Consider the following 230,686-nt stretch of genomic DNA (forward strand, 5'->3'; position numbering starts at 1 on the left):
CACTTGTACGTTTCCAAGAGCTATTCGCTAAGCTAGGCAAAGGCCGTGTGGCTTCGCTTATTGGTCGTTACTACGCAATGGACCGTGATAACAACTGGGATCGCGTTCAAGAATCTTACGACCTGCTGACTGAAGCAAAAGCAGAGTTCACATTCGACACTGCAGTAGCTGGCCTAGAAGCGGCTTATGCTCGTGAAGAAAACGATGAGTTCGTTAAAGCGACTGAAATCAAAGCGGAAGGCGAAGAATCTGCAGCTATCGTTGATGGCGATGCGGTTATCTTCATGAACTACCGTGCTGACCGTGCACGTGAAATCACACGTGCATTTGTGCCTAGCTTCGACGGTTTTGAGCGTAACGTATTCCCAGCTATCGATTTCGTGATGCTGACTCAATACGCGGCAGACATCCCACTTCTATGTGCATTCCCACCAGCCTCTCTAGAGAACACCTACGGTGAATGGCTATCGAAAGAAGGCAAAACGCAGCTACGTATCTCTGAAACGGAGAAATACGCGCACGTGACATTCTTCTTCAATGGCGGTAAAGAAGACGAGTTTGAAGGCGAAGAGCGTCAGCTTGTTGCGTCTCCAAAAGTAGCAACGTATGACCTTCAGCCAGAAATGAGCGCGCCAGAGCTAACTGACAAGTTGGTTGCAGCAATCAAAGGCGGCAAATACGACGCTATCGTTTGTAACTTCCCTAACTGTGACATGGTTGGCCACACTGGCGTTTACGATGCAGCGGTTAAAGCGGTAGAGTCGCTAGACGAATGTCTTGGCAAAGTGGTTGAAGCAATCAAAGAAGCCGATGGCCAACTGCTTATCACCGCTGACCACGGTAACGCGGAAATGATGGTAAACCCAGAAACGGGCGGCATCCACACGGCGCACACTAACCTACCTGTTCCACTTATCTATGTAGGCAGCAAAGACGTTGAGTTCAAAGAAGGCGGTAAGCTGTCTGACCTAGCACCAACGATGCTTTCTCTGTCTGGTGTTGATATCCCAGCAGAAATGTCAGGTGATATTTTAGTTAAGTAGTACTGTTTAAGATAAGCAGTGACTGTTTAAGTTAAGTAGATATTTTTTAGATAAATAGCGACTTACTTTTCATCGAAAACTAGAACGGCCGCACGCGAGTGTGGCCGTTTTTTTTTTTGATTTTTCTGGACTCAATGTCAAGCCAGTAAAACCAGTGTCTATCTGTTTACCTGTCTACCTATCTTTCATCCTGCTTCTATTTTGTAGCCAATATGGCCGACATCCGCTCTTAATGAGTCTGATTCTAAGCATGAGCATGAGCATGAGCATGAGCATGAGCATAAGCATCGAAGAGAAATGGATTCATTTCCTCATGGTTTATCAAATAAACAAAACCTTGCACATCTATTTTGTTAGTGCTAAATTTTCAAATATTGAACGATCGTTCAATATTTGATTTGATGAAGATAAATACGATAAACGCTTGGAGTGTTTTTCTATTCAAGTTGTTCTATTTCTCTAATGGAAGTTAAAAATATGAATACAAAGACGCTTATCATGACATTTTTTGTCGGCTTGATGGCTAGTATTGCTTTTATCTTGATTCAGCCTTTGTTTGGTATGTCGACACTGACATCTCGACACGCCTCTGCGTACGTGACGTTAGGTGGTTATGATCCAACGAGTGCACTGGTGTTGTCGTGGGTTGTGCATGTTGGCGTTTCATTGTGTTATGCCTTTCTTTGAAATCTTATTTTTATCTTCAATTCATCGCTTTCCGTTAACCTCATCCAAATCTCCGTATTGGGTTGGATAACCACGCTTATTGCAACGCCAGCCAATGAATGGGTGGTGAAACTCGTGACGACAAAACAGTTTCCGTCTATCAGTTCGTTGTCTGCACTGAACACCGATGTCGGGCCAAAGTTATGGCTGCATATTCTGTTTTTTGTTCTTATCGTTGGTGGGTTATGGGTGGCGAAAAAACAACGTTCCGCTATGGCTGTTGCGAAAATTTAAAGGGCTGTCGCGAAGATTTAAAGAGCATTTAAACACGTATCTTGGTTTATTCGGCTATCTGTTTTTTTAAGATTTTTAGCTCGTTTTCTCTTATTACTCGTTGTTTAGTATTTTTAGCTCAAAATCCAGTAACCATTCTTTGCGGTTCATGCCGCCGGTGTAGCCGGTTAATGTGCCATTCGCACCAATCACTCGGTGGCAGGGAACAACAATACTAAATGGATTCTTGCCATTTGCGCCACCCACTGCTCTTACGGCTTTTGGGTTGTCCATTCTCTTTGCTTGCTCACCGTAACTGATGGTTTCGCCATAAGGAATGGTCGTTAAAGCTACCCAAGCTTTGAGCTGAAAATCAGTACCTTGTGGCTTTAAAGGCAAATCAAAGTTTGTACGTTTTCCGGCAAAGTATTCATCTAACTGTTTCGTCGCCAGTTGGCAAAGGTCATCTGGATTGCTAGTCATTCGCTCTTCATGATTTACATGGTCAATTTCAATAAGCGACACACCATTACTCACAATGATCATCTTGCCTATCGGTGCGTCATAAAGCATTTTGTAAATAGTGTCTTCCATGTCATCTTCCTTCTTTTAGTTTTTTCTGCTCTCAAGCTCTTCGAATCTCGATACCATAAACCGTCATTCCAGAACTGAGGGACGAAGTGTCTGGAATCTCAAACAACGAACCATTAGTTATGGACAATAGATTCCCTACTGTGCTCGTACCTCGCTATAAGGAATGACGGAGTTTAATTAGAACGCCACTAGAGTCTTACATCTGCTCTTACGCTCTTATATCTTTTCGTATCACGGTTACTCGCATCCCGCATCTGCTTTAGCTCTCACACGAAGTGCAAAGCAATACCCTGAAATACCACCCATGATGTTCCCCAAGGCTAAACCAATAAACAACCCTTCGACACCATCAATTTGGCTGCCTATCCACGCAAAGGGCAAGGTAAACACAAACAAACGCATGAAGCTCCATTGAAAGGCTTTGAGTGGTTGGTGCATGGCATTCATTCCACTGATCAGCATCATCACAATACCTTGGAACCCATAGCTAAAGGGGACGACCAACAAGTAATGCCACAAAATGCCTCGTACAGATTCTTCTTGAGAGAACAGGTCAGCTAAGGGGATGCTCAACGGCACCATCATTAAAAAAATCAAACCTTGGAACATCACAGCAAAACGCATACTGAGAAACAATGCCTTAAAGCTGCGTTGAGGGTTGTTTGCACCAAAGTTCTGCGCCATGAAAGGCGTAAGGGCAGAGGTCAGAGACATCAACACAATGATAAGAATGGATTCAATACGCTGGGCAGCACCATAAGCAGCAACGGCTTCGGTTCCCTGTTTGGCCAACATCATCATTATGATGGCACCTGCTAATGGATTGAGCGCGTTCGACAGCGCAGCAGGAGTGCCGATGGTCAGTATTTGATGCCAATCGCTAAGGATGCTTTTGATATTCGGTAAAGCCAGAAGCTTCTCTCGTTTAATCAAGATGTACAGCGAGCAACACAAAGCGCCAAACCAACTGAATCCACTGGCAATTGCAGCACCTTGAATGCCTAATTCAGGAAAGGGGCCGTATCCAAAAATGAGCAAAGGGTCGAGAACGCCGTTGATTAACCCTGCCAGCATCATAATTTTAGCGGGCGTTTTGGTATCGCCACTGGCACGAATGGCACTGTTGCCTGCCATTGGGATCACTAATAGGGGAATGGTGACATACCAGATCAGCATGTACTCGGATATCAGAGGCAGTAACTCCGCTTCGGCACCCAACAAAGTAAATAGGGGTTCGAGTGAGATAATGCCAACGGCGGAAGCGCAACAGACCAGAAGTAGTGCGAGCAATAACCCATGGCAGGTAAATCTCGCCGCATTTTGCGCGCAGCCTTGGCCAAGCAACCGCCCAATACACGTCGAAAGGCCGATACCAATTCCCATGGTGATGCAGTTAATCGCAAAGGTGATTGGGAAGGTAAAGCTCACCGCTGCAAGGGCTTGTGTACCCAGTAATGAGATAAAGAAGGTATCGACGAGGTTAAACATCAAGATCGCCACCATGCCGAATATGGTCGGTATGGTCATGGTACGTAATGTACTCTCAATTGGGGCGGTTAATAGCCCGTGCTTATCTTGCATGTAAAACGCCGATTGAACTAGAATAGTAGGAGTAGAATACAGTGAATTGTTAGCTCTCTGAAGATCACTTTCATAAAGTTTACAAATCGTACAATACTAACAGCATACGGTTTGATAGCATTCTGCCGTTATTAATTTAGATGTTTTGAGAGATTTACAGTGAAGCAGCAGACACAACCACAGCCGTACTCCCCGCAAAATCCACCAATGTATACAACAAGCGATGAGATTGATCTGAGAGTGCTTTTAAAGGCATTGTGGAATGGCAAGTTAATCGTCATATTGGTTACTGCTTTATTTACGGCTAGTAGTATTGGTTTCGCATTGTTGACTCAAGAGTGGTGGTCTTCTAGCGCGAAAATTGCAGAAGCTCAGCCTCAAGATACCTCTTCGTACCAACAACAAGTAAAACAGTTCCAACCAGTCTTTAATATTTACCAAGATGATGGCACTGTTTTGGTAAATAAAGAATTAGACAGTTTGGTTGACTCAACAATACTGTTTAGGCGTTTCATTAATACTTTTAATTCAACTAATAATAAAAGGGAATTTTTAGATAAAAGCCCTGAATTTAGTAAGTTTAAATACTCTGCTTTGGTTGATGCAGATGGTTCTGAAATTTCAGATAACGCTGTTCGTGTTTTATATATGCAGTGGTTTAGTCGGATCGCTGCATCTGTAGTAGATGAAAAAAAAGCGAACTCCTCATACTCCATCAGTTTTCAAACAATGGATAAACAACGTAGTTTTGATTTGTTAACTGCTTACATATCGATGACTGAATCTAAAGTTCATGGAGATGCATTTAATAACTTACGAGCAGTGGTGAATAGTAAGCGAAACGAGTTGGTTCAACAAAAAAAGATTTTAGAACGTCAAGCAAGCAATAAGCTATTAGTTGAAACTGAGCGAGCAAAATACGCAGCCCAAATTGCCAAGTCTGCTGGCGTAGAAAAACCGGTCCAAACTGGTAATGAAAAAGAACTGTTTAGCATTGACTTGGGGTCTAAAGGCTTAGATGCGAAAGTTAAAGCTCTAAAGTCAGTTAAAAATTTAAGCGTAATAGAGCCTCGCTTGCAACAGATTAACGCAAAGTTGGATATGCTCAATAACCTTAAAATTGACCGCACCGTTGATTTTCAAACGTTTCGTTATCTAGAAAATGTTGAACAGCCAATTACTCGAGATAAACCCAAGCGAGCTTTGATTGTTGTTCTTGGTACATTGCTCGGTGGAATACTAGGTGTTGCGATAGTATTAATACGTTTTGCGTTTAGAAAAGAAGATTAAGTTTAAATGGTCAGTGTGACCCACTGGCCATTCTGCTTTCTACAGATGTGTAGTTTGAGTTTCCTCACAAAAGTCCTACTTCCCCCTTGGGTTCTTCCACATCGCCCCAACATATTGGGTAACCCCATGCCAATCGTGGCAACTATCAAATTAAATGGAAATTATCAGGAGATCCGACCGATGAATATCCGTCCTCTACACGACCGAGTTATCGTTGAGCGCCAAGAAGTTGAATCTAAATCTGCTGGTGGCATCGTTCTAACTGGTTCTGCCGCTGAAAAATCAACGCGCGGTACTATTCTAGCTGTTGGCAAAGGCCGCATTTTAGAAAATGGTTCAGTACAACCATTGGACGTTAAAGTTGGCGATACTGTTATCTTTTCTGAAGGCTACGGCACTAAAACTGAAAAGATCGACGGCAAAGAAGTTCTGATCATGTCTGAAAACGACATCATGGCGATCGTTGAGTAATCCGCGCCACACATTGAACTGATTTAATAAAGAATTTTAAAGGAAATTAAGATGGCTGCTAAAGACGTTAAATTTGGTAACGACGCACGTATTAAAATGCTAGAAGGTGTAAACGTTCTGGCTGACGCAGTAAAAGTAACGCTAGGTCCTAAAGGCCGTAACGTTGTTCTAGACAAATCATTTGGCGCACCAACGATCACTAAAGATGGTGTTTCAGTTGCACGTGAAATCGAACTTGAAGACAAGTTCCAAAACATGGGCGCACAAATGGTTAAAGAAGTGGCTTCGCAAGCGAATGACGCGGCGGGCGACGGAACAACAACAGCAACAGTATTGGCTCAGTCTATTATCGCTGAAGGCCTAAAAGCCGTTGCTGCTGGTATGAACCCAATGGATCTTAAGCGCGGCATCGACAAAGCGGTTATCGCGGCTGTTGAAGAGCTGAAGAACCTTTCTGTTCCTTGTTCAGACACGAAAGCTATCGCGCAAGTAGGTACTATCTCTGCGAACTCTGATTCGACAGTAGGTAACATCATTGCTGAAGCGATGGAAAAAGTAGGTCGTGATGGTGTAATCACGGTTGAAGAAGGTCAGGCTCTGCAAGACGAGCTAGACGTAGTTGAAGGTATGCAGTTCGACCGCGGTTACCTATCTCCTTACTTCATCAACAACCAAGAAGCCGGTTCTGTTGATCTAGATAGCCCGTTCATTCTTCTAATCGACAAGAAAGTGTCGAACATCCGTGAACTTCTTCCGACTCTAGAAGCGGTTGCTAAGGCATCTCGTCCACTTCTTATCATCGCTGAAGATGTAGAAGGCGAAGCGCTAGCAACTCTTGTTGTGAACAACATGCGTGGCATCGTGAAAGTAGCGGCTGTTAAAGCACCTGGTTTCGGCGACCGTCGTAAATCTATGCTGCAAGACATCGCAATCCTAACGGGCGGCACGGTGATCTCTGAAGAGATCGGCTTAGACCTTGAGAAAGTAACGCTAGAAGACCTAGGTCAAGCTAAGCGCATTACGATCACTAAAGAAAACTCAACCATCATCGATGGCGCGGGTAATGAAGAGATGATCAAAGGTCGTGTTTCTCAAATTCGTCAACAAATCGAAGATGCAACTTCTGACTACGATAAAGAAAAACTTCAAGAGCGCGTAGCTAAGCTAGCTGGCGGTGTTGCAGTAATCAAAGTTGGCGCAGCAACTGAAGTTGAGATGAAAGAGAAGAAAGACCGCGTTGAAGATGCACTTCACGCAACTCGCGCTGCTGTTGAAGAAGGTGTGGTTGCTGGTGGTGGTGTTGCACTTATCCGCGCTGCGTCTAAAGTTGCTGGCCTTGAAGGCGACAACGAAGAGCAAAACGTAGGTATCCGCGTTGCACTACGTGCAATGGAAGCGCCTATCCGTCAAATCACGACGAATGCTGGTGATGAAGAATCTGTTGTTGCTAACAACGTTCGCGCTGGCGAAGGTAACTACGGTTACAACGCAGCTACTGGCGAATACGGCGACATGATTGCTATGGGTATCCTAGATCCAACTAAGGTAACTCGTTCTGCACTTCAGTTCGCAGCATCCGTTGCTGGTCTTATGATCACAACAGAAGCGATGATCACTGATAAGCCACAAGACTCTGGCCCTGCAATGCCTGATATGGGTGGCATGGGCGGTATGGGTGGCATGGGCGGCATGATGTAATCATCCCCCTTTCTCGTAACAGAGAAAGCCATACATAAGCTTTGAAAACGGAGACCTCGGTCTCCGTTTTTGTTTTTGAAGAGCAAATACTTAAGAGCAGATACGAGATGCGAGTAATCGGGATGCGAAGAGCTTGAAAAGCAGATGAGGGATGCGAAGAGCTTGAAAAGCAGATGAGGGATGCGAAGAGCTTGAAAAGTAGATAAGGGATGCGGGTAATCGAGATACGAAGAGCTTGAAAGGCAGATGGAGATGTGGGTAATCGGGATACGAAGAGCTTGAAAAGCAGATGAGAGATGTGGGTGATCGGGATACGAGGAGCTTGAAAAGCAGGTGAGGGATGCGGATAATTGAGATACGAAGAGCTTGAAAGGCCGATGGAGATGCGAGTAAGCTAAATTCGAGAAGATAAAAGTATAAGACCTGAACTATCTCTAACTTGGTTCTTTATTAATACTTTTCTACGATGTTCTTTTGAGATGATTAGGTTTTCGGTTTTTAGGTAGAAATTGTGCTTTATAGAAAACTTGATGTTTGGCAACGAAGCCGGCAATTATCGATAAATGTTTATCGGGGAATGTCTATGTGTAGAGACTTTGGTTTCAAAGACCAGATTACTCGCAGTGCTTTATCTGTACCTAGTAATATAGCTGAAGGTTGTGAACGAAAGTCTCTCAAAGAACGTCGGCATTTCTTCGCTATCGCTAAGGGGTCTATAGGTGAATTTGCAACTCAAGCTGATATAGGCTCTGAAGTTGGGTTTATTTCCAAGAACGTTGGTGAGCAATGGCAATCGGAAGCACTTCAAATCTCACGCATGTTAGGAGCTTTAATCAAGTCACTAGAACAGTAAACCACTTCGCTTTCGCCACTCGAATCCCGCATCTGCTTTTACTTCTGCTCTTTGCTTTTCTCATCTCGTTTACTCGCATCCCGTATCTGCTCTTAACCATTGCTCTTTATGATTTAGCGTCTTATATTCAACAGTACAGTTATGACATTGATCTAACATGGATAGCTGTTGAATAAAGGATAATAAATGCTTGATTGAAAATGGATTAATCAAGTCAACAATAAGTCAGTGGAGACTCCCCAATGAAAAAATTACTTTCAGTACTTGCTGTGTCTGCAGCAGTAATGGCACCGGCAGCATTTGCTTCTTCGCCTGTTATGTTTTCAACGATCAACGGCTTCAATGCTCCGGATTCAGATGCGGTTGGTGGTGTACGTTTGGCTTTGCTTCACGGACAAGTAAACGACCTTAAAGGTGTCGATCTTGCGGTTGTGGGTATGTCAGAAACACAAACCACGACGGGTGTGAACCTGGGTATCTTCGGTGCATCAAAAGTGAACCAAGAAATGACAGGTGCATCGCTTGGTTTCTTCAACTGGAATACCGGTAAAACAACGGGTCTTAACCTAGGTGCAGTGAACATCACTAATGATGTGAAAGGCGCGAACGTGAGCTTCGTCAACTACTCTGAAGGCAACACTATGGTTGATGTTGGTGCGGCGAACCTTTCAGAAGTGTCGACGGTTCAGGTTGGTATCTTCAACAAAACCAACAAAATCGAAGGCGTACAGATTGGTCTGATCAACTGTGCTGATAACGGTTTCTTCCCGTGCTTCCCGATTGTGAACTTTGCTAAGTAAATTGTAGTGAGCCTTTCAACTCCCTATTGGCGAGTTGCTTTTTTTAGTAAGGCTTAAAGCTTTCAATGTTTAAACCTATTAACGCCTAAGCCCTTGAGCTTAGGCGTCATTGCTTTCCATTCCATTCCTAACTCACATATCTCAAATGACTCAATAAGCATTCTGTTTTATATTTGCTATTGCAGTATTTTTACTTATAAGTACAATGTGCGATAAATTCCCAACGATGATTTATATGCTTTGATTAATCCCCATACCGTCGATTTTAAAAAGGCTTTTTTAAGTCTAACCGCCAGTTTTTTAGTAGTTTTGAGCTTGTTGCTCGTTGATTCAGCGGAAGAATCAGATAAACAGTATGGAATCGAAAACCAAGGCGTGACACGCTCTTTAGCGGAGCTCACACAGGTCATTAATGCGCTTGAGTACAACATCACTGCGCTCTACCCACTGCATGGTGACACCTACGTATTCTCGCATGAGAAAAAGATCGAAGATGAAACGTGCTATTTCACCAGTGAAGAGCAGCATGCCCCTCGCTTTGACTTTATGTTCTCTGGCCCTCGTGAGATGTGCGACCCGAAATCGGATCTTTATACCGAGGCGGGGAAGCGCCTGTTTATCGCGCCGACCATGGCTTATTTTGCCAATACCATAGAGACCATCTCTGCGATCTACTTCATTTCGAAAGAGAAGTTTATTATCTCTTCCCCCTCCGATATTGCCCAATATATGAAAGGCGATAAGTTTGACTCTGTCGTAAATAGCCGACCATATTGGATCAATACGATTCGCTTTGGCTTAGCTCAGGGGCAAGATCAGGTAGTGTATACCGGCCAATATGATGACTATCTGACGGGTAAAAAAGTAGTGACCCTGACCAAAGGGATATATGTTGATGGTGAGTTCAAAGGGGTATTGGGTGTCGATGGCTATGTCTCTAACCTCGTATCGAACCCTACCCATGGTTATAAAGTCACCAGTACTCGAGGCGCAAACAAGTACGGTTTTATGGACTTTACCTACTCCAAGCCTCTGTATGTTGATGACATTAACACCCAGTTATATCTGAGTATTGAAGAAGATAAGATCGAGCACTTTCTGCATGTATTGGCGATGGAGAAGATTCAGCTTTCGATATTGTTGGTTTTGTATTTGCTCTCGGTTTTATGGCTATGGCGTTTTTATACAAGACAAGAACACCAGCGTTTGAATGACCTAGCAATGCGCGATCCATTAACGGGCTTACTGAATCGACGTGGCTTTGAAGCTCGATTACTGGCTCAGGATGAACAGCCGATTATTGGTGTTGGTGTGTTTGATATCGATGATTTTAAAGTGGTTAATGATCAGTATGGCCACAAAACGGGGGACGAGGTGATTTGCCATGTTGCTCAGTTGATGCTGAACAGCGTTAGGCAGCAAGATATCGTGGCGCGGTTTGGTGGCGAAGAGTTTGTTGTCGCGATCACTGGTGAATCTTCTGAGTTGCTTTCGTCGATCTTTGAGCGAATTAAAAACGATATTAGCCTGCAAAGTTATCGATGTCCTACGGGTGACAAGGTGAATATCTCAGTGTCTGGTGGCGCGACGCTCTACTCTCTGTATAAGTTCGACAGTGTCGGGCACTTGTGGGAAAACCAGAGTATTCGTTCGTCGGATGAGCAGCTCTATAAGGCCAAGGCTGCAGGTAAGAACCAGGTGTGTATTCAGGTGTATTAATTAGTTGGATACACAAAGGCCTAGTCGTGTGACTAGGCCTTTTTAATGTCTGTCTCAGGTTGAGGTTACTTCTTCACGCGGCCTTTTCTCATCCACTTCTGATGCACACCACGACGCAGGCTCTGGAAGCTGTTTTCCACTTTATCGACACCAAGCAGGATAACCAGCGCCATTAGCGTGATGATGACAGACTGAGAAAGGTGCCCTAAGGCAATCATCATCCCTAATGCAGCGAGTACCCAGATAATCGCAGCTGAAGTCACGCCATGAATCTTGCCATCCAATGTCATCATGACCCCTGCACCAAGGAATCCAACACCCGTAATTATCTGACCAAGCACACGGGCCTGATCGAGCGTGTTAGGAGATAGGCTAATCGCCATGGTGAGGAAGAAGTAGGTACCACTGATGATCAGAATCGACGTTCGGATTCCGACGGGTTTACCGCGTGTTTGCCTTTCGATTCCGATTAAAGAACCACATAACATGCATGCTGCGAGGCCTGCCCAGCTAAAGGGGGCAAGGTTGAGAGTTTGTTCTATAAATTGTGACATATCACCCCTCCTAAAAATTTAGAATAGAGCCGAGTATGCTAATAATAGACCGGACGATCGAACAAAAAATTTTTGTCTTAACGACTGATAGAGGTGACTTAAAAGCTAGCAGCCGCTTGTCGTTAATTCAAAGCTAGGCGCAGAAGAAGAGGTTGCTTCGTTGTACAGTAAGAAGCAGTCTTCCGAAGATTTCTTCTTACTTTTGGTCATGAAACGAATCCATGGTATTTCTTTAGAAGTATTATGGAAATACCATTCAGCAGGATCATTCGCATTAAATATGGAATCTGCGAAAGTACTTTCAATCAACAGACTCCAAGCATTTGCTGAGTCTGCCGCTGGGTACCCATATGCAAGTTCTATGTTGTCACCTTCGATTGTAATTTTAGCAGCGCTTAACTTTTCTAAACCTTGCTGAATTGCAATCGGGTAAACCATGTCAGCAGCACTTTGCATACCGCCTCTCAAACCTTGAAGGGCTGAAATTCGAGCATCACTCTGTAGATTGAGAAATTTCGACGCCGCAGTCACTGAAATAATGCCTAAAATAACAATTACGATGACCAATTCGATCATGGTAAAGCCTCGGTTAGAGGACCAGTTATTGTTCGGATGCGTCTTCATTTTGGTAACTTCTTTATTCAATATGTAAGTCGAGTGGCGTCTTGCTGCTGCGGCCGCCAATCTCGCGAGTTAACTTAGGCACTAGGTAGCCAGAAACCTCAGAGATCAAACCCTTAAAGTGCATTTTTGCTTCTTCATCGGAGATATAGAAGTGAGCGGCGCCCTGAACTTTATCAAGTACATGCATATAGTAAGGTAAAACACCGGCATCGAATAGCTTTTCGCTTAATTCTTTCAAAGAGTTAGCGCTATTGTTAACGCCTTTTAGCATTACACCCTGATTAAGCAGAGTCGCCCCAGTTAGCTTCAACTTATGGAAAGCTTGTTTGAGTTCTAAATTGATTTCATTGGCGTGATTGATATGACTGACCATCACCACATTGAGGCGAGTTTGAGCTAATAATTGGCACAGTTCATCTGTCACTCGAGCAGGGATTACAACCGGTAATCGGCTATGAATTCGAACGGTTTTTACATGCGGAATCTGTTCGATGGCATGGATCAGCCATTCGAGTTCGCTGTCTTTGGCCATCAAAGGGTCACCACCGGATAAGATAACCTCGTTGATCTCTGGATGAGCGGCCACATAGTCGAGGCTAGTTTGCCACACAGACTTCGAGCCCTTGTTGTCTTGGTAAGGGAAATGACGACGGAAGCAGTAGCGGCAGTTTATGGCACAGCCCCCTTTTACAATCATCAATGCGCGGTTCTTGTATTTATGCAGCAGTCCTGGAATCGCATTTTCTTGCTCTTCTAGTGGATCGGCTGAATAGCCTTGATGAACCTCGAATTCTTCGTTGAGTGGTAACACCTGACGCAATAGAGGGTCGTGTGGGTTGCCTTTTTCCATTCGCTCAACAAAGCTAAGAGGAACTCGAAGTGAAAACAACTCACGTGCTGCGAATCCTTTTTGCCACGGTGTTGGGTCTATTTCCAATGCTTGAAGCAGTTTTGTCGGGTCAGAGATCGCATTCGATAGTTGTTTGAGCCAGTTTTGCTCAACAGATTCGACTTTTCGGGTTATGATATGCGGCATTGAAATTAACTCAAAGATGTGGAAGAGAAAATCATGGCGTCAGTAAGCACCAATGAATTCAAAGGCGGTTTAAAATTCATGTTAGATAATGAGCCTTGCGCAATTATCGACAATGAATACGTTAAGCCAGGTAAAGGCCAAGCGTTTAACCGTGTAAAACTTCGTAAACTGCTGTCAGGCAAAGTGTTAGAGAAAACATTCAAGTCAGGCGAAAGCTTTGAGCTTGCAGATGTTGTTGACGTTGAATTAGGCTACCTATACAACGATGGCGAATTCTACCACTTCATGAACAACGAAACATTTGAGCAAATCGCAGCAGACGTAAAAGCAGTCGCTGATTCAGCAAAATGGTTAGTTGAAAATGACGTTTGTACTCTAACGTTGTGGAATGATAACCCTATCACTGTTACTCCGCCAAACTTTGTTGAGATCCCAGTAACTGAAACTGATCCTGGCCTGAAAGGCGATACACAGGGTACGGGTGGTAAACCTGCAACTCTAGCAACAGGCGCGGTCGTTCGTGTACCTCTATTCATCGCTATCGGTGAAGTTGTTAAAGTTGATACTCGTACTGGCGAATACGTTGGTCGTGTAAAATAGTTTGATTGTGCCCATCTTGTTTAGGGTGGCTCAGTGAAATAGAAAAGGTCGCTTATGAGCGGCCTTTTTTGTATCTGGCGATCAGGAAAGCAGAAGAGCAGAAGGGCAGATGCGAGTAATCGAGATGCGGGATGCGAAGAGCTTGAAGAGCAAGAGCGAGTTAGAGGGTAAGAGATTCGACAAGCAATAAAAAAGCAGAGCTGGATAACCTAGCTCTGCTTTCGCTTTTCTGCTTTTAAGCTCTTCGAATCTCGTTTACCCGAATCCCGCATCTGCTTTTAAGCTCTTCGAATCTCGTTTACTCGAATCCCGCATCTGCTTTTAAGCTCTTCGCATCTCGTTTACTCGAATCTCGTATCTGCTCTTAAATCATGAAGATGAAGATAACAGATAGCGCGCTGATTAGGCCTGCAACGAAGTAGCAGCCAACTTTACCTGCAACGCCGACGTGGAACTTAAGGTCGTGCATGCCGTGGTGAAGACGGTGCATTGCGTGCCACATTGGTAGTGCTAGTGTACCGATGATGAATAGCGCACCGATAATGCTGGTGGCGAACTCAGAGACACGTTCGTAGCTCATTGCATCCGTATCGATAATGCCCATCGGCACTAAGATACCCAGCACTAGAATCGTGATTGGTGTGATCATCGCGAACCAAGTACCGCCAGCGCCGAATAGGCCCCACCAGATTGGTTCATCAGAGCGTTTCGGATTGTGGTTAACATTGTAATTTGTGTTCATAACGAAGCTCCTTACACCACCATAAGAACGATTAAAGAAATAAATGCCACCGCTGCCCACTGGGTCAGTACGATGATTCTTTTATCTACCAATTTGCCTTTAAGACGGATTGGCATTACTTGAGGCATCATGCTGAAGAAGGTCTGAGCGTGCAGTAAGCTGCCTAGCAGTGCCACGATATTAATACCGATAACGATAGGGTTAGCCATAAAGCTTAACCAACCTTCCCACGCTTCAGGACCTTTCACTAGCGAACCCAAACCGAAGGTTAGGAACAGAGTGAATAGAATCAAAGGCAGTACAGTCGCTTCACGTAGCATGTAGAAACGGTAGAACGGATGGTTGCTCCACCACGTTCTCTTCATTTCACGAACATAAGGTTTACGATTGCTCATATTACGCTTCCTCCGTCGCTTTAACCGGCTCGCCATCAGGTTTGAACATCGAGATAACGAAGTCCATTGAAGACTCAACTTTACCTTGGTTTACTGCCGCTGCTGGGTCTACTTTCTTCGGACATACGTCAGAACAGTAACCTACAAACGTACAGCCCCAAGCGCCATTGTCGCCATTGATAAGCTTCATACGTTCAGCCTTACCATTGTCACGGCTATCTAGGTTGTAGCGGTGAGCAAGAGCAAGTGCTGCAGGGCCGATGAACTCAGGGTTTAGACCAAACTGAGGACACGCTGCGTAACACAAACCACAGTTGATGCAGCCAGCGAACTGTTTGTACTTCGCCATTTGCTCTGGAGTTTGGATGTTAGTGCCGTCTTCTGGCTTGCGGTCGTTACCAATGATGTAAGGCTTGATTGCTTCAAGGCGCTCGATGAACGGCGTCATGTCGACAATCAAATCTTTCTCGATTGGGAAGTTAGCCAAAGGCTCAATCTTGAAGCCATTCGGGTAGTCACGTAAGAAGCTTTTACATGCCAGTTTTGGCACGCCATCAACCATGATGCCGCAAGAACCACAAATCGCCATACGACAAGACCAACGGTAAGACAGGTCTTTATCTAGGTTATCTTTGATGTAACCAATCGCATCAAGTACTGACATGGTTTCATCAAACGGAACTTCAAAGGTTTGAAAGTGAGGTTCTGCATCGTGCTCAGGGTCATAACGCAGGATTTCAATTTTTTGGATTCGATTCGCTGACATTATGCTTGCTCCTCTTCGCTCTTCTTAGCATTCTCTTCTGCCGCTTTTTCAGCAGCAGCGGCTTTCTCGGCTGCTTCACCGTATAGACGAGCTTTAGGTTGAGATTTAGTAATCTTAACGCCGCTGTAGTCGATAGTTGGTGCTGCATCTTCGTTGTAGAAAGACAGAGAGTGTTTCAGGAAGTTCACGTCATCACGTTCTGTGCAGTTGTCGTCTAGACGTTGGTGTGCACCGCGAGACTCTTTACGAAGGATCGCTGAGTGAACCATTGCTTCAGCAACTTCAAGACCGTAGCCCACTTCGATAGCGTAAAGTAGGTCAGTGTTGAACACTTTGCCTTTGTCTTTAATGCTGATCTTCTTGTAGCGCGCTTTCAGTTCAGTGATTTTGTCGATGGTTTCTTGCATCAAGTCTTCTTGACGGTAGATACCACAACCCGCTTCCATGGTGTGACCCATTTCAGTACGGATATCAGCCCAGTTCTCATCGCCTTCTTGAGCTAAGATACCTGCGATGCGATCTTCAACCGCTTTAATTTGCTTAGTGATGGCTTCTTCATTCCAGCCTTTGAATTCAGCTGCACGTTTCACGGCTTGTTCACCGGCTACGCGGCCAAATACGACGAACTCAGCCAGAGAGTTAGAACCTAGGCGGTTTGCACCGTGTAGGCCAACTGAAGCACATTCACCAACGGCGAATAGGCCTTTAATGCGAGTCTCACACGTACCGTTAGTTTCAATACCACCCATGGTGTAGTGAACGGTAGGGCGAATTGGGATTGGCTCTTTTGCTGGGTCTACGTTTACGTACGCTTTTGCAAGCTCACAGATGAACGGAAGACGCTCTTGCAGGTACTCTTCACCAAGGTGGCGAAGGTCAAGGTGTACGACATCACCAAGCGGGTGCTTGATAGTGTTGCCTTTCTGTTGCTCGTGCCAGAATGCTTGAGAAACTTTGTCACGAGGACCCAGTTCCATGTATTTGTTTTTCGGCTCGCCCACTGGAGTTTCAGGGCCCATGCCGTAATCTTGCAGGTAACGGTAGCCGTTCTTGTTGACGATGATACCGCCTTCACCACGACAACCTTCGGTCATCAAGATGCCAGTACCCGGTAGGCCTGTTGGGTGGTATTGAACGAACTCCATATCACGCAGTGGAACACCGTGGCGATAAGCCATTGCCATACCGTCGCCAGTTACGATGCCGCCGTTGGTATTGCAGTGGTAAACACGACCTGCGCCACCCGTTGCTAATACAACAGATTTCGCTTTGATCGTAACAAGCTCACCTTCAGACATATGAATCGCGATTAGGCCTTGTACTTCGCCATCTTCAACGATCAAATCCACCACAAAGTACTCATCAAATCGTTTGATTGTGTCGTACTTCATCGAAGTCTGGAACAGAGTATGAAGCATGTGGAAGCCGGTTTTATCCGCTGCGAACCACGTTCTTTCTACTTTCATACCGCCGAATCGGCGTACGTTTACTTCACCGTTTTCTTTACGACTCCATGGGCAGCCCCATTGTTCCATTTGGATCATTTCGCGAGTCGAGTTTTCAACAAAGTATTCAACAACATCCTGTTCACATAGCCAGTCGCCACCGCCAACAGTATCGTTGAAGTGGTTATCTAGACTATCTTCGTCTTTAATTACTGCTGCTGAACCGCCTTCTGCCGCTACCGTGTGCGAACGCATTGGGTAAACTTTAGAAATCAGTGCTACTTCCAATTCAGGATTAGCTTCAGCCGCAGCGATAGCTGTACGAAGACCAGCGCCGCCTGCGCCGATGACTGCGATATCTGTGGTAATTGTCTTCACAGTTATTCTCCAGTGTGATGCGGAGTATTCCGCTTGTTATTATAAAAAAGCTTATTGGTGGCACTTACTAATTAATAGTACGTAAACGGCATCAACCGATCATCACCCCTAAGCCTTAAGTGGTAGGTTCAGTGTACGAGAGGAAGGTATTTGAAAAGTTGATGTATTTGGGTTTTTAGGTCGGTAATGCATATGGAGGCATAGAAATTATAGGTTATGTGACTGCAATCACGGCAATGAATTGTTGATAACGATTAACCCACAGGACTGGTGTTAACGGCTTGTTGAGTATGATTTTCGTTATCAATGTTGATGTGGAAGCTGTATTGATAATTGTATTGTAGAACGTAATTTTCTGGCTTCATTAAAACAACATTTTGCTTTCATCAATAGACAGATAGAAGCTTACAAAAGAGACGAAAGGTGGTAATTTTCGTCGCCTAGAATTCAGTGATATGGAACTTAATAATGCACTCTACATGGCAACCGGCCGCAACCATTAAGCAGTTAAAGCAACGTGCTGATATCCTTAATCAAATTCGCCAGTTCTTTACAGAACGAAACGTGATGGAAGTGGATACGCCTGCGATGAGTCACGCCACGGTGACGGATGTGCATTTGCATACGTTCAAAACTGAATTCGTAGGGCCGGGTTATGCGCACGGCCAGCCACTGTTCTTTATGACGAGCCCAGAGTTTCATATGAAACGACTGTTAGCAGCGGGCAGTGGCTGTATCTACCAAATTTGTAAGTCTTTCCGTAACGAAGAAAATGGCCGTTATCACAACCCTGAGTTCACTATGTTGGAGTGGTATCGTGTTGGTTTTGATCATCATGACTTGATGGATGAAATGGATCTGTTGTTACAGCAGGTACTTAAATCAGGCTCAGCACAGCGAATGACTTACCAACAAGCCTTTATTGATGTGTTGGGTGTGTGTCCACTGGAAGATTCGATGGATACGCTAAAGCAAGCTGCAGCGAAACTAGGGCTCAGCGACATTGCAGATCCAGAAGACGATCGTGACACCTTGTTGCAGCTGCTGTTTAGTATTGGGGTTGAAGCTAAGATAGGGCAACAAGTACCTGCGTTTGTTTATGACTTCCCAGCATCACAAGCGGCGTTAGCCAAGATTAACCCGAATGATCCACGAGTGGCTGAGCGCTTTGAGGTGTACTTCAAAGGGATTGAATTGGCAAACGGCTTCCATGAACTCGATAAACCACAAGAACAACTTCAGCGCTTTGAAGGTGATAATGCCAAACGTATTGAGATGGGCTTATCGCCTCAACCGATTGACCATCACTTGATTGAGGCATTAAAAGCGGGCTTACCAGACTGTGCCGGTGTTGCTTTAGGTATCGACAGGCTGATCATGCTGGCGCTCGGCTACGACCACATCGATGACGTGACGGCTTTTCCTTTCCCACGTTCTTAACTTTTTGCTTTTGTTTTTACTGAGAGTCAATAGTCCTTAGCTAGTAACGGTTAACTATTAACTCTCAGCTTTCAATCCGCTTCGCTAGCTAACCAGAATACCTGTGCTCTATCTGACCAAAATACCGGTGCCACTAGCTAACCAGAATACCAGTGCCCACTACGGCAACAATGGCACCTATCCAAGCGTAGGCATTTGGTCTCTGCTTGGTGTAAAGCCAGAGTATTGGTAACAACATGATGGGCGTGGTTGAAGATAACAGTGCGACCATACCGACATTGCCTTCCTGCAACGCGTACAAGATCAGCGTCATTCCTACAGCCATCGCTAAAAAGCCATTAACCGCAGTAATTGCGAATATCTGTTTATTCATTGGATTGATCGCGCGCGAAAGCTTGGCGCCTGTTAAACGAAACAGTGAGTGAGCCACAAAGGCGGTGATCATTCGAATGGCAGAGGCTGCTATTGGGTCAATGCTAGTTTGCATCACGGGTTTGGCAATAATGCCACCCAATGCTTGGCAGATCGCGGCGGTGATTCCCAACGCAACACCAATCCACACCGTGCCCTTAATGGTTTCGAGTTGGTTGTTCGCTTGTCCACGACGACCAAAAAATATCGCGGTTAACACACCGCTAAACACCAATGCCGAGCCAATCAGCTCTACTGAAGTCATGCTTTCGCTAAACAGGAAGTAACCGAGAATCGCCGAGAACACGGCATGACAAGAGAACAGCAAACCCGCTTGGCGCGGTCCCATGCGGTTCAAACAGGCAAATAGGGCGGTATCACCAATGAAGATGCCAATTAGGCCAGATAGCATCATCGGTGTGACTAGGTCGGCTTCGACACTTGCCCACCCACCGGTAAACCAAGCCATGCTCGATAAGATGATCGCGGTACAACCCATTCGCCAACGACTATAGGCAAAAGATCCTAAGTGTTGAGCAGGCTTTACTGACATTAGGCTCGCAATCGCCCAAAGAAAAGCGGCAGCTAGAGCTAACCATTCGAATCCCATCTGAATAACATCCTTGTGTCTGGGATAAATTAGCTCATCAATATGCATCAAACCGAACTGAGAACAAAGTGATTCTTATGAAAGAACGACTTTGTTTCAGTTATTAGTTTATGTCAGCTGTCGCTTGCTGGTGTGGTTCAACTTACTTTGCTTGAGGCGCGCTATACCTCAAAGCGCTATACCTTAAAGCGCTCTACGTCTTGGCGCATTGACTCTGCAGCGCTGCTCATTTCATTTGAGCTATTGCGGCTGCTTTCCGCTTGTTGTGCTAGATCGTCAGAGGCGTCTTTGATTCCTTGCGTATTACGGCTGATGTCCTCGCTTACCGCGCGTTGCTCTTCTGCAGCACTGGCTATTTGCAGCGCCATGTCGTTGATTTCCGTGATTGCTTGCGTGATTTTAGTCAGGCTGCCATGGGCTTGCTCGGCGAAGCCAACACTGTTTTCGGCCAGTTGAGTGCTGGTGGTCATGCTTTGAACGGCATGTTCGGTATTCTTCTGTAGCGTATCAATCATCACGCGGATCTCTTCCGTTGACCCATGCGTTCTCTGACTTAGCACTCGGACCTCATCAGCCACAACGGCAAACCCACGACCTTGTTCACCCGCTCGAGCGGCTTCAATCGCCGCATTCAATGCCAACAGGTTGGTCTGTTCGGCAATGCCTTGAATGGTGGAGAGGATCTGGTTGATGCTTTGAGCATTGCTCTCTAATTCACGAATCACATTGGCGGCATCTTCAACTTGAGTCGCCAAGCCAGTAATCGCATCACGGTTTTGTTGGATGACCTCTTGGCCTTCGTTACAAGCGGTGGCGGATGCCTGAGAAGCGGATGCCGTTAATTCGGCATGGCTAGCCACTTCGGCTGCGGTAGCCGACATTTCATGAATCGCAGTCGCAATTTGGTTGATGTCGTTTTGTTGATTCTCAACACTAATCGAAGATTGGGTCGCCAGTTGGTTGGCTTTCTCTGCATGGTTGTTGAGATCATGGCTGTGCTCTATTACGCCCTTCAACATGCTTTGCATCTGGCTTAAGAACTGGTTCACAAGCTCGGCAAGTTTGCCAATCTCATCCATACGTGTGATATCAATGCGCTGAGTGAGATCGCCTCTGCCTTGAGCGAGCTGAGTTAAGGCTTCAGACAAGGTTTGTAATGGAGACAGTAGGCGGTTGATCACCATTGTGCTCGCAATTGAAATGATGATGTATAAAACCAAAGAGGTCAGCGTGATGAATTGAATGGCATCGGATACTGCAGAAAACGCCATGTCTTTATCGATAACGATACCTAACGACCAATCAGTATTCGGGACATTGGCAATATAGACCAGCTTATCGCCTTGACCCGGCCAAGTGAGAGTGGTGATCATTTGGTCTTGAAGCAGTTGTGATACCTTGTTGGTTGTTAGTTCTGGATTCAAACTGGTCAGTGGTTTTTGACTCAGTTCTTCATCACTGTAGGCCACAATGTTGTTATTGCCGTCGACTAAAAACGCAAAGCCATCGTTATCCAGTTTTACATTGAGAACCGTATCGATAATGCTGGTTACGGTTAGATCGGCCGCGAGAACACCTTGTCTATCGCCACTGAATGCTTTCGCAAAGCTGATGACAATGCTGCCGTCAAAGTCCTGATAAGGTTCGGTAATGATGAGGTCTGATGTTGCGTTGGCATCTTTATACCAAGGGCGAGTGCGCGGGTCATAGCCTGCTGGCCAATCTTCACCTTTGTCGCCATAAGCGATCGTGCCATCGCTGAACCCTGCATAAACAGACAAGAATTGTCCGGCTTGCTTGGTGATCAATAACTCGCGATCAGAGTTGCTACTACTTGAAATAGTCGATTCATTGGCAAGCATCATATCACTGCGGATTGAGAGCCAATCGGCAATGTAATTGGTGGTGCCAACACTGACATTTTTCATTTCTTGGTTAATCGCGACCTCGGTTTCTTGAGTGAGCTGATTAACTGATATCCAGGCTTGAGCGCCACTCACGACGGCGATAATGACCGCAATCGCGATCTGAATTTTAAACTTAATGGTATGTCTCAAGGTCTATTCCTCTCTATTAGACAAAAACCTAATTACGTACTTGATGGTGAATTGGTGTGTCTCTGATGCGTGTATAGTGCCGTTGTCTTGATGTTAGTAAATGTGTTTAAAATCAAAAATTTAAAATGACTTATCGTTATTTTTAATAAACCGTGAAGTAGAATCACAATTATCTATCGATTAAAAACTGCTAAACCCTCCAGATAGCGAAATCACGATTGCTATCTGGAGGGTTGTAGTGAAAAGTTAACGTGCTAGGTGATAATAAACAGTGCGAGGTAGACCATCAGCAAGCCGACGATCCCTAAGATGATACCCATCTTCGCCATGTCTTTACTTTCGATAAGCCCGGTCGAGTAGGCCAACGAGTTTGGTGGTGTCGATACGGGTAAAATCATACCTAGCGATGCAGAGAAGGCGACCACAACCAGTAGTCCTTGCAGGCCTCCTATCGCAACCAAGCTTTCCATTGATGCACCAATCGCAGCGGCGATCGGCATCAGTAAGTTGGCCGTTGCGGTGTTTGACATGAAGTTCGCCATTAACCAACATACGATTGATAACGTTAGCACTACCGCCGTTGGTGAGAGCGACTCATAATCAATCGCGTGTGCGAGTGCCACGGCTAAGCCTGTTTTATCTAGTCCTATACCAATCGCAATACCACCGGCTACTAGCCACAATACATCCCAGTTAATCAGCTTGAGCTCTTCTTTGCCCATGATGCCGGTGAGAGTGAACACCGCCAATGGAATAATCGAGACCACATAAGTGTTCATGCCGTGCAGTTTGGTGGTCATCCACAATAGGATGGTGGCGGCGAAGGTGACGTAAACCACAATCGCACGCCAGCTTTTTCTAAATTGCCCATCAAGCTTGAGCACCATGTTTCTTTCCTTGGACGGAAAAAATTTCTGAAGAAGGAACCAAGCGATGGTCAGTTGAATGATTACGAAGGGCAAGCCCATCATCATCCAGCTTAGGAAGTCGATACTGTTCTCACCCGTCAGGTATTGCAGTGCGATGGCATTGGGCGGTGTACCGATTGGTGTCGCGATACCACCGGTGTTAGCAGCAATTGGAATACACAACACTAACGCCTTGATCCCCATGTCACCTTTTGGTGCTGACGCCACGATTGGACCTAGCAGTGCGAGCATCATTACCGTTGTTGCGGTATTTGACATGAACATTGAGAACACGGCGGTGATCAGCATTAAGCCGAGCATAATGAAGCGCGGTTCTGTACCAAATGGTTTGAGCAATACTCGCGCTAAGTTGTTGTCGAGTTCGTACTTAGATGCCGATATTGCGAGAGCGAAACCACCCATGAAGAGGATGATGATTGGTGATGAAAATGCACCGAATATGTCGGTATATTTGATTAACTCACCGAGATCGTGTCCCGCTGGTGGATTTCTAAATAGGTGTAAGCCTTTGTCGGAAATCATCACCAGTTCAAGCGCAATGATCAAAATGGAAGTGGCGAATACCGGAACAGGTTCAAGCACCCACAGTAGAGCGGCCAACAAGAATATTGCCAACAAGCGATGTTGAATCAGCGTGAGATCATCGATTGGTATTGAATCTATCGGCATGAATAACACGCCTAAGGGAATCGCAAAACAAATCAACAGCTTGACCAGAACGCCAACATTGAGTTTAGGCATGTACAAAGACCCTATGAATAAAATATCTTCAAATAGAGTAAGTTATCTGGATTTTTGGTACTTGGAGACGGGTTGTAAAATCGGAAAGTTGTTTAAGGTTTCGACAATTGTTTTGTTTTTGGTCAATCTTTTTATGGGGTAATTCGACGTACTGCTCGTTGAGAATAAGGTTATCGGTAGTTAGATTTGTTGAAACCTTGAAGGGAAATGTCTCGAACTAGATAAGAAAAAGGCGCGTTCTTCTCTGATATAGAAATAGAAAAAGTAACGCGCCTTTAATATGCCTATGAGTGAACTTGCATCGACAAGTAATATCGACAGGTTAACTCAGGAAGTTATGCTTGGTCTGTGTTCTCAACAGTTTCAGCAGTCTCTTCATTTACTTCAGCGTCTTTGCCCGCAATATGTGCGAAAGGGGTGCCTAGAACGGTTTTCTCACCATTTTGCATCGTTTCGTCAAACTTGATTGCGTCTTTAGCGAACAGGTTGATAACCGTTGAACCAAGCTTAAAGCGGCCCATCTCTTCGCCTTTCTTCAAGACGACGGCTGTATCACCTTGTGCAGGGTAATCCCATTTGTAAACTGAGTTACCACGAGGTGGAGTAATGGTACCAGCCCATACTTGCTCGATGCTGCCAACGATAGTTGCGCCAACCAGCACTTGTGCCATTGCGCCAAACTCAGTATCAAAGATACAAACCACACGCTCGTTACGTGCGAATAGGTTTGGAACGTTCTCTGCCGTTAACGGGTTTACAGAGAAAAGGTCACCCGGAACGTAGATCATCTGACGCAGTGTGCCGTCACATGGCATGTGCACGCGATGGTAATCACTTGGCGACAAGTAAAGCGTTGCGAATTCGCCGTCTTTAAATTCATCCGCTAGAGCAGCATCACCACCCAATAGCTCACGAGCTGAGTAGTTATGGTTTTTAGCTTGAATCAGTTGACCGTCAGTAATTGGGCCAAACTGACTTACACGTGCATCAGCAGGGTGAACAATAACAGAGTCACCTTCTGCGATAGGGCGCATGCCTTCTTTCAATTCACGTACGAAGAATTCATTGAATGTTTTAAAGTGTTTTGGATCGCTATGCTGAGCTTCATCCATGTTTACTTTGTATTGCTTGATGAACCAGTTGATGATCGCTGTCGTTAAGCCACCCGCTTTAGCAGATGCCAGTTTACCGACTAGGCGAGTTAGCCCATGCTGTGGGATCCAGTACTGCAATCCAACTTTAATCTTATCCATTGTATTAATTTTCCAATGCTAATTGTTTTTCAATTAAATCTGTCGATGACGGTTTAGGGCGCGAGATGTTACTTAAATTCGCGCCAATTGTCAGTAAATGCACACATTTGTTCACAAAAACGCGATTAGAGATCGGCTTTCTTGCTTCGTGAGTACTGACGGTTATCTTTGTTGTCAGCCATTGTTTCAATAATGCGATGGTAGCTAGCAAAACGTAAGCGGCTAATTTTACCGTCTTCAACGGCTTCACGTAGCAGGCATCCAGGATCGTCATTGTGTTTACAGTCACGGAATTTACAACCACCTAGGTATGGCTTGAATTCAATGAAAGCATCAGTGACTTCATCGGGTTCTAAATGCCATAGGCCGAATTCACGTACCCCTGGGGAATCGATAAGATCACCACCAGAAGGGAAGTGATACAAACGCGCTGCAGTCGTCGTGTGTTGACCCAGTCCTGAGTTTTCAGAAACCGCGCCTTCTTCAATGTCTAATGTTGGCATGAGTGCATTGACGACGCTGGATTTACCTACGCCAGATTGACCAACGAAAATGTTGATACGATCTTTCAGTTCGGCTTCCAACTCTTTGATGCCGTAACCCGACTCTTTACTGACGAACATGACTTTATAGCCGATTTTCTCGTATATTTTCAGCGTTTCGCGGTATTCGCTAATTTGTTGTTCTGTCAGCAAGTCGACTTTATTGAGCACAACTAAAGGGGCAATATTCACCGTTTCAGAGGCGATCAAGTAACGGTCGATGATATTAAGTGATAGCTCCGGCAGTACAGCTGAAACGATAACCATTTGGTCTACGTTTGCGGCAACCGGTTTTAGGCCGTCATAGTAATCAGGGCGAGTTAGCATTGACGTTCTTGGCTCAACGGCTTCTACAACACCAGAGATGCCGGCCATTGATTCAAGCCCTGCGCGCCAAATGACTTTGTCTCCAGAAACTAACGTTTCAATACTGCGGCGTAAGTTACAACGGTGAACTTCGTTGGTTTCAAGATCTTCGATATCGGCATGTTGGCCAAAGCGCGTAATTACGAGTCCGCTTTTTGTTCCGCCAAGCATGTTCTCATCCCACTGGATAGAATCTTCTTTCTTGAGTCGCTTGTTCTGGTTGCTACGTACACGACGCACTTGACCTTTGGTTAACTTCTTTTTTTTAGCCACAATTTTTCACTTAACACATCTAACTTGATGATTGAGGACTCAAACGGAATGTAGTTGGTACCATTGATTTCGATGGCCCTAAAGCTAGTTTGAGTATAGTTATTTGGGTATAGTACCTCTTTTATACATAAACAAATAGGCGACGCCTTATGTCCTTTAGCGATCAGAACCTTATTTGGGTTGATCTAGAGATGACAGGACTTGATCCTGAAACTCATAAAATCATTGAAATTGCTACTATCGTTACTGATAGTGAGCTTAACATCCTGGCTGAAGGACCTGTTTTGGCTATTCACCAACCTCAGAGTGAATTGGACAAGATGGACGAGTGGTGTACAACCACCCACACCGGCAGCGGCCTAGTGAAACGAATTCAAGAAAGCACGGTTTCAGAGCAAGAGGCTATTCAACAAACGATTGAGTTTCTTGAGAAGTGGGTACCAAAAGGCAAATCACCGATTTGTGGTAACAGCATTGGCCAAGATCGCCGTTTCTTATACAAACACATGCCAGAGCTGGAAGAGTACTTCCATTACCGTTATGTCGATGTAAGTACCCTGAAAGAGCTGACTCGTCGTTGGAAACCCGAAGTACTCGATGGTTTTTCAAAGTCGGGAAGTCACCTTGCATTGGATGATATTCGTGAGTCGATCGCTGAACTGCAGTACTACCGAAAAACGATTATTAACATCTAATCAGATCAAATGATCACGTTTATCTAACTTTTCAGGGACATAAGAGCTGATTTTTTTGCAAATCTGCGTGCTTTTACAGCAGTTGAGTAAAAACTTTCGTAATTTTGCATTAAGGACTTGCATCACAAAAAAATGCTCTTATAATTCGCAGCCCTGAACGACGAAAGACGTTTCAGATTGCGATACTAGCTCAGTTGGTAGAGCGCAACCTTGCCAAGGTTGAGGTCATCGGTTCGAACCCGATGTATCGCTCCAATTTCTTTCTTAGGATTGATGTTGGGAAATAGACTCATTGACTTAAACAATGCATCCGGACGCGGGATGGAGCAGTTTGGTAGCTCGTCGGGCTCATAACCCGAAGGTCGTCGGTTCAAATCCGGCTCCCGCAACCACATTACAGTTAAGCGCCATTTATTGCCAAGGCAGTAAGAGCAGCGATTAGCTAATGCGATACTAGCTCAGTTGGTAGAGCGCAACCTTGCCAAGGTTGAGGTCATCGGTTCGAACCCGATGTATCGCTCCAAATTCTATTCTTAGAAGCTGTCTCTTTGAGAATGTGCTCAGAATGAAAATGGTTTAGTCTCATTGTCCTTAAACGGTAATGATGCGAAAAGAGAAACATCCGGACGCGGGATGGAGCAGTTTGGTAGCTCGTCGGGCTCATAACCCGAAGGTCGTCGGTTCAAATCCGGCTCCCGCAACCACATTACAGCTAAACGTTGGTAGCTTCTTTGCAGTAAGAACTTAGTTTCTAGCAGATAAGTTTAACGGTTAACTAAGCGATACTAGCTCAGCTGGTAGAGCGCAACCTTGCCAAGGTTGAGGTCATCGGTTCGAACCCGATGTATCGCTCCAATTTCTTTCTTAGGAATGATATTGGGAATATAGAGTCATTAACTCAAATAATGCATCCGGACGCGGGATGGAGCAGTTTGGTAGCTCGTCGGGCTCATAACCCGAAGGTCGTCGGTTCAAATCCGGCTCCCGCAACCACATTACAGCTAAACGTTGATCACTTCTTTGCAGTAAGCACTTAGCTTCTTAGCAGACAGGATTAACGGTTAACTAAGCGATACTAGCTCAGCTGGTAGAGCGCAACCTTGCCAAGGTTGAGGTCATCGGTTCGAACCCGATGTATCGCTCCAATTTCTTTCTTAGGATTGATGTTGGGAAATAGACTCATTGACTTAAACAATGCATCCGGACGCGGGATGGAGCAGTTTGGTAGCTCGTCGGGCTCATAACCCGAAGGTCGTCGGTTCAAATCCGGCTCCCGCAACCACATTACAGCTAAACGTTGATAGCTTCTTTGCAGTAAGCACTTAGCTTCTAGCAGACAAGTTTAACGGTTAACTAAGCGATACTAGCTCAGCTGGTAGAGCGCAACCTTGCCAAGGTTGAGGTCATCGGTTCGAACCCGATGTATCGCTCCAATTTCTTTCTTAGGATTGATGTTGGGAAATAGACTCATTGACTTAAACAATGCATCCGGACGCGGGATGGAGCAGTTTGGTAGCTCGTCGGGCTCATAACCCGAAGGTCGTCGGTTCAAATCCGGCTCCCGCAACCACATTACAGTTGAACGTTGATTACTTTACTTGCAGTAAGAACTTAGCTTCTTAGCAGAAAAGATGAACGGTTAGCTTATGCGATACTAGCTCAGTTGGTAGAGCGCAACCTTGCCAAGGTTGAGGTCATCGGTTCGAACCCGATGTATCGCTCCAATTTCTTTCTTAGGATTGATGTTGGGAAATAGACTCATTGACTTAAACAATGCATCCGGACGCGGGATGGAGCAGTTTGGTAGCTCGTCGGGCTCATAACCCGAAGGTCGTCGGTTCAAATCCGGCTCCCGCAACCACATTACAGTTGAACGTTGATTACTTTACTTGCAGTAAGAACTTAGCTTCTTAGCAGAAAAGATGAACGGTTAGCTTATGCGATACTAGCTCAGTTGGTAGAGCGCAACCTTGCCAAGGTTGAGGTCATCGGTTCGAACCCGATGTATCGCTCCAAATTCAGTTCTTAGAAGTCATCTCCTAGAGAAAGTACTCAGAATGAAAATGGTTTAGTCTCATTGTCTTAAACGGTAATGATGCGAAAAGAGAAACATCCGGACGCGGGATGGAGCAGTTTGGTAGCTCGTCGGGCTCATAACCCGAAGGTCGTCGGTTCAAATCCGGCTCCCGCAACCACATTACAGTTACACGTTGATTACTTTCTTGCAGTAAGAACTTAGCTTCTTAGCAGAAAAGATGAACGGTTAGCTTATGCGATACTAGCTCAGTTGGTAGAGCGCAACCTTGCCAAGGTTGAGGTCATCGGTTCGAACCCGATGTATCGCTCCAAATTCTTTCTTAGGATTGATGTTGGAAATATAGAGTCATTAACTCAAATAATGCATCCGGACGCGGGATGGAGCAGTTTGGTAGCTCGTCGGGCTCATAACCCGAAGGTCGTCGGTTCAAATCCGGCTCCCGCAACCACATTACAGTTACACGTTGGTCACTGCTTTGCAGTAAGCACTTAGCTTCTTAGCAGACAGTATTAACGGTTAACTAATGCGATACTAGCTCAGTTGGTAGAGCGCAACCTTGCCAAGGTTGAGGTCATCGGTTCGAACCCGATGTATCGCTCCAGCTTTCTTCTAAAAAGCTATTAAGATTCTTTAAGCCACCGTGTTTTTCTTTAGATCACAGAGTTTAAAGAGGACCTTAAAGGTCACGCTCTTTCTTTAATGCTGCGAAGCATAATCCCCCCAAAAAGCAAATAATCCTCCATCATGGTGGATATTTTTTTGTCTTAAATTTTTCTTAGCAACTGGAATGCTAGTAAACATCAGGTCTCTGAAGCAGATACTTGAGGTTTTTCACATCTATAAACAGACTTATCCACAAAATGTTAGGTGTGGATAACTTGGTTGATAAAGTTATTTCAGACTTAATTCTTTACATACCCCCAAAAGATCTTTCTTGTTTTCAATATATTAGCTGAATTGTGGCGATCGTAACTTGTTGTTTTTTATCAGTTTGAGTGTTTATCTTGAATTTGATAAAAGATCGTTAACTTGTTGTTTTTTGATCTTAATCATTTATCGGTACTGTGTTTAACTTTGTGAGAGTGTCGGAAGTTTACGAGAGTTCTGAATTTTTTCCACATTGCTAAAATTGAGAACAAGGTCAAACATTGTTCTAAAATTATGTGCAACGGGTTGTCTTAAATGTTGGACTATTTAGGTAGGTTAGCTAGCCAATCGTTGATGCCTAAAGGGCTAGGCGTCTCTTGGCAGTCCTTTCTCAACAATACGTATCAGTCTGTGTTTTTTGGTGGAGATTTTACTGCTACTTCTTTGCACACCGCTAGCGTTGGGTAACTGTTGTAGTTGTTTATTCAAAGCCCACTCAATATGCACATCTAGCATTTCGTTTTTGCCTTGATGAGATTCTAGTGTTTCAACAATGCGTTGTTGAAATGGCGCATTGCCCATAGCAACAAAGATATTGCGCAACCACTGGGTGTGGCCGATACGTCTTATTGCTGAGCCTTCCATTTTCTTTAGGAAGGTGGCTTCGTCCCAACTTGAAAGTGAAACCAGATCGGCTTCTTGGAAATCTTCTCTACGATGAAAGTCTGTTTGCTCTGTGAGTTCGGCATGACGGTTCCACGGGCAAACTAACTGACAGTCATCACAACCATAAATACGGTTACCAATGGCGTCTCTAAATTCTTCCGGGATCACACCATCGTATTCAATGGTTAAGTATGAGATACATTTTCGAGCATCCACTACGCCATCAGCAATAATGGCACCCGTTGGGCAAGAAGTGATACATGCGGTGCATTTGCCGCACTCATCAACACTGGGTTCATCAACAGGAAGCGGGATATTAACCAACAGCTCGCCTAGGAAGAACCAAGAGCCCGCGTCTTTATCGAGAATTAACGAGTGTTTACCTGTCCAACCCAACCCCGCTTTTTGAGCGAGCGGTCTTTCTAAAATAGGCGCTGAATCCACGAAAGGACGTGAGTCTAAACCTTCGACCTCTTTTTCGATTCTTTGTCCCAGCTTTTTCAACTGGTTACGGAACAATTTGTGATAATCGCGGCCTAAAGAATAACGGCTGATATAGCCTTGAGTGGTATCGCTTAGATTAGAAGCAAACTGAGCTTCTGGTGGTAGGTAGTTCATTCGGGCGCTGATCACTCGAATGGTGCCTGGGTGAAGTTCATCAGGACGTGCGCGCATCATTCCATGTCGAGCCATCCAATCCATTTCGCCGTGGTTGCCAGCATCTAGCCATGCTTGAAGAGGGGCTTCGTGTTCACTTAAATCAACATCGCAGATGCCAACTTTTTGAAAGCCGAGCTCTTTTCCCCAGATTTTAATTTTTTCAGCAAGATGGTCTAGATTCATGGCTTCATTCTTAATTCTTATTTTCTCTGTTTTACAATTAGAGATAAGGCTAATTAAAATTAGGTTCGGCAAAAATGGGGGCGGATCTTAACGGATCTTAGTGATATTGACCAGAACTGACGTGTTTTGATCAGTATTTTTCATAGAACTTACACTTGAGTGCTTGTCTACTAAAAGCATCACGGTTTACTATTCTTGTTCTTTTGATTTTTATATAGTCAACGATCGATTTTTAGAGAACGTATTCATGAGCACGAAACAATTTACTTTGAAAGATGAACAAGCAACGATTCAATTAGGGACGGAGCTTTCTAATCTTTGCTCACAGCAGACGACTATTTATCTGCATGGTGATCTTGGCGCAGGTAAAACGACCTTCAGTCGTGGCTTTGTAAAAGCACTTGGCCATCAAGGAAATGTAAAGAGCCCAACGTATACTCTAGTTGAACCTTATCAACTTGCCGATTGGCAGGTATATCACTTCGATCTTTATCGCTTAGCCGATCCTGAAGAATTGGAGTTCATGGGGATTCGTGATTACTTCACACCAGATGCTATCTGCTTGGTTGAATGGCCTGAGAAAGGCTATGGGATGCTACCAGAAGCCGATTTGGACATTGATATTCGTTACCAAGACGATCACCGTATTGTTTCTTTAACCGCTAATAGTGAATACGGACAGCGCTTACTTAGTCAGTTGGAGTTATGTTGATTTCTAGACGCCTTATTTCAGCAGTAGCCATGATGGCTGCTGTTTTTTCTATACTGTTTTCTTCACTTGTTTCTGCAAACTCACTGAAAAGTTTAAGGGTTTGGCCTTCTCCAGAAGAAACTCGTGTGGTTATCGACTTAAAATCAGAAGCGGACTTTAGCTATTTCACCTTGAGTAGTCCGAGTCGTTTAGTGGTCGATTTAAAACATACCAACCTTGCAACTAAGTTACCGGTCGTGGTGAAAGATAGCCCCGTTCTATCTAAGATTCGTAAGAGTTCACCGCCAGACAAAAATACCTATCGCTTGGTTTTTGAGTTGAAGAAATCCTCTACAGCGGAGTTGTTTAAACTCAGCCCGACTCCTGGTGGTCAGTACGGACATCGTCTGGTGATCGATCTGCCTCATGGTGCGGCAAGCAAGGGGGCAACGACGTCGAAGCCGAGTAAACCAACGGTGAGCAAAAATATTAATCAGGTTAAACGTCAGAAAGACATTCTGATCGTTATTGACCCTGGTCACGGTGGTGAGGACCCAGGCTCTATTGGTCCAAGTCGTAAGTATGAAAAGAATGCGACTCTGAGTATTTCTCGTAAGCTTGCTGCACAGTTGAATGCGGTTCCTGGGATCAAAACTCGCATGACCCGTAACGCCGACTACTTTGTAAACCTTAACCGACGTGTTGCGATTGCTCGTGAAAACGAAGCTCATCTGTTTATCTCTATTCACGCGGATGCTTTTACGACCCCTCAACCAAGAGGTGGTTCGGTGTTTGTGTTGAATACTCGACGCGCAAATACCGAGATCTCTCGATGGATCGAGAACAAAGAGAAGCAGTCTGAATTACTCGGTGGTAGCGGTGCGGCTTTCACTGGCAATATTGATGATAAGAACGTAAACCAAACTCTGCTTGATTTGCAGTTCAGCCACTCACAGAAAGAGGGCTATAAGCTTGCAACCACGATTCTGTCTGAGATGGGTAAGGTTGCTAAGCTTCATAACAGTAAACCAATCAATACCAGTTTGGCGGTATTACGTTCACCACAGATACCATCGGTCTTGGTCGAGACGGGCTTTATTTCGAATCCGACCGAAGAGAAGCTGCTCTTCCAACGTTCGCACCAAGATAAATTGGCACGAGCAGTGACCAAAGCGGTCGTTAAGTATTTGAAGGCTAACCCACCTGAAGGGATTATCTTGTCTAACGCAACGTCGTCAACGGGTAGCGTGAGCCAACATAAAGTGTCTCGTGGTGAGTCTTTATCGGTGATTGCGAGTAAATATGGCACCTCGACACAGACGTTGATGAAATTCAACAATCTGAAATCGAGCAGCCTAGCGATCGGCCAAGTGCTTAAGATCCCAAGCAGTGCTTCAGGCTCATCATCAAGCAGCGCAGTGAAAACCAAGACCATAACCCACACGGTTAAGTCTGGAGAGTACCTAGGCAAGATAGCCAGCCGTTACAAAGTACGGGTGGCAGATATCAAACGTGAGAACCGCTTGAAATCTGAAACCGTTAGAGTAGGCCAGAAGCTACGTATTACGGTTGAAGTGAAAGATGTCCCTCTGCGTAAACATAAAGTCGCAAGAGGTGATTACCTTGGCAAGATTGCTTCTAAGTACGGCGTGAGTGTTAACAGTATTCGCCAAGCGAATAAGCTACGATCTGACAGCCTAGCGGTGGGGCAGGTGTTGATTATTCCGCACAAGTAAGCTTTTTAACGCAGACATGTTTCCATCAATGGCAGTAAGGCTATAAATATGACGATCAAAATACTGCCAGCTCGGTTAGCTAACCAAATCGCAGCGGGTGAAGTGGTAGAAAGACCAGCTTCAGTTGTGAAAGAGTTGGTTGAGAACAGTTTGGATTCAGGTGCCACACGTATCGATATTGATATCGAGAAAGGCGGCGCTAAGATGATCCGCGTTCGTGACAACGGTAAGGGCATCGTTAAAGATGAGCTTGCGTTGGCGCTGAGCCGTCATGCTACCTCTAAGATTCATACCCTTGATGACCTTGAGGCGATCGTCAGCCTTGGTTTTCGTGGTGAGGCGCTCGCGAGTATCAGCTCTGTTGCGCGCTTAACCATGACTTCACGCCCTGCCACTCAAGATCAAGCTTGGGCAGCACACAGTGAAGGCCGTGATATGCAGGTGAAACTGCAGCCTGCAGCGCATCCCATTGGTACCTCGGTTGAGGTGTTAGACCTGTTCTTCAATACTCCAGCACGCCGCAAGTTCTTACGCACCGAGAAAACCGAGTTCACGCATATCGATGAGCTGCTTAAACGCATCGCATTGAGTCGCTTTGATGTGACGATTAACCTTCGCCATAACGGTAAAATGATTCGTCAGTACCGCGCTGCCAAAACACAAGTTCAAGCAGAAAAACGCATCGCTGCGGTATGTGGCAATCCTTTTGTTCGTCATATGCTTAAGATCGAACTTGAGCATCAAGGCCTAAAACTTCATGGCTGGATCACCACGCCAGAAGGAGCAAGACAACAAAGCGATCTGCAATACTGCTATGTGAATGGTCGTATGATGCGTGACAAGCTGATCAATCATGCGATTCGTCAAAGCTACGAAACCAGCCTGCGCCCAGACCAATTTGCGACGTATGTGTTGTTCATTGAGCTAGACCCACATCAGGTGGACGTGAATGTTCACCCTGCAAAACACGAAGTGCGCTTCCATCAAGCTCGCCTTGTACATGATTTCATTTACCAAGCACTGAGTGATGGACTAGCCCAAAGTAAACAGATTAATGCGGTACCAATCAAGCAGTCTGCGTTTCATCAATCAGAAGCAACGAATTATCAGCAAGATAATGCAATTCCTGAATCTAGTGATGCGACGAGTTACCCAACGCAAGAAAGCACTGTCCCTGCTTATTCGGATCAAAACCCAGTATCTGATCAAAGCCCTCCATCTGAAAGGGCGCGACATGCTATTGAGCAAACGCCAGCCTACCCGAGAAAAGCAGAGTCTGAGCGCGCTTATGATCAACCTCAACACAGCGTTAATGATGGTGGGCAACATTATGGCTCAACAGCCAACCGAGGTTCATCGTCTAGCATTGGTGCATCGCCTAGCAGGGGCTCTTCAACCAACTTAGATTCGTCAACTAACATTAGCTCAGCTAACACAGGCTCGTCGGCTCGCGAAACCAGTTTTACCGGGTCCCCTCGTCAAGAGTGGATCGAGTCTCGACCTGAACCTAAAAAAGAAAAAGAGCAGCACCAACATCATGGTGAACCCGCGCCCTCTAAGCGAGAAGTGAAAGCCTATAAAGAGCTTCTAAAAACGCCAGATTTTGATGGTCAAGTTGTAGTTCCATCATCTCCTCAAGAGCATGTGGCACCAGTAGAAACCAAAGACAACATAGAAAATATCGAAAATAAAGAAGCTAAGCCTGGTCAACAGAATCCTGTTCATTCAAAACCAAGAGCTCCTGTGACGGACTTAGGCAAAGCCGTCTCGGTAGTGGAACGCCAATATTTGGTAATGGGAAACAAAAACGGCAGCGTATTGGTGTCTCTAGCCAAAGCTGAATTGCTACGTGTGATTGGCCAACTTGATACTCGAGAAGGGGCGTTAAAAAGCCAACCGCTATTGGTGCCTTTATCGATTAAGCTTGGTAGTGAACTTGTCGAGGTTGCTAAGGCGTTGAGCCAAACACTGGCGTTATTGGGGATTGAGCTTAAGGCGCGAAACAGTGAAGCGGTAATGGTGATGGGCGTGCCTTCTCCTTTGAGGCAGCAAAACTTACAAATTTTGATCCCAGATCTGTTATCTTACGCGGCTTCATTAAACGCTCAGATTGTCGATAATCACGCTGCTACTGTTTTTAACGCAGATAATGGTTCTAACGCTGCTAATGTTTTTAACGATATGTTGCCATCATTGGTCAACTGGATCGGGATTCAAACGGCACAAGTAAAAAGCGACTACACTTTATCTGAAGCGGTTCAACTAGTTGGGGAACTTGAACAGCTTTGGCATGGTCTACTTCCATTAGATGATCCAGAGTTTGTAAATCCTATCGACTTTTCAGCGACCATAGCCGCGTTTACGGTTTAACTTTTTCGCGATGGCATTTATCTTTGCAACTGAATGTATCGCGATACGAAGCCCTTTTTTATAAAGCGCTCTAACAGAGAAACAAATACAAAATATCATGACTGAAAAATTACCTTTAGCGTTGTTTTTAATGGGCCCTACGGCATCAGGAAAAACAGATTTAGCTATCCGCTTACGTCAGAAGTACCCAGTAGAGATCATCAGTGTCGACTCAGCATTGATCTACAAAGACATGGATATCGGCACCGCTAAACCGGATGCAGGAGAGCTCGCGCTCGCGCCCCATCGTTTGATTGATATTCTCGATCCAAGCGAAGCGTATTCTGCGGCAGATTTTCGTCGTGATGCGATCAATGAAATGAATAAGATTGTAGCGGAAGGAAAAATCCCGTTACTGGTTGGTGGCACAATGCTGTACTACAAGGCATTGTTGGAAGGCTTATCGCCCTTACCGGCCGCGGATCAAGAGATTCGTAAGCAGATTGAAGCGGAGTCTATTGAACAGGGTTGGCAGGCATTGCATGATCAATTAAGAGAGATAGATCCCGTATCCGCTGAAAGAATACACCCAAATGATCCACAAAGGCTTTCAAGGGCATTGGAAGTTTACCGAATTTCGGGTAAAACATTAACAGAGCTAACTCAAACGAAAGGCGATAGCCTGCCATTTCGTGTAAAACAATTTGCAATAGCTCCCAAGGAAAGGAAAGAGCTCCATCGCCGCATTGAACTTCGCTTTGAGAAGATGATAGAGGCGGGGTTTGAAGATGAGATGAAGGCGTTATATGCCAGAGACGATCTTCACCCTGAACTGCCATCGATCCGATGCGTTGGTTATAGGCAGATGTGGGATTATTTAGATGGGAATTGCGATTTAGACGAAGCGGTTTTCCGTGGTGTCTGCGCAACCCGTCAATTGGCCAAGCGACAAATCACCTGGTTACGCAGTTGGGATGATTTAACTTGGTTGGATAGCGAAAACATTGAACAGGCGTTAGAAACTCTTTCAGATGCAATAGCATCTGATTAGTATTGCTGTGTATAATGTGATCGCTTTTGCGTGAATATACTCTGAAAAGGATCAGTTATTGAGGCTTTTAAAAATCACAGCCTTTCAATAACAACGGAGTTTTTTTATTCGTTTAGCTCAGATGCAAAGGCCGCACCTTTTTGTGCACCACTAGCTAAATAATTACAACAAAATATAAATAAGGAAAATAAAATGGCTAAGGGGCAATCGCTACAAGACCCATTCCTAAATGCACTCCGTCGTGAGCGCATTCCAGTCTCTATCTATCTTGTTAACGGCATCAAGCTGCAAGGTCAGATCGAGTCTTTCGATCAATTCGTGATCTTATTGAAGAACACAGTAAACCAAATGGTTTACAAGCATGCGATTTCTACTGTGGTTCCTGCTCGTGCAGTTAGTCACCACAGCGGCGAGCAACAGCGTGCGCCATCTGATCGTCCAGAGAAGACTGAAGATTAATCGTTCAATTGATACAGCTTGCGCTGTAATAAGGAGTTGGTTGCTTGTTTGACCGTTATGAATCCGGCGAGCGAGCCGTACTTGTTCATATCAACTTCACGCAAGAGGGAGAATGGGAAGACCTAAGCGAATGTGAAATGCTGGTCTCCTCAGCGGGGGTAGAAACGCTACAAGTGATTACTGGTAGCCGACAATCCCCACTCCCTAAATACTACGTTGGAGAAGGTAAAGCCCTAGAAATCGCTCAAGCCGTTCAGCTGACCGGTGCTGAAATTGTGATTTTTAACCACTCCCTCTCTCCTGCCCAAGAGCGAAACCTCGAGCAATTGTGTAAATGTCGTGTGATTGATCGCACGGGTTTAATCTTAGATATCTTTGCACAACGTGCGCGAACTCATGAAGGTAAGCTACAAGTTGAGCTCGCTCAGCTTCGTCATATCTCTACCCGATTGATTCGTGGTTGGACTCACCTTGAAAGGCAGAAAGGTGGTATTGGTCTTCGTGGTCCAGGTGAAACTCAACTGGAAACCGATCGACGTTTGTTGCGTGACCGTATAAAAGCGATATTACGTCGTTTAGCGAAAGTGGCTAAGCAGCGTGAACAAGGACGACGTGCTCGTAATCGAGCTGAAATCCCAACAATTTCTTTGGTTGGTTATACCAACGCAGGGAAATCAACACTTTTCAATCAAATCACTAGTGCAGGTGTTTATGCGGCAGACCAACTGTTTGCAACTCTAGACCCAACACTACGTAAGATTGAATTGGCAGATGTCGGGCCTGCAATTCTCGCAGATACCGTAGGTTTTATCCGTCATCTACCACACGACTTGGTCGCTGCGTTCAAGGCTACGTTACAAGAGACGCAGGAAGCTGACATTTTGTTACATGTTGTTGATGCCAGTGATGACCGCTTTCGTGAGAACATTCAGGCTGTTCATGAAGTATTAGAAGAAATCGATGCTCATGAAGTGCCAACCCTTGTAGTCATGAACAAAATTGACTGCATGGAAGACCAAAAACCTCGAATTGAAAGAGACGAAGAGGGCGCACCACGCGCTGTTTGGGTTTCTGCAATGGAAGGAGAAGGGATTGAACTGCTGTTTGAGGCTTTAACTGAGCGTTTAGCGAGTCAAATGGTTCAATTCCGGTTGTGTATTCCACATCAACATCAAGGCCGTATTCGCAGCTTATTCTTCGAGATGAAATGTATTCAACAGGAAGAGTATGATGAAAATGGTAACTTGTTGATAGATATCCGAATGCAACAAATAGATTGGTCTAAACTTGAAAAAAGAGAAGGGGCGCTCTTAGGTGACTTTATCGTTACCAAAGAGACTGCTACAGTATAACGTCATATCAAATGATGGAGCTTTCTAATGGCGTGGAATGAGCCTGGAAATAATAACAACGGCGATAATAACGGCCGCGATAATGACCCTTGGGGTAAGAACAATAATCGCGGCGGCCGAGATCAAGGACCGCCAGACTTAGACGAAGTGTTTAGTAAACTAAGTCAAAAGTTAGGTGGCAAGTTTGGTAAAAAAGGTGGCAACGGTAACGGGCCATCTATTGGTGGTGGCGGTGCGATTGGCTTTGGTGTCATTGCTGTCATTGCGATTGCTATCTGGTTCTTCGCTGGTTTCTACACCGTTGGCGAAGCAGAAAGAGCCGTTGTACTTCGACTGGGTCAATTCGACCGTATCGAAGAACCGGGTCTTAACTGGCACCCACGCTTCATCGATGAAATTAAAGATGAGCAACTGGTTAACGTTCAAGCGATTCGTTCTCTACGTGCTTCTGGCACCATGCTAACGAAAGATGAAAACGTTGTGACGGTTGAAATGGGCGTTCAATACCGTGTTTCTGACCCATACAAGTACTTGTATCGTGTAACGGATGCGGACGACAGCTTACGTCAAGCAACTGATTCTGCGCTTCGTGCGGTAATTGGTGACTCACTAATGGATAGTATCCTAACAAGTGGTCGTCAGCAGATTCGTCAAAGCACTCAAGAAACGTTGAACCGTATTATTGATAGCTACGACATGGGTATTTTGATTGTTGACGTGAACTTCCAGTCAGCACGTCCACCTGAGCAAGTGAAAGATGCATTTGATGATGCTATCGCGGCTCGTGAGGATGAAGAGCGTTTTGAACGTGAAGCTGAAGCTTACCGAAATGACATTCTTCCAAAAGCAACAGGTCGAGCTGAGCGTTTGAAGAAAGAAGCGGTCGGTTACTCAGAGCGCACAGTTAATGGTGCTCTAGGTCAAGTTGCTCAGTTCGAGAAGCTTTTACCTGAATACCAAGCTGCTCCTGAAGTAACACGTAACCGTATGTACCTTGATACAATGGAAAAAGTGTACTCAAGCACATCGAAAGTCCTGATTGATTCTGAATCAAGCGGTAACTTGCTATACCTACCAATTGATAAGCTAGGCGCACAAGGTGGTTCTCAGTCGGGCACTCGCCCTGCAAAAGCATCATCAACTTACGATCAAATTGAGTTAGAAACTCAAGCGGATCCAAAGTCTAGCACTCAAACTCGTTCAGACAGTTCACGTCAAGGGAGATACTAATAATGCGTAAATTAATGATCCCTGTATTAGTTGTGACGATTGCCCTTCTATTGATGTCACTATTTGTGATTCAAGAAGGCGAGCGTGGCATGGTAATTCGTTTTGGTCGAGTTCTCGATGACAACGGCGTATCACGAATCTATGAACCAGGCTTGCACTTTAAACTGCCTATGTTTGATCGCGTAAAAGTACTTGATGCTCGTATTCAAACGATGGATGGTCGTTCTGACCGTTTCGTAACATCAGAGAAAAAAGATGTTCTAATTGATACCTACGCAAAATGGCGTATTGCTGATTTTGGACGTTTTTATCTGAGTACTGGCGGCGGTAATATCATGACGGCAGAAGCACTTCTTGAGCGTAAAGTGACAGATGTTCTTCGTTCTGAAATTGGTGCTCGTGAAATTAAGCAGATCGTGTCAGGCCCTCGTAATAAGGACATCCTGCCAGACTCTGCTGATAGCGAAGTCGTTACAACGGTAGCGGCTGCAGAAGCTCTAGAAGTTGATGGCGAACGCGATAAGATCATGGAAAACGTTTTGTCTGGAACGTCAGAAAGCGCGATGGCTGATTTAGGTGTTGAAGTTGTTGATTTCCGAATGAAGAAGATTAACCTTCCTGACGAAATCAGTGAATCTATCTACCGCCGTATGCGTGCAGAACGTGAATCGGTTGCTCGTAGACACCGTTCTCAAGGTCGTGAGAAAGCAGAAGTTATCCGTGCTCAAGCTGAGCTAGAAGTTGCAACAGTTCTTGCAGAAGCTGACCGTACAGCTCGAATCACTCGTGGTGATGCAGATGCAGAAGCAGCGAAGATCTACTCTGATGTGTACAGTAAAGATCCTGAGTTCTATGGCTTCATGCGTTCATTGCAAGCTTATGAGACATCGTTTAGCGATAAGAGCGACATTCTAGTACTGGATCCGAAGACTGACTTCTTCCAATACATGAATCAAGCGAGCGGCGCTCCAGCAAAATAAGCTGATGCGTTAGCGGATGCTTAGCTCAATAAGCAAAATACGTTAAAACTTAAAAGGCTCCCATTATGGGAGCCTTTTTGTTTTCTATTCTTTGAAGACTGAAGACTGAAGACTAAGGACTAAGGACTAAGGACTAAAGACTGAATATTGGCCATTAGGTCCTCGAGGGAAATCGAGCGACAGAGCCGTGCTTTGAGAAAGCCTAGCGGTAGGTCATGAAAGCGATAACGACGCCGGCAACCACAAGGCAACCGCCAATTCGGCGCAGTTGCGTGTCTGGCTGTTGGCTTAATTGAGCAACCATGTTTCTCCAGCCATTGGGTGCAATCAAGGGCCCCAGCCCTTCAACGATAAGAACAAGCCCGATTGCGAGCCAGATAGAATTAGACATGTTGCTGCCTTTTGCCTGTAAAAAGATAATAATATCAGCATCTTTACGGATCTTCGCGGTGTCATTGCAAATTTGCTTGTCGTTAGCTTTAACAATTATGAACAAAAAATGACTGCAAGAAATGTGATTCGGTGCTAGAATCCATTTTTAATTAGCAACAGAAATTGGAAAGATGGGAAATAACGTAGTCGTTCTAGGCACCCAATGGGGTGATGAAGGTAAAGGTAAAATCGTTGACCTTTTAACTGAAGATGCAAAATACGTGGTTCGCTACCAAGGCGGTCACAATGCAGGTCACACACTTGTAATTGACGGTGAAAAAACCGTTCTTCACTTAATTCCATCAGGTATCCTACGCAATAACGTTAAATGTGTTATTGGCAACGGTGTAGTATTATCGCCTGACGCACTTCTTAAAGAAATGAAACCTCTTGAAGATCGCGGTATCCCAGTACGTGAGCGTCTTTTCATCTCTGAAGCTTGTCCTCTAATTCTTCCGTACCACATTGCAATCGACAACGCGCGTGAAATCGCTCGTGGCGCTAAAGCTATCGGTACAACGGGTCGTGGTATCGGTCCTGCTTACGAAGATAAAGTTGCTCGTCGCGGTCTACGCGTTGGCGACCTTTTCGATAAAGAAGCATTTGCTGAGAAGCTAAAAGAAGTTATGGAATTCCACAACTTCCAACTAGAGCACTTCTACAAAGCTGAAACAGTAAGCTACGAAGAAGTTCTTGAGCAAGCGATGAGCTACGCAGACATGTTAACTGCGATGGTTATCGACGTAACTGACGAACTAGACGCAGCACGTAAGCGCGGCGACAAGATCATGTTCGAAGGTGCTCAAGGTACGCTACTAGATATCGACCACGGTACTTACCCATACGTAACGTCTTCTAACACGACTGCTGGTGGTGTTGCTGCAGGTTCTGGTTTTGGTCCTCGTCACATCGGTTACATCCTTGGTATTACTAAGGCTTACTGTACTCGTGTTGGTTCAGGTCCATTCCCAACTGAGCTATACGATGGCCTTGAAAAACAAGACCCAGTTGGTAAGCACCTAGGCGATGTTGGTCACGAGTTTGGCGCAACGACTGGTCGTCTACGCCGTACTGGTTGGTTCGATGCTGTTGCTATGCGTCGTGCAATCCAAATCAACTCTCTATCTGGTATCTGTCTAACTAAACTAGACGTTCTAGATGGCCTAGAAGAACTAAAAATCTGTACTGGTTACAAGATGAAAGATGGTTCTATCCTAGAAGTTTCTCCAATGGCTGCTGAGTCATTCGAAGAAGCGACGCCAATCTACGAAACAATGCCTGGTTGGTCTGAAAACACATTTGGTGCTAAATCTATCGACGCGCTTCCACAAGCTGCTCTAGATTACATTAAGCGTATCGAAGACCTAACTGGCGTTCCAATTGATATCGTATCAACTGGCCCAGATCGTAACGAAACTATCATCAAGGTTCACCCATACGGCGCATAATGCCCGCTGAGTGATCACCACAGCACGAACCGTACTGTGGTAATTAAAGTGCTTTGATAATTAAAGTGCTCTGATAATGAAATAGTTTTCTAAAAGCCGACTTTATTAAGTCGGCTTTTTAATACCTGCAATTTAGCCACGCACTCTTTGATGGTGATCTTTTAAGCGCCATCAGGCAAAATATTGCCCATTAGCGGCAAGTTTTGTCTAAAGCCGTCAGGGTTATTGCCGATACAGATATCATGGAAAGTGAAGTTCACCCTGTTTTGTGCGTGTAGAAATCCTCTGCGGCCCTCAATAGATAACTTTAGCGACAGATAATAGAGTGCAGGTATGAAGCTACGAATTGTAGCAGCTTCATTGATAATGGCGCTGAGCTCACCCTTGAGTCATGCAAATTTGACTGACGTGGGAGAGCCCGTTCCAATATATACAGAAGCTGAACTGATTAATTTAATCGAGAATAATCAACACCTAGAGCGAGTGAAAGCTGATAAGTGCCAGTTAGTTGAAGATATCGTTGCTCGTGCAACGCGTATTAGCTTGCCTTCTTATGAGTTTTTATACGGTGATATGTTGGCTTGGGGCGTGTGTGTTCCACAAGATGTAGAGCTTGGCATTTACTATATGGAAAACGCGGCGCATCAAGGTTTACCGGCTGCACTAGAGCAGCTAGGTCGTTATTATTCTCGTGGAACCTTGGTTCAACAAGACAAAGAGCGCGCGATTCCGTATTTACGTGAAGCGGCCTCTATGGGTAATCTAAGTGCGAGTATTCACTTAGCGGAACTCTTGCTGCGTGATTACGGTAGCCCGTTAGATTATGAAGATGCTTACCGCTGGTTATACAACTCGGTGACTGCGGATGATAGGCAACATAAACGCATCACCGTGCTTCGTAGCGGTCTGGAACAGAGAATGCCAGACAATATTATTGCTCGAGCAAAACGTCGAGATGTGTTCTGGTAATTACGAATATTAATTAAGGTTAGATGGTGAACGACTGCACTCGTTAACCATCTATCTTGATATAGAAAGATATCGTATTAAAAAGGCCTCGTAGGTAAATACCTATGAGGCCTTTTTTGATCTTAACGGTAAACCGTTTATCTTACTCGGTGGCGTTATTGAACAACTTCACCAGATTCAATCACCGTCTTACGAACGACTTTAGTGAAATCGAGCGCTTCTTGGCGAATCTTATCTTCATCGACCGTTAGCATGTCGCGGTCTTGCATGATGATCTTACCGTCAACGATGGTGTGGCGAACGTTACCCGAGTTAGCTGAGTAAACTAATGCCGAGTATGGGTTGTAGACTGGAACCATGTTTGGCGCTTTCGTATCGATCACTATGATGTCGGCGAGTTTACCGGCTTCAAGAGAACCGATCTTATCTTCCATGTGTAGCGCTTTTGCTGCGCCCATTGTTGCCATGTCGATCACTTTGATCGGCGGCATTGCGGCACGATCTTTATTAACCAGCTTGTGAACTTTAGCGACTTGGTTGAATTCATCAATGGTGCTCAGTGTGTTACCAGACATTGGGCCATCAGTACCTAAACCGATACGTACGTTCTCGTCATACATCTTAAGCGCGGGTGATACGCCTTTTGCTGATTTGATGTTGGCACTCATGTTGTGAGCCACACCCATATCTGACTTTTTCACCAATTCGATATCATGGTCATCAACCAAGATCATGTGTGCACCCACCAAGTTTTTGTTGAGTGCGCCAATGCTGTCCATGTATTGAACCGGTGATAGCCCATCTGAACGCTCGGCGATTTTCTCTTCTTCACGGTGTGATTCTGCAAGGTGAATCATTACTGGTACATCGAGCTCTAGAGAGAGCTTAGAGATCTTCTGCAGTATCTCTGTGGTGTTGGTGTAAGGTGCGTGTGGTGCAAACGCGGGTGTGATACGCGGGTGGTCTTTGTATTCTTCAATGAAATTCAGCGCGTATTGGATACCTTCTTCAGCATTAGCCGCATCAGCGACTGGGAACTTAATCACGGTTTCACCAAGAATGGCACGCATACCGATCTTATCGACAGTTTTCGCAACTTCATCTTCGAAGTAGTACATGTCGGCGTAAGTCGTGACACCGCCTTTTACCATTTCAACGTTACCGAGGTTAGCGCCAATACGTACCATGTCTCGCGATACCAGTTTCTTCTCTAGAGGGAAGATATAACGGTGAAGACGGTCAGGCACATCATCGGCCAGCGAGCGGAAAACCGTCATCGATACGTGAGTATGAGTATTGATGAGACCCGGCATCACGATATCGCCATCCACGTCTAACACTTGTTTCGCTTGGTACTGCTTCTCTAGTGAAGCATCACCAACGGCAATGATTTTGTTGTCTTTTACGACAACAGTACCGCTCTCATAAACCGTTTTGTCTTGGTTCATGGTTAGAACCATCGCATCGGTAATCATCAAGTCAGCTTTTTCCATTGCTGAACTCGCAAATGGAAATAGAGCGAGGCTTGCCATTGCTGAAGCCAATAGGGTGCGTTTTAGTTTCATATCAATACTCAGAACAGGAGTTGGTAAAGTGTCAGGATAATAGTGTATTTCATTCATGGCGCAAACGTTTGTTTTATCGTTTGCTTGAAATTTTGATGATAGTCCGCCTCTATGAAGCGATGTTTCACAAAGTGAAGATATGTATCAATCTTAGGTTATTTTAGGCTTTTCCAAAGCATATCTGTAGCTTACCCCTAGCATCAGATATACTAGGGGTATATACATTCCTTGCTTAAGCAGGCCCGCCTATGTCAAAAAACACACCAATGTCAGAAAACACGACAGCGACAACCACTGTTGATCCTTTTGCCGACCGAGAGTCGAAAAATTACGAAAACCCAGTACCAAGCCGAGAGTTCATTATTTCGTTTCTAACAGACGCGAATATCCCAATGAACCGTAACGATCTATTCGAAGCTTTGGGTTTGGCTGGAGAGGAACAATATGAAGGGCTGCGTCGTCGTTTACGTGCAATGGAACGTGATGGACAGCTTATCTTTACCCGTCGTCAGTGCTACGCATTGCCTGAGAAGATGGAATTGATTAAAGGCTATGTGATTGGTCATAAAGACGGTCATGGTTGGGTTCGCCCAGACGGCAGTGTGGGTAAAGACAATGATATCGTGTTGCCGCATCACCAGATGAAAACCATCATGCACGGTGATTACGTACTGGCTCAGCCTACTGACAACAGTAAACGTGGTCGTCGTGAAGGTCGTTTGGTTCGTGTTCTTGAAGAGCGCAAAACGCCACTTGTTGGTCGCTTCTTCCTAGAATATGGCCATTCTTACGTGGTTGCTGATGATTCGCGTATTAGTCACGACATCCAGATCCCTACCGAGCATAAAGGCGGTGCTCGAATGGGTAATGTGGTTGTGATTGAAATTACGGATCGTGGTGGTCGTTCTCGTAACATGATGGGTAAAGTGACCGAAGTTCTTGGTGAAAACATGGCTCCGGGTATGGAAACGCAGATCGCGATCCGTACTCACCAGATCCCACAAGAGTGGCCTGAAGCGGTAGATAAGCAAATCGTAAACCTCGGTGAGCATGTTCCTGAAGAAGCAAAAGAAGGACGTGTTGATCTACGCAAACTGCCATTGGTTACCATTGATGGTGAAGATGCGCGTGACTTCGATGATGCGGTTTACTGTGAAGCGAAGAAAGGCGGAGGCTGGCGCCTGTGGGTAGCGATTGCTGACGTAAGTTACTACGTTCGCCCAGATACCGCGCTAGACAAAGAAGCGATTAACCGTGGTAACTCGGTATACTTCCCGTCACAAGTTGTGCCAATGCTGCCAGAAGTCCTTTCTAATGGCCTATGTTCATTGAACCCTCAAGTCGACCGTTTATGTATGGTGTGTGAGATGACTATCTCAGACAAAGGTAAACTGTCGGGTTACAAGCACTACGAAGCGGTAATGAACTCTCATGCCCGTCTGACTTACAACAAAGTTGGCGCTATCTTAGATGGCAATGAAGAACTTCGTGAGCGTTACGAGCCTGAAGTACCACATCTTGAAGAGCTTCATAAGATGTACAAGGTACTTAAGAAAACGCGTGATGAACGTGGTGCGATTGAGTTTGAAACGGTAGAAACTAAGTTTATCTTCAATGCGGATCGTAAGATTGACCGTATTGAACCCGTCATCCGTAACGATGCACACAAGATCATCGAAGAGTGTATGATTCTTGCGAATATCGCATCGGCGTCTTACGTAGAAAAAGCGAAAGAACCTGCATTGTACCGTGTTCACGATACTCCGGGAGAAGAGCGCTTAACTGGCTTTAAGAGCTTCCTTAGTGAGCTAGGCTTAACGCTGGAAGGTGGCCTGTCGCCATCACCAGTAGACTATGCACAACTGATGCAACAGATTAATGAGCGTGAAGATCGTGAGTTAATCCAAACCATGCTACTGCGCTCGATGAAGCAAGCGGTATACAACGCGGACAACGCAGGTCACTTTGGTTTAGCTCTTAAACGCTATGCTCACTTTACCTCGCCAATTCGTCGTTACCCAGATTTGCTATTGCACCGCGCGATTAAGTACCTTATTGCGAAGGAAGAAGGCCGTCAGAGTGAGCGTTGGACGCCAACCGGTGGTTACCACTACACTTTCGATGATATGGACTTCTACGGCGAGCAGTGTTCAATGACTGAGCGTCGTGCTGATGATGCAACGCGTGAAGTGAACGACTGGCTGAAGTGTGAGTACATGCAAGACCATGTCGGCGAAGTGATGGATGGCGTAATTGCTAACGTGACTGGCTTCGGCTTCTTTGTTCGTCTCACTGAACTGCACATTGATGGCTTGGTACATATCTCAGCGCTAGCGAATGATTACTACCAATTTGATGCTGTTGGTCAGCGTTTAGTCGGTGAAAGCTCAGGTAACATCTACCGCTTGGGTGATTCGGTTAAAGTGAAGGTTTCTGCGGTTAATCTAGAAACTCGCCAAATCGACTTTGATTTAGAAGACACCGATCGTCAGCCTCGTGGTAAAGGTAAAACGGCCAAGAAGCGTGCAGCTGAAGCGATGAAAAAGGCGAAAAGCAAGAAGCGTTCAGCGGTGAAGAGTAATAAGCCGGGTGTACCAGCGACGCCTTTAGTTGAACCGACTAAGCGACCAGACGGTAGCTCTGAAAGTTCAGCTAAGAAGAAGTCAGCGAATAAAACCGGTGCTGCAAAGGCGCGAGCTAAGAAAAAGCGTACCGCAAGCCGTAAGCCAAAGGCTGATAAGTCTTAAGTTTATAAGCCTTAAGGTTAATAAGTCTTAAGCTTAATAAGGCGCTTTGCTAGTTAGGTTTAGCACAGCGCTAATTTAATGCGACATGACTTTAACGCGAAAAGATTTTAATGCGAGAGTATCAGGCGCAAGACGCATACTCTCGAAATAAACAACACAGGGGTGGGTGCATCGGGTTTGATGTCATTCATCTCTGAGCAATAAGAGTAACCAGAGACAATGAGTAACGAATTTATTTACGGTATTCACGCGGTGAAAGCCGTACTAGAAAAAGATCCAGCGCGCTTTATTGAAGCGTACGTGCTTAAAGGTCGTCAAGACGATCGTCTTCTTCCATTACTGAATCAACTGCAGCAATTTGGTGTGTCGATTCAACAAATGGGCCGTAAGCCGCTTGATGAAAAAGCACAGGGTGCAAATCACCAAGGTCTTATTGCTAAGGTGAAGCCTGCTAAGCAGCTTAATGAAACTCACCTAGACGATATCCTAGCGCAGCACGAACAGCCTCTGCTGTTGGTTCTAGATGGCGTAACAGACCCTCATAATCTAGGTGCTTGTCTACGTAACGCGGATGCTGCGGGTGTGGCGGCTGTTATCGTACCTAAAGATCGCTCTTCGCCGCTAACGGCAACCGTAAGTAAGGTTGCTTGTGGCGCAGCTGAAACCGTTCCTCTAGTACGCGTAACCAACCTAGCTCGTACAATGCGTGCACTGCAAGAGCAGGGTGTATGGTTCGTGGGTACCGCAGGTGAAGCGACGCATGATATCTATCAAGCGAAGCTAACGGGTCCTCTTGCTGTTGTGATGGGCGCAGAAGGTGACGGTATGCGTCGTTTAACGCGCGAAACCTGTGATGACCTAATTAAGATTCCAATGTCAGGCAGCGTGTCGAGCCTAAACGTTTCGGTAGCATCGGGCATCTGCTTGTTCGAAGCGGTACGTCAGCGCCTAGCTCAATAGCGTTAAGCTGAGTTAAAAGGCAAAACGACTCTAAGTCTATGAATTTATTAACGCTCACCACTTGCTGGTGGGCGTTTCTTTTTAGGCTGTTATGACGGAATCGTTTGGTTTGTCAGATGGCTAGATGGCGAAAGGAAAACTGTTTCATTATTAGCCAAATACCGCTTGCCAATACCGAGTTCTTTCTATAATATTTGCCGTCCTTAAAACTCGGTCATTTTTCTTTAGTTCCTTGCTTCCCTTGGACGACCGAGCCTTTCGTGGAAGCTAATAATCCGTAAGGAGCAACCAAATGCGTCATTATGAAATCGTATTCATGGTTCACCCTGATCAAAGCGAGCAAGTTGCTGGCATGATCGAGCGTTACACTGGTTCAATCACTGAAGCTGGTGGTACTATCCACCGTCTAGAAGACTGGGGCCGCCGTCAAATGGCTTACCCAATCAACAAACTTCACAAAGCTCACTACGTTCTTATGAACGTTGAAGCTGGCCAAGAAGTGATGGACGAGCTAGAAACTGCTTTCCGTTTTAACGATGCAGTTCTACGTAACATGATCATGCGCACTAAAGGCGCTGTGACTGAGCAATCTATCATGCTTAAGCAAAAAGAAGAGCGTGCAGAGCGTGCTCCTCGTCGTGATGACCGTGAAGAACGTGCACCACGTCGTGAAGAAGAAGCTAAGCCAGAAGCTGCTGCTGAGTAATTCTTTTTTGGCCTTTTAGGTCATTAAATTTTATTCAACTCGTTTAGGTATTTTCACTACAAGCATTTGCTTACGCTTATTTATAAGCCTGTGTTAATACCGCATTATTAAATTTAGATCAGGAGATAGCCCATGGCTCGTTTCTTCCGTCGTCGTAAATTCTGCCGTTTTACTGCAGAAGGCGTACAAGAGATTGACTACAAAGACGTAGCAACTCTAAAAAACTACATCACTGAAGCTGGTAAAATTGTACCTAGCCGTATCACTGGTACAAGTGCTAAATACCAACGTCAGCTAGCTCGCGCTATCAAGCGTTCTCGTTACCTAGCTCTACTACCGTACACTGACAAGCATCAGTAATCGGTAATAGTTAACAATAGTTTAAGAGGACTAAGATAATGCAAGTTATTCTACTTGATAAAATCGGTAACCTAGGTGGCCTTGGCGACCAAGTAAACGTTAAATCTGGTTACGCTCGTAACTTCCTTATCCCACAGGGTAAAGTAGTTATGGCAACTAAAGACAACGTTGCTATGTTCGAAACTCGCCGTGCTGAACTAGAAGCTAAAGTTGCTGAGCAACTAGCTGCTGCAGAAGCTCGCGCAGAGACAGTTAACACTCTAGAAGGCGTTACAATCGCTTCTAAAGCTGGTGACGAAGGCAAACTATTCGGTTCTATCGGTACTCGTGACATCGCAGATGCTATTACAGCAGCTGGTGTTGCAGTAGTTAAGAGCGAAGTACGCCTACCTGAAGGCGCTCTACGTAACATCGGCGAATTCGAAGTAAGCATCCAACTTCACTCTGAAGTTTTTGCTACTGCGAAAATCGCTATCGTTGCAGCTGAGTAATTTCAGTACCAAGACGAATTCTTTCTTTTGAAAGTTTTAAACACCAGCTTCGGCTGGTGTTTTTTTATGTCTGAAATATAGGAAAACATAGCGAAGGGGTTATGGTAAGTAAAAAGCTTACAGTGATCCAAAAGCTGTTATTGCTGAACAGTCTGTTCTCAAGGTTAGAAGTGGCCTTAAGATTAGAACTGCTCTTGAGACTAGAACTGCTCTTGAGATTAGAATAGTTCTTGAGACTAGAACTACTCTTGAGACTAGAACTACTCTTGAGATTAGAATAGTTCTTGAAACTAGAGCTGCTCTTGAGATTAGAACTGAAAGAGCAGGTTAATCGACAGCACAGAGTCTTCTTTGCTTAATCCGTGAGGCACTTTATCGTGGTATTGACGAGAGTGAGCAATCTTCAGTGCGATATTGTCAGTAATATCGTTGATCGCTTCTAATTCAGTATCAAATTTCAGGTTACTGTGGCCAGACACTAACGTCACATCAGCCTTGAGCTGCAAATTCTTCAACACCTGCCATGATGTATTCACATTGCCACGGAAAATCGCCTCTTCAACAATCTCTGGGAAGATGATGTCATCGTCGTCCAATTCATCGAGATTAGGTTCTTGGTAACGAAAACCCGGTCCGACCTCGACTTCCAACACAAACTCTTCAGTGTTCGAGAACTGATAACCCAAACCACTAGAGATTGTGTAGTCTTTAAAGTAAGCACTGTATCGTGAATCGACACCTTTGAAGCTGCCGTAAAGGTAGGTTTTAGGGCTTAACTTGTAGTCACTCTGAGCCGAGTAAGTCGATTGCCTTTTATCTTCTTCACCGTCTTTGTAGAGGTTGTAGTATTTCCATTCGCCACTGGTTCTATGACGGCCAGCCGTATACTCACCGTTTAGGCGGGCATTTAGCGATCGTGAATCAGAATTACCAGTATGCGACTGATACCCAAATTCGACTTCCGTCTTGAGTGGGTTCGGCAGTTCTGTGTCACTCGTATCACTTGGTGCGATATCCATATCTTTTTCAGGTATCGGTGCAACGACGATCGGCTCAACAGTAGGTTCTGAAACTACTATAGAGTCGAGGATTGCATCGACAGAGGCTTTAGCATCATCATCAGCTAAGGCCAACGGAGAGCTCAGAAGGCTGGTGCTTAGAAGACCAGAGCTTAGAAGACCAGTGCTCAGAGCCAATAATTTGGACACGCATACCTCTAGTTATACAGTGAGTGAATGGCAGGATCGTAATGCTACCCTTGGTTAATTCCGTCAGCAATAGGTAAATTCTTCCTGAAGAATAAAACAAACGCTTAGGAACGGATTACAAATGAGTGTTCTTGGGTATAATGAACGATCATTATTAGTTATTGAGTGTAGTCATAGTGGATACCAAAAGTCAGAAATCAGCCAACGATCAGGTGGACGCCATCAAAGTCCCACCACATTCATTAGAAGCTGAGCAATCTGTTATTGGCGGTTTGTTATTGGATAACGAACGCTGGGATACAGTTGCTGAAAAGGTTGTGGCCAAAGACTTTTATAGCCGTCCTCACCGTCTGATCTTTGAAGCGGTAAAGGATATCCTTGAAGAAAGTTCTCCTCTGGACCTGATTACACTCTCTGAACATTTAGAGCTTCGTGAGCAGCTAGAAGACGTAGGTGGCTTTGCTTACCTTGCTGACTTAGCCAAAAACACACCCAGTGCCGCTAACATTAATGCGTATGCAGATATCGTGGCACAGCGAGCACTGGTTCGTAGCTTGATCGGTGTGGCGAATGAGATCGCCGATTCTGGTTATGACCCTCAAGGTCGTACATCGGAAGAGCTGGTTGATCTTGCTGAAAGTAAAGTCTTCGCGATTGCAGAAGGCCGAGCAAGTGAAAACGAAGGCCCACAAAACGTTGATAGCATTCTCGAGAAGACGCTAGAACGTATCGAAATCTTATATAAATCGCCACAAGATGGTGTGACAGGTGTCGATACTGGCTTTAACGACCTCAACAAGAAGACAGCTGGCCTACAGGGTTCTGACTTAATCATTGTTGCTGCGCGTCCATCGATGGGTAAAACCACCTTTGCGATGAACTTGTGTGAAAACGCGGCGATGAAGCAAGATAAGCCAGTGTTAATCTTCTCTCTAGAGATGCCAGCTGAACAGCTGATGATGCGTATGTTAGCGTCACTTTCTCGTGTCGACCAAACCAAGATTCGTACCGGTCAATTAGACGATGAAGATTGGGCGCGTATTTCGTCGAGTATGGGTATTCTTATGGATAAGAAGAATATGTATATCGATGATAGCTCGGGCTTAACACCAACAGAGGTGCGTTCGCGTGCTCGACGTATCGCTCGTGAACATGATGGTATCTCTATGATCATGATAGATTACCTTCAATTAATGCGTGTACCGTCATTGTCTGAAAACCGTACGTTAGAGATCGCCGAAATTTCGCGTTCCCTAAAAGCGCTAGCAAAAGAGCTCAACGTTCCGGTTGTGGCACTTTCTCAGCTTAACCGTTCCCTAGAGCAACGTGCTGATAAGCGCCCAGTAAACTCGGATTTGCGTGAATCAGGTTCGATCGAGCAAGATGCCGATTTGATCATGTTCATCTATCGTGATGAGGTTTATAACCCAGACAGTTCATTGAAAGGCATCGCAGAGATCATCCTTGGTAAGCAACGTAACGGTCCGATCGGTTCGGTTCGTCTTACGTTCCAAGGCCAACACTCCCGATTTGATAACTATGCAGGCCCTGCATTTGATGATGAGTAATCGCTAATGACTTACATGAAAGCAGCGACGGCAAGCATTGACTTAAACGCGCTCGAACATAACTTGAACCAGATAAAGTCGAAGGCTCCACAGTGTAAAGTTATGTCGGTTGTGAAAGCGAATGGCTACGGGCACGGCTTACTGCATATCGCCAAGCACTCTAAGAACTCAGATGCTTTTGGTGTGGCGCGTATTGAAGAAGCCTTACAACTGCGTGCTGGTGGCATTGTTAAACCTATTTTGTTGCTGGAAGGGTTTTACTCTTCGGGCGATTTGCCAATCTTGGTGACCAATAACATTCAAACCGTGGTGCATTGTGAAGAGCAATTAAGCGCGCTTGAGAATGCAGATTTGGAAACACCCGTTGTGGTATGGCTTAAAGTCGACAGTGGCATGCACCGATTAGGTGTTCGCCCTGAGCAATACCAAAACTTTGTTGAGCGTTTGCATCAATGTGCGAATGTTGCCAAACCTCTACGTTACATGAGCCACTTCGGTTGTGCTGATGAACTTGATAGAGCGACCACCGTTGAACAGACTGAGCTTTTCTTATCTCTCACTGACGGTTGTGAAGGTGAGCGTTCACTTGCTGCCTCTGCGGGTCTATTGGCTTGGCCTAACAGCCACCTTGATTGGGTTCGTCCGGGAATCATCTCTTACGGTGTTTCGCCTTTTGCTGATAAATCAGCGCAAGAGCTTGGCTTTAAGCCAGTGATGACTCTGACCTCACATCTGATTGCGGTTCGTGATGTTAAAGCGGGTGAAAGCGTTGGCTATGGCGCTAACTGGACCAGTGAACGTGATACCAAGGTTGGCGTGATCGCGATTGGTTACGGTGATGGTTATCCACGCATGGCTCCTAACGGCACTCCAGTGTTCGTTAATGGACGAAAAGTACCGATCGCAGGACGTGTGTCAATGGACATGCTAACGGTCGACCTTGGCCCTGATGCTGCAGATCAAGTGGGCGATGAAGCGACTCTGTGGGGTAAAGACTTACCTTCAGAAGAAGTAGCAGATCATATCGGCACTATCGCGTACGAGTTAGTCACTAAGCTGACTTCACGTGTTGCGATGGAGTATGTGAAGTAGCTATGGATTTTGTAAACTAAATGATGTTCAAGCGAACTACTCGACATTGGTTAACGTCAGTCTTGGCGTTAGCCAGTGTCAGCTTTTCTTCTTCTGCCTTGAGCGAAGAAAAAGATTCAGCCTTTGTCCCTTTCTATTTTAGTACTGAAACTTTGGGCAATACCTTTGGGGTTGCGGGTGTCGCAAAGGGTGTTTGGCAACCTCAAGCCGCTCTGTTTGGTATGGCACTCTATTCAGACAAAGACAGTTACGTCGGTTTTCTATCTGCCTTTAACTACGCTTTGTCTGAGAATGTTTTATTCAGTACTCAGATGTACCAAGCGCGCTTCAACGACAATCCTTATTACATTGGCTCTCAAGGCGATAACGATTCATCTATTGATGATAAAACCATTGCCGATGGCTTAGAGCAAAACTATCAGTTTGAATTTAAGTATTTGCTACCTTGGGGCAATGTTGCAGAACATGGCTTGTTAGGGGCTTTTCAGCCAATCAAAGATGTGAGCTTTGCTTCGCCCGTCGAGTCGGGTGTCAGTTCGATTATCTTCACGCCTTTTTATACGGCTCGTGAGCTAGAAGGTTTAAATAATACTGAAGAGGCGACAGGCTTTAGTCTGGCATTGGATTGGGATAACCGTGATAGCACACGTAACCCAACCACGGGCTCTCATACTAACCTTGAATTCACGACTGGCGCAGAAAGCTGGTCTAACGATGATTTATGGTTGAAGTGGACATTCCAAAACAGTCAGTACTTCGCATTAGGCCCTTTAGGTGACCTGTTCGACCAACAAGTCGTGGCACTCGATTTCTATACTGCTGATACACCAACCTGGGATAACTGCTCAGGGCAAGATTGTGCTCGTCCACCGGAAACGGAACAAGCTCGATTGGGTGGTTTATATCGCTTACGAGGCTATACCGGAGGTCGCTACCACGGACGTTCTGCGGTTCATTACTCTGCTGAGTACCGAGTGATTCCTGACTGGCAACCTTTGGGTGATATCCCACTGATTAACTACTACGATTTGCCTTGGTGGCAATGGGTGGCGTTTGCCGAAGTCGGGCGCGTTGCGGATGAGTACGATATAAAAACACTGCACTCGGATATGAAATGGAGCCTAGGCGGCGCGGTTCGTTTCCAAGTAGAGGGTATTGTTGTTCGTGCTGAGTTAGCTCGAGGTGGTGATGAAGGGACCTTTAGGGTCATGATAAACCAGCCTTTCTAATCTGGTTTTACTAACTCGAATATCTCATGTTTTTAAAGGGTGATACATAACTGTGTCACCCTTTTTTGTTTTTTATCATCATGTTTTTAATAATGTTTTATAGCTGGTTACTTAAGGTTATTCACCTTGAATGGTCGCAATAACCGTACGGCTTCCACCACAATCGCGGTGCTCTCCTAAGTAAATGCCCTGCCATGTTCCTAAAGCTAAACGACCATTAGTGATGGGTATTGTCACACTGGTGCCAAGTGTCGATGCTTTAATGTGGGCTGGCATGTCATCATCGCCTTCATAGGTGTGTCTGTAGTAGGGTGCTCGCTCAGGTACAAACTTATTAAAGTGTGATTCCATATCGGTACGGACGGTAGGATCTGCGTTCTCGTTTAGCGTGAGGCTGGCAGAGGTATGTTGGATAAAAAGATGTAATAAACCAACAGATAGAGAATTGATATCGTGTATCTGTTGTTCAATTTCATCAGTAATGAGATGAAATCCACGCTTTCGTGCATTTAGGTGTATAGTCTTCTGAATCCACATACGCCATCCTTTATAATGTATTTGGAAAAAAAGTGGTTTAACGCTATCTTTTGAACTTGAATTTATCAGGTATCGCTCACATTTAATTATGTTAGAGCTAGAGTCTGTACCGATTCTTGTATCAGGAAATCGAATCCTGATTTATCTCAAGGTACAGCTCTTCATATGCGGCATAATACGTCGTGAAAAAAAAATTACAAAGAATCTTTCAGTGGTGACGCGGTTTGGTCATCACAGAAAAATATAAACTTTCGCCTAATCGGGGGTTCTATTCATCACCCAGGTGACGTTTAGAATAAAACCTACAGTAACATCGGGATAGATACCATGTTGAAAAATATCAACCCAACGCAAACACAAGCGTGGAAAGCTCTAACTGCACATTTTGAGTCTGCTCAAGATATGGATATGAAAGAGCTGTTTGCTCAAGATGCAAAGCGTTTCGAGAGCTTTTCTACTCGTTTCGGTTCTGACATCTTAGTGGATTACTCTAAGAACCTTATCGATGCTGAAACGATGCAGCACCTATTTGCTCTTGCGAACGAGACTGAAGTTAAGTCTGCAATCGAAGCAATGTTCGGTGGTGATGCAATCAACAAGACTGAAGGTCGTTCAGTACTTCACACTGCTCTACGTAACCGTAGCGACAACCCAGTAATGGTTGATGGCAAAGACGTAATGCCAGCAGTGAACGCAGTACTAGCAAAAATGGAACTGTTCACGCACCGCATCGTTTCTGGTGAGTGGAAAGGTTACACAGGTAAAGAGATCACTGATGTAGTTAACATCGGTATCGGCGGTTCGGACCTTGGTCCATACATGGTGACTGAAGCACTTACGCCATACAAAACTCGCCTGAACATGCACTTTGTTTCTAACGTAGATGGCACTCACATTGTTGAGACACTTAAGCCTCTTAACCCAGAAACAACGTTGTTCCTAGTAGCATCTAAGACATTTACGACTCAAGAAACAATGACGAATGCACACTCTGCTCGTGATTGGTTCCTAGCTGAAGCAGGTGATGACGCACACGTAGCTAAGCACTTCGCAGCGCTATCAACTAACGCAACTTCAGTTGCTGAGTTTGGTATTGATACTGACAACATGTTCGAATTCTGGGACTGGGTTGGTGGTCGTTACTCACTATGGTCTGCAATCGGCCTTTCTATCTCTCTTTCTATCGGCTTCGATAACTTCGCTGAGCTACTAGATGGCGCACACGAGATGGATAACCACTTTGCTTCAACTGAGTTTGAAAGCAACATTCCAGTGATTCTTGCTCTTATTGGTGTTTGGTACAACAACTTCCATGGCGCTGAGTCAGAAGCGATTCTACCTTACGATCAGTACATGCACCGTTTTGCTGCTTACTTCCAGCAAGGTAACATGGAATCAAACGGTAAGTTTGTTGACCGTGAAGGCAACCCAGTAGAATACCAAACAGGTCCTATCATCTGGGGTGAGCCGGGTACTAACGGCCAACACGCTTTCTACCAACTGATTCACCAAGGCACTAAGCTGATCCCATCAGACTTTATTGCTCCTGCTATCAGCCACAACCCAGCATCTGATCACCACCAGAAGCTAATGTCTAACTTCTTTGCTCAAACTGAAGCACTAGCATTCGGTAAGACAAAAGAGACAGTGGAAGCTGAATTCCTAGCGGCTGGCAAAACAGCTGAAGAAGTGGCTGAACTTGTACCTTTCAAAGTATTTGAAGGTAACCGTCCAACGAACTCTATTCTTGTTAAGCAAATCAACCCTCGCTCTTTAGGTAACCTAATCGCGATGTACGAGCACAAGATCTTCGTTCAAGGCGTTATCTGGAACATCTTCAGCTTCGACCAGTGGGGTGTAGAACTTGGTAAGCAACTAGCAAACCAAATTCTTCCTGAGCTAGCTGACGATGCTCAAGTAACCTCTCACGACAGCTCAACTAACGGTCTAATCAACGCATTTAAAGCGCTGAAAGCTTAAGACTGTTTAAGTAACACCAAGTAATAACTGTAAACGCCAACCTTTCGGTTTAATGCCGTTCGGATAAGCATTATTGCTTGAACCTGAACGGATATTTAGCTGGGACAAAGAGGACTGAACGTGGAAACGTTCGGTCCTTTCTTTTATCTGGAAGAATGAAGTGACTCAAACTGTCTCTCATCCTTTTCAGTTTTACAGGTAGAGTTCCGTTTGGACTTAAAGCTAACCAACGTAATTGCGCATCAATAAGGTTAATTGCGGCTGTAAAACTGACCCTAGTCGCTCGAACCCCGGCTTCTGAAGCTATCTTAACCATCTCTAATCGCACTAAGTTATAGGCAAGTAATACGCCCCAAAGCTCTTGCTTCACACCGGCAGAAAAACGACTTCGTAAAGTGACGTGACTTTGCAGTTGAGTCTGTTTAATTTCACCATAACCTTCTTCTATCTCCCAGCGTTGCCAATAAATACGCAGCAGGCTTTCTAGCGAGTATCTACTAGGGTCTGTAAGTGAAGTAATAAAACCTTTTATCTCACCTTTTGGCTCTTGATATAGGACTAACCTGGCTTCCCAACGTGCGGGTAAATTCGGATTCTGCCGTTGAGCTTGAGGAGAGATGGGCATTGAGATGAGCATGTCGTTCTCCGCATATTTCTCCAACACTTCATAGCGTAGCTTACGTTTTGCAGGCATTAACCAGTGAGCATTTTCCGCACTCTCTTGCCACGACAACAAGAGGTCTGCCGAGAAATAACAACGATCAAATAAGGTCAATGAATGTGCGGGGATATCATTGAATAGACGCTTAGCTAAGGTCGTTTCACCGACATGACAGCCATCAAAAGCCGCCCCCATAATCATTCGAGTTTCTGTTGACATCAAAGCGACTAAACGAAGTTGAGGGTAAGGTTTCAATTTTTTAGAGATGAACCCAAATTCTTCAGCGTTCTCTGGGGAATCTTGGCACCTAAATGTTGTTCCATCCACAGCAAGAACATTAAGCTCTAAGTCTTTATCTTGTTGAAGGATATCTCCGTTCCAAGCCTTTACCGTTGTGTGAAACAGAGCCGCTAATGGACTCTCATCTAGACGTCGGCGTGAATCAGTTAGGACACTAGGTGCAACACGAGACCAGCTATCTTCAGGTTTAGGCTGAAGCGCAATGTCTAATGAACTGCATACCTCTTTGATAGACATGTTGCGTTGCAGCCCCATCCAAATAACTAACCAGACAGCTTGCTGAGCGGGAAGTCGGCGTCGTCTTATGCTCGCTTTATTGGTTTCAAGAAGAGCTTGTTCTATCCACTCAATCTGAATGGCGTCGACGACAGATTCATAATTGTCGGCATCTTCAATGGTCTCGTGTGCCATTGCTAATTCTTGTTCAAGCATAAAAAATCCCCATCAACGTTGTTGATGGGGATTATCGGCTAACTGCAAGATCGTTCAAGTCTTCTTAAACGATCGGCATTAAACCTTTCGGTTGGCGTTTTTTATGTCCGTTGATTTTACGGCAATAAAAAAGGCTGACGTATGTACGTCAGCCTTTCATTTTTTATTTACTGCGGTTGTCTCTATTCGAAACAGATCTCGATGAAGGCGTTACCCCACTGAGATGTGAAAGGCATGATGATAATAGCACCTTCACACTTATGACGAATGGTGTGGCCTTTACCTGATACGACGATTGGCGTTGCCATGTCGAAATCAAAGCCGCTTTCTGCAAGAATACGTTTTGCACCACCAGTCACCATATTAGTGATTTCACCCACCATATCGGTCACTTCTTCGTTCAAGCCATTTGGTCGTTCACCCAACATGTTTTCCATGATTTCTAGGGCAAGACCTTCATCAAAAGTGATCGACATTGAGCCACGAGATTGTGTGCCAACCATACCAATTAGGCCGGATACATCACCACGAGCGATCTCATCTTTCTTAACTCTTGGTTTTTGTGGCTTCAATTCAAGAGAAGCCATCGTTTTTAGTACATTCATCAAAGAAGCTAAAAACGGGTTTACAAATTCAGCGCGCATAATGTTCTTCTATAATCTTATTCTTTCATTTCGGAGGAGCAAGATTGGCAAATGCCATGCGATTCAATGACATGATTGGTCAATTGAAAGCCATGCTTCTCAGCGTTACTAGCGAGTAGAGTGACAAGCGCATCGTCTTGCAATTCTATCACAGTGCCACATTTATCGCAGATCAGTAGTTGGGAGAAATGTTTGTTTGCATTGCAAGAACAGCAACATATGAAGCTATTGGTTGATTCAACTCGGTGAATGAAACCTTGTTCCAACAAGAAATCCAAAGCACGATAAACTGTAGGAGGCTTGGCTTGCGGTTCACTGACTTTCAACTGCTCTAATAATTCATAAGCGCTAGAGGCTTTTTTATTAGAGAAAATGAGCTCAAACACTCGCTTTCTCTGAGGTGTTAATCTAACGCCTCGAGATGCGCATATCCCTTCAACTTGCTCTATTAATGTGTGGTCCAAATTTTTCACCATTCAATCGGACATCCCTATTCAAACCCTATTTCTAGGTTACTACGTTTTGGGAGCCAATGATTTCTATTAAAGTCAGGTACAGAGCGTATTGTGACCCACGACTTTGAATAAGACAAGGTAACTCAAAATGACAGTGTGACTCAAGGCATAACTGATTAATGAGGCTGAATTAGAGATCTGGTGAATATGTTTATAAAAAAATGTGCAATAAGGTGCTTTTAATAAAAAGCTCTCAATCGACATTAGCTTGTCATCCACTAAAAAGGGTTTAGCGTTACTTGGCGCGGGAGCTGCTTTGGTAGCTGGTCACCCTGAGCTTATCACCGCAAGCGTATCGGCAGACTGTGTTCAATTCGGTGGCATTATTGGCGCAAGTGCTCCAATAGTATTTGGCCTATGGGAAACCCTACGCAATGAGTTTAAGTAAATGGCAGAGTATCAAACAATAATAGTTGCCGTTGTTAGTGCCTTGTCTAGTGGTGTGGGGGTAGGCATTACACTGAAAACAGATGTGAAGTGGTTGCGCTTAATGATGGAAAAGATGGATGAGCGTTTGACTCGGTTGGAAAGCAAAAGCCCTCATTGAGAGGGCTTTTTTGATTCATAGCAATGAATGCAAATCTTTTGATTCATTAATCTGCTGATTATCTGTATTGTTTTGATTGGTTATTCTATTAATTGCTCATGGTTGGATTGAACATTGGTTTCAGACATTTACACTTCTATAAAAGCTTACCTATATGACAGGACTGCAAGTCCATTACTTGGTTCATTAGCAGTGTCCTTAGCTCTGTGGAATTTTAAAATACTAATGTTGTTTTTTTCGAATACTAACTATGCGGAGAAAGTCTGGGAGATAGATTATTTTTACTCTCAACCGTACTTTTTGGCTGATGGTTTTTCGTGGCTTACAAACTACTGGGTCTGTCTATACGTACTACCAGTGCTGACAACTGTTTTCTATATTTATGTTTTTCCTTGGTTTTCTCATAAGGTGTTTGAGTACAGTTATAACAAGCAAATAGATTTAAACAACAAAAAGAAAACGCTTCAAAAGTCTGAACTGATCGATGCTGACGATAAAGAAAAAATCATGCTGATGAATGAGCAGCTGAGGTTGGAAAACCGAGAGCTTATCGTAAAACATCGTATGGAAGTTGAAGAGCTTCAAGGGCAGGTTGATAAAGCATTGAAAGACAAAATAAGTGAAAGAGATGGTGCAGATGATTCTCAACAAGAGCTCTTCAATACCATTCGGAGTTTGGAGAAAAAAGTAGAAGAACTCGAAAATGATGACAATGTACTAGTACTCAACCCCGATGAAATTTCCGAGTCAATTATTGAAGACAAAGATGCTGAACCTAATAAAGATGAAGATCATAATCATGATGTGAGTTTCTATTTCGAAGCGGATGGATACACACAGAATCGATACAAAAGAATTCTCGAAGGATTGTATCTAGAAGACAGGCATAAGAGCGATTTTGGATTAAAAAGCGATGTATTTGATTCGGCAATGGTTCAACTATTACTTCATAAATTGGTTCAGAAGACTGACCAAGCAGGCAAGTACCGTATCACTGGTGAAGGTATTAGCTTTTACGCGAACCTTAACAAAATGAGAGTTGTGTAGGCAGACATCGTAGGTTGGTTACTTGGGGGAAATATTAGTAAAAGTAAAAGGCTCGCTACAGAGCCTTATTATGCAGTTTATGCGGAAACAATTGTGTATAAACCTGCCATAGAATGTTTAAGTTCCTATGACCTGTAACTTGGGCGACCTCTTCGATTGAGTAGCCCTTTTCAAATAACCCGCTAGCTCCCTCTCTTCGTAAGTCGTGATACCTCAAATCCTCAATACCTAATTCGTTTCGTACTCGCTGAAAGCCTGCATTAACACTTCGTGAGTTGTACGGGAAAATAAGTTCGTCTTTGTTCCTGAATGTTTTCGATTCCCTGTGTATAATCGCCCAATTATTTTTGACTACAATGTCCACTGTGAAGCGTGATTCACCGCTTTGAAGTGTTTTTTTTTTAATGCTAAATGATGCCTTCGTTTCGCTTCATCAATACGTACTATAGGCGTACTGAGTGGGTGAGCTTGCGGCAGAACTAGCGAGTTTCTGTATATATATGCAGTGTATAGATTTTGAGTAACGCTTTATGAAACCTGACAATACCAGTAAATACGCGGCTAACCGCTTATCCGTCGCTCCAATGCTCGATTGGACTGACCGCCACTGTCGTTACTTTCACCGTTTGCTTTCTCAGCAGACGCTTCTGTACACGGAAATGATAACAACGGGTGCGATCTTACATGGTAAGGGCGACTTTCTAGAATATAACGAGCAAGAACATCCTCTTGCACTTCAACTCGGTGGTTCAAACCCAGTTGATTTGGCGGCGTGTGCCAAGCTTGCTGGTGAGCGTGGCTATGATGAAATCAACCTTAATGTCGGTTGCCCTTCCGACCGAGTTCAGAATGGTCGCTTTGGTGCTTGCCTGATGGCTGAGCCTGAGCTGGTGGCAGATTGTGTGTCGGCGATGAAAGAGGTTACTGATATTCCAATTACCGTGAAAACGCGTATTGGTATCGACGACCAAGACTCTTATGAGTTCTTAACTAAGTTTGTTTCGACGGTTTCTGAAAAAGGCGGCTGTGAGCAATTTACTATTCACGCGCGTAAAGCGTGGTTGAGTGGTCTTAGCCCTAAAGAAAACCGTGAGATCCCACCGCTAGATTACGATCGTGCATACCAAATCAAGAAAGATTTCTCTGATCTTGTGATTGCCGTGAATGGTGGCGTGACTACTCTTGAGCAAACTAAAGAGCACTTGCAACACCTTGATGGAGTGATGATCGGTCGTGAGGCTTACCATAGCCCGTTTATCTTGGCTGAAGTCGATCAGCAGATCTTTGGTTTAGACACGCCAATTAAGAAGCGCTCACAAGTGGTTGAAGAAATGTACCCGTACATTGAGCGTGAGCTTTCAAATGGTGCAAGCTTAGGACACATCTCTCGTCATATGCTTGGTTTGTTCCAAAGTATGCCGGGTGCAAGACAATGGCGTCGTTACATCAGTGAAAACGCACATAAGAAAGGTGCAGGTATCGAAGTGATGCAGACAGCATTGGCTAAAATCCCTAAAGAGCTAAACGTATAACCTCCCTCGAGGTTAAAAGTTCGAGCTTAAAAGCCCAAGGTTAGAAACTTAAGGTTAAAAACCCAAGCTTAAAAACTTGAGCTTAAAAACCTAAGGCTAAATTCGCCACTAGAGGCTAAATTTACCATTGATAGTTTCTTTAAAAGCCACGCATTTAGATGTGTGGCTTTTTATTTGCTTGATAACTAAGGGTTTTATTGTTTTTACTAACTTGGTATGGAAGCTGCAATGTTAGAAAGTAGGAAAGATAGGTCATTAACTCATTAGGGAAACCATTATGTTTGAATTAATCTTTGTTCTTATTTTCGTCGCAACTCTGCTTGTCACTGGTATCACGTTTATGACGGTATTGGCTGCAACCGGAATCGCGTTAGCCGTCATGTTGGTCTTGGGTATGATGGGGGTTGTGTTTAAGTTGCTGCCTTGGTTAATTGTGATTGCATTGGGTATCTGGTTTTTCAAAAACTTTGTACACAGTTCTAACCAAAGACGTTACTAAGGTCATGGTGTCGTCAAATCTTTGATCGTCAGCGGTTTATCGTTTGAGAATTTAAGATGTGTGATAGAATTTTCCCCAATAATCTATGAATGTGCATACAATTAGCACAACGATATGGAATTGGAGCTATCTCAAATGAATAAAATGCCATTAATTGCTTTAGTGGGAATGCTATCTTTAAGCTCGGCAGTATCTGCTGAAGAAGAGTTTTCTTACACGGCTAAAGTCGGTGCCGATATGTGGTGGGGAAGTACAAAGCTAAACGAAGTTAGACAAGATGATGACTCTAACTCTCCTTCGTTGTATTTCGCATTTGAGCATAATGCCCCAATGCTACCAAACGCTAGTTTTCGCTATACTTCTGTCGATGCGGACTCATTGGCCTTCGATAAGTACGATTACACCTTCTACTACACGTTGTTAGATCACAAGCTGATGAACTTCGATGCGGGTGTGACGTTTACTCAGTATTCCAACTCGAATTACATCGAGCCAAAAACGGGTGGCGCTCAAACAAGCTTTGATGAATTCACTTGGAGCTTCTACGGCAACGCAGAGATCAACGTTCCTGACACCAATTTCGATATCATTGGTACGATGGAGTTCGGTGATAGCAGTGGTATTAAGAGCACGGATTTGATGGCGGGTGTTCAGTACCGAATTCCTGTAGCAGAAACTGAGATAGCACTGCGTGGTGGTTACCGCGTGATCGACCTTGATTCGGAAGAGTTCTTCTCTTCAGAGGTTGGCAAAGAGTTTGTCATGGTTGATGGCTGGTTTGCTGGCGCTGAAGTGCGCTTCTAGGCCATATAAAGCAAATTTAGAACGAATTTTGAGAACGCCACTTTATTAAGTGGCGTTTTTTTATATCTATTGGTTATATCCTTCTGGAATTAGTTAGCACATTCATCACTTTCGACCATCCTTTATACAGAGAGCTAATTAGCGTCTATTCTTATAAGGTCTATGTTGTGAGGTCAAAGCAAGGGATGGAATATGACACTCAATGAATTACGAAATTTATATAGAGAAAATCTGTTAGTTGAAGCGATCATAGAGCCCTCAATTCAAGAAGGGTCTTGGGTTGTGGAGTTTCGCCATATGGGAGGTGGCTTTGTTCTGCTTACTGATGTTCATGGTGAAGAGTGCCATTACGCGGATTTAGACCTAGCATCTAAGTCGGCAATGGCGGTTGGCTTTCAGCAAGTGCGTATTGAAAACCAGTAAGTCAATTTGCGTTTCAATCGGTTTTTACTTCCAAAAAGTTATAAAACATACTTTTCTATTCTTTCTTGTTATTAAAAGGAGTGGTTAATCTATCGTCACGCAATGATTAGGGATGTCGTGACCATGTCTTTAAATAAGAAAGAGTCTTCACAAAATAATAATGCACAGTCTGGGGCTAATGAGCTACCTGGGCTAGCAGCACCACTTAATGACCAACAATTGGGTCATCTGCAACACACTGTTTCTGAGTTATCTTCACAACAACTGGCATGGGTCAGTGGTTACCTTTGGGGAGTGAGCCAAGCTCAGCCTGTCGGTGCAGCTGCGCCAATCGCTCAAGCGGCTGCTGCAGTAGCGGCTAAACCTGCGGGTAAGCTCAGCATTATCTTCGCATCTCAAACAGGTAATGCTAAAGGCGTTGCTGAATCGCTTGAGGCAGAAGCTAAAGCCTTGGGTATTGCTGTCGAGCTTTTCGATGCAAGTGATTATAAAGGTAAGAACCTAGCCAAAGAGACACACGTCATTTTTGTGGCTTCAACCAATGGCGAGGGCGAAGCCCCTGATAACGCTATTGAGTTGCATGAATTCCTACAATCGAAGAAAGCGCCAAAATTATCAAACCTACAATACGGTGTGATTGGTTTAGGTGACTCAAGCTATGAGTTCTTCTGCCAAACGGCTAAAGACTTCGATAACTTCCTCGCTAAGCTTGGTGCTAAATCGTTTGTCGACCGTCTTGATTGTGATGTTGATTACGAAGAATCAGCAACGGAATGGCGCGCTAAAGCATTAGAGCAAGTAAAAGAGACGCTATCGACAGGTACTGAAGCCGATGTGGTTCAATTACCAGTAGGTCAAGCGGCTGCCGGTCATTCGCAATACACTAAACAAAATCCATACACCGCGACACTATTGACGAGCCAAAAGATCACCGGCCGTGATTCGGGCAAAGATGTTCGTCATATCGAGATTGATCTTGATGAGTCGGGTATAACTTACCAACCGGGTGATGCGCTAGGCGTATGGTTTGAAAACAGTTCAGAACTCGCAAATCAGATCCTTTCTAAGGTTGGGTTATCTGGTATCGAAAGTGTTGATGTCGATGGTGACAACTTATCTGTCCACAGCGCACTCGTCAGTAAATTCGAGATTACATCTTCAAACCCTCAACTTGTGACTAAGTTTGCTGAGCTTTCGGGCAGCAAGAAGTTAATCAAGCTGGTGGAAGATAAAGACAAGCTTCGTGAATACGCGGGTAATACTCAAGTTGTCGATGTTTTAGCTGAGAAGAAAACTAAGCTATCGGCTGATGAATTGATTGGTCTACTGCGTAAGCTGACACCGCGCCTCTATTCTATTGCATCAAGCCAAGCTGAAGTGGATGAAGAAGTTCACTTGACGGTTGGTTTGGTTGAATATCAAAAAGGCGAAGAGTCTCGTTTAGGCGGAGCTTCTAGCTTCTTAGCTCAACGTCTTGAGGAAGGTGGTGAAGTGAAGGTGTTTGTTGAGAACAACAATAACTTCAAACTACCACAAGACGACAATACACCAATCATCATGGTTGGCCCTGGTACTGGTATCGCACCGTTCCGCAGTTTTGTTCAAGAGCGTGAAAACAATGATGCTGAAGGCAAAAGCTGGCTGTTCTTTGGTGACCGAACTTTCACTCAAGATTTCTTATATCAAGTTGAATGGCAGAAGTACCTTAAGTCTGGTGCGCTAACCAAGCTTGATGTTGCCTTTAGTCGAGATCAAAAAGAAAAGGTTTATGTTCAAGATCGCTTAATCGAACAAGCAGCTCGGGTTTGGCAATGGCTTCAAGAGGGCGCGTACCTCTATGTATGTGGCGATGCGACTCGAATGGCGAAAGATGTTCATGAAGCGTTAGTTACAATTGCAGAAAAACATGGCAATCAGAGCCGCGAGCAAGCTGAACAATATATTAATGATTTACGTAAAGCGAAACGTTACCAAAGGGATGTGTACTAATGAGCAAGCAAGTAATAGAGCAAGAAGTGCTAGGTCAAGTACTGGGACCTTTGGCTGACAATGAACGTCTTAAGCGTGAAAGTAAAAATCTTCGCGGTACGATTGAACAAGATCTCCAAGATAGAATTACGGGTGGCTTTACTGCTGATAACTTTCAGTTGATCCGCTTTCACGGTATGTATCAACAAGACGACCGTGATATTCGTAACGAACGTACCAAGCAAAAGCTAGAACCTTTACATAATGTCATGCTGCGTGCGCGTATGCCTGGCGGGATCATCACTCCGAAGCAGTGGCTCGCGATTGATAAATTCGCAGATGAAAGTACCTCTTATGGTTCTATCCGTCTCACAACTCGTCAAACTTTCCAGTTTCACGGTGTGTTGAAGCCGAACATTAAGTTAATGCACCAAACACTAAACAGTATTGGTATTGATTCCATTGCAACTGCGGGTGACGTAAACCGCAATGTTTTGTGTACCACAAACCCGGTTGAGTCTGAGCTCCATCAAGAAGCCTACGAGTGGGCGAAAAAGATCAGTGAACATCTATTACCTAAGACTCGTGCTTATGCAGAAATCTGGTTAGATGGTGAAAAGCTAGCAACAACGGACGAAGAACCTATCTTAGGTAGCAACTACTTACCACGTAAGTTCAAGACGACGGTTGTAATTCCTCCACAAAATGACGTAGATGTTCATGCTAACGATCTTAACTTTATCGCGATTGCTAAAGACGGAAAGCTGGTGGGCTTTAACGTATTAGTGGGCGGTGGTCTTGCAATGACGCACGGCGATACTTCTACTTATGCACGTAAAGCTGACGACTTTGGTTTTGTGCCGTTAGAGAAAACGTTAGATGTAGCAGCGGCGGTGGTAACGACTCAGCGTGATTGGGGTAACCGTTCGAACCGTAAGAACGCCAAAACCAAATACACACTAGACCGTGTTGGTATTGATGTATTCAAAGCAGAAGTAGAAAAACGTGCAGGCGTTGAGTTTTCTGAAAGCCGTCCTTATGAGTTTACTGGCCGTGGCGATCGTATCGGTTGGGCGGAAGGCATTGATGGTAAGCACCACTTAGCGTTATTCATCGAAAATGGTCGTTTACTTGATTTCCCGGGTAAAGCTCTGAAAACAGGTGTTGCTGAAATAGCGAAGATCCACAAAGGTGACTTCCGTATGACAGCGAACCAAAACCTCATTGTTGCTGGTGTACCTAAGAGCCAAAAGACAAAAATTGAAAAGCTGGCACGTCAATACGGTCTGATGGATGATGCCGTTTCCGAGCAGCGTAAAAACTCAATGGCTTGTGTGGCATTCCCAACATGTCCTTTAGCAATGGCAGAAGCTGAGCGTTTTCTTCCTGAGTTTGTAACGGATGTTGAAGACATTCTGAAGAAACATGGATTACCAGAAGAAGATAACATCATCCTTCGTATCACGGGTTGTCCAAACGGTTGTGGTCGTGCAATGTTGGCTGAACTGGGGTTAGTCGGTAAGGCTCCGGGGCGTTACAACATGCACTTAGGTGGCAACAAAGCCGGAACTCGTATCCCGAAGATGTATAAAGAGAACATCACTTCAGCTCAGATCTTAGAAGAGATTGATTCGCTGGTGGGACGTTGGGCTACGGAACGTAACGACAATGAAGGGTTCGGTGATTTTACAATCCGAGCTGGCATCATCGAAGAGGTGATCATTTCAAAGAGGGATCTGCATGCATAATTCTGTCGCTTCAAAACTGAAGTTAGCAGAGCTACTCGCATTGACTAAGACGGAGCAAATACTTCGTCTTGGACAAATCAATGCTGAGTTAGAGCAGCTAACCGCATTAGAAAGAGTTAAGTGGGCACTCGAACATTTAGAAGGGACACATGTTGTGTCTTCTAGTTTCGGAATCCAAGCGGCGTTGATGCTGCACTTAGTGACTCAAGCAAAACCAGATATTCCGGTTATTCTTACGGACACTGGGTATCTATTCCCGGAAACGTATCAATTTATCGATGAGTTAAGTCAGAAGTTGACTCTAAACCTTCAAGTTTTTCGTTCTCAGCAGAGCCCTAATTGGCAAGAAGCGCAATATGGCAAACTTTGGGAGCAAGGTATAGAAGGGATAGAGAAGTACAACAAGCTTAATAAAGTTGAACCGATGAGAAGAGCGCTGGATGAACTCGAGGCTGGCACTTGGTTTTCTGGGTTGAGAAGAGAGCAATCTCAATCGCGTGCAAACTTGCCTATCTTATCTATCCAAAATGGTGTGTTTAAGTTCTTGCCAGTAATTGATTGGACAAATAAAGATGTTCATTATTACTTAGAAGAGCATGGTCTCAGTTACCACCCACTTCGCGAACAGGGGTACCTTTCTGTTGGAGATACTCATACGACTAAGAAATGGGAACCGGGTATGACTGAAGAAGAAACCCGTTTTAATGGTCTAAAACGAGAATGTGGTCTCCATGAAGACGATGGAGAGCAATATGGCTCTGGGATTTAGACTCATTGCCATTTAAAAAGCTGCCTCAAGGCAGCTTTTTTAGTTTCTAGGATGAAAATTAGAGCAATTGTGGATAAGTCTGTGGTTATTCTGTAAGTACTTTGTAGTTAAACTTGCATAAATAAGGCTTTGAGTGTTTATTCGTCATCTAACCGTTATTTTTACATTTTTCGGTAATAAACACTTGCCAATGTGAGGAACATCTCTATAATGCCGCCTCACTGACACGGTAGACGCCACAAGGCTTCAGCGAAGAATGTTAGTAAGGCAACTAGCTTTAAGCGATTATTCGCTTCTACTTTTTAAAAGTAGAAATTAATTTTCAAAAGTGTTTGACACTGAGAATTAAAACGCTAGAATGGCCGCCTCTTCCGAAGTGATGTAAGTCACAACGAAGAAAAGCTCTTTAACAATTTAAACCTATCAATCTGTGTGGGCACTCGTTGATGAATATCAAAACGTTTTATCTTCCCTTTTTATTAAGAGAAGTAAAACAGATTCCTCGGAATCAACTTTGGTTTCAATGAACTGAGTGACCAATACGAATAACTACTTTCTCTTGTAGAAAGAAAGTATTTGGCACAGTCAATTCATTATCTTTCTGTTGGAAAGATAATAGCTTTAGAATTACATGTTCATGTTTACATGAATATTAGTTTTGAAGTCAGTATTCATTGAGCCGACAAAATCTTAAATTGAAGAGTTTGATCATGGCTCAGATTGAACGCTGGCGGCAGGCCTAACACATGCAAGTCGAGCGGAAACGACACTAACAATCCTTCGGGTGCGTTAATGGGCGTCGAGCGGCGGACGGGTGAGTAATGCCTAGGAAATTGCCTTGATGTGGGGGATAACCATTGGAAACGATGGCTAATACCGCATAATGCCTACGGGCCAAAGAGGGGGACCTTCGGGCCTCTCGCGTCAAGATATGCCTAGGTGGGATTAGCTAGTTGGTGAGGTAATGGCTCACCAAGGCGACGATCCCTAGCTGGTCTGAGAGGATGATCAGCCACACTGGAACTGAGACACGGTCCAGACTCCTACGGGAGGCAGCAGTGGGGAATATTGCACAATGGGCGAAAGCCTGATGCAGCCATGCCGCGTGTATGAAGAAGGCCTTCGGGTTGTAAAGTACTTTCAGTTGTGAGGAAGGGTGTGTAGTTAATAGCTGCGCATCTTGACGTTAGCAACAGAAGAAGCACCGGCTAACTCCGTGCCAGCAGCCGCGGTAATACGGAGGGTGCGAGCGTTAATCGGAATTACTGGGCGTAAAGCGCATGCAGGTGGTTCATTAAGTCAGATGTGAAAGCCCGGGGCTCAACCTCGGAACTGCATTTGAAACTGGTGAACTAGAGTGCTGTAGAGGGGGGTAGAATTTCAGGTGTAGCGGTGAAATGCGTAGAGATCTGAAGGAATACCAGTGGCGAAGGCGGCCCCCTGGACAGACACTGACACTCAGATGCGAAAGCGTGGGGAGCAAACAGGATTAGATACCCTGGTAGTCCACGCCGTAAACGATGTCTACTTGGAGGTTGTGGCCTTGAGCCGTGGCTTTCGGAGCTAACGCGTTAAGTAGACCGCCTGGGGAGTACGGTCGCAAGATTAAAACTCAAATGAATTGACGGGGGCCCGCACAAGCGGTGGAGCATGTGGTTTAATTCGATGCAACGCGAAGAACCTTACCTACTCTTGACATCCAGAGAAGCCAGCGGAGACGCAGGTGTGCCTTCGGGAGCTCTGAGACAGGTGCTGCATGGCTGTCGTCAGCTCGTGTTGTGAAATGTTGGGTTAAGTCCCGCAACGAGCGCAACCCTTATCCTTGTTTGCCAGCGAGTAATGTCGGGAACTCCAGGGAGACTGCCGGTGATAAACCGGAGGAAGGTGGGGACGACGTCAAGTCATCATGGCCCTTACGAGTAGGGCTACACACGTGCTACAATGGCGCATACAGAGGGCAGCAAGCTAGCGATAGTGAGCGAATCCCAAAAAGTGCGTCGTAGTCCGGATTGGAGTCTGCAACTCGACTCCATGAAGTCGGAATCGCTAGTAATCGTGAATCAGAATGTCACGGTGAATACGTTCCCGGGCCTTGTACACACCGCCCGTCACACCATGGGAGTGGGCTGCAAAAGAAGTGGGTAGTTTAACCTTTCGGGGAGGACGCTCACCACTTTGTGGTTCATGACTGGGGTGAAGTCGTAACAAGGTAGCCCTAGGGGAACCTGGGGCTGGATCACCTCCTTATACGAAGATACTTACGATGAGTGTCCACACAGATTGATGGTTTAGATTTAGTTAAAGCCAGAGCTTTAATTAATAACGTAAGTTATTGATTAAAGCTTTTTGCTTTATGCTCTTTAACAATTTGGAAAGCTGACTGATTGATTACTTACGAGTAATTCAATCAAATTTAAAAGTTCTCAATGTTTATCTGCTCTTAGTTAATAAGAACGGTATAAACACAACAAACACATTCAAGTGTCTTGTATTCGAATGATCAGAAATGATTGTTCATTTTTTGATTTTACTTTTTATTAAAAAGTGGAAACAAAAAGTAAATTGAGTCCGGCAAACAGTCATCAAGAATTAACCCTTCTTGATGACAACCAAAAACCTTGGTTAGTTGCCATACGCTTATTTGTCTTCACTTTTTAAAGTGAAAGCAAATAGAAACCCTTTCGGGTTGTATGGTTAAGTGACTAAGCGTACACGGTGGATGCCTTGGCAGTCAGAGGCGATGAAAGGCGTAATAACTTGCGATAAGCCCAGATTAGGTAGTAATAACCTTTTGAGTCTGGGATTCCTGAATGGGGAAACCCACTTGCATAAGCAAGTATCCTGTTGTGAATACATAGCAACAGGAGGCAAACCGGGGGAACTGAAACATCTAAGTACCCCGAGGAAGAGAAATCAACCGAGATTCCGAAAGTAGCGGCGAGCGAAATTGGATTAGCCCTTAAGCTTTTAATGATGCAGGTGAAGAGTCTGGAAAGTCTCGCAATAAAGGGTGATAGCCCCGTAACCGACACATCATAATCAGTGAAATCGAGTAGGGCGGGACACGTGATATCCTGTCTGAATATGGGGGGACCATCCTCCAAGGCTAAATACTACTGACTGACCGATAGTGAACCAGTACCGTGAGGGAAAGGCGAAAAGAACCCCTGTGAGGGGAGTGAAATAGAACCTGAAACCGTGTACGTACAAGCAGTAGGAGCACCTTCGTGGTGTGACTGCGTACCTTTTGTATAATGGGTCAGCGACTTAATTTTAGTAGCAAGGTTAACCGTTTAGGGGAGCCGTAGGGAAACCGAGTCTTAACTGGGCGTACAGTTGCTAGGATTAGACCCGAAACCAGGTGATCTAGCCATGGGCAGGTTGAAGGTTGAGTAACATCAACTGGAGGACCGAACCGACTAATGTTGAAAAATTAGCGGATGACTTGTGGCTAGGGGTGAAAGGCCAATCAAACCTGGAGATAGCTGGTTCTCCCCGAAAGCTATTTAGGTAGCGCCTCGGACGAATACTACTGGGGGTAGAGCACTGTTAAGGCTAGGGGGTCATCCCGACTTACCAACCCTTTGCAAACTCCGAATACCAGTAAGTACTATCCGGGAGACACACGGCGGGTGCTAACGTCCGTCGTGGAGAGGGAAACAACCCAGACCGCCAGCTAAGGTCCCAAAGTATAGCTAAGTGGGAAACGATGTGGGAAGGCTCAGACAGCCAGGATGTTGGCTTAGAAGCAGCCATCATTTAAAGAAAGCGTAATAGCTCACTGGTCGAGTCGGCCTGCGCGGAAGATGTAACGGGGCTAAGCTATACACCGAAGCTGCGGCTACGTACCTTAGGGTATGTGGGGTAGGGGAGCGTTCTGTAAGCCGTTGAAGGTGGTCTGTAAGGGCTGCTGGAGGTATCAGAAGTGCGAATGCTGACATGAGTAACGATAAAGGGAGTGAAAAACTCCCTCGCCGGAAGACCAAGGGTTCCTGTCCAACGTTAATCGGGGCAGGGTAAGTCGACTCCTAAGGCGAGGCCGAAAGGCGTAGTCGATGGGAAACGGGTTAATATTCCCGTACTTCTTACAATTGCGATGGGGGGACGGAGAAGGCTAGGTGGGCCTGGCGACGGTTGTCCAGGTTCAAGTACGTAGGCGGAAAGTTTAGGTAAATCCGGACTTTCATTAACGCTGAGATACGATGTCGAGCTACTACGGTAGTGAAGTCATTGATGCCATGCTTCCAGGAAAAGCCTCTAAGCTTCAGATTGTAAGGAATCGTACCCCAAACCGACACAGGTGGTCGGGTAGAGAATACCAAGGCGCTTGAGAGAACTCGGGTGAAGGAACTAGGCAAAATGGTACCGTAACTTCGGGAGAAGGTACGCTCTTATCAGTGAAGTCCCTTGCGGATGGAGCAGACGAGAGTCGCAGATACCAGGTGGCTGCAACTGTTTATTAAAAACACAGCACTGTGCAAAATCGTAAGATGACGTATACGGTGTGACGCCTGCCCGGTGCCGGAAGGTTAATTGATGGGGTTAGTCTTCGGACGAAGCTCTTGATCGAAGCCCCGGTAAACGGCGGCCGTAACTATAACGGTCCTAAGGTAGCGAAATTCCTTGTCGGGTAAGTTCCGACCTGCACGAATGGCGTAATGATGGCCACGCTGTCTCCACCCGAGACTCAGTGAAATTGAAATCGCTGTGAAGATGCAGTGTACCCGCGGCTAGACGGAAAGACCCCGTGAACCTTTACTACAGCTTGGCACTGAACATTGAACCTACATGTGTAGGATAGGTGGGAGACTATGAAATTGCGTCGCTAGATGTGATGGAGTCGTCCTTGAAATACCACCCTTGTAGTTTTGATGTTCTAACGTTGGTCCCTGAATCGGGATTACGGACAGTGCCTGGTGGGTAGTTTGACTGGGGCGGTCTCCTCCCAAAGAGTAACGGAGGAGCACGAAGGTGGGCTAAACACGGTTGGACATCGTGTGGTTAGTGCAATGGCATAAGCCCGCTTGACTGCGAGAATGACAATTCGAGCAGGTGCGAAAGCAGGTCATAGTGATCCGGTGGTTCTGAATGGAAGGGCCATCGCTCAACGGATAAAAGGTACTCCGGGGATAACAGGCTGATACCGCCCAAGAGTTCATATCGACGGCGGTGTTTGGCACCTCGATGTCGGCTCATCACATCCTGGGGCTGAAGTCGGTCCCAAGGGTATGGCTGTTCGCCATTTAAAGTGGTACGCGAGCTGGGTTTAGAACGTCGTGAGACAGTTCGGTCCCTATCTGCCGTGGGCGTTGGAAAATTGAAAGGGGCTGCTCCTAGTACGAGAGGACCGGAGTGGACGAACCTCTGGTGTTCGGGTTGTCATGCCAATGGCATTGCCCGGTAGCTAAGTTCGGAATCGATAACCGCTGAAAGCATCTAAGCGGGAAGCGAGCCTTGAGATGAGTTTTCCCTGGCACTATAAGTGTCCTAAAGGGTTGTCGTAGACTACGACGTTGATAGGCAGGGTGTGTAAGTGCTGCGAGGCATTGAGCTAACCTGTACTAATTGCCCGTGAGGCTTAACCATACAACACCCAAGGGGTTTTGTGGACTCAGATGTACCAGACCTTGAATGCGTTTGAAGAGAAATACTTTTAGATAAGCTTTCCGAATTTTAAAATTTGCTTGGCGACCATAGCATTGTGGACCCACCTGATTCCATGCCGAACTCAGAAGTGAAACACAATAGCGCCGATGGTAGTGTGGGGTTTCCCCATGTGAGAGTAGGACATCGCCAGGCTTTAATTTCGACTTTGTCTATTTAATAGACAAGTCACCATAGAGTTCTAAGTTTCTTAGAGTTTTATGTTGACTTTCAAAGTGGAAAGCGTATTATACGCGTCCTGCTTAAGTGCTAAGGCACTGAAAGCGTTCTCTTTTTAGAGAACACGCTCTTTAACAATTTAAACCTATCAATCTGTGTGGGCACTCGTTGATGAATATCAAAACGTTTTATCGTTAGATAAAACAGATTCTTCGGAATCAAAATTGATTTCAATGAACTGAGTGACCAATACAAAATTAAGTTTACTTAATTTTGGCACAGTCAATTCATTACCATTCTGTTGGAATGGTAATAGCTTTAGAATTACATGTTTCTGTTCTTTTTCGAAAGAGCGGTAAATATTAGTTTTGAAGTCAGTATTCGTTGAGTCACAAAATCTTAAATTGAAGAGTTTGATCATGGCTCAGATTGAACGCTGGCGGCAGGCCTAACACATGCAAGTCGAGCGGAAACGACATTATTGATTCTTCGGAGGATTTAATGGGCGTCGAGCGGCGGACGGGTGAGTAATGCCTAGGAAATTGCCTTGATGTGGGGGATAACCATTGGAAACGATGGCTAATACCGCATAATGCCTACGGGCCAAAGAGGGGGATCTTCGGACCTCTCGCGTCAAGATATGCCTAGGTGGGATTAGCTAGTTGGTGAGGTAATGGCTCACCAAGGCGACGATCCCTAGCTGGTCTGAGAGGATGATCAGCCACACTGGAACTGAGACACGGTCCAGACTCCTACGGGAGGCAGCAGTGGGGAATATTGCACAATGGGCGAAAGCCTGATGCAGCCATGCCGCGTGTATGAAGAAGGCCTTCGGGTTGTAAAGTACTTTCAGTTGTGAGGAAGGGTGTGTAGTTAATAGCTGCGCATCTTGACGTTAGCAACAGAAGAAGCACCGGCTAACTCCGTGCCAGCAGCCGCGGTAATACGGAGGGTGCGAGCGTTAATCGGAATTACTGGGCGTAAAGCGCATGCAGGTGGTTCATTAAGTCAGATGTGAAAGCCCGGGGCTCAACCTCGGAACTGCATTTGAAACTGGTGAACTAGAGTGCTGTAGAGGGGGGTAGAATTTCAGGTGTAGCGGTGAAATGCGTAGAGATCTGAAGGAATACCAGTGGCGAAGGCGGCCCCCTGGACAGACACTGACACTCAGATGCGAAAGCGTGGGGAGCAAACAGGATTAGATACCCTGGTAGTCCACGCCGTAAACGATGTCTACTTGGAGGTTGTGGCCTTGAGCCGTGGCTTTCGGAGCTAACGCGTTAAGTAGACCGCCTGGGGAGTACGGTCGCAAGATTAAAACTCAAATGAATTGACGGGGGCCCGCACAAGCGGTGGAGCATGTGGTTTAATTCGATGCAACGCGAAGAACCTTACCTACTCTTGACATCCAGAGAAGCCAGCGGAGACGCAGGTGTGCCTTCGGGAGCTCTGAGACAGGTGCTGCATGGCTGTCGTCAGCTCGTGTTGTGAAATGTTGGGTTAAGTCCCGCAACGAGCGCAACCCTTATCCTTGTTTGCCAGCGAGTAATGTCGGGAACTCCAGGGAGACTGCCGGTGATAAACCGGAGGAAGGTGGGGACGACGTCAAGTCATCATGGCCCTTACGAGTAGGGCTACACACGTGCTACAATGGCGCATACAGAGGGCAGCAAGCTAGCGATAGTGAGCGAATCCCAAAAAGTGCGTCGTAGTCCGGATTGGAGTCTGCAACTCGACTCCATGAAGTCGGAATCGCTAGTAATCGTGAATCAGAATGTCACGGTGAATACGTTCCCGGGCCTTGTACACACCGCCCGTCACACCATGGGAGTGGGCTGCAAAAGAAGTGGGTAGTTTAACCTTTCGGGGAGGACGCTCACCACTTTGTGGTTCATGACTGGGGTGAAGTCGTAACAAGGTAGCCCTAGGGGAACCTGGGGCTGGATCACCTCCTTATACGAAGATACTTACGATGAGTGTCCACACAGATTGATTAGGTTTAGAAAGTAAAAGAGATACTAGTGTCCCGTTCGTCTAGAGGCCTAGGACACCGCCCTTTCACGGCGGTAACAGGGGTTCGACTCCCCTACGGGATACCATCTTTAAGTATTCTCTTCTATCAGAGTATTTAAAAATGGTTCATTAGTTTGAATCAAGCTCTTTAACAATTTGGAAAGCTGACTGATTGATTACTTACGAGTAATTCAATCAAATTTAAAAGTTCTCAATGTTTATCTTTCATTAGATAAACACAACAAACACATTCAAGTGTCTTGTATTCGAATGATCAGAAATGATTGTTCATTTTTTGATTCTACTTTTTATTAAAAAGTGGAAACAAAAAGTAAATTGAGTCCGGCAAACAGTTATCAAGAATTAACCCTTCTTGATGACAACCAAAAACCTTGGTTAGTTGCCATACGCTTATTTGTCTTCACTTTTTAAAGTGAAAGTAAATAGAAACCCTTTCGGGTTGTATGGTTAAGTGACTAAGCGTACACGGTGGATGCCTTGGCAGTCAGAGGCGATGAAAGGCGTAATAACTTGCGATAAGCCCAGATTAGGTAGTAATAACCTTTTGAGTCTGGGATTCCTGAATGGGGAAACCCACTTGCATAAGCAAGTATCCTGTTGTGAATACATAGCAACAGGAGGCAAACCGGGGGAACTGAAACATCTAAGTACCCCGAGGAAGAGAAATCAACCGAGATTCCGAAAGTAGCGGCGAGCGAAATTGGATTAGCCCTTAAGCTTTTAATGATGCAGGTGAAGAGTCTGGAAAGTCTCGCAATAAAGGGTGATAGCCCCGTAACCGACACATCATAATCAGTGAAAACGAGTAGGGCGGGACACGTGATATCCTGTCTGAATATGGGGGGACCATCCTCCAAGGCTAAATACTACTGACTGACCGATAGTGAACCAGTACCGTGAGGGAAAGGCGAAAAGAACCCCTGTGAGGGGAGTGAAATAGAACCTGAAACCGTGTACGTACAAGCAGTAGGAGCACCTTCGTGGTGTGACTGCGTACCTTTTGTATAATGGGTCAGCGACTTAATTTTAGTAGCAAGGTTAACCGTTTAGGGGAGCCGTAGGGAAACCGAGTCTTAACTGGGCGTACAGTTGCTAGGATTAGACCCGAAACCAGGTGATCTAGCCATGGGCAGGTTGAAGGTTGAGTAACATCAACTGGAGGACCGAACCGACTAATGTTGAAAAATTAGCGGATGACTTGTGGCTAGGGGTGAAAGGCCAATCAAACCTGGAGATAGCTGGTTCTCCCCGAAAGCTATTTAGGTAGCGCCTCGGACGAATACTACTGGGGGTAGAGCACTGTTAAGGCTAGGGGGTCATCCCGACTTACCAACCCTTTGCAAACTCCGAATACCAGTAAGTACTATCCGGGAGACACACGGCGGGTGCTAACGTCCGTCGTGGAGAGGGAAACAACCCAGACCGCCAGCTAAGGTCCCAAAGTATAGCTAAGTGGGAAACGATGTGGGAAGGCTCAGACAGCCAGGATGTTGGCTTAGAAGCAGCCATCATTTAAAGAAAGCGTAATAGCTCACTGGTCGAGTCGGCCTGCGCGGAAGATGTAACGGGGCTAAGCTATACACCGAAGCTGCGGCTACGTACCTTAGGGTATGTGGGGTAGGGGAGCGTTCTGTAAGCCGTTGAAGGTGGTCTGTAAGGGCTGCTGGAGGTATCAGAAGTGCGAATGCTGACATGAGTAACGATAAAGGGAGTGAAAAACTCCCTCGCCGGAAGACCAAGGGTTCCTGTCCAACGTTAATCGGGGCAGGGTAAGTCGACTCCTAAGGCGAGGCCGAAAGGCGTAGTCGATGGGAAACGGGTTAATATTCCCGTACTTCTTACAATTGCGATGGGGGGACGGAGAAGGCTAGGTGGGCCTGGCGACGGTTGTCCAGGTTCAAGTACGTAGGCGGAAAGTTTAGGTAAATCCGGACTTTCATTAACGCTGAGATACGATGTCGAGCTACTACGGTAGTGAAGTCATTGATGCCATGCTTCCAGGAAAAGCCTCTAAGCTTCAGATTGTAAGGAATCGTACCCCAAACCGACACAGGTGGTCGGGTAGAGAATACCAAGGCGCTTGAGAGAACTCGGGTGAAGGAACTAGGCAAAATGGTACCGTAACTTCGGGAGAAGGTACGCTCTTATCAGTGAAGTCCCTTGCGGATGGAGCAGACGAGAGTCGCAGATACCAGGTGGCTGCAACTGTTTATTAAAAACACAGCACTGTGCAAAATCGTAAGATGACGTATACGGTGTGACGCCTGCCCGGTGCCGGAAGGTTAATTGATGGGGTTAGACTTCGGTCGAAGCTCTTGATCGAAGCCCCGGTAAACGGCGGCCGTAACTATAACGGTCCTAAGGTAGCGAAATTCCTTGTCGGGTAAGTTCCGACCTGCACGAATGGCGTAATGATGGCCACGCTGTCTCCACCCGAGACTCAGTGAAATTGAAATCGCTGTGAAGATGCAGTGTACCCGCGGCTAGACGGAAAGACCCCGTGAACCTTTACTACAGCTTGGCACTGAACATTGAACCTACATGTGTAGGATAGGTGGGAGACTATGAAATTGCGTCGCTAGATGTGATGGAGTCGTCCTTGAAATACCACCCTTGTAGTTTTGATGTTCTAACGTTGGTCCCTGAATCGGGATTACGGACAGTGCCTGGTGGGTAGTTTGACTGGGGCGGTCTCCTCCCAAAGAGTAACGGAGGAGCACGAAGGTGGGCTAAACACGGTTGGACATCGTGTGGTTAGTGCAATGGCATAAGCCCGCTTGACTGCGAGAATGACAATTCGAGCAGGTGCGAAAGCAGGTCATAGTGATCCGGTGGTTCTGAATGGAAGGGCCATCGCTCAACGGATAAAAGGTACTCCGGGGATAACAGGCTGATACCGCCCAAGAGTTCATATCGACGGCGGTGTTTGGCACCTCGATGTCGGCTCATCACATCCTGGGGCTGAAGTCGGTCCCAAGGGTATGGCTGTTCGCCATTTAAAGTGGTACGCGAGCTGGGTTTAGAACGTCGTGAGACAGTTCGGTCCCTATCTGCCGTGGGCGTTGGAAAATTGAAAGGGGCTGCTCCTAGTACGAGAGGACCGGAGTGGACGAACCTCTGGTGTTCGGGTTGTCATGCCAATGGCATTGCCCGGTAGCTAAGTTCGGAATCGATAACCGCTGAAAGCATCTAAGCGGGAAGCGAGCCTTGAGATGAGTTTTCCCTGGCACTATAAGTGTCCTAAAGGGTTGTCGTAGACTACGACGTTGATAGGCAGGGTGTGTAAGTGCTGCGAGGCATTGAGCTAACCTGTACTAATTGCCCGTGAGGCTTAACCATACAACACCCAAGGGGTTTTGTGGACTCAGATGTACCAGACCTTGAATGCGTTTGAAGAGAAATAACTTTTAGATTAGCTTTCCGAATTTTAAAATTTGCTTGGCGACCATAGCATTGTGGACCCACCTGATTCCATGCCGAACTCAGAAGTGAAACACAATAGCGCCGATGGTAGTGTGGGGTTTCCCCATGTGAGAGTAGGACATCGCCAGGCTTTAATTTCGACTTTGTCTATTTAATAGACAAGTCACCATAGAGTTCTAAGTTTTCTTAGAGTTTTATGTTGACTTTCAAAGTGGAAAGCGTATTATACGCGTCCTGCTTAAGTGCTAAGGCACTGAAAGCGTTCTCTTTTTAGAGAACACGCTCTTTAACAATTTAAACCTATCAATCTGTGTGGGCACTCGTTGATGAATATCAAAACGTTTTATCCTTTGGATAAAACAGTTACTTCGGTAACAAAATTGATTTCAATGAACTGAGTGACCAATACGAATAACTTCGGTTATTTGGCACAGTCAATTCATTACCATTCTGTTGGAATGGTAATAGCTTTAGAATTACATGTTCATATTTACATGAATATTAGTTTTGAAGTCAGTATTCGTTGAGTCACAAAATCTTAAATTGAAGAGTTTGATCATGGCTCAGATTGAACGCTGGCGGCAGGCCTAACACATGCAAGTCGAGCGGAAACGACAGTAACAATCCTTCGGGTGCGTTAATGGGCGTCGAGCGGCGGACGGGTGAGTAATGCCTAGGAAATTGCCTTGATGTGGGGGATAACCATTGGAAACGATGGCTAATACCGCATAATGCCTACGGGCCAAAGAGGGGGATCTTCGGACCTCTCGCGTCAAGATATGCCTAGGTGGGATTAGCTAGTTGGTGAGGTAATGGCTCACCAAGGCGACGATCCCTAGCTGGTCTGAGAGGATGATCAGCCACACTGGAACTGAGACACGGTCCAGACTCCTACGGGAGGCAGCAGTGGGGAATATTGCACAATGGGCGAAAGCCTGATGCAGCCATGCCGCGTGTATGAAGAAGGCCTTCGGGTTGTAAAGTACTTTCAGTTGTGAGGAAGGGTGTGTAGTTAATAGCTGCGCATCTTGACGTTAGCAACAGAAGAAGCACCGGCTAACTCCGTGCCAGCAGCCGCGGTAATACGGAGGGTGCGAGCGTTAATCGGAATTACTGGGCGTAAAGCGCATGCAGGTGGTTCATTAAGTCAGATGTGAAAGCCCGGGGCTCAACCTCGGAACTGCATTTGAAACTGGTGAACTAGAGTGCTGTAGAGGGGGGTAGAATTTCAGGTGTAGCGGTGAAATGCGTAGAGATCTGAAGGAATACCAGTGGCGAAGGCGGCGCCCTGGACAGACACTGACACTCAGATGCGAAAGCGTGGGGAGCAAACAGGATTAGATACCCTGGTAGTCCACGCCGTAAACGATGTCTACTTGGAGGTTGTGGCCTTGAGCCGTGGCTTTCGGAGCTAACGCGTTAAGTAGACCGCCTGGGGAGTACGGTCGCAAGATTAAAACTCAAATGAATTGACGGGGGCCCGCACAAGCGGTGGAGCATGTGGTTTAATTCGATGCAACGCGAAGAACCTTACCTACTCTTGACATCCAGAGAAGCCAGCGGAGACGCAGGTGTGCCTTCGGGAGCTCTGAGACAGGTGCTGCATGGCTGTCGTCAGCTCGTGTTGTGAAATGTTGGGTTAAGTCCCGCAACGAGCGCAACCCTTATCCTTGTTTGCCAGCGAGTAATGACGGGAACTCCAGGGAGACTGCCGGTGATAAACCGGAGGAAGGTGGGGACGACGTCAAGTCATCATGGCCCTTACGAGTAGGGCTACACACGTGCTACAATGGCGCATACAGAGGGCAGCAAGCTAGCGATAGTGAGCGAATCCCAAAAAGTGCGTCGTAGTCCGGATTGGAGTCTGCAACTCGACTCCATGAAGTCGGAATCGCTAGTAATCGTGAATCAGAATGTCACGGTGAATACGTTCCCGGGCCTTGTACACACCGCCCGTCACACCATGGGAGTGGGCTGCAAAAGAAGTGGGTAGTTTAACCTTTCGGGGAGGACGCTCACCACTTTGTGGTTCATGACTGGGGTGAAGTCGTAACAAGGTAGCCCTAGGGGAACCTGGGGCTGGATCACCTCCTTATACGAAGATACTTACGATGAGTGTCCACACAGATTGATTAGGTTTAGAAAGTAAAAGAGACGATATTGGGTCTGTAGCTCAGCTGGTTAGAGCGCTCGCCTGATAAGCGGGAGGTCGGTGGTTCGAGTCCACTCAGACCCACCAATATCGACTAGAAACAAAGATGGGGCTATAGCTCAGCTGGGAGAGCGCCTGCCTTGCACGCAGGAGGTCTGCGGTTCGATCCCGCATAGCTCCACCATCTTTAAGTGTTTTTGTTTGAAAATATTTAAAAATGGTTTCGAAAGAAATCTAGCTCTTTAACAATTTGGAAAGCTGACTGATTGATTACTTACGAGTAATTCAATCAAATTTAAAAGTTCTCAATGTTTATCTTTCATTAGATAAACACAACAAACACATTCAAGTGTCTTGTATTCGAATCAAACTTTAGTTTGATTCACAATTGAGTCCGGCAAACAGTTATCAGGAATTAACCCTTCTTGATGACAACCAAAAACCTTGGTTAGTTGCCATACGCTTATTTGTCTTCACTTTTTAAAGTGAAAGTAAATAGAAACCCTTTCGGGTTGTATGGTTAAGTGACTAAGCGTACACGGTGGATGCCTTGGCAGTCAGAGGCGATGAAAGGCGTAATAACTTGCGATAAGCCCAGATTAGGTAGTAATAACCTTTTGAGTCTGGGATTCCTGAATGGGGAAACCCACTTGCATAAGCAAGTATCCTGTTGTGAATACATAGCAACAGGAGGCAAACCGGGGGAACTGAAACATCTAAGTACCCCGAGGAAGAGAAATCAACCGAGATTCCGAAAGTAGCGGCGAGCGAAATTGGATTAGCCCTTAAGCTTTTAATGAGACAGATGAAGGCTCTGGAAAGTGCCGCAACAAAGGGTGATAGCCCCGTAATCGACATCTCATAATCAGTGAAAACGAGTAGGGCGGGACACGTGATATCCTGTCTGAATATGGGGGGACCATCCTCCAAGGCTAAATACTACTGACTGACCGATAGTGAACCAGTACCGTGAGGGAAAGGCGAAAAGAACCCCTGTGAGGGGAGTGAAATAGAACCTGAAACCGTGTACGTACAAGCAGTAGGAGCACCTTCGTGGTGTGACTGCGTACCTTTTGTATAATGGGTCAGCGACTTAATTTTAGTAGCAAGGTTAACCGTTTAGGGGAGCCGTAGGGAAACCGAGTCTTAACTGGGCGTACAGTTGCTAGGATTAGACCCGAAACCAGGTGATCTAGCCATGGGCAGGTTGAAGGTTGAGTAACATCAACTGGAGGACCGAACCGACTAATGTTGAAAAATTAGCGGATGACTTGTGGCTAGGGGTGAAAGGCCAATCAAACCTGGAGATAGCTGGTTCTCCCCGAAAGCTATTTAGGTAGCGCCTCGGACGAATACTACTGGGGGTAGAGCACTGTTAAGGCTAGGGGGTCATCCCGACTTACCAACCCTTTGCAAACTCCGAATACCAGTAAGTACTATCCGGGAGACACACGGCGGGTGCTAACGTCCGTCGTGGAGAGGGAAACAACCCAGACCGCCAGCTAAGGTCCCAAAGTATAGCTAAGTGGGAAACGATGTGGGAAGGCTCAGACAGCCAGGATGTTGGCTTAGAAGCAGCCATCATTTAAAGAAAGCGTAATAGCTCACTGGTCGAGTCGGCCTGCGCGGAAGATGTAACGGGGCTAAGCTATACACCGAAGCTGCGGCTACGTACCTTAGGGTATGTGGGGTAGGGGAGCGTTCTGTAAGCCGTTGAAGGTGTGCTGTAAGGCATGCTGGAGGTATCAGAAGTGCGAATGCTGACATGAGTAACGATAAAGGGAGTGAAAAACTCCCTCGCCGGAAGACCAAGGGTTCCTGTCCAACGTTAATCGGGGCAGGGTAAGTCGACTCCTAAGGCGAGGCCGAAAGGCGTAGTCGATGGGAAACGGGTTAATATTCCCGTACTTCTTACAATTGCGATGGGGGGACGGAGAAGGCTAGGTGGGCCTGGCGACGGTTGTCCAGGTTCAAGTACGTAGGCGGAAAGTTTAGGTAAATCCGGACTTTCATTAACGCTGAGATACGATGTCGAGCTACTACGGTAGTGAAGTCATTGATGCCATGCTTCCAGGAAAAGCCTCTAAGCTTCAGATTGTAAGGAATCGTACCCCAAACCGACACAGGTGGTCGGGTAGAGAATACCAAGGCGCTTGAGAGAACTCGGGTGAAGGAACTAGGCAAAATGGTACCGTAACTTCGGGAGAAGGTACGCTCTTATCAGTGAAGTCCCTTGCGGATGGAGCAGACGAGAGTCGCAGATACCAGGTGGCTGCAACTGTTTATTAAAAACACAGCACTGTGCAAAATCGTAAGATGACGTATACGGTGTGACGCCTGCCCGGTGCCGGAAGGTTAATTGATGGGGTTAGACTTCGGTCGAAGCTCTTGATCGAAGCCCCGGTAAACGGCGGCCGTAACTATAACGGTCCTAAGGTAGCGAAATTCCTTGTCGGGTAAGTTCCGACCTGCACGAATGGCGTAATGATGGCCACGCTGTCTCCACCCGAGACTCAGTGAAATTGAAATCGCTGTGAAGATGCAGTGTACCCGCGGCTAGACGGAAAGACCCCGTGAACCTTTACTACAGCTTGGCACTGAACATTGAACCTACATGTGTAGGATAGGTGGGAGACTATGAAATTGCGTCGCTAGATGTGATGGAGTCGTCCTTGAAATACCACCCTTGTAGTTTTGATGTTCTAACGTTGGTCCCTGAATCGGGATTACGGACAGTGCCTGGTGGGTAGTTTGACTGGGGCGGTCTCCTCCCAAAGAGTAACGGAGGAGCACGAAGGTGGGCTAAACACGGTTGGACATCGTGTGGTTAGTGCAATGGCATAAGCCCGCTTGACTGCGAGAATGACAATTCGAGCAGGTGCGAAAGCAGGTCATAGTGATCCGGTGGTTCTGAATGGAAGGGCCATCGCTCAACGGATAAAAGGTACTCCGGGGATAACAGGCTGATACCGCCCAAGAGTTCATATCGACGGCGGTGTTTGGCACCTCGATGTCGGCTCATCACATCCTGGGGCTGAAGTCGGTCCCAAGGGTATGGCTGTTCGCCATTTAAAGTGGTACGCGAGCTGGGTTTAGAACGTCGTGAGACAGTTCGGTCCCTATCTGCCGTGGGCGTTGGAAAATTGAAAGGGGCTGCTCCTAGTACGAGAGGACCGGAGTGGACGAACCTCTGGTGTTCGGGTTGTCATGCCAATGGCATTGCCCGGTAGCTAAGTTCGGAATCGATAACCGCTGAAAGCATCTAAGCGGGAAGCGAGCCTTGAGATGAGTTTTCCCTGGCACTATAAGTGTCCTAAAGGGTTGTCGTAGACTACGACGTTGATAGGCAGGGTGTGTAAGTGCTGCGAGGCATTGAGCTAACCTGTACTAATTGCCCGTGAGGCTTAACCATACAACACCCAAGGGGTTTTGTGGACTCAGATGTACCAGACCTTGAATGCGTTTGAAGAGAAATAACTTTTAGATTAGCTTTCCGAATTTTAAAATTTGCTTGGCGACCATAGCATTGTGGACCCACCTGATTCCATGCCGAACTCAGAAGTGAAACACAATAGCGCCGATGGTAGTGTGGGGTTTCCCCATGTGAGAGTAGGACATCGCCAGGCTTTAAATTAAATCTTTAGGTTGACCGACCTTGAGATATGGACGCTCACTTAGTGAGTTGACCACTGCGGAGTGGTAGTTCAGTTGGTTAGAATACCGGCCTGTCACGCCGGGGGTCGCGGGTTCGAGTCCCGTCCACTCCGCCACTTATTCGATAACCTCGCCTAGTGCGAGGTTTTTTCGAATCTGAAGTAATAAAAAGTTTTAGGGGTGTAGCTCCAATTGGCAGAGCAGCGGATTCCAAATCCGCGTGTTGGGAGTTCGAATCTCTCCACCCCTGCCATATTCAAGGCTCTAGCAGAAATGCTAGGGCCTTTTTACTTTCTGAATCTAATAATACGGCATTAACAGAGCCGCGGATTCCCCGACTTACCAAAATAGCGCGTGTTGGGAGTTCGAATCTCCGGAGTGCCGGCTCAGTCCACCTCTGCCATATACAAAACCTCAGCAGAAATGCTGAGGCTTTTTTGCATCTGTTGCTTCTACGAAAATGTTGGGAGCTGGATCGCCAGCCCGGTCTAATCTCCGGAGTGCCGGCTCAGTCCACCCCTGCGATAGTTAAGACTCTAGACTGCGCGTCCCGGCAGAAATGCTGGAGCCTTTTTATGCCTGTCACCTTTAACGTAACGCTAGATATATTAAGTGCTCCTTTAGCTCCCCCTATTTAATTGAATCGCTTAATACCTACTAAATACAACCTTGCCGTATTTAAAGGCTTAGTCGAACACTAGAGCTTTCTGTTCAGCATTCATCTCACTCCGTAGTTTCTGGTAGTGATTAAAGCTATACCTGCTAGGCCTTGAGTTTCACTATTTTTCCGGAAGGAATGCTTACACAACTGAAGTCTGTTCTAGAGTGTGTAGACTCGCTAGCGCTGCAAAAGAACGAGTTCTTTGCATAGCCTCACTTTCAGAAAAATTGCTGACTAAGAGCATTTTTATCATGTCGTCGGCAGGATGATTAAACATCAACCGTCTTCGCTTTAGTCCTGGTTAAATCTAATATTCACCCAACATAAAGGCTTTTGATTACCCCAATAACAGTGCAGTAAACGCTGAGGTAAGTTCTATTGTTCATGTATACCTTTCAGCTAGAGCTTCAGTTAGGAAATTGGTGAATCTGACTTTCATCAGGCACAAAAAAGGCCACCTAAATTAGGCAGCCTCGTTAATATTTTTAGATGCTAATCCAGCTCTTTCTCAGCTTGTTTCGCTTTCTCTATCATCGGAGTAATTGTTGAACCTTGAACTAAGATTGAGAACACAACAACAGCGTATGTCATGACGAGGATTATCTCTTTAACATCTATTGCCTTGTCTTCAATCACCCAGATACCTGAAGGGATTGAAAGTGCCATGGCTAGAGCTAGTCCACCACGCAAACCACCCCAAGTTAAGATCTTGATTGACCAAGGGTTGTAAGTTCTAAAGCGTTTGAATCCGATATAAGACAAGAAAACACTTAGGTAGCGTGCGCTTAGTACTAGAGGTACTGCGAACGCCATTAAGATCCAGTCTTCTTGGTGGAATTTGAATAACAACATCGACATACCGATCAATAAGAACAATACGCCATTTAAGAATTCATCTATCAATTCCCAGAAGTGGTCTAGGTGATCCTCACTCTCTTTCGAGAATCCAATAAAGCGCGTCCAGTTACCAATCATGATACCTGATACTACCATTGCTAACGGTCCTGATACATGTAGGACTTCAGCAAAGGCATAACCAGCTGTCGGAATACCTATGGTTAATAGCAACTCCATCGAGTGGTCATCGGTGTTGCTGATTAGGTAATGGAATATTAAACCTAGAACAAAGCCATAGACGATACCACCGATAGCCTCTTGGACGAATAACATGGTCACGCTACCCACAGTCGGTGCTTCTGTACCGAACGCAATGGTAAATAGGGTAACGAAGATCACTAGGCCAAAACCATCGTTGAATAGAGATTCTCCCTCGATTTGAGTAGAGATTCGTCTGGGAGCATCGAGCTTTTTCACTATTGCTAATACAGCGATTGGATCGGTTGGAGATATTAGAGAGCCAAAAAGTAAGCAATAAATTAGGTCAAATTGAATACCGATAAACTGACAGAACCCATACAGCACAAAGCCAATAAAGAATGTCGAAAACAGTGTAGCGCCAAGAGCGAGTACCGTTATTTCCCATTTCTGATCTTTTAGATTAGGTAACTTAATCCCCAAACCACCTGCAAAGAGTAAGAATCCCAGTATTCCTTTCAGGAGGAAATCTTCAAAGTTGATACTGGCAACGGTTTCTGAGGCGATGTCAGCCAATTGGAACCAATTGTTTTGTCCCGCAATGATAATTAATAGAGATAACATCATTGAGCCAGCTGTAATGGCGATGGTTGTCTGCATTTTACCAATTTTGGTATTCACGAAAGCAATAAGCATGGCAGCTGCGGACAAGAAGCATAAGGTGTAATAGACCGACATTGGGATCCCAACATGTAACAAAGTATGAATATGAATTTTCGTTGTCTCATGCTCAAATAGCAAACATTTTTTTGTCATGACTTGGTAATCAATTTCATCTTTTAGACGTCTAGACTCCTTTTTAATGTGTGGTAGGATGGAGAGATAATTAAAGGAATGAGGTTGTACCGTGGGAAGTAATGTAAGGCAAAAGATTGACGCTCTGTTGAAGCAACGAATTTTACTGATTGATGGTGGCATGGGTACCATGATTCAGGATTATAAATTGGAAGAGCAAGACTATCGTGGTGAGCGCTTTGCTGATTGGCATAGTGATTTAAAAGGTAACAACGACCTTTTGGTACTTACACAACCTAAGCTTATCAAAGATATCCATATGGAGTATTTGGAAGCCGGTGCTGATATCCTCGAGACCAATACCTTTAACTCTACAACCATCGCTATGGCCGACTACGGTATGGAAAGCCTTAGCGAAGAAATTAACTTTACAGCTGCAAAATTAGCTCGTGAAGCGGCAGACGAATGGACGGCAAAGACCCCAGACAAACCCCGTTTCGTGGCGGGTGTGTTAGGTCCAACTAACCGAACTTGTTCTATCTCTCCAGACGTTAATGATCCGGGCTATCGTAATGTTAGCTTTGATGAGCTTGTTGAAGCTTACTCCGAATCGACACGAGCACTTATCAAAGGCGGCTCAGATCTTATTCTTATCGAAACTATCTTCGATACGTTAAATGCAAAAGCATGTTCTTTTGCGGTTGAATCTGTTTTTGAAGAAGTGGGTATTACTCTTCCAGTTATGATCTCCGGTACCATTACTGATGCATCAGGTCGTACGCTTTCAGGGCAAACAACAGAAGCCTTCTACAATGCCCTTCGTCATGTTAAACCTATCTCATTTGGATTGAACTGTGCATTAGGCCCTGACGAACTGCGAGAGTACGTTGGTGAGATGTCTCGTATCTCAGAATGTAACGTTTCCGCCCACCCTAACGCGGGTTTACCTAATGCGTTCGGTGAGTATGACCTTTCTCCTGAAGATATGGCTGAACACGTTAAGGAATGGGCCGAGAGTGGCTTCTTGAACCTAATTGGTGGTTGTTGTGGTACGACGCCAGAACATATACGTCACATGGCTGAGGCCGTTGAAAGCATAACTCCACGTCAATTACCTGATTTGCTTGTGTCTTGTCGTTTATCTGGCTTAGAACCATTAACGATTGCCAAAGAATCTCTATTTGTGAACGTCGGTGAGCGTACTAACGTTACTGGCTCTGCTCGATTTAAGCGATTGATTAAAGAAGAGCTCTACGACGAAGCTTTGAGTGTTGCTCGTGAGCAAGTTGAGAACGGCGCTCAGATCATCGATATCAACATGGATGAAGGGATGCTAGACGCTGAGGCGTGTATGGTTAAATTCCTTAATCTATGTGCGTCTGAGCCAGAGATCTCGAAAGTACCAGTCATGGTCGACTCTTCAAAATGGGAAGTTATCGAAGCTGGCCTGAAATGTATTCAGGGTAAAGGCATCGTTAACTCTATCTCATTGAAGGAAGGGAAAGAGAAGTTTGTCGAGCAAGCTAAACTGGTTCGTCGTTATGGCGCAGCTGTCATTGTGATGGCGTTCGATGAACTAGGACAGGCTGATACTCGAGAGCGTAAAGTCGAGATTTGTACTAATGCCTACAATATTCTTGTTGATGAAGTAGGTTTCCCGCCAGAAGATATTATTTTTGACCCAAACATTTTCGCAGTGGCTACTGGTATTGATGAGCATAACAACTATGCGGTCGACTTCATTGAAGCGGTAGGGGACATCAAACGCGATCTTCCGCATGCGATGATCTCGGGTGGTGTGTCGAATGTTTCATTCTCTTTCCGCGGTAATAACTACGTTCGTGAGGCTATTCACGCGGTATTCCTATACCACTGTTTTAAAAACGGTATGGATATGGGCATTGTAAATGCGGGGCAATTAGAGATTTACGATAATGTGCCTGAGGATTTACGTGAAGCCGTTGAAGATGTGGTTCTAAACCGCCGAGACGACTCAACAGAGCGATTACTCGATATTGCGACTGAGTATCTAGAGCGTGCAGTGGGGAAAGTTGAAGATAAATCGGCTTTAGAGTGGCGTACCTGGCCAGTAGAAAAGCGCTTAGAGCACTCTTTGGTGAAAGGCATTACTGATTTCATCGTTGAAGATACCGAGGAAGCTCGTGTTAATGCCTCTCGCCCTATCGAGGTGATTGAAGGTCCATTAATGGATGGCATGAACGTAGTTGGTGACCTTTTTGGTGAAGGTAAGATGTTCCTTCCTCAAGTGGTGAAATCTGCCCGTGTTATGAAGCAGGCGGTAGCCCATCTAGAGCCATTTATTAATGCAACAAAAGACGTTGGTGCAACTAACGGAAAAATCTTACTGGCGACCGTAAAAGGCGATGTTCACGATATTGGTAAAAACATTGTGGGCGTTGTCTTGCAGTGTAATAACTATGAAATTATCGATCTGGGCGTGATGGTTTCATGTGAAAAAATCCTTAAGGTAGCTAAAGAAGAGAACGTCGATATCATTGGCCTTTCGGGTTTGATCACTCCTTCATTGGATGAGATGGTTCATGTGGCTAAAGAGATGGAGAGACAAGGCTTTAAACTGCCTCTTCTGATTGGCGGAGCAACCACATCTAAAGCGCATACAGCCGTTAAGATTGAACAGAACTACTCTGAACCTGTGGTCTACGTAAACAATGCCTCACGTGCTGTTGGTGTGTGTACTTCTCTACTATCTAACGAACTGAAGCCTGCATTTGTTGAGAAGTTGGATATTGATTACGATCGCGTTCGCGATCAACACAACCGCAAAAAGCCGCGTACTAAGCCAGTCTCGCTAGAGAGAGCGCGTGCTAATAAAGTTGCTATCGATTGGAATGCGTATACTCCCCCTGCACCCGCTAAACCGGGAGTACACATCTTCAAGGACTTTGATGTGGCTACTTTACGTCAGTATATCGACTGGACTCCGTTCTTTATGACGTGGTCTTTGGTTGGTAAGTACCCGGCAATTTTTGATCATGAAGAAGTAGGCGAAGAGGCGAAGCGCTTATTTAAAGACGCCAATGATTTATTAGATCGAGTACAAAGAGAGAAATTGCTTGAAGCTCGTGGTATGTGTGCGATGTTCCCAGCAAACAGTGTTGGCGATGATATTGAAGTGTATACCGATGAATCGCGTACTGAAGTATTAAAGGTTCTGCACAACCTTCGTCAGCAAACCGAAAAGCCCAAAGGATTTAACTACTGTTTGTCAGATTACATTGCGCCAAAAGACAGCGGTAAAGCGGATTGGATTGGTGGTTTTGCAGTAACGGGTGGTATTGGTGAGCGAGAGCTGGCTGATGAATACAAAGCCAATGGTGATGACTACAACGCGATTATGATTCAGGCGGTTGCAGACCGATTGGCTGAAGCGTTCGCTGAATACTTGCATAAAGAAGTGAGAAAGGACATTTGGGGCTACTCACCTGATGAGAATTTGTCTAACGACGATTTGATTCGAGAGAAGTACCAAGGTATTCGTCCAGCCCCGGGTTACCCTGCTTGCCCAGAGCATACAGAGAAAGGCACGTTGTGGGAGTTGATGGACGTTGAAAAAGCAATCGACATGTCGCTAACCACGAGTTACGCAATGTGGCCAGGTGCCTCAGTGTCTGGTATGTACTTCTCTCATCCTGATGCCCGATACTTTGCTATTGCACAGATACAACAGGATCAAGTGGATAGCTATGCCGACCGTAAAGGTTGGGATATGTTGGAAGCTGAGAAGTGGTTAGGTCCAAACATTAACTAGCTTGAATCTATGACGGGCTTTGATTCGTAAAATAAAAGGGTTGCTTAAGAGCAACCCTTTTTGTATCTGTCGTTTGGTGATTTTAAACTAATCGAGCAACCGTCGTTTTATTCAAACAGCTCTTGATGCAGCTTTTGAATCGCTAACTTGGAGACAGATTCATCAAGCAAGAAGCACAGGTTGTGTGGGCTCGCTCCGTAACAAATCATACGTAGGTTGAAGTCTTCAAGCGTGCCGAATACTTGCTTCGCATAGCCTTTGCTTTCACTCATGTTGTTGCCAATAAGAGCAACAAGGCATAGGTCGTGTTCAATATCTACAGAACACAGCTCTTCAAGTTCAATTCGAGCGGCTTCTGGTAACAGAGGAGCACCACCCGATGTATCTGTTTGATCGAGAGTGAGTGAGACACTGATCTCTGAGGTAGTGATAAGATCGACAGAGATCTTATGCTTAGCGAGGATCTCGAACACTTTTGCGAGGAAGCCATAAGCATGGAACATATTGGCGCTGCGTAGCGTAACCATGGTTTGGTTGCAGCGTAGGGCAAGCGCTCTGAACAGAGGGGAGCTTTCAACTTGTTGACGAATCCATGTGCCTCCGAGCTCTGGTGCTTTTGATGAGCCGACAAATACCGGAATTTGGTGGCGTAGTGCCGGGACTAGAGTCGATGGGTGTAAGATCTTCGCGCCAAAGTTTGCCATTTCCGATGCTTCGCTGAAGCTGATCTCTGGGATAGGAGATGCTTTCGATGCGATACGTGGATCCGTGGTGTAGATGCCCGGAACATCAGTCCAGATCTCTAAACCAATAGCTTGTACCGATTCGGCAATCAGTGCGGCTGAATAATCACTGCCGCCACGACCTAACGTTGTGGTGTTACCTTCGCTATCGGCACCGATAAAGCCTTGAGTCACGACAACTTGTTTTTGGCAAAGTGGGATGAGTTTTTCTTGCGCTAGAGCTGCAATATCTTCTAGCTGTGGTTCTGCTTTACCGAAGTCATCATTAGTGCGCATCACTTCTCTGATATCAAAACGAACAGCGGGTGTCCCACGTTCACGAATGATCTGCGCCAGAATATGTGTCGACATTAACTCACCACATGCCACTAGGTGATCGGTGAGTTTGGTACTTGTTTGGAATGATGCCGCTTCTGCAGCGCTCGCAATGTCGTCGAGAATACAATGCACGTCTTTTTCAATGCTGATTGGGTCAGCTAGTTGATCAAGAATCGCGTTATGAATGTCAGCCAACTGTGTCATTAATTCCTGACGACGAGTTTTGTCTTGGACACCATTCGCTAGCTCAACAAGCAAGTTAGTGACGCCTGAGCATGCGCTGCTCACGACCAGTTTAGTATTCGAGTTATTTTCAATAATGGCAGCACAACGGCTCATTGCTTCAAAGTTGGCAACACTTGTTCCACCAAACTTAGCGACATTAAAAGAACCAGCTACATTAGATGCACTCACGATATATCTCCCACGACTTCCTAAAATAAAATTACGGTTGGGTAATCCAACGTCCGATGTTTTTCGAAGAGAGTATTTAGAGCAAAAAGAGAGGAATTATTAGAATAGTAACCTCAGAAGCTCTTCACCATATAGAAATGGCGACAGTTGCCGGGATTCAGCCCGCTCAACCGATAATAAAGGTCCTGCATCCTTTTATTATCTCGGCACTGCTCCCCATTAATGTTTTGTATTGGAAATGCGGTTCCACAAAACATCTGCCTGGGCAGTGCTCCTCTTCTGCTAGATAGCCATTTCATTGAACGTGTTTGCGTTAACAATGTCAATCCGTAACTGGAGATATTTAAAAAATAATTTTAACAATTATGTGACACTGGTGTGACCTCAATACTTTTGGCTAATTGCTGACGGTATCGATTTGCTTTAGGGTGGAATGTTCACACCATTAACGTAAGGGATGTACATGTCTAATTTAACACTCACTACTGCTATCGAGAGCTTTTATCCGCCACACCGAACGTTAATGGGGCCGGGGCCTTCAGATATTTCACCTCAAGTTTTACAGGCCTTGAGCCGTCCAACTATTGGTCACCTCGACCCGTTATTTATCGCAATGATGGATGAGCTGAAACAACTTCTTAAATATGCTTTTCAAACTGAAAATGAGTTTACGATTGCCGTTTCAGCTCCGGGCAGTGCAGGTATGGAAACCTGTTTTGTTAACCTGATTGAGCCCGGTGAGAAAGTGATTGTTTGTCGCAACGGTGTTTTCGGTGAACGTATGCGAGAGAATGTTGTGCGTTGTGGTGGCGAAGCGATCCTTGTTGATGACGAGTGGGGTAAACCCGTTTCCGTTGAAAAGATAGAAAAAGCGTTATTAGAAAACCCTGATGCTGTAGCTGTCGCATTTGTACACGCAGAAACGTCGACTGGAGCGTTATCGGATGCTAAAGCCATTTCCGCAGTAGCTCGTCAATTCGATGCATTGTCGATTGTTGATGCGGTGACATCATTAGGTGGTGTACCACTGTTGGTCGATGAATGGCAGCTTGATGCGGTTTATTCTGGCAGTCAAAAATGTCTATCTTGCGTTCCGGGCCTGTCTCCGGTGACTTTCTCTCAACGTGCGGTTGAGAAGATGAAGGCGCGTCAAGCTCCAGTACAAAGCTGGTTCCTAGATCAGAGCTTGGTACTCGGTTATTGGAGTGGAGAAGGTAAGCGTAGCTACCACCACACAGCCCCCGTGAACAGCCTGTATGCTTTGCATGAGTCATTGGTTTTACTGAAAAATGAAGGGTTAGACAACGCTTGGTCACGTCATTACGCGATGCACCAAGAGCTTAAAACTGGCGTAGAAGCTTTGGGGTTAAAGTTTGTCGTTGATGAAGAGAGTCGCTTGCCTCAATTGAATGCGCTTTACTTCCCTGAAGGGATTGACGAAGCCAAAATAAGAACACAGCTGTTAGAAGAGTATAATCTTGAAATCGGTGCAGGCCTTGGCTCTTTAGCAGGGAAGGCTTGGCGTATTGGTTTAATGGGTTATGGTGCTCGAAAAGAGAATGTCGCATTGTGCTTAAAAGCGTTGCAAGACGTTTTGAAGTAACGACAATAAACTGAAATTAAAAAGAAAAGCGCACGAGAGAACGTGCGCTTTTTTGTGTCTAGACTAAGCGCCAATAGGGTGAATTAACTCTAGATTCCTTGGCATCATTTAGCAGAAGAGATGTTGTTTCCAGCTTCTGATATTTTCTTATATTGAACCTTGGAAAAGTCTCTATTTGGGAACAAAAAGCTCGCTTCGCTACGAATTTGTTCTGCCTTGCTGTGATCTCCCAATCCTTGATAAGCAAGAATAAGATTACTGTAGAAAGCAGGCCTTGGTTTGCTCTTTATTATTTCCAGAGACCAATCAACATAAGGTTGGATCAGGCTAGGATCAGCTTTGTAGAGGCCAATATTTAGATATGTGCTGTATACATCCCAATCATAGCGATCTTTCCAAACTACGGGATTCGTTACCTGCTTAAGAATATCTGGGTTCTTAGGCTTAGACAGTTCAAATTGAGTCAGCACATAATTGGTATGCAACGCGCTCAACATATAGAAACTCACCAAGATCGGAACCACCAAGCTAGACACTCTAAACAGGGTTTTACTAACGATACTAAACGGCTGTTGATAGTGCCGAGAAGAGCGTTGATCTACCCAGTAAATCAATATGATGAATGTTATCCAGTGAATCGCAGAATGATAAAAAGGATACTCGAGCTGAGAGTGCAAGAGTATGGGGATAAATAGCGCGAGCAGTGCTAGACGTGTTCCCTTCGTTGAGCTTGCTATACGTGACATGACTAAAAACGCAGCAATTAAGATCCCGATAATTGGTACTATTCCGCCTTCAACTCCCCAAAACAGGAATTCATTGTGCGGGTGATCCATTGAAGGAAGGCCGGGATGATAATTTGAGTTGAGTTGATGCTGGCGAGCCGTGTATAGCGTGTACTCGGATTCGAATTTCCCGTAGCCATAACCTGTAAATGGCTTTTCTATCATCATGTCCAACGCTTGTGGGAAGGTATAAGCTCTTGGGCTTTCTAGGTTTGCCTTCTTACTCGCGAAGCTATCTGTTGCACTGAGGCTGATCACCGAAAAAGCGATGGCGATACCGACTAGCACTGATGCGCACCATCCGTAAAATCGCTTCTTAGTCGAGAATTTGTATAGGTAAGGAAGAATACATATTAACCCTATTACGGCGGCCAACCAGCCAGTTCGTGATGCAATAATAATTAATAGCGGCACGGTTAAGGTTGGGGTTAAATAAAGTAAAATCGATTCGCTAATCTTATGGTTATATTTCGCAGGTTGCCTCGCCAAAAGATAAGCAGAAAGTACAAATCCAGTGGCTAGGAAGCTGGCCATAACATTGGGTTGCTGGAAGATTCCGTAAGGTCGATTAGCCGCAGTGTTGTAACCAAATAGATTACCGGGTTCCAGTAAGAAATATTGCACGTAACCAAAGAGTGCTTGTATAACCACAGCAAGCACAATGAACCACAACATGCGTTGCTTGTGTTTATTGCTGAACTTAAATTGCTGAAGTACGACGAATAAAGCGAAGCCCGCCCACAATCCCAGTAGTCGACCAGATGCGGCTTGAGGAAAGGCGTTACTGTAGATCGTGGGTAGCGTAAGTATCACGCAACTGAGCAGCAAGCCAACGGTTAACTTGGAATATTTGAGTACTTGGTTAGTCGCGAGTTGGTAGAAGCCAATTGCTAACGTAAAGCTAAGAGCTAACCAAGTGGTTGGGTTAAACGATAACGCAAGGCCTGAGCCTCCAGGATTCGGCATGAAAAAATGCATGGCTAACAAGAATACAACAGCTAAAGAAGCCAAAAATGCTTTATTGAGTGGTAGCTGAGTTACCTGATTTTCTAGTTGGGTACCGCTAGTGTGTATTGTTGCCATAAATCCCTAACCTTATAAAAACAGAGCTTGTTCCTTCTGAAACAAGCTCTGTTACTTTAACATTTTTCTGTCTGCTCGCAGGGCGCTATTTTACACCTACTTCAAATTTAACATAGGCTTAAGGAAGCGAGCAGTGTGTGAACCTTCGACTAACGCCACATCTTCAGGTGTACCTTCTGCAACAATCTCACCACCACCTTGACCCCCTTCAGGACCAAGGTCTAGGATCCAGTCTGCTGTTTTGACGACATCTAGGTTGTGTTCAATCACCACTACCGTATTGCCGTGATCACGCAATCTATGTAATACCGTCAATAGCTGCTGAATATCGTGGAAATGAAGACCTGTTGTTGGTTCATCAAGAATGTATAAGGTTTTCCCCGTGTCTCGTTTAGACAATTCACGCGCTAATTTAACGCGTTGCGCTTCACCACCAGATAAGGTCGTCGCTGCTTGTCCGAGGCGAATGTAGGAAAGGCCAACATCCATCAATGTTTGCAGCTTACGAGCGATAACAGGAACAGGGTTGAAGTATTCTCGAGCATCTTCCACTGTCATCTCTAGAACTTCGTCAATGGTTTTGCCTTTGTAGCGAACTTCTAAAGTTTCACGGTTATAACGCTTACCTTTACACACATCACACGGCACATACACATCTGGCAAGAAGTGCATCTCTACTTTGATGACACCGTCTCCCTGACACGCTTCACAGCGACCACCACGAACGTTAAAACTGAATCGACCTGGCTTGTAGCCACGAGATCGTGATTCTTGGGTACCGGCAAATAACTCACGAATTGGCGTGAAAATACCAGTGTAGGTTGCAGGGTTTGATCTAGGGGTGCGACCGATAGGGCTTTGGTCAATATCGATCACTTTATCGAAATGCTCTAAGCCTTTTATCTTTTTGTGCTGCGCTGGAACTGCGGTTGTTGCACCGTTTAATTGAGTGTGGGCAACTTTAAAGAAGGTATCATTGATTAGAGTGGATTTACCTGACCCCGATACCCCCGTAATACAGCTGAACAAGCCTACAGGGATCGTCGCAGTGACATTCTTTAGGTTGTTCCCCGTTGCGCCAACGATCTCGACGACCTTTTTCTTGTCGATAGGCGTTCTTTGTTTTGGTATCGCAATTTCTTTGGCGCCGCTCAGGTATTGCCCAGTTAAAGAATTCGGGTTTTCGATGATGTCTTGCATGGTGCCTTCTGCGACCACGTGTCCACCATGCACACCCGCACCTGGGCCGATATCGATAACATGGTCAGCACAACGGATTGCGTCTTCATCATGTTCAACAACAAGCACGGTATTTCCTAGATCTCTGAGGTGAACCAAAGTTTGCAGTAGACGTTCATTATCGCGCTGGTGGAGGCCAATTGATGGTTCATCGAGTACATACATAACACCCACTAAACCAGCACCAATTTGACTTGCTAGACGAATCCTTTGCGCTTCACCACCAGACAGCGTTTCTGCACTGCGTGATAGGTTCAGGTAATTCAAACCAACGTTCACCAAGAAGTGCAGACGATCATTGATCTCTTTCATTACTTTATCAGCGATCTGACCACGCTGACCGCTGAGCGATAAGTTTTGGAAAAACTCTAGTGCATCAGCAATGCTGAGCTGAACGATTTCTGGCAGTGTGGTATCGCCAATGAAGACATTTCGAGCTTCTAATCTTAAGCGCGTACCATCACAGCTAGAACACGACTTCGTTGATATGTACTTGGCAAGGTCTTCACGTACTGCGCTAGATTCAGTATCGCGGTAGCGACGTTCTAGCGTATTTAAGATGCCTTCAAACGGATGGCGTTTGACTCGAATATCACCTCGGTCATTGATGTACTTGAATTCCACTTCAGTACGCCCTGATCCTTTAAGAATGATCTCTTGAGTCTTTTTAGGCAGAGAGTTGAATGGCACATACAGATCAAAACCATAATGGTCTGATAGCGACGTTAACATCTGAAAATAGTAATAATTCTTCTGATCCCAGCCTTTTATTGCACCTTCTGCAATGCTTAGGTTCTCATCTAAAATCACTCGACTTGGATCGAAATACTGTTGAACCCCAAGTCCATCACAAGTACCACATGCACCTGCAGGATTGTTGAATGAGAATAGGCGCGGCTCAAGTTCTTGCATGCTGTAGCCACACTTTGGACAAGCAAAGTTAGCTGAGAACACGATCTCTTCTTGTTCTTTATCATCCATCCAACCGACAACTGCAATGCCACCAGATAGCTCTAATGTGGTCTCGAACGATTCGGCTAAACGTTGTTGAAGATCAGGACGAACCTTGAATCTGTCCACCACAACTTCAATGGTGTGCTTCTTGTGCAGTTCCAATGTGGGTGGATCGGACAAATCACAAGTCTCGCCATCAATACGAGCTCGGATAAAGCCTTGCGCAGCGAGGTTTTCCAGTGTCTTTACATGCTCACCTTTACGTTCTTTGACGATCGGTGCCATCAGCATCATCTTTGAGCCTTCAGGTAGTTCTAATACCTTGTCGACCATTTGGCTGATGGTTTGCGCCGCGAGGGGGATATTGTGATCAGGGCAGCGTGGCTCGCCGACTCGAGCGTAAAGTAGTCTTAGGTAATCATAGACTTCAGTGATGGTACCGACGGTTGAACGAGGATTGTGAGAGGTCGATTTTTGTTCTATCGAGATGGCTGGAGATAAACCTTCGATGTGGTCGACATCGGGTTTTTCCATAAGAGATAGAAATTGACGGGCGTAGGCCGACAAAGACTCAACATAACGACGTTGACCTTCCGCATAGAGAGTATCAAACGCAAGTGACGACTTTCCTGAACCTGATAAACCAGTGATAACCGTCAGCTTATCACGGGGTATGGTTAGGTTAATGTCTTTGAGGTTATGCGTACGAGCGCCTCTAATTTCTATTTTATCCATCTCAATAGACCATGTAATTTTAAGTGGCTAAAGTATTACATAGAGTGAGATTTGTGCAAAGTTTTACTGGATAAAAAAACAGTAAACAAAAAAGGGCGACTCTTTCGAGTCATCCTGGAATCATTTAATGTGCTGTTAACCAACCGCTAATTGCTATTAAATAGCTAAACCGCTCAATAGTTAAGCCGATCAATAGTTAAGCCGATCAATAGCTAAACAGCGAGTAAGCCAAAATTAGCGATTAAGCTTCTTTTGTTGTTGAGTGCTTACCTAGCTCGATTTGTTGCTGATCTTTTTTGTATAGGTTTTCAAAGCAGTAATTTGTTGCTTCGATATAGCCTTCAACACTACCGCAGTCAAAACGTTGACCTTTAAATTTGTAAGCCAATACACAGCCTGCTTTTGCTTGTTTTAGCAATGCATCAGTGATTTGGATTTCGCCGCCTTTGCCTGGTTCAGTCTGTTCGATAAGCTCAAAGATATCTGGAGTCAGAATGTAACGGCCAATGATTGCTAGGTTGCTTGGCGCAGTGCCTGGTTCTGGCTTTTCTACCATGTCATCAACACGGAAAAGATCATCTTTAATCATTTCGCCAGAGATAACACCGTACTTGTGAGTCTCTTCCTCTGGAACTTCTTGAACTGCCACAATTGAACAGCGGAACTGTTTGTATAGTGCAACCATTTGAGCCAGTACGCCTTGCTGTTCGTTAACACAAAGGTCATCAGCAAGCACAACTGCGAATGGTTCATCACCCACAAGTTCGCGACCCGTTAAGATAGCATGACCTAGACCTTTCATTTCGCGTTGACGAATGTACGTGAAGTTTGCTGCTTCAATCGTCTCACGAATATTGATCAGCAAATCTTCTTTATTGGTGCCGCTGATCTGGTGCTCAAGCTCGTAGTTCTTATCAAAGTGGTCCATCAATGAATGCTTACCACGGCCAGTAACAATGCACATGCCGTCCATACCGGCTTCGATCGCCTCTTCAACACCGTATTCAATCAGAGGCTTGTTGACGACTGGCATCATTTCTTTCGGCATTGACTTAGTTGCAGGTAAAAAACGTGTACCGTAGCCAGCTGCCGGGAAAAGGCACTTTTTGATCATGGTAAGACCCTTTATCTATAATAATTATGGATTCAACCTGAATGGTTGATATTTCTGAGGGCAACTCTAGCATAAGTTATGTCGAAAATTCAGCAACAATCCGTATGGTTCACTAGAGTTTTCCTCAAAATTATCGTCAGTTTAAGAGGCTGATCAATTATGCAAGTAAGTTCTGGTTTGCCCATGCAATAGCTTGGACTCTATTCTTAACGGCTAACTTACGAAATATTTGATAAAGATGAGATTTGACGGTGAATTCGCTAATAAACAAGTCATCGGCTATTTGCGTGTTTGATGAGCCAGATTGAAGGCAGCGAATCACTTGTAGCTCTCTAATGGTTAAGTCGACATTGGTGGGGGTGGTATTGGTGCTCACGATATTTCGATAGTAGAACAACAATTGGCTTGCCACTTTTCTAGGTAGCCAATTGTCTCCATTAATGACTTCTTCAAGTCCCTTCGCTATTTTGGCTTTCTCTTCTGAGTTGTAAAAGAGACCTTTTAATACGCCAAACGTAATCAACTCCGATGTGGGAAGAGCTTTGGGGACGTTGAATAGAATGATCTCATGATTTTTCCACATCACAGGTAGATTTGGATGAAGGTTGATTAATCGAGGCGCCTCTTTGTAATCAACCAGTAAAATTCGGTTGCTCTGCTTTCGATCAAATAACATCAAATCGTCCGGTGTCATTTTGTAGAGAATAATAGATAAGTGCTTTTCTATCTCTTTTACATGTAGATAGGTGTCGTTTGGGTCGATGCACAGAAAATGCAAAGTGCGAGCGTATCGAGATTTTCTCATTGAAACGTCCTGTTTAAGTAGAATTAGATTCCACGTTGTCATGCAGGCCTTCGCTTCTCTAGCGCCTTAATAGTGACTTGCGTTGAATATCAATTATCAAAGTAAATGAGTGGTTTGTAAGTGGAGAAAAAAGCAACATCGCTCTGAATATCATGATTTGTTACGTTTTTATTCTTTGTAGTGAGGCGAGAATAGGAATGCGATTTATCACTGCAGAAAAGCATGCTATTCTTGTGCGCTAAAATTTTCTGAGACTATGAATTTAGACGGAGCAAATCATGGCTAGCCGTGGAGTTAACAAAGTTATATTAGTGGGTAACCTAGGTAATGACCCTGAAATTCGTTACATGCCAAATGGCGGCGCAGTAGCGAACATTACCATTGCAACGTCAGAGTCATGGCGTGACAAAGCAACTGGCGAACAGCGTGAAAAAACAGAATGGCACCGTGTTGCTCTGTTTGGCAAGCTGGCGGAAGTTGCTGGTGAGTACCTACGTAAAGGTTCTCAAGTTTACATTGAAGGTCAACTTCAAACGCGTAAATGGCAAGATCAAAGCGGTCAAGATCGCTACACAACAGAAGTCGTCGTTCAAGGCTTCAACGGTGTAATGCAAATGCTTGGCGGTCGTGCTCAAGGCGGTGCTCCTGCTCAAGGTGGTATGGGTAACAACCAACAGCAAGGTAGTTGGGGTCAACCACAGCAGCCACAACAGCAGCAACAAGCACAACAACAATACAGTGCTCCAGCTCAACAGCAGCCGAAAGCACCTCAACAAGCTCCTCAGCAGGCTCAACCTCAATATAATGAGCCGCCAATGGATTTTGATGATGACATCCCATTTTAAGCCCTGTTTTTAATATATTATAAAGACAGTATTAAATTGGAAAAAGCCGCGTTTATCGCGGCTTTTTGTTACCTAGAATTCTTAACTCTTTATTTACAACGTCAATTTATAGTATAAGTAGCAATACGGTATAATGTGAGTTGAAAAGGATTTCGTTATTCATGAGATATACCCCGACACTAAAATTGAGCACTCGATTGGTCGCATTTGTTACTGTGATAGTGATCAGTGCGATGTTCATTCTTTTTATTGGTGGCACACTTTCCTTTAAGCGTATCGGACAGGAATATTTAGACCATTATTTGGTTGGTATTGTCGACGTTGTAGATAAAGAGATGGAAGATCCTGACGCCGCGTATTCGATGCAGCGTTGGATGCCTAAGATGTTGCAGGCGAGCAATATTGTTGAGATGAAACTCTCGAACCAGACTGGCATCGTTTATCGCTTCAAAGATACCTCCCCACAAATTGATCCCAATCGTCTTTATGAAAGAAGCTTCATTCTAGAGCGCAATGAAGGTTATCGAATCGAGTTTAAAGCATTGCCTCCCTATATTGGTTATAGCTACTCAATGGAAGCAATGTGGTCAATTACTTTGGCGGTTGCATTGATCCTTTTCTGTCTGGCTCGTGGTGTTCGTTGGTTGAAGGAACAGTTGATGGGTTCTGAGATCTTGGAAGAGCGAGGAAGAATGATCCTCGCTGGGCAAGTTGAGGCTCATGCAAAGGGAGATGAACTTGAATGGCCATACACGGCAAGTGAAGCCTTGGATGTCTTGATCGAAGAGCTGCAAGATGCTCGTCAAGAAAGAAGCCGCTTCGATACCTTTATTCGTACCCATACCTTCCTAGACAAACTTACAGGCACGGCAAACCGAGTCTTATTCGATAACAAGCTTGAATCGGCTTTGCATGAAAGCGGTGCTCGAGGTGGTGTGTTACTGATACGTATCGACGAATGGGAGCAAGTTCGTGATGCTAATGACAAGCAAATCACTGACGGATTTATTATTGAAGTGGGCGAAGTATTGTCGAATATTGTTCAACGCTATCCAGATGTTATTTTTTCTCGTTATTACGATGCTGATTTTGCCGTATTTATTCCGCATCAAGGGGCTAAAGATATTGGCACCTTGGCGGCTCAATGTTTAAGGCAGTTAGACAAGCTAACCCCGCCGGAACCTTTAGATTCTGATAATTGGTGCCATATTGGCGTAACCATGTATACCGAAGGTGAGCGTCACAGTCAGATCATGGATGAAACGGAAACAGCATTAAAGAGTGCCCAGCTGGAGCGTATTAATAACTGGAGCCGTTACCCTAAGCAGAATACAAATGAGTTGGATAGAGGCAGCGTTCGTTGGAGAACATTATTGGATAAAGCGCTGCTTCCTGAAAATTTAGTAATCTTTGCTCAGCGATGTTATCTTATGCCGGAATCTGGTCAAGCTAATGAATTACATAGAGAAATATTCACTAGAATTCAGGATCCTGATAAAGGTTTATTGAAATCGTCTCGATTTATGCCTGCGGTAGAGCAAGTGGGTTATCAAGCTCAAATGGACCAATCGGTTCTAAAGGTATTGTTGAAATCGCTGAAAGAGTCAACTCAGCCTCTCAACTATTCGGTGAATCTGAATGTTACTCCATTTGCGAATAAACAGCATTTTAAGTGGTTTAGAAGTGAGTTGTTACAGCTCTCTGCTCAGCACCGCTCTCAGCTTGCGTTTGAGTTTCCTGAAGGGCACTTGATTGCCCATCTTGATTATATGAGACCGGTGGCAAAGATGCTGCGAGGTTTAGGGTGTAAAGTGGTGGTTGGCCAAGCTGGACGAACCATTGTTAGCACTCACTATATAAAAGACTTAAAGGTCAATTACATTAAGCTTCATCGAAGCTTAATAAAGAAAATCGATCAAAGGCATGAGAACCAACTGTTTGTCCGAAGCTTAATTGGGGCATGCGGTGACTCCCCAACTCAAGTTATTGCCGTTGGAGTCGAGACAAAACAAGAAAAGAACACCTTGATAGAGTTAGGCATTAACGGCTATCAAGGGAGATATTTCGACGAAGAACAACAAATTATCCCTTTGCCTAATCAAGCTGAAAAGGTCGCGAAAGCGGAATCTGTTGTGAAAGTTGGACGAAGAAATCGATGGCGTAAGAGTAGTAGTTAACAATGAATTTTAAAGCGATTTTAGACAAGATAAAGCCAACGAATAATAAAGGCAGCTCTCAAGTTGTCATGTTAGGCAACGATGCCATTTATATTTCATCGACAGAACAAGAACCTCAAGTAACCAGCATTCCCGTGGTTAATGGGGACTGGGAGAGTGCGCTAAAAAAATCGCTTAGCAGTGAGGCGTTTACCAGTAATAGCCTCCAGCTGATTGTCTGTGCTAATTACTACCAAACCTACCAAATTGATAAACCGGACATTCCAGAGAGTGAATGGTCGGTTGCCCTGCCTTTTTTACTCAAAGATCTTGTCTCTGAAAGAGTGACTGAAATTATCGCGAGTGCGGTCGCGTTACCGACGTCGAATAAGCTGCAAGTGTATGTTCTGCCTAAAAAACTGTTAGACAAGCTTTTGAATATTGCTAATTCGGTTCAGGTTGAATTAATAGGCGTTGCTCCTGAAGATGAAATCTGGGGTTACAGTGCTGGCGAACTGTCTAATTTCATCCTTTTGCAGCGCAGCGCCAATTCACACTTTAAGCTAGGTGCGTTTGTTGAAAATACTGTTTGCTTTCAAAGAACCATCCGTAGTGTTGTTCCACCTTTAACGGGTGTTGCATCAAGCGCTCTACAGTTAGATGGTCTTGCTCTAGAACTCCAACGCTCGATTGATTACCTTTCTTCTCAAATCAAAGGTACTCAACTTCATCAGTTGAAAATCTGCTGTGATGAGGAAGATGAGTCTGAGTTACAAGGCGCGTTAAATAACACATTGAGTTCGACAGTTTCTCTGCTCGTTGAAGGTGAACGTGATAATTCAGAGAGTTTGTTGGTTAAGCTCGCGGCTGAAAAAGAGGCTTTTAATGTCAATCTTTACCCTGAACATCTCAAGCCTAAGAAAGAATATTTTACGCTGACCAATGTTATTGCGAGCTGGGGGCTTGTTTGTGTGCTGCTACTTGGTAGTTACTTTGTAATGCAGTATCAAGCTTCTAATCTAGATAAAGCCCTAACAGCTTTGCAACATGACTCGAACCAGCTTAACAAACAAGTTAACCAATTGAATAGTAAGTTAACTCAGCATAAACCGTCTCCAGAGAAAGTGGCGGCAGTTGCGCGTCTCAAACGTGAGACTCAGGCTAAAAAAGAGGCTTTGAAGGCGGTAGGACAATACGACGAATCACAACAAGTCGGGTATTCTGGCGTCATGAATTCCTTAGCTAAATTAGGCCGAAATGACATCTCTCTTTCGCACATCTACATGACTCACGATACTTTAGATCTTAGTGGCTTTGCTCGTAACGCAAATGTGGTTCCTAACTGGATTGGTCAGTTTAAAAGTGAGCTTAATTTAGTTGGACGTGCTTTTGAAAAACTAAAAATTGGGCGCAATGATCAGGATGTGGTGACGTTTGAGCTAAGTACTCGCAGGGAGAGTAAATAATGCAGCAGTGGAACCAGCTCAGCGATAAGTTTCTTGCATTAAGTCAGAGAGAAAAATGGCTACTTTTCGTGTGTGGTTTTGTTGGCCTATCCATGTTGTTGTTCACCTTGTTGGTTGAGCCAGCGTATCTCGATTTACAGGCTAAAAATGCTAAGGCGATGAATCTGACTCAGGCAAACCAGAGACAGCAAGGTGAGTTGCTCGTTCTTCAAGCTAAGTTAAACAAAGACCCAGATAAAGACATTAATCGAGAGTATAAAAAACTGCTGGTGGAGAGCCAAGATCTGTCACTTCAGCTTTCCCAGATTGTCGATGGACTGATCACGCCTTCTCAAATGTCTCAGCTATTGGAGAGTGTTCTTAATGCCGGAAATGGACTTAAGCTCGAATCGCTAGAGTCATTAAAACCAGAAGCGATTTCGAATAATCAAGAGACCAGTGAATATTCAGGCTACTTTCTTCACCCTGTAAGAATGGAATTAACGGGCAGTTACTTTGATATTTCCGCTTATCTTCAAGCGCTTGAGTCTCTTCCTGTCAGTTATTACTGGCGCACATTTCAGTATTCGGTCGAAGAATACCCTAAAGCTCGACTGGTGTTTGAGGTTTACACACTAGGTACTAGACAGGAGTTTATCGGTGGTTAGAACTCTTTTGTTGTCATTACTTTTTAGTAGCCAAATGGCTTGGGCCGAACAGGATCCTACAGCACCATTAGGCTGGTTGACGCCACAACAAAAAACAACGTTCGCTAAAAAGGCGCCAACTCGTTATCGCTTACCTTCTCTAGAAAGCATTGTGTGCAAAGGCGATACACCTTGCTATGCCATTATGAATGGTCAGATTCTCGGTCAAGGAGAAACGATCAGAGGGTACCGAGTTAAGAACATAGATCCAGAATACGTCACTCTGCAGAGAAGCTCTAAGCAGTGGAAATTAGAGATGTTCTCTTTAGATGTTAAGAATAATTAAGGTTAGAGTGAAGACATGCGTAAACTTGTAGTAGCAATCCTAGTGTCATCTTTAGTCGGCTGTTCGATGGGACATAGAGATCCCGTTGAGATCAAAGAGTCTTTAAACGAATCGATTAATGAAGCGAATAGCAAAGCGCTTCGTGATCTTCCTTCGTCGGTACAAGATGACCTGATGCCTCAGCTTAATTCGGATGCCATGTCTCCGGGTATGGAAACCGTTAAGCGTTTTCGTATTCAAGCTAAAGGTGTTGAAGCGAGAACCTTTTTTGCTAGCTTGGTAAAAGGCACTGAATACAGCGCGGCTATTCACCCAAGCGTTGCCGGGAAGCTGACTTTAAACCTGACAGATGTGACGTTAGATGAAGTGTTGGCTGTTGCTCAGGATATGTATGGCTACGATATAGAAAAACGTGGCAAAGTTATTCAGATTTACCCTGCTGGTCTACGCACAGTGACGATCCCAGTTGATTACTTACAAGTGAAGCGTTCAGGTCGTTCATTGACGACCATCACCACCGGAACGATCACGACTTCTGATTCGAATTCATCGAGCTCTTCAAGCTCGAACTCAAACTCGTCAAATTCATCCAACTCTTCTAACTCATCGAATTCGACCTCGAACGGTGGTACTGAGATTGAAACGATCTCTGAAAGCGATTTTTGGCCACAGCTTGAAGCGGCTGTGGCTCACCTAATTGGTTCTGGTGAAGGACAAAGTGTCGTGGTTACCCCACAAGCCAGTGTGATTACGGTTCGTGCTTACCCCGACGAAATTCGTGAGGTTCGAGAGTTCTTAGGTATTTCTCAGAAGCGTTTGCAGCGCCAAGTTATCTTGGAAGCCAAAATCATGGAAGTGACCTTAAGTGATGGCTATCAACAAGGCATCAACTGGACCAAGATGTTCTCGTCGAATGGTACTAACTATACGATAGGTATGGGCTCTATTGTTAAAGATGCCGCTGGTGCAATTATCCCGGGTACATTGCCAGGCATGGACCCAATCGGCGCTGCTTTAGGTGGTCAATCTAACCTTGTTGTCTCTGGTGGTAGCTTTGAGGCGGTATTGAGTTTCATGGGTACACAGGGTGACTTGAACGTCCTATCTAGCCCAAGGGTGACTGCTGCTAATAACCAAAAAGCAGTGATAAAAGTGGGTACCGACGAATACTACGTAACTGACTTATCAAGTGCAGTTGGTAGTGGTGATAACGCGAATGTCGCACCTGAAGTTGAATTAACCCCATTCTTCTCTGGTATTTCTCTGGATGTGACCCCTCAGATCGATGATAAAGGCAGTGTGTTTTTGCATGTTCATCCTGCCGTTATTGAGGTTGCAGAAGAGGTGAAAGAGCTTAACCTTGGTTCAACTACAGGCATTGTTTCACTTCCATTGGCAAAAAGCTCTATTCGTGAATCTGACTCAGTGATTCGTGCGCAAGATGGTGATGTTGTGGTGATTGGTGGGTTAATGAAATCAAACACCAGTGATATCACGTCGAAAGTACCATTCCTTGGCGATATCCCTGCACTCGGTCATTTGTTCCGTAATACCAGTCAGTTGACGCAAAAAACTGAGTTAGTGATCTTACTAAAACCAACGATTGTTGGCGTGAATACTTGGCAAACTGAGTTAGAACGCTCTCGAGATCTGCTGCAGCAGTGGTTCCCTGATGACGAGTAATCGCTTACTTTCTCAATGTAGATTGGCAGCATCTAACTAAGCTAGGTCACTTATGTATCAAGCTCACTTTGGTTTTGAACAACTGCCATTTACTTTAACGCCGAATACCGATTTATTTTATGGTTTAGCGCCTCATTTCGAAGCGATTCAGACGGTGATCTCAGCGTTAGAAATGGGCGAGGGCGTGATTAAGGTCACCGGAGAGGTTGGTACTGGAAAAACAATGGTTTGTCGGATGTTGGTCAATCACCTAAATGATTATACGGCTCTTATTTACCTGCCAAACCCTGTGCTCTCTGGTGCTGATTTACGCCAAGCCGTTGCTAAAGAACTGGGTTTGACTATCGATAATAAAGCAACCTTAGTTGATAACATTCAGCATAAGCTCATTGAGTTACACAACTCAGGTTTAAGAGTGGTAGCGATTATTGATGAGGCTCAAGCTCTATCGGATGAAGCTCTCGAAACATTAAGGTTGTTCGGTAACCTTGAAACTGAAGATAAAAAACTGCTGCAAATTGTTTTATTAGGGCAGCCTGAGTTGGATGCTCGATTAAAGGCTTATCACCTTAGGCAGTTTCGTCAAAGAATCACGTTTAGTTCAACACTGAGGCCGCTGACTCTCGATGAAACGGTGGCGTATATTGATAATCGGATCGCTAAATCTGGTGGCAATCCTGAATTGTTCAGTTTGAATCAAAAAAAGGCGATTTGTCGCTCCTCGTTAGGTATTCCAAGATTGATAAATCAACTATGCCATAAGGCTCTTTTGCTCTCGTTCAGTGAAGATAAGAAAAGTATCGACAACCAGCACCTGTTTTCAGCCATGCATGAAACTTACGATGTATGTAAGCCTAAATTTAAAACGCCAATACTGTGGGGTTGGAATTAATTATGAGCGTCATAAATAACGCCTTGTCTGAATTGGCAAAGAAAAAGTCAGCGACTTCGATTGAAGCAGCAGTCGTACCTAAAGTAAAAACGCGTTCCCCATTGGTTTGGGTTGTTGCGGGCTTTACTTTGAGTTTAGCGATGGGCGGTTGGGCAATATCACAAGGGCCTACCGTTGAACATTCAATCTCAACTCGAGATGCACAAGTTCAGGTCTCTGTCGTAGAGAGTTCTGGAGAAATGCAGGATGTTGTTACTCAAACACTCTCATCGCCAACCAAGAAATTAGTGACGTTAGATTTAACGCCCCGTTCTGCAGAAAGCACAGTAGCGGCAAATAACGTTCAAGTTAAGCCAACGACAACGTCGAGTACTTCTAAAGCGAGAACCCCCGACGTTACGCCTAAACCGTTAAGCACGGCTAAAGCGAGTAACACTGACATTCCAAAGCCGATTTACGTTGCTAGCGTGGCAAAAAAAGATCCGGCTCCTATCTCTAATGAGAAAGAATCCTCTGACAGTTCGGCAAATAGCGAAATGTTGATTGAGCAGGTAGAGCTAACACCTGAGCAGTTATCAGTGAATGCACAAGGGCGAGCTCAGAAAGCGCTTGATGCGAATGATCTTACTGGTGCTTTGAAAGGTTACACTGAAGCTCTACGTTACACGCCACGAAATGAAGATGTCCGTCAGAAACTTGCGATTCTCTATTTTGGTAAAGGCGATACCCGTAAAGCCTATGAGCTGTATCAGTCTGGTATCAAGCTCAACATCAACAGTGAAAAACTGCGATTAGGGTTATCTAAACTGCTGGTTAAAGCTAACCAAGCAGAAGCGGCTTTAAGCCCGTTAATCCACCTGCCACCAAATCCTACTCAAGATTATTTGGCAATGCGTGCGGCATTGAGTCAAAAATCTCAGCAAGAAGACATCGCGCTCGAGAGTTACCAAAAGTTAGTCGAGGTTGATTCAGATAATGCTCGCTGGTGGCTTGGTCTTGCGATTCAACAAGAGCGTCAACTTGATTTTTCTGCAGCAAAAGAGTCATACCAAGGTGCCTTAACCAGAATTGGAATCTCATCTCAATCGCAAAACTTTGTGCGTGACCGCTTAAAAATAATCAAAGCTTTAGAGGAGAGTGGCGATGCAAATTAGATTAAGAAAAAGGCTAGGTGATTTGCTTGTCGAAGAGGGAATCATCACTGAGGCCCAAGTTGAACAAGCTCTTGCTGCTCAAAAAAATACCGGTCGTAAGCTAGGTGATGCGCTGATTGAACTTGGTTTCTTATCAGAACAACAGATGTTGAGTTTTTTGTCTCAGCAACTCGCTATTCCTCTCATTGATTTAAGTCGAGCTGTTGTTGATGTTGAAGCGGTGCAGCTTTTACCTGAAGTACATGCTCGTCGCCTTCGTGCATTAGTGATTGGACGCCAAGGCGATACGTTACGTGTCGCAATGAGTGATCCTGCGGATCTGTTTGCTCAGGAATCTTTGCTTGGCCAACTAGGTGACTACGCGCTTGAATTCGTTGTCGCTCAAGAAAGACAATTAGTGGATGGTTTTGATCGCTATTACCGCCGAACCAAAGAAATAGCGTCTTTCGCCGAGCAGCTTCATGCCGAACACCAAGTCAATGACGCCTTTGATTTTGATATTGCTGGTGAAGACAGTGACGAAGTTACGGTCGTTAAGCTGATCAACTCGCTATTTGAAGATGCAATCCAAGTCGGTGCATCTGATATTCATATTGAGCCAGATTCAAACGTATTGCGTCTTCGCCAGCGCATTGATGGCGTGCTGCATGAAACACTGCTGAATGAAGTCAATATTGCCTCAGCACTCGTACTGCGCTTGAAGTTAATGGCAAACCTCGATATTTCAGAAAAGCGTCTTCCTCAAGATGGTCGTTTTAATATTCGAGCCAAAGGTCAGTCTGTTGATATTCGTATGTCGACCATGCCCGTGCAACATGGGGAGTCTGTGGTTATGCGTCTTCTCAACCAATCAGCTGGCCTGCGTAAATTAGAGGCGTCAGGTATACCAAGTGATCTGTTGGTTCGACTTCGTCAACAGTTACGCCGCCCACATGGCATGATCTTGGTCACTGGCCCGACGGGTTCAGGTAAAACAACCACCCTTTATGGTGCGCTAAGCGAATTAAACGAGCCGGGCAAAAAGATCATTACTGCGGAAGACCCGGTCGAGTACCGTCTTCCTCGCGTAAACCAAGTTCAGGTAAACCCTAAGATCAATCTCGATTTCTCTACTATCCTCAGAACTTTCCTTCGTCAGGATCCCGATATCATCCTTATTGGTGAGATGCGTGACCACGAAACTGTTGAGATTGGCTTGAGAGCCGCACTGACTGGCCACTTAGTGTTAAGTACGCTGCATACCAACGATGCAGTAGACAGTGCGCTGCGTATGATGGACATGGGTGCTCCCGGTTATTTGGTCGCGAGTGCGGTTCGAGCGGTAGTGGCACAGCGATTAGTTCGTAAAGTGTGTACTGATTGTAAGGTTGAGGATGAATTGGATGAGCCTCGCAAGCAATGGTTGAGCGTACGTTTCCCTAATCAAGTGGCTGTGCCATTCATGAAAGGTCGAGGTTGCCAGAACTGTAACCTAACCGGTTATCGCGGGCGTATTGGTGTATTTGAAATGTTGGAGCTAGAGCAAGACATGATGGATGCACTCAGAGCCAATGATGCGGTTGGCTTTGCTCAAACGGCAAGGCGGTCTAAAAACTACAAACCGTTGTTGGCTTCTGCGATGGAGTTAGCTTTGCAAGGTGTCGTGAGCCTCGATGAGATCATGCACCTTGGTGAAGGCGATGCTTCCGGTGCCACTGACCCAATTTATCTGTAGGGGTAGAGTGATATGCCAACGTATCGTTATGTAGGTCGCAGTTCTGATGGCAGCCAAGTGACTGGCCAGTTAGATGCGAATAACGAAGATCTTGCCGCAGAAAGTTTGATGGGTAAGGGGATTATTCCCACCTCAATCAAGCTGGGTAAAAGTGGTGGTTCAGTACTGGATATGGATGTATCGAGTCTGTTTTCACCCAATGTTCCGCTTGAAGTCTTGGTTCTATTTTGTCGACAGTTATACAGCCTAACCAAGGCGGGTGTACCACTATTAAGGTCGATGAAAGGCCTGACCCAAAACTGTGAAAATAAGCAGTTGAAAGCGGCCTTAGAAGACGTGGTTGCTGAGCTAACCAATGGTCGTGGATTATCAGCCTCAATGCAGATGCATCCCAAGGTGTTCAGTCCGCTATTTGTCTCTATGATAGGGGTTGGTGAAAATACCGGTCGTCTAGATCAAGCTTTGCTGCAATTGGCTGGATACTATGAGCAAGAAGTAGAGACTCGTAAGAGAATCAAGACAGCGATGCGTTATCCAACCTTTGTGATCAGCTTTATTTTGGTCGCGATGTTCATTCTCAATATTAAGGTTATTCCACAGTTCTCTAGTATGTTTGCGCGCTTTGGTGTCGACCTGCCGCTCCCAACTCGTATCTTAATTGGTATGTCGGAGTTCTTTGTAAATTATTGGGGCTTAATGCTCGCGGTGATCTTTGGTCTTATTTTTGCTTTCAAAGCATGGGTTAAGACAGACAAAGGATTGGAAAAGTGGGACAGGTTACGCTTAAAAATACCCGTGATTGGTGGGGTAGTGAATCGAGCGCTACTTTCGCGATTTTCTCGTACTTTTGCCTTGATGCTAAAAGCCGGTGTACCACTGAATCAATCACTGTCGTTGTCTGCGGAAGCGTTGGATAATCGATTTCTTGAGTTGAGAGTTCAGGCGATGAAAGCCGCAATAGAAGCCGGTAGTACGGTTTCTTCAACAGCGATCAATAGCGAAATTTTCACCCCACTGGTGATACAAATGATTTCGGTGGGTGAAGAAACCGGCCGTATTGATGAGCTGCTACTTGAGGTATCCGATTTTTATGATCGAGAGGTCGATTATGATTTAAAGACCTTAACCGCAAGGATCGAACCTATTTTATTGGTGGTTGTGGCTGGTATGGTGCTGATCTTAGCTCTGGGTATTTTCCTACCGATGTGGGGAATGCTGGATGCAATCAAAGGCTAGGGAATGCTAAATAACCTACAACGCTCACGTTTTGTTATTTGGAGTGTCGTTATTCTTTTTCTTATTGTGGGAGTGCTCTCTGCCTTTAAAACGGTAGAAGAAGAAGCGACTAATACGGCATTGATCGTCGCGAGCAAGCGAATTTTAGAGCAAGCAAATCTGTTCAAACAACAGTATTTGTTATCGGGTGCTGAGCAAGACAATGACTCGGAACATCCTAAAAGTTATAGCCGAACAGGCTGGATAATGCCGACTCAAGGAGATGAGCGAGACTGTCATTATTGGCTTGAGGAATTATACCCTCAAGATAGTATTTTAGGGCTCAGTTCACCGAGTGTTGAAGATAAAAGTGATAACATACAGTTTCATTGTCGTTATCATTATAGTGATAAGTATCAGATAGATATATTACTCAAGAAAGAAAGGTTTAGTGTGAAAGCCAATATTTTGGCTTTGTGAAAATATTGACAGTTTTTGTATGGTTTTATACGTGCGCGAATGTATAATGCGCGTTAATAATTAGATGAGTAGGTAGAAAATGCTTAAGAATCAAAAGGGTTTCTCCCTTGTCGAATTAGTCATAGTGATCGTGGTCGTTGGTTTATTGGCGGTAGCTGCTTTACCCCGCTTCCTCGACGTGACAGATGAGGCTAAAAAATCAAGCATTGAAGGTGTCGCTGGTGGTTTTGCAACCGCCGTTTTGTCGGCAAGAGCACAGTGGGAAGCTGAAGCTAGACCATCTGAGAAGATTGGTGTTGAAACATACAATACTGTAAATTATGATGGTGTTGATTTTTGGTTAACAAGATCAAAGAACAGTAACAATGTCGATACCGATTTTAGAGATGGCTATCCATGGACTCTGAACAACGATTCGAGCACTGCACCACAAGACATTTCAGATAAAACCTGTTCTGAGTTGATGGAAAATTTACTGCAAAACCCCCCTAAAGTCGGCGCGGTTTCAGATGTTGCTAGCGACTCAAATTACAAATATTCAGCGCAAGCGAATTCAGGTGATGCAACGTGTACTTACATTCAATTAGAAGGTAACACCGAGCACCAATTTGTTTACGAAATTAAAACTGGTCGTGTGACCGTAACTTTGCAGTAAGTCTGCGTAAAATTAAACATAGAGAGAGCTTAACTATGAAAAGACAAGGCGGTTTCACCCTAATCGAACTAGTGGTTGTAATTGTTATTCTAGGTATTCTTGCTGTAACTGCGGCACCACGTTTCCTAAACCTGCAAGATGATGCTCGTTCTGCTTCAATTCAAGGTTTAAAAGGTGCGATAGCTGGCGCTGCGGGTATCACTTTCGGTAAGGCTGCAATTGATGGACAAGATGGGGTTTCTGGAGCAATCAGTGTAGGAACTAGCACATTGAATTTAGTCAATGGTTACCCTGAGGCGACCTCAACTGCTTTAAACTTAGTTGTTGAAGGCTTAGATGAGTGGGAGCTTAAGGGCACTCCAAGTACTACCACAATTCGTTACGGTATTACGGGCTACACGACAGAGTGTGTTCAATATGTGGAAGCTACAGATTCAGAAAATGGCGCCAATATTACAGTCTTCACACCTGCTGCGAATGGCACAGAGTGTAATGACTAACTTCTAATTCTAGTTTAAGGCCAGCATTTGCTGGCCTTTTTTATTTAGAAGTAAATTATTAAAGCTCTAATATTCATCGCAAATATGTTCAATGTTTTTATTCTATCTTGTAATCTAGAGTTAAGATTGACTTACTTAGGGTCTATATGGACATAAAGCTAAACAAAGGTTTCACTTTAGTTGAATTGATCGTGGTGATTCTTTTACTTGCTATTGTTTCAGCGACAGCTATTAGTCGGTTTGGCGGTCGTCAAGTTTATGAATTGTATGCTCTTCAAGAGCAGGTTTCTTCTGTTGTTCGGCAAGTTCAGTTGAATAGAATGCAATCCAATATGGACATGTCTGTGTCAGGTGCCGAAAGCTTACGTTTAGTGGCAGCGAACAATTGTATCGGTTCGCAATCTGCTTGTGCAAATACATCCGAAACAAGAAGTGATGTTATCGCTAGTGATGATTATAGTTTCTCATCTGTACCTTCCTCTAATTACTCTTCGCCAATCGAATTCAACCTTTTAGGTAATCCTGAAAATACCGCCTCATCTGGTGTTCAAATTACGATTTTATCCAATAATAGTTCAGACAGAGCTTGGGTTTGTGTTAACTCTCAAGGCTTTGTTTACCCAAGTAATCAGGAATGCCCATGAACATAAAGATTGCGAAGAGTGGCTTCACACTCATCGAATCCATTATTGTTATTGTACTTTTGGGTTTTGCAATGCTCGCATTCTCAACTTTTCTTGCGCCTCAATCCGCACTTTCTGGGCAAGTGAATTATTCCAACCGAGCCTCAGCATTAGGTCAAAGTATTATGACCGATCTTTTAGCTCGAGATTACGGCTCGGTGAGCTCAGGCACTCCAATTGAACTCGGTACCACTTACAATAATTTTGATGTGGATTTGGTTGTTACTAACGATACGCCAACTACATCTATGCAGAAATTTACCTTAACAATCACCGCAAGCAATAATTCTCCTATCACCTTAGTTGCTTATAGAGGGGAGTATTAATGAAAGGGAAAGGGTTTACGCTTATAGAGATGATTCTAGCTATTGTTATTTCAAGTATCGTCTTGCTTGGTGTCGCGAATTTTACCGAGCTTGGAATGAGAGGCTATTTGGGTTCTGTAGAGCGATTTCGACTACAAACCGAAGCTAGGTTTGTATTGGAAAAGCTTTCGCGTGAAATGAGGCATGCTGTACCTAATTTGTTTCCAGCTTCTGCGAGTAGTGGTTGTGTATCATTCTATCCAATTATTGATTCAGGTTTTTATGCCATTTCTGGTGCTGATATTAACTTCTTGGTTAGTGATTCTGGAGCAACAAGTAGCTCATTACAATCCATGTCATTAGTAATAAACCCGACGCGTCCTCACACTGATATCAACGAATTAAACAATATATACCCTCTTAACAATGTTACTCCTCCTAGTGCATCTGCCGCCTATTTTTCTATTCCAAATGGTGCTAACACTCTTATCAGTGAATCTGTAGGCAAAAGGCACTACATTTTTGACTCAAATAACCTTGTGGAATATTGCCTTGCGAATAGTAATTTACTAACTCGTAATGGTGTCACAATAAGCGCTCGAGTTATGAGTGAGAATAGTATCCTGAGTTATCAGCCTGCGGATGTTCAGAGTAATGGTGTTGTTGAGTTGATTCTCGAGTTTGCAGAAAATAATGAGTCCACAGTGTTTGAGCAAGATATACAGGTGATTAATGTCCCGTAAATCAACCCAAAAAGGCAGTGCGCTAATCATAGTCATTTTTGTCATAGTGGTGCTAGGTTTTTTAGCGACAAGTTTGAGTCGAACGAGTTGGTCAGATAATGATTCAAACACTCGAGTTGTACTTGGCACACAAGCTTGGTTACTCAGCCATTCAGTTAATGAGTATGTTATGACTCAGTTTTACCCGGATCCTGATCCTCAGGCTTCTTCTGCCGTTGCTAGTGTTTGTAGCAGTAATGATCTCCAACCTGGAGGTGGGATTTTTACGGTCGCAAGCTCTATGGTTGATACAGCTTCGATGAACTGCTCCCTTGAGCGAGTTCAATGTTCCAGTCGGGGAGAGCTTGATGACTTTGTTTTCTATGTTTTAGAGTCTTCGGTTATTTGCGGTTCTGGTGTGAGCGAAGTGCAACGTAATCAAGAGCTTTGGGTTAAGGAGTAAACTCTGAATGTTACTTAAACTAAGGTTATCATCTAGACTATTATTAATTGTCTTTCTATTTACATCATTTAATGTAGATGCAAAAAAATATGACTTGAATGACTTAAATGATTTTTCTAAGTTATGTAGTGGTTCGGTATCTTATTCATCCTCATTTTACCCGATGATATATTATTGTAATGGGGTTTTTTCATCAAAAAATGATGATGTGAATGCTAATAGTGGGTCTACAATTCTCGCATATGGTGGTTATAATTTAGACGGGACCAATATTGGCTCTAATGGATCAAACATAACTCTAAAATCAAGTACGTGGAATAGTAATAGCAATATAGAAAAATCTATAATTCATGGTAATTTGAATCTACATACGGCTTTAACATTATCAGATACTTATGTTGATGGGTATGTTAAAAATAATGTATACATGAGTATTTTTATTTCTGATGATAGTCATATCGCTGGTTATGTTGAATCTTGGTTTAATATAACAGTAGAAGGTTCAGATATTAAGGGTGACGTTAGAAATAATTCAAATAGTTCAATCTATATCCATGAAGGATCCAGTGTTAATGGTAAAGTCAATGCTGGAACATCTGTTACTATACTTGACTCAATCATAAAAGGTGACGTTAAAAATAGAAGTAATAATAATATTTATATTGGTGATAATTCCGAGGTTCGTGGATCCATTGATGCCGGGTCATCAATTACAGTAGATGACTCAATTATAAAAGGTGACGTTAAAAATAGAAGTAATAATAATATTTATATTAGTGACGATTCTGAAATTCGTGGATCCATTGATGCTGGTTCATCAATTACAGTAAATGACTCATTAGTGACAGGTAATATTTCAAATAGAAGTGACAATCATGTCTATATTGAGAGTTCATCTAAAGTTGAAGGTAATATTATAGGTCGAGGGGAGTTGTTTTTAAGAGACTCAGAGGTCTTAGGTGATATTCAAAGCCTCTTGCAGGATATCAATTTAGATAATGCAACGGTTCATGGGAACGCAACAGCTGCGAATAATAATTGGGCAACAGTTTATTTTCAAGATAACAGTGAGGTTTATGGACAATGCTTATATAGAACAGACCCTATTGATGCGTGCCAACAACGAGGGTTGTCACCGCTAGCACAGTATCATTTTGATAAGAATTCTTGGGGTGGGGGGAATGTTTTTGATGTTACTGATAGTGCTGGTGGTTTTAATGGTAAAGCAGTAAATCAACCAAATTTGAACCATAATCCTTTTGAACCAGCTTTAATCAATGATTTTAAGAACTTTGGTACTTGTGGATATGCTCAGTTTAGTAATTCTGACAACTCGTATGTCGAAGTTCAGCATTCTTCAGAATTATCCTTTGAGGAAGAACTTTCTGTTTCAGTTTGGATTAAGCTAGGTGACCGTTACCCTCAAGGTAGTTCACTTTATACAATTGTAGCAAAAGATACAAACTATGAATTTCATATTAATAGTCAAGGGAAAATATATTGGTACTGGTTGCAAAAAAACAATCAAACTAGAACTCTGACTAGTAATATAGTGATTAAAAAAAATGAATGGTATCATATTGTCATTGACTACAAAGCAAATAGGAAAAACTCTCAAGCAAAGCTTTATATTAATGGGGCTTTAGATAATATTGTCGGAGATAATGGAAATAAGAAACTGAAAAAAAACAATGAACCATTAAGAATTGGTAATGATGCTAACTTTTCTACTCGTTCATTTAATGGGTACATTGATGAAATTAATGTTTTTAATCGATCTTTAAGTCCTGATGAAGTTAAAGAACTCTACAGTGAACGTCATTTATGTGATCCAATAGATGATAACTTGGTACTCGTAGTTGAACCCAAGGTTGAATATGTATTGACTTGTGAGGTTGCAGCAGTCGAATTCAAAGTCGTAGATGAGAATGGTAGTGTAATTAGTACCGTTCAGGATAGCTTCACTGCATCACACACACCAAGTTCGACTGGTAAATGGTGTGAAGATGAGAGCGGGAGTAACTGTTCTACATCTTCGGGGGACTACCAAAGTCACTTTGTGAATGGGCAAAAAACTTTATACTTATCTTCTTCTAAATTAGATAGTTATGATGTCAGTGGTACTTGGAATGGCGACTTAGAAACTGCCACATCAAAAATTAGCTTTGTACCTTATCAGTTCGATGTTGATGAGCAGTTTGTTGTGGCTGGCGAGGAGTACGAAGTGACGGCAAAAGTGTCTTCTTGTAATACGCAAGATTCTTCGTTGTCACAAGATTATGTGGGTACGCCTACTGTGAGTTTAAATATCGTCCAACCAGTGAGCGGTGATGATGCGATAAGCTTACTCGATTACACACCTGATTTTGAGGTGAGCGATAAAGGAGAGACAACTGATGCATTTTCGATTCAAGAGGCAGGCCAGTTTAAAATAACGTTAACAGACGATAGTTTTGACTGTAGTGAAATATCAGGTTGTCCTGAGAGTGGTATTGATAAACTTTCAGGTAGTTTCTTGGTGAATTCTCGTCCTTGGCAATTTGCGATCTGTACGGATAATAACTCTGATGGAAACAGCAGTAGTGGGGCAGCATTTGTTGCAGCGGGGGAAGAGTTTGACGTGCTTGCTAAACCAATTAGGTTCACGAATGACTCTAGTCAGCTATGTAACAATAACTTGGTAACACAAAACTATTTGCTTTCTTCAGGTGCAATAGGTGCGAATCATACATTAGATACACCTAGTAATGGTGATGCAGTGTTAGGTAGTTTAGAGCCGAGTAGTCAACTGATTCAATCTAGTTCTGATATTTTTTCTTCTGATAATGGTTATAAATTCAAAAGCTTAAAGTATTCAGAGGTTGGTAGTATCAACTTTGAAGTGACTGAAAACTCAAACAGCTTTTACGGCAAGATTCTGGGTGGATTTTCTGGAAGTAAATCTATTGGTCGCTTTTACCCTAAATATTTCACCACGATAGGTACTCCAATTTGGGATTATCCAGGAAGTGGAGTAAGTGAGCAAAGCTTTGCTTATATGAATCAACCATTCGATGGTGTCGAATTTGAAGTTGAGGCGCTAAATGCTCTAGGTGGGGCGATTAAAAACTATGCTTCATTTGATTCCCCTTCGGCTGATTTAACTGCTGGGTTTTCATTGTTTGAAGCTAGTTTTGGAAATCGTTTTAACTCTCCAGTTCCTAGCAAGCAATGGGCTCTTTCAGGTGATCGAAGTATCGGTACCTTTACCGTAGCTAGAAGTAACCCAACAGTCGTTTGTGACGCGAAATTATGCTTAGAAAAGTCACCAACCGCTGATGACTATAAAGATGGCCCTTATAATGGTGCAACAGGGACTGTTACTGATATATCAATTACTCATACTGGTTCTGTAGGTGATGATCCGGTGGCTTATCAAAGTGAGGAAGAAGTAGGTAGGGACCCACAACGATTGACCACTCAACCCGATATCCGCTTTGGTCGAGTAGATCTAGACGATGTTGGTGGTAATTCAGGTACAACAATTACTATTCCTTTAAGAACTGAGTATTGGAATGGTAGCCGTTTTGTTCTTAATGAAGATGATAATACTACAAACGTCGAAGCTTCTACGAGCACTAGCGATGTTATTTGGTCAGAAGGCGGCAGTGTCGCTACGACAGTATCACTCGCTAATGGCGGCCAAGTCTCTGATGGGGCGTCTCGTAACCTGACGGCTTCTCAAGGTGCAGATGTAAGCATCCGTGAACAAGTACAGTTGTGGCAAAATATGGATGATATTCCATGGCTCAGATACGATTGGGATAGCGATAAGGTTTCGGATGAGGCAAATGGAGAGCAAGATCCCTCCACCGTTGTCACATTCGGTATCTACCGCGGTAACGATCGTGTGATCTACCGAGGTGAAAGTGGGTTAACAGGTCAGTAAAAATATAATTTTTGCCCCTTAAGTTAGGAATCTGTAAGAAATTGCGGGTTTCAGTCCATGTTTATACTTCAATGCCTTGCCGTGACAGCAAGGCATTGGTACATTTAGTGCAATTTTTGTCTTCTAATTCTTGCAGGATGAGCGAAGAATATGTTTAAAAAACTTCGTGGCATGTTTTCAAACGACCTATCGATTGATTTAGGTACAGCCAATACCCTTATATATGTAAAAGGCCAAGGCATTGTTCTTGATGAGCCTTCCGTTGTCGCTATTCGCCAAGATCGTACGGGGTCTGCAAAGAGTGTAGCTGCTGTTGGTCACGCTGCTAAGCAAATGCTTGGTCGTACGCCTGGTAACATTTCAGCGATCCGCCCAATGAAAGACGGTGTAATTGCTGACTTTTACGTAACCGAAAAAATGCTTCAGCACTTTATTAAGCAAGTGCATGACAACAGTGTGCTTAAACCAAGCCCTCGTGTTTTGGTTTGTGTACCTTGTGGTTCAACTCAGGTTGAGCGTCGTGCTATCCGTGAATCAGCGCTAGGTGCTGGTGCTCGTGAGGTTTACCTAATCGATGAGCCTATGGCTGCTGCGATTGGTGCTGGCTTACGTGTCTCTGAGCCAACGGGTTCAATGGTTGTTGATATCGGTGGTGGTACGACTGAAGTTGCGGTTATCTCACTTAACGGTGTGGTTTACTCGTCTTCTGTACGTATCGGTGGTGACCGTTTTGATGAAGCGATCATCAACTACGTTCGTCGTAACTACGGTAGCTTGATCGGTGAAGCGACAGCAGAGAAGATCAAACACGAAATCGGTTCAGCTTACCCTGGCGATGAAGTCGATGAGATCGAAGTACGTGGTCGTAACCTTGCTGAAGGTGTACCTCGTAGCTTTAGCCTGAACTCAAACGAAATTCTTGAAGCACTTCAAGAGCCGCTATCTGGCATCGTATCTGCAGTGATGGTTGCACTAGAACAGTGTCCGCCAGAGCTGGCTTCTGATATCTCAGAAAACGGTATGGTACTGACAGGTGGTGGTGCACTGCTTAAAGACCTTGATCGTCTGCTTACTGAAGAAACGGGTATCCCTGTTGTTGTGGCAGAAGAGCCATTAACGTGTGTTGCTCTCGGTGGCGGTAAAGCCCTAGAGATGATCGACATGCACGGCGGCGACCTGTTCAGCGAAGAATAATATCTAGTGTTAGGCTCTTTTCTTATCTAGTTTTATGTAAAGAGCCTAGGACCTTGTCTATAGGATCAAATGTAGCTCTAGGACCAAATATAGAATGAAGCCAATTTTTGGTAGAGGTCCCTCTCTACAATTGCGCCTGTTTTTTGCTGTAATTTTATCAGCCAGCCTTATGCTGGCTGATAGTCGTTTAGATGCTTTCTCAAATGTCCGCTATCTATTGAACAGCATGGTTGCACCTATTCAATATGCAGCCAACTTACCTCGTACTATGTTCGATGGTGTCTACGATCGTTTTAGTACTCGTAAAGGCCTAATCGAATCCAACCATAATATTAAACGAGAAGTCTTGCGCCTGAAGAGCGAGCTCATTCTGCTTGAGCAATACCAAGAAGAAAACAAGCGCCTCCGTAAGCTGTTAGGATCTCCGTTTATCCGTGATGAAAAGAAAGTCGTCACTGAAGTTATGGCGGTAGACACTTCGCCATATCGTCATCAAGTTGTGATCGACAAAGGTCAGATTGATGGGGTGTATGAAGGTCAACCGGTGATCAACGAAAAAGGCATTGTCGGCCAAGTGACTTTTGTTGCTGCTCACAATAGTCGTGTCCTGTTACTGACTGACGCAAACAACGCAATTCCTGTTCAGGTTATTCGTAACGATATTCGAGTGATCGCTTCGGGCAATGGCATGATTGATGAGATCCAGCTAGAGCACATTCCAACCAGTACCGATATACAAGAAGAAGATCTATTGGTGACATCTGGACTCGGTGGAGTATATCCAGAAGGTTATCCAGTCGCCTACGTTACTGCCGTTGATTACGACCCGAAACGTGAGTTTGCCGTTATCAAAGCGGAGCCTGTGGTTGAGTTCGATAAGCTCAGATACTTGCTGCTAGTATGGCCTGATGAAAACAAACAGATGCAAGCGGATCAATCCAGCATAGAACAAGCATTGTTAGAGGGCGAAGATGGCCAATAGCGTTTTAAGAAGCAAGGTAGTCATTGGCTGCTCATTTTTAGTAGCCCTTATTCTGCAAACGATTCCTTGGCCTGGTAGTTTGGATCTATTTAGACCATCTTGGTTGCTACTGGTTACCTGTTACTGGGTTTTGGCTCTACCTCACCGTGTTAACGTGGGTAGCGCTTTGATTCTTGGTTTATTGTGGGATCTGTTGATAGGCTCGACGTTAGGTATTCGAGGCATGATGATGGCAATCGTTATGTACATTATTGCGATGAATTTCCTAGTCATTCGTAACATGGCGCTATGGCAACAAGCGATGATCATTGCCGCGTTAACGGTATTGTTTGAGGTGTTGATCTTCTTTGGTGAATATTTGATCCAAGATGTCGTTTTCAATCCATTATCGTTATGGAGCGCCTTGATAAACTGTATACTTTGGCCTTGGATGTTTCTATTAATGAGACGCGTACGTCGTCATTGGCATGTAAGGTAGAGTGACAATGGAAAAGAAGCATTTAGTTTTGGCATCCGGTTCACCACGCCGCAAAGAACTGCTATCTCAACTTGGTTATGAGTTTTCTGTCCTTGTAACTGATGTTGAAGAGTGTAAACACGCCCACGAAACCGCCGAAGAGTACGTTAAGCGACTATCTTTAGATAAAGCCTTAGCTGCGTTGTCTTTATTGAAAGATAACCCTTCTGAAAAGCAGCATGTCGTTCCTAGTTCTGATAATGTAGTTTCTAGTGTTGATAATGTAGCTGTTGGCTCTGGCATCGTAGCTCTTGACTCTGGCATCGTAGCTGTTGGCTCTGATGCTATTTCTCTTGATTCTGAAACAGTCGTTCTTGGTTCTGACACCGTCGTCGTAAGCCAAGGGCAAGTGCTCGAGAAACCCACCGATTTTGCCGACTCTAAGCGCATGCTTACTCAGTTAGCAAACGAGCGTCACCAAGTGATGACGGCGGTTTCTGTGGTTTCAGAAGAAAAACAAAGAACAGAAATCATTATTACCGACGTATGGTTTAAACCCCTCAGTGAACAAGAAATAGAACAATACTGGCAAACAGGGGAGCCATGCGATAAAGCCGGTAGCTATGGGATCCAAGGTTTGGGTGGGCGCTTTGTTACCCGAATCGAAGGTAGTTATTACGCCGTTGTCGGCTTGCCTTTATATGAAACGGACCAGCTACTGCAAGAATTCTTATAATTACTAATCTGAGGTGCACCATGAGTGCTGAATTGTTGCTGAACGTGACCCCGAGTGAAACTCGCGTGGCCATGATTGAAGGGGGGGCTCTTCAAGAGATCCATGTCGAACGAGATGCTCGACGCGGTATCGTAGGAAATATCTATAAAGGACGTGTAAGCCGTGTTCTTCCGGGAATGCAGGCGGCTTTTGTGGATATAGGCCTTGAGAAAGCAGCTTTTCTACACGCCTCTGATATTGTTCCACACACTGAATGTGTCGCTGAAAACGAAAAGAAGCAATTTCAGGTTCGTGACATCTCTGAGCTTGTTCGCCAAGGACAAGACATTGTGGTTCAAGTCGTCAAAGATCCTCTTGGTACTAAAGGTGCCCGCTTAACGACTGATATTACTTTACCGTCTCGTTATTTGGTCTTTATGCCGGGCGCAAGCCATGTCGGCGTTTCTCAACGTATCGACAGTGAGTCTGAACGTAACCGCCTTAAAAAAGTGGTGTCTCGTTACTGCGACGAACACGGTGGCTTTATTATCCGTACTGCAGCTGAAGGCGCAGACTCGAATGAGTTGGCACAAGATGCGGCATTCTTGAAGCGATTATGGCTAAAAGTGTTAGAGCGCCGTGGTAAACATAAAGCTCGTACTCGTCTATACGGTGAACTTTGCCTAAGCCAGCGTATCTTACGTGACTTTGTGGGTACTGAGTTGAGCCGAATCCAGGTCGATTCGCGTTTAGAATATGAAAACCTAAAAGAATTTACTTCTGAGTACGTGCCAGAGCTGACTGAAAAGCTTGAGTTGTATGAAGGCGACAAGCCTATCTTTGATATGTACGATACCGAGAACGAAGTTCAACGCTCTTTGGATCGTAAAGTCGAATTGAAGTCTGGTGGGTATCTGATTATCGACCAAACGGAAGCGATGACGACCGTCGACATCAACACCGGTGCCTTTGTCGGTCGTCGTAATCTAGAAGAGACGATTTTCAACACCAACGTAGAAGCGACGCAAGCCATTGCTCGTCAGCTACGTTTGCGTAACTTAGGTGGCATCATCATTATCGACTTTATCGATATGCTGTCTGAGGAACATCGTAAGCGAGTACTAACTTCTTTAGAGGCGGCGCTAGACAAAGATCGTGTGAAAACCAATATCAATGGCTTCACACAGCTTGGCTTGGTTGAGATGACGCGTAAACGTACTCGTGAAAGTATTGAGCATATTCTGTGTTCGAGTTGTCCTGCCTGTGAAGGGCGTGGCAGTGTGAAGACAGTTGAAACCGTTTGTTATGAAATCCTTCGAGAGATCACACGAGTGAATCGTGCGTATGACGCTGATAAGTTTGTGGTCTATGCGGCAGCTGCCGTTGCCGAAGCACTAGAGGGCGATGAGTCACATGCGCTTGCGGAGCTTGAAGTGTTTATTGGTAAACAAGTTAAAATCCAAGCTGAGCCTCTGTACATACAAGAGCAGTTTGATGTTGTTATGATGTAATGGATATTTTGTGAGTTCAAGCGTTACTCTGATTCTTCGTGCATGTCTATGGTTAGTGGTTACTCTCTTAGTAACGCTAGCCATTGCTGTTACTACACTGCGTGTAGCCTTACCCAATTTAAATAAGTATCAATCTGAAATTGAGCTTTGGGTAAACCAACATTCCGGTTTTGAGTTTTCTATTCAAGATGTGGGTGGTTTTTGGCGTAACACTCACCCCTCTATTGCCCTACAAGGCGTTAAAGCTAGCCTCCCAAATGCAGAAGATGTGACCTTCTCTGTTGAGCGTGTTGAAGTCGAGTTTGACTTGATTCAATCGCTCGTTCAGATGCGTCCAGTTGTGGCCGATCTGGTCATGAATCAAATGTATCTTGATATTCGCTCAATTGATCTGTTTGCTGGAAACGGTACAGACGAACCTAAAGATCCCGGTTCTTCGAAGCGTGTGATGAAAGAGCTAGATAATTTACTATTGAAAACTTTGGTGGATGTGACCGCTAAAGACTCTTCACTTCTCTATCGCTCAGTCTCGGGCGAAGATCGTCAGCTCGATATCGACATTTTAAAATGGCAAAACACAGATAAACATCACCTTGCTGAAGGGGTTGTTAGCATTAAAGACGCCAATCTTAACTCGTTGTCAGTAAGTGCTAACTTTATCGATGGTGGCTCATTAACCGATGTAACCGGTGAGTTCTATGTGAGTGCAGATAACATCTCGGTTAAACCATGGCTAACCCGTTACATGCAGGCTGAGTCTGGTGTTGAAACCGGTACAGTGAGTTTGAATAGCTGGCTGACCTTGAGAAACAGCAAACCAGTGAGTGCGTATGTTGAGGTGTTACCTTCTGAATTGACTTGGAACGAAGATGGCCAACATGATCTGATGCTTGAGTCAGGGGTCTTTAAGTTGTCTCCAATTGATGATGGATGGCAAGTGAATGGTCACTCACTTAATCTCAGAACGGATGATAGGCCTTGGCCTGAGTTAGATGTTGCCTTCAAGTGGAATAAAGGCCCGTGGGAACTTAATGTTTCTGAACTTGATGTAGAAACTATTACTCCGTTAATCAAGTTGCTGCCAGATTCTGCGCAATCAACCAAAATGATCAATTCGTTGAAGCCTGGTGGCTCCGTTTCTGATATTCGGGTCTCAATGGATTCTGGCATCGAAAGCTTACGTTATTCAGCGAGTTTTAGTGATCTTGCCATTGAGCAATGGGAGTTGGTTCCGGGCTTTAGCCAAGTTTCAGGCAGTGTGTTTGGCTCTGCATCTGAAGCGAAAGCCAGTCTGCATGTGATTGATGATGTGTTTCCTTATGGTGACGTCTTTCAAGCGCCTTTGAATATCAAACAAGGTCAGGTTGATATTGTTTGGCAGCAAGATGAAAACGGTTGGAAGCTTTGGTCAGATAAAATCACAGCAGCCACGCCAGATTTACAAGTACTAGGCGCATTTCGCTTGGACTTCCCAAAGGATGCTAGCCCATTCTTATCGTTCTACGGCGAAGCTGATGCTTACAATGTCGGCGAAACATGGCGTTACTTACCGACATTAGCACTAGGACAAGATCTTACCGACTACCTTTCTACTGCGATTCAAGCGGGTAAAGCGGATACCGTAAAACTGTTGTGGCATGGCGATTTGTCTCAGTATCCATACACCAACCACGATGGTATTTTCCAAGTTTGGGTTGGCTTAGAGGACGCTAAGTTCAGTTTTGATACTGCCTGGCCATTGATTACCGATCTTCAACTTGATCTGTTGTTTGAAAATGATGCGATGCATCTGGATTCTCGTTCCGCTCAATTGATGGATGTGACGGCAGACCGAATCACAGGACGCATTCCTTATTTAGGGGAAGGCGGCCATATCGAAATTGAAGCTAAAGCGACGGCGTCAGGTAATGCGGTTCGTGATTACATGACGGCTTCACCATTAGTTGATTCTGTGGGTGCCGCCTTAACAGCGCTGCAAGTGAGTGGTGATGTATCGTCTGAATTCCAACTCAATATTCCTTTTGATTCCGAAAAAGAGCCAAGAGCATGGGGTTATGCTGATCTCAAAGATAACCATGTAGAGATTGAAGCGCCGCCAATAGTGCTTGAAAATACCACTGGGCGTATTGAATTTGATAATGATGTGATTACGGCCAACGGTCTCGCTGCCGATTTATTAAAGCAAGGTATTTCTGTCGATTTTAAGGGCTTAAATGATGGCCCTGGTTATGCCGTTGATATTGATGTATTGGGCGATTGGGACGTTAAGCCTTTAGAACCATATATTGGTGAACAGTGGATGAGTCGCTTGTCAGGTCATGCGCAATGGCAAAGCCAGATTGAAATTCAACTTAACGATATCGGTTTTAGCTACCAGTTAGACTTACAGTCAGATCTTAAATATTTAGCCAGTGATTACCCGTATCCATTGGCTAAAAAATCCTTGGAGAGCGGCTCTGCTCGACTACAAGCATCAGGTAATCAAGAAGCTATTACCGCGCGTCTGCAACTGCCGAACACTAAATACCAAGCTGAGATTGATATTACCGGCGATGTTCCTGAGTTAACGGCGACTAACTTAGTGCTGGGTCGTGGTGGCTATAAAATTAGCCCTGTCGTTGGGCATCATGCGTTGATTCGTACGGATAAATTCAATGCTGATGATTGGTTATCAGTGGTGATGGAGCCAGTGCAACCGTCAGATGCGATACTTAGCCAGATGAATACGCCAACCATTCCAGCGCCAAGCCGTATTACCTTTGAGAGTAAAGAGCTGATCTTGGGCGGTATTTCTTGGAATGATGTCGACTTTAGCGCCCGCAAGAACAAACAAGCGTGGCAAATGGAAGTGTCTAGCCAAGAACTTGAAGGAGATATTAATTATCTGCCTCCTTACGACTTAACCGTTTCTCTGGATCGTCTGCATCTGTTTGTTCCTGAATGGAGCGATAAGAAAAACCAAGAACAACTACTTCAACGTAAAGAACAAGAAGCACCATTGGTCTCTAAGCTAGATAGAGAGATCTATGCTGCGATGCCTAACCTGAAGTTAACGCTGAACGATTTTTGGCTACAAGGCTATAAGGTCGGTACCGTCGATGTTGAGTTAACTAGACAAGACGATCGGCTTGAGTGGAACAAGATTCAAGTTCGTAGCGGGAGCAATAAAGCCGACGTGAGTGGCTGGTGGGCACTGAATGGTGACAAGAGTCACTCATCGCTAACCGTTGATATTGAAGGTGAAAACAATAGCGAACTCATGGAGCGCTTCGGCATTACATCCGGAATTCAAAAAGCGCCATTCGAGTTAGAAGGCCAACTGAACTGGGATGGTTCGCCATGGGGGATCAAAATGGATACCCTTGATGGCAACGTTAAAACCAAGTTTGGTAAAGGTATAATCTCGGATGTCAGTGGCGCAGCTCGATTGCTGGGGTTGTTTAGCCTAGATTCGATTATCCGTAAGATGCAGCTCGATTTCTCGGATGTGTTTGATAAAGGCATGGCATTCAATAGCATCACAGGAACGGGCAAGATTCAAAATGGTATCTTCCTGACGAACGATCTGAATATGGATGCGGTCGCTGGTGAGATGAAGATCAAAGGAATCGCTAACCTCAACACGCGCTTGGTCGATGCTGAGGTGAACTTTACTCCTGATATTACCTCGGGCATTCCAGTATTAACGGCGTTTGCGGTAACGCCTCAAACGGCGTTGTATGTATTGGCGGTGACTACGGTTATATCGCCGGTGGTTGAAGTCTTTACTCAAGTGAATTACTCGGTAAAAGGCCCATTGGATTCACCTACGGTGAGTGAGCTCTCTCGTAGCTCTGGCGAGTTCCAGCTACCCGAAAAATTGAGAAAATTAGCTGAGTAGTTGATAACAAGCCAGTCGGTGAATATACGGTCAAATGCCGAATTCTGAATCATAATGAATAGAGGAGCGAGACACATGGATAGTGTTGGGTTGATTCAAATGACATCTGGCTCTAGCCCTGAATTGAACCTTGCTTACCTTGCTCAAGAAGTAGCAAAGTGCAAAGCGTTGGGGGCTAAGTGGGTTGTGTGCCCTGAAAACGCGTTAGTTTTTGGCAGTAAAGCCGACTATCACCAGTATGCTGAGCCTCTAAATGATGGCCCACTACAAAAGAAATTATTTGAGTTAGCTAAGCTTCACCGAATGTGGATCGTTGTCGGTAGTATGCCGATAAGCACAACTGAAGGTGTGACCACTACAACCCTAGTGATTGATGACTTTGGGTGCCTAGTTGCTCATTACGATAAGCTACACATGTTTGATGTGGATGTCGCCGATGCGCACAAGTGCTATCGAGAGTCGGATATTTTCACGCCGGGTGAGCGAGTTGTGACGACGGAAACGCCTTTTGGTCGCTTAGGTTTGAGTATTTGTTATGATGTGCGCTTTCCTCACTTGTATTCAGAGTTACGCAAGCAAGGTGCACAAATCATAGTGGTACCAGCAGCGTTTACTGCGGTAACGGGTCAAGCGCATTGGGAAGCATTATTAAGATGCCGCGCGATCGAAACACAATCGTGGATTGTCGCGGTGGGGCAAGGGGGGAAACATCCTTGTCAAAGAGAAACATGGGGACACTCAATGGTGGTTGATCCATGGGGACGAGTGGTCGCACAGCTAGACCAAGATCCTAAAAGTATGGTGGTTGAGATAGACACATCCAGTTGCGAATCAATCAGGCAAAATATGCCAATTGCGCAACACTCTCGATTTACCAATCAATTTTAATTACAAACAAGAGCCATTTATGAGCATTAATCAAATTGAAGAAGCGCTACTGAACCCAACAGGGCTGACGGAGCAAAATATCGCAGATACATTGGCGAGCATTGCTACCCGCCAAATTGATTATGCTGATATCTACTTTCAGTCAAGCTGGCACGAATCATTAGTGCTAGAAGACAGCATTATTAAAGACGGCTCTTTCAACATCGATTGTGGTCTTGGTGTACGAGCAGTCTCTGGTGAAAAAACCGGTTTTGCTTACTCTGACCAAATCCAATTGGATGGCCTTAAACAGAGTGCAATCGCGGCTCGCGGTATCGCTAAGCAAGGCCAAAACGGCAAGGTACAAGCTTTCAAGCGCAACTCTAACCAAGCTTACTATGACGCGGTAAACCCGCTAGCAAGCTGGGAAAAGCAGCAAAAGACAGAATTGCTTAAAGCGCTTGATGCTTACATTCGTACTAAAGAGCCGATGGTAACTGAAGTATCGGTAAGCTTAAGTGGTGTACATGAGCAGATGCTGGTTGCGGCAACTGATGGTACTTTCGCTGGTGATATTCGCCCGCTGGTTCGCTTGTCTATTAGCGTACTTGCTCAGAAAGGCGATCGTCGTGAACGTGGCAGTGCTGGTGGCGGTGGTCGTTTTGGTTACGACTTCTTCTTAAGTGATGCTAACGGTTCTCAGGTTGCTTATCAATTTGCTGATGAAGCAATCCGCCAAGCGTTAGTTAACCTTGAAGCGGTTGCTGCACCTGCTGGTGCAATGACTGTCGTTCTTGGTTCGGGTTGGCCGGGCGTTCTTCTGCATGAAGCGGTAGGCCACGGTTTAGAAGGTGACTTCAACCGTAAAGAGTCTTCAGTATTTTCTGGCAAAGTGGGCGAGCAAGTCACATCAAGCCTATGTACGATTGTTGATGACGGTACATTAACGGATCTACGTGGTTCATTGAACGTCGATGATGAAGGCGTTAATGGCCAGTACAACACGCTAATCGAAAACGGCATCCTAAAAGGCTACATGCAAGATAAGCTTAATGCTCGTCTAATGGGTGTAGCGCCTACAGGTAATGGTCGTCGTGAGTCTTATGCACACCTTCCTATGCCGCGCATGACCAACACTTACATGTTGCCAGGTGAGCATACTCCTGAAGAGATTATCTCGACGGTTGAAAGAGGCATCTACGCGCCGAACTTTGGTGGCGGTCAGGTGGATATTACTTCTGGTAAGTTTGTGTTCTCGGCTTCTGAAGCGTACATGATTGAAAACGGTAAGATTACTCACCCTGTGAAAGGTGCAACGCTAATCGGTTCGGGTATCGAAGCGATGCAGCAAGTGTCTATGGTGGGTAACGACCTTAGCCTTGACCGTGGTGTTGGTGTGTGTGGTAAAGCTGGCCAAAGCGTACCAGTCGGTGTTGGTCAACCAACATTGAAACTAGACTCTCTAACGGTTGGTGGTACTGAGTAATTCAGACCAACTTCAGCAGATTTATTATAGCAAGCTAGTTGAAATTACAGTTTCAGTTGCAGTTAAAGCTAAAGTTAAAAGCGCCTCCAATGTGAGGCGCTTTTCTGTTTCTGGGCTTTCTGTCTCTGGGCTTTTCAGTTTCTGGAGTTCGATTGACTAAACAGAACCGTTACATGTTCTCTTCAGCAAACTCGGCCAGTCGACTTCGTACCACACCATTGAGGTGAATATTGGCACTGCCTTCGAAGTCTTTAAAACGCTCGACCATGTAGGTTAAGCCTGAAGTTACAGGGGTTAAGTAAGATGAATCTATCTGAGCGAGGTTTCCTGAACAGACGATCTTGGTGCCTTCACCACAACGGGTGATTATGGTTTTGATTTGTGAAGCGGTGAGGTTCTGACACTCATCCAAAAGGACAAAGGCATTTTGAATTGAGCGGCCACGCATGAAGTTAATCGATTTGAACTGGATATTGGCCTTGTCACAGATGTACTTCATCGAGCCTTCGGTGCAGTGATCGTTCTTGTGCAGAGCTTCCAGTGTATCGGTCACCGCCGCTAACCAAGGCAGCATTTTTTCTTCCTCGGTGCCGGGAAGGAAACCAATCGACTCACCGATATCGGGTGTGTTTCGGGTTACGATGATCTTATCGAATTGTTTACGCTCTATGGTTTGTTCAAGTGCGGCAGCCATGGCTAACAGTGTTTTACCACTACCTGCAGCGCCGGTGAGAATCACCAGATCGATATCAGGGTCGAGCAGTGCATCAATCGCCATCCCTTGATAGACATTCTTAGGTGTAATGTCCCATGTCTTGCGGTTCATTAACCTTTCTCGACTGAGATCTCTGAGCGTAATGCGTTCGGCCTCAATCTCTTCTACACGACCAGCAAAGTCACTTTCTTCGTCAATCACATATTGGTTGAGGAAGGTTGGATCGAAAGGTGCTCTTGCTAGGGTGTGCAGCGTTTTTCCGCCTAGACTTCTACTCTCGACGTTATCGACGCCATCCCAGAATGAGCCTTCGAGTTGTTGAAAGCCTTTAGTGAGGTATTGGATGTCATCAATCAACTGGTCGGTTTGATAGTCTTCAACAAAGCGGACCCCTGCGCCTTTGGCTCGTAAGCGCATGTTGATGTCTTTAGTGATAAGAACCACTTCGCGTGGCGCGCGTTTGTTTTGAAGGTAGAGGACTGCGTTGAGGATTCGGTTATCGCCTGCCTTGTCATCGGCGAACGCTTTGATGCTTTCTTGAAGTTCGTAATCAGCGAGTATTGAAATACTGCCAGATGCGTTTATGTCTTTAGAAAAAGGAATGCCTTCCGATATTTGGTCTGGTGTGGCTTCCCTGAACAAGTCTTCGAGCGTTCGAATCGCAATTCTCGCATCTCGAGCAACGTCTCTTTTACTGTCTTTGATTCTGTCGAGTTCTTCTAGCACGGTCATGGGGATAACGACATCGTGCTCTTGGAAAGAAAATATAGCGAAGGGTTCGTGAAGTAGGATATTAGTGTCTAAAACAAATAGCTTCCGGTTGGTCTCGCCCATAGCATCTCCTTGCCGACGTGCGGCTTGCCTTGCATTCATTGAACGTAGATAAAGCTCATATAAAGATTAGTATCTCATTCCGGTGATAGTCAACTACTCACCTAAACTTCATCTAGAGAAATATCGCCATATCGTTGTGAATGAATATGGCGTATTCGTTTGAGAGCAGCAATCTGCTACCTATAGATTACCCATGATTTTTTGACAGTTTGATTGCACTGGCGAAAACAGAAAAAAAGTATGAAATCATCTCCTTTAGGCGTGACCTAAATCACAGCATCGAGTAAGATTAGCGACCTTTTTCTGCACCATTTTCTCGAGATATTTATTATTAAGAGCGCACTTAAAAAGTGGCTGCAAACTAGGCATCTTTAGCTATATTTTTAGTTCAAGCGCGATAACGCTCTTGTTTAAAACTGCAGTTAACATGACCAAATTCCAACTATAAGATTGAGGTAGTCGATTCATGACATTTGCTTTGGGGCAACGCTGGATAAGCGATACGGAGAGCGATTTAGGTTTAGGTACCGTTGTAGCAATGGATGCTCGAACAGTGACAGTAATGTTTGCAGCATCAGAAGAGAATCGTGTCTATGCACGCACTGATGCTCCCGTAACCCGAGTAACGTTTAATGTTGGCGATGTCATCGAATGCCAAGAAGGTTGGTCTCTAACTGTCGAAGAAGTTATCGAAGATAAAGGGCTACTGACTTATTTGGGCACTCGTGAAGACACTCAAGAGACAGAGGTGACTCTGCGTGAAATATTCTTAAGCAATCAGATCCGCTTTAACAAACCACAAGATAAGCTGTACGCAGGTCAAATCGACCGTATGGATAACTTTGTGCTTCGTTACCGCGCGCTAAGCAATCAATACCAACAACATAAGAGCCCGATGCGTGGCTTGTGTGGTATGCGCGCTGGTTTGATTCCTCATCAGTTGTACATTGCTCATGAAGTGGGTCGTCGTCACGCTCCGCGCGTTTTACTGGCTGATGAAGTGGGTCTAGGTAAAACTATTGAAGCAGGCATGATCATTCACCAACAGGTGTTGTCTGGCCGTGCTGAACGCATTCTGATTGTGGTACCTGAAACTCTGCAACACCAATGGTTAGTAGAGATGATGCGCCGTTTCAACCTGCACTTCTCTATCTTTGACGAAGAGCGTTGTATTGAAGCCTTCGCGGAGTCAGATAACCCATTTGATACACAGCAATACGTTCTGTGTTCTTTGGATTTCCTACGCAAGAGCCGTAAGCGCTACGAGCAAGCACTTGAAGGTGAGTGGGATTTGTTGGTTGTCGATGAAGCGCACCACCTTGAGTGGAGCCAAGACAAACCGAGCCGAGAATACCAAGTGGTTGAAGGATTAGCGGAAAATACTTCTGGCGTACTGCTATTGACAGCAACCCCTGAACAGCTGGGTCGTGAGAGTCACTTTGCACGTCTGCGTCTGCTTGATCCTGATCGCTTCTACGATTACGAAGCATTCGTGGAAGAAGAAGACCAATACGCCCCTGTTGCTGATGCAGTAACGGCATTGTTCTCTGGCGTGAAGCTTGAAAACAGCGCGAAGAATCAGATCACTGAGCTTCTATCTGAACAAGATGTTGAGCCTCTATTCCGCGTTATCGAGGGCGATAGCAGCGAAGAAGAGCAAGCGTTAGCTCGCCAAGAACTGATTGATAATCTTATGGATCGCCATGGTACAGGTCGTGTTCTTTTCAGAAACACACGTGCTGCAATCAAAGGCTTCCCTAAGCGCAATGTAAACTTACTGCCGATGGATATCCCAACGCAGTACACAACCTCTATGCGTGTATCAGGCATGATCGGTGGCAAAATGGCCCCCGAAGCTCGTGCGATGAAGATGCTGTACCCAGAAGAGATCTTCCAAGAGTTTGAAGGTGAAGATTCAAGTTGGTGGCAGTTCGACTCACGTGTTAACTGGTTGATTGAAAAGATCCAAGATAAGCGCAGCGAAAAGATCCTAGTGATCGCCTCTCGTGCGAGTACTGCTCTTCAATTAGAGCAAGCACTACGTGAGCGTGAAGGTGTGCGTGCAACCGTATTCCACGAAGGCATGTCGATTTTAGAGCGTGATAAAGCGGCGGCTTACTTTGCTCAAGAAGAGGGTGGCGCTCAGGTTCTTATCTGTAGTGAAATCGGCTCTGAAGGTCGTAACTTCCAGTTTGCTAACCAGTTAGTGATGTTCGATTTGCCATTCAACCCAGACTTGCTTGAGCAACGTATTGGTCGTTTGGACCGTATCGGTCAGTTGCGTGATATCGACATTCACGTTCCTTACCTAAAAGGCACATCGCAAGCGATTCTAGCGCGTTGGTTCGATGAGGGTCTGAACGCATTTGCAGAGACGTGCCCTACAGGTCGCACAGTTTACGATAAGTATTCTGATGTACTGATCGAAATGCTGGCATCTGGTAATACCGAGCAGCTTGATGAAGTGATTGAAGAATCAGCGAAGCTAAACCAAAGCCTGAAATCAGATCTAGAAAAAGGCCGAGATCGCCTACTAGAAATGCACTCAAATGGCGGCGAAAAAGCGCATGAGATTGCAGAAAAGATCGCGTCGACTGACGGTGATACTAATCTAGTGTCTTTTGCACTGAGTCTGTTCGATACCATTGGTTTGAACCAAGACGATAAGGGTGAAAATGCGCTAGTTGTAACGCCATCTGAGCACATGATGGTTCCAAGCTACCCAGGCCTACCTTATGAAGGTGCAACCATCACGTTTGATCGTGAAACTGCGCTGTCTCGTGAAGACATGAACTTCATTAGCTGGGAACACCCAATGATTCAGGGCGGTATTGATCTGCTATTGAGCGAAGGTGTGGGTGCGTCTGCGGTATCGCTATTGAAAAACAAAGCGTTACCTGTTGGTACTATCCTGCTTGAGCTGGTTTACCTTGTTGATGCACAAGCGCCAAAGCGCAGCGGTATCAGCCAGTTCTTACCTAAGACGCCGATTCGTTTGATGATGGATGGTCGTGGTAACGATTTATCTGCTCAGGTTGAGTTCGATAGCTTTAACCGTCAACTGAGCCCTGTGAACCGCCACCTGGCAAGCAAGTTGGTGAATTCAGTACAGGGTGAAATTCACAAGCTGATTGAAGCCGGTGAGACGCATGTGCTGCCGAAGGTTGAAGAAGTTCGTCAGCAAGCCCAGAAAGATATGCAAACCAACTTGAACGGTGAGCTAGAGCGTCTACAAGCGCTTAAAGCGGTAAACCCTAACATTCGTGATGAAGAGCTAGAAGTTATCGAAGCTCAAATCAATGAACTGACGGGTTACATCAGTAAAGCTCAGGTTCAGCTGGATTCGTTACGCTTGATTGTGGTTTCTCACAACTAAGCCAAGAACTCGAATATCGCTAGCTTGACGCTTTAACGAAATAAGGCCTTCATCATGAAGGCCTTATTTGTATCTATAACTTAGTTAACAGTTTAGTTCAGAGTTCGGTTAGCAGTTTGGCTAATAATTTGGAGAGCTGATTACATCAACCATTTCCACCACACGAACAGAGCTAAGAAGCCAAATAGGTAAACCAGACCTGCTACAGACAACCATTTTAGCTTAGTGCCAATCGCAAGCGCTTTAGGTAGCTCTGCTTTGCTCACCAAAATGAAATTCAGTAATGCGAAGAAGGGGGTTGTGATAAAGGCGAGTATCATCGCGAAATCGAGCATTGGCATCAAGGCTGCACTAAAGAACATTACGATTGCTAGCGCAGCGATAGATACGATGATTATCCACCCTTGTAGCATTCTTGGGCTGCTCTCTTTTTTAAGCAGTAGACGCTGTGATTCAGCAAGTACGCGTGAGTAGCCATCGATAACGGTAATGGTACTGCCAAAAATACAGAAGAAGGCGACGATTGCGATCAGTGGACGAGACCATTCACCAATTGTTGAGGCGTAAATACCGACCAATTGATGAGTGAAGCCAACGCCAGAGCGAGACAATTCAACTCCCGAGCCGTGAAGTACCAGAGCACCTAAAGCAACGAATACCAATGCAAGCAATGCCGTACCAATGTAGCCTACATTGAAATCGAACAGTGCTGATTGAGCGGTCACGTCTTGTTTCTCTTTTTGGCTTTTTAGCCACATAGAAGTGATGCTTGAGATCTCGATAGGCGCAGGCATCCAACCCATAGTCACCACGATAAATCCGATAGCTGCCAATGACCAAGGTGATGGTGGCACAAAAGCGGCATCAGATTCGACTGGAGAGCCAATAGCAATCGCAACAGCAGCTAAGGTTGTGATGGTCAGGATCGCCATGATCGCTTTGGACAGCGTATCGAGCGCGCGATAATGGCCAGCGAATAGAATGATCAAACAGGTTGCTAAAACGATCATGCACAATGTGCTGGTGGCTAAATCGAAAGGAATAAAGTAACTGAGTAGGCTCGCACTGAATAACAGCAAGGCTGCGGTATTCACGACTGCGGAAATAGCACTCAGTATCGAAAAGATCACAAGGTATGGGCGGCCTAGGTTAGAGTAACCTTCCACCAAGCTTTGACCCGTTCCTAGTGTGTATTGGATACCAGCTTTGAAGAACGGGTACTTAAATATGTTTACGAGGATAATAAGCGCGGCTAGCTGCCAACCATAAATCGCACCAGCCTTGGTTGAGGCTACTAAGTGAGAGCCACCTACCGCTGCTGCGGCCATCATAATGCCTGGGCCAAGAGACTTAATTAAACTTGATAGGGGAGCTGAGGTTGGTGTTTTTGTGCTGGTAGTTTTAACCGTACTGTCCATCATTTTTCCTTTGATGCTGACTTCTTATTATCCGTTACCCTATCAATACCATGTTTTGTAAGGTCGTCAACTTTTATGTACAAAAATGTTGAAAATTGTATTTATTAATAAACGAATCAACCGTAAATTATTTATTCACTAGTAATTAAGAGGCTTTAATGGCGTTAGAACAGTACACACCACCGCGTGAACCGTGGATTGATATTGTTTATCAAGATGACGATATTCTTGTGGTGAACAAGCCTGCAGGCCTGCTTTCGGTGCCAGGGAGATTGCCAGAGCATTACGACAGTATGTGGAGTCGGTTGGTTGTCGAATTTGCGGAGATTCAGGTGGTGCATCGACTGGACATGTCGACATCGGGGTTGATGCTGCTCGCTAAACACAAACAAGCTGAGCGTCATTTGAAGAAGCAATTTCAATATCGACTGACACACAAACTCTATTACGCCCGAGTATGGGGTTCAGTAGAAGAAGCAGAAGGTTTGATTGATCTGCCGCTCATTTGTGATTGGCCAAATCGACCAAGACAAAAGGTGTGCTTCGAGGATGGCAAGCCATCACAGACTCGCTATGTGGTGGAGCAACAAGAGGCTCAAACGGCATTGTTGAAGTTGCTGCCGATCACTGGCCGCTCTCATCAGTTACGTGTTCACTGCATGGAACTAGGGAATCCAATCGTTGGCGACGAGTTTTATGCAACGCCAGATGCGTTTAACTATAGTGACAGGTTAGCTCTGCACGCGTGTGAACTGAGCTTTTATCATCCGGCTAATAATCAGCTTTTCAAAGCCTTTGTTCCGTGTGAGTTTTACCCTCAAGCATCACCGCAAATTGAACAGCACTTTGAAATTGCGCCAGAGCTTCCAGATTACAGCAAGCTAAAAGCTTAGAATGGTTAAATCAATACCAATGCAAGGACGTACAATGCCGAAGTTGAAAGTGGTCTTTCTCGACCGAGCCACCATCCCATCTCAAATCCATTTAAAACCTCTCAGCTTTGAACCTCAGTGGGTTGAGTATGATTTCACTTCGCCGGAGCAAGTGTCTGAACGAATTGAAGGCGCTGATGTGGTTATTACCAATAAGGTGGTGCTCAACGAATCGAATTTAGCTCAAGCAGAACAACTTAAGCTAATAGCCGTTTCAGCAACGGGTGTGAATAATGTCGATGTTGGCTACTGTAAGAGTAACAATATCGCAGTGACAAACGTGCAAGGTTACGCGACTCAATCGGTACCTGAACATGTTATCGCGATGCTATTTGCGTTAAAGCGTAATCTCGTTGGTTACCATCAAGACATCGAAGCCGGCGAGTGGCAAAAGGACCAACAATTCTGCTTCTTTACTCATCCGATTCAAGATGTTGCAGGCAGTACATTAGGCTTAATCGGTAGTGGTGGCTTAGGACAAGCAACAGCGATATTGGCTAAAGCGATTGGTATGAACGTAATATTTGCTGAGCGTAAAGGGGCTGACTCTTGTCGAGAAGGGTATCTGCCTTTTGATACGGTGTTACAACAAGCAGATGCAATCAGCTTACATTGCCCATTGACCGAAGCGACTCGAGACCTGATTTCAGAGCGAGAGCTAGCAATAATGAAACCAAATGCGGTGTTAGTTAATGCTGGCCGCGGTGGACTCGTGGATGAACAAGCCTTAGTTGAAGCTTTGAAAAATCAAGAGATTGCGGGCGCGGGTATGGATGTGTTCACACAAGAACCGGCTGACAACTCGAATCCATTACTGGCTAACAGTCATTTGCCAAATTTACTATTAACGCCACATGTGGCGTGGGGCAGTGATAGCTCAATTCAAAAGCTGTCTGATATCTTAATCGATAACATTGATGCCTTTGTTTCTGGTAAGCCGCAGAATCTCGTCAGTTAAGCCGCAGTAAGCGGTTATACACTCAGCTTCAGACATAAAAAAGGTTGGCTTTGAGCCAACCTTTTTAGATGTTTTGTCTTTAGTTCGACTTAGCTTATCTGCCAGAAGCCAGAAGCCAGAAGCCAGAAGCCAGAAGCCAGAAGCCAGAAGCCAGAAGCCAGAAGCCAGAAGCGATTAGCCTTGAGGTTTGATGACCAATACATTGATTGGTGAATTCTGTACGACTTTACTCGCCACTGACCCCAGTACCACTTTGTCGATTTTCGAGCGCTTATGACTAGGCATCACAATCAGGTCTGCCCCAAGCTTTTCTGCGTAATCTAGAATCGTTGTGTAGGTTTTACCTTCGGCAACGTGAACCTTATAAACCACTTCATCGTCGATGTACTTGTCTGCAAACTCTTTCAGCTGATTTTTCACATCGAGCTTCATTTGGTTTGCTGCATCTTTCGGGAAGTAAGACGCCACCATCGACATGTGAATGCCCGGCAATACGTTCAAGATATGGATTTCAGCGTTACTGTGCTTTGCGTGCCATACCGCTAATTCAACAGCTTTGTCAGAAAAGCCTTTGTCGTTAAGATCAACAGGAACAAGGATTTGTTTATACATGTGTTTTTCTCTTTTTTATCAGCGCTTAGTATTGACCAAGCGCTGTGATTATCCTTTCCATGTAATAAAGCCAAATAGAGTTGAGCGCTACTTGGCTCTATCCATTACGCGCTAATCTCATCCTTACGAGCACGCCTTCTTTGGTTCATCGCTAAGCCAATCAAAATGAGTAGGGATGGTAAGAATACCCACTCTTTCATTGGTCTTTCTGCGTCTTGGATAACTGATTTAATTTCCCAATCAAAGTCAATGCCAGCCGCTTCTGCTGGGCTACCGAATTCAACCATGTCGACAATCATCTTGCCTTCAGATTTCGTCAGCATTAAGCCCATTGAAGCAATGCGGTCTTCACTTGTTGTCGCAGAATCTTCAAATGGAAGGCGAACCGTCTTCTCAGAATAGTCACCTTCTAAGTTTTCGCCACCCACTCTTAACTCAAGAGATTGTCCCACAGATAGACCTTCTGTGATTTGAGCGATCTCAACTCCAGGTGAAAGAACTTTCTCTGGATAAATCATGTCCCACCAGAAGCCAGGGCGGAAGAAAGAGAAAGTTAGAACCAATAATAGGATCGTTTCCCACCATTTGTTCTTGGTGAACCACCAACCTTGCGTTGCAGCGGCAAAGATAAGTACCGCCGTCACAGAAGAGAAGATAGTGAGGAATAGATGCCACCAAGAATCAATGCCCATCAACAGTAGTTGGGTATTGAAGATGAACATGAATGGCAAGATCGCGGTCCGGATATCATAGGTAAAGCCTTGAATACCAGTACGGATCGGGTCTGATTTTGCAATCGCGGCGGCCGCAAAGGCTGCTAAACCAACTGGAGGCGTATCATCGGCTAAGATACCGAAGTAGAACACGAACAAGTGAACCGCAATCAGTGGAATGATCAAGCCATGCGCCGCGCCTAAGGTAACAATTACCGGAGCCATCAACGTTGATACAACGATGTAGTTTGCCGTTGTTGGTAAGCCCATACCTAGGATCAAGCTGATTACCGCAGTGAATAGCAACATAAGAATGATGCTACCGCCTGAGATAAACTCAACGAAGTCCGTCATTACCAAGCCGATACCCGTCAGAGTCACCACGCCTACAACCGTACCTGCAGCCGCTGTCGCTACGCCGATACCGATCATGTTACGTGCGCCTGAAACCAAGCTCTCTAGTAAGTCAACGAAACCGGCTTTAGTTTGCTCTGCAAGATCGTCCGATTTGTTCATCAGAGTCATCAAAGGACGCTGTGTGATCAAAATGAAGATCATGAATACCGTTGCCCAGAATGCAGACAGACCTGGAGAGAATCGCTCTACAGTCAGGCACCAAACAAGAACTACGATAGGCAGTAGGAAGTGCAGGCCAGATTTAATAGTTGGGCCTGGATCGGGTACTTCTGTTAGCTCGGCATCAATGTCCATGCCACCTTCAGCGGCATACTTTGCTGAAACTCGAACCAAGGCTACATAAGAGATCAATAGAGCAACGGTAACAATAGGGGTTGCTGCATCGCCAAAGACATCTTTCGTCCAGCCGACACTGTAGTAAACCGCAGCACTTATGACACATAGCCCAAGAATGGTACCAGTGAAAGACAGTAGGCTTTGTACGATAGTTGGTGTGTGGCGACGAGGTAGGCCAGTCATACCAGCTTTACATGCTTCTAAGTGAACAATGTAAATCAGGGCGATGTAAGAGATAAGAGCAGGCAATAGCGCCGCTTTAATCACTTCTACATACGAGATACCCACATATTCAACCATCAAGAATGCAGCAGCACCCATGATTGGTGGAGTTAATTGACCATTGGTTGAAGCGGCAACTTCTACAGCACCGGCTTTTTCACCTGAGAATCCGACTCTTTTCATGAGAGGGATCGTAAAAGTACCCGTGGTTACCACGTTAGCGATAGATGAACCAGACACAAGACCGGATAAGCCAGATGCAACAACGGCTGCTTTCGCTGGGCCGCCTTTCATGTGGCCAAGTAAAGAGAACGCAACCTTGATGAAGTAAGCACCTGCGCCCGCGCGTTCTAGCATTGCACCAAACAGTACAAACAAGAATACGAATGACGTAGAGACGCCAAGAGCAACACCGAATACACCTTCAGTTGTTAGCCACAGATGCGACATTGCCTTGTTCAGGCTTGCACCTTTATGGGCGATAACGTCCGGCATGTGAGGGCCGCCAAAGGTGTAAAGTAGGAATACTGCAGCCACAACCATAAGAGGTGGACCTAAAGCGCGTCGTGTTGCTTCAAGCAGTAGAACCATACCAAATACAGCAGCAACAATATCGAATGTTGTTGGTGCGCCTGAACGTTCAGCGAGTTGAGTATAGAAAATATAGATATACGAAGCTGAAAAGCTACCAACCAGCGCTAATATCCAGTCGACCGCAGGAATTCTATCCCGAGGCGAATTTTTCATTGCTGGGTAAGCGGTAAAGGCTAGGAAGATGGCAAACGTAAGATGAATTGCTCGAGCTTCAGTGTCGTTTAAAATTGCGAAGTTAAAAATGAACGGCAGCGGGGATGCATACCAAAGTTGGAACAGTGACCAACATAGAGGCACAAACCATAAAATACGGCCTTGGATGCCGCGAGGGCTACGCGCACCAGTGTCTGATTGTGCCACCATTTCTTGCACATCTGGAGACGGTGATGTTGTCTGCGTCATGTACTTTATCCTTATTATTGATGGTCTGCCTTTCTTACGAACAACGAGACGTTATTTATTTCCTATCTAGTGTAGCGAATGGATAGGGAAATGCGTTTTTTGTTCGTCTTTGTCTTAAGGCTTGATACGAAGGTAAGTTCGCCAAATTGGAGAAACTTAAAGGTTTGTCTCTTTTCACTTGGGTTATTTTTATAAAACGTGAAAAGCCAATAAGGAGGACATGCCTCCTTATTGGTAGAGCAGGCTTAAAGTAGAATTACTTTAGAAGGCCTACTTCTTTGTAGTATTTTACTGCGCCAGGGTGAAGAGGGATTGAGATACCCGCTTTAACCATGTCTTCTTTCTTCAGGTTCGCAAATGCTGGGTGCAGGCGTTTGAATGTAGCGAAGTTTTCAAATACCGCTTTAGCAACGTTGTATGCGACTTCATCAGAAACGTCAGACGTTGTTACCATAGTTGCAGCAACACCGAAGCTGTTTACGTCAGCATCTGTACCACGGTACATGCCAGCTGGAACTGTGCTGTATGCGTAGTATGGGTTTTCAGCTACGATCTTATCGATTTGTGGACCAGTTGCAGAAACCAGTTTTGCATCACAAGAAGTCGTTGCTTCTTTGATTGATCCGTTCGGGTGACCAACCATGTAGATGAATGCATCAATCTTGTTGTCACAAAGAGCTTGTGAACGCTCAGAACCTTTAAGTTCAGAAGCAAGCTTGAAGCTATCGTTAGTCCAACCCATAGCGTCCATTACAACACCCATCGTTGCACGGTCACCAGAGCCTGGGTTCCCAATGTTTACACGCTTACCTGCTAGGTCAGACACATTGTTGATACCAGCATCGGTACGAGCGATGATGTTGAACGGTTCTGTATGTAGAGAGAACATCGCGCGAAGTTTTTTGTATTCGCCCTGATCTTTGAATTTACTTGTACCGTTGTAGCCGTGGTATTGCCAGTCCGATTGAACAACACCGAAATCTAGTTCACCAGCACGGATGGTGTTAACGTTGTAGATCGAACCACCAGTAGATTCTACAGAACAACGAATGTTGTGGTCTTTGCGGCCTTTGTTCACAAGCTTACAAATAGCACCACCAGTTGGGTAGTAAACACCCGTTACTGAACCTGTACCAATTGTGATGAACTCTTGAGCGTTAACTGCGCCAGCGCCCATTACAGCAGCTGCAATAGCCCCAACTTTAATAAGTTTGGTAAATGCCATGAATTTCCCTTCCTTTATTCATTATTAACCCTGAAACAAGTGTAGTCGTTTCTGGAGTTTCCTATTTGGAAACGGCACCTTTTTCAATCCATGTGATGAAAAAGTGGCTGAATAATATCAAAAATTGGCAGAAAATTACTCAAATGTTAAAAGATATAGCTAAAAAATCTAACAAATGACGGTTGGATCTTGTGTTTGATTTGCTACTGAGTTTTTTAAAATCAATGGTTTAGTGGTGTTTGAGGAGAGGGAGATAGATATTCTAGGATGTGATTTGGATCACGAAGCGAATCGGTGTTCGTGATCCATTAATCAGGTTTATGGTTATGAAACTGTGACCAATTATCCTGCGTATTCAAACAGTTCGCACACAGAATCAAACAATTGCTTCGTGGTAACTGACAAGGTTGGCGTGATGAAGATAGTATCATCGCCTGCAACGACACCTAGTATACCTTCCGACTTACCTAATGAGTCCAATAAACGAGCAATAAGCTGCGCCGCACCTGGGCCGGTGTGTATCACCACCAATGCATTGTTGTGGTCGATATCTAATACTAATTCTCTCAGAGAGCTAGAAACTGTCGGAACACCAAGTTCAGCAGGAAGACAGTAAACCATCTCCATTTTTGCATTACGAGTTCGAACTGCACCAAACTTAGTTAACATACGCGAAACTTTAGATTGGTTGATACTTTCAAAACCTTCATGTTTGAGGGCATCGACAATCTCGCCTTGCGAACCAAAACGTTCTTCTTTTAGTAATGATTTAAAAGCACGAACTAAGTTGTCTTGTTTTTCTGTATTGCGCATATGTCATTCTTATTCATTAACAAAGATGTTTGCATATTCTCGCATACATATTCAATTTTAGCTAAAATATCACGGCAATTTGTTAGTCATATCACTGTAAAAATTTAATAGAATAATGTGTTATTAGTATCGACTTATTTTGTGATTTCAGTCGATTATCGCCATAATGCGAACTTGCTGTGTAGCACGGTTTTATTGACTTGCGCGAAGTCGCAAAGCTGGCGTTAATTGATTGTAATCACTTTGTGATTAATATATTTTTTTAACCATAATTTAGCTCAAGAACTACCCTACCAAGAATTTATAAGAGAAATCTCTCAAGGAGAATAACAATGAAAGTAGCTGTTATTGGTGCCGCTGGTGGCATCGGTCAAGCCCTAGCCCTACTACTAAAGAACCGCCTACCTGCTGGTTCAGATCTTGCACTTTACGACATCGCTCCGGTAACACCGGGTGTCGCTGCCGATCTTAGCCATATCCCAACACCTGTTTCGATCAAAGGTTACGCGGGTGAAGATCCAACACCAGCACTAGAAGGTGCGGATGTTGTACTTATTTCTGCGGGTGTTGCTCGTAAGCCTGGTATGGATCGTGCGGATCTTTTCAATGTGAACGCTGGCATTGTTAAGTCTCTTGCAGAGAAAATCGCAGTTACTTGTCCTACTGCTTGTGTTGGTATTATCACTAACCCAGTAAACACAACAGTGCCAATCGCTGCTGAAGTACTTAAGAAAGCGGGCGTTTACGACAAGCGTCGTTTATTCGGTATTACTACTCTTGATGTTATTCGTTCTGAAACGTTTGTTGCTGAGCTGAAAGATAAAGATCCAAGCGACATCCGTGTTCCTGTTATCGGCGGTCACTCAGGTGTAACGATCCTTCCTCTACTTTCTCAAGTTGAAGGCGTAGAGTTTACTGATGAAGAAATCGCAGCGCTAACAACTCGTATCCAAAATGCGGGTACTGAAGTAGTAGAAGCTAAAGCTGGCGGCGGCAGTGCAACACTATCTATGGGTCAAGCGGCTTGTCGCTTCGGTCTTGCTCTAGTGAAAGCGCTTCAAGGCGAAGAGAACGTAATTGAATGTGCATACGTTGAAGGTGAAGGCGAGCACGCACCGTTCTTTGCACAGCCAGTTAAACTTGGCAAAGAGGGCGCAGAAGCGATCCTTAGCTACGGTGAACTGAGCGACTTCGAACGCAACGCACTAGACAGCATGCTAGAAACGCTAAATGGCGATATTGAGATTGGTGTTGAATTCGCTAAATAAGCGGGACACCATTTAACTCAGCTAAAAGATAGTTAATAAGAGCCGATCATTATGATCGGCTTTTTTGATCCTTGCATTCAACCCGCTCGTAATACTTTTCTAACCACGAAGAATTAGGGTATTGAACGATGACTAGAGTACAAAAAGGAATGAATGTTAACTATCTAGGTCGCTTGGGCAAGATATTGGTTATCGATGAGCAAGAGCAGTTCGCTTTATTTGAGTCTTACAATAGTCATAAGCAATATGCGGCTCCATTGGAAGAACTTGAAGAGATCGAAGCGCAATTACCTTTATCATTAGAATCGAGTCGATATTGAAACCCGGAGTTATATCTAATAGGATCAAAAAAAGAGCCAACCGGCTCTTTTTTGTTATTTATATAGAAGCTAGAAGCGAGTTGTCTATTAACCTGCTTACTTGCTGCGTTTAACTGCTAAGTGTGCGAGCGTGGTTAAAGCCTGCTTATATTCTGAATCAGGAAGTACAGAAAGTTCAGCAATCGCTTTATCTGCTTCTTCGTAGGCTTTATTTGTTGTGTACTCTAAAGAGCCTGTCTCTTTCATAACAACCATAATGTCGTCGAGACGCTCCATACCGTTGGCTTTTTCAATCGCTTCTCGAATCATGCTGGTTTGTTCAGGAGAACCATTGTGCATTGCGTAAAGTAGAGGCAGTGTTGGTTTGCCTTCGGCTAGATCGTCACCAACGTTCTTACCCATCTCTTTACCATCAGCAGTGTAATCCATCACATCATCAATCAATTGGAATGCAGTGCCTAGGTATTTACCGTAGTTTTGCATAGCCGTTTCGATTTCAGGTGATGATTCGCTAAGAATTGCACCGATTTGCGTTGCAGCTTCAAACAAGCGAGCGGTCTTCGAGTAGATGACCTGCATGTAACTTTCTTCTGTGGTGTCTGGGTTATTACAGTTCATTAATTGTTGAACCTCACCCTCGGCAATCACGTTAACGGCTTCACTCATTAACTCAAGGATCTTTAAGGATCCTAGCGTTGTCATCATCTGGAACGAGCGAGTGTAGATAAAGTCACCCACCAAAACGCTAGCGGCATTACCAAAAGCTGCGTTGGCTGTCGCTTTACCGCGTCTCATGTCCGACTCGTCGACGACATCATCATGGAGAAGGGTAGCTGTGTGAATAAACTCGATAAAAGCTGCAGAGGTGATATGAGCTTCACCTTGATAACCAAGTGCACGAGCAGATAAAAGAGCAAGCAAAGGACGTAGGCGTTTGCCACCACCGCTAACGATATAAAAACCAAGCTGGTTGATTAAACTTACGTCAGAATTAAGTTGGGCTTGAATTGTTTCATTCACTTTTGCCATATCATTGGCAGTAAGCGTTTGGATAGCTTTAAAATCCATTGTTCATCCGGCTGAAGTTAGACCCTGTAAGGCTTATACGTTGTATTTAATTGTTGAATAATACACTAAAAAACGTTGATTAATACATCACTTAAAGGCATCATTGCCGCACTTTTCTTTGGCGAACATGTTTTCGCCAATATTTTAAAAATATGGCTTGTCATAGCGGCATGATTCCCGTAGAATCTGCGCCCTATTGATTAGTTTAGCGCACACCCGAGTTGTAGAATTAACAACCATAGGCTGTGCGGAAAAAGCGGAGTAAAATATGTACGCTGTTTTCCAATCTGGTGGCAAACAACACCGAGTAAGCGAAGGTCAAACACTTCGTTTAGAGAAATTAGACGTTGAAACTGGTGCAACTGTAGAATTTGATAAAGTTCTTCTTGTTGCTAACGGCGAAGAAATCGCTGTTGGTGCACCTCTTGTTGAAGGTGGCAAAGTTACTGCAGAAGTAGTACAACACGGTCGTGGCGATAAAGTAAAAATCGTTAAGTTCCGTCGTCGTAAGCACTCGCGTAAGCAAGCTGGTCACCGTCAGTGGTTCACAGAAGTGAAAATCACTGGCATTAACGCTTAAGTATTAGGAGAGTTTAACAATGGCACATAAAAAAGCTGGCGGTTCTACTAATAACGGCCGCGATTCAGAAAGCAAACGTCTTGGTGTTAAGCGTTTTGGTGGTGAATCTGTTCTTGCAGGTAACATCATCGTTCGTCAACGTGGTACTAAGTTCCACGCTGGCACAAACGTTGGCATCGGTAAAGACCATACTCTTTTCGCTCTTACTGAAGGTAAAGTGAAATTTGCAGTAAAAGGTCCTAAAAACCGTAAGTTTGTAAGCATCGAAGCTGAGTAATTTAATCTTTTATTAGATTATTTATACTAGCTTTCAAGCTGAATTCAAAAGCCCTGCCGATTCGGCAGGGTTTTTTATTTATAGCGAGAATAAAAAAGTAGACGCTCTGGCTTTAGTTTTGAGAAGCAGTTTGGTGTTTGAGAAACCGTTTAGTTTCAAGAACCCGTTTGTTTTTTAAGAAACAGAAAGCAAAGAACCTCTCCTTATTTGTTCCTTGGTTGCAGATCGATCTAGATCTTAGGTGATCGATCTAAACACGGATCTGCTAGAATTTATATCACTCCTTGATGAGTGGTAACGCAACGTAAGTGCGGAGTTAAAAAATGAAATTCGTTGATGAAGCATCAGTAAAAATAGAAGCCGGTGATGGCGGTAATGGTACAGTAAGCTTTTGGCGCGAAAAATTCGTCGCTAAAGGTGGTCCTGACGGCGGTGATGGCGGTGATGGTGGTGATGTTTACATTCAAGCGGATGAAAACTTAAACACACTGATCGATTACCGTTTCCAACGTTTTTACAATGCTGAGCGTGGCGAAAATGGCCGCGGTGGTAACTGTACTGGTAAACGTGGTAAAGATATGACAATGAAAGTACCAGTAGGTACTCGCGCTGTTGATATCCACACCAATGAAATCGTTGCTGAAGTTGCTGAGCATGGCAAGAAAGTCATGGTTGGTAAAGGTGGTTGGCACGGTCTTGGTAACACGCGTTTTAAGTCGTCTGTTAACCGTGCTCCTCGTCAAAAGACAATGGGTACTAAAGGTGAAGTTCGCGAACTACGTTTAGAGCTTCTTCTGCTCGCGGATGTTGGTATGCTTGGCTTGCCAAACGCTGGTAAATCTACGTTTATTCGCTCAGTATCTGCTGCAAAACCAAAAGTGGCTGATTACCCGTTTACGACGCTAATTCCTAGCTTAGGTGTGGTAAGTGTTGTCCCTGAGAAGAGTTTCGTCGTTGCCGATATCCCTGGCTTGATCGAAGGCGCAGCTGATGGCGCTGGTCTTGGTATTCGTTTCTTGAAGCACCTTGAGCGTTGTCGCGTTCTTCTGCATATGATCGATATTTTGCCGATCGATGGTTCTGATCCTATTCAGAATGCACTGACGATCATCGATGAGCTTGAGCAATACAGTGAGAAAGTTGCACAGAAACCTCGTTGGTTAGTGTTCAATAAAGTTGACCTAATGCCTGAAGAAGAAGCTGACGAAAAGATTCAAGAAATCGTCGAAGCTTTGGGTTGGGAAGGCGAGTACTTCAAGATCTCTGCTGTAAACAAGATCGGTACCAAAGATCTTTGCTTTAAACTGGGTGAGTTCATGGAGAACCTACCTCGTGAAGTTGAAGCAATTGAAGAAGAAGAAAAAGTTAACTTTATGTGGGATGACTACCATAAAGATGCGATGGCCGGTAAGAATGTCGTTACTGAAGATGACGACGACTGGGATGATTGGGATGACGAAGAAGATGACGGTCATGTTATCTATGTTCGTGATTAATAATCCTCGTAGTTTCTTATAAGCACTTTGGTCGCTTTTTCTAAGATACGCTGATAGTTTTATTAAACCGCAATGAAAATTGCGGTTTTTTTGTATCTAAATCATGACGTCTTGCTGTTTTTTATGCAAAATTTATCTTTAGATAATTAACGCCTATGGGAAGGAAATCATGGCATCAAAACAAAGAGCGATCTCAAGGTTAGTCGCTCAATCAGGACAAATGTTATTAGCTCATGGCGCCGAGAGCACATTGGTCGGTGACATAATGCGCCGTATCGGTATTGCTTGTGGGGTGAATGAGGTTGAAGTTGCACTGTCAGCCAATGCGTTGGTTGTGACAACAGTAATGGATGATCATTGCATAACGACGACTCGAAGTTGTGCTGATCGTGGCATTAATATGCAGGTGATAACCGAGATTCAACGCGTGTGTATCATGATGGAGAAAGGGATTCTTGATTATGATTTAGCTTATAAGAAGATCCAAGGGATCAGTCCTGAACGCTACAACCGTTGGTTAGTTGTCGTAATGATAGGGCTATCGTGTGCTTCTTTTAGCCGTCTTGCTGGTGGAGATTGGCATGTCTTTATGATGACGTTTATAGCTTCGGCTTGCGGTATGATTGTGAGACAAGAGATCGGTCATCGCCATTTCAATCCGTTATTAAATTTCGCTATTACCGCTTTTGTCACCACCACCATTTCAGCTCAGGCAGTGCTCTATAATATTGGTGGTCAACCCACTATCGTGATGGCTTCGTCAGTATTGATGCTAGTGCCCGGTTTTCCTTTGATTAACTCCGTAGCAGATATGCTTAAAGGCCATATAAATATGGGTCTCGCACGCTTCACCATGGCTAGTTTATTAACGTTGGCTACAAGCTTAGGTATTGTCGCAGCGATGAGCCTATCTGACGTATGGGGGTGGGTGAACTAATGACTATTTTTGAACTTTTTGTTGGGTTACTCAACGACATGTTTTTTGCTGCGATTCCTGCGGTTGGTTTTGCATTGGTGTTTAACGTGCCGCAACGAGCGTTGATCTATTGTGCTCTCGGAGGATCCATTGGCCACGGTAGCCGTTACTTAATGATGCATTTCGGCATTCCCATTGAATGGGCGACGTTCTTTGCTGCTACATTGGTAGGCATGATAGGGGTGCATTGGTCGCATAAATTGTTAGCACACCCGAAAGTATTTACGGTTGCAGCCTTGATTCCCATGGTTCCTGGTGTGTTTGCCTTTAAGGCGATGATTGCCATGGTTGAGATTAACCGAGCAGGATACAACCCAGAACTATTGGCATTGTTGATGGAGAACTTTTTGAAATCGATGTTCATTATCGCAGGGCTTGCGGTTGGCTTAGCAGTGCCAGGGCTGTTATTCTACCGTCGTAGACCTATCGTCTAGCTTCAACTTCATTTTCAAGTAAGGACAGGACTTTCGATTTATGATCATCAGCATGATAGCGGCAATGGCAAACAACCGTGTAATTGGTAAAGACAATCAGATGCCTTGGCATTTACCTGCAGATTTCGCATGGTTTAAACGTTCAACTATGGGCAAACCTGTCGTGATGGGACGTAAGACTTACGATTCAATTGGACGTCCTTTACCGGGGAGGCTGAACGTTGTAATCAGCCGCGACGAGAGTTTAGAAATCGGAGGCGTAACGACGGTAACTTCGATTGAAAAAGCACTAGAGCTGGTTAGTGATGTTGATGAAGTGATGATCATCGGTGGTGGTTCAATCTATGAAAGCTGCTTACCAAAAGCGAACAAGTTATACCTGACTTATATCGATTTTGATGTGGATGGTGATACTCAATTCCCAGACTGGGGAGAAGGTTGGAAGCAGAGCTTTAATGATACTTATCAAGCGGATGAGAAAAACAAGCACAATATGGAGTTTGTGGTTCTCGAGCGTTAACGGTGGTTATTAAGAGTTAGGCTCTGAAAATGCTTGCGTTACTGTGCCCAGCTAGCGCAAGCTTCTCGTATCTCGTATCTCGTATCTCGTATCTCGTATCTCGTATCTCGTATCTCGTATTTCTATAGCGCTTTTTGAGTGAAAAACTGTTTGTCTTCCCAGCGAAGTATCGTCAAGTCTCCCCCCCACACACACCCAGTATCAAGTCCAATCACATCTTTTCCTGAGTAACCTTCTAGCGCAGCCCAGTGTCCAAAAATAACTGTTTTATCCAGCTTTATACGTTGTGGTAGGTCAAACCAAGGCACTAGCGGCTCAATTGTAATTTCGTTTGGTGGAAGTTTACAGGCCATATCGAGACGACTATCAGTAAAACAGAATCGCATTCTAGTAAGGCTGTTGATCGCATAGCGATAGCGCTCAATCCCTTCTAAATTTTGACGCCATGAGTCAGGCGTGTTGCTGTACATTTTTTCGATAAGCCATTGCCACTGCTCGGATTTTAATAAATCAGCTATTTCCAGACTTTCAATACGCGCTCGCTCTAGATCCCATTGAGGTGAGATGCCAGCATGAGACATCACGAACTCTGGATGTTCTTGAATTAAAGGCTGTTGTCTTAACCATTCGAGCAGCTGTTCTCGGTCTTCTGCATCAAGAATGGGTTGAGTCTTGTCTTTTGCTTTAGCTGGAAATAGCCCTAAGGAAACGGCAAGTAGATGTAAGTCATGGTTGCCTAACACAACCTTAGCAGCGTTACCTAGGCTACGAATAAAGCGTAGCGTCTCCAATGATTTAGGACCACGGGCGACTAAATCACCAGCAACCCATAAGGTATCTTGCTGCTTATCAAAATTGACGGTTTTAAGCAGTAATTGAAGTTCGTCGAAGCACCCTTGGATGTCTCCGACAATATAATTTGACACAATAATTTCCTGTAGATACAGATGTACGGCTAATTAAGAATATTAGGGATCGCGAGTCTAAATGGATCCACTTCAGTTATGAAGTCGATGCCTTTGTTATCAGTCATCACATAATGACCTTGCATAACACCCACAGGAGTTTCGATGACGGTACCACTGGTGTAAGTGTATTCGTCGTTGGCTTCAATCACGGGTTGCTGGCCAACCACGCCATCACCTTCTATGGTGAGTTGTTTGCCGTTGGAGTCGGTAATTAGCCAGCGGCGAGACATGAGTTGAACCGTTGTTTTGCTGAGGTTTTTGATGGTAATAATGTAGGCGAAGACGTAGCGGTTCTTCGTTGGTTCAGATTGTTCCTCTATGTATTTAGAGTGAACCTGACATTTGATACAAGGCGTAGATATATCCATATTCGCACCTTTTGTTGTTGGTATACTTTAAAGTATTACATAAAAAACAGGCTCCTCACCGAAGTGTAGAAGCCTTTTAGAATTATTTGTCAGCGCTGTGAGTGTCGTACAACCAGTTTGCCATGTCGACAAACTGCTCGAGCGTTAAATTCTCAGGGCGCATGCCTGGATTAACACCCAACTCTTCAAGTACTTCCTTGTCGATTAGACTCTTGTAGCAGTTACGAACCGTTTTACGACGCTGGTTAAAGCCTTCACGACATACTCGGTCCAACCATTTCAGGTCTTTTGCCGGGTAAGGCAACACTTCATATGGTTGAAGGCGTACAACTGCAGAGTCTACCTTCGGTGGCGGAACGAAGGCCGTTGGTGGCACTTCTAGCACAGGTGTTACTTTACAGTAGTATTGAGCCATTACCGTAAGACGACCGTAAGCTTTAGTACCTGGGCCGGCCGCTAATCGGTTAACCACTTCTTTTTGAAGCATAAAGTGCATGTCTTGCACGTCTTTATGGAACTCAAAAAGGTGGAACATCAATGGTGTAGAAATGTTGTATGGCAAGTTACCGAAGATACGTAGCTTGTTGTTTGGCTTAACAAGTTGTTCGAAATCGAACTTCATTGCATCGCCTTCATAGATCGTTAGCTTATCAGCCAGATCGGGATGGTTGCGAAGACGTTCAGCCAGGTCTCTATCTAATTCGATAACTGTAAATTTATCGACAAGCTTACCCACTGGCTCAGTAATTGCGCCTAGACCAGGACCGATCTCTACCAAGTTTTGACCTGGTAGTGGGTTAATGCTCGATACGATGCCATCAATAATGTATGGATCGTTAAGGAAGTTTTGACCAAAACGTTTACGCGCTTTGTGCCCTAAGTGGACATCATTTCTCATTGCTTTTTCTCTACTAATTCAATGGCGTGCGTGAGCGCTGTTCTAAAGCTCCCTGTATCGGCTTGGCCTTTCCCTGCCAAGTCTAAGGCGGTACCGTGGTCGACTGATGTGCGAATAAACGGTAAGCCAAGCGTGATGTTCACTGAGCGACCAAACCCTTTGTATTTCAATACCGGGAGTACTTGGTCGTGATACATACCTAAAACAGCATCTGCATCTTGCAAATATTTTTCATTAAAGATGGTGTCTGCTGGCAATGGGCCAACTAAATTAATACCATCTTTTTGGCGAATTTTTTCTAGCGTAGGGGTGATGGTTTCTATTTCTTCACGACCCAAACAACCATCTTCACCAGCATGTGGATTCAACCCACATACGTAGATAGTTGGTTTCTCAATAGCAAATTTTTCAACCAAGTCTTTATTCAGAATTGCAATAATTTGCTCTAATCTGTCTTCGGTCACTGCTTGAGATACATAAGCTAGTGGGATGTGCGTTGTTACTAGCGCAACACGCAGCCCTTCTGTTGCCAACATCATCACCACGAGCGGTGTATTGGACTTCTCTGCAAAGAACTCGGTATGGCCGCTAAAAGCAACGCCAGCTCGGTTAATTACACCCTTGTGAACAGGGCCGGTGACAATAGCATCAAATTCATCATTCATACAGCCAATTGCTGCGGTTTCTAAAGTATTTAATACGTAATGACCGTTAGCCTCATTGAGTTGGCCAGCTACGGCAGTTTCAGCCAGTGGAACGTGTTTCACAACTAGTGTTCCGGAGCGTTGAGGTTGCTTGGGCGCAGTTGAATCGTAATCCAACAGCTCAACCTCGATCCCTAACATTTCAGCTCGCTCTGCTAGTAGGGTTTTATCGGCACAAACTACGAGCTGATGTGGCCAGCTTTCTTGGGATAAGGCGAGGGTCAAATCTGGCCCAATTCCCGCTGGTTCACCTGCCGTAATGACAAGGCGTTTAGTTGTCATCTTGGTCATCCTCAACCATTTCAACAAAGGCACTTGCTCTTACTTCTTGCAGCCAAGCACCAGCTTCTTCGTTGAACTTACGGTTAAATAGAATTTGGTAAGCTTTGTTTTTCAAAGCTGAATCGGTACGGTCTACTTCTCGACGGTCTAGCACTTCAACAATGTGCCAGCCATGCACGGTTTTAAATGGTGCGCTGATCTTACCTTCAGGTAGCGTTTCTACTTGGTGCTTAAATTCAGGTACATACAAATCCGGTGTTTGGTAGCCTAGTTCACCATCTTGCACTGCAGAGCCTGGATCTTGGCTGTATTGCTGCGCAAGTTCACCAAAGCTCGCTTCACCCGCGTTTACACGACGCGTGATTTCTTCAAGTTGCTCCTTGGCACCGTCGTCACTTAAGATGACGGTCGGTTTAATTAGGATATGACGAGCATTAACTTCCGTCACCGCTACCGTTTCCAAGCCTTTCACATCTTCAATTTTCAGAATATGGAAACCAACGCCGCTTCGGAAAGGACCGATGATGCTGCCTTTATTCTGCATTTTGATTTGGTCTGCAAAAATGGTAGGCATCTCTTCTTTACGCATCCACCCCCAGTCACCACCTTGTAGCGCTTTAGGGCCTTTTGAATAAGTATAAGCCATGGTGCTGAAATCTTTGCCTGAGTTAAGTTCCTCAACCACTTCTTTAGCTTGAGCTTCTAGCTCTTCTTTGGTTTGGTCATCATTAAAGCGAAGTTGGATGTGTCCGATTTTGTATTGAACGGTCGCGTTAGTCTCTTGCGCCAAGATATCCGCAAGGTTATCGACTTCAGCTGGAAGAATGTTGATACGACGACGCACTAAGGCGTTACGCGCTTCACTTGCCGCAATCTCTTTTCTTACTTGTTCGCGAAATGCATTGTAACTAAGGCCTTCTTCAGCAACCGATGCTGTTAATTGTTCTACAGTCTGGCTGTTGTCTTTCGCGATGCCTTCGATTGCTTGATCAAGTCGAGCATCATCAATACGAACGCCAATACGCTCTGCTTCTTGTGTTTGAATGGTATCGATGATCAGCTTTTCAAGCACTTGCTCATTGAGAACGTCTTGCGATGGTAGTGTTTGGCCGCTTTTCTTAGCATTTGCGCGCAGCGTCTTCATTGAAGCATCGATGTCGCTTTGTAAGATCACGCCTTCGTTAACGATAACTTTTACGCTGTCTAGCTCGACCGGCGCTGCGTAGCTTACTGATACAGTGCAAGCTGCTGCGATGGCAATTAATGTGCGTTTCCACAATGTCATGTGTAATCCTTTAAATTTACTGATGTTTTATCAGTAAAGAAAATTAGTTATTTAAGAAGAATGGTCGACCATAGCTTAGAGAGTTGTCAGAGCTGCTTTCACCAATAGCGCCGGAGTCAGAGCCGATATTGGTACCAAAGCCAACAATACCGAAGTTCACACTGAAGTTATTTTCATATTCAGGCGTAGTGTTTGGGTCACTAATGTTATTTGTCAAACGGTTACTATAGGTAAAGCCGATGTACCAACAATCCGATCTGTAGTTTAACCGAGCTAACCACTCGAGGTTTTCTTGTGTAGTCAAATCATAGAAATATTGAGCACTGGTATTCCATTTCGGTGAAATTTGGTAAGCGCCAAGTAAGCCTGCTTGAGAGATGCCATCTCTTGTTATTGATGATACGTCAAAATCAACCGTTTCATTTATGTATTCTTCTGTAACGTAGCGATAATTGGTTTGTATGTAACCACCACCAAAACGGTATTCAATAGTACTGTTTGCTAGCTGCATAGCCGAAGTGTCGATGTCGTATTGTACGCCACCATGGTAGAACAGGTAGTCATCGTAGTTGAAGTCCATTTCAATAGCCCAAGAAGAATAATTAGTTTTAGCATCTGATCCTTCACTGCTCAGGGTTTGCTTTGTATCTTTATCAAAATAGAATATTTGACCAAATGATATATTTAGGCGTTCTTTGTATTCGTCATCAAAGAAGCGAGAGGATGCGCCGTAACTCACTTGGTTTGCGGCTGCTATGCGATCCACGCCACTGTATTTACGGCTTCTAAAAAGACCATAGTAGTCGGTTTGTAGCAGTGTCGTATCGTAAAGGCCAATGTCACTTTGATCTTGTTCTGGTACGTAAAGGTACTGCACCTGCGGTTCGAGTGTTTGTGTATAGTTATCAACAATAGTGGTGTCGCGTTCTAGCACGATACCTGCATGGCTTCTAAATTCAGGGATCACTCGACTTACTGATTCTTCTAAGCCTTCATAATCAGAGCCCGTCCCTGTATCAACGCCATCAAGATCTTGTTGGTAATATGTACCAAGTAAGCGAGCTTCTGTTGTCCATGTTCCCCATGTATTGCCTACGGGGATTGTAATTCCAGGCTCTACATGAATACGATTCGCAGAGGGTTTGCCACTTGCGTCGGTATCAAACATTGAGACATGGCTGATCATGTCAAAGTCTAAATATTCCATCACTTCAGGAGCATAATAGTTATACTCAAGTTGCGGCATTAGGCGATAAGGTAGATTGTTGCTCGTAGTAAGGACTTGGAAATCACGGACAAGTACTGATGCATCCCAGTTTTGAGAACGATAGGTTGCTCGACCTTCTTGAAGTAACTGGCCATCTTCACGGTTACCAATGCTGCTTGAGCTAACGTCGGTAAAGTAATCGATGTCACTGACTTTTGAGTAATCTATTTCAAATAACCACGACTCTTGGAATATACCTGAGTGTTCTAGTTGTGCACCCCAACGGTCGCCTTTCTCTTCGTATTTTTTGTCGTCTGGTAAATATTCAGACTTGATGCTGCCCGAACCGAAGTCGCTCAAGTAACGGAATTTACTGTTAAGTTGTGTACCACGCTCTTGCATGTACTTGAAGGTAGTTTCCAAATCGTAGTTTGGCGCTAAGTTCCAGTAAACAGGGATTTCAGCTTCAAAGCCATCACTTGAACCGTATGAAACAGTTGGGTACAAGAAACCTGTTTTACGTGTGTCGCCGACAGGTACCGTTAAGTAGGGCAGGTAAAAGACGGGAATACTTTGGATTTCAAAACGTGGATTATAAAAGGTGGCTTGTTCTTCGTCTTGGTCGACACTGATGCTTGATGCTCTTAGGCGCCAAGCATTGTCGCCAATAGGGCAAGAGGTGATCGAACCATCTTCGATCTCATAAACCGCTTTACCTGTCTTCGATACATATACAGCATTTCCTCGGCCTGGTTCGCAAAGAAATTCGTAGTCAGTATTTTCTAGCGTCATTTCATCGGTAGTCAGATTGTTGGTTGCTCTGTCTGACACTGATTTGATTTGACCATCACTAAAGTTTACGTTGCCTTCAGCTACAACGATATTTTCTTGTTGGTGTAGGGTCACATTATCGGCAAGGATGGTCTTGTTCCCTTGCGTAACTCTTACGTCACCCGAATATATTGCCTTGTCACCATTGATAGCTTCTAAGCGATCTGACTCAACATGAGCGGGTAGCTGTGTCTCGTTTTCTGCAGCGGGCTCGATCAAGCATTGATCTATAGAGGGCATTTCCTGCACACTACTATCGGTGATTGTTTCAGCTTGAGTTGTCGACACGTATAATGCCGTACTTATAGACGCGGCTAACAAGGTGCGGGAAAAAGATTGCATGAAGTTGAACTATCCTGTGTCACTAGATGAAGGGTTGATCTAGTATCAATCCAATTAATAAAGCATTTTCCTTATGATAAAGGAAATATTAGCATTCAGCATCATCAGACAGCGTTACTCAGATAAAATTCATAGATAGAGAACACATAATGCAAATATTTGGCAAAATTTTGGGCGCTTTTTTTGGCTTTTTATTTGGGCATATCCCCGGTTTATTTTTTGGCCTGTTTTTGGGGCATCAATTTGATAAGGCTCGACGTTTAAACCAATCGGGGTTCAACAGTTCTGGTTTTGGCCGTGGACCAAGCCAAGCAGAAAGGCAAAACGAGTTCTTTAAAGCGGCTTTTGCGGTTATGGGACATGTTGCTAAAGCCAAAGGCCAGGTCACGCCAGAAGAGATTCAGCTCGCTTCTACAATGATGGAACGTATGAACCTGCATGGCGAACAACGTAAAGCGGCTCAAGATGCTTTCCGTGACGGCAAAGATAGTGACTTCCCGTTAAGCGATGTGCTTGAGCGTGTGAAAATCTCATCGGGTGGTCGTTTTGATCTTCTGCAGTTTTTTCTTGAGCTACAAGTGTCCGCAGCATTTGCTGATGGAAGCTTGCACCCGAGTGAACGTCAGGTTCTGCATAAGATAGCGCAAGGTCTTGGATTTTCTGCAGAACAGCTAGAGCGCCGCTTGCAGATGCAAGAAGCAGCATTTCGTTTTCAACAGCAAGGTGGAAGCTTTGGTGGCCATCAAGGCCATGGGCAATCATCGGGTTGGCAACAAGCTTCGCAACAAAACCAACTGGCCGATGCGTTTAAAGTTCTCGGTGTGAGTGAAAGTGCCGACGGTAAAGAGGTGAAGAAAGCTTACCGCAAGCTGATGAATGAGCATCACCCAGATAAACTGATGGCGAAGGGCTTACCTCCTGAGATGATGAATGTTGCGAAAGAGAAATCGCAAGAAATTCAGAATGCTTATGATCTGATAAAGAAAGTAAAAGGTTTTAAGTAATTGAACATAGACCGAGTCATGATATTAAATGATTCGGTTTTTTATTAAAGGGAATTATATGACGGTAACGTATCAGGATGTTCTAGAGTTTTGGTTCGATGAACTGACGCCAAAAGACTGGTTTACTGGCGGTGAAGAGATCGATACTTTGATTGAGTCTCGTTTTGCTAAACTGCACAAAGCCGCTATCCAAGGTGAGCTATTTGAATGGCGACAAAATGCACAAGGGCGCTTGGCTGAAATTATCGTGCTTGATCAGTTTTCTCGAAATATGGGTCGAAACAGTCCAGTAGCATTTTGGGCTGATCCTATGGCGTTGGTTTTAGCGCAAGAAGCGGTAGCGGGTGGTTTTGACCACCAGCTTAACGAGCAACAGAAAAGTTTCCTGTATATGCCTTACATGCACAGTGAATCTTTGTTGGTTCATGAACAAGCTGTGGAACTCTTTTCTCAAACGGGATTAGCACATAATCTGGATTTTGAGTTTAAGCACAAGGTTATCATTGAGCGGTTTGGTCGCTATCCGCACCGTAATGAAGTGTTAGGGCGAGCTTCGACTCCCGAAGAAATTGAATTCTTACAGCAACCGGGCTCAAGCTTTTAATCGTAGAAATACGGTCAAAGAATTGAGAAGAGGCTAGCGGTTAATAAAAACCTCTCGCCTCTTTTCTGTTTAGCTGCATTCATGAGCTTTAACGTTAAAACTAGTTTGCTTGGTTAAGCGACCAATCATAGTCATAACTGATTTTTTCAGTGTTCGTCACCGGCATTGTTCGATACTGGTCTAAGTGTTGAATGAGTTGTTTCTCTGTACCAAAATCCACAGCAAACCATTCGTAAATCGATGATAGTTGAAGCTTGTTGTTTTCAATTAACACGCCCTTATCACTATTTACAAAATCACTAGCAGCTTGTTCTAACAAGGCTCCAGTGTTGTCAGAGGTAAAAGCTTCAGGCTGCAAGTTAGGGCATCCCAAACTCGCACAGTTCACTGCGTAATGCGTACGTGGATCTTGCCAAATCGGTCTTAAGATTCGATGTTCAATATCATTGAGTGTTAGCGACTTCCCATTTACCTTCACTACATCATCTCCCCACGGTCCAAAACTAAACAGTCCGCCGAGCTTGGTGATGGATTTTATTGGGTAAGCATCGAGAATTAGATCGACAGTCACGGCGTTATATAGATTAACCCAGTAGGCATACTGTTCCGCTTTTGAATAGTCGAGTGGATTCAACTGTTCTAGTCTCTTGATGTACTGCTTGAGCTTTGCCTTATCTGCAGTGCTAACCGCTTGATAGCGAACTAGGGTGTTTTGCCCTTGTTTAACTAAGTAGCTATCGATAAATTGCTGCCAGTCTTGATGGGATACCCGTTCTTGATTGGTTTCATTGCTTTGGTTCCAGTATGGCCAAAGATCAGATTTAGGCGCAGACCAAGCTAAGGTTGAGAAAAGTAGGCTGACAATAAAAAGTAGTTGTTTCATGGCATTCTCCTGATGACTGACTACTAAGACCTTATGCTTTACGATTTTCTTTCATAGCTCTTCAGTTAAATAGCGGAATCGCTCTAAATAAAGGGCAGAGCTTAATAAGCACATTAAGTTAAGCTAAAAGCTCAGCCAAATAAAAAAGGTTGGCACTAGGCCAACCTTTTATATGTACACAAAACTGTGTGATGCTATTTCAGGAAGCTAGGAATCTTAGCTTCAAACTCTGAAATCTTATCTGCGTGTTGAAGCGTTAGGCCGATGTTATCTAGGCCATTCAGCAAGCAGTGACGACGGAACTCATCAATTTCAAACGAGTATTCTTTTCCATTCGCACTGACTTTCATTGCTTCTAAATCAACGTCGATTTCAGCACCTTCATTCGCTTCTACGAACTGGAAGATTTCATCAACTTCTTGTTCTGTAAGACGAACAGGAACCATCTGGTTATTGATCGAGTTACCGTAGAAAATATCGGCAAAGCTTGGCGCGATCATCACTTGAATACCGTAATCGGCAAGCGCCCAAGGTGCATGTTCACGAGATGAACCACAACCAAAGTTTTCACGCGCCAGTAGAATTGAAGCACCTTTATAGCGTGGTGCGTTCATTACAAACTCAGGATTTGGTTGTTGGCCTGCGTCATCTAGGAAGCGCCAATCGTGGAACAAGTGCTTACCAAAACCGATACGGTTCACTTTCTGTAGAAACTGCTTTGGAATGATCGCATCAGTATCGATGTTGGCCGTATCTAGAGGAACGACTAATCCGGTGTGTTGTTGAAAACCTGACATGTTAAATCCTCTAATTAAAGTTCACGAATATCGACAAAGTGACCAGCGATTGCCGCTGCGGCTGCCATTGCTGGGCTAACTAGGTGCGTACGACCATCACGGCCTTGGCGACCTTCAAAGTTACGGTTTGATGTAGAAGCACAGCGCTCTTGTGGACCTAAACGGTCATTGTTCATTGCAAGACACATAGAGCAACCCGGTAGGCGCCATTCAAAGCCTGCTTCGATGAAGATCTTATCTAGGCCTTCAGCTTCAGCTTGTGCTTTTACTTGCTCTGAACCCGGAACGATAAGCGCTTGAACATGTTTCGCTACTTGACGGCCTTTCGCTACCGCTGCTGCCGCACGCATGTCTTCGATACGAGAGTTAGTACAAGAACCAACAAACACTTTATCGACGTTGTAATCAGATAGAGATTTACCCGCTTCAAGACCCATGTAAGCCAGAGCTTTTTCAGCCGATGCCTTTTCAACAGGGTCTGCGAAGCTTTCTGGTGCTGGGATTGGTGTGTCTACTGAGATCACCTGACCTGGGTTAGTACCCCAAGTGACTTGTGGTTTGATGTCAGCCGCTTCTAGCGTTACAACAGCATCGAACTCTGCATCAGCATCGGTTTTCAATGTGTTCCAGTATTCAATTGCTGCTTCTAAGTCTTCGCCTTGTGGAGAGAACTTACGACCTTTGATGTATTCGTATGTTGTTGCATCTGGAGCAATTAGACCCGCTTTAGCGCCAAGCTCGATCGCCATGTTACATACCGTCATACGACCTTCCATTGTAAGGTCGGTAATCGCCTCACCACAGAATTCAACCACGTAGCCTGTACCACCAGCCGCCGTTGTCTTGCCGATGATCGCCAGTACGATATCTTTTGCTGTAATACCTTCCGCTACTTGACCTTTGACTTCAATCTTCATGGTTTTAGCGCGAGCTTGTTTTATCGTTTGCGTTGCTAGAACGTGCTCAACTTCAGAAGTACCGATACCGAATGCAAGAGAACCAAATGCACCGTGTGTAGCCGTGTGTGAGTCACCACATACGATGGTCATGCCCGGTAGCGTAATACCTAGCTCAGGGCCCATTACGTGCACAATACCTTGGTATTTGTGGTTTAGGTCGTAAAGCGTGACACCAAACTCTTCACAGTTCTTCGATAGCGTTTCCATTTGGATACGAGCCATCTCGCCAGAAGCGTTGATGTCTTTCGTTTGTGTCGATACGTTGTGGTCCATGGTCGCAAAAGTTTTACCTACTTGGCGAACTTTACGACCTTTTTCACGCAGGCCATCAAAGGCTTGTGGCGACGTTACTTCGTGGACTAAGTGGCGATCGATATAAAGGATTGGCGTTTCGCCTTTCGCTGCAACTGCAACGTGAGCGTCATAAACTTTTTCGTATAAGGTTTTTGCTTGCTGGTTTGTCGACATAGCTTTTCTTCCTTGGGAGCATCAGTCCCAGTGTTTGTTTCGAGCCAAGTCATGTGGTTTACGCTGACTTGGCTTGATATTATTTTTATGTACTTACTTATTTTTCGAGTAGCCGCTTATGAAGCTAAGATGTACTCAGCGATCTTGTCACCCATTTCAGAGGTAGTCAGCGCTTGGTTTTTGCCTGCAAGGTCAGCGGTTAGTTCGCCTGCAGAAAGTGCTTTAGATACCGCTGTTTCGATATCTTGAGCTGCGGCTTCTTCGCCTAGGCTGTAACGAAGCATTAGCGCTGCAGAAAGAATTTGCGCTACTGGGTTCGCGATGTTCTTGCCTGCGATATCTGGAGCGCTGCCACCTGCAGGTTCGTATAGGCCGAAGTTACTTTCGTTCAAGCTTGCAGAAGGAAGCATACCCATAGAACCCGTGATCATTGCGCACTCATCAGAGATGATGTCACCGAAGATGTTTGAACATAGCATTACATCAAACTGAGACGGATCTTTGATTAACTGCATGGTCGCGTTGTCGATGTACATGTGGTTTAGCGTGACATCTGGGTAGTCTTTCGAGATTTCTTCAACCACTTCACGCCATAAGATAGAGCTCTGAAGAACGTTTGCTTTATCGATTGAGTAAACGTTTTTGTTGCGTAGACGAGCAGATTCAAAAGCAATCTTCGCAATACGTTCGATTTCGTAACGGTGGTAAACCTCAGTATCAAAGGCTTTCTCTGTTGCGCCTTCTCCTTCACGACCTTTAGGTTGGCCGAAGTAGATGCCGCCAGTTAATTCACGAACAACAACGATGTCGAAACCATTACCTGAGATGTCAGCACGCAAAGGAGAGAACGACTCTAACCCCTTGTGGATTTGCGCAGGACGTAGGTTACAGAACAGTTGGAAGTGCTTACGTAGAGGAAGTAGGGCACCACGTTCTGGTTGATCGTTTGGTGGAAGGTGTTCCCACTTAGGACCGCCAACCGAGCCGAAAAGTACCGCGTCAGATTCTTCACAACCCGTTACTGTCGCTTCTGGAAGTGGACAGCCGTGATTATCAATTGCGATACCACCAACATCATACTCTTCGCGAGAAAAGCTAATCGCGTGCTTCTTTTCAATCGCGTCTAGCACTTTATGTGCTTGTTGCATTACTTCTGGGCCAATGCCATCACCAGGTAGTACGGCAATCTTGTATGATTTATCAGTCATGTTAATCCTTTAATTCTTGTTACTGAGCTAGTTGGCTCGTTTTAAATTTTGTCCCTAAAGCCAACAACAGCGGCTCTAGGGCTCTGTTATTGGGTGCTTAAACTGTCGCGATTCTTTGCTGCTTCATTTCAGCGATGGTGTCTGCACGTTGAATGCTATTGATAACGTGCAATAGCGCTTGACCAGAAGCTTCAACGATATCCGTTGAAACGCCCGTACCGTGGTACTTACGGCCTTTATAGTTCGCAATAATATCGGCTTGACCTAAGCCATCTTCGCCTTCGCCTTTCGCGGTCAGGTCGAATTTATCCAATGCAATTTCGTAACCCGTTAAGCGGTAGATACATTGGTATAAAGCATCTACAGGGCCGTTACCGACAGCCGCTTCGCATTTCTCTTCATCGCCACATTGTAGCTTGATGCTGGTGGTAGACATAACACTACCAGATTGTACGCTTAGGTAGTTAAGTTTATAGAAGTCATCTTCGTCGCGTAGGTTCGCGAAATGCATTAATGCTTCTAAGTCGTAATCGAATACTTGGCCTTTACGGTCAGCCAGCTTCAAGAAGTCTTCGTACAATGAATCTAGGTTGTATTCGTTGTCTTTGTAGCCCATCGCGTCCATGTGGCTCTTAACAGCCGCTCGGCCACTACGGCTTGTTAGGTTCAATGCCTTGTTCTTCAAACCGATAGACTCAGGCGTCATGATCTCGTAAGTGTTCTTGTTCTTAAGCATGCCATCTTGGTGAATACCTGAAGAGTGGCTGAATGCGTTAGCACCGACGATTGCCTTGTTGTCTTGAATTGGCATGTGGCAAAGCTGGCTAACCAACTTACTGGTACGGTGAATCTCTTTATGATCCAAGCCGGTGTGAACCCCCAAAAGCTCTTGACGAGTTTTGATGATCATTGCGATTTCTTCTAAAGAACAGTTACCTGCACGTTCGCCAATACCATTGATTGTGCCTTCAATTTGACGAGCGCCCGCTTGCACAGCAGCAATTGAGTTTGCAACCGACATACCTAAGTCATCGTGACAGTGAACAGAGATGATGGCTTTATCAATATTTGGTACGCGATTGAATAGCATTTGGATAATGCCACCAAACTCGTTTGGAACGGTGTAACCTACCGTGTCTGGAATATTGATGGTTTTAGCACCTGCGTTAATCGCGGCTTCAACCATACGACATAGGTTGTCGATAGGGGTACGACCGGCATCTTCACAAGAGAATTCAACATCATCGGTGTAGTTACGAGCGTGCTTGACGGCTTTCACTGCCATCTCGACAACATCGTCGTAGCTGCGGCGTAATTTGTCTTGTACGTGAACCGTCGATGTAGAGATGAAGGTATGAATACGGAACTGCTCAGCAACTTTAAGCGCTTCTGCAGCGGCGTCGATATCTTTCGCTACGGCACGAGAAAGTGCACAAATACGGCTGTCTTTGATGTGTTTAGCGATGGTTTGTACAGACTCAAAATCACCTGGCGAAGAGATAGGGAAGCCAGCTTCGATAACATCGACACCCAGTCTCTCAAGAGCATAAGCGATCTGTAACTTCTCTTTTACCGTAAGGCTTGCAGCCAATGCTTGCTCGCCGTCACGTAAGGTAGTATCAAAAATTATTACTTGATCGTTCATGGGTGCTTCCTTATATCGATAATGAATCGATTGCTATCCAAATTATTATTAAGAATGATGTTCTTTTAAAAGTGCCAGTTACAAAAAAACCCGCTCAGTGCGGGTTTTAATATTTGTGTAGTTCTTGACCCACAACTTACCCGCGCGATTGGTTCACGATAAGGAGAAGTTTCAGCAGTAGAGAAGAAGAAAAAATCATTACACAAATATCCGTAAATAAACTGTTAACACCATATTTACCGTAATTTATTCTGAGCGTCAAACAAGAAAATCCAATATCAGCGTACATTGGCAGTGTTTTGGTTTGGTTTGTGCTGTTTTTTGTTCTGTGGTTGGATAAATCGACTGATTGGTGGTTTTGTATTGGCGGGTTAGTTTATCGTTTGGTCGATGTGTAGGTTAAAACTTTGTAGTAAATCTTTTTGATGGAACGATTCACCAAAAAAATTACAAGCGTGACCCAATTAATTAATCACTTGATTAAATAGTGAGTAATTAATCTTCTACTGTTACGCCTGTTTATCTCTATAATTAATCGGATGATTAATTATAGAGATGGATTTTTGCCATGACGGCACGAAAAGCGGGGCGACCTCAACAGAACTTAGATGTTCGACAGTTATTGATTGAGCATGCTCGCGATCTGTTTGTTGTTCAGCCATACGACAAGGTCTCGACACGCCTGATCGCCGAGCGTGCGGGTGTGAACATTGCGATGATCCGTTATTACTTTGGCAGTAAGGCTGGGTTATTTGAGGCGATGCTACGTGAAACCCTACGACCGATGCAGCTACAAATGCAGAAGTTAGTTGAAGAGAGCAGTCATGAAAACTTTCTCGATTTAATGCGGACTTACTACAAAGAGATGGTCAAGGTGCCCAAGTTTCCTCGCTTGATTGCCCAAGTGATGAATATGCCTCCCTCGGAAGTGCAAAGAGAGTTGCTCGAAAAGGTTTTCCTCGATGTGGCGAAGCCAGCCCAAGATGTCATTTTTGAAAAGTTGGTGGCACAAGGTGTCTTGAGAAAAGAGATGGATCCCAAGCTCTGTCGCGTGTCGTATATAAGCTTGATGGTATTTCCATTCATTGCACCGCCCCCTCTATTAGCAATCCATGGTATTGAGATTAATGAAGAATTTCTTAACCGTTTAATCGAACACAACATTCAATTGATGACAGAAGGCTTTATAAACACGCCTAGCCCTTCTTCCGTGCAGGACCAAAGATAATGAAAATAAATAAAAAACTACTCTTCTTCCCGGCACTTGCGGTTGGTGTCATTGGCCTTGTGGTTGCGATTAACTTGAAGCCGGATCTTCCAACCAAGCCTGCGGGTGATAGAGCTCGCTTAGTTGACACAGTAAGCCTAGAGCAACAACTGATAGCACCGTTAGCGGTTGGTTTTGGCAAAGTGGTGCCGAAAGTCGAATGGAAAGCGATTGCCGAGGTGACAGGACAGATCGTTTATCGTCATCCGGATCTTGAGAAAGGTCAGGTGATCCCTGCGGGAACGGTCGTGCTCAAGGTTGATCCATTGGATTACGAATTGAAACTGATACAAGCAGAGGCCGATCTAAAATCAAGCCAAACCTCATTAGCGAAATTGAATCAAGAAGAAGACAACCTGAATCAGACTCTTAAGATCGAAAAGAATCGCTTAGTGATCAGCAACAAAGAGCTACAACGTAAACAAGATCTGCGTAAGAAAGGGCTGACTTCTCAATCGGATGTCGACCTGCAACAGCAAAGTGCACTGTCTCAACAGAAGCTAGTGTTGGATATCGCGAACCAAATCGCTTTAATGCCTGATGAAAAACGTGTTGCGGAAGCGGTGATTAAGGTCAACGTGTCTAAAGTGAAAGAGGCGCAGCGCTCTCTCGATAAGACCACCATCATTTTGCCAAGAGCGATGCGAATTGCTCAGGTTGATATCGAACAAAACCAAGTGGTTAACCTTCAGCAAGAGATGTTTGTTGCCCACGGAATTAATGTCATGGAAGTGGAGGCGCAACTTTCTATTCACGATATGCAAACTTTAGCCTCGAGCTTTAATCAATTCCCTCGCGATGCTGCAGGGATTCCTAATCCTTATGAAGCGCCAATCAAAGCGACGATTCAACTTAACAGCGGCAACCTGAACCTGAGTTGGCCTGCGAAGGTGGCAAGAATCAGTGAGACGGTTGATGAAAACCAAGCGACAGCCGGAATTATTCTCGAGATCGCTCAAGACTATTCACAACTGCAGCCAAGCAATGCGACCCCTTTGGTTAACGGTATGTTTGTAAAAGCTGAGATTGAGGGTGTAGCCAATCTGAGTTGGGTGGTTCCTGAGCGAGCATTGCACGGTGACAAGGTTTATCTAATGGATGACAATCAGCGTTTGCAAGTGGTCAATGTTGAAGTGCTTTATCGCAGAGACAATCAAGTGGTTGTGAGTGGCGAGCTACAAACTGGAGATAAACTGGTTCTCAATGATGTTCTGCCAGCAATTGAAGGCATGTTACTGAAAGAGTCGAACTCTGAAGAGGCCAAGCTTGAATCGGATACTCAGGAGAGTGCGTCATGATCAAGTTCTTTTCTAGGCACCCAACAGCGGCAAACTTGTTGATGCTTGGGTTATTGATCATGGGTATAAGCTCATTATCAACCATCAAGCGTGAAACCTTCCCCGCTTATGATCCGCCTTACATTATGGCTGCCATCGTTTATCCCGGTGCATCACCACAAGAAGTGGAAGAAAGCTTGTGTGTACGAATGGAAGATGCCGTCGATGGCCTAGCTAACATTGAAGAGACTCAGTGTGAAGCCATCGAAGGTAGCGCACGTCTAATCCTGAAGTTGAATGAGAAAGCGGATATCGGTCGAATGCTGGTGGATGTGCAAACTCAAATCAACTCGATCAATGATTTCCCAACTGAGATTGAATCGCCTGTTGTTCAAGAACTGGATTGGAATGAACCGGTTGTTGATATCGCCATCACAGCAGAAACATCGTGGCCGGAGCTTAAGGCCTACGCTGAAGACCTCAAGCGTATCATGAAGCTTGATTATGATGTTTCACTGGTTGAGGTGAGCGGCTTCTCTGATCATCAATACCGCGTTGAACTGGATACTCAAGCGATTCGCCAGCTGGGTTTGAGTGTCGGTGATATCGCAGACCAGATTGGCCGTCAGAATGTAAAACTGCCAAGCGGTAACGTTGAAACACCAGACAAGAATTTTTTGATTCGTTTTGATGAAAGACGAATTACACCGGTTGAGCTTGAAAGTATCGTGGTTGGATCTGCGCCCAATGGCTCTGTGATCCGTTTGAGGGACATTGCAAAAATAACCGACCGCTTTGAGCTTGATGAACAGAAGGTGTTGTTTGATGGCAAGCCATCAGCTCTGTTGAAAATCAGTAAGAATAAAGAAGATGATGCGTTACGAATCAAAGAGAACGTAACACGATTCGTTGAAGATCAAAGCGCGATTGCTCCTGATGGCGTGACACTACAAATGACCAACGATCTCTCGTCGGTACTTTGGGATCGCCTTACCATGATGGTTCGCAATGGCTGGCAAGGTATTGTGCTGGTATTTGCCACCATGTGGTTGTTCTTCAGTTTGCGTTATTCATTCTGGGTAGCTGCTGGCCTGCCGGTAGCCTTCCTTGGTGGTTTGTTCTTGATGGCTAACCTTGGTTTATCGATTAACATCATGTCATTGGTTGGCTTGCTAATGGCGATTGGTATCATGATGGATGACGCCATCGTGATTGCTGAATCGATAGCGTCCCATTTAGATCGGGGGCAAAACGTTGATGATGCGGTGTACAACGGCGTTAAGAAAGTGCTTCCCGGAGTGTTATCTTCTTTCTTAACTACGGTGTGTATTTTCGGTAGCTTGCTGTTTCTCGATGGAGAGATGGGCGCGGTGCTTAAGGCTGTTCCTCAAGTATTGATATTAGTGCTGTCGTTGAGCTTGATTGAAGCCTTCCTGATTTTGCCTAATCACTTGTCTCATTCATTACACAAAGAAAAGAATGACAAGCCAGCGCTGCGCTTCAAAGTTGTGTTGTTAGAGAAGTTTGAGAACTTTCGTAATACCACTTTGATGAACATGGTTGAGAAAGTGGTGACATTCCGCTATGCCTTTATGGGCGGAGTAATGACACTGTTGTTACTTTCTATTGCCTTGATTGCAGGCGGTGCCGTTAAGTTTCAACCTTTCCCTGAATTGGATGGTGATATTGCCGAAGCGCGTATTATTCTTCCACCAGGCGCATCATTGTCTCAAACCGAGAGAGTCGTCGACAAAATTGTCGCGTCTGCTGAGCGTTTGAATGAGCAATGGAGCGAAGAGGTTGAGGACGGTAATAAATTGGTTGAGCATATCACCAGCCAATTCAATGCCAACGCAGACGCCAATGAATCAGGCCCTCACTTAGCCACTGTGCGTTTAGACTTACGCGGTGCAGAGAGCCGTAACACGGTTATCGATGATTTTATTGATGCATGGCGGGAAGACATCGGCGATTTGGCTGATCCTATCTCGTTAGTCTTTAAACAACCCACGATGGGGCCGGGTGGCCGTGCTATCGAGATCCGTGCCAAGCATGATGATCTGGCTGAATTGAAGTCTGCTTCTCTGGAGATTCAGGAATACCTCAATCAGTTTGACGGGGTGCATGGTGTGCTTGATGACATGCGCATGGGTAAAGAAGAGATCTTAGTCAAGCTACGCCCTGGAGCCGAAACCTACAATGTGAATGGGCAGATGATAGCGTCCCAATTACGAGCGGCTTTCTTTGGGCAAACTGCGGATGAGATTCAAATCGGTGTTGAGAACATCTCGATCGAAGTGCGCCTTGATAAAGAACAAGCGGGCGACATACAGCAGCTGGCTAACTTCCCGATCATTACCGCAGATGGCAGTCAGATCCCGCTAGCAACATTGGCGACATTAGATTTCCAACGTAACTATGTGCGAATCCAGCGCATCGATGGCTTAAGAACCATCAGTATCTTTGGTGATATTGATAATAAGAAGGCGAGCTCGTCAGCAATTTTGGCTCAGTTCCAAAAAGATGAAGCAGCCAAACTTATTCAGAAGTACCCGGGCTTACGCTTTGATTTCGAAGGGGAAGCTAAAGATGCGGCTAAGACTGGAGCTTCGATGGGTAAAGGGTTCTTGCTTGGGTTATTCGGCGTGTTTGCGATTCTTAGCTATCAGTTCAGAAGCTATTTAGAGCCTGTGGTCGTGATGCTAGCCATTCCACTCGCCTTTATTGGAGTGGTCGTTGGGCACTGGATACTTGGGCACTCTTTGAGTATGCCAAGCATGATGGGCTTTGTATCGCTTGCCGGGATTGTGGTTAATGATTCCATCTTGTTAGTCCAGTACATTCGTCACCATGTCGATGAGGGAGATAGCGTGCATGACTCGGTGGTGAAAGCCAGTCGCGAGCGTTTCCGAGCGGTATTTTTGACCTCAATGACGACAGCTGCAGGTTTGCTACCGCTGTTGACGGAAACCAGCTTACAGGCTCAGGTTATCCAGCCTCTGGTTATTTCGATTGTGTTCGGCATATTTGCCTCGACCTTACTGGTGCTGTTTATGATCCCTGCGGCCTACGCGATACTGGCGGACTTTGGTTTAGTGAAAAAGCATGAGCCATTAGCGCTATAACTTTTAGTGCTATAACCTTTAGCGCTATTATCATTAGCGAACGCTATAACCATTAACACGATAGAAGTAGCGTTTGCTTATATAAAGAAGTAAAAACATAGAAGAATAAAGCGGCCTTGGGTCGCTTTATTTTTATCAGCAGTTTCTAGGCTCCCCATCAGCTTGCTAGCGAAAGCGGTCAATTCGCCTCAAAATTCATTTTAGTTCATTCAAAACGTCACTTAACTGTCATTTCAGGGGCATAACTTGAGCCTTAACTGAATAAGGATTGTTAAGGAGATTGTATGCGTACTATCGAACCTATTGTCCGCTGGGATGTGGCATTTTCTGTTTTCTGTTTAAAGAGCCGTTATAACGGACAACAGGCGACACTCAGTAAGGCGGTGTCTCATACTGGAGATGGACACCTTTACGTTTTGATTGCTTTGGTTGCACTACTGGCTGACAGTTACACCGGTCGAGATTTTCTATTGGTGGGCTTAACTGCCTTTGCAATCGAGTTACCTATTTACTGGTTTGCCAAAAATACCCTCAAGCGTCGCAGACCCGCTGAATTCTCTTCATTGCTTTACTCCCATATTGTGCCATCTGATAAATACAGCCTGCCTTCTGGGCATTCCGCTGCAGCTTTTGTTATGGCGACTCTAATCGGACATTTCTATCCGAGTTTATATCTCTTTAGCCTGATTTGGGCGGCAGCGATTGCTGGCTCTCGAATCCTACTTGGTGTGCACTTTTTAACGGACGTACTGATTGGCGCAGCCTTGGGCATCGCTTGTACTAGCCTTGCTATCAGCTTCATCCTGTAATCATTTTGTTGGCAACAATCACTGCCGAGCTTAAGTGGCAAACATAAAGGAACATGCATGAAAATTTTATATGGCGTACAAGGCACAGGGAATGGGCACATTGCTCGAGCGAGGGCAATGGCTGTGGCTTTTCGTCAGCAAAATATCGATGTCGACTTTCTGTTCTCTGGGCGAGACGAGAGCAAGTACTTCTCGATGGAAGCGTTTGGTAACTATCAGACCCGCAGCGGCTTAACCTTTTACAGCGAGCAGGGGCAGGTTAAATACGGCAAGACATTCATCAAGAACAACATCTGGCGATTTCTCAGTGAGATTAATCAGATCGATTTGACACCTTATGACTTAGTGCTGAATGACTTTGAACCTGTGACTGCATGGGCGGCTAAGAGACAAGGTGTGCCATGCATTGGCATAAGCCACCAGAATGCGTTCCGCTATGATGTACCCAAAGAAGGGGGCAACTGGATTGAACATTCGGTGATTCAACATTTCGCCCCAACTGAGCACTCGATTGGTTTGCATTGGTATCACTTTGAACAACCGATACTGCCGCCTATCGTTCACACGCTGCATGGTGATCAACAAACCAAAACAGCACAAGACTTTACGTTGGTCTATTTGCCGTTTGAGGATCTTGAGTCGATCTCAGAGCTGTTGATGAAGTTCATTTCGCACAACTTTGTCTGTTATCACCCGAATGTCATTGAGCACAGTCGAGTCGAAAATATTGAGTTCAAACCACTGAGTCATGCCGGTTTCCAATTCGACCTCAATCAATGCTCTGGTGTAGTGGCCAATGGCGGCTTTGAATTGCCATCTGAAGCCCTAACCTTGGGTAAGAAATTGCTTCTCAAACCACTTGAGGGGCAGTTCGAACAACAGAGTAATGTTGCGACGCTTGAAGCGCTCGGGTTAGCTCAAACTATGAGCTTTTTAGACGCGGCTACCTTGCGTGGTTGGCTCGGTGAAAAGCAGGCTGAAGTGGTCACTTATCCCGACGTGGCAAGTGCACTTGTTGAGTGGGTGTTAGCGGGCAATTGGTCCAACCAAGATGACTTAAGAAAGCAACTTTGGGACAAGGTAGATTTTCCTAGTTATGCATCGCTCACTTAACTCATAAGTGTTGTTTCTGAATCAACCAGTCAAACAATTCATGGGTTCAATAAATTGTAACAAATGTAACCAAACGATAGAACAGCTAAATAAGTCGAAATGAAACTCATAAGTGATGCATTTTATGTTTTTTTATAACTCTATAAATAATTGATTTTTAGATGTTATTTAATCATTAAGGTAAAATAAAATTATTCTTTATCAATCTTGTTGGTAGCTCGAGATTTATTGGTTAATAGTAATGGTAATCCGAAAAACATCGGTCTGATAAATATAAGAATTAGTGGTTATCTATTCCTATACCATTACCAATTTAACGCTGTCGAACCGACAAGAGGCAACTTGAATGTTAGAGAAAAAAGACGCAATGAGTGCTATTGCAAGCTACAGAATGGAAAGCACACTTCGTGGAGTCGACTTAAATCTTTTGACTGTATTTGATGCAGTTATGCAAGAGCAAAACATTACACGTGCAGCTCATAATCTGGGTATGTCTCAGCCTGCTGTAAGTAACGCTGTTGCTCGTCTAAAAGTAATGTTTAACGACGAACTATTCATGCGTCAAGGTCGTGGTATTCAGCCGACTCAACGTGCTCGTCAGTTGTTTGGTCCAATCCGCCAAGCACTGCAGTTAGTTCGCAATGAACTGCCAAGTTCTGTGTTCTCTCCAGAGTCGTCTTCTCGTCTGTTCAAACTTGCGATTTGTAGCCCTTGTGACATGCGTTTTGCACCTAAGATCATGTCGACAATCAACGACCAAGCACCGAGCGTTAAACTGCACATGGATGCAGAATTCGATCGTCAACTTTCTGAGCGTATGCGCTACCAAGAAATCGACTTCGTTATTGATTACGCTCGTTTTGATGAGCAGGGCTTTTCAAGCACTGAGATCTTCCAAGACGAATTAGTTGTTGTTGCTTCTGCTTCTCACCCACGTATCAACGGTGAAGTTTCAGCGGCAGAGTTGCTTAACGAAAAGCACGCAAAACTGTCTCGCATCCATGGTCAACGCAGCTTCTCAGAGCAAGCTTACCGTGACCTAGATTGCACACCTTTCTACGAAGGTACGAGCTTAAGCAACGTACTTTACGTTGTTGGTCAATCTGAGCTTGTGACGATTGCACCTCGTTGGATGGTTGAGCATGCCGCGAACAAAGATCAGCTTCAGATTCTAGATTTCCCATTCGATAATGCGGCAATTTCTGGCTTCCTAAGCTGGCACGAATCAAGTGAAAAGGATAAAGGACACATTTGGTTACGAGATCAGTTAATGATGATCTGTGGCGAAGTCGTGGCGCTTAACTAAGCACTAATCCCTATGATTTGTAAGCCCTAAGCTGGGAGTCTGGCTTGGGGCTTTTTTGTACCTGCTATTTTTGTTGATAGAAAACTTAGCGTGAGACGTACTATTACTTATAACTTTGAGCTTCATCAGTTGCCTTTTCCATGATCAGAGGTACACTTGTGCGCTCAAAAAAGCTTACAGGTGTAAGCCAAAGGTAAAGAGATGGCCAATTTAGATTTTCATATCGTAAAAAGACTTCGTGACCAAATTGCCCAAGGCGGCAACCGTACAGCTTTGAAGCATAAAGTCGACAATGTATGGCAAGGTATTAGCTGGGAACAGTTTGGACAACAAATCGATACGCTTTCATTAGCACTGTTGGCTCACGGACTGAGAGTTCAGGATAAGATCGGTATCTTTTCGAACAATATGCCTCAGTGGACTGTGGCAGATTTTGCATCTTTACAAGCGCGTCTTGTAACGGTACCAATCTACCCAACCAACACAGCAGCGCAGTCTTCTTACATTATCCAAAATGCAGATGTGAAGATCTTATTCGTTGGCGAGCAAGCTCAATTTGATGCGGCGGTTAGCCTTTTTGAAGAGTGTGAACAGCTAGAAGTTGTTGTGGCGATGTCTGATGATATCGATCTGCAAGGACACCGCTTTGCTGTCTCTTGGAAAGAGTTCATGGCTCGTGGTGTTGAAGATCAGCAAGCTGAACTTGATGTTCGTCTTGCGGATGCTTGTATGGATGACTTACTGACGCTTATCTATACCTCTGGTACAACAGGCCAGCCAAAAGGTGTAATGCTTGATTACACGAACGTTGGCTATCAACTAAAAGGCCATGATGAGCGCCTTAGCTTAAGTAAAGACGACGTCTCATTGTGTTTCTTACCTTTATCACATGTATTTGAGCGTGCTTGGACTTTCTATGTCCTTTATAAAGGCGCAACCAACTGTTACTTGCAAGATACAATGCAAGTGCGTGATGCACTGAGTGATGTTAAGCCAACGGTTATGTCTGCAGTTCCTCGTTTCTACGAGAAGATATTCTCAGCGATTCACGAGAAAGTATCTAAAGCACCGTTTATCCGTAAAGTCCTCTTTACTTGGGCCGTGAACATGGGAGCGAAGCTTTCTGTTTGTCACCAAGAAGGTCGCACACCATCATTCATGCTGAAGAAGAGCCATGCGCTTGCCGATAAGCTTGTGTTATCTAAACTGCGAGCTCTGTTAGGCGGTAACATCAACTTCATGCCATGTGGTGGTGCGAAGCTTGATGAAACCATTGGTCGCTTCTTCCACGCGATTGGTATCAACGTAAAACTTGGCTACGGCATGACAGAAACCACGGCAACAGTATCGTGCTGGGATGACCGTTGTTTTAACCCTGATTCAATTGGTATGTCGATGCCGGGCGCTGAAGTGAAAATTGGTGCTAAGGATGAAATTCTTGTTCGTGGTCCAATGGTGATGCGTGGCTACTACAAGATGCCAGAAGAGACCGCTAAGACGTTTGACGAGCACGGTTTCCTAAAGACTGGTGATGCGGGACATTTTGATGAAAATGGTAACCTGTTCATTACTGATCGTATTAAAGAATTGATGAAGACCTCTGGCGGTAAGTACATTGCACCGCAAGTGGTTGAAGGCGCGATTGGTAAAGATCACTTTATCGAACAGATTGCCGTTATCGCTGATACGCGCAAATTCGTTTCTGCGCTGATCGTTCCTTGTTATGACTCTCTAGAAGAGTATGCCAAAGAGCTGAATATCAAGTATCACGACCGTGTTGAGCTTGTTAAACATCACCAGATTGTCGAGATGCTAGAGAAGCGTGTGAATGACTTACAGCAAGAGCTAGCTAAGTTTGAGCAAGTGAAGAAATTCAAGTTGCTGCCAAAAGCATTTTCTATGGATGATGGCGAACTGACACCTACTCAAAAATTGCGTCGTAAAGTTATCAACGATAAGTATCAAGACGAAATCGAAGAAATGTACAATGAAAAGCCTAAAGATAAGTAGTTTTCTGCTTAGATAAATTTTCAATTGTTTAAAAATCCCCCTACGAATGTGATTGCATTTTTAGGGGGATTTTTTGTGTCTGCTGACACAGCACAATGTGCGAAAGCGCACACCAATAAGGGCGTAATTAATCGATAAATCGTGATTCATTTGAATATTAAACTCTTTTTTTTAGGTGTTAATTGGTTTTTAAATCTAACTATTGGGTTTGGTTTGGGTTTTATTTAATGCTTTCAGCTAATAGTTGGTTTTTTGACGTAATTATCGGATAACAGGTGTTAGACCAGATGATAATAAAGCGTTAAAGTTGTTTCGCATTACTGTTTGTTGTTATCACGACAGACAGCCATAGCCGAAAAAGTGGAAGTATTTCGAATTAGGCTACGAATAAGCCCTAGACTATGAAAAACCAGCCCAACATGTTCACCAAATATGGTTGGAAACTGGTGAGGAGAGCAATATGACAACAAAACCTGAAACAGCCATGTTATCCGGCGCTGAGATGGTGGTGCAGTCTCTAATTGAAGAGGGTGTAGAACAAATCTTTGGTTACCCAGGTGGTTCTGTACTTGATATCTATGATGCGCTGCATGCTAAAACTGCTGAAATTAAACACGTATTAGTACGACACGAACAAGCCGCTACCCACATGGCAGATGGCTATACTCGTTCTACCGGTAAGCCGGGCGTAGTACTTGTGTGTTCTGGTCCGGGTGCGACCAATACCGTTACTGGTATTGCCACCGCCTACATGGACTCAATTCCAATGATAGTTATTTCTGGTAACGTACCAAATAGCTTAATTGGTAATGACGCCTTCCAAGAGTGTGACATCGTGGGTGTATCCCGTCCGATCGTTAAACACAGCTTCCTCGTTAAGAAAGCGGAAGATATCCCTGAAGTCGTTAAAAAAGCATTCTATATTTCAACGACAGGACGTCCTGGTCCTGTGGTTATTGATCTGCCAAAAGACATCTTAAACCCACAAATCAAGCTTCCTTATGAATACCCAGAAACGATCAAAATGCGTTCATATAACCCAACGGTTACGGGTCATAAAGGTCAGATCAAAAAGGCGCTAAAAGCCCTTCTTGAAGCGAAGAAACCGGTACTTTATGTCGGTGGTGGTGCGGTTATTTCTGAGGCAGATAAGCCGCTGTTAAAATTAGCAGAGGCACTGAATTTACCCGTGGTAAGCACCCTAATGGGGCTTGGCGCTTTCCCTGGTACCCATAAGAACTCTTTGGGTATGTTGGGCATGCATGGTTTGTATGAAGCCAATATGGCGATGCACAATGCGGACTTGATCTTTGGTATTGGCGTACGTTTCGATGATCGAACCACCAATAACCTAGATAAGTACTGCCCTGATGCGAAGATCATGCACATTGATATCGACCCATCTTCTATCTCTAAAAACGTAAAAGTGGATCTACCGATTGTAGGTTCAGCGGAAAAAGTACTAGAGAGCATGGTTAACCTGCTTATTGAGCAAGGTGGAACTAACGATGCAGACGCGATGGAAAGCTGGTGGAGTGAAATTAAACAGTGGCAAGAGCGTGACTGCTTAGCGTATGACAAAACGTCTGGTCGTATTAAGCCACAACAAGTTATTGAAACACTTCATAAAGTAACCAATGGCGATGCCTATGTTGCTTCTGATGTAGGTCAACACCAAATGTTTGCTGCTTTGTACTACCCGTTTGACAAGCCACGCCGTTGGATTAACTCTGGTGGTCTAGGCACGATGGGCTTTGGCCTACCTGCTGGTATGGGCGTTAAGTTTGCGAAACCTGATGAAGAAGTTGTGATTGTTACTGGTGACGGCAGTATTCAAATGAATATCCAAGAGCTGTCGACTGCGCTGCAATACAATATTCCCGTTAAGATTATTAACCTTAACAACCGTTTCTTAGGCATGGTAAAACAGTGGCAAGACATTGTTTATCAAGGTCGTTACTCTAATTCATATATGGACTCTGTTCCTGATTTTGCTGCGATTGCTGAGGCTTATGGCCACGTTGGCATGCGTATTTCATCTCCGGATGAACTGGAATCAGGTTTGGAAAAAGCACTGGCGATGAAAGACCGTTTGGTATTTGTCGATATCAGTGTGGATGACACCGAGCACGTATACCCAATGCAGATCAAAGGCGAGGGTATGGATAACATGTGGCTAAGCAAAACGGAGAGAACATAGTATGAGACACATCCTTTCACTATTAATGGAAAACCAACCAGGTGCACTTTCGCGAGTGGTTGGCTTGTTTTCTCAGCGTGGCTACAACATTGAGTCTTTGAATGTATCTCCTACGGATGATCCAACGCTTTCTCGTCTGAATGTCACCACTAACTCGAGCGAAATGCAGCTTGAGCAGATCCAAAAACAGCTACACAAGTTAATCGACGTACTCAAGGTACAAGAAGTGTCTGAGCTTGAGCATATCGAGCGTGAACTATTGATGGTAAAAGTACGCGCTAGCGGCTTTGCTCGCGCCGAAGTGAAGCGCACCGCGGATATCTTCCGTGGCCAAATCGTTGATGTAACGGCTTCGCAATATACGGTTCAAATGGCCGGCACTAGCGAGAAGCTGGATGCTTTCATTCAGGCATTGTCTGAAGTAACGGAAGTACTTGAAGTGGCTCGAAGTGGGGTTGTTGGCATCGCACGTGGTGAACGAGCGTTGAAAGCCTAAACAAGAAGTATTTAAAAAATAGTTTTAAAGCCGCTTTTTTAAGCGGCTTTTATTTTGTTAATTTCCTAGAGTGCTATAATCTTGCGCTCTCTTTTTCTTCCTGAGCTAGTAATGCGAAATAAAAAATCAATAATTACATTACTAATCATCTCAATCACACTCTGTTCAGCTGTCGCTCTGTATTACTTGCAGCGATATAAAGAAGTGAAGCAGCAGAGTTTTGACTATTCGGCCAAGCAAGCTGTCCATCAATTGGTGTACGCCAAGCGAGACTACGATCTTCTTAAGACTCAATTAGTTTCCGTAATGGGCCTGTTAAGCCACAGCCAAAGCTTGGTTAATTTTGCCTCTTCTCCCTCTGACCAAACCAAAGATCTACTCGAAGAGGTTTGGCAGTCTGTCCTCGTGAACCAAAAATGGTATACACAGATCCACCTGCTAGATATCTCGGGTAAAGAGCTGGTTCGTGTCAACTACTCCGCTGATTCAGGCCACATAACGGTACCGCAACAGCTTCAAGATAAATCTGACTCGAGCTACTTTCAATACGCCCAAAAACTAGAAGCTGAACAAATTGGCGGCTGGGGCATTGAACTTGAAATGGAACATGGTGAGATCACTTTCCCTTATATGCCGGTAATTCGTGTCTTTACCCCCGTAGAAACACCTGAGAAAAGAGTGGGGTACCTTGTTATTAATCTCGACGTATGGGGTTTATCGTCGCGTCTTAGCTTTTCCCCTGATAATGATCTTAGAGCAGAAGTTCTTAATGAAGCGGGTTATTACATAGCGAGTAACCATAGCGGAAAGCTGTTTGGCGATTCTATTCCAGAAAGAAAAGGCTACAACCTGAAAAACATCGCACCAAAGGCATGGGAAGCGATCTCTAATGATCAGGTGGGACACGTTTTTGAAGATGGCAATTTGTTTGCGTTTAACACAGTGATGCTCGCGAATAATCAAAAGGTCCATTTACTGATTCAACTTAATCAGAAACAACTGATGGATCGAGCTGAACCGAGCTTAAGTGACCTCTCTCAAGAAGAAGTGTTTGTGTTGCTAACGGTACTGGTTTTTGCGTTTCCGTTTGCTTATTTAGTGACTCATTACCGACGTCGAAGTCTAGAAAGTAAGTTGGCACGTGCCGCATTGAGCGGCATGTCGGCCGTCATGATCTCTGATAAGCAGCATCGTACTATGATGATCAACAACGAGTTTGAGAACATGACGGGGTACTGCAAAACTCAAGTTATCGGTCAAAATGCATTACAGCTGTTGCTTGAAAATACCGAGCAGGCACTCTCGAGTGATTCAATCTGGCAACACTTAGAGCAAGAAGAAGTATGGGAGGGGGAAGTTCTGTGTAAGAACAAGTTACGTATCCCTTTCACCGTCATCATGCGAGTACAAGCTGTTAAGAATCGCTCTGGAAAGATCAGTTACTATATTACGTCTTTGGTTGATATTTCTGTAAGGAAGGAGCTTGAGGTGCGTTTGAGGATCTTAAGTGAACGAGATTCTTTGAGTAACCTTTGGAACCGCCGAAAGTTCGAAGAGCAGCTCGCGTATTATTCTCGCTTGGTCGAGCGTTACCCTAATGAAGCGACCACTTGCTTAGCTTTAGTTGATATTGATAACTTCAAACGAATTAATGACGAACTTGGCCACGATGAAGGCGACCGAGTGATTGCAAGTGTTGCAAGGCTTCTACAAGACAGCCTACGCAATACTGATTTTGTTGCTCGCGTTGGGGGGGAGGAGTTTGCATTACTGATGCCACACACCTCACTGCCGGAAGCGAAACGTGTGTTGGATCGATTACGAATAGAAATAGAGCTATCCTCAGGGACTAAAGTGACGGTGAGTGTCGGTTTCACTGATTTGACAAGCAACAGCACTCGCTCATACAAATGTGCCGATGTTGGGCTCTACGAATCTAAATCGTCTGGGCGCAATACCGTCTCTATGTGCCCTAGTCATGCTGATGTCGCTTAATCTTTTATACTCGATTAGTCTTTAATATTTCACTTGGCCTTCAACAGACTTAGCCCTTAAAAAGATTTACGTTTTAAGTGACTAACCACTTTCCTATCAAGCCATCTTCCTCGCTTCGTATCTTTTAAAGCTAGTCTTCAGCCGTTCCTTTCAACATCTATACTAGGAATCTCACTTTTGAGGCGACCTATGTCACAAGTCTTATGTAGTTAGACTAAAGTCTAATGCTGATGAAAATTTGAGCTAAAATAAACAATAAGTAAACTATCTTGCTTCAGGTTGCGTCGTGTTAAGCGAACCAATAAACAGAGTGTTTACCCGATATAAAAGGGATGACACCGTTAACTTAATTCAGCTGGTTAGCTCGCCTTATCAATGGCTTGAGAGATAACAGTAGAATTAGGTTAGCTGTAGCAAGAGTTTGGGGATCATACTGTCTGGTTAAAAGAGGCGTGGTATGTTTGTCGATTTTTTAGTGAGGTTAACCATAGGCACATTAGTCATTCTTGGCTTTCAACTGAGTGCACTGTATTTTTTACCTATGGTTGTACTGCTCAATACTCATCACAAAGAGTTTTTTGGGTGGTAGTTCAGTCGTGATACTGGAAACAAAAAAACGGAGCCGTTGGGCTCCGTTTTTATTTGGTTAGAATCTATCTTGGCGTTATGCCGCTTCGATAACTTCTTCAATTCGTTTCATTGAACCTAGTAAATGTTGATCAAGTAACTCTGTTGCTTGTTCTGCATTCTTAGAGAGTACTAGCTTCATGATCATTTCGTGCTCATCAATATTGAACAGATCATCAGATGCTGTTTCAGCTGACATTGCTAAGAAGCGGTAACGTTTAACTTGGTTAATAAGTTCATCAAAGAACTTAAACATGTTCTCTGAATCAGCACCTTCAAGCAACGCGACATGGAACTGTTGGTGGCGTTCTTCCCATTCAACTGAATCAAATTCTTCTTCTACGTTCTGAAGGCGTGATAGCTTGTGGTAAGAGGTCAACACTTCTAATTCCCAGCTTTCATCGCCAGCTGAGATCGCTTTTTTAAGCAGAACGGAAGAGACCAGTCGAAGGCTTTCGTATAGGTCATTGAGTTCTTTCTTTGAGACCGGAGATACCCAGCAGCCTTTTTGTGGCTCTAGCTTTACGTATTTACTCCAAGATAACTGCACTAAGGCTTCACGAATTGGAGATGCGCCTACGTTGTATCGTGCTTTTAGATCAGAAACAACGAGTTTTTGGCCAGGGGTTAACTCACCATTAAGAATATCTTGGCGAATCATCTTTGATACTTTGTCTGTGAGCGTAGGACTAGACATTACAAACCTCATGCATATTTGATTCTAGTCTGCTAATCCGTCTCTTAGAAAGAGCCCATGGAAGTTAACAGTACGTGATTCTACTGTGATTGATAATACAGCGTACTGAAAAGTTAGGCAAGATTTGTTTCATAAAAAAAGAGGGCCGAAGCCCTCTTTTATATTTTATGCGTATCGGTTCATTCTTATAGAACGTGAACAGATGCCGTGTTTGTAGTACCAGAAGCTACTAGAGCACCAGAAACCATAACTACGATGTCGCCTTTGTTACCTAGGCCAGATTGTAGAGCGATTTCTTTACCGTTGATGTAAAACGCGTCTGTGTTCTCGATAGAGTCAACAAGAACTGGCTTAACACCTTTAGTTAGAACTAGCTGTGCAGCTGTCTTTTCGTTAGTTGTTAGAGCAAGGATGTTTGCAGTTGGGAAGTACTTACGTACTGAACGTGCAGACTTACCGCCTTCAGTTGCAACAACTATTAGAGGAGCAGCTAGCTTCTCTGCTGTGTCTACAGCGCCTTTACATACTGCTTCAGTGATGCGTAGACGTGGGCTGTCTAGACGAGAACCTAGCTCAGCTTTAAGAGCTGAATCAGTACGGTTCGCGATTTGAGCCATGATAGTTACAGCTTCAACTGGGTACTTACCTTTAGCAGTTTCACCAGAAAGCATTACTGCATCAGTACCATCCATGATTGCGTTCGCAACGTCACCCGCTTCAGCACGAGTTGGACGTGGGTTGCTGATCATAGAGTCAAGCATTTGAGTTGCAGTAATAACCATCTTACGTGCGCGGTTACACTTCTCGATCATCATTTTCTGAGCGAAGATTACTTCTTCAGCTGGGATTTCAACACCTAGGTCACCACGAGCAACCATGATGCCGTCAGAAGCTTCAAGGATTGAATCGAAGTTATCTACACCTTCTTGGTTTTCAATCTTAGAAATGATGTGGATGTTCTCGCCGCCGTTAGCGTTTAGAAGCTCACGGATTTCTTTAACGTCGTCTTCTTTACGGATGAAAGAAGCAGCTACGAAATCAACGCCTTGCTCACAACCAAACTTAAGGTCAGCTTTGTCTTTCTCAGAAAGAGCTGGAAGTTGAACAGAAACGCCAGGAAGGTTAACACCTTTGTTTTCGCCTAGAGCACCGTTGTTAAGAACTTTACACTTAACTTCAGTTTCTGTTGTTGCGATAACTTCCATTTCGATTAGGCCGTCATCAACAAGGATAGTGTTACCAGCTGTTAGGTCTTTAGCGAAACCTAGGTAAGTTACTGCTACTACGTCTTTGTTACCAACAACTGTTGCGTCAGTTGTGAAAGTGAACTCTTGACCAGCTACTAGATCTACGTCGTTACCATCTTCAAGTTTGATAGTACGGATTTCTGGACCTTTAGTATCTAGAAGGATAGCAAGTTGCTCACCTTTGTTTTCCATTACTGTACGGAAGTTCGCGATACGAGTGCCGTGTTCTGCGAAGTCACCGTGAGAGAAGTTAAGACGCATAACGTTCATGCCAGCATCTACTAGTTCAGTTAGCTTCTCTACAGATTCAGTTTTAGGGCCAATCGTACATACGATTTTGGTCTTTTTCATGGAAGGTACTCTCCGGTAAGTATTGTTACAATTTGAAATTTATTTAAGGTCTGAAGATTGGTCCGCTACATCAACATTTTGTGCCTGTTGTGTAAAAGCGCGGGACTTCCAATATGTCCTTCAGAGTTGTAAGTCTTTCATCAATTTTAGTCATTTTATGACCAAAAGATTTTGATTCAATATCGGTTTTATGTGACTTACCCCACTATATAAGAGGTAAGTTGCAAAAAAATAACAGTCAGTTTTGTAATTTTTTTTCTTTTCGGGTGCGGATTCTACCACCTAATCAGTTCAATATCACTGCTTAACAATTGTCTTAGGACAAGGTTTTATCGCTATTTATTAATTTTTTGGATCAAAATAAATGGACTAAATAGTTTCGTTGTAACTATAATATGTTTCAAATCGAAACTTACTGGCCTTTTTTAAATGTCGAAACGAAACACCCAGCTCAGAAGACATGCTATTTCTAACCTCGTTAATGAAAAGGGGGAGGTTAGTGTTGATGAACTATCCGCTAAATTCGAAACCTCAGAGGTCACGATTAGAAAGGACTTAGCGTCTTTAGAGAAAAACGGTCAGCTTTTGCGCCGTTATGGTGGTGCGATTTCATTACCGAAAGAGGTTGTGAACGAAGAACTGGGTCCACAAGTTTCGACTCGAAAGATTTCATTAGCGAAAGCCGCTGCAGATTTAATTCGCGACCATAATCGCATTGTGATCGATAGCGGTAGCACGACAGGGGCGCTAATTCAGCAGCTCAATAGCAAGCGTGGTTTGGTTGTGATGACCAACTCGTTGCACGTTGCTAATGCACTTAATGAGTTGGAAAGCGAACCAACACTGCTAATGACCGGCGGCACTTGGGATACCCATTCGGATTCTTTTCAAGGCAAAGTCGCAGAATCAGTACTTCGAGCTTACGATTTTGATCAACTATTTATCGGGGCTGATGGTATCGACCTTGATAGAGGCACAACCACGTTCAATGAATTGGTTGGTCTAAGTAAAGTAATGGCTGAAGTGTCACGAGAAGTGATCGTGATGGTTGAGTCGGAAAAGGTGGGACGAAAGATCCCGAACTTAGAGCTGGCATGGGAGCACATTGACATCTTAATTACCGATACAGACTTAGGCGAAGAATCCAAAGTAAGTATCGAATCACATGATGTTCGAGTTATCCTGACCGATCCAGCGTAAAAACAAATTTAAGTATTATGCATTTACCTTCCTATAATTGATCTTAATAAAGATCTGGCCTTTGCTTGCTGCCAATAGGAATAAAACGAAATTGATGGAGTGAAACTATGTGTGGAATTGTTGGTGCAGTAGCACAGCGTGATGTAGCTGAAATTTTAGTAGAAGGCCTTCGCCGCCTAGAATACCGAGGCTACGATTCAGCGGGTGTCGCTGTAGTTGATAGCGAATCTAACCTAACTCGTGTACGCCGCCTTGGTAAAGTACAAGAGCTAGCAGACGCAGTCGATCAACAACATGTCATTGGCGGTACTGGTATTGCTCATACACGTTGGGCAACACACGGTGAGCCTTCAGAAGCAAACGCACATCCACACATGTCTGGCGATATTGCTGTTGTACACAATGGCATTATCGAAAACCACGAAACACTGCGCGCTCTGCTGCAAGAGCGTGGCTACGTGTTTACTTCACAAACAGATACAGAAGTTATCGCTCATCTTGTTGAGTGGGAACTTCGCACGTCAGCTTCTTTGGTTGAAGCTCTGCAAAAGACAGCGAAACAATTAGACGGTGCATACGGCACTGTGGCGGTTGATCGTAAAGATCCTAGTCGTATCGTTGTTGCTCGTTCTGGTAGCCCAATCGTTATCGGTTTTGGTGTGGGCGAGAACTTCCTTGCTTCTGACCAACTAGCGCTATTAAGCGTAACTCGTCGCTTCATGTACTTAGAAGAAGGTGATGTTGCTGAGGTGACTCGTCGTGATGTTACGGTATTTGATGTAGCGGGCGAGCGTGTAGAGCGTGAAATCGTTGAATCAAACGCAGAACACGATGCAGGTGACAAAGGTCAATACCGTCACTTCATGCAGAAAGAGATCTTTGAGCAGCCAACAGCGCTGATCAACACAATGGAAGGCCGTATCTCTGACACTTCGGTTATCACTAACGCGATTGGTGTTAAAGCGGAAGAGATCCTAAGCAAGGTTGAACACGTGCAGATCATCGCATGTGGTACGTCTTACAATTCAGGTATGGCTGCGCGTTACTGGTTTGAATCTCTAGCAGGCGTAAGCTGTGACGTAGAGATTGCTTCTGAATTCCGTTACCGTGATTTCGTTGTTCGTCCGAATAGCCTATTGGTGACTTTGTCTCAGTCTGGTGAAACGGCGGATACGCTTGCTGCACTTCGTCTTGCAAAAGAAAAAGGTTACATGTCAGCAATGACTATCTGTAACGTTGCAGGTTCTTCGCTGGTTCGTGAATCTGATTTTGCCTTCATGACTCGTGCAGGAACTGAAATCGGTGTTGCTTCAACTAAAGCCTTCACAACACAGCTAGCGGCTATGCTGATGATGGTAACGTCAATTGGTCGTCTACAAGGTCGCATCAATGAAGAGAAAGAAGCAGAGATCGTTCAAGCACTGCATCAACTGCCTGCTGATATCGAGAAAGCATTAGCGTTTGATAAAGAGATTGAAGCGCTAGCACCTGATTTTGCAGATAAGCACCACACACTGTTCTTGGGTCGTGGTGAGTTCTACCCAATCGCGATGGAAGCGTCTCTTAAACTGAAAGAGATCTCTTACATCCACGCAGAAGCATACGCGGCTGGTGAGCTTAAGCACGGTCCTTTGGCTCTTATCGATGCAGATATGCCAGTCGTCGTTATTGCACCAAGCAACGACTTGCTAGAGAAGCTGAAATCAAACGTTGAAGAAGTACGTGCTCGTGGCGGTCTACTTTACGTATTCGCAGATGAAGATGCAGGCTTTGAAAGCGATGAGAACATGAAGATCATCAAGATGCCTCACGTAAGTGAAGTAACAGCACCTATCTACTACACAGTACCGATGCAGCTGTTGTCTTACCACGTAGCGCTAATCAAGGGTACCGATGTTGACCAACCTCGTAACCTTGCGAAAGCGGTAACGGTTGAGTAATCGTTAGCCTATCTAAGAACATTAGATAATAAGAAGCCCATCCTGTGATGGGCTTTTTTGTGTCTGTTAGCTAACGATCAGCGTTAGATCTAGCTTTAACGGCGTTAAGCGTTAAGTGCTTGCTCTAGGTCAGCCAAGATATCGTCAATGTGCTCGATACCTACTGAGAGACGAATCATCTCTGGTGACACACCTGCTTGCTTTTGTTCCGCTTCGCTTAATTGACGGTGTGTTGTAGAAGCAGGGTGACAAGCGAGAGATTTTGCATCGCCAATGTTCACCAAGCGTTTGAATATTTGCAGTGCATCATAGAAACGAACACCGGCTTCATAACCATCTTTCAAGCCAAAAGATAAAATGGCAGACGGCTTACCTTGCATGTATTTCTCAGCCAATGGGTAGAACTCAGAGGTTGGTAACCCCGCGTAGCTTACCCAACTCACGTTCTCATGTTGCTTAAGGTATTCTGCTACTTTCAGTGCATTCTCGGTGTGTCGCTCCATGCGTAGCGACAACGTCTCTAAGCCTTGCATTAGCATGAAGGCATTCATGGGTGACAGTGCTGCGCCTGTATTACGCAATGGAACGGTTCGAGCGCGGCCAATAAATGCGGCTTCGCCAAAGGCTTCGGTATAAACCACACCGTGGTAAGAAGGTTCTGGTTGATTAAAGACCGGGAAGCGATCTTTGTGCTCTGCCCATGGGAATTTGCCTGAATCGACAATAACACCACCCAACGTCGTTCCGTGACCACCAACGTATTTGGTTAGCGAGTGCACCACAATATCGGCACCAAAATCGATAGGTTTACACAACACAGGTGTCGCCACCGTGTTATCGACAATCACAGGTACACCTTGTGCGTGAGCAAGCTCAGCAACACGTTCTAAGTCGATAATGTTACCTGCTGGGTTACCGATACTTTCACAGTAAACCGCCTTGGTTTTTTCATCGATCAGTGCCGCTAAGCTTTCTGGTTTATCGTCTTTGGCAAAGCGAACTTCTATCCCTTGGTTTGGTAGCATATGAGCAAATAGGGTGTAAGTACCGCCGTAAAGCTGAGGTGTTGAAACGATGTTGTCACCGATTTGTGCCAACGTTTGAATCGCGTAGTTGATCGCCGCGCTGCCTGCACTCACCACTAAGCCTGCAATACCACCTTCTAAGGCTGCCATGCGTTTTTCCAACACATCATTGGTTGGGTTCATTATACGAGTGTAGATATTACCTGGCACCGCAAGGTTAAACAGATCGGCGCCGTGTTGTGCGTCATCGAATTCGTAAGCAACGGTTTGGTAAATAGGTGTCGCAACCGATTTGGTTGTTGGATCAGTGTCGTAGCCGAAGTGAATCGAGAGCGTTTCGTCTTTCATGAGTCTTCCCTGAACTATTGAATGATTTGTGTACTCTCATATTGCCGATTTTTTTATAAAAGAAAAGTATGTTTAGTCACATAGAAGAAACTGGACGAATGGGGCAGAGCGTTGAGCTAGAAGATAAAGGGCTAGAAAAGCAAAAAGCCAGAGCAGCGTGAACTGTTCTGGCTTTTCTAATTTGGTGGCCCCTCCCAGATTTGAACTGGGGACCGAACGATTATGAGTCGTGCGCTCTAACCACTGAGCTAAGGGGCCGTAGGGCATAGATTATAGGGGAACCAATCAATGGTGTCTAGACACTATGAGGGGCAATTCCGCTTACATCTTAGCCACTTAAATCACGTAGGCACAAAAAAGGTGAGCCAACGCTCACCTTTTTTATTTTATGCTTAAAAGCTAACCACACTAAAGCGTGTAATTACTCGTCTAGGAAGCTACGCAGAGTTTCTGAGCGGCTTGGGTGACGAAGTTTACGCAGTGCTTTTGCTTCGATCTGACGGATACGTTCACGAGTTACGTCGAACTGCTTACCAACCTCTTCAAGAGTGTGGTCAGTGTTCATGTCGATACCGAAACGCATACGCAGTACTTTCGCTTCACGAGGCGTTAGGCCTGCAAGAACGTCTTTAGTTGCGCCGCGTAGGCTTGTTGCCGTTGCAGAGTCTAAAGGCAGTTCTAGCGTTGTATCCTCGATGAAATCACCCAGATGCGAATCTTCGTCGTCACCGATTGGTGTCTCCATTGAGATAGGCTCTTTAGCGATTTTCAGTACTTTACGGATCTTGTCTTCAGGCATTTGCATGCGCTCAGCCAACTCTTCCGGAAGCGGTTCACGACCCATCTCTTGTAGCATTTGACGAGAGATACGGTTTAGTTTGTTGATCGTTTCGATCATGTGAACCGGAATACGGATAGTACGAGCTTGGTCGGCAATCGAACGAGTGATTGCTTGACGGATCCACCACGTAGCATAAGTAGAGAACTTGTAACCACGACGGTATTCAAACTTATCTACCGCTTTCATCAGACCGATGTTACCTTCTTGGATTAGATCCAGGAATTGTAGACCACGGTTTGTGTACTTCTTAGCAATCGAGATTACTAGACGTAAGTTCGCTTCAACCATCTCTTTCTTCGCACGACGAGCTTTCGCTTCACCGATAGACATACGACGGCTGATATCTTTGATGCTTTGAACAGTAAGAGACGTTTCACGTTCGATGATATCCAGCTTTTGGATAGAGCGACGGATGTCGTGTTCGTTACGTTTGATCTTTTCTGCGTATGGCTTGTCTGAAGCAAGAACTTCGTCCAACCATGCTTCGCTAGATTCATTGCCAGTAAATAGAGCAATGAAAGATTTCTTCGGCATTTTGCCGTACTCAACCGTTTGACGCATGATTAGGCGTTCTTGAGTACGTACGCGATCCATTGAAGTACGCAGTTCGTTTACTAGGTAATCAAACTGTTTTGGCGTCAGACGGAATTCTTTGAATACGTCTTGCATCATTGTTGTTGCAAGCGTTGCTTTCGGGCTTTCGTGGCCGTATTCATTGATTGCTAGTTGACGGTTCTGGTAGCTAGTGCGAAGTGCTGTGAACTTCTCAAGAGCAAGCTCAGGATCAATACCTGTATCTTCCTCTTCTTCTTCCTCGTCGTCTTCTGCTTCTTCTTTGTCTTCGTCTTCTAGATCAGTTTTAGCGAGCTCTGAACCGATGTGAGTCGCCGTTGGCGCAGCTGTGCCATCGTCGTCTGGGTCAACAAAGCCATTGATTAGATCTGTTAAGCGAATCTCTTCAGCGAGTACGCGGTCAAACTGTTCCAAGATGTATGGAATCGTGCCTGGGTACTCAGCAACAGATAATTGAACGGTATTGATACCATCTTCAATACGCTTCGCAATGTCGATTTCGCCTTCACGAGTCAGTAGTTCAACTGTACCCATTTCACGCATGTACATACGAACTGGGTCAGTAGTACGGCCAATCTCGCTTTCTACGCTTGAAAGCGCAGCAGCAGCAGCTTCAGCTGCATCTTCATCTATATTGGCATCGTCATCATTAAGAGCTAGATCATCAGCGTCAGGTGCAGTTTCTACTACCTTGATACCCATGTCATTGATCATTTGAATGATGTCTTCTACCTGTTCAGAATCCACGATTTCTGCAGGTAGGTGGTCGTTTACTTCGGCGTAGGTCAGATAGCCTTGTTCCTTGCCTTTAATAACAAGTAATTTTAGCTGTGACTGCGGATTTTGATCCATAGATGATATCCAACTTCAGGTCTGGTGAAGGACGTTGCATTCTCAAATGCAAACCAATTATGTTAACAAATTTATTAAATGCTGACTAATCAAACAGGGTTACGCTTTTAGATCTAGCATTAAAGCTAGTAGCTCCCTTTTTTCTTCGGCTGATAAACCGACACTTCTTGCTTTGGCCTGCAGGTTTTCAATTTGTTTTTCAACGCACTGGGCAAGGATATTGTCCAATGAGTCTAAAAATATGTCTTCTTGATTGTCTTCGTCGAGGGGGATTTCCCAGCTCGCGAGACGAGACAGAAGTGCCTCATGTTTGTTCTCTCGCCAATGTTCTAATAATTGGCCTGTGCTGATATGGGGGTTCACTCGGCAGATATCAAGTACTTCGACGAATAAACTTAGTCCAGGCAGCTGTAAGCCTTTGACACTTGATAAATCCGGTACCATATCAGCATAGCTCGGATTTTGGATAAGCAAAGCGATAACTTCACGCATTGGAGTGCGCTTGAGCTCTTTATGCGGTTGAGGTGTCGGGTTCTTTGTGTGAACGCGAGCACGCCTCAATTGGTTATCAAATCCAGTTCGCTCATCGAGCAATTTTTCGAGCAGTTCTTGGAAGTAACTGTCAGGAATTTTACTAATCAAGGCGCTCGCGTGTGCACGCAGTGCCGATTTTCCTTCCGTTGTTCCTAAATTCAGCTTGTGTATTTCAATCAGGTTATCGAACAAATAGGTCGAAAGCGGCGTCGCATTGTGGACGAGCTGTTCGAAAGCTGCCTGACCGTGTTCTCTAATATAGCTGTCAGGGTCTTCACCGTCTGGCAAGAACAGAAACTTGAGTGTGTTACCGGTTTTCAGGTATTCAAGCGCATTTTCTAGTGCGCGCCACGCGGCCTCTTTACCTGCTCTATCACCATCGTAACAACAAACCACAGTATTGGTCTGGCGGAACAACATCTGAACGTGATCACCGGTTGTTGAGGTGCCCAGTGATGCCACTGAGTAATCGACACCGTATTGCGCTAGTGCGACAACATCCATATAACCTTCAACCACAAGTACTTGAGGCGGTTCACGGTATGCTTGTAACACTTCATAAAGGCCGTAAAGCTCTTTACCTTTATGGAAGATCGGCGTTTCTGGCGAGTTTAGATACTTTGGCGTGCCGTCTTCTAAAACACGGCCACCAAACCCGATCACTCGGCCTCGACGGTCACGAATCGGGAACATCACGCGTCCACGGAATCGATCGTATCGGTTGCCTTTATCGTTTTCTATCAACATGCCGCCAGTAACGAGCATGTCTTGGGCTTCTTTTTGTTGGCCAAAGTTCTTACGAACCAAGTCCCATTCATCAGCGACGTAGCCAATGCCAAATTTCTGTACGATTTCACCAGAAAGACCGCGATTTTTTAGGTAATCAATCGCAGGTTTGTTAGCTGAGATTTTCAGCTGAGAGCGGTAAAAATTACTGATGCCACCCATCAAATCGTAGAGGTTACGTTTTTGTTCGCTGTTGGCTCTTGGCGCCGTGGATATTTCACCGCTGCGCTGTTCTCTAGGAACATCAAGTCCTAAAAATGAGGCCAGCTCTTCAATCGCTTCAACAAAATCGAGACGTTCGAACTCCATAATGAAGTCGATAGCATTGCCGTGTACGCCACAACCAAAGCAGTGATAAAACTGTTTTTCTTGGCTTACGCTGAAAGAAGGGGTCTTTTCGTTGTGAAATGGGCAACAAGCACCATAGTTTTTGCCTTTTTTCTTAAGTTTCACGCGTGCGTCCACAATATCGACAATGTCGAGACGCGCTAGGAGATCATCGATGAAACTACGCGGGATGTGTCCTGCCATAAAACCTTAGAAAAATGCACTAACTGAGAGTGTGGATAATAATAGTTTGAATAGGTTACAGATACAAACAAGCCGTGCGTTCCGAAGGATTGCACGGCTTGTTGCAATTTGATTTGGGATTAAGCGAGTTTAGAACGAACTAAACCACTAACTTTACCCATATCTGCACGCCCTTGAATTTGTGGTTTCAAGATAGCCATTACTTTACCCATGTCTTGCATGCCCGCAGGTTGAGCTTCTGCAATTGCGCTATCAAGTAGTGCAATAACTTCTTCTTCAGTTAGCGGTTGAGGCATAAAGCCTTCAAGTACCGTAATTTCTGCTTTTTCCACGTCAGCAAGATCTTGACGATTTGCCGATTCATATTGAGCAACAGAATCGCGACGTTGCTTAACCATTTTAACTAATATAGCAATAATGTCGTCGTCGTTCAGAGTGATCCGTTCGTCAACTTCACGTTGCTTAATTGCTGAAAGAGCTAAGCGGATAGTGCCAAGGCGCGGTTTGTCCTTGGCTTTCATCGCTAATTTTTGCTCTTCTTTGAGTTGTTCAATAAGAGCCATAACTCAGTCCTTATGGATTAAGTTATTAGTACAGACGAACGCGACGTGCGTTTTCGCGAGCTAGCTTTTTAGCGTGACGCTTTTGAGCTGCTGCTTTAGCGCGTTTGCGAACTGTAGTTGGCTTTTCGTAATGCTCACGACGACGCACTTCAGAAAGGATACCTGCTTTTTCACAAGAGCGCTTGAAACGACGTAGTGCAACGTCGAACGGTTCGTTTTCACGTACTTTAACTATTGGCATATGCCTTTCACCTCAGGGGTTATTCATTATCGCTGGTTACTCAGTACCAAATCAGAGAAGTTACCCATCGAGCTAACTCTCTATTCGCGTTTGGCCATTAACCAGCTTGATCAAAAATGGTGCGGAATTTTAATCCGATCACAGTGGCTTTGTAAAGCACTTTGTCGATTATAGTCTGTACAATATTTGTTTGAAGAGCTTAGGCAGGGTAATATTGCGCTAATTTCCCATTTTAGACGAAAGCGTGCCGAGAAAATTATGCGCATTATTGGTATTGAAACCTCTTGTGATGAAACAGGAATCGCAATTTATGATGATGAGCAAGGGCTGCTTTCTCATCAGTTATACAGCCAAGTAAAACTGCACGCCGATTACGGTGGTGTGGTACCTGAGCTAGCGTCGCGTGACCACGTAAAAAAAACCATTCCACTGATTAAAGCGGCATTGGCAGAAGCGAACCTAACGTCGAAAGACATTGATGGCGTGGCTTACACAGCTGGTCCCGGTTTGGTTGGTGCATTGCTTGTGGGTGCAACGATTGGTCGCAGTATTGCTTATGCGTGGGGCGTGCCTGCTGTGCCAGTGCACCATATGGAAGGTCACCTTCTTGCGCCAATGCTAGAAGACAATCCTCCACCATTCCCATTTGTTGCTCTGCTGGTTTCTGGCGGTCATACCATGATGGTCGAAGTAAAAGGCATTGGTGAATACCGAATCCTTGGTGAATCGATTGATGATGCGGCGGGTGAAGCGTTTGATAAAACCGCGAAGCTGATGGGCTTAGATTACCCGGGTGGCCCGCTGTTATCTCGACTTGCAGAAAAAGGGACTCCGGGGCGTTTTAAGTTCCCACGTCCAATGACCGATCGCCCAGGGCTAGATATGAGCTTTTCTGGTTTGAAAACGTTCGCGGCAAATACCATTCGCGCTAATGACAATGATGACCAAACTCGTGCTGATATTGCTTACGCGTTCCAAGAAGCCGTTTGTGCGACCTTGGTAATCAAGTGTAAGCGTGCCTTGGCGGAAACGGGCATGAAACGTATCGTGATTGCTGGCGGTGTTAGTGCCAACAAACAGCTACGTATTGAGCTTGAAGCGCTGGCGAAGAAAATCGGTGGTGAGGTTTACTACCCACGCACTGAGTTCTGTACTGATAATGGTGCGATGATTGCTTACGCGGGTATGCAACGCCTTAAAAATGGTGAAACGGCTGATTTGTCTGTTCATGCCACGCCGCGTTGGCCAATTGACCAACTAGAGCCAATTGCTTAGCTCGTAGCAATCGCTTGGCTAATAGCAATCGTTCAACGAGAAACCGTCGATCAACAAAAGCTAAGCGCAGAATAAACCAGTGTGTTTCGATAAACGGTCGCCTTGTGCGGCCGTTTTTATATCCTAGCTTACCGACTATGTGTCGATAAATAATTGCTAACAGAGATTAGGGAAGAAAATGAACAAGTTTACAGTAGACAATCAGTCGATGGCGTACCTAGATGAAGGTCAAGGCCCTGTTGTTGTGTTAGGCCACAGCTACCTTTGGGATAGTGCAATGTGGAAACCGCAGATCGATGCATTAAAAACTCAGTATCGCTGTATTGTTCCAGAGCTTTGGTCTCATGGTGAGTCTCAAGCTGCACCAGCTTCGATGCGTAACTTGAAAGATTACGCTCAGTACGTTTTGGCTCTGCTTGATCATTTAGAGATCGAAGAATTCTCTGTGGTTGGCTTATCGGTTGGCGGTATGTGGGGAACAGAGTTGGCGGAGTTAGCTCCTGCACGAATCAAGTCTCTGGTACTTATGGATACCTTTGTTGGTTTAGAGCCAGAAGTTGCTCATGCTAAATACTTCAGCATGTTAGACACCATTACTCAAATTAAAATGGTTCCTCAGCCGATTGTAGAAGCGGTTGTTCCACTGTTCTTTGCTAATGATGCTCAAACTAACTCACCAGCTTTAGTGGAAGGTTTTACTCAGCAGCTATCATCACTTGAGGGTGAGAAAGCAGAAGAAGTCGCACGAATCGGTCGAATGGTGTTTGGGCGTCGCGATATGATTGAAGCGGTAGAGAACTTTGCACTGCCTGTTTTGATTGCCGTTGGACAAGAAGATAAGCCACGTCCGGCACTTGAGTCATACCTAATGCACGATTGCATTACGGGCAGTGAGTTAGTGGTGATTCCTGGTGCTGGTCATATTAGCTCGCTTGAGCAACCAGAGTTTGTGAACACAATGCTGAAGACATTTTTAGATAAACATCTACTGTAAGAGCTCTTAAATACTGAATAGTCTTGATCGACAGAGACTTGTGTCGGTTTAAATTTATCCCAGTTTAAAAATGATTCGGCTTAGACATGACAGTTTAAGCCGATTTTTTTTGCCCGAGTTTGGGTTCACTGCCATCGAGTAGGCGACGAATATTCTGATGATGACGTAGGACGATCAAACAACACAACATGGCCACAGGCAGTGTGTATTGAGGTTTGACTAACCAAGCGTAGAAAGGTGCGAGCAACACAGTAACCAGTGCCGCTAAAGAAGAATAACGAAACAAAAATGCCACAACCAACCAAGTCGCCATGATCATGCCCGTTAGATCGAATCCAATTGGGGCGATGGCTCCGAGTGCTGTTGCGACGCCTTTACCACCTTTAAAGTGGAAGAATATAGGGTACATATGACCAAGGCATGCAGCAATCGCCACGACGCCTAAAATGATCGAGTCGATATTGAGGTAGTAGCCAAGCCAGACTGGAATGGTGCCTTTAAGCATGTCACAAAGTAGCACGGCTGCAGCGGCGCCTTTGCCGCCAACACGCAATACATTGGTGGCCCCTGGATTGTTGGAGCCTACCGTTCTTGGATCAGGAAGTCTTAAGACTCGGCATATCAAGACCGCACTCGAAATTGAACCTAGCAAATAGGCTGCAATGATCATGATAAGTGCCAAAGGGGTCATGTTTTTCCTTAAACGGTTATAAGTCTAACGATGGGAAAATAATGCTCAATCCAAGAGTAATTGATATCATATCTGGAATTACACGAATAATACGTTTTTTTCCCCCATATGGGTATCCGACCTCTAAAAGGACAAGTCATGGCACTGGATAAAGTTTTCATTGAACAGCTAGAAGTAATTACAACGATCGGTGTTTACGATTGGGAACAAGAGATCAAACAAAAACTTGTGCTTGATATTGAAATGGCTCATGACAACCGCCCTGCAGGTAAGAGTGATGATGTTGTCGATGCTTTGGATTACTCGACAGTCAGCACTGCCGTACTTGACCATATTGCGAATGGCCGATTCCTATTGGTTGAGCGTGTGGCAGAAGAAGTCGCTGAATTAATCATGACTCAGTTCTCAGTGCCTTGGATTAAAATCCGTTTAGCGAAGCCTGGCGCAGTGCCACAAGCAAAAGCCGTCGGTGTGATCATCGAACGAGGTCAAGCATGACAATAGCCTATGTTGGTGTTGGCACGAACATAGACCGCGACAAGCATGCAAGGGTGGCATGGACAGAGCTTCAATCGTTAGGGACTAACCTTAAATGCTCTAAGATCTATCATTGTGAGCCTGTAGGGTTTGAAAGCCATTCGTTTTATAACTTTGTGATAGAGCTCGACACGTCACTCTCATTGACTGAATTTTCACAGCAGTTGCGTAAAATTGAGTTTAAATGGGGTCGCTCTCAAGATGCTCATAAACTTCAAGATCGAAAGCTCGATCTTGATATTGTGCTGTTTGGAGACGTGGTTTCTGAAAGCGAACCAGAATTACCACGCAGTGATATCTATAAATATCCTTTTGTAACACAACCACTTTATGATCTCTGTCCTGCGAGAGTGATCCCGCAAGATGGAAGAACCGTCAGTGAAATATGGCAGAAGATGCAGCAATTAGATTCGCTCTCTGTCGTAGATATAAAACTATAATTTTTAAGGTAAGTAATGAGTTATTTTGAAGCGTTTATGTTGGCGTTGGTGCAAGGCTTTACTGAGTTTTTACCTATTTCCAGTTCTGCACACTTAATCCTTCCTTCTGCTGTATTAGGTTGGGAAGATCAAGGCTTGGCTTTTGATGTGGCTGTCCACGTTGGTACTTTGGCCGCAGTCGTTATCTATTTCCGCAAAGAAGTGGTCTCTCTTTTGAGCGCATTCTTTGGTTCCGTGTTTAAAGGTGATCGTAGTAAAGAAGCGAAGCTCGCGTGGATGATCATTCTCGCGACGATTCCTGCGTGTATCTTTGGTTTGTTGATGAAAGATATTGTTGAGCTTTACTTGCGCAGTGCATGGGTGATCGCGACGACTACGATTATCTTTGGTTTATTGCTATGGTGGGTGGATAAGAACTCAAGCCTGCGTGATGACGAATACCAAGCGGGTTGGAAAAAGGCGCTGTTTATTGGTCTTGCTCAAGCCATGGCGATTATTCCAGGTACGTCTCGTTCTGGCGCGACGATTACTGCAGCACTTTATCTTGGTTTCACACGTGAAGCCGCGGCTCGATTCTCTTTCCTAATGTCTATCCCAATCATCACTCTGGCGGGTGGTTACTTAGGTCTGAAGTTAGTGACCAGTGGTGACCCTATCCATGTTGGCACCTTGCTAACGGGTATCGTGGTTTCTTTCATCAGTGCTTATATCTGTATTCACTTCTTCTTGAAGCTGATCTCACGTATGGGTATGACACCGTTTGTTATCTACCGCCTGATTCTAGGTTTTGGTCTATTTGCTTTCTTGATGATGCAGTAGCACTCGACTTACGTAGACAAACGTTTCGTCCTAAAGATTGAAACGGAAAAACCCGCCTAGTAGCGGGTTTTTTAATGCATGGTAATCAGCGTAATTGCGATTAACTATCAGCGAGCTCTAATAGGGCGCTCTCAATCGCGGCAGCTCTACGCTTCTCTTGTTCTTCTCGAATATATTTGCCTTGAAAACCATCGGCAATAATCGCTTTAACTTCGACTTGAAGCGCCGCTTGGTAAGCCACTTCGAAACGCGCTTTCTGAGGGTAAGGCTGATCTTCTAATCCTTTTCGGCCAGCGTGATCGGCTTGGCAGCAAAGCAGTATGTCGTTGAGCTTGTCTGGTTTACGCCAAACATCAAACTTGTTCAGAACCTTGAGAAAGGTGGTTGGCTTGAGCTCGCCTGCGCGGTGGATATTAGAATGTTGCTCGCAAACTAACAGTGCGAGATCTCTGAATTCATTGGGCACTCTGACTCTTTCACACAGCTTCTTAATGATTTTTAAGCCTGTATGGCAATGCATTTTATGGCTTGGCCACTCGCTTTCTGGCGTGACGCCTTTACCTAAATCATGCACTTGAGCGGCAAAACGCACGGGTAACGATGAGCTTAATCGCGCAGCTTGTTGAGCAACCATCAGAGTGTGAATGCCCGTGTCGATCTCAGGGTGCCACTTTTCAGGTTGAGGTACACCAAACAGCGCGTCAATTTCAGGCAGCACAACAGCCAATGCACCACACTCTTTCAGTATCGAAAGGAATACTTCAGGATACGGAGTGCTAAGGGATTTATGCCACTCTTGCCAAACTCGTTCGGCAGTGAGGTATGCCAGTTCACCGGATTGAACTATCTCACTCATCATCACCATGGTTTCTGGTGCAACCGTAAAGTTGAGATGATGGAGTTTGGCGGCGAAGCGAGCCACACGTAGCACACGCAGAGGATCTTCAACAAAAGCATCCGAGACGTGTCTTAGAACACGATCAGAGAGATCTTTCTGGCCATGGTAAGGATCGTAAAGTTGGCCCTTATCGTCTTGAGCAATGGCGTTGATGGTCAAATCTCGACGCATGAGATCTTCTTCCAAACTCACATCTGGTGCAAAGTAACATTCGAAACCTGTGTAACCCGAACCTGACTTTCTTTCGGTGCGAGCCAGTGCGTGCTCTTCTTTGGTTTTTGGGTGTAAGAATACAGGGAAATCTTTCCCGACAGCAGTAAAGCCAAGGCTTTCCATTTCTTGAGGGGTACTTCCTACCACGACCCAATCTCTATCATAGCTATCAATATTGAGCAGCTTATCGCGTACCGCCCCACCGACTAGGTAGCGCTGTAGCCCACGCTCTTTTGGTAGGCTATCGTATATTTGCAACTTATCACCTCGAAATGTTTTATCACTGCTGGACTTTACTGCAAGCAATGGTACTTTCCATTAATCGTAATTATAGGGCAGCACATGTATAAGGAATATTTTGGCTTCGTTGAGATGCCATTTTCGATTGTACCAAATTCTCGCTATTTGTTTTTGAGTCAGCGCCATCAAGAAGCGATGCAGAACCTACAAGCCGGTTTAGGCGAGGGTGGGGGCTTTGCGATGCTTACTGGTGAGGTCGGTACAGGAAAAACAACGGTCGCCAAAGCGATGTTGTCATCACTCGATAATCAGACTCAAGCTGGCCTTATACTCAACCCTACGTTTTCCAATACGGATTTACTGGAAGCTATCTGTGATGAGTTTGAGGTCGAGTACCCTGAACAAGCATCGTTGAAACAGCTGAGTCAGGCCATTCATCACTTCCTGCTCGATAGTCATGCTGAAGGCATTCAAACCTTATTGGTGATTGATGAAGCCCAACATCTCGCAGCTGATGTGCTGGAGCAGCTGCGCCTTCTGACCAACTTAGAAACTGATAGTCGCAAGCTGTTAAAAGTACTGTTGGTCGGCCAACCGGAATTACAACAGCACTTACAAACCACTCAATTACGTCAGCTAGCTCAGCGCATTACAGGTCGCTATCACCTACTGCCTCTTAATACTGAAGAAACTGGCAAGTACATCGCGTTTCGTTTGGAAACGGCGGGTGGCGAGCAGATGCTGTTTTCGAATCGTTCAATCAAGCTGATCGCCCAATATACTCATGGTATTCCAAGGCTCATTAACTTGGTGTGTGACAAAGCCCTGCAATTGGCTTTTCATGATGGTGAGCCATTACCGAACAATGAAACGGTTAACCGAGCGTGTCAGCAAGTTATGTCGTTTCAGGCCGATGTGTATCATGTCGAAAAGCCTCGATCTTCTCTCGTCGTACCTAAGTTATTCCAATACGCAGGGATTGCTACATTAAGTGTCGGCCTCGCAATGGCGACCTTTAATTTTGCTCCAAGCTATATCAATGCATGGCAGTCGGCTGAGACTTCAAGTGAAATGAAAACAGAAGTGTCTGCACAGGCTCAGCGCTCTTTGTTGGCGAATCAACCTCAGTTGGTTGCTGAGCCAAAACCTTCCAAGTTTGCTTTGCCACAAGATATTCAACAGCACTTGATGCAGGGAACCAATCGTTCTCTCGCTATCAAGGACTTGTATACGCTCTGGGGGTATCAGTCTTCACTGCGTGATGGCTTGTGCTTAAGTGAGCCGCAAAGTGTCTTTGTGTGTGTGCAACAACAGTCAAATTTGGATACATTGTTAGAGCTTGGCGTACCCGTGGTCCTTAATCTGGATATCGATCAAGAGCCAGTGTTTGCTGTGCTTTATGGTGCGTCTGAGGAGTCTGTCGAGCTCCTCGTTAACGAAAAGCTCTTGGTGATGCCTAAGCGTACCTTAAAGAAAATCTGGCAAGGTGATTATGTCGCGATTTGGAAACAGCCACTCAGAGATACGCTCAAAGAGGGTTATCAAGGTGAGGCGATTGCACTGCTTGATCTGCTATTGTCTGAAGTTTTGGGTGAAGACGTATCGGGCAGTGATGTATTTGACTATGAGTTAAAAATGAAAATTGAAGCGTTTCAAATGTGGCAAGGGATGTCTGTCGATGGCATTGCAGGAAAACGCACACTGGCAAGATTACAAAGATTGGCTCAACTCGATTCGCCTAAGTTGATGTCACTCGATGGAGGCGCAAGTTAATGTCACGCATTATGCATGAGCTTAATCAGTCGTCTGCTAAGCAGCCGCCTTTTAACCAAGCGTCTCTTAAACAATCATCTTTTAATAGCCCCAGCTTCAAAGGCTACCAAAATCATCATGTGCCAAGTTCTGTTAAAGGGATTAGCAATAAACGAGGCGCATCGTTAGCCATAGGGCTACTCCTTATCTTGGTGCCTTCTTTGTTGGTGGGTGGTGTTCTAGCTTATCAATCGTATAACCAACAACAAAACTCGGCTAGCCAAGCTGCGTTGGTGATACTGCCTGAATCAGAACCTCAATCAGACCTTGAGCCTCAAATCGCTGATGTTGATATAGCCAATGTGGATGCTGTGTCAGTGGATGCAGAAGATGAAGTATTATTCGCCGTTCGCCCAGCGCCGGCAAGCCAACCTTTGAAAGCACTGCCACGCCAAGAGGTGTATGCGCAGATTGGCTCTGAAAGTACGAATGTCGCTGGTGGAGCTATTGTGCCTGTGGCTAGTTCAGAGAGTAGTGCGCGAACATCAGAAGAGTCAGAGTTATCACTAGCTCAGCAAGAGGTTCAGCCAGGTGTAAGCAATGAGAATACGGCTCTGCAATCGGACAGTGATTTACTGCAAGGGCTAGATCTCAGTGAGTTACCACCTGATTTGGCCTTAAAGCTTGAATCAATGATGGGTGAGCAACAAAGCGTACCTGAGCCAATGGACTCACGTCCAGCAGGGCAGGTAGGGTCTCAGGTCATAGAGTTAGAGTCTCACAGCAATAGTTTATCTGGGGTATTACCTAAGCTAGACCTGCAAACTCACATGTATTCGAGTAGTGAAACCAAGCGTTGGGTAAAAGTGAATGGCCAAGAAGTGGCGCAAGGAGATTGGATTGGACAAGACATTCAATTACTGGAGATTAAGCCACAATCAGTGATTATCGAGTTCAATCAACAGAAAATAGAAATCCCCGCTCTGTACGAGTGGAAAGGCTAAAAGTTAGATAGCCCCAAAGGCCTAGAGAACAGACAAATAAAAAGGAGCACCGAGGTGCTCCTTTTTGATATTCGATACTGAATTTACCCTGTTTAGCGCAAGATAAGCCAAACAGGTAAAGTGATCAGCTTACGACCAGCCGTTTGGTGACTTTCTGCGACGAGGTATAATGTGTGGCAGGACAAGGCCAAGAAGTAGACCAATACCAGCAACACCACCACCATACATAAAGTATTTCAGTAGTAGATCATCTTTTTGAGTGTCTAGCTTAGCGCGTAGCTCACGGTTCTCTGTTTGAGAACTCGTAAGTTGTTGGCTAATCTCGCTGTAGTTTTGCTCAAGTTCAGAAATTTGCTTGTTACGAGAGTCTAGAGAGCTCGCTAGGCCAGCTTTTTCGCTGTCAGCACTTTGACGAGCATTCGCTAGCTTGCCTTTAACTTCAGTCAGCTCTTTCTCTAGCTTAGGCATACGCAGAGCCATGCTTTCTTGAGTGCTTACAAACTTACTTTCTACCCAGCCTTTACGGCCGCGGCTGTCTTGAACCTGGGTGTAACCCGTGCTCTTGTTAGTTTGTAGGTAAGTAATCTTTTCACCAGCATCAACACTACCGATGATACGGAATGTGTTGTTTGGGCCAGAATGCATATAAGTAAATAGTTTGTCAGCAATATAACGGTCTTGTGCAAAGGCAGCTGGAGCCGCAAGCATTGCGAGCAAAACTAAGCTAATCAGTTTTTTCACAGTAAATCCCTTAACGATTCAAATTGGGTAGGCGTATGAGTCAGCCTCAATGAGCAAATAATATTTAGTTTCTTTATGCGGTGCAACAAAGAAGGGAGGCAAAGCCTCCCTTTCTGTGCGTTTGAGTCAATAATGACATGGTATTTACATATCATTACCGAAGCTCACCGTTTTCTGACGCTAATATTTACTAACGCCAGGGCTATTACATAGTAAACATAGCCTGAATTGCGTAGAAGAACACAACAGCAAGTAGAGCACCTGCAGGTAGCGTTACAATCCACGAAGCAACGATGTTACGCACAACGCCTAGGTTGAGTGCTGCGATACCACGAGCAAAACCTACACCTAAAACCGCACCAACCAATGTTTGCGTGGTTGAAATCGGAAGGCCAGTACCAGAAGCAAGTACAACCGTACATGCCGTTGCTAGTTGAGCAGCAAAGCCACGGCTAGGTGTTAGTTCTGTAATACCAGTACCCACGGTTGCCATTACTTTATGACCCATGGTAGCAAGACCAACAACGATACCAATACCACCTAGTGGAAGAATCCACCATGCGATAGTGCTCTTACCTGAGATTTCACCCATGTGCTCAACCGTTGAAACAACAGCAGACAGTGGACCAATCGCGTTCGCAACGTCATTTGAACCGTGTGCGAATGCCATCGCACAAGCTGTGATAACCATTAGTACGCTGAAGATACCTTCAACGCCAGCAAAGCCATGGTCTTCTTCGCGATTAGCAAATTTCTTTTGAATGTATAAGTAACCGCCAACCATGACTAGAGCAGAAACACCAGCTGCCCATAACCAGGCTTCAGTGCCGCTTAGGTGAAGGCCAACGTGCTTAAGACCTTTCTTAATTGTTACAAGTGCAATGACCATTGTCGTAATGAACATGTACACAGGCACAAAACGCTTAGCGTTAAACAACGGATTTTCTGTATCGAATATCAGTCGTTGGGCACTGACAAAAATAAGATAGGCGAAGATGCCGGAAATCAACGGTGTGACAATCCAACTACCCACAATACCTTGAACGCTGTTCCAATCTACAGCTTCTGTACCTACAGACACACAAGCAAAACCGATGATGGCACCGATAATTGAGTGAGTCGTTGATACTGGCCAGCCCATGTATGATGCTAGAAGCAACCATGTACCAGCAGCCAGCAGCGCTGACATCATGCCGTACACAAGTACATCAGGTTGATGAGCGAATAGAGACGTTTCGATAACACCTTTACGGATCGTGTCTGTTACTTCGCCGCCCGCAAGGTAAGCACCTGCGAATTCAAAGATCATTGCGATAATGATCGCTTGTTTAACGGTTAGAGCTTTAGAGCCTACTGAAGTGCCCATTGCATTCGCAACGTCATTTGCACCAATACCAATAGCCATCAAGAAACCGAAAGCTGCTGCAACAATAATCAGGACAGTGCCGTAGTTAGCAAGGATATCCATCGTAATACCTAGTTGTTTGATAACAAGCGGAACAAATTTAGACGCAAAAAACCGCTCAGCGAGAGGAATACTCAGCGCATAAGTGGTTTGGTTAAAAAATGCTCTTCGTTATATAGTTAGCGTATGATTTAAGATCGAGAAAGCATTACTTCAAGACGAGCGCCTACACGCTGTGCTTGATCTGCAATACCACCAACCCATTCAAGAATTTTGTATAAGAACATGATGTCAACTGGATTCATATCGTCTTCAATCGCCATTAATTGTTGGCGTAATTCGATCTGCATCGCGTCCGTGTCATCTTCAATTACATCTAACTGATGAATCATTTCAGCAACGAGTGTTACTTCACGGCCCTTAAAGCCAGTCTCAAGTAATTCGTCTAATTCATTGATTACGTTTTGTGCTTGGTTCGCTGCATCTAGACAGCGTTTAACGTAAGCGATGAAGTTTTCTTGCATTGGAGCAGGAATGACAAGTTGACGACCATATACACGGCCAGCAATGTCTTTCGCTAGGTTTGCGAGTTTGTCTTGTTGCGTTAATAGCTCCAACATATCGGTGCGATCAACTGGCATAAACAAACCACGAGGAAGTTTAAGGCGAATTTCACGTTTTAGTACGTCAGCTTCTTTCTCAAGGTGAGAAATTTGAGCTCGAATTTCTGATGCTTTCTCCCAGTCACCTTTTGAAGAAACTTCAAAGAAATTAACTAGGTGAGAACAACATTCGTTCACGCATACTACGTGACGCTGCAAAGGTTTAATTGGGGACTTTGCAAATAACCCCATAATTGTATTTACTGGCATGGTCATCCAACCTAATAAATAATAACCTTAAAACAACATACACCATATTCATGGTGAAATGTTAAGCGATGGCTACAAAGTCGCGCATGTTAACCTAATCAATGTCTCATTAAAACTGTTTTAGATCATCATAAGGGCGATATTTCTGACTTGCTGAGTTTTCAAATTGGCAATATCCTGTCCCTATCTTCACAGAAAGGTATAACTATGGAAACCGAGATAGAACTGAAGTTTTTTGTTTCTCCTGATTTTTCAGAGACTTTACGCAATAAAATTGCTGAAACTAAAGTACTTCAGCACAGTTGTCGCGAGCTAGGTAACATCTACTTTGACACCCCTGACAACTGGCTACGTAAGCACGATATTGGCTTGCGTATTCGACGTTTTGATGACGTATTTGTACAAACCGTAAAGACGGCTGGTCGTGTGGTTGCTGGTCTGCATCAAAGGCCAGAATACAATGCAGAACACGATAGCAATGAACCTAAGCTAGCCCTGCATCCAGAGGATATCTGGCCAGCGGGTAAAGACACCGCAACGTTGCAAGCTGAGCTGACTCCTCTGTTCTCTACCAACTTCACGCGTGAGCAGTGGTTGATTGGTATGCCAGATGGCAGCCAGGTTGAGGTTGCGTTCGACCAAGGCTTCGTTGAGTCAGGCGATCTGCAAGAACCGATTTGCGAAGTCGAATTGGAACTTAAATCGGGTCAAACGGATGCTCTATTTACATTGTCTCGTCAATTCTGCGAACAAGGTGGCATGCGTTTGGGGAATCTCAGCAAAGCCGCTAAGGGTTACCGCCTTGCTCAAGGTTATCAAGGAGATGAAGTCACTCCTTTGACCTTAGTTGATACTGACAAAAGTGATACTGTTGAATCGTGTTTCATTCAATCTTTAGAGCATGCTCTCGCTCATTGGCACTCTCACGAGCAGATTTTTACTGAGCGTCAATCGATTGAAGCGTTACATGAGATAAGCCATTCGCTAAGTTTTATTCGTCAAACCTTCACTATCTATGGTGATATTGTTCCAAGACGCGCGAGTGCTATTTTACGCCAAGAACTTAAGTGGCTTGAGCAAGAACTTGATTGGCTAAAAAGTTATGATCACTTTGACGATTTGCTCGAAGATAAAGGCCACGTGCTGCGTAAGCTAGATGCACGTAAGTTCTTGGTCGCTGAGCTTAAAGAGATGCAAGAGCAACTGCCAGATCGTGAAGACCTGTTGACCTTATTGAGTTCTGCTCGATACACCGGTTTATTATTAGATCTTAGCCGTTGGATCTTGTCTCGTGGCTGGCAACCTTTCTTAGATGAAAAAGCACGTGAGCAAATGGCTCGTGGTATCGAATGGTTTTCCGTGCAGCAACTCGATCGCACATGGGCCGATTTGATGGAAGCTTTCCCGCCAGAGCGAGTGATGACCAGCCAAGCGTATATTGATCAGCAATACCGTTTGATGCGTAATCTGTATTCTGGCGTTGGTTTCGCGAGTTTGTATGATGACGATGAACGAAACAGCTTCCGCTTGCCATGGGCCGATATGGTACAAGGCATTGATGACTTGCTGGCACTTAAAACGTTAGAGCCTTTGACTGAGAAATTGGAAGGCGATGAGAAGGTTCAGCTAGAGCGTTGGTTGGCTCGCCAAGAAGTGTCTATTCTGCATGCGATGGAACAGACACGCCAAATCAGTGTTGAGGTTGAGCCATACTGGCAAGACTAAACTCAATACCGGCATCAGTATAAGTATGAATTTGAAAATAGGGCTTCGGCCCTATTTTTTTGTTTGTTGCTCGAGCTTTTCTAGTCGCTCTAGTATTTTCTGTTGTTGCTCAATGATCTTTTCAAGATGCTTCTCTTTGTTTTCTGCTCGTTGATTCTCATGGTGAGTTGGGGAGGTGATCAGAGAAGTAATCAAGCCTGAAATCATACCGAAAACACCCACACCACAAATGATCACCAGAGAGGCGACTAATTTCCCTGAGTTTGTCACTGGGTAATGATCGCCGTACCCTACGGTACTGATGGTAACGAAAGCCCACCACAAAGCATCTTGGCCAGTGGTAATGTTGGCATTGGGATCTTTGTGTTCTAACAGAAGTATTGTTCCAGCTCCTATGGTTAGGAGAATAACCAGTAGCAGAATAATTGAGGCGAGTGTGGTTTCTTTGCGATTACGAAACAGCTCTCTAAAAACACGTTTACCCGAGCGGAGCACAAGAATGACACGCAGGATCTGAAAAATGCGAGCGAAACGAAGTGGTTCGATCATTGGGATGCTTGCTAAGAAATCGATCCAGTGTACTTTTAGATATTCTTTCTTATTTTGTGATCTCAATAGATCAATCGTGAGCTGAAAAAGAAAAACACTACAGATTATAAAATCGAGGCCGATAAGAACTTGTTTTGATTCTTTATCAATCGGTGCAAACAATAAGCCTGAGATCACAAATAACGCTAAGAAAGAGAGAATCAGTGATAATAAGCTCATCGGCTTGGTTGTGTCTTTGATACTATTTAACATTCATACGAGGCTCAAAATAAATCGCGAACTTTGACTGAAATAGCCACCTCGCGGATATAGAAGCCATCAATATATAAGAATTAATGGAGAACTGACAATGACTAAACTGTCATTCAAGCCGTGGGAAAGGATAATCTCTGACGTTCGTCTCGTTCCAAAAATGGTCATGCTGATGATATTCAGCACTATCTTGATCATTTCGAAGCAGTTATGGGACGCAAGTACGTTTTACGATTCATTGCTTGCTGTAACCAATAATGCGCAAGTTGCGCAGCAGCATTATGAGACTTACCTAGTTCAAGTGGCTTGGCAAACAGCCTTGATGATCATTGTGTTTGTGGTTCTTCTATTAGCGGCGGCGCGCGTTATGCTTCGCCAAACTCAGTACCTTAATGACGCCATTAAAACCATGGCCGATAAGAATCTATCAGTGCCGATTGAAATGGACTGTAAAGATGAATACGGCGATGTGGCACGTGAGCTTGAAAAAACTCGAGTTCAACTGAACGACATGATCAAAACTCAAGTGGCTTCTTCTGACGAGTTATTTGCTCTGACAGAAGTGATGACTATTAGCATGTCAGAAACCAAAGATTCGGCTCAAGAAGAGTTCAACGAGATCGATCAGCTAGCGACAGCTATGAGTGAGATGACGTCTACCGTGCAAACTGTCGCTGAGCATGCGCAAAGTGCTTCTTCATTGACTGAACAGGCATCAGGCCAAGCCTTGACCGGTCAGAAGTTCGTTCAAGGCTCTGTGTCTAAGATGAGTGAGTTATCTTCAGATATCGCAGCATCTGCAGCAGCGGTAAACCAAGTAGAAGAACGCGTTGACTCGATTGGTAGCGTTGTGGGCACTATCCAAGGTATTTCAGAACAAACGAACTTGTTAGCACTGAACGCAGCGATTGAAGCCGCGCGTGCAGGTGAAGCGGGACGTGGTTTTGCGGTTGTTGCCGATGAGGTTCGTAACCTTGCGCAGCGTACTCAACAAGCGACAGTAGAAATTCAAGATATGATCAGTCACCTACAAAGCAGCGCTAACTCTGCCGTAGAGCTGATGGAGAAGAGTGTTGTAGAAGCGGCTGAAGGCGTTGACCTGGTAACCAATGCTGGTTCTGAGCTTGATGGCATCGTAAGCCAAGTCAACCAAATCAATGATATGAACTTCCAGATAGCGACCGCTGCAGGCCAACAGAGCAGTGTTGCTGAAGAGATGAGTGTTAACCTAACGAATGTTCGTGAGCTTGTCGAAGCTTCTGTAGTGGTCGTTGGTGAACTGTTAGAGACTTCTCAGCTCATGGAAACCAACGCGCAAGAACTGGACGGTAAGATTAAACAATTTAAGGTTTAATCATGGGGTCTTGGCCTTCACTCCTCAGAGGTATTTCTAGTATTCGATAGCTAGGAAAGGCCCGATTCGATAAGTTAACCGATAAAACGCCCACATTACTAATGTGGGCGTTTTTTATTGGCGTAACTTTGGTATAACTTATCCTTAGATATTAAAACGGGTTCTCAAAGCTCGTTGTTAAACTTGCCTGTTAAAACTATTTACTAAAGAGCAGAACCAATTGTTCGGCGCGCAGCTTACACAAGGAAGAAACATGCCATTGCCTTCTCAACTCACCACGCATTCCCAGTCTGCTTTTGAGCAATTATTAGAGCATCAAAGTGAAGCCATCAATGCTTGGCCAGAGCCAATGATTGAAGATCTTAAACGTGTACTCGGTTTAAGTTGTTTTGTTGCTGATTGCTTACAGCGTGATACGGTTTTATCCAACTCCTTACCTGATATGCTGGCATGTGAAGAGCGTGCTGAAGGGTATCGTCAGCGATTAGCCGAGTTACTTTTAAGTTGCGCCGATAAAATGAGTGGCCAGCGTGTGCTGCGTCAATTCCGTAATCGAGAAATGACCTACATTGCTTGGCGTGATTTTTTGGGTGCGTGGGAGCTAGAGCAGAGCTTAAGCCATCTATCGATGTTGGCAGAGGCGATGATCTTCGAGACCTATCAGTGGCAGTACGATATTTGCTGTAAAGAGTGGGGCACACCTTGTAATGATCTGGGTGAAGCGCAGCCGATGTTGATCATCGGTATGGGCAAGCTTGGTGGCGGTGAGCTTAATTTCTCTTCTGATATCGATCTGATTTTTACTTACCCTGAAAATGGTGAAACACAAGGTGCGCGACGAAGTATCGCCAACGCCCAATTTTTTACGCGTTTAGGGCAACGGATTATCAAGGCGCTTGATCAGCAAACCTTTGATGGATTCTGTTATCGAGTAGACATGCGTCTGCGTCCATTCGGTGAGAGTGGTCCACTGGTCATGAGTTACGCTGCGCTAGAAGATTACTATCAAGAACAAGGCCGAGATTGGGAACGCTACGCGATGGTTAAGGCGCGAGTGATGGGTAGTGAAATGTACCCTGAATATCAAGAGCTTCGCCAGATGTTGCGCCCGTTTGTGTTTCGTCGTTATATCGATTTCAGTGCGATCCAATCTCTGCGTCGAATGAAGTCGATGATCAGCAGTGAAGTTCGCCGTCGTGGCCTCTCCAATAACATCAAGCTTGGTTCTGGTGGTATTCGTGAAGTTGAATTTATTGCGCAAGTTTTCCAATTGATTCGTGGTGGGCGCGAGCCTAGCCTGCGTGGTCGAGGGTTACTAGAAACGTTAAGTGCTATTGAATCTCTCAATTTATTAGAGACCAAAGAAGTCGGTCATTTACGTGAGGCCTACCTGTTTTTACGTCGCCTTGAAAACCTATTGCAAGCGATGTCTGACAAGCAAACTCAAACCTTACCAGATGGTGAGCTCGAACAACTGCAACTCGCTGTCGCAATGCAATTTGCTGATTGGGATAGTTTGATTACGGCAACTCGTGTTCATATGGCGAATGTACATACTGTTTTCGAAGATCTGATTGGTGTCGATGAAGACGATGCCAATCCAATCGCGAGCCACTTTAGTGAACTGTGGGATATGGCCCATAAACAAGACGTGATTGAGCAGGTTCTTGAGCATGACATCGCGATTGCTAACCCGCTGGAAGCGGCGAAAACCATTATCCAATTTAAAGCGGATTTAGCGAAGAAAACCCTTGGCCCACGTGGACGGGAGGTTTTAAATCGCTTGATGCCTAAAGTGTTCCAAGCGTTGTACACCGCCAAGGATGCAGAGTTTGGTTTATCTCGAGTGTTGCACCTTCTCCATAAAATAGTCACGCGCACCACGTACCTTGAGCTATTGGATGAACACCCAGCCGCGTTAACTCAGTTAGTTCGTTTATGTACTGCGAGCCCGATGATTTCGGAGCAGCTTGGCCGTTATCCTATTCTATTAGATGAACTTATTGACCCTCAGCAACTCTATAATCCAGTACCTTTAGAGTCTTACAAGACTGAGCTACGAGATTACCTAGCTCGCATTCCTGAAGATGATATGGAGCAACAGATGGAAGGTCTGCGTCAGTTTAAGCAGACTTGTATCTTGAGGATTGCAGCCGCGGATATTGCAGGTGCTCTGCCTGTCATGAAGGTCAGTGATCACCTGACCTATTTAGCCGAAGCGATTGTTGAGGCGGGTATTAACCAAGCGTGGCTGCAAGTGTCAGCTAAGTTCGGTGAGCCCACTCATGTGAAAGACCGAGAAGGCCGTGGTTTTGCGGTTGTCGGCTATGGCAAAGTTGGCGGCTGGGAGCTGGGCTACAACTCCGATCTTGATATCGTGTTCATGCACGATTGCCCGGTACACATCTATACTGATGGTAAGAAAGAGATTGATGGACGCCAGTTTTATCTAAGATTGGCACAGCGAATTATTCATATTTTCTCAACGAGAACCGCTTCCGGTATTTTGTATGAGGTCGATACTCGTCTGCGCCCTTCTGGTGCCTCTGGTCTATTGGTTAGTCCAACGGATGCCTTTGACGAGTATCAGCACAATGATGCGTGGACTTGGGAGCACCAAGCTCTAACTCGTGCTCGCATGATTTACGGCGATGACTTATTGGCTTCGGCATTCAACAAAACTCGCCATGAGGTCCTGTGCTTGGCTCGTGATGAGGCAACACTCAAAAAGTCCGTTGTGGATATGCGCGAAAAGATGCGCGGGCATTTAGGTGGAAAAAAAGCCGATCGATTCATGCTGAAACAAGATGCGGGCGGTATTACTGATATTGAGTTTTTGGCTCAATATCTAGTACTGAGATACAGCAACGAAAAACCTAAGCTCACCCGTTGGTGCGACAACGTGCGAATCTTTGAAAGCCTGTTGTCACAGGGGATTATGGACGAGCAGCAAGGCATGGCATTAACCAATGCCTATACGACATTAAGAGATGAAATTCACCACCGTAATCTACTCAACCTCGATGCGGATGTGGCGATTGATAAGTTTGAAATGGAAAGAGAACATGTTGTTCAAGCATGGAAGCAATGGATGGAAGCTTAACCTTAGTTAATGCTTACTGATTGCAGTGCCTATCGTGATAGGTGTTTGCTGATTTTTCTATGGTTTAGCCACTGTAATCAGTGTGCTAGACTCTGGCCAGATTTGATTTTTGGAGATCAATAATGAAACCAATTCTACCTGACTATAGTCAATCAGGTGTTCTTATTGTCGGTGACGTAATGCTTGATCGTTACTGGTATGGTCCAACTGGCCGTATTTCACCAGAAGCACCAGTACCCGTTGTAAAAGTAGAAAATAACGAAGAGCGCCCTGGTGGTGCTGCCAACGTAGCGATGAATATTGCTTCTCTTGGTGGTCATGCTCATGTCGTTGGTTTAACTGGTAAAGATGAACCCGCTGAGGTGTTAAAAAACACCTTAGGAGCGCTCAATGTTAAGTGCGACTTTGTTGAGTTGGACGATTACCCAACTATCACTAAACTGCGAGTAATGAGCCGAGGTCAACAGCTGATCCGTCTTGATTTTGAAGACAAATTCGAGAACACGGATCCTGAGTTAGTTCTGTCTCGCATGGAACAAGCGCTTCCTAATGTACGTTCGGTGATCCTATCTGATTACGCAAAAGGTGCCTTGGAGCATGTGCAAAGTTTTATTCAAAAATCACGCGCAGCAAAGGTTCCGGTATTTATCGATCCGAAAGGTGCTGATTTAGAGCGATACCGTGGTGCAACTTTGCTTACGCCAAATATGGCTGAGTTCGAGCTGGTTGCAGGTAAGGTCAAATCAGAAGAAGATCTTATCGAGAAAGGCATCGCCTTGATCGAAAAATACGACTTTGAAGCTTTGTTAGTGACTCGCAGCGAGCATGGTATGACGCTACTTCGTAAAGATCAGGCGCCATTCCACTTGCCGACTCAAGCGAAAGAAGTGTATGACGTGACAGGTGCGGGTGATACGGTGATCTCGGTACTCGCGGCTTCTGTTGCTGCTGGTAAGCCACTGGATGAAGCGTGTGCATTAGCGAACGCTGCTGCAGGTGTGGTAGTTGGCAAACTTGGTACATCGACGTTGTCTACGATTGAATTAGCGGAAGCGATTCATGGTAGCCAAGACACTGACTACGGCGTGATCTCTGAAGCGGCACTGGTTGAAGCGGTGAAGCGTGCTCGTGCGAAAGGCGAGACAGTGGTTATGACCAATGGCTGCTTTGATATTCTGCATGCCGGCCATGTTTCTTACATGAACCACGCGGCTGAGCTGGGTGATCGTTTGATCGTTGCAGTGAATACCGATGAATCAGTCAAACGTTTGAAAGGTCCAGGTCGCCCTGTGAACCCAACTGATCGTCGTATGGCGGTATTGGCTGGCTTAGGCGCTGTTGATTGGGTGGTTCCGTTTTCTGAAGATACACCTCAACGTTTGATCTCTGAGGTTCTACCAAGCATTCTAGTGAAAGGTGGTGATTACAAACCTGAAGAGATTGCTGGTGGTGAAGAAGTGATTGCGGCTGGTGGTGAAGTGAAAGTACTTAACTTTGAAGATGGTTGCTCTACGACTGAAATCATTAAAGCGATTAAAGGTGGTCGAGGCTAACTTTTAGCCTTCTCGTTTTCTAGTCTCAAGGCTTAACCTTTGAGTTAGGCTGAGAATTAGCTTTCAATAGATAATAAAAATGCCGCTCAATGAGCGGCATTTTTGTAACGGTAACTGAGTAATTAAGAATTACTTACTTGCTACTTTTAGACCTGCGTTTACATCAACGATGTCTTGTTCGCTTAGCGTACCGACGGCTTGACGAAGCTGAAGCACACTTAGGATGTAGTTGTAACGAGCATCTGAAAGGTTTTTGTTCGCATCGTATAGACGACGAGTCGAATCTAGTACGTCAACGATAGTACGAGTACCGACATCAAAACCTGCTTCTGTTGCTTCTAGAGCAGACTGAGCAGAGACAACAGACTGTTCGTAAGCGCGTAGAGCGCCGATCGAAGCTGTGATGTTGTTATTGAATGCACGAACGTCTTTTACAACGCTACGATAAGTGGCTTCTAGATCTTCACTTGCTGCAACGTAGTTGTATTCAGCCTGTTTAGTCAAAGAAGTTGTATTACCACCCGTATATAGAGGTACAACTAAGTTCAAACCTAGGTTTAGGTTATCTTGGTCGTAATTATTTGAGCTATTTGATTGATCCGCAAGAGAGTAACTACCATCTAACGTCAAGCTTGGTAGGTGACCAGAACTTGCTAGTGTGATGTTATCTTTCGCTACATCTTGAGAAATACGAGATGCTAAAAGGCTCAGGTTCTTTTGCTCTGCTTGTTCAACAAGTGCTGCTGCAGATTCAGAAGATTTGCTTGCTGAGAAACGATCAGTGTCTAGGATGCTTAGGTTAGAGTGTTCCTGACCTGTAATCTCACGTAGACCTTCGTAGTTATTAATCAGAGTGTTCTCTGCTAAAACTTCATCAGCTAAAACGCCATCGTACTGAGCTTGCGCATCATGTACATCGGTGATTGCTGAAAGACCTACTTCAAAGCGCTGCTTTGTTTGTTCTAGTTGACGAGCAACAGCGGCTTTTTCTGCACGAACAAATTCTAGGTTATCTTGAGCTCGAAGTACTTCAAAGTATGCCGTTGCTACACGTAGGATCAAAGCTTGTTGCTCTGCCGCGTACGCTGAATCAGATTGGCGAGCAGTTTTCTCTGCCGTATCTAGCGTGATCCATGAAGAGCGTTGGTAGAGCTCTTGAGAAAAGTAAATCCCAGCTCCCCATTGGTTATTGTCATTGTTTTTATCGCTTAAATCACCACGGTTGATATCGTAGTTAGCTCTTAAATCAATTTGTGGTAGCAAATCACTACGGCTTGACGTTACTGCTTCAAAAGCGGCATCGCGCTGCGCTGCGGAACGAAGAAGTTGTGGATCGTTCTGTTTTGCTTGGTCGTAAACTTCAGCTAGCGTATCAGCAAAAGCTGATGAACTCAGGCTGCCGATTGCTGCACTGATAAATAGTGGAAGCAGTTTTTTCATTTTCCTATTCCTGCCTTTAATGGAATTTTCTTCAAAAGAGTTTAACCCAGTTTGGTGGTAATTTACTCGAAACTTTGCACTTTTTTACATTTAACTGTCCACTTGTGCAATATTTATTTTTTAAAACTTAACTTTAATTATAAATTTTATATAAAAAGTTGAACCTTATCCTTGGTAGTTAACTCGGACAATGAGTAAACTATAAAGATCACTTAGTGAGGTACCAAATGCAACAGTATGACAATCAACGACATGAGTTTACTCCTCAAGATGTGGAAATAGTCTCAAAAGAGACGCTGTTTCGTGGTTTTTTCAAAATGGTTAAATACACATTTAAACATAAGCTGTTTGAGGGGGGCTGGAGCCAACCAATAGAGCGCGAGATGTTTGAACGTGGACATGCTGCCGCTTTGTTACCTTATGATCCTATTCGTGATGAAGTGGTGATCGTTGAACAGATCCGTGTTGGTGCTCTAGAGCATGAGAACCCATGGCAATACGAAATTGTTGCTGGGATTATTGATACCGATGAATCACCACAAGATGTCGCCCGACGTGAAGCGATGGAAGAAGCGGGCGTTGAAGTCGGATCTGTATTGCCTATCACTTCGTATTACCCTTCATCTGGCGGTTGTTCAGAAAAGCTCGACGTATTTGTTGGCTGTGTTGATGCAACGACAGCCAAAGGGGTACACGGATTGGACTACGAAGGTGAGGACATTCGTGTACAAGTTATGAGTCGCGAAGCGGCTTATCAGTTGGTAAAAGACGGTGTGTTTGAAAATGGCGCCACGATCATTGCGCTACAGTGGCTACAATTGAACTACCAAGAATTACAGTCAGAGTGGATAGATTAACGTCATGCCAAATATAGCAGTCAAAAAACCGTATCATGTTGATCTTGCTGAATTGATGCGAGTTTACGAGACTAACTATGCCAAACTTAACGCTCTGTTACCGGTAGGACATGAGGTTGGTGACGTTCGCTGTTACCAAGCCGTTAATATGGTGTATCAATTGACAGTGAATGAGGTCACAAAATACACCACTTTAATAGATATATGTCAGAGTGACGCGATGCCAGTGTTTCCTTTGCCAAAAATGTCTGTCAGGCTATATCACGACGCTCGAGTTGCAGAAGTGTGCGCTAGCGGGGATTTTTCGCGAGTCAAAGCGAAATATGACTACCCCAACACTAAGCTTTTGCAAAAGGACGAGAAATTTCAATTGAATAAATTTCTTGGGGAATGGTTAACGTTTTGTTTAAAAACGGGTATCAGCCGAACCCCAATTGCCTTTTAATTGAACCAACTTAAACAACACTTTTAAAGTCTAAACAGTAACGTATCTGGATTTGTTATTTTGGAATTATCACACACTTCAAAATTTGATGAGAGCACTATTAAGCTTGTGCAGCTAACGGACACGCATTTATTTGCGCCGAGCAATGGCAGCTTATTAAGCATCAACACTCAAGATAGCTTTCGTGCTGTAGTCGATGGCATTGTTAGTCAGGGCTTTGACTATCAAGCGATTCTAGCTACCGGTGATATCTCTCAAGATCACAGTGCTGAGTCGTACCAGAAATTTGAGTCAGGGATAAAGCCTTTGGAAAAGCCATGTTACTGGCTACCCGGGAACCATGACTTCAAGCCTAATATGGGCAGTGTTTTACCATCACCACAAATACAGTGTGTTGAGCATGTCTTGCTAGGCGATAACTGGCAGATGGTTATGCTGGACTCGCAAGTGGTGGGTGTACCTCACGGGCGCCTTAGTGATCAACAGATTGACCTACTAGAACAAAAGCTGACTGAATTCCCTGAGCGTAACACCTTGGTTTTGCTGCACCACCACCCTTTACTGGTCGGTAGTGCGTGGCTTGATCAACATAACCTGAAAGATGCTGAGCAGTTTTGGGATGTGGTTCAACAGCACACCAATGTGAAAGCGGTACTTTGTGGTCATGTTCATCAAGATATGAATCGCAATCATCATGGTGTACAAGTCATGGCAACCCCATCGACTTGTGTTCAATTCAAACCAAACTCGAACGACTTTGCGGTTGATACTTTATCTCCAGGCTGGCGAGAGATTGAATTGCACCAAGATGGAACGGTAACTACGCAGGTTCGCCGTTTGCCTAATGGGCAGTTCTCGCCAGACTTTGATGCAGGTGGTTACTAATATGCAGGACCTTAATCAGCAAACCGCTAAGCCATCGCTGCTTCTCTATATTCACGGTTTTAACAGTTCATCACGTTCTCACAAAGCGAACGTAATGGCTGATTACTGTGCGAAGCATCGCGCTGATATTAAAGTTGTGACGCCTCAACTACCGAGCTTCCCTCAGCAAGCAGCTCTGCATTTACAGCAGCTGGTGGAGCAATATAAAGATCAATATCAGATCGCGTTAGTCGGTAGCTCGTTGGGTGGCTATCTTTCAACATGGCTAAATAGTCATTATGGTTTCAAGGCGGTGGTTGTAAATCCAGCCGTGAAGCCGTATGAGCTTCTTGCTGATTATTTAGGAGAGCAAGTAAACCCATACACAGATGAACGATATGTGCTGGAAACAAAGCATATCGATGAACTGAAGGCGTTAGAGGTTCCGGCTATCGCTAAGCCGAGTGACTTCTGGTTACTTCAGCAAACGGAAGACGAAGTTCTGGATTACCGACAAGCGGTAGAGAAGTACCAAGGTGCGACACAGACAGTAGAAGAGGGCGGGGATCATAGCTTTGTTGATTTTGAACGTTACCCACAACAAATCGTCACTTTTCTAAACCTCTAATCTGTTTCATCAACAGAGTGATTTTCTCTTGTTTGCCTGTTATTTCATCTATCAATGGTGAAATATCATAGTTTGATGTCTTAGTTTTTGAACTAGCTTGACATCATTACTCAGCTTCCAGACTATATTCCCCAATACTTCGCTCGTTCGCTCTACTATGAAGGTTCATAGTAATGATTCTGCTTTAGTGAAACTAGAGCCAGCGAACAGACGCAAACTTTTTGAGTAAACTCCGTATTATGACTGAACAATATAATGCAAAAGACCTCGAGGTACTTGAAGGTCTCGATCCCGTGCGACACCGCCCGGGAATGTATACAGAGACAGAAAGACCAAACCACCTTGCCCAAGAAGTCATTGATAACTCGGTCGATGAAGCACTAGCGGGACACGCTAAGAAAATTAAAGTTGTGCTTCATGCTGACCAATCGTTAGAAGTTACCGATGATGGCCGTGGTATGCCGGTTGATATCCACCCTGAAAAAGGCATCTCGGGTGTTGAGCTGATTTTAACTAAGCTCCACTCAGGCGGTAAATTCTCAAACAACAACTATAAGTTTTCAGGTGGTTTGCACGGGGTAGGTATCTCGGTGGTAAACGCGCTGTCAAAACGCGTTGAAGTAACGGTTCGTCGTGACGGTCAGGTGCATGAAATCGCCCTTGAGGGTGGTCATGCCGTAACCGACCTTACTGTTACGGGCACTTGTGGTCACCGCAATACCGGTACTACCGTGCATTTCTGGCCAGATCCAAAATACTTCGATAGCTCTAAGTTCTCTGTTTTACGCCTTATTAATAACCTGCGAGCTAAAGCCGTACTTTGCCCAGGTTTAGAAATCACCTTTATCGACAAGGTTGGCGGTGAAGAACATAAATGGTTCTATGAAGACGGTCTAAAAGACTACCTTGCCGAAGGCGTGAAAGGTTACACCTTACTGCCTGAAGAACCTTATGTTGGCGAATTCGTTGCTGAAACTGAAATGGCGAACTGGGCGATCATTTGGCAGCCAGAAGGCGGTGATATGATCACCGAGAGTTACGTGAACTTAGTACCAACTAAACAAGGTGGTACTCACGTAAACGGTCTTCGCCAAGGTCTGCTTGATGCGATGCGTGAGTTCTGTGAATTCCGTAACCTGTTGCCTCGTGGCGTTAAGCTAACGGGTGATGACATCTTTGACCGTTGTTCTTACGTTCTATCGGTGAAGATGCAAGATCCACAATTTGCGGGTCAAACAAAAGAGCGCTTATCTTCTCGTCAAACTGCTGCGTTTGTTTCTGGTGTAGTGAAGGATGCTTTCAGCTTGTGGCTGAATGAAAAGCCTCAACTAGCAGAATTACTAGCAGAAGCTTGTATTGCTAACGCACATCGTCGTATGCGCGCAAGCAAAAAAGTTGTACGTAAAAAGATTGCTTCTGGTCCAGCACTGCCGGGTAAGCTAACCGACTGTTCGGTTCAAGATTTAAGCCGTACCGAAATCTTCTTCGTGGAAGGGGATTCGGCGGGTGGTTCTGCTAAACAAGCACGTGATCGTGAGTTCCAAGCGGTTATGCCACTTCGCGGTAAGATCCTAAATACGTGGGAAGTGTCAGCAGACCAAGTATTGGCTTCACAAGAAGTACATGATATTTCAGTTGCTCTGGGTATCGACCCAGATAACGATGATTTGTCGGGCCTGCGTTACGGTAAGATCTGTATCCTTGCCGATGCGGACTCGGATGGTCTTCATATCGCGACACTGCTATGTGCACTATTTACTCGCCATTTCCATGCTTTGGTTGAAGCGGGTCATATCTATGTGGCAATGCCTCCTCTGTATCGTATCGATTGCGGTAAAGAAGTGTTCTACGCACTCGATGACTCAGAGAAAGATGGTGTGCTTGAGCGACTATCGCAGAAGAAAGCCAAAATCAACGTGCAACGATTTAAAGGTCTGGGTGAAATGAACCCACTTCAGTTACGCGAAACCACTATGGATCCAAATACTCGTCGTCTTGTCCAATTAACGATTGATGACAACGACGCGACCAACGAGATGATGGACATGCTGCTTGGTAAGAAACGTGCAGATGATCGCCGTACATGGCTACAGACTAACGGTGATATGGCCGAGGTATAATGGATGTCTAACGAAATTACATATGATGGCGTTGAACAGCTGCCAATGCGCAAGTTCACCGAAGATGCCTACTTAAATTACTCAATGTACGTGATCATGGATCGTGCATTACCGTATATCGGTGATGGCTTGAAGCCAGTACAGCGTCGTATTATCTACGCGATGTCTGAGCTGGGCCTATCCGCTGCATCGAAATACAAAAAATCAGCACGTACCGTTGGTGACGTATTAGGTAAGTATCACCCACACGGTGACTCTGCTTGTTACGAAGCGATGGTATTGATGGCGCAGCCTTTCTCTTACCGCTACCCATTGGTAGATGGTCAAGGTAACTGGGGTGCTCCGGACGACCCGAAATCGTTCGCTGCGATGCGTTATACCGAAGCAAAATTATCTAAGTTTGCTGAGGTTCTTCTAGGTGAACTAGGTCAAGGCACCGTTGATTGGCAACCCAACTTTGATGGCACCATGAAAGAGCCTCAGATGTTGCCAGCACGTCTGCCTCATATCTTACTTAACGGTATTACTGGTATCGCGGTTGGTATGGCGACCGACATCCCGCCTCACAATGTACGTGAAGTGGCGAACGCGGCGATTCATTTGATTGATACGCCGAAAGCTGAACTTCCAGATGTGATGGGTTTCATTCAAGGCCCAGATTACCCGACAGAAGCTGAAATTATTTCGCCGAAGTCGGACATCGAAAAGATCTACCGTACAGGCCGTGGCAGCATCAAGATGCGCGCGGTATGGCACAAGGAAGGCTCTGATATCGTCATCACGTCTTTACCTCATCAAGTGTCAGGTGCGAAGTTACTTGAGCAAATTGCGAACCAGATGCGAGCTAAGAAACTGCCTATGGTTGACGACTTGCGTGATGAATCAGATCACGAGAATCCAACGCGTATCGTCGTGGTTCCTCGTTCAAACCGTATCGACTGTGACCAACTGATGAGTCACTTATTCGCGTCGACGGATTTAGAGAAAAACTTCCGCGTTAACTTGAACATGATTGGTTTAGATAACCGTCCTCAAGTTAAAGGCTTAGTTCAAATCCTGAAAGAGTGGATTGAGTTCCGTCGTACGACCGTTCGTCGTCGTTTACAGTACCGTTTAGATAAAGTACTGGCTCGTTTGCACATCTTAGAAGGCTTACTCGCTGCTTACCTCAACATCGATGAAGTGATTGAGATCATTCGAACAGAAGACGAGCCGTGTCCTGTTTTGATGAACCGTTTCAACATTTCTGAAATTCAAGCTAATGCTATTCTTGATATTAAACTTCGTAACTTAGCTAAGTTAGAAGAATTTAAAATTCGAGCTGAGCAAGAAGAGCTTGAAGCTGAACGTGAAAAGCTTGAAAAGCTACTCGGTTCAGAGCGTCGCTTGAATACGCTGATCAAAAAAGAAATCCAAGCAGATGCAGATAAATACGGCGATGATCGTCGCTCACCGTTGATTGAACGTGCTGAAGCAAAAGCTTTGACTGAGCGTGATTTAGTTCCAAGTGAGCCAATTACTGTCGTGCTTTCTGAGAAAGGTTGGATTCGTCATGCTAAAGGGCATGAAGTTGACGCTGAAGGTTTGAACTACAAATCAGGTGATAAATTCTTAGCAAGCACTAAGGGTAAGAGTAACCAACAAGCGGTGTTTCTCGGCAGTGATGGCCGAAGCTACTCCCTTGAATCTCACTCACTGCCATCGGCGCGAAGCCAAGGTGAGCCAATTACAGGCCGCTTGAATGTCAGCCCTGGTACTTCTATTCGCCAAGTGGTGATGGGAGAGAATGAACAGCTATGGTTAGTCGGTTCTGATGCGGGTTATGGTTTTGTTTGTAAAGGTAGCGATCTGCTGTCTAAGAACAAGAGCGGTAAAGCGCTGGTTAACTTGCCACAAGCTTCTGAAGTGATGTTGCCAAGCCCGATTGCTGACTTGGACACTAACCAGATTCTGGCGATTACTAACCAAGGTCGTATGTTGTTGTTCCCGATTAAAGACCTACCTCAATTGAGCAAAGGTAAGGGTAACAAGATCATCAACATTCCTTCTGCGAAAGCAAAAGAGCGTGAAGAGTTTGTCTCGCATCTAATGGCTATCCCAGAGAATGCGACGCTGACCATCTATGCGGGTAAACGCAAACTTGGCTTGAAACCTGCGGATCTTGAAAATTTCCGTGGTGAACGTGGTCGTCGTGGTGGTTTACTACCTAGAGGACTACAACGAGTGACGCGCATTGATATCGATGAACCTAGCGACGCTTAGCTATGACACTCTTAGCTATGACACTTAGCTCTGACGCTTAGTTATATAGTTAGTTTTCATTGAGTTTATAATTCGCTTGATTGATAAAAGAAAACCCAGCTTAAGAGCTGGGTTTTTTGTGTCTGGAAGTTTAACAGTGTGGGGTCGCTAACTTCATGTTAGCAATCAACATACGTATATAGGCTACAGGCGTGTATCTTCAGCGATAGTCACCTTGAGGGTCTTGTTTTCACCTTTGCGTAATACACCAACATCAATGACAGTACCTGGGCGCAGGTCAGTAACAATGTCCATTACGCTCTGTCGTCCGCTAATCTGGGTATTATTGATGCTGACAATAATATCTTGTGCTTCAAAGCCTGCATCAGCCGCAGGACCATTCGGGTCTATCCCGAGTACCACAATACCGCCGATATTCTTATTGCCGAGTAAGCGTGACGTCACCGAGTTGATGTCTTGTCCGTCTATGCCAATATAACCACGAATCACACGACCATCAGCGATGATTTTTTGCATGATCTTATTGGCAAGTGGGTAGGGGATAGCAAACGAGATACCGTAGGTTTCCATATCGGTTGCTTGTTGGAAAGAGGCGGTATTGATACCGACTAACTCACCTTGTGAATTGACAAGTGCACCACCGGAGTTACCTTCATTGATTGCCGCATCGGTCTGGATAAAGGCTTGATGACCATCTGCACTGATTGAAGAGCGACCGGTTGCCGAGATAATACCAAAGGTTGTGGTTTGACCTAGGTTATACGGGTTACCGATAGCGAGAACCACATCTCCGACATTTGCAGTGTAATCTTGGTTCAGTGGAATCACTGGTAAGTTGTCACCGCTGACTCTGAGTATCGCGATATCGGTGCGCTTGTCTGAACCGACAAGCTGTGCGGCGGCTACTCGTCCGTCTTGAAGTGCCACAACTATTTGGTCGGCTTGAGCAACAACGTGAAAGTTGGTAATGATGTAGCCTTTTTCGCTAACAATGACCCCTGAACCCAAACCTTGAGTCAGTAGCTTATTGCGATCGCTTTCTGCGTATTTACGACTATAAATATTGACCACAGCGGGTGCAGCACGTCGCACCGCTTGGTTAAATGAGATCTGAAGAGAGCCAATATTATCGACTTGAGGACTAGTGACATCTGAAACTATAGCTGGCCTTAAGCTCGGAAATGCGAGAAGAATAAGTGCCGCTGAAACGAGTCCAAGGGAAATAGAACGAAATAGAAAGGACAGCATGTTTCCCTCTTCAACAAGTAAGGTATGGAGCATCCGTCAATGGATGACTGACTTGATTACGAGTGAAGCATAGCATTTTGATTGATCTAAAGAAAAGGGAGACTGAGTAAGTTTAAAGCAAACTTACTGAGCCTCCCTGTAATTGCGCTGACGTATGACTATCGAATAACTAGATAGATCGTCCTGTCGCCTCTTTGGATATTAAGCGCCAACACGCCAGGTTGTTTTTCAAGAATCGTTCTAAATTCAGCAAGGTTCTTAACCGGTTGGCGGTTTACCCCGATGATGATGTCATCTTTAAGAAGTTGATAGGCTTCTGCTGGCGAACCTTGAGCGACACTTGATACCTTGACGCCTGTCGCTGGGTCGCTGTCGGTTGTGTTGGTGAGCTCTGCACCAGCAAGTCCTTCATGGAGCTTTTCCGCTTGTGTCTTACTATTGGTGGATTCACCCAGAGTCACATCAAAGGTCTTATTTTTTCCGTCACGAACGACACCAAGTTCGATCTGTTTACCTGCGCCGAGGGTTGCGACTTTGGCTCTTAACTCGCTAAAAGTATCAATGCGCTTACCATTAATAGAGACAATAACATCGCCGGCTTTCAGTCCGGCTTTGTCCGCAGCACTGTCGGGTACAATTTGGCTAACAAAGGCACCTTTGCTGGACTCATAACCAAGCGCTTCCGCCAATTCAGAGGTGACCTCTCCGCCTTGAACTCCCAGCATACCGCGTTTTACTTCACCGAAATCGAGAATTTGTTCTGTCAGGTTTTTCATCATATTGGATGGGATTGCAAAGCCGATACCGACATTGCCTCCGTTGGGGCCAAGGATAGCCGTGTTGATACCAATCAGCTCACCGTTGAGATTCACTAACGCGCCACCAGAGTTACCACTGTTGATAGCTGCATCGGTTTGAATGAAGTTTTCAAAGTTCTCTAGATTTAGGCCGCTACGACCGAGTGCAGACACGATGCCGGATGTCACGGTTTGACCGAGTCCAAATGGGTTGCCTATAGCGACACTGAAATCACCGACTCTTAACTTGTCGGAGTCTGCGACTTTTATCTGGGTAAGGTTCTTGGCTGTTTCGAGTTTTAATAGCGCGATATCCGACATCTGGTCGCCGCCGATGAGCTCGGCATCGTACTCTCGACCATCATGAAGTTTTACTTTGATATCGTCGGCACCGTTGATGACATGGTAATTGGTGACAATATGGCCTTTCTTGGCATCAATGATCACACCTGAACCTAGCCCGCGAAATGGGCGTTCTCGTGTTTGTTCTGGACCAAAAAAGAATTGAAATTGTTCAGGGATTTGCTGACGTTGTACCTGTTTGCCTTCTACGGCAATACTAACCACTGCGGGGGTCACTTGTTCAAGCATAGGTGCAAGGCTTGGTAACTGTTCATTACCCACACTTAATGGCAGTGCGGCCGTTGCTTGAATGGGGGTGATGATTGAACTTAAGCTTAAAGTCAGTACTGATAAAGCAAGCAAAGGTTTTTTCATCATAAACTCCTCTCTAGTTTAGGTCTTAACCCTCTTATACGTTTAATAAGTATGAGTAGTTTCAAATGACCTGAGTGAAAGTTATGACTCAAAAACCTTTGTAAAGTTCACAGAAGTGTTAAATGTTTACGATGCTTTTGCTGTTACAACATCGGGAGCATCCATGATTTCTTTCTTCTGCTCTGTAAATAAACCGGTTGCGCCATTAGCGTAATCTTTCGGTTGTTCTTCAAGTGTCGCCTCTTTAACTGAAGGCTTGTCTTGTGGTTTGTCCGAATGGGCTGCGGCTGTTTTCACAAATGGATTATCTTGCTCTGGCAGATTAGGGATCAGCTCTGAGCTTGTTTTTTCCATGTGTTGGTACAGTTTTGTGTAGTCCTTACCTAAGGTGTCCAACATTTCTGCTGATTTCGCAAAGTGGTCAGCTAGCTCTTGTCGCTGCTGTTCAAGGGCAAACTTTGCGCTATCTAATTCTTTCTGTACGTTCTTTTGTTTTTTGTATTCAGGTGTCATGAGACGAGAAATAGCGACCCCTAAAATAACTCCGACTAGTAAACCGGCAACGGCATACATCCAAGGCATAACAGCTCCTTATTATTGTTTTTTAACATGTTTGTTACTGCTTAGTTACACGTGATACAGCTCCATGGTACTATGAGAAAGCCGCAGTATAAAGAGAAATGCGTGTGCGCTAGTTAGCAGTTTGATGCTGCATTTTTCATCGCATAGCGACATATCTCGTACTGTTTGGGCTCATTTTTATTTGCTGTCTGATATCGCTTTCATTGTGGAAATGTCGTCATGAATCCCATTAAAAAATACGAACAAGATATAAAAGAACATGGATTTCAAAGAGATCCAGCACAAGAGCAAGCCGTTAAATCTTTAGATGAACTCTTTCATCAATTCCAAGATTACATGAATACGCCTATTCCTCAACTAACTCGATTCCAGAAATTAATGGGCAAAAAGCCAGAACTGCCAGAGCCACCAAAAGGCCTCTATTTTTGGGGTGGCGTCGGGCGCGGTAAAACGTACTTAATGGATACGTTCTACGATGCCTTACCGACCACAAAAAAAATGCGTGTTCACTTTCACCGCTTTATGTATCGAGTCCATGATGAGCTAAGGGCGCTAGGTAATGTTAGCGACCCGTTGCCTTTAGTCGCAGATAAGTTGAAAGAAGAAGCGGATATTATCTGTTTTGATGAATTCTTTGTTTCAGACATCACGGATGCCATGATCTTAGGAACTTTGTTCCAAGAGTTATTCGCTCGCAACGTTATCTTAGTCGCGACCTCTAATATTCCACCTGCGGATTTGTATCGTAACGGGTTGCAGCGAGCTCGCTTCTTACCCGCTATTAAGCTTATTCAAGGCAATTGCCATATTCTTAATGTCGATAGCGGAATCGATTATCGTCTTCGTACGTTAGAGCAGGCTGAGATCTATCATTACCCGCTGGATAGCCAAGCGAACATCAACCTCGAAACATATTACGCGCAGCTAGTTGGTGAAGATAAAGAGAAACTCAAACAGATTGAGGTCAATCACCGTCAACTGGATGTAGTCGAAGCAAGCGATGGTGTGCTACATGGTACGTTT

At 44.8% G+C, this 230,686-nt stretch carries 173 protein-coding genes, 23 tRNA genes, 9 rRNA genes, 1 pseudogene and 1 riboswitch (2 of these 207 only partly in view); of the genes and pseudogenes, 141 read left to right on the top strand and 65 right to left on the bottom strand.

The window, feature by feature from the left end:
- Both gpmM and M4S28_RS26520 read left to right on the top strand, forming a co-directional pair.
- Window positions 1–1,043, top strand: the 3' portion of a protein-coding gene (gpmM, locus tag M4S28_RS02390; RefSeq protein ID WP_249632252.1) for a 2,3-bisphosphoglycerate-independent phosphoglycerate mutase. The gene continues 490 nt to the left of window position 1, outside the view; 1,043 of the gene's 1,533 nt are visible here — the last part of the coding sequence; its start codon lies beyond the left edge, outside the window; the stop codon is at window positions 1,041–1,043.
- Window positions 1,044–1,432: 389 nt separating this feature from the next.
- Window positions 1,433–2,003, top strand: a pseudogene (locus M4S28_RS26520) (hypothetical protein).
- Window positions 2,004–2,096: 93 nt separating this feature from the next.
- Here the strand turns inward: M4S28_RS26520 and M4S28_RS02405 are convergent.
- Together M4S28_RS02405 and M4S28_RS02410 are read right to left on the bottom strand one after the other, a co-directional pair.
- Window positions 2,097–2,576: a methylated-DNA--[protein]-cysteine S-methyltransferase gene (locus M4S28_RS02405; protein WP_249632255.1), complete on the bottom strand. Its 480-nt coding sequence runs from the start codon at window positions 2,574–2,576 to the stop codon at window positions 2,097–2,099.
- Window positions 2,577–2,813: 237 nt separating this feature from the next.
- A complete protein-coding gene (locus tag M4S28_RS02410; protein WP_249632256.1) occupies window positions 2,814–4,157 on the bottom strand; it encodes an MATE family efflux transporter in 1,344 nt (447 codons plus the stop codon).
- A gap of 159 nt (window positions 4,158–4,316) precedes the next feature.
- Here M4S28_RS02410 and M4S28_RS02415 point away from each other — a divergent pair, with 159 nt between their 5' ends.
- From M4S28_RS02415 to M4S28_RS02440, 6 genes are all read left to right on the top strand, one after another.
- Window positions 4,317–5,447, top strand: a complete 1,131-nt coding sequence (locus M4S28_RS02415; RefSeq protein ID WP_249632257.1) for an LPS O-antigen chain length determinant protein WzzB — start codon at window positions 4,317–4,319, stop codon at window positions 5,445–5,447.
- Between the two features lie 180 nt (window positions 5,448–5,627).
- Entirely contained in the window at window positions 5,628–5,918 is a 291-nt protein-coding gene (locus M4S28_RS02420) for a co-chaperone GroES (RefSeq protein WP_004733324.1), read from the top strand.
- Window positions 5,919–5,969: 51 nt separating this feature from the next.
- A complete protein-coding gene (gene groL / locus M4S28_RS02425) occupies window positions 5,970–7,616 on the top strand; it encodes a chaperonin GroEL (RefSeq protein ID WP_017079119.1) in 1,647 nt (548 codons plus the stop codon).
- A gap of 577 nt (window positions 7,617–8,193) precedes the next feature.
- Entirely contained in the window at window positions 8,194–8,469 is a 276-nt protein-coding gene (locus M4S28_RS02430; RefSeq protein ID WP_249632258.1) for a four helix bundle protein, read from the top strand.
- Window positions 8,470–8,711: 242 nt separating this feature from the next.
- Complete coding sequence (locus M4S28_RS02435; protein WP_054542846.1) at window positions 8,712–9,269, top strand: VC2662 family protein; 558 nt, start codon at window positions 8,712–8,714, stop codon at window positions 9,267–9,269.
- A 240-nt stretch (window positions 9,270–9,509) separates the two neighbouring features.
- Window positions 9,510–10,988, top strand: a complete 1,479-nt coding sequence (locus M4S28_RS02440) for a sensor domain-containing diguanylate cyclase (protein ID WP_249632259.1) — start codon at window positions 9,510–9,512, stop codon at window positions 10,986–10,988.
- Window positions 10,989–11,053: 65 nt separating this feature from the next.
- Here M4S28_RS02440 and M4S28_RS02445 read toward each other — a convergent pair whose 3' ends face one another.
- The 3 genes from M4S28_RS02445 to epmB form a co-directional block, all read right to left on the bottom strand.
- Complete coding sequence (locus tag M4S28_RS02445; protein ID WP_004733333.1) at window positions 11,054–11,542, bottom strand: MgtC/SapB family protein; 489 nt, start codon at window positions 11,540–11,542, stop codon at window positions 11,054–11,056.
- A 105-nt stretch (window positions 11,543–11,647) separates the two neighbouring features.
- On the bottom strand, window positions 11,648–12,166 hold the full coding sequence (locus M4S28_RS02450) for a prepilin-type N-terminal cleavage/methylation domain-containing protein (protein ID WP_249632260.1): 519 nt from the start codon (window positions 12,164–12,166) through the stop codon (window positions 11,648–11,650).
- Window positions 12,167–12,179: 13 nt separating this feature from the next.
- On the bottom strand, window positions 12,180–13,202 hold the full coding sequence (gene epmB / locus M4S28_RS02455) for an EF-P beta-lysylation protein EpmB (RefSeq protein ID WP_249632261.1): 1,023 nt from the start codon (window positions 13,200–13,202) through the stop codon (window positions 12,180–12,182).
- Between the two features lie 33 nt (window positions 13,203–13,235).
- On the opposite strand from epmB, the gene efp reads away from it, so the two are divergent.
- The gene (gene efp, locus M4S28_RS02460; protein ID WP_004733338.1) at window positions 13,236–13,802 is read left to right on the top strand and encodes an elongation factor P; all 567 of its coding nucleotides are present in this window, start codon (window positions 13,236–13,238) and stop codon (window positions 13,800–13,802) included.
- 364 nt (window positions 13,803–14,166) lie between these two features.
- Here efp and frdD read toward each other — a convergent pair whose 3' ends face one another.
- Genes frdD through frdA form a run of 4 tightly spaced genes read right to left on the bottom strand, consistent with a single transcriptional unit; the run spans window position 14,167 to window position 17,528 of the window.
- The gene (gene frdD, locus M4S28_RS02465; RefSeq protein ID WP_076669302.1) at window positions 14,167–14,544 is read right to left on the bottom strand and encodes a fumarate reductase subunit FrdD; all 378 of its coding nucleotides are present in this window, start codon (window positions 14,542–14,544) and stop codon (window positions 14,167–14,169) included.
- A gap of 11 nt (window positions 14,545–14,555) precedes the next feature.
- A complete protein-coding gene (gene frdC, locus M4S28_RS02470; RefSeq protein WP_017076351.1) occupies window positions 14,556–14,939 on the bottom strand; it encodes a fumarate reductase subunit FrdC in 384 nt (127 codons plus the stop codon).
- Between the two features lies 1 nt (window position 14,940).
- Window positions 14,941–15,705, bottom strand: a complete 765-nt coding sequence (locus M4S28_RS02475; protein WP_004733343.1) for a succinate dehydrogenase/fumarate reductase iron-sulfur subunit — start codon at window positions 15,703–15,705, stop codon at window positions 14,941–14,943.
- A complete protein-coding gene (frdA, locus tag M4S28_RS02480; RefSeq protein WP_004733344.1) occupies window positions 15,705–17,528 on the bottom strand; it encodes a fumarate reductase (quinol) flavoprotein subunit in 1,824 nt (607 codons plus the stop codon). Before frdA ends, M4S28_RS02475 begins: the two co-directional genes overlap by 1 nt.
- Before the next feature lie 468 nt (window positions 17,529–17,996).
- On the opposite strand from frdA, the gene epmA reads away from it, so the two are divergent.
- On the top strand, window positions 17,997–18,968 hold the full coding sequence (epmA, locus tag M4S28_RS02485) for an elongation factor P--(R)-beta-lysine ligase (RefSeq protein ID WP_249632262.1): 972 nt from the start codon (window positions 17,997–17,999) through the stop codon (window positions 18,966–18,968).
- Window positions 18,969–19,101: 133 nt separating this feature from the next.
- Here the strand turns inward: epmA and M4S28_RS02490 are convergent, their stop codons facing one another.
- The 5 genes from M4S28_RS02490 to rsgA all read right to left on the bottom strand — a co-directional run bounded on the left by M4S28_RS02490 (window position 19,102) and on the right by rsgA (window position 26,150).
- The gene (locus M4S28_RS02490; RefSeq protein ID WP_249632263.1) at window positions 19,102–19,989 is read right to left on the bottom strand and encodes a DMT family transporter; all 888 of its coding nucleotides are present in this window, start codon (window positions 19,987–19,989) and stop codon (window positions 19,102–19,104) included.
- A gap of 176 nt (window positions 19,990–20,165) precedes the next feature.
- Window positions 20,166–22,046, bottom strand: coding sequence for a methyl-accepting chemotaxis protein (locus tag M4S28_RS02495; RefSeq protein ID WP_249632264.1), 1,881 nt, complete (start codon window positions 22,044–22,046; stop codon window positions 20,166–20,168).
- A 254-nt stretch (window positions 22,047–22,300) separates the two neighbouring features.
- Entirely contained in the window at window positions 22,301–23,716 is a 1,416-nt protein-coding gene (locus M4S28_RS02500) for an SLC13 family permease (protein WP_137002038.1), read from the bottom strand.
- A 335-nt stretch (window positions 23,717–24,051) separates the two neighbouring features.
- Complete coding sequence (asd, locus tag M4S28_RS02505) at window positions 24,052–24,969, bottom strand: archaetidylserine decarboxylase (protein WP_249632265.1); 918 nt, start codon at window positions 24,967–24,969, stop codon at window positions 24,052–24,054.
- Between the two features lie 125 nt (window positions 24,970–25,094).
- The gene (gene rsgA / locus M4S28_RS02510; RefSeq protein WP_004733350.1) at window positions 25,095–26,150 is read right to left on the bottom strand and encodes a small ribosomal subunit biogenesis GTPase RsgA; all 1,056 of its coding nucleotides are present in this window, start codon (window positions 26,148–26,150) and stop codon (window positions 25,095–25,097) included.
- A gap of 149 nt (window positions 26,151–26,299) precedes the next feature.
- On the opposite strand from rsgA, the gene orn reads away from it, so the two are divergent.
- From orn to M4S28_RS02600, 18 genes are all read left to right on the top strand, one after another.
- Window positions 26,300–26,845, top strand: coding sequence for an oligoribonuclease (gene orn / locus M4S28_RS02515; protein ID WP_004733351.1), 546 nt, complete (start codon window positions 26,300–26,302; stop codon window positions 26,843–26,845).
- A 179-nt stretch (window positions 26,846–27,024) separates the two neighbouring features.
- A tRNA-Gly gene (locus M4S28_RS02520) sits at window positions 27,025–27,100 on the top strand.
- A gap of 60 nt (window positions 27,101–27,160) precedes the next feature.
- Window positions 27,161–27,237, top strand: a tRNA-Met gene (locus M4S28_RS02525).
- 55 nt (window positions 27,238–27,292) lie between these two features.
- Window positions 27,293–27,368 (top strand) — tRNA-Gly (locus tag M4S28_RS02530).
- A gap of 104 nt (window positions 27,369–27,472) precedes the next feature.
- Window positions 27,473–27,549 (top strand) — tRNA-Met (locus tag M4S28_RS02535).
- Window positions 27,550–27,624: 75 nt separating this feature from the next.
- A tRNA-Gly gene (locus tag M4S28_RS02540) sits at window positions 27,625–27,700 on the top strand.
- A gap of 61 nt (window positions 27,701–27,761) precedes the next feature.
- Window positions 27,762–27,838, top strand: a tRNA-Met gene (locus M4S28_RS02545).
- A 76-nt stretch (window positions 27,839–27,914) separates the two neighbouring features.
- Window positions 27,915–27,990 (top strand) — tRNA-Gly (locus tag M4S28_RS02550).
- Window positions 27,991–28,050: 60 nt separating this feature from the next.
- Window positions 28,051–28,127 (top strand) — tRNA-Met (locus tag M4S28_RS02555).
- Between the two features lie 75 nt (window positions 28,128–28,202).
- Window positions 28,203–28,278 (top strand) — tRNA-Gly (locus M4S28_RS02560).
- 60 nt (window positions 28,279–28,338) lie between these two features.
- A tRNA-Met gene (locus tag M4S28_RS02565) sits at window positions 28,339–28,415 on the top strand.
- A gap of 78 nt (window positions 28,416–28,493) precedes the next feature.
- Window positions 28,494–28,569 (top strand) — tRNA-Gly (locus M4S28_RS02570).
- Window positions 28,570–28,629: 60 nt separating this feature from the next.
- Window positions 28,630–28,706, top strand: a tRNA-Met gene (locus M4S28_RS02575).
- A 78-nt stretch (window positions 28,707–28,784) separates the two neighbouring features.
- A tRNA-Gly gene (locus tag M4S28_RS02580) sits at window positions 28,785–28,860 on the top strand.
- Window positions 28,861–28,963: 103 nt separating this feature from the next.
- Window positions 28,964–29,040, top strand: a tRNA-Met gene (locus M4S28_RS02585).
- 77 nt (window positions 29,041–29,117) lie between these two features.
- Window positions 29,118–29,193, top strand: a tRNA-Gly gene (locus M4S28_RS02590).
- Between the two features lie 61 nt (window positions 29,194–29,254).
- Window positions 29,255–29,331: transfer RNA gene (locus M4S28_RS02595), tRNA-Met, on the top strand.
- Window positions 29,332–29,408: 77 nt separating this feature from the next.
- A tRNA-Gly gene (locus tag M4S28_RS02600) sits at window positions 29,409–29,484 on the top strand.
- 632 nt (window positions 29,485–30,116) lie between these two features.
- On the opposite strand, the gene queG is transcribed toward M4S28_RS02600, so the two are convergent.
- Window positions 30,117–31,259: a tRNA epoxyqueuosine(34) reductase QueG gene (queG, locus tag M4S28_RS02605; RefSeq protein WP_004735871.1), complete on the bottom strand. Its 1,143-nt coding sequence runs from the start codon at window positions 31,257–31,259 to the stop codon at window positions 30,117–30,119.
- 247 nt (window positions 31,260–31,506) lie between these two features.
- Between queG and tsaE the strand changes: the two genes are divergently transcribed.
- The 8 genes from tsaE to hflC all read left to right on the top strand — a co-directional run bounded on the left by tsaE (window position 31,507) and on the right by hflC (window position 41,107).
- Entirely contained in the window at window positions 31,507–31,971 is a 465-nt protein-coding gene (tsaE, locus tag M4S28_RS02610) for a tRNA (adenosine(37)-N6)-threonylcarbamoyltransferase complex ATPase subunit type 1 TsaE (RefSeq protein WP_004735870.1), read from the top strand.
- Entirely contained in the window at window positions 31,965–33,686 is a 1,722-nt protein-coding gene (locus M4S28_RS02615; protein ID WP_017081585.1) for an N-acetylmuramoyl-L-alanine amidase, read from the top strand. Before tsaE ends, M4S28_RS02615 begins: the two co-directional genes overlap by 7 nt.
- A 48-nt stretch (window positions 33,687–33,734) precedes the next feature.
- Window positions 33,735–36,056, top strand: coding sequence for a DNA mismatch repair endonuclease MutL (gene mutL / locus M4S28_RS02620; RefSeq protein ID WP_249632266.1), 2,322 nt, complete (start codon window positions 33,735–33,737; stop codon window positions 36,054–36,056).
- A 97-nt stretch (window positions 36,057–36,153) separates the two neighbouring features.
- Window positions 36,154–37,086 (top strand): tRNA (adenosine(37)-N6)-dimethylallyltransferase MiaA, encoded by a 933-nt coding sequence (miaA, locus tag M4S28_RS02625; RefSeq protein WP_004735867.1) that lies wholly within the window; start codon window positions 36,154–36,156, stop codon window positions 37,084–37,086.
- Window positions 37,087–37,278: 192 nt separating this feature from the next.
- The gene (gene hfq / locus M4S28_RS02630; protein ID WP_004735866.1) at window positions 37,279–37,545 is read left to right on the top strand and encodes an RNA chaperone Hfq; all 267 of its coding nucleotides are present in this window, start codon (window positions 37,279–37,281) and stop codon (window positions 37,543–37,545) included.
- A 44-nt stretch (window positions 37,546–37,589) separates the two neighbouring features.
- Window positions 37,590–38,897: a ribosome rescue GTPase HflX gene (hflX, locus tag M4S28_RS02635; protein WP_004735864.1), complete on the top strand. Its 1,308-nt coding sequence runs from the start codon at window positions 37,590–37,592 to the stop codon at window positions 38,895–38,897.
- A 27-nt stretch (window positions 38,898–38,924) separates the two neighbouring features.
- The gene (gene hflK / locus M4S28_RS02640) at window positions 38,925–40,127 is read left to right on the top strand and encodes an FtsH protease activity modulator HflK (protein WP_004735863.1); all 1,203 of its coding nucleotides are present in this window, start codon (window positions 38,925–38,927) and stop codon (window positions 40,125–40,127) included.
- A 2-nt stretch (window positions 40,128–40,129) separates the two neighbouring features.
- Window positions 40,130–41,107, top strand: a complete 978-nt coding sequence (gene hflC, locus M4S28_RS02645; RefSeq protein ID WP_004735862.1) for a protease modulator HflC — start codon at window positions 40,130–40,132, stop codon at window positions 41,105–41,107.
- 202 nt (window positions 41,108–41,309) lie between these two features.
- Here hflC and M4S28_RS02650 read toward each other — a convergent pair whose 3' ends face one another.
- The gene (locus M4S28_RS02650) at window positions 41,310–41,498 is read right to left on the bottom strand and encodes a DUF2065 domain-containing protein (RefSeq protein WP_026012244.1); all 189 of its coding nucleotides are present in this window, start codon (window positions 41,496–41,498) and stop codon (window positions 41,310–41,312) included.
- A gap of 172 nt (window positions 41,499–41,670) precedes the next feature.
- Here M4S28_RS02650 and M4S28_RS02655 point away from each other — a divergent pair, with 172 nt between their 5' ends.
- A complete protein-coding gene (locus M4S28_RS02655) occupies window positions 41,671–42,987 on the top strand; it encodes an adenylosuccinate synthase (protein ID WP_017078237.1) in 1,317 nt (438 codons plus the stop codon).
- 333 nt (window positions 42,988–43,320) lie between these two features.
- On the top strand, window positions 43,321–43,956 hold the full coding sequence (motX, locus tag M4S28_RS02660) for a flagellar protein MotX (protein ID WP_004735859.1): 636 nt from the start codon (window positions 43,321–43,323) through the stop codon (window positions 43,954–43,956).
- 155 nt (window positions 43,957–44,111) lie between these two features.
- Here the strand turns inward: motX and M4S28_RS02665 are convergent, their stop codons facing one another.
- Window positions 44,112–45,521: an amidohydrolase gene (locus tag M4S28_RS02665; RefSeq protein ID WP_029224282.1), complete on the bottom strand. Its 1,410-nt coding sequence runs from the start codon at window positions 45,519–45,521 to the stop codon at window positions 44,112–44,114.
- Between the two features lie 248 nt (window positions 45,522–45,769).
- On the opposite strand from M4S28_RS02665, the gene rnr reads away from it, so the two are divergent.
- The 5 genes from rnr (at window position 45,770) to rplI (ending at window position 50,785) form a co-directional block, all read left to right on the top strand.
- Window positions 45,770–48,268, top strand: coding sequence for a ribonuclease R (gene rnr / locus M4S28_RS02670; RefSeq protein ID WP_017078239.1), 2,499 nt, complete (start codon window positions 45,770–45,772; stop codon window positions 48,266–48,268).
- Between the two features lie 219 nt (window positions 48,269–48,487).
- Window positions 48,488–49,228 (top strand): 23S rRNA (guanosine(2251)-2'-O)-methyltransferase RlmB, encoded by a 741-nt coding sequence (rlmB, locus tag M4S28_RS02675; protein ID WP_004735856.1) that lies wholly within the window; start codon window positions 48,488–48,490, stop codon window positions 49,226–49,228.
- 292 nt (window positions 49,229–49,520) lie between these two features.
- Window positions 49,521–49,934 carry a 30S ribosomal protein S6 gene (gene rpsF, locus M4S28_RS02680; RefSeq protein WP_004735855.1) on the top strand — a complete coding sequence of 138 codons (414 nt, stop codon included), beginning with the start codon at window positions 49,521–49,523 and terminating at the stop codon, window positions 49,932–49,934.
- Between the two features lie 132 nt (window positions 49,935–50,066).
- On the top strand, window positions 50,067–50,294 hold the full coding sequence (gene rpsR, locus M4S28_RS02685; RefSeq protein WP_000090472.1) for a 30S ribosomal protein S18: 228 nt from the start codon (window positions 50,067–50,069) through the stop codon (window positions 50,292–50,294).
- 38 nt (window positions 50,295–50,332) lie between these two features.
- A complete protein-coding gene (gene rplI / locus M4S28_RS02690) occupies window positions 50,333–50,785 on the top strand; it encodes a 50S ribosomal protein L9 (protein ID WP_004735854.1) in 453 nt (150 codons plus the stop codon).
- Between the two features lie 308 nt (window positions 50,786–51,093).
- Here the strand turns inward: rplI and M4S28_RS02695 are convergent, their stop codons facing one another.
- A complete protein-coding gene (locus M4S28_RS02695; protein WP_145566096.1) occupies window positions 51,094–51,993 on the bottom strand; it encodes a DUF481 domain-containing protein in 900 nt (299 codons plus the stop codon).
- Between the two features lie 176 nt (window positions 51,994–52,169).
- Here M4S28_RS02695 and M4S28_RS02700 point away from each other — a divergent pair, with 176 nt between their 5' ends.
- The 3 genes from M4S28_RS02700 to M4S28_RS02710 are packed head-to-tail and all read left to right on the top strand — an operon-like array spanning window position 52,170 to window position 55,882.
- Window positions 52,170–53,561 (top strand): replicative DNA helicase, encoded by a 1,392-nt coding sequence (locus M4S28_RS02700; RefSeq protein ID WP_171309440.1) that lies wholly within the window; start codon window positions 52,170–52,172, stop codon window positions 53,559–53,561.
- Between the two features lie 6 nt (window positions 53,562–53,567).
- Entirely contained in the window at window positions 53,568–54,653 is a 1,086-nt protein-coding gene (alr, locus tag M4S28_RS02705) for an alanine racemase (protein ID WP_249632267.1), read from the top strand.
- Between the two features lie 23 nt (window positions 54,654–54,676).
- Window positions 54,677–55,882, top strand: coding sequence for a BamA/TamA family outer membrane protein (locus M4S28_RS02710; protein WP_054542942.1), 1,206 nt, complete (start codon window positions 54,677–54,679; stop codon window positions 55,880–55,882).
- A gap of 117 nt (window positions 55,883–55,999) precedes the next feature.
- Here the strand turns inward: M4S28_RS02710 and M4S28_RS02715 are convergent, their stop codons facing one another.
- On the bottom strand, window positions 56,000–56,419 hold the full coding sequence (locus tag M4S28_RS02715) for a secondary thiamine-phosphate synthase enzyme YjbQ (RefSeq protein WP_076645754.1): 420 nt from the start codon (window positions 56,417–56,419) through the stop codon (window positions 56,000–56,002).
- Between the two features lie 327 nt (window positions 56,420–56,746).
- Here M4S28_RS02715 and pgi point away from each other — a divergent pair, with 327 nt between their 5' ends.
- The gene (gene pgi, locus M4S28_RS02720) at window positions 56,747–58,399 is read left to right on the top strand and encodes a glucose-6-phosphate isomerase (RefSeq protein WP_004735848.1); all 1,653 of its coding nucleotides are present in this window, start codon (window positions 56,747–56,749) and stop codon (window positions 58,397–58,399) included.
- A 70-nt stretch (window positions 58,400–58,469) separates the two neighbouring features.
- On the opposite strand, the gene M4S28_RS02725 is transcribed toward pgi, so the two are convergent.
- From M4S28_RS02725 to zur, 3 genes are all read right to left on the bottom strand, one after another.
- On the bottom strand, window positions 58,470–59,792 hold the full coding sequence (locus tag M4S28_RS02725) for an IS4-like element ISVbsp1 family transposase (protein ID WP_249632268.1): 1,323 nt from the start codon (window positions 59,790–59,792) through the stop codon (window positions 58,470–58,472).
- A gap of 182 nt (window positions 59,793–59,974) precedes the next feature.
- Complete coding sequence (locus M4S28_RS02730; protein WP_004735847.1) at window positions 59,975–60,436, bottom strand: chemotaxis protein CheX; 462 nt, start codon at window positions 60,434–60,436, stop codon at window positions 59,975–59,977.
- A gap of 17 nt (window positions 60,437–60,453) precedes the next feature.
- Entirely contained in the window at window positions 60,454–60,912 is a 459-nt protein-coding gene (zur, locus tag M4S28_RS02735) for a zinc uptake transcriptional repressor Zur (RefSeq protein WP_017078243.1), read from the bottom strand.
- 247 nt (window positions 60,913–61,159) lie between these two features.
- Here zur and M4S28_RS02740 point away from each other — a divergent pair, with 247 nt between their 5' ends.
- Window positions 61,160–61,339: a hypothetical protein gene (locus tag M4S28_RS02740; protein ID WP_249632269.1), complete on the top strand. Its 180-nt coding sequence runs from the start codon at window positions 61,160–61,162 to the stop codon at window positions 61,337–61,339.
- A gap of 516 nt (window positions 61,340–61,855) precedes the next feature.
- Window positions 61,856–62,545, top strand: a complete 690-nt coding sequence (locus M4S28_RS02745; RefSeq protein ID WP_249632270.1) for a hypothetical protein — start codon at window positions 61,856–61,858, stop codon at window positions 62,543–62,545.
- A 55-nt stretch (window positions 62,546–62,600) separates the two neighbouring features.
- Here M4S28_RS02745 and M4S28_RS02750 read toward each other — a convergent pair whose 3' ends face one another.
- Window positions 62,601–62,909, bottom strand: a complete 309-nt coding sequence (locus M4S28_RS02750) for a tyrosine-type recombinase/integrase (RefSeq protein ID WP_249632271.1) — start codon at window positions 62,907–62,909, stop codon at window positions 62,601–62,603.
- A gap of 166 nt (window positions 62,910–63,075) precedes the next feature.
- Between M4S28_RS02750 and dusA the strand changes: the two genes are divergently transcribed.
- The 21 genes from dusA (at window position 63,076) to M4S28_RS02855 (ending at window position 87,627) form a co-directional block, all read left to right on the top strand.
- Entirely contained in the window at window positions 63,076–64,077 is a 1,002-nt protein-coding gene (gene dusA, locus M4S28_RS02755; RefSeq protein ID WP_017080832.1) for a tRNA dihydrouridine(20/20a) synthase DusA, read from the top strand.
- A 277-nt stretch (window positions 64,078–64,354) separates the two neighbouring features.
- Window positions 64,355–64,576 (top strand): envelope stress response protein PspG, encoded by a 222-nt coding sequence (gene pspG, locus M4S28_RS02760; RefSeq protein ID WP_010434219.1) that lies wholly within the window; start codon window positions 64,355–64,357, stop codon window positions 64,574–64,576.
- A gap of 135 nt (window positions 64,577–64,711) precedes the next feature.
- Window positions 64,712–65,380, top strand: a complete 669-nt coding sequence (locus M4S28_RS02765; RefSeq protein ID WP_102441716.1) for a TIGR04219 family outer membrane beta-barrel protein — start codon at window positions 64,712–64,714, stop codon at window positions 65,378–65,380.
- Between the two features lie 192 nt (window positions 65,381–65,572).
- Window positions 65,573–65,803: a hypothetical protein gene (locus tag M4S28_RS02770; RefSeq protein ID WP_004735813.1), complete on the top strand. Its 231-nt coding sequence runs from the start codon at window positions 65,573–65,575 to the stop codon at window positions 65,801–65,803.
- 123 nt (window positions 65,804–65,926) lie between these two features.
- A complete protein-coding gene (locus tag M4S28_RS02775; protein WP_249632272.1) occupies window positions 65,927–67,792 on the top strand; it encodes an assimilatory sulfite reductase (NADPH) flavoprotein subunit in 1,866 nt (621 codons plus the stop codon).
- The gene (gene cysI / locus M4S28_RS02780; RefSeq protein ID WP_249632273.1) at window positions 67,792–69,519 is read left to right on the top strand and encodes an assimilatory sulfite reductase (NADPH) hemoprotein subunit; all 1,728 of its coding nucleotides are present in this window, start codon (window positions 67,792–67,794) and stop codon (window positions 69,517–69,519) included. Before M4S28_RS02775 ends, cysI begins: the two co-directional genes overlap by 1 nt.
- Window positions 69,512–70,288 carry a phosphoadenylyl-sulfate reductase gene (locus M4S28_RS02785; RefSeq protein WP_017073463.1) on the top strand — a complete coding sequence of 259 codons (777 nt, stop codon included), beginning with the start codon at window positions 69,512–69,514 and terminating at the stop codon, window positions 70,286–70,288. The genes cysI and M4S28_RS02785 overlap by 8 nt, the downstream gene beginning before the upstream one ends.
- Before the next feature lie 692 nt (window positions 70,289–70,980).
- Window positions 70,981–72,535 (top strand): 16S ribosomal RNA (locus M4S28_RS02790).
- 445 nt (window positions 72,536–72,980) lie between these two features.
- Window positions 72,981–75,874, top strand: a 23S ribosomal RNA gene (locus tag M4S28_RS02795).
- A gap of 97 nt (window positions 75,875–75,971) precedes the next feature.
- A 5S ribosomal RNA gene (rrf, locus tag M4S28_RS02800) occupies window positions 75,972–76,087 on the top strand.
- Between the two features lie 425 nt (window positions 76,088–76,512).
- A 16S ribosomal RNA gene (locus tag M4S28_RS02805) occupies window positions 76,513–78,067 on the top strand.
- Between the two features lie 67 nt (window positions 78,068–78,134).
- A tRNA-Glu gene (locus tag M4S28_RS02810) sits at window positions 78,135–78,210 on the top strand.
- Between the two features lie 380 nt (window positions 78,211–78,590).
- Window positions 78,591–81,484: ribosomal RNA gene (locus M4S28_RS02815) — 23S ribosomal RNA — on the top strand.
- Between the two features lie 98 nt (window positions 81,485–81,582).
- A 5S ribosomal RNA gene (rrf, locus tag M4S28_RS02820) occupies window positions 81,583–81,698 on the top strand.
- Window positions 81,699–82,108: 410 nt separating this feature from the next.
- Window positions 82,109–83,663: ribosomal RNA gene (locus M4S28_RS02825) — 16S ribosomal RNA — on the top strand.
- Between the two features lie 67 nt (window positions 83,664–83,730).
- Window positions 83,731–83,807, top strand: a tRNA-Ile gene (locus M4S28_RS02830).
- Between the two features lie 21 nt (window positions 83,808–83,828).
- Window positions 83,829–83,904 (top strand) — tRNA-Ala (locus tag M4S28_RS02835).
- 334 nt (window positions 83,905–84,238) lie between these two features.
- Window positions 84,239–87,132, top strand: a 23S ribosomal RNA gene (locus tag M4S28_RS02840).
- A gap of 98 nt (window positions 87,133–87,230) precedes the next feature.
- Window positions 87,231–87,346: ribosomal RNA gene (rrf, locus tag M4S28_RS02845) — 5S ribosomal RNA — on the top strand.
- Together the 16S, 23S and 5S rRNA genes with 5 tRNA genes alongside form the textbook arrangement of a ribosomal RNA operon.
- 67 nt (window positions 87,347–87,413) lie before the next feature.
- A tRNA-Asp gene (locus M4S28_RS02850) sits at window positions 87,414–87,490 on the top strand.
- Window positions 87,491–87,550: 60 nt separating this feature from the next.
- A tRNA-Trp gene (locus tag M4S28_RS02855) sits at window positions 87,551–87,627 on the top strand.
- Window positions 87,628–88,527: 900 nt separating this feature from the next.
- On the opposite strand, the gene M4S28_RS02860 is transcribed toward M4S28_RS02855, so the two are convergent.
- Window positions 88,528–89,808 carry a cation:proton antiporter gene (locus M4S28_RS02860; RefSeq protein WP_017078851.1) on the bottom strand — a complete coding sequence of 427 codons (1,281 nt, stop codon included), beginning with the start codon at window positions 89,806–89,808 and terminating at the stop codon, window positions 88,528–88,530.
- A 169-nt stretch (window positions 89,809–89,977) separates the two neighbouring features.
- On the opposite strand from M4S28_RS02860, the gene metH reads away from it, so the two are divergent.
- Window positions 89,978–93,655: a methionine synthase gene (gene metH, locus M4S28_RS02865; protein ID WP_249632274.1), complete on the top strand. Its 3,678-nt coding sequence runs from the start codon at window positions 89,978–89,980 to the stop codon at window positions 93,653–93,655.
- Between the two features lie 107 nt (window positions 93,656–93,762).
- Here metH and lysC read toward each other — a convergent pair whose 3' ends face one another.
- Entirely contained in the window at window positions 93,763–95,130 is a 1,368-nt protein-coding gene (gene lysC / locus M4S28_RS02870; RefSeq protein WP_249632275.1) for a lysine-sensitive aspartokinase 3, read from the bottom strand.
- Window positions 95,131–95,239: 109 nt separating this feature from the next.
- Window positions 95,240–95,417, bottom strand: a riboswitch (Lysine riboswitch).
- A gap of 176 nt (window positions 95,418–95,593) precedes the next feature.
- Here lysC and M4S28_RS02875 point away from each other — a divergent pair.
- Complete coding sequence (locus M4S28_RS02875; RefSeq protein WP_102546236.1) at window positions 95,594–96,733, top strand: pyridoxal-phosphate-dependent aminotransferase family protein; 1,140 nt, start codon at window positions 95,594–95,596, stop codon at window positions 96,731–96,733.
- A gap of 104 nt (window positions 96,734–96,837) precedes the next feature.
- Here the strand turns inward: M4S28_RS02875 and M4S28_RS02880 are convergent, their stop codons facing one another.
- The 4 genes from M4S28_RS02880 to M4S28_RS02895 all read right to left on the bottom strand — a co-directional run bounded on the left by M4S28_RS02880 (window position 96,838) and on the right by M4S28_RS02895 (window position 103,448).
- A complete protein-coding gene (locus M4S28_RS02880) occupies window positions 96,838–98,601 on the bottom strand; it encodes a PglL family O-oligosaccharyltransferase (protein ID WP_249632276.1) in 1,764 nt (587 codons plus the stop codon).
- A 96-nt stretch (window positions 98,602–98,697) separates the two neighbouring features.
- A complete protein-coding gene (gene uvrA, locus M4S28_RS02885) occupies window positions 98,698–101,529 on the bottom strand; it encodes an excinuclease ABC subunit UvrA (protein ID WP_017078847.1) in 2,832 nt (943 codons plus the stop codon).
- A 241-nt stretch (window positions 101,530–101,770) separates the two neighbouring features.
- On the bottom strand, window positions 101,771–102,643 hold the full coding sequence (gene galU / locus M4S28_RS02890) for a UTP--glucose-1-phosphate uridylyltransferase GalU (RefSeq protein ID WP_065606690.1): 873 nt from the start codon (window positions 102,641–102,643) through the stop codon (window positions 101,771–101,773).
- A gap of 157 nt (window positions 102,644–102,800) precedes the next feature.
- Complete coding sequence (locus tag M4S28_RS02895) at window positions 102,801–103,448, bottom strand: LuxR C-terminal-related transcriptional regulator (protein ID WP_029224185.1); 648 nt, start codon at window positions 103,446–103,448, stop codon at window positions 102,801–102,803.
- A gap of 278 nt (window positions 103,449–103,726) precedes the next feature.
- Between M4S28_RS02895 and M4S28_RS02900 the strand changes: the two genes are divergently transcribed.
- The 26 genes from M4S28_RS02900 to tldD all read left to right on the top strand — a co-directional run bounded on the left by M4S28_RS02900 (window position 103,727) and on the right by tldD (window position 134,373).
- Entirely contained in the window at window positions 103,727–104,293 is a 567-nt protein-coding gene (locus M4S28_RS02900) for a single-stranded DNA-binding protein (protein WP_017078845.1), read from the top strand.
- Window positions 104,294–104,454: 161 nt separating this feature from the next.
- Window positions 104,455–106,470, top strand: a complete 2,016-nt coding sequence (gene csrD, locus M4S28_RS02905; RefSeq protein WP_061025071.1) for an RNase E specificity factor CsrD — start codon at window positions 104,455–104,457, stop codon at window positions 106,468–106,470.
- A gap of 2 nt (window positions 106,471–106,472) precedes the next feature.
- Window positions 106,473–107,915 carry an MSHA biogenesis protein MshI gene (locus tag M4S28_RS02910; RefSeq protein ID WP_102498303.1) on the top strand — a complete coding sequence of 481 codons (1,443 nt, stop codon included), beginning with the start codon at window positions 106,473–106,475 and terminating at the stop codon, window positions 107,913–107,915.
- Window positions 107,915–108,562 carry a type IV pilus inner membrane component PilO gene (locus M4S28_RS02915; protein WP_249632277.1) on the top strand — a complete coding sequence of 216 codons (648 nt, stop codon included), beginning with the start codon at window positions 107,915–107,917 and terminating at the stop codon, window positions 108,560–108,562. Before M4S28_RS02910 ends, M4S28_RS02915 begins: the two co-directional genes overlap by 1 nt.
- Complete coding sequence (locus M4S28_RS02920; protein ID WP_249632278.1) at window positions 108,555–108,887, top strand: MSHA biogenesis protein MshK; 333 nt, start codon at window positions 108,555–108,557, stop codon at window positions 108,885–108,887. The genes M4S28_RS02915 and M4S28_RS02920 overlap by 8 nt, the downstream gene beginning before the upstream one ends.
- Window positions 108,888–108,902: 15 nt before the next feature.
- Window positions 108,903–110,570 carry a pilus (MSHA type) biogenesis protein MshL gene (mshL, locus tag M4S28_RS02925; protein ID WP_249632279.1) on the top strand — a complete coding sequence of 556 codons (1,668 nt, stop codon included), beginning with the start codon at window positions 108,903–108,905 and terminating at the stop codon, window positions 110,568–110,570.
- Window positions 110,571–110,622: 52 nt separating this feature from the next.
- Window positions 110,623–111,462 (top strand): ExeA family protein, encoded by an 840-nt coding sequence (locus M4S28_RS02930; protein ID WP_249632280.1) that lies wholly within the window; start codon window positions 110,623–110,625, stop codon window positions 111,460–111,462.
- A 2-nt stretch (window positions 111,463–111,464) separates the two neighbouring features.
- Entirely contained in the window at window positions 111,465–112,616 is a 1,152-nt protein-coding gene (locus M4S28_RS02935; protein WP_249632281.1) for a tetratricopeptide repeat protein, read from the top strand.
- Window positions 112,606–114,330 (top strand): MSHA fimbrial ATPase MshE, encoded by a 1,725-nt coding sequence (gene mshE / locus M4S28_RS02940; protein ID WP_249632282.1) that lies wholly within the window; start codon window positions 112,606–112,608, stop codon window positions 114,328–114,330. Before M4S28_RS02935 ends, mshE begins: the two co-directional genes overlap by 11 nt.
- A gap of 12 nt (window positions 114,331–114,342) precedes the next feature.
- A complete protein-coding gene (locus M4S28_RS02945) occupies window positions 114,343–115,566 on the top strand; it encodes a type II secretion system F family protein (protein WP_249632283.1) in 1,224 nt (407 codons plus the stop codon).
- Between the two features lie 3 nt (window positions 115,567–115,569).
- Complete coding sequence (locus M4S28_RS02950) at window positions 115,570–116,025, top strand: MSHA biogenesis protein MshF (protein ID WP_249632284.1); 456 nt, start codon at window positions 115,570–115,572, stop codon at window positions 116,023–116,025.
- A gap of 79 nt (window positions 116,026–116,104) precedes the next feature.
- A complete protein-coding gene (locus M4S28_RS02955; protein WP_061025062.1) occupies window positions 116,105–116,680 on the top strand; it encodes a prepilin-type N-terminal cleavage/methylation domain-containing protein in 576 nt (191 codons plus the stop codon).
- A 35-nt stretch (window positions 116,681–116,715) separates the two neighbouring features.
- Window positions 116,716–117,180, top strand: coding sequence for a type II secretion system protein (locus M4S28_RS02960; RefSeq protein ID WP_102466799.1), 465 nt, complete (start codon window positions 116,716–116,718; stop codon window positions 117,178–117,180).
- A 146-nt stretch (window positions 117,181–117,326) separates the two neighbouring features.
- Window positions 117,327–117,824 (top strand): type II secretion system protein, encoded by a 498-nt coding sequence (locus M4S28_RS02965; protein WP_102577254.1) that lies wholly within the window; start codon window positions 117,327–117,329, stop codon window positions 117,822–117,824.
- Between the two features lie 2 nt (window positions 117,825–117,826).
- A complete protein-coding gene (locus M4S28_RS02970) occupies window positions 117,827–118,189 on the top strand; it encodes a type IV pilus modification PilV family protein (protein ID WP_339385616.1) in 363 nt (120 codons plus the stop codon).
- Window positions 118,189–118,911: a prepilin-type N-terminal cleavage/methylation domain-containing protein gene (locus tag M4S28_RS02975; protein WP_249632286.1), complete on the top strand. Its 723-nt coding sequence runs from the start codon at window positions 118,189–118,191 to the stop codon at window positions 118,909–118,911. Before M4S28_RS02970 ends, M4S28_RS02975 begins: the two co-directional genes overlap by 1 nt.
- Window positions 118,901–119,353 carry an MSHA biogenesis protein MshP gene (locus tag M4S28_RS02980; protein WP_249632287.1) on the top strand — a complete coding sequence of 151 codons (453 nt, stop codon included), beginning with the start codon at window positions 118,901–118,903 and terminating at the stop codon, window positions 119,351–119,353. The genes M4S28_RS02975 and M4S28_RS02980 overlap by 11 nt, the downstream gene beginning before the upstream one ends.
- Window positions 119,354–119,360: 7 nt before the next feature.
- Entirely contained in the window at window positions 119,361–123,281 is a 3,921-nt protein-coding gene (locus tag M4S28_RS02985; protein ID WP_249632288.1) for a LamG domain-containing protein, read from the top strand.
- 150 nt (window positions 123,282–123,431) lie between these two features.
- On the top strand, window positions 123,432–124,475 hold the full coding sequence (locus M4S28_RS02990; RefSeq protein WP_004735928.1) for a rod shape-determining protein: 1,044 nt from the start codon (window positions 123,432–123,434) through the stop codon (window positions 124,473–124,475).
- A 94-nt stretch (window positions 124,476–124,569) separates the two neighbouring features.
- On the top strand, window positions 124,570–125,457 hold the full coding sequence (gene mreC, locus M4S28_RS02995) for a rod shape-determining protein MreC (protein WP_004735927.1): 888 nt from the start codon (window positions 124,570–124,572) through the stop codon (window positions 125,455–125,457).
- Window positions 125,447–125,935: a rod shape-determining protein MreD gene (gene mreD / locus M4S28_RS03000; RefSeq protein ID WP_004735926.1), complete on the top strand. Its 489-nt coding sequence runs from the start codon at window positions 125,447–125,449 to the stop codon at window positions 125,933–125,935. The genes mreC and mreD overlap by 11 nt, the downstream gene beginning before the upstream one ends.
- Before the next feature lie 7 nt (window positions 125,936–125,942).
- Window positions 125,943–126,650: a Maf family nucleotide pyrophosphatase gene (locus M4S28_RS03005; RefSeq protein ID WP_249632289.1), complete on the top strand. Its 708-nt coding sequence runs from the start codon at window positions 125,943–125,945 to the stop codon at window positions 126,648–126,650.
- 20 nt (window positions 126,651–126,670) lie between these two features.
- The gene (gene rng / locus M4S28_RS03010; RefSeq protein WP_004735923.1) at window positions 126,671–128,140 is read left to right on the top strand and encodes a ribonuclease G; all 1,470 of its coding nucleotides are present in this window, start codon (window positions 126,671–126,673) and stop codon (window positions 128,138–128,140) included.
- A gap of 10 nt (window positions 128,141–128,150) precedes the next feature.
- Window positions 128,151–132,020 carry a YhdP family protein gene (locus M4S28_RS03015; protein ID WP_249632290.1) on the top strand — a complete coding sequence of 1,290 codons (3,870 nt, stop codon included), beginning with the start codon at window positions 128,151–128,153 and terminating at the stop codon, window positions 132,018–132,020.
- Window positions 132,021–132,095: 75 nt separating this feature from the next.
- Window positions 132,096–132,908 carry a carbon-nitrogen hydrolase family protein gene (locus tag M4S28_RS03020; RefSeq protein WP_249632291.1) on the top strand — a complete coding sequence of 271 codons (813 nt, stop codon included), beginning with the start codon at window positions 132,096–132,098 and terminating at the stop codon, window positions 132,906–132,908.
- A gap of 19 nt (window positions 132,909–132,927) precedes the next feature.
- Window positions 132,928–134,373, top strand: a complete 1,446-nt coding sequence (gene tldD, locus M4S28_RS03025; RefSeq protein WP_249632292.1) for a metalloprotease TldD — start codon at window positions 132,928–132,930, stop codon at window positions 134,371–134,373.
- A 169-nt stretch (window positions 134,374–134,542) separates the two neighbouring features.
- On the opposite strand, the gene M4S28_RS03030 is transcribed toward tldD, so the two are convergent.
- A complete protein-coding gene (locus M4S28_RS03030) occupies window positions 134,543–135,922 on the bottom strand; it encodes a PhoH family protein (protein ID WP_004735919.1) in 1,380 nt (459 codons plus the stop codon).
- A gap of 466 nt (window positions 135,923–136,388) precedes the next feature.
- Between M4S28_RS03030 and rapA the strand changes: the two genes are divergently transcribed.
- Window positions 136,389–139,298 carry an RNA polymerase-associated protein RapA gene (rapA, locus tag M4S28_RS03035; protein ID WP_017080869.1) on the top strand — a complete coding sequence of 970 codons (2,910 nt, stop codon included), beginning with the start codon at window positions 136,389–136,391 and terminating at the stop codon, window positions 139,296–139,298.
- 140 nt (window positions 139,299–139,438) lie between these two features.
- On the opposite strand, the gene M4S28_RS03040 is transcribed toward rapA, so the two are convergent.
- The gene (locus M4S28_RS03040; RefSeq protein WP_249632293.1) at window positions 139,439–140,716 is read right to left on the bottom strand and encodes an NRAMP family divalent metal transporter; all 1,278 of its coding nucleotides are present in this window, start codon (window positions 140,714–140,716) and stop codon (window positions 139,439–139,441) included.
- A 158-nt stretch (window positions 140,717–140,874) separates the two neighbouring features.
- Between M4S28_RS03040 and rluA the strand changes: the two genes are divergently transcribed.
- Window positions 140,875–141,609 (top strand): bifunctional tRNA pseudouridine(32) synthase/23S rRNA pseudouridine(746) synthase RluA, encoded by a 735-nt coding sequence (gene rluA, locus M4S28_RS03045; RefSeq protein WP_108192764.1) that lies wholly within the window; start codon window positions 140,875–140,877, stop codon window positions 141,607–141,609.
- Between the two features lie 34 nt (window positions 141,610–141,643).
- Entirely contained in the window at window positions 141,644–142,606 is a 963-nt protein-coding gene (locus tag M4S28_RS03050; RefSeq protein ID WP_249632294.1) for a D-2-hydroxyacid dehydrogenase, read from the top strand.
- Window positions 142,607–142,780: 174 nt separating this feature from the next.
- On the opposite strand, the gene M4S28_RS03055 is transcribed toward M4S28_RS03050, so the two are convergent.
- The 4 genes from M4S28_RS03055 to argR form a co-directional block, all read right to left on the bottom strand.
- A complete protein-coding gene (locus tag M4S28_RS03055; protein ID WP_004735912.1) occupies window positions 142,781–143,218 on the bottom strand; it encodes a universal stress protein in 438 nt (145 codons plus the stop codon).
- Between the two features lie 104 nt (window positions 143,219–143,322).
- Complete coding sequence (locus M4S28_RS03060; RefSeq protein ID WP_249632295.1) at window positions 143,323–145,902, bottom strand: TRAP transporter permease; 2,580 nt, start codon at window positions 145,900–145,902, stop codon at window positions 143,323–143,325.
- Window positions 145,903–146,158: 256 nt separating this feature from the next.
- A complete protein-coding gene (locus M4S28_RS03065) occupies window positions 146,159–147,127 on the bottom strand; it encodes a TAXI family TRAP transporter solute-binding subunit (RefSeq protein WP_017078819.1) in 969 nt (322 codons plus the stop codon).
- 342 nt (window positions 147,128–147,469) lie between these two features.
- Window positions 147,470–147,940, bottom strand: coding sequence for a transcriptional regulator ArgR (argR, locus tag M4S28_RS03070; RefSeq protein WP_004735909.1), 471 nt, complete (start codon window positions 147,938–147,940; stop codon window positions 147,470–147,472).
- A 332-nt stretch (window positions 147,941–148,272) separates the two neighbouring features.
- Between argR and mdh the strand changes: the two genes are divergently transcribed.
- Together mdh and M4S28_RS03080 are read left to right on the top strand one after the other, a co-directional pair.
- Window positions 148,273–149,208 (top strand): malate dehydrogenase, encoded by a 936-nt coding sequence (gene mdh / locus M4S28_RS03075; protein ID WP_004735908.1) that lies wholly within the window; start codon window positions 148,273–148,275, stop codon window positions 149,206–149,208.
- A 128-nt stretch (window positions 149,209–149,336) separates the two neighbouring features.
- Window positions 149,337–149,528: a hypothetical protein gene (locus M4S28_RS03080; protein ID WP_249632296.1), complete on the top strand. Its 192-nt coding sequence runs from the start codon at window positions 149,337–149,339 to the stop codon at window positions 149,526–149,528.
- 96 nt (window positions 149,529–149,624) lie between these two features.
- On the opposite strand, the gene ispB is transcribed toward M4S28_RS03080, so the two are convergent.
- Window positions 149,625–150,596, bottom strand: coding sequence for an octaprenyl diphosphate synthase (ispB, locus tag M4S28_RS03085; protein ID WP_249632297.1), 972 nt, complete (start codon window positions 150,594–150,596; stop codon window positions 149,625–149,627).
- Between the two features lie 268 nt (window positions 150,597–150,864).
- Here ispB and rplU point away from each other — a divergent pair, with 268 nt between their 5' ends.
- The 6 genes from rplU to folA all read left to right on the top strand — a co-directional run bounded on the left by rplU (window position 150,865) and on the right by folA (window position 154,879).
- On the top strand, window positions 150,865–151,176 hold the full coding sequence (gene rplU, locus M4S28_RS03090) for a 50S ribosomal protein L21 (protein ID WP_004740823.1): 312 nt from the start codon (window positions 150,865–150,867) through the stop codon (window positions 151,174–151,176).
- Window positions 151,177–151,195: 19 nt separating this feature from the next.
- Complete coding sequence (gene rpmA, locus M4S28_RS03095) at window positions 151,196–151,453, top strand: 50S ribosomal protein L27 (RefSeq protein ID WP_004735905.1); 258 nt, start codon at window positions 151,196–151,198, stop codon at window positions 151,451–151,453.
- 323 nt (window positions 151,454–151,776) lie between these two features.
- A complete protein-coding gene (cgtA, locus tag M4S28_RS03100) occupies window positions 151,777–152,949 on the top strand; it encodes an Obg family GTPase CgtA (protein WP_009847831.1) in 1,173 nt (390 codons plus the stop codon).
- 169 nt (window positions 152,950–153,118) lie between these two features.
- Complete coding sequence (locus M4S28_RS03105) at window positions 153,119–153,886, top strand: threonine/serine exporter family protein (protein WP_004735903.1); 768 nt, start codon at window positions 153,119–153,121, stop codon at window positions 153,884–153,886.
- Window positions 153,886–154,359, top strand: a complete 474-nt coding sequence (locus M4S28_RS03110) for a threonine/serine exporter family protein (protein ID WP_009847830.1) — start codon at window positions 153,886–153,888, stop codon at window positions 154,357–154,359. Before M4S28_RS03105 ends, M4S28_RS03110 begins: the two co-directional genes overlap by 1 nt.
- A gap of 40 nt (window positions 154,360–154,399) precedes the next feature.
- Complete coding sequence (gene folA, locus M4S28_RS03115) at window positions 154,400–154,879, top strand: type 3 dihydrofolate reductase (RefSeq protein WP_009847829.1); 480 nt, start codon at window positions 154,400–154,402, stop codon at window positions 154,877–154,879.
- A gap of 122 nt (window positions 154,880–155,001) precedes the next feature.
- On the opposite strand, the gene apaH is transcribed toward folA, so the two are convergent.
- The 6 genes from apaH to lptD form a co-directional block, all read right to left on the bottom strand.
- A complete protein-coding gene (apaH, locus tag M4S28_RS03120; protein WP_249632298.1) occupies window positions 155,002–155,805 on the bottom strand; it encodes a bis(5'-nucleosyl)-tetraphosphatase (symmetrical) ApaH in 804 nt (267 codons plus the stop codon).
- Window positions 155,806–155,834: 29 nt separating this feature from the next.
- Window positions 155,835–156,215 (bottom strand): Co2+/Mg2+ efflux facilitator ApaG/CorD, encoded by a 381-nt coding sequence (gene apaG / locus M4S28_RS03125; protein WP_004735899.1) that lies wholly within the window; start codon window positions 156,213–156,215, stop codon window positions 155,835–155,837.
- Between the two features lie 82 nt (window positions 156,216–156,297).
- Window positions 156,298–157,113: a 16S rRNA (adenine(1518)-N(6)/adenine(1519)-N(6))-dimethyltransferase RsmA gene (rsmA, locus tag M4S28_RS03130; protein WP_004735898.1), complete on the bottom strand. Its 816-nt coding sequence runs from the start codon at window positions 157,111–157,113 to the stop codon at window positions 156,298–156,300.
- The gene (gene pdxA / locus M4S28_RS03135) at window positions 157,110–158,099 is read right to left on the bottom strand and encodes a 4-hydroxythreonine-4-phosphate dehydrogenase PdxA (RefSeq protein ID WP_029222219.1); all 990 of its coding nucleotides are present in this window, start codon (window positions 158,097–158,099) and stop codon (window positions 157,110–157,112) included. Before pdxA ends, rsmA begins: the two co-directional genes overlap by 4 nt.
- On the bottom strand, window positions 158,089–159,384 hold the full coding sequence (gene surA, locus M4S28_RS03140) for a peptidylprolyl isomerase SurA (protein ID WP_249632299.1): 1,296 nt from the start codon (window positions 159,382–159,384) through the stop codon (window positions 158,089–158,091). The genes pdxA and surA overlap by 11 nt, the downstream gene beginning before the upstream one ends.
- Window positions 159,385–159,427: 43 nt before the next feature.
- On the bottom strand, window positions 159,428–161,764 hold the full coding sequence (gene lptD / locus M4S28_RS03145) for an LPS assembly protein LptD (protein WP_249632300.1): 2,337 nt from the start codon (window positions 161,762–161,764) through the stop codon (window positions 159,428–159,430).
- Window positions 161,765–161,913: 149 nt separating this feature from the next.
- Between lptD and djlA the strand changes: the two genes are divergently transcribed.
- Both djlA and M4S28_RS03155 read left to right on the top strand, forming a co-directional pair.
- Window positions 161,914–162,768, top strand: a complete 855-nt coding sequence (djlA, locus tag M4S28_RS03150) for a co-chaperone DjlA (protein ID WP_102495647.1) — start codon at window positions 161,914–161,916, stop codon at window positions 162,766–162,768.
- 58 nt (window positions 162,769–162,826) lie between these two features.
- Complete coding sequence (locus M4S28_RS03155) at window positions 162,827–163,372, top strand: DUF924 family protein (protein ID WP_249632301.1); 546 nt, start codon at window positions 162,827–162,829, stop codon at window positions 163,370–163,372.
- A 100-nt stretch (window positions 163,373–163,472) separates the two neighbouring features.
- On the opposite strand, the gene M4S28_RS03160 is transcribed toward M4S28_RS03155, so the two are convergent.
- From M4S28_RS03160 to leuA, 5 genes are all read right to left on the bottom strand, one after another.
- On the bottom strand, window positions 163,473–164,255 hold the full coding sequence (locus M4S28_RS03160; RefSeq protein ID WP_249632302.1) for a DUF547 domain-containing protein: 783 nt from the start codon (window positions 164,253–164,255) through the stop codon (window positions 163,473–163,475).
- Between the two features lie 194 nt (window positions 164,256–164,449).
- Window positions 164,450–165,052, bottom strand: a complete 603-nt coding sequence (leuD, locus tag M4S28_RS03165) for a 3-isopropylmalate dehydratase small subunit (protein ID WP_076670619.1) — start codon at window positions 165,050–165,052, stop codon at window positions 164,450–164,452.
- A 14-nt stretch (window positions 165,053–165,066) separates the two neighbouring features.
- Window positions 165,067–166,479 carry a 3-isopropylmalate dehydratase large subunit gene (gene leuC, locus M4S28_RS03170; protein ID WP_249632303.1) on the bottom strand — a complete coding sequence of 471 codons (1,413 nt, stop codon included), beginning with the start codon at window positions 166,477–166,479 and terminating at the stop codon, window positions 165,067–165,069.
- A gap of 116 nt (window positions 166,480–166,595) precedes the next feature.
- A complete protein-coding gene (leuB, locus tag M4S28_RS03175) occupies window positions 166,596–167,687 on the bottom strand; it encodes a 3-isopropylmalate dehydrogenase (protein WP_004735886.1) in 1,092 nt (363 codons plus the stop codon).
- Window positions 167,688–167,784: 97 nt separating this feature from the next.
- Entirely contained in the window at window positions 167,785–169,332 is a 1,548-nt protein-coding gene (leuA, locus tag M4S28_RS03180; RefSeq protein WP_249632304.1) for a 2-isopropylmalate synthase, read from the bottom strand.
- Window positions 169,333–169,900: 568 nt separating this feature from the next.
- Between leuA and M4S28_RS03185 the strand changes: the two genes are divergently transcribed.
- The 10 genes from M4S28_RS03185 to M4S28_RS03230 all read left to right on the top strand — a co-directional run bounded on the left by M4S28_RS03185 (window position 169,901) and on the right by M4S28_RS03230 (window position 184,930).
- Window positions 169,901–170,560, top strand: coding sequence for a TetR/AcrR family transcriptional regulator (locus M4S28_RS03185; RefSeq protein ID WP_065207192.1), 660 nt, complete (start codon window positions 169,901–169,903; stop codon window positions 170,558–170,560).
- Window positions 170,560–171,897, top strand: coding sequence for an efflux RND transporter periplasmic adaptor subunit (locus tag M4S28_RS03190; RefSeq protein WP_249632305.1), 1,338 nt, complete (start codon window positions 170,560–170,562; stop codon window positions 171,895–171,897). Before M4S28_RS03185 ends, M4S28_RS03190 begins: the two co-directional genes overlap by 1 nt.
- A complete protein-coding gene (locus tag M4S28_RS03195) occupies window positions 171,894–175,001 on the top strand; it encodes an efflux RND transporter permease subunit (RefSeq protein WP_249632306.1) in 3,108 nt (1,035 codons plus the stop codon). The genes M4S28_RS03190 and M4S28_RS03195 overlap by 4 nt, the downstream gene beginning before the upstream one ends.
- Before the next feature lie 284 nt (window positions 175,002–175,285).
- On the top strand, window positions 175,286–175,810 hold the full coding sequence (locus tag M4S28_RS03200) for a phosphatase PAP2 family protein (RefSeq protein WP_249632307.1): 525 nt from the start codon (window positions 175,286–175,288) through the stop codon (window positions 175,808–175,810).
- 57 nt (window positions 175,811–175,867) lie between these two features.
- A complete protein-coding gene (locus M4S28_RS03205) occupies window positions 175,868–176,923 on the top strand; it encodes an MJ1255/VC2487 family glycosyltransferase (RefSeq protein WP_249632308.1) in 1,056 nt (351 codons plus the stop codon).
- A 346-nt stretch (window positions 176,924–177,269) separates the two neighbouring features.
- Window positions 177,270–178,229, top strand: a complete 960-nt coding sequence (leuO, locus tag M4S28_RS03210) for a transcriptional regulator LeuO (protein ID WP_004735878.1) — start codon at window positions 177,270–177,272, stop codon at window positions 178,227–178,229.
- A 201-nt stretch (window positions 178,230–178,430) separates the two neighbouring features.
- Window positions 178,431–180,239, top strand: a complete 1,809-nt coding sequence (locus tag M4S28_RS03215; RefSeq protein ID WP_004735877.1) for an AMP-dependent synthetase/ligase — start codon at window positions 178,431–178,433, stop codon at window positions 180,237–180,239.
- Between the two features lie 460 nt (window positions 180,240–180,699).
- Window positions 180,700–182,439, top strand: a complete 1,740-nt coding sequence (locus M4S28_RS03220) for an acetolactate synthase 3 large subunit (RefSeq protein ID WP_249632309.1) — start codon at window positions 180,700–180,702, stop codon at window positions 182,437–182,439.
- 1 nt (window position 182,440) lies between these two features.
- Window positions 182,441–182,935, top strand: coding sequence for an acetolactate synthase small subunit (gene ilvN / locus M4S28_RS03225; RefSeq protein WP_004735875.1), 495 nt, complete (start codon window positions 182,441–182,443; stop codon window positions 182,933–182,935).
- 111 nt (window positions 182,936–183,046) lie between these two features.
- Complete coding sequence (locus tag M4S28_RS03230; protein WP_019350505.1) at window positions 183,047–184,930, top strand: sensor domain-containing diguanylate cyclase; 1,884 nt, start codon at window positions 183,047–183,049, stop codon at window positions 184,928–184,930.
- A 664-nt stretch (window positions 184,931–185,594) separates the two neighbouring features.
- Here the strand turns inward: M4S28_RS03230 and M4S28_RS03235 are convergent.
- Window positions 185,595–186,218, bottom strand: coding sequence for a GntR family transcriptional regulator (locus M4S28_RS03235; RefSeq protein ID WP_249632699.1), 624 nt, complete (start codon window positions 186,216–186,218; stop codon window positions 185,595–185,597).
- Between the two features lie 221 nt (window positions 186,219–186,439).
- Window positions 186,440–187,852, bottom strand: a complete 1,413-nt coding sequence (gene pykF / locus M4S28_RS03240; protein ID WP_017077653.1) for a pyruvate kinase PykF — start codon at window positions 187,850–187,852, stop codon at window positions 186,440–186,442.
- Window positions 187,853–188,281: 429 nt separating this feature from the next.
- Here pykF and M4S28_RS03245 point away from each other — a divergent pair, with 429 nt between their 5' ends.
- Window positions 188,282–189,052, top strand: a complete 771-nt coding sequence (locus tag M4S28_RS03245) for a DeoR/GlpR family DNA-binding transcription regulator (protein ID WP_017080207.1) — start codon at window positions 188,282–188,284, stop codon at window positions 189,050–189,052.
- A gap of 107 nt (window positions 189,053–189,159) precedes the next feature.
- Entirely contained in the window at window positions 189,160–190,992 is a 1,833-nt protein-coding gene (gene glmS / locus M4S28_RS03250; protein ID WP_004736010.1) for a glutamine--fructose-6-phosphate transaminase (isomerizing), read from the top strand.
- A 104-nt stretch (window positions 190,993–191,096) separates the two neighbouring features.
- Here glmS and M4S28_RS03255 read toward each other — a convergent pair whose 3' ends face one another.
- From M4S28_RS03255 to rpsU, 6 genes are all read right to left on the bottom strand, one after another.
- Window positions 191,097–192,365, bottom strand: coding sequence for an O-acetylhomoserine aminocarboxypropyltransferase/cysteine synthase family protein (locus tag M4S28_RS03255; RefSeq protein WP_017080208.1), 1,269 nt, complete (start codon window positions 192,363–192,365; stop codon window positions 191,097–191,099).
- A 182-nt stretch (window positions 192,366–192,547) separates the two neighbouring features.
- Window positions 192,548–192,623 (bottom strand) — tRNA-Ile (locus M4S28_RS03260).
- Between the two features lie 163 nt (window positions 192,624–192,786).
- Window positions 192,787–194,631: an RNA polymerase sigma factor RpoD gene (gene rpoD / locus M4S28_RS03265; RefSeq protein WP_009847799.1), complete on the bottom strand. Its 1,845-nt coding sequence runs from the start codon at window positions 194,629–194,631 to the stop codon at window positions 192,787–192,789.
- Between the two features lie 99 nt (window positions 194,632–194,730).
- Window positions 194,731–196,482 carry a DNA primase gene (dnaG, locus tag M4S28_RS03270; protein WP_017080230.1) on the bottom strand — a complete coding sequence of 584 codons (1,752 nt, stop codon included), beginning with the start codon at window positions 196,480–196,482 and terminating at the stop codon, window positions 194,731–194,733.
- Between the two features lie 119 nt (window positions 196,483–196,601).
- Window positions 196,602–197,045, bottom strand: a complete 444-nt coding sequence (locus M4S28_RS03275) for a GatB/YqeY domain-containing protein (RefSeq protein ID WP_009847797.1) — start codon at window positions 197,043–197,045, stop codon at window positions 196,602–196,604.
- Between the two features lie 25 nt (window positions 197,046–197,070).
- The gene (gene rpsU, locus M4S28_RS03280) at window positions 197,071–197,286 is read right to left on the bottom strand and encodes a 30S ribosomal protein S21 (protein WP_004396009.1); all 216 of its coding nucleotides are present in this window, start codon (window positions 197,284–197,286) and stop codon (window positions 197,071–197,073) included.
- Between the two features lie 258 nt (window positions 197,287–197,544).
- Here rpsU and tsaD point away from each other — a divergent pair, with 258 nt between their 5' ends.
- Both tsaD and M4S28_RS03290 read left to right on the top strand, forming a co-directional pair.
- Entirely contained in the window at window positions 197,545–198,561 is a 1,017-nt protein-coding gene (gene tsaD / locus M4S28_RS03285) for a tRNA (adenosine(37)-N6)-threonylcarbamoyltransferase complex transferase subunit TsaD (RefSeq protein ID WP_010434613.1), read from the top strand.
- A gap of 178 nt (window positions 198,562–198,739) precedes the next feature.
- A complete protein-coding gene (locus tag M4S28_RS03290) occupies window positions 198,740–199,555 on the top strand; it encodes an alpha/beta fold hydrolase (RefSeq protein ID WP_249632310.1) in 816 nt (271 codons plus the stop codon).
- A 94-nt stretch (window positions 199,556–199,649) separates the two neighbouring features.
- Here M4S28_RS03290 and plsY read toward each other — a convergent pair whose 3' ends face one another.
- Window positions 199,650–200,246, bottom strand: a complete 597-nt coding sequence (plsY, locus tag M4S28_RS03295; RefSeq protein WP_004735970.1) for a glycerol-3-phosphate 1-O-acyltransferase PlsY — start codon at window positions 200,244–200,246, stop codon at window positions 199,650–199,652.
- Window positions 200,247–200,384: 138 nt separating this feature from the next.
- On the opposite strand from plsY, the gene folB reads away from it, so the two are divergent.
- From folB to M4S28_RS03310, 3 genes are read left to right on the top strand one after another with little or no spacing between them, the layout of a single operon-like run.
- Window positions 200,385–200,744 (top strand): dihydroneopterin aldolase, encoded by a 360-nt coding sequence (gene folB, locus M4S28_RS03300; protein ID WP_004735969.1) that lies wholly within the window; start codon window positions 200,385–200,387, stop codon window positions 200,742–200,744.
- Window positions 200,741–201,223, top strand: coding sequence for a 2-amino-4-hydroxy-6-hydroxymethyldihydropteridine diphosphokinase (gene folK / locus M4S28_RS03305; RefSeq protein ID WP_054547839.1), 483 nt, complete (start codon window positions 200,741–200,743; stop codon window positions 201,221–201,223). Before folB ends, folK begins: the two co-directional genes overlap by 4 nt.
- Window positions 201,224–201,238: 15 nt before the next feature.
- The gene (locus M4S28_RS03310; protein ID WP_004735967.1) at window positions 201,239–202,042 is read left to right on the top strand and encodes an undecaprenyl-diphosphate phosphatase; all 804 of its coding nucleotides are present in this window, start codon (window positions 201,239–201,241) and stop codon (window positions 202,040–202,042) included.
- Between the two features lie 100 nt (window positions 202,043–202,142).
- On the opposite strand, the gene M4S28_RS03315 is transcribed toward M4S28_RS03310, so the two are convergent.
- Entirely contained in the window at window positions 202,143–203,459 is a 1,317-nt protein-coding gene (locus M4S28_RS03315) for a multifunctional CCA addition/repair protein (protein ID WP_249632311.1), read from the bottom strand.
- 36 nt (window positions 203,460–203,495) lie between these two features.
- On the opposite strand from M4S28_RS03315, the gene M4S28_RS03320 reads away from it, so the two are divergent.
- Entirely contained in the window at window positions 203,496–205,166 is a 1,671-nt protein-coding gene (locus M4S28_RS03320) for an ExeA family protein (protein ID WP_249632312.1), read from the top strand.
- Entirely contained in the window at window positions 205,166–206,149 is a 984-nt protein-coding gene (locus M4S28_RS03325) for a general secretion pathway protein GspB (RefSeq protein WP_249632313.1), read from the top strand. The genes M4S28_RS03320 and M4S28_RS03325 overlap by 1 nt, the downstream gene beginning before the upstream one ends.
- 129 nt (window positions 206,150–206,278) lie before the next feature.
- Here M4S28_RS03325 and M4S28_RS03330 read toward each other — a convergent pair whose 3' ends face one another.
- The 3 genes from M4S28_RS03330 to M4S28_RS03340 all read right to left on the bottom strand — a co-directional run bounded on the left by M4S28_RS03330 (window position 206,279) and on the right by M4S28_RS03340 (window position 209,167).
- Entirely contained in the window at window positions 206,279–206,890 is a 612-nt protein-coding gene (locus M4S28_RS03330) for a TIGR04211 family SH3 domain-containing protein (RefSeq protein ID WP_054547835.1), read from the bottom strand.
- A 205-nt stretch (window positions 206,891–207,095) separates the two neighbouring features.
- Window positions 207,096–208,358 carry an inorganic phosphate transporter gene (locus M4S28_RS03335; RefSeq protein WP_017077661.1) on the bottom strand — a complete coding sequence of 421 codons (1,263 nt, stop codon included), beginning with the start codon at window positions 208,356–208,358 and terminating at the stop codon, window positions 207,096–207,098.
- A 128-nt stretch (window positions 208,359–208,486) separates the two neighbouring features.
- Window positions 208,487–209,167 carry a TIGR00153 family protein gene (locus M4S28_RS03340; protein ID WP_004735960.1) on the bottom strand — a complete coding sequence of 227 codons (681 nt, stop codon included), beginning with the start codon at window positions 209,165–209,167 and terminating at the stop codon, window positions 208,487–208,489.
- A gap of 207 nt (window positions 209,168–209,374) precedes the next feature.
- Here M4S28_RS03340 and M4S28_RS03345 point away from each other — a divergent pair, with 207 nt between their 5' ends.
- The gene (locus M4S28_RS03345; RefSeq protein ID WP_249632314.1) at window positions 209,375–210,892 is read left to right on the top strand and encodes a CYTH and CHAD domain-containing protein; all 1,518 of its coding nucleotides are present in this window, start codon (window positions 209,375–209,377) and stop codon (window positions 210,890–210,892) included.
- 51 nt (window positions 210,893–210,943) lie between these two features.
- Here M4S28_RS03345 and M4S28_RS03350 read toward each other — a convergent pair whose 3' ends face one another.
- Window positions 210,944–211,693, bottom strand: coding sequence for a potassium channel family protein (locus tag M4S28_RS03350; RefSeq protein WP_237291157.1), 750 nt, complete (start codon window positions 211,691–211,693; stop codon window positions 210,944–210,946).
- Between the two features lie 97 nt (window positions 211,694–211,790).
- On the opposite strand from M4S28_RS03350, the gene M4S28_RS03355 reads away from it, so the two are divergent.
- The 3 genes from M4S28_RS03355 (at window position 211,791) to hldE (ending at window position 217,703) form a co-directional block, all read left to right on the top strand.
- The gene (locus M4S28_RS03355) at window positions 211,791–213,047 is read left to right on the top strand and encodes a methyl-accepting chemotaxis protein (protein ID WP_017084751.1); all 1,257 of its coding nucleotides are present in this window, start codon (window positions 211,791–211,793) and stop codon (window positions 213,045–213,047) included.
- A 253-nt stretch (window positions 213,048–213,300) separates the two neighbouring features.
- Window positions 213,301–216,150, top strand: a complete 2,850-nt coding sequence (gene glnE / locus M4S28_RS03360) for a bifunctional [glutamate--ammonia ligase]-adenylyl-L-tyrosine phosphorylase/[glutamate--ammonia-ligase] adenylyltransferase (protein WP_249632315.1) — start codon at window positions 213,301–213,303, stop codon at window positions 216,148–216,150.
- Window positions 216,151–216,272: 122 nt separating this feature from the next.
- Window positions 216,273–217,703: a bifunctional D-glycero-beta-D-manno-heptose-7-phosphate kinase/D-glycero-beta-D-manno-heptose 1-phosphate adenylyltransferase HldE gene (hldE, locus tag M4S28_RS03365; protein ID WP_249632316.1), complete on the top strand. Its 1,431-nt coding sequence runs from the start codon at window positions 216,273–216,275 to the stop codon at window positions 217,701–217,703.
- A gap of 129 nt (window positions 217,704–217,832) precedes the next feature.
- Here the strand turns inward: hldE and tolC are convergent, their stop codons facing one another.
- The gene (gene tolC / locus M4S28_RS03370; RefSeq protein ID WP_065207219.1) at window positions 217,833–219,143 is read right to left on the bottom strand and encodes an outer membrane channel protein TolC; all 1,311 of its coding nucleotides are present in this window, start codon (window positions 219,141–219,143) and stop codon (window positions 217,833–217,835) included.
- 227 nt (window positions 219,144–219,370) lie between these two features.
- Here tolC and nudF point away from each other — a divergent pair, with 227 nt between their 5' ends.
- The 6 genes from nudF to parC all read left to right on the top strand — a co-directional run bounded on the left by nudF (window position 219,371) and on the right by parC (window position 226,319).
- Complete coding sequence (gene nudF / locus M4S28_RS03375) at window positions 219,371–220,000, top strand: ADP-ribose diphosphatase (RefSeq protein WP_065207220.1); 630 nt, start codon at window positions 219,371–219,373, stop codon at window positions 219,998–220,000.
- Between the two features lie 4 nt (window positions 220,001–220,004).
- On the top strand, window positions 220,005–220,445 hold the full coding sequence (locus M4S28_RS03380; protein WP_008222561.1) for a DUF1249 family protein: 441 nt from the start codon (window positions 220,005–220,007) through the stop codon (window positions 220,443–220,445).
- Between the two features lie 60 nt (window positions 220,446–220,505).
- A complete protein-coding gene (gene cpdA / locus M4S28_RS03385) occupies window positions 220,506–221,330 on the top strand; it encodes a 3',5'-cyclic-AMP phosphodiesterase (protein WP_114632967.1) in 825 nt (274 codons plus the stop codon).
- 1 nt (window position 221,331) lies between these two features.
- Window positions 221,332–221,937, top strand: a complete 606-nt coding sequence (gene yqiA, locus M4S28_RS03390; protein WP_249632317.1) for an esterase YqiA — start codon at window positions 221,332–221,334, stop codon at window positions 221,935–221,937.
- A gap of 239 nt (window positions 221,938–222,176) precedes the next feature.
- Entirely contained in the window at window positions 222,177–224,057 is a 1,881-nt protein-coding gene (gene parE, locus M4S28_RS03395; RefSeq protein WP_017077669.1) for a DNA topoisomerase IV subunit B, read from the top strand.
- A gap of 3 nt (window positions 224,058–224,060) precedes the next feature.
- Window positions 224,061–226,319 carry a DNA topoisomerase IV subunit A gene (parC, locus tag M4S28_RS03400; RefSeq protein WP_017080241.1) on the top strand — a complete coding sequence of 753 codons (2,259 nt, stop codon included), beginning with the start codon at window positions 224,061–224,063 and terminating at the stop codon, window positions 226,317–226,319.
- Window positions 226,320–226,502: 183 nt separating this feature from the next.
- Here parC and degS read toward each other — a convergent pair whose 3' ends face one another.
- The 3 genes from degS to zapG form a co-directional block, all read right to left on the bottom strand.
- Window positions 226,503–227,567 carry an outer membrane-stress sensor serine endopeptidase DegS gene (degS, locus tag M4S28_RS03405; RefSeq protein ID WP_004736004.1) on the bottom strand — a complete coding sequence of 355 codons (1,065 nt, stop codon included), beginning with the start codon at window positions 227,565–227,567 and terminating at the stop codon, window positions 226,503–226,505.
- 158 nt (window positions 227,568–227,725) lie between these two features.
- On the bottom strand, window positions 227,726–229,081 hold the full coding sequence (locus M4S28_RS03410; RefSeq protein ID WP_249632700.1) for a Do family serine endopeptidase: 1,356 nt from the start codon (window positions 229,079–229,081) through the stop codon (window positions 227,726–227,728).
- 126 nt (window positions 229,082–229,207) lie between these two features.
- Window positions 229,208–229,663 (bottom strand): Z-ring associated protein ZapG, encoded by a 456-nt coding sequence (zapG, locus tag M4S28_RS03415; protein ID WP_004736002.1) that lies wholly within the window; start codon window positions 229,661–229,663, stop codon window positions 229,208–229,210.
- A 219-nt stretch (window positions 229,664–229,882) separates the two neighbouring features.
- On the opposite strand from zapG, the gene zapE reads away from it, so the two are divergent.
- Window positions 229,883–230,686, top strand: partial view of a cell division protein ZapE gene (zapE, locus tag M4S28_RS03420; protein WP_017077674.1) — the 5' portion only. Its footprint extends 300 nt past the window's final position; only the first 804 of its 1,104 coding nucleotides appear in the window; the start codon lies at window positions 229,883–229,885; the stop codon falls past the right edge of the window.

The sequence above is a fragment of the Vibrio sp. J383 genome, assembly GCF_023503985.1.
Lineage (GTDB): Bacteria > Pseudomonadota > Gammaproteobacteria > Enterobacterales > Vibrionaceae > Vibrio > Vibrio splendidus.

Excerpts from the sequence above, each read along its gene's own strand:
- M4S28_RS02405 (WP_249632255.1), bottom strand. The coding sequence starts at position 2,576 with ATGGAAGACACTATTTACAAAATGCTTTATGACGCACCGATAGGCAAG.
- M4S28_RS02410 (WP_249632256.1), bottom strand. The coding sequence starts at position 4,157 with ATGCAAGATAAGCACGGGCTATTAACCGCCCCAATTGAGAGTACATTA.
- M4S28_RS02420 (WP_004733324.1), top strand. The coding sequence starts at position 5,628 with ATGAATATCCGTCCTCTACACGACCGAGTTATCGTTGAGCGCCAAGAA.
- groL (WP_017079119.1), top strand. The coding sequence starts at position 5,970 with ATGGCTGCTAAAGACGTTAAATTTGGTAACGACGCACGTATTAAAATG.
- M4S28_RS02430 (WP_249632258.1), top strand. The coding sequence starts at position 8,194 with ATGTCTATGTGTAGAGACTTTGGTTTCAAAGACCAGATTACTCGCAGT.
- M4S28_RS02435 (WP_054542846.1), top strand. The coding sequence starts at position 8,712 with ATGAAAAAATTACTTTCAGTACTTGCTGTGTCTGCAGCAGTAATGGCA.
- M4S28_RS02445 (WP_004733333.1), bottom strand. The coding sequence starts at position 11,542 with ATGTCACAATTTATAGAACAAACTCTCAACCTTGCCCCCTTTAGCTGG.
- M4S28_RS02450 (WP_249632260.1), bottom strand. The coding sequence starts at position 12,166 with ATGAAGACGCATCCGAACAATAACTGGTCCTCTAACCGAGGCTTTACC.
- epmB (WP_249632261.1), bottom strand. The coding sequence starts at position 13,202 with ATGCCGCATATCATAACCCGAAAAGTCGAATCTGTTGAGCAAAACTGG.
- efp (WP_004733338.1), top strand. The coding sequence starts at position 13,236 with ATGGCGTCAGTAAGCACCAATGAATTCAAAGGCGGTTTAAAATTCATG.
- frdD (WP_076669302.1), bottom strand. The coding sequence starts at position 14,544 with ATGAACACAAATTACAATGTTAACCACAATCCGAAACGCTCTGATGAA.
- frdC (WP_017076351.1), bottom strand. The coding sequence starts at position 14,939 with ATGAGCAATCGTAAACCTTATGTTCGTGAAATGAAGAGAACGTGGTGG.
- M4S28_RS02475 (WP_004733343.1), bottom strand. The coding sequence starts at position 15,705 with ATGTCAGCGAATCGAATCCAAAAAATTGAAATCCTGCGTTATGACCCT.
- epmA (WP_249632262.1), top strand. The coding sequence starts at position 17,997 with ATGCACTCTACATGGCAACCGGCCGCAACCATTAAGCAGTTAAAGCAA.
- M4S28_RS02490 (WP_249632263.1), bottom strand. The coding sequence starts at position 19,989 with ATGGGATTCGAATGGTTAGCTCTAGCTGCCGCTTTTCTTTGGGCGATT.
- M4S28_RS02500 (WP_137002038.1), bottom strand. The coding sequence starts at position 23,716 with ATGCCTAAACTCAATGTTGGCGTTCTGGTCAAGCTGTTGATTTGTTTT.
- asd (WP_249632265.1), bottom strand. The coding sequence starts at position 24,969 with ATGGATAAGATTAAAGTTGGATTGCAGTACTGGATCCCACAGCATGGG.
- orn (WP_004733351.1), top strand. The coding sequence starts at position 26,300 with ATGTCCTTTAGCGATCAGAACCTTATTTGGGTTGATCTAGAGATGACA.
- queG (WP_004735871.1), bottom strand. The coding sequence starts at position 31,259 with ATGAATCTAGACCATCTTGCTGAAAAAATTAAAATCTGGGGAAAAGAG.
- tsaE (WP_004735870.1), top strand. The coding sequence starts at position 31,507 with ATGAGCACGAAACAATTTACTTTGAAAGATGAACAAGCAACGATTCAA.
- M4S28_RS02615 (WP_017081585.1), top strand. The coding sequence starts at position 31,965 with ATGTTGATTTCTAGACGCCTTATTTCAGCAGTAGCCATGATGGCTGCT.
- mutL (WP_249632266.1), top strand. The coding sequence starts at position 33,735 with ATGACGATCAAAATACTGCCAGCTCGGTTAGCTAACCAAATCGCAGCG.
- miaA (WP_004735867.1), top strand. The coding sequence starts at position 36,154 with ATGACTGAAAAATTACCTTTAGCGTTGTTTTTAATGGGCCCTACGGCA.
- hfq (WP_004735866.1), top strand. The coding sequence starts at position 37,279 with ATGGCTAAGGGGCAATCGCTACAAGACCCATTCCTAAATGCACTCCGT.
- hflK (WP_004735863.1), top strand. The coding sequence starts at position 38,925 with ATGGCGTGGAATGAGCCTGGAAATAATAACAACGGCGATAATAACGGC.
- hflC (WP_004735862.1), top strand. The coding sequence starts at position 40,130 with ATGCGTAAATTAATGATCCCTGTATTAGTTGTGACGATTGCCCTTCTA.
- M4S28_RS02650 (WP_026012244.1), bottom strand. The coding sequence starts at position 41,498 with ATGTCTAATTCTATCTGGCTCGCAATCGGGCTTGTTCTTATCGTTGAA.
- M4S28_RS02655 (WP_017078237.1), top strand. The coding sequence starts at position 41,671 with ATGGGAAATAACGTAGTCGTTCTAGGCACCCAATGGGGTGATGAAGGT.
- motX (WP_004735859.1), top strand. The coding sequence starts at position 43,321 with ATGAAGCTACGAATTGTAGCAGCTTCATTGATAATGGCGCTGAGCTCA.
- M4S28_RS02665 (WP_029224282.1), bottom strand. The coding sequence starts at position 45,521 with ATGAAACTAAAACGCACCCTATTGGCTTCAGCAATGGCAAGCCTCGCT.
- rnr (WP_017078239.1), top strand. The coding sequence starts at position 45,770 with ATGTCAAAAAACACACCAATGTCAGAAAACACGACAGCGACAACCACT.
- rlmB (WP_004735856.1), top strand. The coding sequence starts at position 48,488 with ATGAGTAACGAATTTATTTACGGTATTCACGCGGTGAAAGCCGTACTA.
- rpsF (WP_004735855.1), top strand. The coding sequence starts at position 49,521 with ATGCGTCATTATGAAATCGTATTCATGGTTCACCCTGATCAAAGCGAG.
- rpsR (WP_000090472.1), top strand. The coding sequence starts at position 50,067 with ATGGCTCGTTTCTTCCGTCGTCGTAAATTCTGCCGTTTTACTGCAGAA.
- rplI (WP_004735854.1), top strand. The coding sequence starts at position 50,333 with ATGCAAGTTATTCTACTTGATAAAATCGGTAACCTAGGTGGCCTTGGC.
- alr (WP_249632267.1), top strand. The coding sequence starts at position 53,568 with ATGACTTACATGAAAGCAGCGACGGCAAGCATTGACTTAAACGCGCTC.
- M4S28_RS02710 (WP_054542942.1), top strand. The coding sequence starts at position 54,677 with ATGTTCAAGCGAACTACTCGACATTGGTTAACGTCAGTCTTGGCGTTA.
- M4S28_RS02715 (WP_076645754.1), bottom strand. The coding sequence starts at position 56,419 with ATGTGGATTCAGAAGACTATACACCTAAATGCACGAAAGCGTGGATTT.
- pgi (WP_004735848.1), top strand. The coding sequence starts at position 56,747 with ATGTTGAAAAATATCAACCCAACGCAAACACAAGCGTGGAAAGCTCTA.
- M4S28_RS02725 (WP_249632268.1), bottom strand. The coding sequence starts at position 59,792 with ATGCTTGAACAAGAATTAGCAATGGCACACGAGACCATTGAAGATGCC.
- M4S28_RS02730 (WP_004735847.1), bottom strand. The coding sequence starts at position 60,436 with ATGCGCGCTGAATTTGTAAACCCGTTTTTAGCTTCTTTGATGAATGTA.
- zur (WP_017078243.1), bottom strand. The coding sequence starts at position 60,912 with ATGGTGAAAAATTTGGACCACACATTAATAGAGCAAGTTGAAGGGATA.
- dusA (WP_017080832.1), top strand. The coding sequence starts at position 63,076 with ATGAAACCTGACAATACCAGTAAATACGCGGCTAACCGCTTATCCGTC.
- pspG (WP_010434219.1), top strand. The coding sequence starts at position 64,355 with ATGTTTGAATTAATCTTTGTTCTTATTTTCGTCGCAACTCTGCTTGTC.
- M4S28_RS02765 (WP_102441716.1), top strand. The coding sequence starts at position 64,712 with ATGAATAAAATGCCATTAATTGCTTTAGTGGGAATGCTATCTTTAAGC.
- M4S28_RS02770 (WP_004735813.1), top strand. The coding sequence starts at position 65,573 with ATGACACTCAATGAATTACGAAATTTATATAGAGAAAATCTGTTAGTT.
- M4S28_RS02775 (WP_249632272.1), top strand. The coding sequence starts at position 65,927 with ATGTCTTTAAATAAGAAAGAGTCTTCACAAAATAATAATGCACAGTCT.
- cysI (WP_249632273.1), top strand. The coding sequence starts at position 67,792 with ATGAGCAAGCAAGTAATAGAGCAAGAAGTGCTAGGTCAAGTACTGGGA.
- M4S28_RS02785 (WP_017073463.1), top strand. The coding sequence starts at position 69,512 with ATGCATAATTCTGTCGCTTCAAAACTGAAGTTAGCAGAGCTACTCGCA.
- M4S28_RS02860 (WP_017078851.1), bottom strand. The coding sequence starts at position 89,808 with ATGTCGGTCTATTACACCTTATGCTTCTTGTCCGCAGCTGCCATGCTT.
- M4S28_RS02875 (WP_102546236.1), top strand. The coding sequence starts at position 95,594 with ATGTCTAATTTAACACTCACTACTGCTATCGAGAGCTTTTATCCGCCA.
- M4S28_RS02880 (WP_249632276.1), bottom strand. The coding sequence starts at position 98,601 with ATGGCAACAATACACACTAGCGGTACCCAACTAGAAAATCAGGTAACT.
- uvrA (WP_017078847.1), bottom strand. The coding sequence starts at position 101,529 with ATGGATAAAATAGAAATTAGAGGCGCTCGTACGCATAACCTCAAAGAC.
- galU (WP_065606690.1), bottom strand. The coding sequence starts at position 102,643 with ATGATCAAAAAGTGCCTTTTCCCGGCAGCTGGCTACGGTACACGTTTT.
- M4S28_RS02895 (WP_029224185.1), bottom strand. The coding sequence starts at position 103,448 with ATGAGAAAATCTCGATACGCTCGCACTTTGCATTTTCTGTGCATCGAC.
- M4S28_RS02900 (WP_017078845.1), top strand. The coding sequence starts at position 103,727 with ATGGCTAGCCGTGGAGTTAACAAAGTTATATTAGTGGGTAACCTAGGT.
- csrD (WP_061025071.1), top strand. The coding sequence starts at position 104,455 with ATGAGATATACCCCGACACTAAAATTGAGCACTCGATTGGTCGCATTT.
- M4S28_RS02910 (WP_102498303.1), top strand. The coding sequence starts at position 106,473 with ATGAATTTTAAAGCGATTTTAGACAAGATAAAGCCAACGAATAATAAA.
- M4S28_RS02915 (WP_249632277.1), top strand. The coding sequence starts at position 107,915 with ATGCAGCAGTGGAACCAGCTCAGCGATAAGTTTCTTGCATTAAGTCAG.
- mshL (WP_249632279.1), top strand. The coding sequence starts at position 108,903 with ATGCGTAAACTTGTAGTAGCAATCCTAGTGTCATCTTTAGTCGGCTGT.
- M4S28_RS02930 (WP_249632280.1), top strand. The coding sequence starts at position 110,623 with ATGTATCAAGCTCACTTTGGTTTTGAACAACTGCCATTTACTTTAACG.
- M4S28_RS02935 (WP_249632281.1), top strand. The coding sequence starts at position 111,465 with ATGAGCGTCATAAATAACGCCTTGTCTGAATTGGCAAAGAAAAAGTCA.
- mshE (WP_249632282.1), top strand. The coding sequence starts at position 112,606 with ATGCAAATTAGATTAAGAAAAAGGCTAGGTGATTTGCTTGTCGAAGAG.
- M4S28_RS02945 (WP_249632283.1), top strand. The coding sequence starts at position 114,343 with ATGCCAACGTATCGTTATGTAGGTCGCAGTTCTGATGGCAGCCAAGTG.
- M4S28_RS02950 (WP_249632284.1), top strand. The coding sequence starts at position 115,570 with ATGCTAAATAACCTACAACGCTCACGTTTTGTTATTTGGAGTGTCGTT.
- M4S28_RS02955 (WP_061025062.1), top strand. The coding sequence starts at position 116,105 with ATGCTTAAGAATCAAAAGGGTTTCTCCCTTGTCGAATTAGTCATAGTG.
- M4S28_RS02960 (WP_102466799.1), top strand. The coding sequence starts at position 116,716 with ATGAAAAGACAAGGCGGTTTCACCCTAATCGAACTAGTGGTTGTAATT.
- M4S28_RS02965 (WP_102577254.1), top strand. The coding sequence starts at position 117,327 with ATGGACATAAAGCTAAACAAAGGTTTCACTTTAGTTGAATTGATCGTG.
- M4S28_RS02975 (WP_249632286.1), top strand. The coding sequence starts at position 118,189 with ATGAAAGGGAAAGGGTTTACGCTTATAGAGATGATTCTAGCTATTGTT.
- M4S28_RS02980 (WP_249632287.1), top strand. The coding sequence starts at position 118,901 with ATGTCCCGTAAATCAACCCAAAAAGGCAGTGCGCTAATCATAGTCATT.
- M4S28_RS02985 (WP_249632288.1), top strand. The coding sequence starts at position 119,361 with ATGTTACTTAAACTAAGGTTATCATCTAGACTATTATTAATTGTCTTT.
- M4S28_RS02990 (WP_004735928.1), top strand. The coding sequence starts at position 123,432 with ATGTTTAAAAAACTTCGTGGCATGTTTTCAAACGACCTATCGATTGAT.
- mreC (WP_004735927.1), top strand. The coding sequence starts at position 124,570 with ATGAAGCCAATTTTTGGTAGAGGTCCCTCTCTACAATTGCGCCTGTTT.
- mreD (WP_004735926.1), top strand. The coding sequence starts at position 125,447 with ATGGCCAATAGCGTTTTAAGAAGCAAGGTAGTCATTGGCTGCTCATTT.
- M4S28_RS03005 (WP_249632289.1), top strand. The coding sequence starts at position 125,943 with ATGGAAAAGAAGCATTTAGTTTTGGCATCCGGTTCACCACGCCGCAAA.
- rng (WP_004735923.1), top strand. The coding sequence starts at position 126,671 with ATGAGTGCTGAATTGTTGCTGAACGTGACCCCGAGTGAAACTCGCGTG.
- M4S28_RS03020 (WP_249632291.1), top strand. The coding sequence starts at position 132,096 with ATGGATAGTGTTGGGTTGATTCAAATGACATCTGGCTCTAGCCCTGAA.
- tldD (WP_249632292.1), top strand. The coding sequence starts at position 132,928 with ATGAGCATTAATCAAATTGAAGAAGCGCTACTGAACCCAACAGGGCTG.
- M4S28_RS03030 (WP_004735919.1), bottom strand. The coding sequence starts at position 135,922 with ATGGGCGAGACCAACCGGAAGCTATTTGTTTTAGACACTAATATCCTA.
- rapA (WP_017080869.1), top strand. The coding sequence starts at position 136,389 with ATGACATTTGCTTTGGGGCAACGCTGGATAAGCGATACGGAGAGCGAT.
- M4S28_RS03040 (WP_249632293.1), bottom strand. The coding sequence starts at position 140,716 with ATGGACAGTACGGTTAAAACTACCAGCACAAAAACACCAACCTCAGCT.
- rluA (WP_108192764.1), top strand. The coding sequence starts at position 140,875 with ATGGCGTTAGAACAGTACACACCACCGCGTGAACCGTGGATTGATATT.
- M4S28_RS03050 (WP_249632294.1), top strand. The coding sequence starts at position 141,644 with ATGCCGAAGTTGAAAGTGGTCTTTCTCGACCGAGCCACCATCCCATCT.
- M4S28_RS03055 (WP_004735912.1), bottom strand. The coding sequence starts at position 143,218 with ATGTATAAACAAATCCTTGTTCCTGTTGATCTTAACGACAAAGGCTTT.
- M4S28_RS03060 (WP_249632295.1), bottom strand. The coding sequence starts at position 145,902 with ATGACGCAGACAACATCACCGTCTCCAGATGTGCAAGAAATGGTGGCA.
- M4S28_RS03065 (WP_017078819.1), bottom strand. The coding sequence starts at position 147,127 with ATGGCATTTACCAAACTTATTAAAGTTGGGGCTATTGCAGCTGCTGTA.
- argR (WP_004735909.1), bottom strand. The coding sequence starts at position 147,940 with ATGCGCAATACAGAAAAACAAGACAACTTAGTTCGTGCTTTTAAATCA.
- mdh (WP_004735908.1), top strand. The coding sequence starts at position 148,273 with ATGAAAGTAGCTGTTATTGGTGCCGCTGGTGGCATCGGTCAAGCCCTA.
- M4S28_RS03080 (WP_249632296.1), top strand. The coding sequence starts at position 149,337 with ATGACTAGAGTACAAAAAGGAATGAATGTTAACTATCTAGGTCGCTTG.
- ispB (WP_249632297.1), bottom strand. The coding sequence starts at position 150,596 with ATGGATTTTAAAGCTATCCAAACGCTTACTGCCAATGATATGGCAAAA.
- rplU (WP_004740823.1), top strand. The coding sequence starts at position 150,865 with ATGTACGCTGTTTTCCAATCTGGTGGCAAACAACACCGAGTAAGCGAA.
- rpmA (WP_004735905.1), top strand. The coding sequence starts at position 151,196 with ATGGCACATAAAAAAGCTGGCGGTTCTACTAATAACGGCCGCGATTCA.
- cgtA (WP_009847831.1), top strand. The coding sequence starts at position 151,777 with ATGAAATTCGTTGATGAAGCATCAGTAAAAATAGAAGCCGGTGATGGC.
- M4S28_RS03105 (WP_004735903.1), top strand. The coding sequence starts at position 153,119 with ATGGCATCAAAACAAAGAGCGATCTCAAGGTTAGTCGCTCAATCAGGA.
- M4S28_RS03110 (WP_009847830.1), top strand. The coding sequence starts at position 153,886 with ATGACTATTTTTGAACTTTTTGTTGGGTTACTCAACGACATGTTTTTT.
- folA (WP_009847829.1), top strand. The coding sequence starts at position 154,400 with ATGATCATCAGCATGATAGCGGCAATGGCAAACAACCGTGTAATTGGT.
- apaG (WP_004735899.1), bottom strand. The coding sequence starts at position 156,215 with ATGGATATATCTACGCCTTGTATCAAATGTCAGGTTCACTCTAAATAC.
- rsmA (WP_004735898.1), bottom strand. The coding sequence starts at position 157,113 with ATGAGAAATGATGTCCACTTAGGGCACAAAGCGCGTAAACGTTTTGGT.
- pdxA (WP_029222219.1), bottom strand. The coding sequence starts at position 158,099 with ATGACAACTAAACGCCTTGTCATTACGGCAGGTGAACCAGCGGGAATT.
- surA (WP_249632299.1), bottom strand. The coding sequence starts at position 159,384 with ATGACATTGTGGAAACGCACATTAATTGCCATCGCAGCAGCTTGCACT.
- lptD (WP_249632300.1), bottom strand. The coding sequence starts at position 161,764 with ATGCAATCTTTTTCCCGCACCTTGTTAGCCGCGTCTATAAGTACGGCA.
- djlA (WP_102495647.1), top strand. The coding sequence starts at position 161,914 with ATGCAAATATTTGGCAAAATTTTGGGCGCTTTTTTTGGCTTTTTATTT.
- M4S28_RS03155 (WP_249632301.1), top strand. The coding sequence starts at position 162,827 with ATGACGGTAACGTATCAGGATGTTCTAGAGTTTTGGTTCGATGAACTG.
- M4S28_RS03160 (WP_249632302.1), bottom strand. The coding sequence starts at position 164,255 with ATGAAACAACTACTTTTTATTGTCAGCCTACTTTTCTCAACCTTAGCT.
- leuD (WP_076670619.1), bottom strand. The coding sequence starts at position 165,052 with ATGTCAGGTTTTCAACAACACACCGGATTAGTCGTTCCTCTAGATACG.
- leuC (WP_249632303.1), bottom strand. The coding sequence starts at position 166,479 with ATGTCGACAAACCAGCAAGCAAAAACCTTATACGAAAAAGTTTATGAC.
- leuB (WP_004735886.1), bottom strand. The coding sequence starts at position 167,687 with ATGACTGATAAATCATACAAGATTGCCGTACTACCTGGTGATGGCATT.
- leuA (WP_249632304.1), bottom strand. The coding sequence starts at position 169,332 with ATGAACGATCAAGTAATAATTTTTGATACTACCTTACGTGACGGCGAG.
- M4S28_RS03185 (WP_065207192.1), top strand. The coding sequence starts at position 169,901 with ATGACGGCACGAAAAGCGGGGCGACCTCAACAGAACTTAGATGTTCGA.
- M4S28_RS03190 (WP_249632305.1), top strand. The coding sequence starts at position 170,560 with ATGAAAATAAATAAAAAACTACTCTTCTTCCCGGCACTTGCGGTTGGT.
- M4S28_RS03195 (WP_249632306.1), top strand. The coding sequence starts at position 171,894 with ATGATCAAGTTCTTTTCTAGGCACCCAACAGCGGCAAACTTGTTGATG.
- M4S28_RS03200 (WP_249632307.1), top strand. The coding sequence starts at position 175,286 with ATGCGTACTATCGAACCTATTGTCCGCTGGGATGTGGCATTTTCTGTT.
- M4S28_RS03205 (WP_249632308.1), top strand. The coding sequence starts at position 175,868 with ATGAAAATTTTATATGGCGTACAAGGCACAGGGAATGGGCACATTGCT.
- leuO (WP_004735878.1), top strand. The coding sequence starts at position 177,270 with ATGTTAGAGAAAAAAGACGCAATGAGTGCTATTGCAAGCTACAGAATG.
- M4S28_RS03215 (WP_004735877.1), top strand. The coding sequence starts at position 178,431 with ATGGCCAATTTAGATTTTCATATCGTAAAAAGACTTCGTGACCAAATT.
- M4S28_RS03220 (WP_249632309.1), top strand. The coding sequence starts at position 180,700 with ATGACAACAAAACCTGAAACAGCCATGTTATCCGGCGCTGAGATGGTG.
- ilvN (WP_004735875.1), top strand. The coding sequence starts at position 182,441 with ATGAGACACATCCTTTCACTATTAATGGAAAACCAACCAGGTGCACTT.
- M4S28_RS03230 (WP_019350505.1), top strand. The coding sequence starts at position 183,047 with ATGCGAAATAAAAAATCAATAATTACATTACTAATCATCTCAATCACA.
- M4S28_RS03235 (WP_249632699.1), bottom strand. The coding sequence starts at position 186,218 with ATGATTCGCCAAGATATTCTTAATGGTGAGTTAACCCCTGGCCAAAAA.
- pykF (WP_017077653.1), bottom strand. The coding sequence starts at position 187,852 with ATGAAAAAGACCAAAATCGTATGTACGATTGGCCCTAAAACTGAATCT.
- M4S28_RS03245 (WP_017080207.1), top strand. The coding sequence starts at position 188,282 with ATGTCGAAACGAAACACCCAGCTCAGAAGACATGCTATTTCTAACCTC.
- glmS (WP_004736010.1), top strand. The coding sequence starts at position 189,160 with ATGTGTGGAATTGTTGGTGCAGTAGCACAGCGTGATGTAGCTGAAATT.
- M4S28_RS03255 (WP_017080208.1), bottom strand. The coding sequence starts at position 192,365 with ATGAAAGACGAAACGCTCTCGATTCACTTCGGCTACGACACTGATCCA.
- rpoD (WP_009847799.1), bottom strand. The coding sequence starts at position 194,631 with ATGGATCAAAATCCGCAGTCACAGCTAAAATTACTTGTTATTAAAGGC.
- dnaG (WP_017080230.1), bottom strand. The coding sequence starts at position 196,482 with ATGGCAGGACACATCCCGCGTAGTTTCATCGATGATCTCCTAGCGCGT.
- M4S28_RS03275 (WP_009847797.1), bottom strand. The coding sequence starts at position 197,045 with ATGGCTCTTATTGAACAACTCAAAGAAGAGCAAAAATTAGCGATGAAA.
- rpsU (WP_004396009.1), bottom strand. The coding sequence starts at position 197,286 with ATGCCAATAGTTAAAGTACGTGAAAACGAACCGTTCGACGTTGCACTA.
- tsaD (WP_010434613.1), top strand. The coding sequence starts at position 197,545 with ATGCGCATTATTGGTATTGAAACCTCTTGTGATGAAACAGGAATCGCA.
- M4S28_RS03290 (WP_249632310.1), top strand. The coding sequence starts at position 198,740 with ATGAACAAGTTTACAGTAGACAATCAGTCGATGGCGTACCTAGATGAA.
- plsY (WP_004735970.1), bottom strand. The coding sequence starts at position 200,246 with ATGACCCCTTTGGCACTTATCATGATCATTGCAGCCTATTTGCTAGGT.
- folB (WP_004735969.1), top strand. The coding sequence starts at position 200,385 with ATGGCACTGGATAAAGTTTTCATTGAACAGCTAGAAGTAATTACAACG.
- folK (WP_054547839.1), top strand. The coding sequence starts at position 200,741 with ATGACAATAGCCTATGTTGGTGTTGGCACGAACATAGACCGCGACAAG.
- M4S28_RS03310 (WP_004735967.1), top strand. The coding sequence starts at position 201,239 with ATGAGTTATTTTGAAGCGTTTATGTTGGCGTTGGTGCAAGGCTTTACT.
- M4S28_RS03320 (WP_249632312.1), top strand. The coding sequence starts at position 203,496 with ATGTATAAGGAATATTTTGGCTTCGTTGAGATGCCATTTTCGATTGTA.
- M4S28_RS03325 (WP_249632313.1), top strand. The coding sequence starts at position 205,166 with ATGTCACGCATTATGCATGAGCTTAATCAGTCGTCTGCTAAGCAGCCG.
- M4S28_RS03335 (WP_017077661.1), bottom strand. The coding sequence starts at position 208,358 with ATGGATATCCTTGCTAACTACGGCACTGTCCTGATTATTGTTGCAGCA.
- M4S28_RS03340 (WP_004735960.1), bottom strand. The coding sequence starts at position 209,167 with ATGCCAGTAAATACAATTATGGGGTTATTTGCAAAGTCCCCAATTAAA.
- M4S28_RS03345 (WP_249632314.1), top strand. The coding sequence starts at position 209,375 with ATGGAAACCGAGATAGAACTGAAGTTTTTTGTTTCTCCTGATTTTTCA.
- M4S28_RS03350 (WP_237291157.1), bottom strand. The coding sequence starts at position 211,693 with ATGTTAAATAGTATCAAAGACACAACCAAGCCGATGAGCTTATTATCA.
- M4S28_RS03355 (WP_017084751.1), top strand. The coding sequence starts at position 211,791 with ATGACTAAACTGTCATTCAAGCCGTGGGAAAGGATAATCTCTGACGTT.
- glnE (WP_249632315.1), top strand. The coding sequence starts at position 213,301 with ATGCCATTGCCTTCTCAACTCACCACGCATTCCCAGTCTGCTTTTGAG.
- hldE (WP_249632316.1), top strand. The coding sequence starts at position 216,273 with ATGAAACCAATTCTACCTGACTATAGTCAATCAGGTGTTCTTATTGTC.
- tolC (WP_065207219.1), bottom strand. The coding sequence starts at position 219,143 with ATGAAAAAACTGCTTCCACTATTTATCAGTGCAGCAATCGGCAGCCTG.
- nudF (WP_065207220.1), top strand. The coding sequence starts at position 219,371 with ATGCAACAGTATGACAATCAACGACATGAGTTTACTCCTCAAGATGTG.
- M4S28_RS03380 (WP_008222561.1), top strand. The coding sequence starts at position 220,005 with ATGCCAAATATAGCAGTCAAAAAACCGTATCATGTTGATCTTGCTGAA.
- yqiA (WP_249632317.1), top strand. The coding sequence starts at position 221,332 with ATGCAGGACCTTAATCAGCAAACCGCTAAGCCATCGCTGCTTCTCTAT.
- parE (WP_017077669.1), top strand. The coding sequence starts at position 222,177 with ATGACTGAACAATATAATGCAAAAGACCTCGAGGTACTTGAAGGTCTC.
- parC (WP_017080241.1), top strand. The coding sequence starts at position 224,061 with ATGTCTAACGAAATTACATATGATGGCGTTGAACAGCTGCCAATGCGC.
- degS (WP_004736004.1), bottom strand. The coding sequence starts at position 227,567 with ATGCTGTCCTTTCTATTTCGTTCTATTTCCCTTGGACTCGTTTCAGCG.
- M4S28_RS03410 (WP_249632700.1), bottom strand. The coding sequence starts at position 229,081 with ATGAAAAAACCTTTGCTTGCTTTATCAGTACTGACTTTAAGCTTAAGT.
- zapG (WP_004736002.1), bottom strand. The coding sequence starts at position 229,663 with ATGCCTTGGATGTATGCCGTTGCCGGTTTACTAGTCGGAGTTATTTTA.